At 46.1% G+C, this 178,663-nt stretch carries 171 protein-coding genes, 4 tRNA genes, 1 pseudogene, 2 riboswitches and 1 other annotated feature (1 of these 179 only partly in view); of the genes and pseudogenes, 49 read left to right on the forward strand and 127 right to left on the reverse strand.

Going from position 1 to position 178,663, the window contains the following annotated elements:
- Positions 1 to 241 carry the 3' portion of a PTS sugar transporter subunit IIB gene (locus tag KSP24_RS13235; RefSeq protein ID WP_216975349.1) on the forward strand. The gene continues 86 nt to the left of window position 1, outside the view, so only the last 241 of its 327 coding nucleotides appear in the window; its start codon lies beyond the left edge, outside the window; the stop codon is at positions 239 to 241.
- 69 nt (positions 242 to 310) lie between these two features.
- On the opposite strand, the gene KSP24_RS13240 is transcribed toward KSP24_RS13235, so the two are convergent.
- Entirely contained in the window at positions 311 to 1,240 is a 930-nt protein-coding gene (locus KSP24_RS13240) for an NAD-dependent epimerase/dehydratase family protein (RefSeq protein WP_216975351.1), read from the reverse strand.
- A gap of 362 nt (positions 1,241 to 1,602) precedes the next feature.
- Between KSP24_RS13240 and KSP24_RS13245 the strand changes: the two genes are divergently transcribed.
- From KSP24_RS13245 to KSP24_RS13260, 4 genes are all read left to right on the forward strand, one after another.
- Positions 1,603 to 2,805 (forward strand): glycosyltransferase family 4 protein, encoded by a 1,203-nt coding sequence (locus tag KSP24_RS13245; protein ID WP_216975353.1) that lies wholly within the window; start codon positions 1,603 to 1,605, stop codon positions 2,803 to 2,805.
- A gap of 211 nt (positions 2,806 to 3,016) precedes the next feature.
- Positions 3,017 to 3,733: a glycosyltransferase gene (locus tag KSP24_RS13250; RefSeq protein ID WP_090738371.1), complete on the forward strand. Its 717-nt coding sequence runs from the start codon at positions 3,017 to 3,019 to the stop codon at positions 3,731 to 3,733.
- A 12-nt stretch (positions 3,734 to 3,745) separates the two neighbouring features.
- A complete protein-coding gene (locus KSP24_RS13255) occupies positions 3,746 to 5,140 on the forward strand; it encodes a glycosyltransferase family 2 protein (protein WP_129549915.1) in 1,395 nt (464 codons plus the stop codon).
- A 211-nt stretch (positions 5,141 to 5,351) separates the two neighbouring features.
- Positions 5,352 to 5,744, forward strand: coding sequence for a hypothetical protein (locus tag KSP24_RS13260; protein WP_216975355.1), 393 nt, complete (start codon positions 5,352 to 5,354; stop codon positions 5,742 to 5,744).
- A 151-nt stretch (positions 5,745 to 5,895) separates the two neighbouring features.
- Here the strand turns inward: KSP24_RS13260 and KSP24_RS13265 are convergent, their stop codons facing one another.
- The 17 genes from KSP24_RS13265 to KSP24_RS13345 form a co-directional block, all read right to left on the reverse strand.
- Complete coding sequence (locus KSP24_RS13265; RefSeq protein ID WP_216975357.1) at positions 5,896 to 6,615, reverse strand: glycosyltransferase; 720 nt, start codon at positions 6,613 to 6,615, stop codon at positions 5,896 to 5,898.
- Positions 6,612 to 7,640: an NAD-dependent epimerase/dehydratase family protein gene (locus KSP24_RS13270; protein ID WP_216975360.1), complete on the reverse strand. Its 1,029-nt coding sequence runs from the start codon at positions 7,638 to 7,640 to the stop codon at positions 6,612 to 6,614. The genes KSP24_RS13265 and KSP24_RS13270 overlap by 4 nt, the downstream gene beginning before the upstream one ends.
- Entirely contained in the window at positions 7,601 to 8,455 is an 855-nt protein-coding gene (locus KSP24_RS13275) for a dTDP-4-dehydrorhamnose reductase family protein (protein ID WP_216975361.1), read from the reverse strand. The genes KSP24_RS13270 and KSP24_RS13275 overlap by 40 nt, the downstream gene beginning before the upstream one ends.
- Positions 8,452 to 9,438, reverse strand: a complete 987-nt coding sequence (locus tag KSP24_RS13280) for a polysaccharide biosynthesis protein (protein WP_025675920.1) — start codon at positions 9,436 to 9,438, stop codon at positions 8,452 to 8,454. Before KSP24_RS13280 ends, KSP24_RS13275 begins: the two co-directional genes overlap by 4 nt.
- Positions 9,431 to 10,522 (reverse strand): non-hydrolyzing UDP-N-acetylglucosamine 2-epimerase, encoded by a 1,092-nt coding sequence (gene wecB / locus KSP24_RS13285; RefSeq protein ID WP_216975363.1) that lies wholly within the window; start codon positions 10,520 to 10,522, stop codon positions 9,431 to 9,433. Before wecB ends, KSP24_RS13280 begins: the two co-directional genes overlap by 8 nt.
- A gap of 145 nt (positions 10,523 to 10,667) precedes the next feature.
- Positions 10,668 to 12,293: a glycosyltransferase gene (locus tag KSP24_RS13290; RefSeq protein WP_137079173.1), complete on the reverse strand. Its 1,626-nt coding sequence runs from the start codon at positions 12,291 to 12,293 to the stop codon at positions 10,668 to 10,670.
- A gap of 59 nt (positions 12,294 to 12,352) precedes the next feature.
- Positions 12,353 to 13,486, reverse strand: a complete 1,134-nt coding sequence (locus KSP24_RS13295) for a CgeB family protein (protein ID WP_090738366.1) — start codon at positions 13,484 to 13,486, stop codon at positions 12,353 to 12,355.
- A 33-nt stretch (positions 13,487 to 13,519) separates the two neighbouring features.
- Positions 13,520 to 14,611, reverse strand: coding sequence for a CgeB family protein (locus tag KSP24_RS13300; protein ID WP_013372830.1), 1,092 nt, complete (start codon positions 14,609 to 14,611; stop codon positions 13,520 to 13,522).
- Between the two features lie 181 nt (positions 14,612 to 14,792).
- Positions 14,793 to 15,152 carry a FliH/SctL family protein gene (locus tag KSP24_RS13305; RefSeq protein ID WP_155617182.1) on the reverse strand — a complete coding sequence of 120 codons (360 nt, stop codon included), beginning with the start codon at positions 15,150 to 15,152 and terminating at the stop codon, positions 14,793 to 14,795.
- Positions 15,100 to 15,450: a hypothetical protein gene (locus KSP24_RS13310; protein ID WP_129549923.1), complete on the reverse strand. Its 351-nt coding sequence runs from the start codon at positions 15,448 to 15,450 to the stop codon at positions 15,100 to 15,102. The genes KSP24_RS13305 and KSP24_RS13310 overlap by 53 nt, the downstream gene beginning before the upstream one ends.
- Positions 15,450 to 15,782 (reverse strand): alpha-helical endospore appendage domain-containing protein, encoded by a 333-nt coding sequence (locus KSP24_RS13315; RefSeq protein WP_013372833.1) that lies wholly within the window; start codon positions 15,780 to 15,782, stop codon positions 15,450 to 15,452. The genes KSP24_RS13310 and KSP24_RS13315 overlap by 1 nt, the downstream gene beginning before the upstream one ends.
- Positions 15,783 to 15,811: 29 nt before the next feature.
- The gene (locus KSP24_RS13320) at positions 15,812 to 16,099 is read right to left on the reverse strand and encodes a hypothetical protein (RefSeq protein WP_013372834.1); all 288 of its coding nucleotides are present in this window, start codon (positions 16,097 to 16,099) and stop codon (positions 15,812 to 15,814) included.
- Between the two features lie 117 nt (positions 16,100 to 16,216).
- Complete coding sequence (locus tag KSP24_RS13325) at positions 16,217 to 17,680, reverse strand: glycosyltransferase family 2 protein (protein WP_216975365.1); 1,464 nt, start codon at positions 17,678 to 17,680, stop codon at positions 16,217 to 16,219.
- A gap of 72 nt (positions 17,681 to 17,752) precedes the next feature.
- Positions 17,753 to 18,484: a sugar phosphate nucleotidyltransferase gene (locus KSP24_RS13330; protein WP_058830443.1), complete on the reverse strand. Its 732-nt coding sequence runs from the start codon at positions 18,482 to 18,484 to the stop codon at positions 17,753 to 17,755.
- Positions 18,481 to 19,281, reverse strand: coding sequence for a glycosyltransferase family 2 protein (locus KSP24_RS13335; protein WP_216975367.1), 801 nt, complete (start codon positions 19,279 to 19,281; stop codon positions 18,481 to 18,483). Before KSP24_RS13335 ends, KSP24_RS13330 begins: the two co-directional genes overlap by 4 nt.
- A complete protein-coding gene (locus KSP24_RS13340) occupies positions 19,278 to 20,213 on the reverse strand; it encodes a glycosyltransferase family 2 protein (protein ID WP_216975369.1) in 936 nt (311 codons plus the stop codon). Before KSP24_RS13340 ends, KSP24_RS13335 begins: the two co-directional genes overlap by 4 nt.
- The gene (locus tag KSP24_RS13345) at positions 20,210 to 21,148 is read right to left on the reverse strand and encodes a glycosyltransferase family 2 protein (RefSeq protein WP_216975370.1); all 939 of its coding nucleotides are present in this window, start codon (positions 21,146 to 21,148) and stop codon (positions 20,210 to 20,212) included. Before KSP24_RS13345 ends, KSP24_RS13340 begins: the two co-directional genes overlap by 4 nt.
- A 556-nt stretch (positions 21,149 to 21,704) precedes the next feature.
- Between KSP24_RS13345 and KSP24_RS13350 the strand changes: the two genes are divergently transcribed.
- Positions 21,705 to 23,483, forward strand: a complete 1,779-nt coding sequence (locus tag KSP24_RS13350; protein WP_025675931.1) for a M4 family metallopeptidase — start codon at positions 21,705 to 21,707, stop codon at positions 23,481 to 23,483.
- A 166-nt stretch (positions 23,484 to 23,649) separates the two neighbouring features.
- On the opposite strand, the gene KSP24_RS13355 is transcribed toward KSP24_RS13350, so the two are convergent.
- The 4 genes from KSP24_RS13355 to KSP24_RS13370 all read right to left on the reverse strand — a co-directional run bounded on the left by KSP24_RS13355 (position 23,650) and on the right by KSP24_RS13370 (position 28,433).
- A complete protein-coding gene (locus tag KSP24_RS13355) occupies positions 23,650 to 25,440 on the reverse strand; it encodes a helix-turn-helix transcriptional regulator (protein WP_064963434.1) in 1,791 nt (596 codons plus the stop codon).
- Positions 25,441 to 25,444: 4 nt separating this feature from the next.
- Positions 25,445 to 26,035, reverse strand: a complete 591-nt coding sequence (locus KSP24_RS13360) for a sensor domain-containing protein (RefSeq protein WP_216975372.1) — start codon at positions 26,033 to 26,035, stop codon at positions 25,445 to 25,447.
- A 337-nt stretch (positions 26,036 to 26,372) separates the two neighbouring features.
- Positions 26,373 to 27,155, reverse strand: coding sequence for a WIAG-tail domain (locus KSP24_RS13365; RefSeq protein ID WP_058711994.1), 783 nt, complete (start codon positions 27,153 to 27,155; stop codon positions 26,373 to 26,375).
- 114 nt (positions 27,156 to 27,269) lie between these two features.
- Positions 27,270 to 28,433, reverse strand: coding sequence for a glycosyltransferase family 4 protein (locus KSP24_RS13370; protein WP_216975374.1), 1,164 nt, complete (start codon positions 28,431 to 28,433; stop codon positions 27,270 to 27,272).
- Between the two features lie 206 nt (positions 28,434 to 28,639).
- On the opposite strand from KSP24_RS13370, the gene KSP24_RS13375 reads away from it, so the two are divergent.
- Together KSP24_RS13375 and asd are read left to right on the forward strand one after the other, a co-directional pair.
- Positions 28,640 to 29,767: a YheC/YheD family endospore coat-associated protein gene (locus KSP24_RS13375; protein ID WP_216975375.1), complete on the forward strand. Its 1,128-nt coding sequence runs from the start codon at positions 28,640 to 28,642 to the stop codon at positions 29,765 to 29,767.
- An 88-nt stretch (positions 29,768 to 29,855) separates the two neighbouring features.
- On the forward strand, positions 29,856 to 30,653 hold the full coding sequence (gene asd / locus KSP24_RS13380; protein ID WP_216975378.1) for an archaetidylserine decarboxylase: 798 nt from the start codon (positions 29,856 to 29,858) through the stop codon (positions 30,651 to 30,653).
- Positions 30,654 to 30,794: 141 nt separating this feature from the next.
- On the opposite strand, the gene KSP24_RS13385 is transcribed toward asd, so the two are convergent.
- Complete coding sequence (locus KSP24_RS13385) at positions 30,795 to 31,580, reverse strand: helix-turn-helix domain-containing protein (RefSeq protein ID WP_016820055.1); 786 nt, start codon at positions 31,578 to 31,580, stop codon at positions 30,795 to 30,797.
- A 180-nt stretch (positions 31,581 to 31,760) separates the two neighbouring features.
- Here KSP24_RS13385 and KSP24_RS13390 point away from each other — a divergent pair, with 180 nt between their 5' ends.
- On the forward strand, positions 31,761 to 33,059 hold the full coding sequence (locus tag KSP24_RS13390) for an aminotransferase class I/II-fold pyridoxal phosphate-dependent enzyme (RefSeq protein WP_025674060.1): 1,299 nt from the start codon (positions 31,761 to 31,763) through the stop codon (positions 33,057 to 33,059).
- A 104-nt stretch (positions 33,060 to 33,163) separates the two neighbouring features.
- Here the strand turns inward: KSP24_RS13390 and KSP24_RS13395 are convergent, their stop codons facing one another.
- A complete protein-coding gene (locus KSP24_RS13395; RefSeq protein ID WP_216975380.1) occupies positions 33,164 to 34,441 on the reverse strand; it encodes a sensor histidine kinase in 1,278 nt (425 codons plus the stop codon).
- 206 nt (positions 34,442 to 34,647) lie between these two features.
- Here KSP24_RS13395 and KSP24_RS13400 point away from each other — a divergent pair, with 206 nt between their 5' ends.
- Positions 34,648 to 34,764 (forward strand): hypothetical protein, encoded by a 117-nt coding sequence (locus KSP24_RS13400; RefSeq protein WP_013372853.1) that lies wholly within the window; start codon positions 34,648 to 34,650, stop codon positions 34,762 to 34,764.
- A gap of 122 nt (positions 34,765 to 34,886) precedes the next feature.
- On the opposite strand, the gene KSP24_RS13405 is transcribed toward KSP24_RS13400, so the two are convergent.
- The 5 genes from KSP24_RS13405 to KSP24_RS13425 form a co-directional block, all read right to left on the reverse strand.
- Entirely contained in the window at positions 34,887 to 36,110 is a 1,224-nt protein-coding gene (locus KSP24_RS13405) for an ABC transporter permease (RefSeq protein WP_216975382.1), read from the reverse strand.
- A gap of 2 nt (positions 36,111 to 36,112) precedes the next feature.
- A complete protein-coding gene (locus tag KSP24_RS13410) occupies positions 36,113 to 36,859 on the reverse strand; it encodes an ABC transporter ATP-binding protein (RefSeq protein ID WP_013372855.1) in 747 nt (248 codons plus the stop codon).
- An 18-nt stretch (positions 36,860 to 36,877) separates the two neighbouring features.
- The gene (locus KSP24_RS13415; protein WP_216975384.1) at positions 36,878 to 38,269 is read right to left on the reverse strand and encodes a DEAD/DEAH box helicase; all 1,392 of its coding nucleotides are present in this window, start codon (positions 38,267 to 38,269) and stop codon (positions 36,878 to 36,880) included.
- A 121-nt stretch (positions 38,270 to 38,390) separates the two neighbouring features.
- On the reverse strand, positions 38,391 to 39,170 hold the full coding sequence (locus KSP24_RS13420) for an SDR family NAD(P)-dependent oxidoreductase (RefSeq protein WP_216975386.1): 780 nt from the start codon (positions 39,168 to 39,170) through the stop codon (positions 38,391 to 38,393).
- A gap of 39 nt (positions 39,171 to 39,209) precedes the next feature.
- Positions 39,210 to 39,668: a chemotaxis protein CheX gene (locus tag KSP24_RS13425; RefSeq protein ID WP_025365744.1), complete on the reverse strand. Its 459-nt coding sequence runs from the start codon at positions 39,666 to 39,668 to the stop codon at positions 39,210 to 39,212.
- A 424-nt stretch (positions 39,669 to 40,092) separates the two neighbouring features.
- Between KSP24_RS13425 and KSP24_RS13430 the strand changes: the two genes are divergently transcribed.
- The 3 genes from KSP24_RS13430 to KSP24_RS13440 all read left to right on the forward strand — a co-directional run bounded on the left by KSP24_RS13430 (position 40,093) and on the right by KSP24_RS13440 (position 42,797).
- On the forward strand, positions 40,093 to 40,995 hold the full coding sequence (locus KSP24_RS13430; RefSeq protein ID WP_013372859.1) for a LysR family transcriptional regulator: 903 nt from the start codon (positions 40,093 to 40,095) through the stop codon (positions 40,993 to 40,995).
- Positions 40,996 to 41,055: 60 nt separating this feature from the next.
- Positions 41,056 to 41,865 (forward strand): histidinol-phosphatase, encoded by an 810-nt coding sequence (locus tag KSP24_RS13435; RefSeq protein WP_216975388.1) that lies wholly within the window; start codon positions 41,056 to 41,058, stop codon positions 41,863 to 41,865.
- 191 nt (positions 41,866 to 42,056) lie between these two features.
- Positions 42,057 to 42,797 (forward strand): GTP pyrophosphokinase, encoded by a 741-nt coding sequence (locus KSP24_RS13440; protein WP_216975390.1) that lies wholly within the window; start codon positions 42,057 to 42,059, stop codon positions 42,795 to 42,797.
- A gap of 6 nt (positions 42,798 to 42,803) precedes the next feature.
- On the opposite strand, the gene KSP24_RS13445 is transcribed toward KSP24_RS13440, so the two are convergent.
- The 9 genes from KSP24_RS13445 to KSP24_RS13485 form a co-directional block, all read right to left on the reverse strand.
- Positions 42,804 to 43,559 carry an alpha/beta fold hydrolase gene (locus KSP24_RS13445; protein ID WP_216975391.1) on the reverse strand — a complete coding sequence of 252 codons (756 nt, stop codon included), beginning with the start codon at positions 43,557 to 43,559 and terminating at the stop codon, positions 42,804 to 42,806.
- A 519-nt stretch (positions 43,560 to 44,078) separates the two neighbouring features.
- Positions 44,079 to 44,354 carry an MFS transporter gene (locus tag KSP24_RS13450; protein WP_216975394.1) on the reverse strand — a complete coding sequence of 92 codons (276 nt, stop codon included), beginning with the start codon at positions 44,352 to 44,354 and terminating at the stop codon, positions 44,079 to 44,081.
- 294 nt (positions 44,355 to 44,648) lie between these two features.
- On the reverse strand, positions 44,649 to 45,257 hold the full coding sequence (locus tag KSP24_RS13455; protein WP_058711987.1) for a GNAT family N-acetyltransferase: 609 nt from the start codon (positions 45,255 to 45,257) through the stop codon (positions 44,649 to 44,651).
- Between the two features lie 52 nt (positions 45,258 to 45,309).
- Positions 45,310 to 46,050 (reverse strand): metallophosphoesterase family protein, encoded by a 741-nt coding sequence (locus tag KSP24_RS13460; protein ID WP_058711986.1) that lies wholly within the window; start codon positions 46,048 to 46,050, stop codon positions 45,310 to 45,312.
- 105 nt (positions 46,051 to 46,155) lie between these two features.
- Positions 46,156 to 47,100: a metallophosphoesterase gene (locus KSP24_RS13465; protein ID WP_216975396.1), complete on the reverse strand. Its 945-nt coding sequence runs from the start codon at positions 47,098 to 47,100 to the stop codon at positions 46,156 to 46,158.
- A 66-nt stretch (positions 47,101 to 47,166) separates the two neighbouring features.
- Entirely contained in the window at positions 47,167 to 47,976 is an 810-nt protein-coding gene (locus KSP24_RS13470; RefSeq protein ID WP_013372868.1) for an AAC(3) family N-acetyltransferase, read from the reverse strand.
- Between the two features lie 169 nt (positions 47,977 to 48,145).
- Entirely contained in the window at positions 48,146 to 48,913 is a 768-nt protein-coding gene (gene sdhB / locus KSP24_RS13475; RefSeq protein WP_013372870.1) for a succinate dehydrogenase iron-sulfur subunit, read from the reverse strand.
- Positions 48,914 to 48,932: 19 nt separating this feature from the next.
- The gene (gene sdhA, locus KSP24_RS13480) at positions 48,933 to 50,678 is read right to left on the reverse strand and encodes a succinate dehydrogenase flavoprotein subunit (protein WP_013372871.1); all 1,746 of its coding nucleotides are present in this window, start codon (positions 50,676 to 50,678) and stop codon (positions 48,933 to 48,935) included.
- A gap of 93 nt (positions 50,679 to 50,771) precedes the next feature.
- The gene (locus tag KSP24_RS13485; protein ID WP_025674087.1) at positions 50,772 to 51,446 is read right to left on the reverse strand and encodes a succinate dehydrogenase cytochrome b558 subunit; all 675 of its coding nucleotides are present in this window, start codon (positions 51,444 to 51,446) and stop codon (positions 50,772 to 50,774) included.
- A 226-nt stretch (positions 51,447 to 51,672) separates the two neighbouring features.
- Here KSP24_RS13485 and KSP24_RS13490 point away from each other — a divergent pair, with 226 nt between their 5' ends.
- Positions 51,673 to 52,578: a LysR family transcriptional regulator gene (locus tag KSP24_RS13490; protein WP_058711984.1), complete on the forward strand. Its 906-nt coding sequence runs from the start codon at positions 51,673 to 51,675 to the stop codon at positions 52,576 to 52,578.
- 5 nt (positions 52,579 to 52,583) lie between these two features.
- On the opposite strand, the gene KSP24_RS13495 is transcribed toward KSP24_RS13490, so the two are convergent.
- Positions 52,584 to 53,261 carry a potassium channel family protein gene (locus KSP24_RS13495; protein ID WP_013372875.1) on the reverse strand — a complete coding sequence of 226 codons (678 nt, stop codon included), beginning with the start codon at positions 53,259 to 53,261 and terminating at the stop codon, positions 52,584 to 52,586.
- Positions 53,262 to 53,279: 18 nt separating this feature from the next.
- Positions 53,280 to 54,620 (reverse strand): TrkH family potassium uptake protein, encoded by a 1,341-nt coding sequence (locus KSP24_RS13500; RefSeq protein WP_013372876.1) that lies wholly within the window; start codon positions 54,618 to 54,620, stop codon positions 53,280 to 53,282.
- Positions 54,621 to 55,028: 408 nt separating this feature from the next.
- Positions 55,029 to 55,181, reverse strand: a riboswitch (cyclic di-AMP (ydaO/yuaA leader).
- Positions 55,182 to 55,442: 261 nt separating this feature from the next.
- Here KSP24_RS13500 and KSP24_RS13510 point away from each other — a divergent pair.
- Positions 55,443 to 57,173, forward strand: a complete 1,731-nt coding sequence (locus KSP24_RS13510; protein ID WP_013372878.1) for a CPBP family intramembrane glutamic endopeptidase — start codon at positions 55,443 to 55,445, stop codon at positions 57,171 to 57,173.
- On the opposite strand, the gene uvrC is transcribed toward KSP24_RS13510, so the two are convergent.
- The 4 genes from uvrC to KSP24_RS13530 form a co-directional block, all read right to left on the reverse strand.
- A complete protein-coding gene (gene uvrC / locus KSP24_RS13515) occupies positions 57,142 to 59,226 on the reverse strand; it encodes an excinuclease ABC subunit UvrC (protein ID WP_058711981.1) in 2,085 nt (694 codons plus the stop codon). The two genes, KSP24_RS13510 and uvrC, sit on opposite strands and share 32 nt — an antisense overlap.
- Positions 59,227 to 59,384: 158 nt before the next feature.
- Positions 59,385 to 59,702 carry a thioredoxin gene (gene trxA, locus KSP24_RS13520; protein WP_010347861.1) on the reverse strand — a complete coding sequence of 106 codons (318 nt, stop codon included), beginning with the start codon at positions 59,700 to 59,702 and terminating at the stop codon, positions 59,385 to 59,387.
- Between the two features lie 125 nt (positions 59,703 to 59,827).
- On the reverse strand, positions 59,828 to 60,775 hold the full coding sequence (gene dnaI, locus KSP24_RS13525) for a primosomal protein DnaI (protein WP_013372880.1): 948 nt from the start codon (positions 60,773 to 60,775) through the stop codon (positions 59,828 to 59,830).
- Positions 60,776 to 60,873: 98 nt separating this feature from the next.
- The gene (locus KSP24_RS13530; RefSeq protein WP_216975398.1) at positions 60,874 to 62,391 is read right to left on the reverse strand and encodes a replication initiation and membrane attachment family protein; all 1,518 of its coding nucleotides are present in this window, start codon (positions 62,389 to 62,391) and stop codon (positions 60,874 to 60,876) included.
- A gap of 344 nt (positions 62,392 to 62,735) precedes the next feature.
- On the opposite strand from KSP24_RS13530, the gene hemQ reads away from it, so the two are divergent.
- Positions 62,736 to 63,515 carry a hydrogen peroxide-dependent heme synthase gene (gene hemQ / locus KSP24_RS13535; protein WP_013372883.1) on the forward strand — a complete coding sequence of 260 codons (780 nt, stop codon included), beginning with the start codon at positions 62,736 to 62,738 and terminating at the stop codon, positions 63,513 to 63,515.
- Between the two features lie 118 nt (positions 63,516 to 63,633).
- On the opposite strand, the gene KSP24_RS13540 is transcribed toward hemQ, so the two are convergent.
- Positions 63,634 to 64,824, reverse strand: coding sequence for an NAD(P)/FAD-dependent oxidoreductase (locus tag KSP24_RS13540; protein WP_058711979.1), 1,191 nt, complete (start codon positions 64,822 to 64,824; stop codon positions 63,634 to 63,636).
- Between the two features lie 236 nt (positions 64,825 to 65,060).
- Here KSP24_RS13540 and KSP24_RS13545 point away from each other — a divergent pair, with 236 nt between their 5' ends.
- Positions 65,061 to 66,065, forward strand: coding sequence for an NAD(P)/FAD-dependent oxidoreductase (locus KSP24_RS13545; RefSeq protein WP_013372889.1), 1,005 nt, complete (start codon positions 65,061 to 65,063; stop codon positions 66,063 to 66,065).
- Between the two features lie 159 nt (positions 66,066 to 66,224).
- On the opposite strand, the gene sda is transcribed toward KSP24_RS13545, so the two are convergent.
- Both sda and KSP24_RS13555 read right to left on the reverse strand, forming a co-directional pair.
- A complete protein-coding gene (sda, locus tag KSP24_RS13550; RefSeq protein ID WP_007431918.1) occupies positions 66,225 to 66,368 on the reverse strand; it encodes a sporulation histidine kinase inhibitor Sda in 144 nt (47 codons plus the stop codon).
- Positions 66,369 to 66,650: 282 nt separating this feature from the next.
- A complete protein-coding gene (locus KSP24_RS13555; protein ID WP_013372891.1) occupies positions 66,651 to 67,307 on the reverse strand; it encodes a YheC/YheD family protein in 657 nt (218 codons plus the stop codon).
- Positions 67,308 to 67,527: 220 nt separating this feature from the next.
- Here KSP24_RS13555 and KSP24_RS13560 point away from each other — a divergent pair, with 220 nt between their 5' ends.
- Positions 67,528 to 69,063 carry a Ppx/GppA phosphatase family protein gene (locus KSP24_RS13560; RefSeq protein WP_013372892.1) on the forward strand — a complete coding sequence of 512 codons (1,536 nt, stop codon included), beginning with the start codon at positions 67,528 to 67,530 and terminating at the stop codon, positions 69,061 to 69,063.
- On the opposite strand, the gene ppk1 is transcribed toward KSP24_RS13560, so the two are convergent.
- Positions 69,023 to 71,131: a polyphosphate kinase 1 gene (gene ppk1, locus KSP24_RS13565; protein ID WP_216975400.1), complete on the reverse strand. Its 2,109-nt coding sequence runs from the start codon at positions 71,129 to 71,131 to the stop codon at positions 69,023 to 69,025. The two genes, KSP24_RS13560 and ppk1, sit on opposite strands and share 41 nt — an antisense overlap.
- A gap of 307 nt (positions 71,132 to 71,438) precedes the next feature.
- On the opposite strand from ppk1, the gene KSP24_RS13570 reads away from it, so the two are divergent.
- The 3 genes from KSP24_RS13570 to KSP24_RS13580 all read left to right on the forward strand — a co-directional run bounded on the left by KSP24_RS13570 (position 71,439) and on the right by KSP24_RS13580 (position 73,404).
- Positions 71,439 to 71,684, forward strand: coding sequence for a hypothetical protein (locus KSP24_RS13570; protein WP_016820022.1), 246 nt, complete (start codon positions 71,439 to 71,441; stop codon positions 71,682 to 71,684).
- 202 nt (positions 71,685 to 71,886) lie between these two features.
- Entirely contained in the window at positions 71,887 to 72,546 is a 660-nt protein-coding gene (locus KSP24_RS13575) for a futalosine hydrolase (RefSeq protein WP_216975470.1), read from the forward strand.
- The gene (locus KSP24_RS13580; RefSeq protein WP_216975402.1) at positions 72,547 to 73,404 is read left to right on the forward strand and encodes a 1,4-dihydroxy-6-naphtoate synthase; all 858 of its coding nucleotides are present in this window, start codon (positions 72,547 to 72,549) and stop codon (positions 73,402 to 73,404) included.
- Between the two features lie 161 nt (positions 73,405 to 73,565).
- Here KSP24_RS13580 and KSP24_RS13585 read toward each other — a convergent pair whose 3' ends face one another.
- From KSP24_RS13585 to KSP24_RS13605, 5 genes are all read right to left on the reverse strand, one after another.
- The gene (locus KSP24_RS13585; protein WP_013372898.1) at positions 73,566 to 73,886 is read right to left on the reverse strand and encodes a hypothetical protein; all 321 of its coding nucleotides are present in this window, start codon (positions 73,884 to 73,886) and stop codon (positions 73,566 to 73,568) included.
- Between the two features lie 313 nt (positions 73,887 to 74,199).
- The gene (locus KSP24_RS13590; RefSeq protein WP_216975404.1) at positions 74,200 to 74,490 is read right to left on the reverse strand and encodes a hypothetical protein; all 291 of its coding nucleotides are present in this window, start codon (positions 74,488 to 74,490) and stop codon (positions 74,200 to 74,202) included.
- Between the two features lie 18 nt (positions 74,491 to 74,508).
- Entirely contained in the window at positions 74,509 to 74,835 is a 327-nt protein-coding gene (locus KSP24_RS13595) for a hypothetical protein (protein ID WP_013372900.1), read from the reverse strand.
- Between the two features lie 81 nt (positions 74,836 to 74,916).
- Positions 74,917 to 75,417 carry a hypothetical protein gene (locus tag KSP24_RS13600; protein ID WP_254207792.1) on the reverse strand — a complete coding sequence of 167 codons (501 nt, stop codon included), beginning with the start codon at positions 75,415 to 75,417 and terminating at the stop codon, positions 74,917 to 74,919.
- Between the two features lie 197 nt (positions 75,418 to 75,614).
- A complete protein-coding gene (locus KSP24_RS13605; protein ID WP_216975406.1) occupies positions 75,615 to 76,544 on the reverse strand; it encodes a DMT family transporter in 930 nt (309 codons plus the stop codon).
- 146 nt (positions 76,545 to 76,690) lie between these two features.
- Between KSP24_RS13605 and KSP24_RS13610 the strand changes: the two genes are divergently transcribed.
- Together KSP24_RS13610 and KSP24_RS13615 are read left to right on the forward strand one after the other, a co-directional pair.
- Positions 76,691 to 77,569: a LysR family transcriptional regulator gene (locus KSP24_RS13610; protein WP_216975408.1), complete on the forward strand. Its 879-nt coding sequence runs from the start codon at positions 76,691 to 76,693 to the stop codon at positions 77,567 to 77,569.
- Positions 77,570 to 77,651: 82 nt separating this feature from the next.
- On the forward strand, positions 77,652 to 78,017 hold the full coding sequence (locus KSP24_RS13615) for a nuclear transport factor 2 family protein (RefSeq protein WP_013372904.1): 366 nt from the start codon (positions 77,652 to 77,654) through the stop codon (positions 78,015 to 78,017).
- 154 nt (positions 78,018 to 78,171) lie between these two features.
- On the opposite strand, the gene KSP24_RS13620 is transcribed toward KSP24_RS13615, so the two are convergent.
- Both KSP24_RS13620 and KSP24_RS13625 read right to left on the reverse strand, forming a co-directional pair.
- Positions 78,172 to 78,939, reverse strand: a complete 768-nt coding sequence (locus KSP24_RS13620; protein ID WP_025674131.1) for an S-layer homology domain-containing protein — start codon at positions 78,937 to 78,939, stop codon at positions 78,172 to 78,174.
- A 194-nt stretch (positions 78,940 to 79,133) separates the two neighbouring features.
- Positions 79,134 to 79,493 carry a HesB/IscA family protein gene (locus tag KSP24_RS13625; RefSeq protein WP_013372906.1) on the reverse strand — a complete coding sequence of 120 codons (360 nt, stop codon included), beginning with the start codon at positions 79,491 to 79,493 and terminating at the stop codon, positions 79,134 to 79,136.
- A gap of 372 nt (positions 79,494 to 79,865) precedes the next feature.
- Between KSP24_RS13625 and mqnE the strand changes: the two genes are divergently transcribed.
- A complete protein-coding gene (mqnE, locus tag KSP24_RS13630; RefSeq protein ID WP_013372907.1) occupies positions 79,866 to 80,972 on the forward strand; it encodes an aminofutalosine synthase MqnE in 1,107 nt (368 codons plus the stop codon).
- 205 nt (positions 80,973 to 81,177) lie between these two features.
- Positions 81,178 to 82,245 carry an NAD(P)/FAD-dependent oxidoreductase gene (locus KSP24_RS13635; RefSeq protein ID WP_013372908.1) on the forward strand — a complete coding sequence of 356 codons (1,068 nt, stop codon included), beginning with the start codon at positions 81,178 to 81,180 and terminating at the stop codon, positions 82,243 to 82,245.
- Positions 82,246 to 82,364: 119 nt separating this feature from the next.
- On the opposite strand, the gene KSP24_RS13640 is transcribed toward KSP24_RS13635, so the two are convergent.
- Positions 82,365 to 82,622 (reverse strand): YuzB family protein, encoded by a 258-nt coding sequence (locus KSP24_RS13640; protein ID WP_013372909.1) that lies wholly within the window; start codon positions 82,620 to 82,622, stop codon positions 82,365 to 82,367.
- An 88-nt stretch (positions 82,623 to 82,710) separates the two neighbouring features.
- On the opposite strand from KSP24_RS13640, the gene KSP24_RS13645 reads away from it, so the two are divergent.
- Complete coding sequence (locus tag KSP24_RS13645; RefSeq protein WP_013372910.1) at positions 82,711 to 82,956, forward strand: NifU family protein; 246 nt, start codon at positions 82,711 to 82,713, stop codon at positions 82,954 to 82,956.
- A gap of 90 nt (positions 82,957 to 83,046) precedes the next feature.
- On the opposite strand, the gene KSP24_RS13650 is transcribed toward KSP24_RS13645, so the two are convergent.
- The 8 genes from KSP24_RS13650 to KSP24_RS13685 form a co-directional block, all read right to left on the reverse strand.
- Positions 83,047 to 83,811 (reverse strand): SDR family oxidoreductase, encoded by a 765-nt coding sequence (locus KSP24_RS13650; protein ID WP_013372911.1) that lies wholly within the window; start codon positions 83,809 to 83,811, stop codon positions 83,047 to 83,049.
- A gap of 143 nt (positions 83,812 to 83,954) precedes the next feature.
- On the reverse strand, positions 83,955 to 84,797 hold the full coding sequence (locus KSP24_RS13655) for a MetQ/NlpA family ABC transporter substrate-binding protein (protein WP_137079197.1): 843 nt from the start codon (positions 84,795 to 84,797) through the stop codon (positions 83,955 to 83,957).
- 74 nt (positions 84,798 to 84,871) lie between these two features.
- Entirely contained in the window at positions 84,872 to 85,540 is a 669-nt protein-coding gene (locus KSP24_RS13660; protein ID WP_058830398.1) for a methionine ABC transporter permease, read from the reverse strand.
- Positions 85,527 to 86,558: a methionine ABC transporter ATP-binding protein gene (locus KSP24_RS13665; protein WP_216975410.1), complete on the reverse strand. Its 1,032-nt coding sequence runs from the start codon at positions 86,556 to 86,558 to the stop codon at positions 85,527 to 85,529. Before KSP24_RS13665 ends, KSP24_RS13660 begins: the two co-directional genes overlap by 14 nt.
- Before the next feature lie 136 nt (positions 86,559 to 86,694).
- Positions 86,695 to 86,833: riboswitch (SAM riboswitch) on the reverse strand.
- Positions 86,834 to 86,962: 129 nt separating this feature from the next.
- Positions 86,963 to 87,682, reverse strand: a complete 720-nt coding sequence (locus tag KSP24_RS13670) for a Cthe_2314 family HEPN domain-containing protein (protein ID WP_216975412.1) — start codon at positions 87,680 to 87,682, stop codon at positions 86,963 to 86,965.
- 56 nt (positions 87,683 to 87,738) lie between these two features.
- A complete protein-coding gene (locus KSP24_RS13675; protein WP_216975414.1) occupies positions 87,739 to 89,505 on the reverse strand; it encodes a UbiD family decarboxylase in 1,767 nt (588 codons plus the stop codon).
- 130 nt (positions 89,506 to 89,635) lie between these two features.
- A complete protein-coding gene (locus tag KSP24_RS13680) occupies positions 89,636 to 90,568 on the reverse strand; it encodes a COX15/CtaA family protein (protein WP_013372916.1) in 933 nt (310 codons plus the stop codon).
- A gap of 215 nt (positions 90,569 to 90,783) precedes the next feature.
- The gene (locus KSP24_RS13685; protein WP_016820001.1) at positions 90,784 to 91,128 is read right to left on the reverse strand and encodes a thioredoxin family protein; all 345 of its coding nucleotides are present in this window, start codon (positions 91,126 to 91,128) and stop codon (positions 90,784 to 90,786) included.
- A 235-nt stretch (positions 91,129 to 91,363) separates the two neighbouring features.
- Here KSP24_RS13685 and KSP24_RS13690 point away from each other — a divergent pair, with 235 nt between their 5' ends.
- Positions 91,364 to 92,653, forward strand: coding sequence for a DUF2515 family protein (locus KSP24_RS13690; RefSeq protein ID WP_216975416.1), 1,290 nt, complete (start codon positions 91,364 to 91,366; stop codon positions 92,651 to 92,653).
- An 18-nt stretch (positions 92,654 to 92,671) separates the two neighbouring features.
- Here the strand turns inward: KSP24_RS13690 and KSP24_RS13695 are convergent, their stop codons facing one another.
- The 7 genes from KSP24_RS13695 to KSP24_RS13725 form a co-directional block, all read right to left on the reverse strand.
- Positions 92,672 to 94,306 carry a putative polysaccharide biosynthesis protein gene (locus tag KSP24_RS13695; RefSeq protein ID WP_216975418.1) on the reverse strand — a complete coding sequence of 545 codons (1,635 nt, stop codon included), beginning with the start codon at positions 94,304 to 94,306 and terminating at the stop codon, positions 92,672 to 92,674.
- A 132-nt stretch (positions 94,307 to 94,438) separates the two neighbouring features.
- Positions 94,439 to 94,918 (reverse strand): DUF456 domain-containing protein, encoded by a 480-nt coding sequence (locus tag KSP24_RS13700; protein ID WP_058830393.1) that lies wholly within the window; start codon positions 94,916 to 94,918, stop codon positions 94,439 to 94,441.
- Positions 94,919 to 94,967: 49 nt separating this feature from the next.
- Positions 94,968 to 95,717, reverse strand: a complete 750-nt coding sequence (locus KSP24_RS13705; protein WP_137079200.1) for a Cof-type HAD-IIB family hydrolase — start codon at positions 95,715 to 95,717, stop codon at positions 94,968 to 94,970.
- A gap of 81 nt (positions 95,718 to 95,798) precedes the next feature.
- Positions 95,799 to 97,877: a peptidoglycan D,D-transpeptidase FtsI family protein gene (locus KSP24_RS13710; RefSeq protein ID WP_216975420.1), complete on the reverse strand. Its 2,079-nt coding sequence runs from the start codon at positions 97,875 to 97,877 to the stop codon at positions 95,799 to 95,801.
- 184 nt (positions 97,878 to 98,061) lie between these two features.
- Positions 98,062 to 100,143, reverse strand: coding sequence for a peptidoglycan D,D-transpeptidase FtsI family protein (locus tag KSP24_RS13715; protein ID WP_216975422.1), 2,082 nt, complete (start codon positions 100,141 to 100,143; stop codon positions 98,062 to 98,064).
- 20 nt (positions 100,144 to 100,163) lie between these two features.
- Positions 100,164 to 101,315, reverse strand: coding sequence for a transglutaminase domain-containing protein (locus KSP24_RS13720; RefSeq protein ID WP_040102935.1), 1,152 nt, complete (start codon positions 101,313 to 101,315; stop codon positions 100,164 to 100,166).
- 16 nt (positions 101,316 to 101,331) lie between these two features.
- On the reverse strand, positions 101,332 to 101,814 hold the full coding sequence (locus tag KSP24_RS13725; protein ID WP_013372925.1) for a hypothetical protein: 483 nt from the start codon (positions 101,812 to 101,814) through the stop codon (positions 101,332 to 101,334).
- A gap of 222 nt (positions 101,815 to 102,036) precedes the next feature.
- Between KSP24_RS13725 and KSP24_RS13730 the strand changes: the two genes are divergently transcribed.
- Both KSP24_RS13730 and KSP24_RS13735 read left to right on the forward strand, forming a co-directional pair.
- Positions 102,037 to 103,206, forward strand: coding sequence for an MFS transporter (locus KSP24_RS13730; protein ID WP_064963471.1), 1,170 nt, complete (start codon positions 102,037 to 102,039; stop codon positions 103,204 to 103,206).
- 415 nt (positions 103,207 to 103,621) lie between these two features.
- Entirely contained in the window at positions 103,622 to 103,963 is a 342-nt protein-coding gene (locus tag KSP24_RS13735) for a toprim domain-containing protein (RefSeq protein ID WP_040102932.1), read from the forward strand.
- A gap of 90 nt (positions 103,964 to 104,053) precedes the next feature.
- On the opposite strand, the gene cyoE is transcribed toward KSP24_RS13735, so the two are convergent.
- Positions 104,054 to 104,998, reverse strand: a complete 945-nt coding sequence (gene cyoE / locus KSP24_RS13740) for a heme o synthase (protein ID WP_013372928.1) — start codon at positions 104,996 to 104,998, stop codon at positions 104,054 to 104,056.
- A 203-nt stretch (positions 104,999 to 105,201) separates the two neighbouring features.
- On the opposite strand from cyoE, the gene KSP24_RS13745 reads away from it, so the two are divergent.
- Positions 105,202 to 106,185, forward strand: a complete 984-nt coding sequence (locus KSP24_RS13745; RefSeq protein ID WP_025674151.1) for a metal-dependent hydrolase — start codon at positions 105,202 to 105,204, stop codon at positions 106,183 to 106,185.
- 250 nt (positions 106,186 to 106,435) lie between these two features.
- On the opposite strand, the gene KSP24_RS13750 is transcribed toward KSP24_RS13745, so the two are convergent.
- Positions 106,436 to 106,657 (reverse strand): alpha/beta-type small acid-soluble spore protein, encoded by a 222-nt coding sequence (locus KSP24_RS13750; protein ID WP_013311857.1) that lies wholly within the window; start codon positions 106,655 to 106,657, stop codon positions 106,436 to 106,438.
- A 120-nt stretch (positions 106,658 to 106,777) separates the two neighbouring features.
- On the opposite strand from KSP24_RS13750, the gene KSP24_RS13755 reads away from it, so the two are divergent.
- Positions 106,778 to 106,945 carry a hypothetical protein gene (locus KSP24_RS13755; protein WP_016324694.1) on the forward strand — a complete coding sequence of 56 codons (168 nt, stop codon included), beginning with the start codon at positions 106,778 to 106,780 and terminating at the stop codon, positions 106,943 to 106,945.
- Positions 106,946 to 106,988: 43 nt separating this feature from the next.
- Here the strand turns inward: KSP24_RS13755 and trpS are convergent, their stop codons facing one another.
- Complete coding sequence (gene trpS / locus KSP24_RS13760) at positions 106,989 to 107,978, reverse strand: tryptophan--tRNA ligase (protein ID WP_216975424.1); 990 nt, start codon at positions 107,976 to 107,978, stop codon at positions 106,989 to 106,991.
- Between the two features lie 55 nt (positions 107,979 to 108,033).
- Positions 108,034 to 108,291 (reverse strand) — a binding site (T-box leader).
- A gap of 141 nt (positions 108,292 to 108,432) precedes the next feature.
- On the opposite strand from trpS, the gene KSP24_RS13765 reads away from it, so the two are divergent.
- The gene (locus tag KSP24_RS13765; protein WP_216975425.1) at positions 108,433 to 109,398 is read left to right on the forward strand and encodes an aldose 1-epimerase; all 966 of its coding nucleotides are present in this window, start codon (positions 108,433 to 108,435) and stop codon (positions 109,396 to 109,398) included.
- 90 nt (positions 109,399 to 109,488) lie between these two features.
- Complete coding sequence (locus KSP24_RS13770; protein WP_013372934.1) at positions 109,489 to 109,725, forward strand: alpha/beta-type small acid-soluble spore protein; 237 nt, start codon at positions 109,489 to 109,491, stop codon at positions 109,723 to 109,725.
- Between the two features lie 124 nt (positions 109,726 to 109,849).
- Here KSP24_RS13770 and KSP24_RS13775 read toward each other — a convergent pair whose 3' ends face one another.
- Complete coding sequence (locus KSP24_RS13775; protein ID WP_013372935.1) at positions 109,850 to 110,251, reverse strand: hypothetical protein; 402 nt, start codon at positions 110,249 to 110,251, stop codon at positions 109,850 to 109,852.
- A gap of 257 nt (positions 110,252 to 110,508) precedes the next feature.
- Positions 110,509 to 112,296: a M3 family oligoendopeptidase gene (locus tag KSP24_RS13780; RefSeq protein WP_013372936.1), complete on the reverse strand. Its 1,788-nt coding sequence runs from the start codon at positions 112,294 to 112,296 to the stop codon at positions 110,509 to 110,511.
- A 98-nt stretch (positions 112,297 to 112,394) separates the two neighbouring features.
- Here KSP24_RS13780 and KSP24_RS13785 point away from each other — a divergent pair, with 98 nt between their 5' ends.
- Complete coding sequence (locus KSP24_RS13785; RefSeq protein ID WP_013372937.1) at positions 112,395 to 112,565, forward strand: YycC family protein; 171 nt, start codon at positions 112,395 to 112,397, stop codon at positions 112,563 to 112,565.
- Positions 112,562 to 112,798 (forward strand): hypothetical protein, encoded by a 237-nt coding sequence (locus KSP24_RS13790; RefSeq protein WP_013372938.1) that lies wholly within the window; start codon positions 112,562 to 112,564, stop codon positions 112,796 to 112,798. Before KSP24_RS13785 ends, KSP24_RS13790 begins: the two co-directional genes overlap by 4 nt.
- A 92-nt stretch (positions 112,799 to 112,890) precedes the next feature.
- Here the strand turns inward: KSP24_RS13790 and KSP24_RS13795 are convergent, their stop codons facing one another.
- Both KSP24_RS13795 and KSP24_RS13800 read right to left on the reverse strand, forming a co-directional pair.
- Positions 112,891 to 113,601, reverse strand: coding sequence for a DUF2225 domain-containing protein (locus KSP24_RS13795; RefSeq protein WP_017427265.1), 711 nt, complete (start codon positions 113,599 to 113,601; stop codon positions 112,891 to 112,893).
- A gap of 42 nt (positions 113,602 to 113,643) precedes the next feature.
- Complete coding sequence (locus KSP24_RS13800) at positions 113,644 to 114,021, reverse strand: globin domain-containing protein (protein WP_058830383.1); 378 nt, start codon at positions 114,019 to 114,021, stop codon at positions 113,644 to 113,646.
- Between the two features lie 411 nt (positions 114,022 to 114,432).
- Here KSP24_RS13800 and ylbJ point away from each other — a divergent pair, with 411 nt between their 5' ends.
- Complete coding sequence (gene ylbJ, locus KSP24_RS13805; protein ID WP_064963476.1) at positions 114,433 to 115,731, forward strand: sporulation integral membrane protein YlbJ; 1,299 nt, start codon at positions 114,433 to 114,435, stop codon at positions 115,729 to 115,731.
- A 66-nt stretch (positions 115,732 to 115,797) separates the two neighbouring features.
- Entirely contained in the window at positions 115,798 to 116,601 is an 804-nt protein-coding gene (locus tag KSP24_RS13810; RefSeq protein ID WP_013372943.1) for an NAD kinase, read from the forward strand.
- 134 nt (positions 116,602 to 116,735) lie between these two features.
- On the opposite strand, the gene KSP24_RS13815 is transcribed toward KSP24_RS13810, so the two are convergent.
- Together KSP24_RS13815 and lipA are read right to left on the reverse strand one after the other, a co-directional pair.
- The gene (locus KSP24_RS13815) at positions 116,736 to 117,599 is read right to left on the reverse strand and encodes a YutD family protein (protein ID WP_013372944.1); all 864 of its coding nucleotides are present in this window, start codon (positions 117,597 to 117,599) and stop codon (positions 116,736 to 116,738) included.
- 24 nt (positions 117,600 to 117,623) lie between these two features.
- Positions 117,624 to 118,526 carry a lipoyl synthase gene (gene lipA / locus KSP24_RS13820; RefSeq protein ID WP_016324696.1) on the reverse strand — a complete coding sequence of 301 codons (903 nt, stop codon included), beginning with the start codon at positions 118,524 to 118,526 and terminating at the stop codon, positions 117,624 to 117,626.
- Positions 118,527 to 118,769: 243 nt separating this feature from the next.
- Between lipA and KSP24_RS13825 the strand changes: the two genes are divergently transcribed.
- Positions 118,770 to 119,876 (forward strand): M23 family metallopeptidase, encoded by a 1,107-nt coding sequence (locus KSP24_RS13825; protein WP_013372946.1) that lies wholly within the window; start codon positions 118,770 to 118,772, stop codon positions 119,874 to 119,876.
- A 46-nt stretch (positions 119,877 to 119,922) separates the two neighbouring features.
- Here KSP24_RS13825 and yunB read toward each other — a convergent pair whose 3' ends face one another.
- The 17 genes from yunB to KSP24_RS13905 form a co-directional block, all read right to left on the reverse strand.
- Positions 119,923 to 120,672 (reverse strand): sporulation protein YunB, encoded by a 750-nt coding sequence (gene yunB, locus KSP24_RS13830; RefSeq protein WP_025674172.1) that lies wholly within the window; start codon positions 120,670 to 120,672, stop codon positions 119,923 to 119,925.
- A gap of 196 nt (positions 120,673 to 120,868) precedes the next feature.
- Positions 120,869 to 121,801 carry an aldo/keto reductase gene (locus tag KSP24_RS13835; RefSeq protein WP_216975427.1) on the reverse strand — a complete coding sequence of 311 codons (933 nt, stop codon included), beginning with the start codon at positions 121,799 to 121,801 and terminating at the stop codon, positions 120,869 to 120,871.
- A gap of 83 nt (positions 121,802 to 121,884) precedes the next feature.
- Positions 121,885 to 122,721 carry a carbohydrate ABC transporter permease gene (locus tag KSP24_RS13840; RefSeq protein ID WP_058830380.1) on the reverse strand — a complete coding sequence of 279 codons (837 nt, stop codon included), beginning with the start codon at positions 122,719 to 122,721 and terminating at the stop codon, positions 121,885 to 121,887.
- 2 nt (positions 122,722 to 122,723) lie between these two features.
- A complete protein-coding gene (locus tag KSP24_RS13845) occupies positions 122,724 to 123,626 on the reverse strand; it encodes a carbohydrate ABC transporter permease (protein WP_025674174.1) in 903 nt (300 codons plus the stop codon).
- A gap of 32 nt (positions 123,627 to 123,658) precedes the next feature.
- Positions 123,659 to 125,020, reverse strand: a complete 1,362-nt coding sequence (locus KSP24_RS13850; protein WP_216975429.1) for an ABC transporter substrate-binding protein — start codon at positions 125,018 to 125,020, stop codon at positions 123,659 to 123,661.
- 99 nt (positions 125,021 to 125,119) lie between these two features.
- A complete protein-coding gene (locus KSP24_RS25270) occupies positions 125,120 to 125,887 on the reverse strand; it encodes a sensor histidine kinase (RefSeq protein WP_254207793.1) in 768 nt (255 codons plus the stop codon).
- A 92-nt stretch (positions 125,888 to 125,979) separates the two neighbouring features.
- Positions 125,980 to 126,975 (reverse strand): PDC sensor domain-containing protein, encoded by a 996-nt coding sequence (locus KSP24_RS25275; protein ID WP_254207794.1) that lies wholly within the window; start codon positions 126,973 to 126,975, stop codon positions 125,980 to 125,982.
- A 23-nt stretch (positions 126,976 to 126,998) separates the two neighbouring features.
- Positions 126,999 to 128,594 carry a response regulator transcription factor gene (locus KSP24_RS13860; protein ID WP_216975431.1) on the reverse strand — a complete coding sequence of 532 codons (1,596 nt, stop codon included), beginning with the start codon at positions 128,592 to 128,594 and terminating at the stop codon, positions 126,999 to 127,001.
- 70 nt (positions 128,595 to 128,664) lie between these two features.
- Positions 128,665 to 129,354: a DNA alkylation repair protein gene (locus tag KSP24_RS13865; RefSeq protein WP_216975433.1), complete on the reverse strand. Its 690-nt coding sequence runs from the start codon at positions 129,352 to 129,354 to the stop codon at positions 128,665 to 128,667.
- A 19-nt stretch (positions 129,355 to 129,373) separates the two neighbouring features.
- A complete protein-coding gene (locus tag KSP24_RS13870; protein WP_064963482.1) occupies positions 129,374 to 129,991 on the reverse strand; it encodes a DNA-3-methyladenine glycosylase family protein in 618 nt (205 codons plus the stop codon).
- A gap of 62 nt (positions 129,992 to 130,053) precedes the next feature.
- Positions 130,054 to 130,869: an SPL family radical SAM protein gene (locus KSP24_RS13875; RefSeq protein WP_164965064.1), complete on the reverse strand. Its 816-nt coding sequence runs from the start codon at positions 130,867 to 130,869 to the stop codon at positions 130,054 to 130,056.
- 11 nt (positions 130,870 to 130,880) lie between these two features.
- Positions 130,881 to 131,417, reverse strand: coding sequence for a methylated-DNA--[protein]-cysteine S-methyltransferase (locus KSP24_RS13880; RefSeq protein WP_164965063.1), 537 nt, complete (start codon positions 131,415 to 131,417; stop codon positions 130,881 to 130,883).
- Complete coding sequence (locus KSP24_RS13885; protein WP_025674186.1) at positions 131,398 to 132,003, reverse strand: bifunctional transcriptional activator/DNA repair enzyme AdaA; 606 nt, start codon at positions 132,001 to 132,003, stop codon at positions 131,398 to 131,400. The genes KSP24_RS13880 and KSP24_RS13885 overlap by 20 nt, the downstream gene beginning before the upstream one ends.
- A 152-nt stretch (positions 132,004 to 132,155) precedes the next feature.
- Positions 132,156 to 133,646 (reverse strand): alanine/glycine:cation symporter family protein, encoded by a 1,491-nt coding sequence (locus KSP24_RS13890; protein WP_216975435.1) that lies wholly within the window; start codon positions 133,644 to 133,646, stop codon positions 132,156 to 132,158.
- A 221-nt stretch (positions 133,647 to 133,867) separates the two neighbouring features.
- Positions 133,868 to 135,757, reverse strand: coding sequence for a beta-glucoside-specific PTS transporter subunit IIABC (locus KSP24_RS13895; protein WP_216975437.1), 1,890 nt, complete (start codon positions 135,755 to 135,757; stop codon positions 133,868 to 133,870).
- 250 nt (positions 135,758 to 136,007) lie between these two features.
- Positions 136,008 to 136,838 (reverse strand): BglG family transcription antiterminator LicT, encoded by an 831-nt coding sequence (gene licT, locus KSP24_RS13900; RefSeq protein WP_013372961.1) that lies wholly within the window; start codon positions 136,836 to 136,838, stop codon positions 136,008 to 136,010.
- 274 nt (positions 136,839 to 137,112) lie between these two features.
- The gene (locus KSP24_RS13905) at positions 137,113 to 138,552 is read right to left on the reverse strand and encodes a 6-phospho-beta-glucosidase (RefSeq protein ID WP_025674191.1); all 1,440 of its coding nucleotides are present in this window, start codon (positions 138,550 to 138,552) and stop codon (positions 137,113 to 137,115) included.
- A 426-nt stretch (positions 138,553 to 138,978) separates the two neighbouring features.
- On the opposite strand from KSP24_RS13905, the gene KSP24_RS13910 reads away from it, so the two are divergent.
- The 9 genes from KSP24_RS13910 (at position 138,979) to KSP24_RS13950 (ending at position 149,536) form a co-directional block, all read left to right on the forward strand.
- Positions 138,979 to 140,439, forward strand: a complete 1,461-nt coding sequence (locus KSP24_RS13910; protein ID WP_040102917.1) for an L-fucose/L-arabinose isomerase family protein — start codon at positions 138,979 to 138,981, stop codon at positions 140,437 to 140,439.
- A 23-nt stretch (positions 140,440 to 140,462) separates the two neighbouring features.
- Positions 140,463 to 141,308: a transketolase gene (locus KSP24_RS13915; protein ID WP_013372964.1), complete on the forward strand. Its 846-nt coding sequence runs from the start codon at positions 140,463 to 140,465 to the stop codon at positions 141,306 to 141,308.
- A 3-nt stretch (positions 141,309 to 141,311) separates the two neighbouring features.
- Positions 141,312 to 142,247 carry a transketolase family protein gene (locus KSP24_RS13920; protein ID WP_013372965.1) on the forward strand — a complete coding sequence of 312 codons (936 nt, stop codon included), beginning with the start codon at positions 141,312 to 141,314 and terminating at the stop codon, positions 142,245 to 142,247.
- Between the two features lie 15 nt (positions 142,248 to 142,262).
- Positions 142,263 to 143,804 carry a glycerol kinase GlpK gene (glpK, locus tag KSP24_RS13925; protein WP_129549957.1) on the forward strand — a complete coding sequence of 514 codons (1,542 nt, stop codon included), beginning with the start codon at positions 142,263 to 142,265 and terminating at the stop codon, positions 143,802 to 143,804.
- A 131-nt stretch (positions 143,805 to 143,935) separates the two neighbouring features.
- Positions 143,936 to 145,882, forward strand: a complete 1,947-nt coding sequence (locus KSP24_RS13930; protein ID WP_216975439.1) for a BglG family transcription antiterminator — start codon at positions 143,936 to 143,938, stop codon at positions 145,880 to 145,882.
- 188 nt (positions 145,883 to 146,070) lie between these two features.
- On the forward strand, positions 146,071 to 146,427 hold the full coding sequence (locus tag KSP24_RS13935) for a PTS sugar transporter subunit IIA (protein ID WP_064963492.1): 357 nt from the start codon (positions 146,071 to 146,073) through the stop codon (positions 146,425 to 146,427).
- The gene (locus KSP24_RS13940) at positions 146,424 to 146,723 is read left to right on the forward strand and encodes a PTS sugar transporter subunit IIB (RefSeq protein WP_025674198.1); all 300 of its coding nucleotides are present in this window, start codon (positions 146,424 to 146,426) and stop codon (positions 146,721 to 146,723) included. The genes KSP24_RS13935 and KSP24_RS13940 overlap by 4 nt, the downstream gene beginning before the upstream one ends.
- Positions 146,724 to 146,878: 155 nt before the next feature.
- A complete protein-coding gene (locus KSP24_RS13945) occupies positions 146,879 to 148,180 on the forward strand; it encodes a PTS sugar transporter subunit IIC (RefSeq protein ID WP_025674200.1) in 1,302 nt (433 codons plus the stop codon).
- Between the two features lie 75 nt (positions 148,181 to 148,255).
- On the forward strand, positions 148,256 to 149,536 hold the full coding sequence (locus KSP24_RS13950; RefSeq protein ID WP_216975441.1) for a glycoside hydrolase family 140 protein: 1,281 nt from the start codon (positions 148,256 to 148,258) through the stop codon (positions 149,534 to 149,536).
- Between the two features lie 134 nt (positions 149,537 to 149,670).
- Here the strand turns inward: KSP24_RS13950 and KSP24_RS13955 are convergent, their stop codons facing one another.
- From KSP24_RS13955 to KSP24_RS14025, 14 genes and pseudogenes are all read right to left on the reverse strand, one after another.
- Complete coding sequence (locus KSP24_RS13955) at positions 149,671 to 150,147, reverse strand: RNA polymerase sigma factor (protein ID WP_064963494.1); 477 nt, start codon at positions 150,145 to 150,147, stop codon at positions 149,671 to 149,673.
- Positions 150,148 to 150,186: 39 nt separating this feature from the next.
- Positions 150,187 to 151,128 carry a polysaccharide deacetylase family protein gene (locus KSP24_RS13960; protein WP_216975443.1) on the reverse strand — a complete coding sequence of 314 codons (942 nt, stop codon included), beginning with the start codon at positions 151,126 to 151,128 and terminating at the stop codon, positions 150,187 to 150,189.
- A gap of 65 nt (positions 151,129 to 151,193) precedes the next feature.
- Positions 151,194 to 152,408 carry an ABC transporter permease gene (locus KSP24_RS13965; RefSeq protein ID WP_058830362.1) on the reverse strand — a complete coding sequence of 405 codons (1,215 nt, stop codon included), beginning with the start codon at positions 152,406 to 152,408 and terminating at the stop codon, positions 151,194 to 151,196.
- Positions 152,405 to 153,142: an ABC transporter ATP-binding protein gene (locus KSP24_RS13970; protein WP_216975444.1), complete on the reverse strand. Its 738-nt coding sequence runs from the start codon at positions 153,140 to 153,142 to the stop codon at positions 152,405 to 152,407. The genes KSP24_RS13965 and KSP24_RS13970 overlap by 4 nt, the downstream gene beginning before the upstream one ends.
- A complete protein-coding gene (locus tag KSP24_RS13975) occupies positions 153,139 to 154,599 on the reverse strand; it encodes an efflux RND transporter periplasmic adaptor subunit (RefSeq protein ID WP_216975446.1) in 1,461 nt (486 codons plus the stop codon). Before KSP24_RS13975 ends, KSP24_RS13970 begins: the two co-directional genes overlap by 4 nt.
- A gap of 35 nt (positions 154,600 to 154,634) precedes the next feature.
- Positions 154,635 to 155,744 (reverse strand): TolC family protein, encoded by a 1,110-nt coding sequence (locus KSP24_RS13980; protein ID WP_090738281.1) that lies wholly within the window; start codon positions 155,742 to 155,744, stop codon positions 154,635 to 154,637.
- Positions 155,745 to 155,926: 182 nt separating this feature from the next.
- Positions 155,927 to 157,939 (reverse strand): ABC transporter permease, encoded by a 2,013-nt coding sequence (locus KSP24_RS13985; protein WP_216975447.1) that lies wholly within the window; start codon positions 157,937 to 157,939, stop codon positions 155,927 to 155,929.
- Entirely contained in the window at positions 157,905 to 158,684 is a 780-nt protein-coding gene (locus KSP24_RS13990) for an ABC transporter ATP-binding protein (RefSeq protein ID WP_064963500.1), read from the reverse strand. Before KSP24_RS13990 ends, KSP24_RS13985 begins: the two co-directional genes overlap by 35 nt.
- 101 nt (positions 158,685 to 158,785) lie before the next feature.
- Positions 158,786 to 159,772 (reverse strand): sensor histidine kinase, encoded by a 987-nt coding sequence (locus tag KSP24_RS13995; RefSeq protein WP_025674213.1) that lies wholly within the window; start codon positions 159,770 to 159,772, stop codon positions 158,786 to 158,788.
- Entirely contained in the window at positions 159,769 to 160,470 is a 702-nt protein-coding gene (locus tag KSP24_RS14000; protein WP_216975449.1) for a response regulator transcription factor, read from the reverse strand. Before KSP24_RS14000 ends, KSP24_RS13995 begins: the two co-directional genes overlap by 4 nt.
- A 1,092-nt stretch (positions 160,471 to 161,562) precedes the next feature.
- Positions 161,563 to 162,630, reverse strand: coding sequence for a hypothetical protein (locus tag KSP24_RS14010; protein ID WP_216975454.1), 1,068 nt, complete (start codon positions 162,628 to 162,630; stop codon positions 161,563 to 161,565).
- Entirely contained in the window at positions 162,620 to 163,195 is a 576-nt protein-coding gene (locus KSP24_RS14015; RefSeq protein ID WP_216975456.1) for a sigma-70 family RNA polymerase sigma factor, read from the reverse strand. Before KSP24_RS14015 ends, KSP24_RS14010 begins: the two co-directional genes overlap by 11 nt.
- An 821-nt stretch (positions 163,196 to 164,016) precedes the next feature.
- A complete protein-coding gene (locus KSP24_RS14020) occupies positions 164,017 to 164,805 on the reverse strand; it encodes a TrmH family RNA methyltransferase (protein WP_216975457.1) in 789 nt (262 codons plus the stop codon).
- Positions 164,806 to 164,882: 77 nt separating this feature from the next.
- Positions 164,883 to 165,551: pseudogene (locus KSP24_RS14025) on the reverse strand (potassium channel family protein); the annotation flags it as partial.
- 157 nt (positions 165,552 to 165,708) lie between these two features.
- Here KSP24_RS14025 and KSP24_RS14030 point away from each other — a divergent pair.
- On the forward strand, positions 165,709 to 165,942 hold the full coding sequence (locus tag KSP24_RS14030) for a small acid-soluble spore protein SspI (protein ID WP_064963504.1): 234 nt from the start codon (positions 165,709 to 165,711) through the stop codon (positions 165,940 to 165,942).
- Between the two features lie 152 nt (positions 165,943 to 166,094).
- Here KSP24_RS14030 and KSP24_RS14035 read toward each other — a convergent pair whose 3' ends face one another.
- From KSP24_RS14035 to KSP24_RS14045, 3 genes are all read right to left on the reverse strand, one after another.
- On the reverse strand, positions 166,095 to 167,675 hold the full coding sequence (locus KSP24_RS14035) for a peptide chain release factor 3 (RefSeq protein WP_013372991.1): 1,581 nt from the start codon (positions 167,673 to 167,675) through the stop codon (positions 166,095 to 166,097).
- Between the two features lie 298 nt (positions 167,676 to 167,973).
- Complete coding sequence (gene zwf / locus KSP24_RS14040; RefSeq protein WP_013372992.1) at positions 167,974 to 169,530, reverse strand: glucose-6-phosphate dehydrogenase; 1,557 nt, start codon at positions 169,528 to 169,530, stop codon at positions 167,974 to 167,976.
- Between the two features lie 187 nt (positions 169,531 to 169,717).
- The gene (locus KSP24_RS14045; protein ID WP_216975459.1) at positions 169,718 to 170,482 is read right to left on the reverse strand and encodes a YwmB family TATA-box binding protein; all 765 of its coding nucleotides are present in this window, start codon (positions 170,480 to 170,482) and stop codon (positions 169,718 to 169,720) included.
- A 245-nt stretch (positions 170,483 to 170,727) separates the two neighbouring features.
- Between KSP24_RS14045 and KSP24_RS14050 the strand changes: the two genes are divergently transcribed.
- A complete protein-coding gene (locus KSP24_RS14050) occupies positions 170,728 to 171,183 on the forward strand; it encodes a hypothetical protein (protein WP_025675777.1) in 456 nt (151 codons plus the stop codon).
- Between the two features lie 76 nt (positions 171,184 to 171,259).
- On the opposite strand, the gene KSP24_RS14055 is transcribed toward KSP24_RS14050, so the two are convergent.
- The 13 genes from KSP24_RS14055 to KSP24_RS14115 form a co-directional block, all read right to left on the reverse strand.
- Entirely contained in the window at positions 171,260 to 171,910 is a 651-nt protein-coding gene (locus KSP24_RS14055) for a response regulator (RefSeq protein WP_013372995.1), read from the reverse strand.
- The gene (locus KSP24_RS14060; RefSeq protein ID WP_013372996.1) at positions 171,888 to 172,967 is read right to left on the reverse strand and encodes a sensor histidine kinase; all 1,080 of its coding nucleotides are present in this window, start codon (positions 172,965 to 172,967) and stop codon (positions 171,888 to 171,890) included. Before KSP24_RS14060 ends, KSP24_RS14055 begins: the two co-directional genes overlap by 23 nt.
- Positions 172,968 to 172,983: 16 nt before the next feature.
- Complete coding sequence (gene liaF, locus KSP24_RS14065) at positions 172,984 to 173,631, reverse strand: cell wall-active antibiotics response protein LiaF (RefSeq protein ID WP_013372997.1); 648 nt, start codon at positions 173,629 to 173,631, stop codon at positions 172,984 to 172,986.
- A 147-nt stretch (positions 173,632 to 173,778) separates the two neighbouring features.
- Positions 173,779 to 174,483, reverse strand: coding sequence for a PspA/IM30 family protein (locus tag KSP24_RS14070; protein ID WP_013372998.1), 705 nt, complete (start codon positions 174,481 to 174,483; stop codon positions 173,779 to 173,781).
- Entirely contained in the window at positions 174,483 to 174,968 is a 486-nt protein-coding gene (locus KSP24_RS14075) for a PspC domain-containing protein (protein WP_013372999.1), read from the reverse strand. The genes KSP24_RS14070 and KSP24_RS14075 overlap by 1 nt, the downstream gene beginning before the upstream one ends.
- 7 nt (positions 174,969 to 174,975) lie before the next feature.
- The gene (locus tag KSP24_RS14080) at positions 174,976 to 175,644 is read right to left on the reverse strand and encodes a PspA/IM30 family protein (RefSeq protein WP_040102898.1); all 669 of its coding nucleotides are present in this window, start codon (positions 175,642 to 175,644) and stop codon (positions 174,976 to 174,978) included.
- 88 nt (positions 175,645 to 175,732) lie between these two features.
- Positions 175,733 to 176,044 (reverse strand): LiaF transmembrane domain-containing protein, encoded by a 312-nt coding sequence (locus tag KSP24_RS14085; protein WP_016324716.1) that lies wholly within the window; start codon positions 176,042 to 176,044, stop codon positions 175,733 to 175,735.
- 127 nt (positions 176,045 to 176,171) lie between these two features.
- Entirely contained in the window at positions 176,172 to 177,398 is a 1,227-nt protein-coding gene (locus KSP24_RS14090; RefSeq protein ID WP_216975462.1) for an MFS transporter, read from the reverse strand.
- Between the two features lie 145 nt (positions 177,399 to 177,543).
- Complete coding sequence (locus KSP24_RS14095) at positions 177,544 to 178,101, reverse strand: TetR/AcrR family transcriptional regulator (protein WP_216975464.1); 558 nt, start codon at positions 178,099 to 178,101, stop codon at positions 177,544 to 177,546.
- Between the two features lie 232 nt (positions 178,102 to 178,333).
- Positions 178,334 to 178,412, reverse strand: a tRNA-Leu gene (locus tag KSP24_RS14100).
- 11 nt (positions 178,413 to 178,423) lie between these two features.
- Positions 178,424 to 178,498 (reverse strand) — tRNA-Cys (locus KSP24_RS14105).
- 11 nt (positions 178,499 to 178,509) lie between these two features.
- A tRNA-Gly gene (locus KSP24_RS14110) sits at positions 178,510 to 178,581 on the reverse strand.
- 6 nt (positions 178,582 to 178,587) lie between these two features.
- Positions 178,588 to 178,662: transfer RNA gene (locus KSP24_RS14115), tRNA-Gln, on the reverse strand.
- Position 178,663: the final 1 nt, after the last annotated feature.

A 178,663-nucleotide genomic window follows, 5' to 3' on the forward strand; every position in this document is an offset into this window, starting at 1 on the left:
CATAGAATTGAACATCGAAGCGATCCCCGAAAGCACTATTAAGGAAGAGCTGGAAGGCATGACAGAGCCTGTGATTGCTATTTTACTCGGACCTCAGGTGCGAATGCGTAAAAAGCCAGTAACTGAAATTGCAGCTCCCTATGGCATCCCTGTAGATGTTATTGACACGTTGGCTTACGGTAGAGGAAACGGTGCGGCTGTCCTCGATCAAGCCTTCAAGCTGGCTAGCGAGAACCTATAATTTTTGTTCAAACTGAAAAGAGGCTGAGAGTTCCCTCAGTCTCTTTTTTGATCCTCACGCTCGTTAGCCCTAGATGCCTTCTTTGTCTGTGCCCATACTGCTCACATACGTTTCCTTTAGACCGGCAGAGATGCCAAATAGCGGTTCCCAATGAAGCCAATGTCTGGCGACTGCGTTGCTAAGACAGCTATGGTGAATGTCTCCCGCCCGCGCCGGTGAATACACAGGCCGCACAGACGAACCGTGCAGCTTTAGTAAATCATAGGCCAGCCGATTGATGGACGTCGTTCGTCCCGTACTTACATGCACTGTGCGTTGATCCGCTGCATGTATAGCCGCCATATTGGCTCGGACTACATCCTTGACGTACACAAAGTCACGAGTTTGCGTCCCGTCGCCGTGAATGAGCAAGGGGCTGCCTTTTTTCAGCCGGTCCATAAAAATAGCGACTACACCGCCCTCTCCCTTCGCGGCCTGGCCGGGGCCATACACATTTCCGTAACGCAAAATCGTGTAGTTCAAGCCGTACAAGCGATAAAAAAGCCGAATATACGATTCTGCGGTCAGCTTGGACAGTCCGTAGCCTGAAATGGGCTCCACAGGATCGTCTTCCTGAATACATTGCTTTTGCAGCTCTCCGTATACGCCGGATGTGGAGGCAAATATGATTTTCGACACACCCGCTTCACGACAAGCCTGCAACAAATGGATCGTCCCCAGCACATTCACATCCGCATCCTCGTCGGGGTGATGGATGGATTGCTGCACATCAGCCTGTGCAGCCAAATGAAACACAATGTCCGGGCTTTCCCGAATTAGCAGCGTCCTGGCTTCAGAGCTGCGAATATCTGCAATATGCATGACCGCGCGCGGATCTACATTTGCAGCATTCCCGGTCGTCAGATTATCCAGCACATGTACTCTGATGCCCGAGTCAGCAAGCGCACGTACCAGCTGGGAACCAATAAACCCTGCTCCCCCGGTGACCAAAGCCTTCACTAGTGCCCCTCCTTTCAAACCTGAACGGGTCGGCGCTTGGGCCTTACCAGCAACTACGGAGACAGATGCATCCCTCACGTTGTTATGACAGCATGACAGGCCCATATGTGCTCCCCTCTTCGCATTATTTTATGCGTTGCTCCATAGCTTGGCGCAGGCGCAAGCACACACAGGCACCAAAAACGATCATTTCACACACATGAGTGCTCACATAAAAATTCAAACTGTTATATATGACTACCTTGCAATGAATAATACATGGGTGAATGGTCGTGTCGACAGATAGACATTGCTCATATAGTAAATTACCTATCCAAAGGAGGTGACAATCATACCCGAGAAGTGCATAGGGTATGTAGCCCGTGAGCGTAAAGTCTAAGGTTATGTTATTCTCACATATTTGCCATCCGGCTCGAATGTCGGGTGCCGAGAAATGGCTACTTTTTTTAGCTAAAACCCTTAGCGAGCAGTATGAGGTTGTGCTGGTTGTTCCCTGTTGCGGCATGCTGTCAATAGAAGCAGAAACTAAGGGGATACGTATAGCCATTCAAGATTCTCCACTGCTATGGTCTTTGTATGAATCATCGCCAGCTATGCATCAGGAATTTGCAAAACAAGAATCTTCTAATTACTACCAATCCCTATTAACACTTCTGCACGTTCACAGACCGGATTGGGTGATGGTTAACACATCGGTTAATGCATTGCCTGCGGCTGCGGCAAAAAAAGCAGGAATTCCCGTTGTTTGGATAATAGACGAAATCTTGTATCCAGGTGTACATCAGATTGATGCAGTACGGATGGTAAATCATTATGCAGATTGGATTATCGGTATATCGGAAGCAGTACTTGCACCTTTTAAGGGTTCAATAGTTAATAATAAAAATAGGCTTATATATCCTTCCTGGAATGATGCTGAATTGCACCCTGAAAGGTGGGAGGAAAATCGTCGTTGTCTGAGGGGAGCCCATAATATCGGCGACCACGAAACGCTAATAGGACTCATAAGCGGAATGATCTCCGTCCATAAAGGAATTGATCAATTTATCTATATGGCCGATATGCTAATGTCACACTTTCCTCAAGTGAAATTTCTTATTGCCGGAAGTCCAGAAATAACAGAATACTTCAATAAATGCAAAGCATTGGCGTATTCAACATTAGATCCATCTCGCATTATATTTCATTCGTTCGAAAGCCACATTGAACAATTATACCCTGCGCTTGATATCGTAGTCGTACCTAGCATGATTGATGAAGGCTTTGGAATGACTGCTCTTGAAGGGATGATATTCGGCAAACCAGTAGTTGCTTATGACTCAGCAGGACTTGGTGAGCTACTCAAAAATACGGGTAATGAGAAGTTTTTAGTGCCTAAAGGTGATGTGGGCGGACTTTGGCAAATAGTTGTTGACCTCCTTCAAAATAAAGAGCGCATGTTGGAAATAGGAACTAAAAATCGCAAGGCATCCATAGATTCTTTCGGCATAGATATATTCCAAAACCGGTTTAATAACTTGCTTCAGGAAATTGACGCTGCCGTTTATGGTTTGAACCAGCAATAAAAAGTTCAATCACCAATTAGATCATAACGTATATCTGTGCACTCTAATTTAAAAAAGGGGCAGTTACATTAATTAGATGTAAATTGCCTCTTTTTCCTTTAAATAAACTCCCCAAAATGAAGTACCACGGGCAATCGTCCACAATTATGAATTCGTTTTAACATACCGTATGATGGGGAGAAAGCACATGAAGATTGCGGGGTGAGGAAACGTGGAATCGTTGCCGAAAGTGAGTGTCATCATTCCCTTTTTCAACTGTCCGTACGTAGATCAGGCTGTAGCCAGCGTCTTAAATCAAACTTATCCGAATATCGAAATTATTGTTGTAGATGATGGGTCAACTATGCACCAGGAACGTTTGATCCCTTATATGGATCGCATTTATTATCTAGGAAAGATGAACGGCGGCACGGCAACTGCGCTCAATTATGGTATACAAATGTCCACCGGAAAGTATACTGTTTGGCTTAGTTCAGACGATATGTTTTATTCGACCAAAATTGAACGTCAAGTGAATTTTATGGAGCAACATCAAGCTGAGGTCAGTTTCACCGATTATCATGTCATTAACAAAGCAAACGAGGTAATATGTCACAATGCAACTGCCAAATTTACGACAGTACGTTCCTTTATTGAGGCATTTTCTTCCTACTGCCCGTTAAATGGCTGTACGGTGATGATGAAAAAGGATTATGTTCGTAACATTGGATACTTCAATGAGAAGCTGTTATACACTCATGATTATGATTTTTGGATTCGTGTAGTATTGAACCATACAGAATTTCACTATTTAGATGAGCCTCTCACTGCCTACCGTCGTCATGAACAAATGGGTACGGTCCAGCATTACCAAGCTATTGTACAGGAATTAGAAACCATCAGACAGACATATCAGAACCAATTACAAGTGGTTCTGAATACTCTTTAAGGAGAGAATTTTATGCTGGTCAGTATCGTTATCCTTACGTTAAACAACTGGAAACTAACAGAACGGTGTCTGGATAGCATCGTGCGCTACACTACCATTCCTTACGAATTGATCTGTATTGACAATGGATCGACAGACGGTACTCAACATCAACTACGTCGTCGGGAGAATGTACGTTTAATTGAGAATGAAACTAACCGTGGATTTGCAGCAGCTTGTAATCAAGGTATTAAAGCATCTATAGGGGATACTATTCTCCTGCTCAATAATGACACGATGGTATCTCACCATTGGCTGGAAAATTTAATTCATGCACTTTTTAGCTCAGCGGATATTGGCATTGTCGGTCCTGTGTCCAATATGGTGATGCCAATGCAACGCCTTCCCATGTCCTATTCAACCACAGAGACATATCATGAATTCAGCAAAAATTTTAATGTCACTAATCCCTCACTTTGGCGGGATGCAACGGCTTTAAGCGGATTTTGTATGTTATTCCGTCGTCAATTGATAAGTCAGATCGGGTATTTAGACGAAGCATTCCCGGGAGGTGGCTATGAAGATATTGATTTCGGGTATCGGACACTAAAAAAGGGATTAAGGCTCCTCATCGCAGGAGACAGTCATGTCCATCATGAGGGTAACGCAAGTTTTACACATAATTCAATCGATATAGTTGAATGGGGACAGAGAAATCGCCGAATATTTCTAAGAAAATGGAATTTTAACCCTGAACGCCTCATTTATACATTAGATGAATACTTTTTCCCCGGACAGTTTGCTGCGGGGCATCCGCACCATCGACCTAAGGATTCTTCCTTACCTAATGGAATACTCATTCGAGATTCCAAAGGAAATATTTATCAAATCGAGAAAGGACTGAAGCGGCCTGTCGAGTCGCTTGATACTTTTCATGCTCTTCATTTTCGTCTTGATCGGGTAATCCAGCTGTCGGATAGCACGGTGACCAGCATCCCCGACGGCAAGCCGTTACTGCATAATGGCCAACTTCGAGAGCATTTCCCAGCGGTTTACATCGCCAGAGATCCCATGAACGGTATGCACCTGATCAGCCATGGTCTGCGCTATCCCTTCCGCGATTTCGAATCGTTCCGTTTGCTGGGCTATGAGGTCAACGAATCGATTCCTCTTTCATTCGCGCAACTGGAGACTTTCCCTATTGGTCCACCTATTGATACCAATGTTTTCGAAGAGCATGAGCTGATCGATTACCGGTTGTATATGGGCCCGGATCACGGACTATATTATGCAGAGGGCGGATGGTTGCGACCCATTCCCAGTAAAAGAGAGCTCCATGTGTTCAGATGGCATACACAGCCTCCTATTCCCCTTCCGACGGATGTATTTAACCGAAGCCCACAAGGTCCAATGATCGTGGCTTTATGATGATTAAACTACAGGCTGGTTCTTTATAGAACCAGCCTGTAGTTTAATCATCTTTTCGCGACATACAGCGGTAATAAAAGTCGATGGGCAATGTTAATTGCGGGTACTGGACAAGCCGGAATTCCTTAATTTGTACTAAACACCTCTATATATTAACACACTCTATTACTACTCTTTCTTCATATATTGGTATTACAAGGAGGTGAAAAATATGGCCGTTTTTTCGTTAGGAGCCGTTGAAAACCTTAATCCAGATGGTAGTTTCCATTCGAGTTCTGTTACACTACGTATCACTAATACAACAGCTCTTCCACTCACTCCCATCGTTGTTACTGCTTATAGCGCACCTGGTAGTGCACCAACAGGCACAGTGGCAGTACCGTATTTTACAACCACATTTGCCTTGGGTGCACCAAGGGCAGTAGTCACACTTACGATTCCTACTGTAGTGCCAGCATATCAGATCAACGTTTCATCTCCAGCCTTAGCCCCCGCAATTATCAGTGATATTTCGATTGCGGCGCAAGGAAGAGACGCTGCTGGCAATTTCGTACCAGAGCATGCCTTCCCGTTCGGCGATTGGGCAGTTATTGCTACTGTATAACGGATTGAATCATGATAAAGTTATTGTTTTCTAACTAACATGGTCTCTCTCCCTATCATCATTAGTAATTTGTAATTGGCCTGTGAATCTGCGTGCTCTACACAGGCACTGCAGATCACAGGCTGAAAATTTTTCAATATTTTGATTTGTACTACATAGCTGCAAATCTGTTCAGCAGCTCAGTTAAGCTGGTTCTGTAGCGTGCCTGGGTAATTAAGTATTCCTGTTCAATGACGTGTCGATGCTTTTTCGTTCCCATCTCATCATGCCAGCGGTAGTTTACCAGCAGTTCGTTTAAAAAAGGAAACTCGTATCCTGCCAGTATAACTCTGTACCACATATCCAAATCATGGGTATACGTCAACAGCTCATTGAACAACCCTATCTGCGTAAACAGTTCTTTTTTGAACATAACCGTGCATCCGTTTACCGGGTTACCTTTCAGAAAAAAACGGTAAAATTCCTGTATCGACGGAAGTACCGGTCCCGCCTGGTATCTTGTGATTTGGCTGTATTCATTGATTAAGTTGAAGTTGGTGTGAGAAATATGTGCACCTTGCTCCAGCATAAAGGAAACCTGATTGTTAATTTTATCCTTGTGGAAGGTATCATCCGAGCTGAGCCACGCAATGTATTCACCGTTGGCATGTCGGATGCCGTGATTAAGTGCACTGGCCGTCCCACCGTTTAATTTACCTAAATAATAGATATATTTACGGTAAGGATGAAGCATTTCAGTATGTGTGGTTGAACCATCATCGACGACAATGATTTCAAGCGGGCCGTAGGTTTGCTCCAGTGCGCTTTGCACTGCCTGATCGACGTACCTGCAGTTATAAAACGGAATTACGATCGTTACACTCGGTCTCATCTCGTTTCTTCCTTTCTGGCTCGACTGTAGCCAATCATATCCTTCAGTGATTGCCCTAACGGAATGGTTGGCATCCAGCCCAGTTCCTCTAGTTCCTTTGCCTGATATACATCCGTGGTCGCCTCTTCTGCCACATCTCCCCATTGTATGGCAACAGGGATGTCTGCCAACGCAATCATGCGTTCTGCGATGTCCCCCAACTGCATCATCTTGCCTGAGCAAACAGGGTATACACGCCCCGGAACACCTCGCTCCAGTAGCACGCTATACGCTCGGACAGCATCGCGCACGTCCAGAAAGTCTCGCTGCGCATGCCGTGAAGAAACCTGAAACGGAGTCGGTGCAGAAACGGAAGTGAGGGCAGGGGGCTCTACATTCTGTACGTCTCGCACGCTCTGCTCGGTCCGTGCGATATAGCCTGCCAACAGTGCACAGAAACCGGTGGAGGGACCCGGGCCGATCAGATTGCAAGGCTCCGCCAGCATGACGGATTGATCGAACAGCGCACCCCACGAAAGCGCGACTGCCTCTTGAAGGCTTTTGCTGAGGCTGTACGGGTGCGGAGGATAATACGGTGCCTGCAAAGCCGTCTTTAGGCGAGAACCTGCCACTACAATTCGGACTTTGGGGAAAGAGCGCAGTACATCCAGCAGATACAATGTGGACAGTACATTGGATTCCATGTACAGCAGTGGACTTTGCCATGATTCAGGCACCGAATTTTTACCGCCCAGATGAAGCACATAATCCGGTGCAATTTGGCGGATTACTTCGCCAAGACGTTTCTTATCAAGCAAATCACATACATAAGGCGTGATACAGACGTGAGTGCAGACATCCGGACTAGGATACTCATCATCTCCAGCCAGTGAGGTCAGCTTTGATGCGGAAGCGGCAGTGCGAGTCAGCGCCGCCACCTCCCAGCCGAGCTTTGCAAAATAGAGGCAGGCGTGCATCCCGGTATAGCCTGCCGCTCCGGTAATGACTATGACAGGCCGACGTTGTTCCGCTGTGCTTCTGTCCATTCCAGCAGCTCCTTCAGCATGATGCTGTAGTGAGGAACATCGTAGAGCAGATCGGCCCGGGTAGAACGAAGCGTCCGATCTTGCACCGGCTCATCTTTCGGCACGATCCGAATATCCTCCCTCTTCCAGATGTCTTTGAACAGCAGTAGCAAATCATGTTTACTGATCGGTTCGGGGTGAACCAGATGAATGAGTCCGTCTAGCGGCTCATTCATAAGCACCTGTATCGCTTTAGCCAATTCCAGTGTCGTGACTCCGTTCCAAAAGACACGGCGATATCCGTCAACATCTCCGCTCTGCTGCAAAAACCAGTGCAGCAGACCAATGCCTTCCCTCCGAATTTCCGGACCGACAATAGAGGTACGAATAGTCAGATGCCCTGCCGCCTTTACTTCTCCGAGTATTTTCGTCACAGCATAGGCGCTTGTCCCGTCAGGTTGATCCGTCTCCTTGTACAAACCAGGAGCACGCTTTCCCTCGAATACACAATCCGTGCTGATATGAATGAGTCGGGCACCGATGCTGTCCGCCGTCCACCGGAGAAGATGCGGCAACAGTCCATTGATTTGGTATGCTGTAATCTGATCCTCCCCGGCATACTGATTCAGCACACCCACCGCGTTGATGATGACGTCTGGCCGCACACTACGAACCAACTGCTCTACCATAAAGCTGTCTCTTACATCCAGCAGCAGACCGCCTTTATTTTCGGGATCACGGGTGGTATAGAAGACGTTATGCCCGCCCTGATTTTGAAAATAATCGACCAGGACATGGCCCGCCATGCCGTTACCACCCAAAATAAGCAGCTTCATTTAATGAACCCCCCGCTCCGGAGGATAGTTCGAATTTCCTCTTTTGACATCAGATTGAACTCCGAGCTAAAGCTGCTAAATGATACCGGAGGACAATGACTATAACGGTCTCTTAATTGGGGGATGTTCAGCGTTGGGAGAATGACCAAATATTGCTCGTCATACACAACCGTTGTCAGACTTTCAAAGTTACTCATCAAAATCTCATGAATTTTTTCGCCGGGACGGACACCTTGCTCTACAATTTCTACGTTTTCCACGCCCGAATCTTCAATGAGCACCTCAGCCAAATCCAAAATACGACAGGTTGGCATGGTCATGATAAAAATTTCCCCGCCGACACTTTCCACCGAGGCTTTGAACAGGAGACTGATCGCATCACGCAGGGTCAGGAAAAAACGGGTCATTTTCATATCCGTAATAGAAACCTTCCCCTTTTGGCGAATCTGGTTTTGAAACAGATGCACTACGCTTCCGTTTGTGCCCAATACATTACCGCCTCGTACCGTCACGAACCGTGTATCACTATTCAGCAGATTGGCGTAGACAATCAGTTTTTCTCCAATCGCCTTGGTCATACCGTAAAAATTGGACGGATTCGCGGCTTTGTCAGTCGATATATATATAACTTTCTTTACCTGATTGGCGACAGCGGCCTCAATCACGTTTTGGGTGCCTACGACATTGGTTTTGAGTGCTTCATAGGGCTGATCCTCACAGACAGGTACGTGCTTGAGAGCCGCCAAATGAAACACATAGTCCACACCCTGACAAGCGGTAACCAGCGCGTCCTTATCCCGGATATCTCCAATACAGAAGCTGAGCCGTTCATCCTCAAACTGCCTGTTCATGGCAACCTGACTCGATTCTCCACGTGAATAGATAATGACCTCTTTGGGGTTACGCGGCAGTAACTGGGTAACCAGCTCATGCCCCCAAGAGCCGGTACCGCCGGTAACCAAGATACGTTGGTTTTCAAACATGCCGTTTCCCTCCAAGCAAAAATTTGACTACCTTATCCGATACATCTTCCGCCAGATAGCCTGCGGGACACTGCCACTTATGGTTCATCCCGGTCATTATAGCTACCGCATTTGCTATAACCTCGCCATCAAGACCGGACACGATATTGCTGCCGCAATCTACCGTTTCCGGCCGTTCGGTCGTACGACGCATCGTGACGGTCGGCACCCCCATGACACAGCATTCTTCCTGTACGGTGCCGCTGTCCGTCAAAGCGCAGCGGGCATGCCGCTCCAGCAGAACGAAGTCAAAAAAGCCGAACGGCTCGTGAAATTCTACCAGCGGATCAAGCTGGATCGGCGGGTGGCTTGCGATCCGAGCGGCGGTGCGGGGATGGATACTGCAAATGACCCGCTGCCCGAACTGCCGGGCTACCCGGTTAAGACCATCCAATATAGCCAGCAAATGCGGTGGATGGTCGACATTTTCAGCTCTGTGGGCAGTGACCAGGAAATATTTCCCCGGCGACAATCCTAACTTTTTCAAAATTTCGCTTCCAGTTATCTCTTTCTCATAGTGCTGCATTACTTCATAGATCGGATTTCCAGTCAGTATAATTCGTTGGCTTGGAAAGCCTTCACGCAGTAGGTGCTGCTTGCTTTGCTCTGTATACGGCATATTAATAGCAGAAATCGCGTCGATGACGCGCCGGTTCTTCTCCTCCGGCACATCCAGATCATAACAGCGGTTCCCAGCCTCCATATGCACAACTGGGTAACCCATACGTTCCGCTAGCAGGGCACATAAGGCGCTGTTCGTATCACCGAGCAATAGTACATGATCTGGGCGTTCCTTGTTTAAAATGTCCTCCATCTGCGAGTACATGGCAGACAGTTGTTTGCCCAGCGTTCCCGCTTTCTCCTGAAGCACATAATCCGGGGCGCGCAAACCCAGCTCGCGGAAGAATTGTCCGCTTAGGCTTTCCGTATAATTTTGGCCCGTATGCACAAGCACATGTTCATCTGCATAGTGGTCCAGCTTCGGAATAATCAGGCTGAGCCGTATAATCTCCGGTCTTGTGCCGAGCACGGTCAATATTTTCATGGTTTTGGAACCCACCTTTGCTGTCGTTGTTTCATTGAATTGTGGAGTTCAATGAATAATAGCCATCCAGCAGACTGGCTGCGCTCCGACTTATCGTTCATCTCAAGCGGTCCGGCGTATTTCACCCGGACCGTTGTTTGGAATGCTATCTGGCCTTGAGTGTGACTCGCTTCTGCTTGTGCGCTTTCGATCGCCTTGACTGGAGCTTGAATTTCCGCTTGAGCTTCTGTCTGGACTTGGATTTTCGATATAATGGGGACCCGTGAATTTTCTTGAGACGGCTTCTGCCAGCGCTTCTCTTGTACCTGCGACTCCGCAGTTTGGTATGCTTGCGGCCCTTTGGGCATCTTGCCCGAATACTACGTTTGCGGCGAGGCAACTCAGATGTTGGCTCAGGCAAAGGGGGGACTGGTTGTGGCAAACCCTGAATGGCTGCATATTCGATTGGCGGCAGACCCAGCACCGGCAGTTGATTAACGACCGATTCGGGAAATTCTCGAACGGTGTTGAGATAAGCCTCCGGTATTGCAGTGACCTGACGCAGGCCTTCGCCTTCCCTCGTCCATACAGGACCACCCGGCTGCTGAATCAACGGGAACCAATGCGGATGATGACATACCCATTGACTGACCATGACGTGCAGACTGCTTCGGTAGGAATCAGGTCCGTAGACACGCGTAGCCGCACTGTTGTTACGCACACCAATTCGTTCCGCTTCCTCGGAATGATCGAGCAGATAGCCTACTTTTTGCGCCAGCATATCGCTGTTGCCTGGCTCTACCAAAAAATCTGCATTTCCGGTCGCCTCCATTAATTCCACAAGTCCGCCCTGCGCAAAGGCTACTACGGGCTTGCCGTACACCAGACCCTCCAGAGCCGTCATACCAAAGCCTTCCTCCACCATACTAGGGATCACCACAATATCCATTGCGCTATAGGCTGTTGAAACAGATTCCTCGAATGAACTAAATTGGAAGCGGCGGCTATAACGAGACTGGCGAATCAAAGAGACACATTTTACGTAATACTCGGAATCCACTGAGCTACCGATGATCCAGAAACGGCACCGTGAATTGGTTTCACACAGCTTTAGAGCCATATGGACAAAAGGCAATAGCCCTTTGGCTTCGTAGATAAAGGAAGAAATATAACCAATGCAGATATGAAAATCTCGCAGTCCCAGCTTTTCACGTTTCCTTCTCCGCTCCAGCACATACTCTTTGGGAGACGGCATATTCATATCCCGGCAAGGAGGCAACATCGTATGCGGACGTGTCAATCCCCCGCCATGCAAAGGGCGCATAACAGCCTGCGAAATGCCAATGACCCACTGGCTATAACGCTCGATAATCGAAACAGAAATCGGCGTATGCGCATTCTGGTTAATGACCTCGGTTATTTTCCAGATAACCGGGATATTAAGCTCTTGGGCAACCATTGCGGGCATGACGTTCACACAGGTATTGACCAGCACCACATCAGGTCGAGCATGCCGAAGCATCTGTTGCAGTGGTGCATACGCCACATGGTTCCGCAAATTCTCCGCATCCTGCGCCAATCCCTCATAGGGGGTATACATGCCATGCAGCATGAACAAATTCTGAGTCTGAACAGCTATCCCGCGCTTGCGGGCCATTGAGGTCAGCCGCCCTTCACCAGGCGTTACGAGAATGCAATCGAAATACGTACGCATGTCTAGACAAAAATGCAGTAGCAGCTTTTCCGCCCCTGTAATACTGCGGACGTTGCTGACATGGCTGAATAGCATCATTTTCGGCTTGATTGGAGTTCACCTCCTTTAAAATAGCAACCATCGTCATGTGAATTATCTTATGGGAAGATGACCGATAGCATTTGGTCAATCCGGTGACCATACGTGTGCTCCCGCAGGGTTCGTTCCAGAGCACGCAGAGCAATCTCACGGCGCTCCTTTTCGTGCGTCAAATAAAACTCAACCTTCTCCAGCAGTTCCTGCTGAGAACTGTAAGTTTCAATCTCTTCCCCTGGCTTGTAAAAACGAGCCAGATCGTCTCTTGTATCCGTCAGTTGCAACGTCCCGCTGGCGGAAATTTCAAACGTGCGAGGATTTGGCGAAATCCCCGGAATTTTCAGTGAGTTGTTGTTCACCGAATCATCCTGATGGGAACGATGAAGATTAATTACGATTTTGCTGCCGTTATACGTATCATTGGTCTCGCCCGGAGACATCCAGCGGCCCAGCTCAATTTTGTCACCATACGACTGATAATCCGGAAGACGATCCCACCAGATTCCATTGATTTTAATGTTGCGGGCCATGAGCTGCGGCATAATCGGATTGAAGAAATAGATGCGATTCCAGTAGGCTGAGCCTGTAAATCCAATCTCACGTCGCACTGAAGCAGGCGAGCTGAGTGGAAAATAGTGAGTCAAAAATGCCCCGAATGGCAAGTAGTGCACCGACGTGCAGCCCAATTGACGATACAGTTCTATACAGTTCATTTCTAAGGTGAACACATAATCATAATTCGTCACCATTTTGGTCGTCGTATCGGTGTAATAGGGATCGTCCGTCAGCCAGATGGCAGTGGGAATGCCCAACTGGCGTACTGCAGCAACCTGCTCTAACGGTAGATCCATCCCATCCAGTGCCAGCATCAGATTCGGACGAAGCTGAGCAGCAATATCTCCTACCGGCTGGCGCGGGTCTGTTACGGTAACCTGAGCCGTCATGCTCTGCAATGTGGTAATGACCGCCTCATCCAGCGGAGAATACGGAAGGCCTTTGCCCGAGACGACATACAGTACATGGATCTGTCGAAAAGGGAACGTTGCTTTTGTTCGCGAGACAATCGCGTTAGCGCGTCCGCGCAGGTATCCCTCGTCGTATCCGTCATGGATCCCCGCAGCTCTCCCCTTCTCCCAGGAGGCCGCCGCCGTCTGGTGAACAGCTGGGTCATACGGTCCTGTCGTAGATATCGTCATCACTTTCACTCCTCACTGTTTATGGTGTTTACTTTAGGCCATCGCCTTGTCCAGCAATTCTTCCATACGATTCGAGTACCTATGCTTTTGCATGGTGGTGTGCAGTGCGCGCCAAGCTATGCGTTCGCGTTCCCAGTCATGCTTGAGATAATAGTCCAGCTTCACTTTCAGTTCCTCTGCTCCCGAGAAGGTCTCAATGTCATAGCCTGGTTGGTAATAACGGCTCAGATCCTTCCGCACATCCGTCATTTGAAGCGTCCCGCAAGCAGAAATTTCGTATGTCCGAGGATTGATGGACTCCGCTGACAACTGATGTGTATTCCGATTATCCAGTCCGGGGTCTGTCGGGCGGTGCATATTGATGACAATTTTGGAACCGTTATAATATCGAGCGGTCTCTTCCGGCTCCATAAAACCCGGACGGATAAAGCGTTCCAGCACATCCCGCCGGGTCAGCCGATCCCAGTGCCCACCTACGATCAGCACTCTTTTATCCGCCAAGAAGGGAGCAAGGTAGTCAAACAGCTTCACACGGTTCCAGAAGGCATTTCCAATGAAGCAAATATCATGCTGATGTTCACGTTCTACCCGCCGGGGATAAAAGATACGGGCTGACACAGCAAGCGGCATATAGTGGACCCTCGTTACTCCCTGATCACGATAAAACGGCAGACAAGAATTTTCATGCGTAAAAACGACATCGTAGGATTGACAGATCAACGCCGTATCCTCCGTAAAGTAGGGATCATCTACAAACCATATGGCCGTCCGAATGCCCATGGCTCGTATTTGTTGTACCTGCTCCAGATGATCGTCCGGAAACACATGCAGCCCATTCATGACCAGTACGAGATCTGGACGGTGAGCCTTAGCGTCAGCCAGCATCGTGGCAGGAGTACCGATGGCGCACGAGCTGCATATTTGGCTTAATGCCTCTTGCACACCTGTGTCTATAGCTACGAAACCTTGCGGAATATACAACACTTTCAACTGGCGAACAGCAGGTTGTATTGCCACGACCTGTGACAGAGCAGCCGTGCAACCGCCCATTCTGCGTCCTTCCCGATAGCCGCATCGGTATGCTTCGCGTTCATTTCCGCTTCGTTGATCATTCACATCCTTCACCCTGTCCTGTTGTAGGATAAACTTCTGTCACTCCTAAACTATATGCACAGGGGTCAAACGCATCATGGACGACTGCCACTGCCCGGACAAAATTGGCGTTTGCCCGTCCAACTGCCCAAACGCAAATAACCCCGAAGCTGCTAGGCTTCGGGGGTTAACCGTAATAGATGATTTTCATAGTTTACTGTGCCTTGTAAGCGACCTGGTGGCCATCTTCATAACCTTTGGCAAAGCCTGAATTGAAACCCTCATTGTAAGCAGCATCATATCCCTGCTGGAATGCCTGCGGGTCATGCTCTAATGCAACAGGAACGGGTTGTGGGTTCTCCGCAGAAGGAGCTGCGGCCGGGTTAGCTTGAGGTTTTTTCCGCCGCCGCAGAAGAGAACGTCTTCTACGTACTGAATTAAGCCCCCTTTTACGGCGTCTAAGAGCAAGCAGACGTCTTCTTCTCCGTTTTAATCTACGAATGCTAGAACGCCGGGCATCTTTACGTCTTTTGCGGGCTTTGTCTCGAGCTGTGCGTTCCCACCTTGTACTCATTTTCACTCCTCCTTTGCTTTCTCGTCTTGGTTTCATTTTTTTGAACAGGCACATGGAGCCATGGCTTCGTTGGTTTCCCATATACCTGTCTTCTCAAAGGAATACCCGCCAACATTTTCGTGATTTCTCCCTGGTAGTTGCTGAGTATACGGATGGTCTCTTCCAGACGGGGAGCCGACATATCCGCATGGGGCGTCAAGTCCGCAAGACTGGTCAGCATCCGGGCAACGGCGTGCTGGCTGGCAGCAATAGACTCCATCATATCCAGCTTAATCTCACGTTCACGCCTCATGCTCATTAGTTCATATCCCCCGAGCCCATGCCTCCCATCATCCCTTCCATTCCGCCACCCTGCTGCTCATCCTGGTCCAGCAATGCTTTGAGATTACTGCATAGTCCAGTCTGAAGCCGGGTTAATCCCTCCAGCATTTCCACCATCTGCTCGTGAATTTCCAAAGGCCGTCCCAACTGCTCTTCATCGGTGTCAAATGCGTGAGGCGCCAGATGGTTCAGCGTCCAATTACGCATTTTTTCTGCTTCGACCGCCTTGGCCTCCAGAATCATAGACACATTCCGCTGCATCTTAGAGGCTGCGTCCAGCATGTGAATCATTGCTTTTTCCCTACTCATGTGTTCACTCCCTACCCTCGATTGTTACACTACTCCTCTTCCGGGTATGCCGTCTCCTTCACGACACGAACGAGCATTTCAGCCATTGCTTCCTGAAGGTCGGCAATACCGTTCAAATAGGCAACAATGCTTTTGTTTACTTGTCCCGAGCTATCAATAATGCCCGGAATTCCATCAAAACGCGGCTCCTCATCCGGCAGTTCATGTATGATCTGTGCCATGCGCACGACCACCTGCCGTTCCGCATCCAGCAGCCTCGACATCTGCTGCTGCGAGTGCGAAATATGGATCAGCAAATCATCTAACTCGTTATGCATAAGCCCCTCCTTTATGTGTTCCGCCGTGCGGAACGCACGAAATACCTACGGGCTTTCCGCTACTACAGCGTATGCCGCAGCGAGTAGTCGGTTCCGCCTAAAAAAGCCTATTCGACATCACAAATGCCCTCGTAGCACTGGTGGAGCAATAATAGGTTGCTTCTCCGTCAATGCCGACAATTCTTCGGAGGACAAAAACTGAATTGGATAGTCCTCAGCCCGCCAGCTCATCACAGCGTAGAGGGTCAGAAACGGTCTTTTCCAACCGTTGCCGATTTGGTACAGTTGCCCACCTTCAGCATACAGTAACTCGATCCATCGCTTGCGTTGAGCCGGGATATGAAGTGTGGGCAACATGGACATGTTTCCCAGCTCAGGAGCCGCCAGCACAGGCAAGGGTTCCTCATGCGCCACAGCTACAGGGGGGGCATCAGCGGCGCCGGACACCATCGCCTCCGGCTCATCTGCCAAGGGAAGCGCCAATAAATCAAGCTGAGACACTCTAACGGGATGCACGTATTTACCTCCCGCAGCACTGGCTTCATGCAGCAGCCGCCTACTTCCCGGCTCTATCCGAAATACTGCGCCGGACGGTCCCTGAACAAGCGCTCCGACGGGATAAAAGCTTGCTGCTGATAAGTGTGCTTCCTTACTTGATAATCCTTGGCCGTCTGGCTCTGCTGTTCCAAATTCCGGGTGGTGGAACAGCTTATCCGCGTCCCCCCACTTTTGGACAAAAAAGGATCGGTTCCGGCTTCCTTCCTCCGTTGAACCGATTCTTTCGGTCGTTTGAGGAAAACCATAAACCGTATCCCGATCACTTTCTACAAAATGGATAAACGCATCTCCGGCAATTGTCATACGTATCCCCAACAAGCGTACGCGCAGCAACCAATCTGCATGGGCTTCCTCAATACTGTGGCACCCTTCATCCCAGTATCCCGTCTTTACCAAAGTTTCTCTACGTAGTAGTAGACAAAATGCGGCCAGGCTTTCAGTCTCTCGCCATGCATCCGGGTTGGGAATATTATGGGCCATGGCAAATGGACGCACTTCATTTTTATTCATATCAGGAACCTCAACCTGCTGTTCTCCGAATGGACCATTCGTTACAGGACCGACAACTCCCATACGCGAATCGCTGTATAAACAGCTCATCAACCGGTCCAGCCAGCCAGGAGTCACCATCGAGTTTGGGTCCAGTACGACAATAGTTGTACCTTTTGCCATCATCAGTCCCTGATTCAAACTGCCGATCATCTGAACATCCTTTGTTAACAGCGCATAGCGTACAGCGATGCTTTTACGGAGCAAATAGGTAGGTGTCCCGTCCGTCGAGCCGCAGTCTACCACAATAATTTCGTGAGGATGGCTCGTATTCTCCTCAATATGGTGAATGCAAGCACGGAGCTGTTGAAGCTGATTACAGGACGGAATGATAATACTTACGCCTTCAAAAATCTTGCCGAACGAAGCCTGCCCCAACTTCCTGCCTTGTTCCTGGCCCCTGTTATATCCTGACCAATAGCCCTTCTTTCCGAGCCGTTTGCTGTGTTTCCTTTGCGTACTCAGGCGTTTCATGCCGTTCACTCCTCCGGGTGGCATTATGCCTATACTATATGCCTGGCCCGGCTGAATGGTGTTTCAGTGAAATCAAGGTAGAAGTCCCTTCATTTTCACTCCAGCTTCCTGAAGGGAATCGAAGGTTCCTGCGTCGCTCCAGTAGCGCCGTAAAATATCGTATTCCAGCTTGCCTTCAGCAGCATAACAGTTGTTAACATCGGTGATCTCAAGCTCACCACGTGCCGAAGGCGCTATTTCCCGGATCTTATCAAATACGGCAGTATCGTACATATAGATACCCGTAACGCAATATTTGGACTGGGGATGCTGCGGCTTTTCTTCAATCCGCGTAATACTCTCCGGGCGCTCGGGATCAAACACGGGCACCCCGTAACGACGGGCATCTGCCACCTTTTTCAGCAAGACCCTGGCGCTCCCCGGTGGCTGTTGTTTGAAGCGTTCGATGACAGGTCCCAAGTCTTCCTTGAACAAATTATCACCTAGCAAAACAGTAAACTTCTCTTCTAACTGCATGTAGCTTCTTGCCAATTCGAGAGCTTGCGCAATGCCGCCCGCTTTTTCTTGAATCCGGTATGTCAATTGGACACCATAATCACTGCCGCTGCCTAAAAAATCAGTGTACAGTCCGGCCGATTGTTTACCAATAATAATGAGCATATCGGTAATCCCCGCTTGCCGTAGCCTTTCGATACCATATACGATCATGGGATACTTGCCGACTGGAAGCAGATGCTTGTTGAGTAATGTAGTCAACGGATGAAGACGCGACCCGGTTCCTCCTGCGAGAATAATCCCTTTCATATCTTCCTTCCTCCTTCGACAGCATGTTCAGTGCATGGGATCGCAGCGTTCCCAGTTTCAATGAACATTCTGGGATCTATGCTCCATTTTTCTATAAATAATCGATAGTTCCGCTCGATCAGCTCTTCGAGCCAAGAAGTTTCCGAGCGCGAGAAACTCGCATTTCCCTGGTGATAGACAAAACAGTCGTTGCACATGAGCAGCTTATAGCCATGTACGCGTGCACGCAGACAATAATCGTCATCCTCATAATGTCCGGGGCTGAATCGTTCATCCAGCCATCCAATCCGTTCCAGCAGCTCACGCCGGAACAACAGACAAAACCCGACTAGCCGCTTGACCTCTTGCCATCTGGAGGGATTGCTTATATTATTCTGCTCCGCATATCTCAGACAGCTGGCGAAATCTCCTTCTATTCCATGAATCTGCTGAATACCGCTGATGTAATTCGTCACCGGTCCCACCAGTCCCACTGTGCTTTCACTGTGCAAAGCAGCCAACATATTCGATAGCCATCCCCGTGTAACCGTCACATCATTGTTTAAAATGACGAATTGATCGCCCGAAGCCAGACGGAGCCCCATATTACAAGCTGCCGGAAAGCCCCTGTTTTCAGGAAGACGTATGCTGATTAGCCGCTCGGATGCACAAAAATCATCCGTCCCGTCATTCGAAGCGTTGTCCACAACAATAATTTCATACGGTGCATCTATCGTATGTGTTCGAATCGCCTCGATACACGGCTTTAATAAATGAAGGCCATTATAAGTCGGAATAATGATGCTCGTCAGACTCATCGTGCATTCCTCCCTTTGGCAACGTCTACCCGTGTTGGAACAGGCCCGAGCAGAGAATACCCGGCTACCTGAAACACTGCCGTCAGCGCCTCTGCATGATCGCCGATGATTAACTGCTCCATAGCGTTCCCTTTCCCGACATTGAAGGTCCGCTTGCGGTTTGTTTTAATCACATCGACAGCATGTACTGCTGCCACGATCATGCCATGCAGAATCGCCATCGCGTGGGCCTTCGGCGGTACCGCAAGCACGGCTGGCCCAAGTTGATTCAGCACACGCCGTGATAATGCATGCGGCACAGCGGTCAATGAGCTTGCTCCAAGATCCGACCTGCGCAATACTCGGTTCAGAAACCCTTTGCACCGTGTTACGCTGTCCTGTTGGGTATAAGGAGGCAAATGTCTGCCCAGATCATTAAGCGCCACATCCGTTCCCTGATCGACCTCTTGAAGAAAAGGCAGCAAATCAGACGCTGGAATCGGCAAATCTCCGTCCACGAACAACACAATATCAGCCTGCGTCAGACGTGCGCCTATCGCACGGCCAACATCATGCCCCAGGCGATCCGGTACGTCAACGAGAGTCGCACCAGGATGACGTTTGGCTACGGCGGAGCGCGTACCATCCGTACAGCCGTTCAATACAACAATGATATCCGCAAGCGGAAGTTTCTCCAGCTCGCCCAGTACCCGGTCAATCGTAGCCTCCTCATTACAGACGCTGACCACGGCTGCTGCAGTCCCCTGCAATACTATATCACTGGGGGCTTCACGTTCCTCGGTCAGATTGACTTCGGGTATTTCTTGCGCCCGAGGGGTGGGTTTTCTCACCCGGCGGCTATGCATCGAAGCCGTCGTTTCTCGTTTTCGCTGTACACGTCTTAGCCCCCAGCCCGGGTCTTCACGCTTTCTTCTGCGATACGCTCTAGTCACGTTTTCACCTCATCTCTGATCCGTTTGCGCTCCAAATCCGTATATCCCGCACGTGCTCCCAGACGTGATGTAAGCCAGGCAATGGCATCCAGGTGATCCTGGACAATTACACCTGCCAGCGGGTCCTTGCCGTTCTGTTTTTTACGTGTTGCGTTCATTCTACCGACAGCTATTCCATGTACAGTCACCACTCGCAACCCGGAGACGATGGACATCACTTGAAATAGCGGAGGTTTTTCCAAGGACTTTAGACCTATTTCCTTTAAAGCCTTTTGACTTATGGCATGTGGAATACCAGTCATAGAGGCTCCCCCTAAATCAGCACGATTCGACAAGATATTCAATACATGCTTTGCCTCAACTACAGGATGTATGGGCGTGCGATTCACAGGTCCATGGTAATCATTCAGCACCACATCCGCTCCTGCACATACGGCCTGTATAAATGGCCGAAGTCTGACGCAGGGAATGACGATATCACCATCCAGAAAAAGCAGGATCTGTCCGGATGCCGCCTCCGCTCCAATACGACGGCCAACATCATGTCCGAGCGGTTCCGGGAAGGAAAGTACACGAGCCCCCGCCGCCGCAGCTACCTTCGCCGTTCTATCGTGTGATCCATTCTCAACAACGATAACCTCTGTTTGTGGATGGACATGGCGCGCTTCGCGAATCACAGCTCCGATTGTTCTTTGCTCATTCATGGCCGGAATAATGACAGATACGAGAACCTTTCCCACTGATGGCGGTTCAGATGGCCGCGCTCCGCCGATCTGTGTCCCTCTCTCCGTATCGAGAACCTCGCTCTTATCAGGGGTTATCGGCTTCTTATCCATGTTCGGCATTCGGAATGGCAGCCACATCTTAGAATGATAGTAAGCCCTGGAATGCCTCCTCCGATTGGTCTTGAATCCAGCTCTTCCACGCTTTTTCATGCTCCCGTCTCACCCCCCTTGCTGCTGTATAGATGAACAGCATGATTAGGACAGTTCAACATAACCTATGCGGTCCAAACGCCGTGTGTAACGGCAAGCGTGGAGTCTTTTCGACACAGCAATTTTCGACTTTATTTTACAAAACTTATTATTCCTATTAAATAAATGAGTTTTTAGGGTCTAAAGAATCATTTTGGATAAATTTGTTACATAGATCTTCTCGTCCGTCATTCTCTGTGCTAATATCAGAGCCAGATGATGGGAGTTCGAAAAATCAACTTTTGTTTTTTTTGCATAAGGCAACTTTTTTCCATTATCCGCTTTTATTCCACTATCTTTGTATACGACAGGAAGGGAGGAGTTTGTTACCTTTTTAGGCTACTTGCTTCAAATGCAGTACCCTCTTTTCACGCACGCTTCATGAATAACACTTCGGTATTTCTCTTCATGTTCCATTCTTCTACCCCAGACGACAACACGACCTACATAAATGGCGTAATGCCTTATTTAAAACAGGATAATTCATCCTGACATTAATCGAGGAGAGTGAATTTTAATGAAAAAAGTATGGGTTTCGCTTCTTGGAGGAGCTATGTTATTAGGGTCTGTCGCGTCTGGTGCATCTGCGGAGAGTTCCGTTTCGGGGCCAGCTCAGCTTACACCGACCTTCCACGCCGAGCAATGGAAAGCACCTACCTCGGTATCGGGGGATGACATTGTATGGAGCTATTTAAATCGACAAAAGAAATCGTTGCTGGGTGTGGATAGCTCCAGTGTACGTGAACAATTCCGAATCGTTGATCGCACAAGCGACAAATCCGGTGTAAGCCATTATCGACTGAAGCAGTATGTAAACGGGATTCCCGTGTATGGAGCTGAACAAACTATTCATGTGGGCAAATCTGGTGAGGTCACCTCTTACTTAGGAGCGGTGGTTAATGAGGATCAGCAGGCAGAAGCTACGCAAGGTACAACTCCAAAAATCAGCGCTTCTGAAGCGGTCTACACCGCATATAAAGAAGCAGCTGCACGGATTGAAGCCCTCCCTACCTCCGACGATACTATTTCTAAAGACGCTGAGGAGCCAAGCAGTGTAAGTAAAGATACTTACGCCGAAGCAGCTAACAACGACAAAACGCTTTCTGTTGATAAGGACGAGCTGAGTCTTGATCAGGCATCTGTCCTGAAAGATAGCAAAATTGAAGCGGTGGAACCAGAAAAAAGTTCCATTGCCAAAATCGCTAATCTGCAGCCTGAAGTAGATCCTAAAGCAGAACTCTACTACTACCCTAAAGGGGATGACCTGCTGCTGGTTTATGTAACAGAAGTTAATGTTTTAGAACCTGCCCCACTGCGTACCCGCTACATTATTGATGCCAATGACGGCAGCATCGTATTCCAGTATGACATCATTAATGAAGCGACAGGCACAGGTAAAGGTGTGCTTGGTGATTCCAAATCGTTCACTACTACCGCTTCCGGCAGTAGCTACCAGTTAAAAGATACAACACGCGGTAACGGAATCGTGACTTACACGGCCTCCAACCGTCAAAGCATCCCAGGTACCATTTTGACAGATGCTGATAATGTATGGAATGATCCAGCTGGTGTGGACGCCCATGCGTATGCTGCTAAAACCTATGATTACTATAAAGCCAAATTTGGGCGCAACAGCATTGACGGGCGCGGTCTGCAACTTCGTTCGACGGTCCATTACGGTAGCCGCTACAACAATGCCTTCTGGAACGGCTCCCAAATGACTTATGGAGATGGAGACGGTAGCACATTTATCGCCTTCAGCGGGGACCCCGATGTAGTAGGACATGAACTTACGCATGGTGTCACAGAGTATACTTCGAATTTGGAATATTACGGAGAGTCCGGCGCATTGAATGAAGCTTTCTCAGACGTTATCGGTAATGACATTCAGCGCAAAAACTGGCTTGTAGGCGATGATATTTACACGCCAAACATTGCAGGCGATGCCCTTCGCTCAATGTCCAATCCAACCCTGTACGATCAACCAGATCACTATTCCAACCTGTACAGAGGCAGCTCCGATAACGGCGGTGTTCACACCAACAGCGGTATTATCAATAAAGCTTACTACTTGTTAGCACAAGGTGGTAATTTCCATGGCGTAACTGTAAATGGAATTGGCCGTGATGCAGCGGTGCAAATTTACTACAGTGCCTTTACGAACTACCTGACTTCTTCTTCCGACTTCTCCAACGCACGTGCTGCTGTGATCCAAGCCGCAAAAGATCTGTACGGGGCGAACTCAGCAGAAGCAACTGCAGCTGCCAAATCTTTTGACGCTGTAGGCGTAAACTAAATCATATCCATCCTCTTCACGATTCTCGTCCATTGAACCTTTGCCGTTGTGCAACTGTTACTTGGCCCTGCCCATACCATGGACGAAAAATAGGGGTGCAGTGTACAAGTCTGCACCCCTTCCCCCCCTTATTTAGGGCGCCCCCTCAAGGGGGCGCCCTTTTCTCTTACAAAAGTAATCCGGCATCTCTTGCTTTTTGCACGGCTTCTTCTCGATTGTTGACTCCCAGCTTGTCATAGAGAGTGGAGGCGTAATTTCTTACTGTGCCGTTGGATAGGTAAAGTTTCTCAGAAATTGTTTTATAACGGTTTCCTTGAGATAAAAGATTCAAAACCTCTAGTTCACGTTTCGTTAAGCCATACTCTTCTCCATCTGACCTCGGTCCGACTGACTCTTCTTCATCATTTCCGTCCCACATTCTATGGAACAAATCTTGGTTAATTACCGTGCCTCCCCGATAGACGAGGCGAATCGTTTCAGCCAGTTCACGCGACTCTATGGATTTCAGCAAATACCCGTCAGCACCGCTTTGCATGATTTCCTTCGCCCTCTCTGTATCCTGAAACGTTGACAGGATGAGGACACGAATGTCAGGCCATGTTTCCTTGATTATTTGGGTCGCACGAATCCCATCCTGATTGGGCATCTCCAAATCCATTAATATCAAATCTGGATTCAGGCTTCTGCACAATTCCACTGCTTGTTCTCCATCTTCAGCCACCCCCACTACCTGCAAGTCCTCTTGTCCGTCCAAGATGGTATGGAGACTGTCTCGGATAAACGAATGATCATCGACGATACACAAGCGGATTCGTTCATCGGACAATTGTATCAGTCTGGGTAACACACATGAGATGAACGTCCCTTCGCCCTTTTCGGAGTATACAGTGACTCTCCCTTGTAACTGTGTCGCACGTTCTTTCATTGCAGTTAATCCGAAGCCATCCTTCCACTCCTCCACTCCGCGACCATTATCCTGCACATCCAATCTTGTTTGTTGTGGCTCAAAATGCAGTGACACAATGATTTCGGTGGATTGTCCGTGGCGCACAGCATTAGTCAGCGATTCCTGCAAGCACCGATAGAGCGTCATTTTCGCTTGTTTGGAGACTATGTACTCTTCCCCTATTATTCGAGTGCGTACATTCACTTTTGCATGTTTCTGGAACTCCTCTGCTAATTGTTGCAAAGTAACAGTCAAGGGAAGCGATTCTTGTGGTGAATCTATTTGATGCAAATAGGCTCTCACTTCCTCCATACTGTTACGGGCTAATTGCAATAATGAGTCGATTTTCTGCTCTCCATCTTTTGTTGCTAATTCCGTACGCAATATTTCCAACCCCATAATGATAGAGGTATAGGAATGCCCCATCGTATCATGCAAATCTTTGGAAAGTCTGTCGCGCTCCTCTAACAAAGTAATCTGCTCAATCTGAGATAGGTACTGTTCCAGCACAAGCTTCTGATTGCGTATAATTTCATTTTGGCGGTAATTAGAAACTAGTAAGTGGAAGGAAAATCCTATCGCAAAAGCCAGACCGATTTGTGGGATAATCGCCCATAGATCTGTTCCTGGGGAAAATATTGCAATGAGCAATGGAAACAAAACAACTGTGATAGAACCCGACCAACGGAATGATTTATGAGCACTATTTGCCGCGATCATGAAAGTTGGCATTAAAAATGCAAGATATGCCGCCGGAAATAATAAGGTTAAGTAGAAGCACACTCCGCCAAACAAAACCATCTCAGTAAGCAGATAGTAGCGATAACTGAACATTAAACAAATCCAAGGTATTGAAAATGCGGCAATTTCCCAAAGAACGATGATCCAAAGGGGCACAGTTAAATGGTCTTGGTGTTGGATAGTAGTTATCATCAATGAAAACCAGATGACAAAACGTATACAAAGCAATAACCAATCATACCAGAGCCATTGTTTCCAGGTTGTAAACAAATTATCACCTCTTAATAGCTTTAAACATGGAATGCGTGTACATTCCGACTATTTGAACTAAGCTGTTTCCAATGCGAGTATTGATCCAGACGAGAATACACCCAGCGAGCATGACACATATAGCCTTTTCCCATGAATCTACAGCGAATCCCCATAAGTATATATCAAGATGTTGAAAAAGTATCGGTGTAACGATAAATACGATCGGAGCTATGTACAGTATAACGGCACATATAAGGCTGATCACCCCAATAAAAAATTTCTGCATAAGCCAAAAAACCGCCCTCCAATTACTACTATTAAGAATGGCTTCTCTCGCTTTCATCCATTTATCCCTTCCACTGTTTGTCCTTGTCAGGATTGGCTCTATCGATATATCCGTATAAACCTTCGTCTGAATGCGTTCATATTGGACAAACGTGTGAGTTGTTCGCAACACACACGCCAACAAGGGAATGCCCACGAAGATAACCGTCATCCCCAACGCAAATGTAATGCTGACCAAATAGAAGCAAAAATAAAACAGTCCCGATCCGAAGGTAAACAACAAAAAGTAGAAATCTTGCAACCTTTTGCGAGCTGATTCTTTCGTCATTTGATTCTCTCCTATTCTTTATTTTATTTGCTAATACGTTATGAATTGCCCTTCGAATCTAACTTGTTATCTGTCACATACGGTAGTGTCAAAGTGTCATATTTGTAGGTCATGACTATAAAACAAGCTGTACTAAGCTTTTTTTTATGTCATGCATTAGCTCCTTTACCTTCGCTCGATTTAGCTTTTGGCTATTATGCTCTGCCGATTAAAAAGAAGTAAAAAAACGCCATTCTTTCCTTATAATCATAGGAAAGAATGGCGTTTTTTCATTCCTGTTTCAGTGTCTGAGGTTGTTCTAACATTACCATAAACAAAAGCTGTGTATATTTATTATCTATGATGTCCCCATCGCAATCCAGAGAATCCACCCCTCACATATCTGACCCGGTTGTCTGCGTTCCACTGTAAGCACTGCCGAATGCCTCTGTCGTTGTGTGACGGACACTATCACTCCCGGTACGCTCGCATTGGCGGTGATTGCATATTGCGTGTCTATAAAAGGCTTATCAAACACAACGTTCACTTTGCTTGTAACTTCTTGTGCAGAAAGATAAAAAGAAGTGCTGCCAAATTGAGGTAAAGTCACTTCACTGTCAGTAGTCCCGTCATCGGTCACTGAGCCAACATGAATGGCATTCCGACCTAATTCTTTTTCAGTCTGAGAAACTAGATGGGTATCTTGCTCTGGCAAGCGCATTCGCTGCTTTGAACGCTGTCTTCCTTCCGCAATATGAATACTGGTTATAGAGCAATCCAATAACGAGTCTTGCTCGGTCTGACCTTCCGTCTTCATAGACGCCATGTCGTGATCCGTTCCGTATTCGGTATCTGAGTCAGGCACAGACAGCAGCAGCACAGATGCTCGATTCATCTGCATCGCTTCCTCCAGCGTTTTGGGAAGCTTATGCTTTTTCCATGCTGCTTCCTCTATAGCTTGCACCGGGGTATCCTTCTCTACGGGAACAGGTACCCTTGCCGTTCCACGCTGAGTGGGTCTGGGACTGCCAGCAGGCGAAGCCGTTTTTTCCTTGTTTACACGGGGAGAGGGGACTGTATTGGAAAGGTTACGCCGTGCTATTTTTTTATCCTTAGGGCTATGGTTCGTGCGATGGTTCATGATGACCGCTCCTTTGACACAGGAGTGAACCAGCGGTCGCTCCGCTTCATTCACCCAGGTGGGAATCATGGCCTAATGCCTATGAGATAGCCTATGCACGTAACCGCGACCACGTCACTCAGTTGCGCAGTCTGTTATAAATTGAGCCCAGCGTTGGGCGGAGTGCTGCCATAAAAATCGCCTCCGTACCTCGTCCAGCCCGGCTTCTCCCATTTGTCGCCGTAAGTCGTGCTGCTGGAGCAACCTGGTGATGGCGTCGGCCATTTCCTGCTCGCCGCGTGACGGATAAACAAGCCAGCCTGTCTTGCCGTGTTGTATAACCTCCGGAATACCACCGATTCGTGATGCTACCACAGGTACTCCTGCCGCCATGGCTTCCAGATTGACCAGCCCGAAGGCTTCAGCTTCAATAGAAGGAACAACGGCTACATCGGCTAACTGATATAACGAGGCCAATGCCGGATGCGGCACATAGCCGAGGAAGTGCACATGCCTCGCCAACCTTAGTTTACGGATCTGCCGATGCAATGCTGCGGTGTACGGCGTGAGGCGGTCGTGACCGTAATAGGCACTCCCTGCTATGAGCAGCAGCACGTCTGGACAGGTATGGACGATACGCTGCAGGGCCTTTAGCAGCCGATGAACTCCCTTTCCTGGCATCAGTCTGCCTGCATATAACACGATTCGGCGGCCTGACCAGCCGAAATCGTCCAATCGTGCCGACCTGATCGCTTCTGCTGCAGGAGTCCACCGTGGCAGGAAATCGCCAGGATGAATACCCAGCTTGTTGATGACGATGCGTTCTCTGACCGCATCGGGACTGTCAGAGGCCACGATTGCCCCCAAATACGCACTGTTCACAATAATACGATCCATCGACAACAGCAGCCTACCCATGTCCTTCCGTTTGAGGTGAGGCTCCCGGATGAACGTGGTGGAATGCAAAGTCAGCACAATTTTGCTATCGGGCAAAGCCTCGCGAATGGCATACGCAACTGCGGGGCGGTTGTGTACATCTATTACCGCAGGCAACCATCTCTTCAAATCAGCGATTACCTCGGGAATATAACCTGCCCCCCGCGTATAGCGCCTACAAGGAATTCCGTCAACATCGCCGTGATCCGGTGTTTCTGCTCCTCTTATGCCATAGATCTGTGCCTGAAGCTTATGGCTAGCCAGCGGTACCATACGAGCAATTACCCGCTCCACAGAACTGCTGCGGGGCGAAGGTATAACAAAAGATCCCGGTGTAATGACTGCTACCTTCAGCCTCTGCATCACCTCACCTACTTTCCTTACCTTATTCCCTCACCCTTCAACACTCATCTTGTATCATATCGTTTCTTGCTCTGAAAGGTGCTTGGCTTATTACTTTGGGCATATCGCAAGGCTAGCGTCCATGCCTGGCCGATCTTTGATACATATGATGGACTAGAATCACAATATGGTCAGTTGGATTGACGATAAGGAGGGCGGACATACTCATGTTGCATGTCGGCGTCATGCTCAACCCGGCAACTTACCGGGGCATTCCCGTCATGAGGACGCGTTATGAATCTATCGCCAATTACGAGGAAGCCGGGTTAAGCTACGAGCTAATCCCTTGCTTTCTTCGTCTGGAAGATATTCATATATCGACCGGAACATGCCGGGCTTTTGTTAAAAACGGTAACGAGTATCGGCAGATGACTCTTCCGTTGCCGCCAGTCATCCACAATCGGACTCTCTATCGGCAAAATGAAAATGCCCGCGATATCAACAGGCTGGTACACAAGGGATTCTATATTTTTAATGAACAAAACCGTTTCGGCAAAGACCATATACATGCAATTCTACAGGAAGATCCTCTGCTACATCCCCACCTTCCCAAAACATTGCAAGGCAACCTGTCTTCCATCCGTACCTTGATGGAACAAACCGGGGATGTTGTAATTAAACCCAGTAGCAGTAGCATAGGTAGAGGAATTATGCGGTTGAGGCATTCCAGCGGAAGCTGGACATTGCAATGTGCTCATCCAACGATATCTGAACGTTGGTCCACCCTACGGTTGAAGGTCGGAGAGCTCCCTTTATTTCTGCATAAGCGACTGATGCATGTGCCTCATATCGTACAGCAAACCATTCCGCTTGCTTTGTGCGACAATCGTCCATTCGATATCCGTGTGACCGTTCAGCGTGGATATGGCGGAATCTGGGGGGTAACAGGCATGTTTGCCAAAATTGCTCCATCCCACACTTTCGTCTCGAATGTAGCCCAAGGCGGTACAGCTTGTTCCCTACCAGAGGTGTTATCACGAACAGGGACAGTTCAAAACTCAAACATAGCCCGGCTGATGAATGAGCTAGAGAGACTCTCCTTGCAAATCGTCCACCGATTGGCACAACACTTGCCCCGTCTGGCCGATGTCGGACTGGATCTGGGAATTACCCATGAAGGCAAGATTGTTTTTATCGAATGCAATGGTCGTGATCAGCGCTATGGCTTTAGCCAGGCAGGCATGAGTAATGTCTGGAAAGAAACGTACGCTCAGCCAATGGCTTACGCACGTTGGCTTCTCGAACGAATGTCTTCGTCAGGCACTGAACGTTCACCAGGCCGTCCCCTGTATTGATTTACGTCACATTCTGTGTCAATATAGTTCAGAGCGGCCGGACAGGTTCCGGCCAAGACGGCTCGGAAATGAACAAGGGGGATCTGTAATGGCAAAACAGTGGCTGCGGCTTATGACGGAGCTATCATCGCGCAAGTGGGTGTGCCGGATTGTGGGCTCCTTCGCGCAAAGCGGTGCAAGCCGACTTTTTATCCCCACCTTTATACGTACGTACCAGATCCAGACGCATGAGGCGGAACAGGATTGGAAAGAATATCGCTCCCTGAACGCCTATTTTACACGCAAATTAAAAGCGGGCATGCGCCCGATTGATACGAACGCCGAGGTGATGACCAGTCCGGTGGATGCACGAATTACTTTTACCGGCCCAATTACGTCTGGCACTCTTTTGAATGTCAAGGGGCAAGACTATACGCTGGAAGAGCTTCTTAATCGCTCTCCGCGTCTTGAGAAGTACACACACGGCTATGCTTTTGTGCTCTATCTCAGCCCGTCAAATTATCATCGCATTCATGCACCGGTATCCGGTACACTGGTGGAAAAGGAGCATCTGCGCGGCAAAGTATACCCAGTGAATGACTTCGGCTTGCAGCATATGAGGGGAGTTCTTAGTCGCAATGAACGACAGATTACGTACATGGCCCACGAATATGGTGAGGTGGCGGTCGTCAAGGTTGGCGCAATGAATGTGAGCAGCATCAAATATACGGATGAAAAAGCGGTCTCATGGACAAAAGGTGACGATCTCGCCTATTTCGAATTTGGCTCAACCGTCGTTTTGCTGACTGAAAACGGCACATTTGAGCCAGACCCCGCATTGAAGCTGGGGGATGTGGTGAAAATGGGACAACGTCTTGGTAGCTTTCGACACGATCCTAAGGCATAAATGAAGGATTGTAACAAAAAAATAGCTGCACATTTAAGCATTCGGATCGAATGATTCAAATGGCTCATATGAAAAAGGACCCAGCGTAACTGCTTCGGTCCTTTTTGATTTATCCTTTATATTCGTCATGCGTTAATAGCCTTATCGAATCTCAGACGGACTTTTTCCTGTATACTGCTTGAATTGGCGGCTGAAGAAAAAGATGTCGCGGTATCCCAAAGCCTCCGCCACCTCAGTCACATTCATTCCGGCATGTAGCAGTAGGTGCTGTGCGCGCTCAATCCGCATGCTGATAATATGAGATTGCACAGAAACACCTAGCAACTCCTTGAATTTTATCGAAAAATAACGCGGTGACAGCCCTGCACGTGCTGCCAAATCCTCGACTCGATGAGGAAGTCCCGGATGCTGCCGTACGTAGTTAGCCGTTTCTCGAATGACCTCGGTGAGCTGGTTACTGGCCTGTTGCTCCTGCGGTTCCTTCCGGTCTGCACGCAGCAGATGAATCATCAGTTGCTTTAGGATCAGCCTGCCCTCCTCATCAGCCCCATAGGCACGCTCCAGACGCAGACGGACATATCTGGCAAGCATATGCTCCACCTCGAACGTTTCCTCCAGCATACGGTAGCTGGCTGGTATTTGCTTGGGTTGTTCGGTGAGATCAAAATGAATATAAGTAAGTATGAGCGGCTTTTGCGGATTATGTGTGGCACGGGTATCGTCTCCCGGTTTGAACAGAAAGCAGCTGCCCTTGCTCACCGGATAGGCTTCCCCATTTAATACAACCGTCCCTTCTCCGCTCCATACATAAAATAAATCATAGTTTGGCATCGGCTTCTCGCGTACCTGCCATTTCCAGCCCGGCTCGCACACAATTTTGGCAAAGGCCGGCAGCAGGATAAACGATGACGCAGATGTATCCAGCAAAATCTGCACCTCCTTTTGTTCATCTCTGGTTGTCCTGTTATCCCGTTATTTTATAATATAAGCGCAGCGCCACGATTAAGCAAAAAATACGCTCTTATGCCCCCTAATGCTTGTGCGTGACGCTTACCGTGTGTAATGCTATAATATGTAATCAAAATGACTTGGAAGGATGAAACGGGAATGAATCCACTGGCAGCGCAGTTAAATCAAAACATTCAGACAGGCAACGAGCATGTATATCAAATGCTTTCTCTTTTAGGTAAAGAGATTTATTTTCCAAAAGAAGGGATCTTGAGTCAATCTGCCGAGGCAGGGAAACTTGCTAAAAAATATAATGCTACGATCGGGATTGCTACTGAAGGCAATGGCCCTATGCATTTGGAGGTAATTCAGGAGAAGCTGTCCGCTTATAGTCCCAAGGATTTATATCCTTACGCTCCCCCTGCGGGCAAACCTGAACTTCGTAGCGTATGGCGTGACAAAATGCTGAAAGAAAATCCTTCGCTGGCTGGAAAAGGCTACGGCCTTCCTGTAGTTACGAACGCGCTGACCCACGGTTTGAGCATCGTTGCCGACCTGTTTACGGATGAAGGAGATGCTGTCATTTATCCAGATAAAAACTGGGAGAACTATGAACTGACTTTCGGTATTCGCCGTCATGGACGTTTGGTGAATTTTCCGTTGTTCACAGAGGATCACCGTTTTAATAGTGAGGGTTTACGCGAGGCGCTACTAGCGCAGAAAGAATACGGCAAAGCGATCGTTGTACTGAACTTCCCGAACAACCCGACAGGCTATACACCGGGCATTGAAGAGGGTAAAGCTATTGTCGCTGCCATTCAGGAAGCGGCGGAAGCAGGCATCAATGTCGTAGTTGTGACAGATGACGCTTATTTTGGCCTGTTCTTCGAGGACTCCCTGCATGAATCATTATTCGGTCAGCTAGCCGGACTTCATCCGAGAATTTTACCAGTCAAAATTGACGGAGCTACCAAAGAAGAATTCGTTTGGGGCTTCCGTGTCGGATTCATTACCTTTGCTTCGGAGCATCAGGATGTACTGAGTGCGCTGGAACAAAAAACACTAGGGATTATCCGGGCAACGATTTCGAGCGGGCCTCACCCATCTCAAACCTTCGTACTGGATGCCCTCAAATCACCCGATTTTGAGCAACAGAAGAATGAAAAGTTCCAAATTATGAAGGGGCGGGCTAATAAAGTCAAAGCGTTGCTCGATAGCGGAAAATACGGGGATGTATGGAGCTACTATCCTTTCAATTCAGGCTATTTTATGTGTCTCAAGCTGAACGGCTTGTCTGCTGAACGACTGCGCACTCATTTGCTGGAGCAATATGGGGTAGGCACGATTGCATTGGGTGAATACGATCTCCGTATTGCGTTCTCATGTATCGAAGAAGAGTATCTGGAAGACCTATATGACATTGTTTATCGTGGCGCACAAGATTTGTTAAACGCCTAATCTGTCTGTATCAGGTTAAATATATAGCATAACTAGCGGTATGCCAGATATTAGGGCATACCGCTTTTGATTGGCTGACTATTGTCCATCACACGTCCGCACAATTATCCTTCCGCAGCGAGCAGAGATTCCTGTGCCAGTGGCAGGAGGATGACGACCTCCGTTCCGACTCCGGGCTCACTTTCATAGCGTATACTCCCGTTCATGGCTTCAATAATTCGAAAGGAAACGACCGTTCCCAGTTCTGTTCCTACCTCTTTGGTTGAAAAAAACAATGTACCCACTCGTTCGAGATGCTCCTGGCTCATGCCTTTTCCAGTATCCCTAATACTTAGACATGCCTGCTCTTCCTGAACCGTCAGCTTTATGTATACCCTGCCTCCATCTTCCGCAGCTTCAATCGCATTTTTCGTCACATGTATTAACGCCTGTAGCAGCTGGTTACGATCTGTATGTATGTAAATTTCATTCCTTAGCTCTGTATACAGCCTTACGCCTTGCTTGTTCGCCATTGGCTTCAGAAGCAAAACGATCTGTTGAACCATGCCAGACAGATCCATCCGTTCTGTGTTTCCAATCTGCGGTCTGGATAAGTTCAGATAATCGCTAATAATTCTTTCAGCCCGATCCACTTCTGCCAGTGCCAAAGCAACATATCTGCGATTTTTCCCTTCTAATCCTGACTGGACCATTTGCAGGAACCCTTTTACGACGGTTAAAGGATTCCGTACTTCATGGGCCATAGAGGCTGCCAGTTCACCCAACGTATTCAGACGCTCGGCATATTTAATTTTTCTTCTCATTTCTTCTCGCTCCAAACTAAACTCCATCCAGAAAGAAGAAGCTCCAATACTTAGGAATTGAATCACACCGAACCAGAGTATTGAACGGATCAGCTCAATCTCATCCTCATCCAGTCTGCCATTGATCCAAGAATGTATTAAAAGAAAAATCAGCATGACCCCAGTAATCCATATACTCATTACCATATTCATGCCCATTCGAAGCAACATGCTTTTGAGCTGCATAAATTTGTTTCTTACCAAGAGAGGTCCCAAATAACACAACATCATGCTCGGAAGCCCCACCACCATAGACTCAGGGCCTACATACATGCGAGCCATTACCATTAGCGTCACATTCATTAGACCTGCCGTAGGACCAAAATATAAAACAGAAAGGATCAAAGGAACATAGCGAAGATCCCAATATAATCCGTACCAAATGTACGAAAACATAAGGCAAAGCACAGAAGAAACACCCAGCACCCCTCCCATAAGCAGCGGGGTATGCTTCCTATGCCGATGATCCGACAAAGCGCTATATACGAGTAACGGTACAAACACAAGAAATATGTTCACGAGCAGCTTATCTACCAGCATCTCGTCTTTCCCACTTTCCAAGTGATAATGATTACATACTTCTTCTATTCTCGATAATACGTACCTTTTCCTCTCTCATCTCCTGCATCTGATGAAAAATATAGGGCGATTCGGCAACACACCAGAACATTGGCCCACGCAATCCAAAAACCCAATTCATAAGATACGATGTATCCTTTATCACAATGACCGAGAGGAGAATGAGCATGGGAGCAGAAGAAACAAGAGGCGGTTACGGTGGTTATGGCGCATTCACAAGCACAGGAACAATTTTGGTGCTGTTCATTTTGTTAGTTATCATCAGCAAAACGATCTTCGTTTAAAGCAGACGGATATCTGCACCCACGACTACCATAGCAGCGAACGTACAAAAAAGGCTAATCCGCAGGCAGCTCAGCTTTTGCTGCTTGCGAATTAGCCTTTACTTTATGCACACAGATATGGGTCACACTTCTTCCTCATCCTGTCCGTCCAAACGCCATTTTTTGGCTTGAGTACCACGGAGCAGGAACACAACAAGGACTCCCCCAACCAATATAAGCACTGTAGACAGTAGATCCTCCGTTCCTTTTGCCAGAAAAGGAAGCCACAGCACCACCGCAGCCGGCAACGTCAACCGAACAACAAAGTCAAGAAAAGACGCACGGCGACTATGCGCAGGAATCGGATATAACTGAAGCCACAACGAATCCCTGTGATACTGTCTTAAAGAAGTGATCTGAACACCTATGAGGAATATAAAAAATAAATATACGGCAATACCAATCCAGCTAGCATGGGTGATATATATAATTAACAGACCCAGAATACCTAACCGAATGACAATGCCTGCTGGCTCTGTACGCAAGAACGTCTTAAACAGCAGGTAACGATACGCTCCCCTTCTGTTCCAAGGTATGTTACCACCCAGCCAGGACAGCCAGCGGCGCGGCGTCACTCTCTGCGTAAGGGCAGGCACATCGACAAACCAGCCCAACGTACGCATCACGCGGGCAGCCTGCATGCCCTCTGTGCGGATCAGTTTTTCCCAAGCCACTAGCAGTTTGACCGGTAAACGCAGAACAAGCACGTACACCACGCCAACCAACACGATAAATGGCACGCTGTGTAGCGGAGGCTGCCATAGCCATGCGGCTACCATCAGCACAGCCAGAACCCACCGCAGGAGACGATAGCCTACGCTCCCGCCAACCGATACCATGCGAAGCTCCTGCCAGCCGCCGTAGCTAAATAGCAGCTTCAGCAGCACGAACAGCAGCAGAGTCAGTAGCAGCGGCTTAGGCGCAGCATCACTGCGGATATACAGCGGCCACAAAATAATGGACAGCAGCAGCAAACCGAATATTTTATATACCACACCTCGAATCCGGCTGGCCTTGAAATACTGGGGCATCGCGTGCTCCTGGGGACGAAGGAAGACAATATCTGCCTCATTCAAATACGTTCGAAAGCTCGCATGCGCGATTGGAATAGCTACAATAAGCATGATCCAGCGGATGGGCAAATCCGGCGGAATATGCATCAGCAAGGACGTGTACCATGCGGCAAAGGCAATCAGCGCAAAGCCGAAGACCACTGCAAGGCCGCTCTGAATGACATAGCCCAGATAAGGCAGCACCTGTCCCCAGAACGCTAGACGTCTTTCTTTATGCAAACGTTGCAAATCCATGCTCATTCCCTGCCTTGTACCAGCTCATAAAATGCATCTTCCAGCGGCATGCCCGGCTTACCCGCCTGTGCTGTCACTTCGTCCAACGTACCCTGAGCGATGATGGCACCCTGATGAAGCACAATGAAACGATCGCAATAATTTTCAATCGTGGACAAAATATGAGAACTGAGCAAAATAGACGAACCCGAACGCTTCATCTCCAACATAAAGTCAAGCAGGGAACGAATGCCGAGCGGGTCCAAACCCAAAAAAGGCTCATCTATGACATACAACGGCGGCCCCGCTAAAAATGCGCACATAATCATCACTTTCTGGCGCATCCCTTTGGAGAGATGCATCGACATACTTCCGCTTTTATCCCGCATACGGAACAAGTCCAGCATTTGATCGCTGCGCGTCCGGAAATCTGCTTCGCTGACTCCGTATGCTCTAGCCGTAAACTCCATATGCTCCATCACTGTCATTTCAGGATACAGCTCTGGAGCTTCGGGTACAAAAGCAATAGCTCCCTGATACGCTTCGGGATTCTCATCCTGCTTATGCCCCTGTACGCGAATTTCTCCGGCCTGCGGTGTCATCAGTCCCAAAATATGCTTCATGGTCGTGCTTTTCCCGGCCCCGTTCAGACCGATCAGTCCCACCATTTCTCCCGGCTTCACATCGAGCGAAATCTGATGTAGTACCGGGCGTTTGGCGCTGTATCCACCGGTCAGTCCGTTAATTTGCAACACAGGCTGTTGTTCCATGGCTCCCCCTCTTCTCCCTTACTCGTTCGGTTTTGATCCTTTTTCCTTCAGCCATCTTGGCGCACCCTTGTTTTTACGATCACGCTCGCGCTGTGCCTTTCCTGCTTTGGATAAGGCTGCTCCTTTGCTCTTGCCTGGAGCTGAACCGTTCACGGAATTCCTGCCTGGACGCCCTGCTTCAGTCCGAACAGGTGTCTTGCGGTTTTCCGTCACTGTTCCATTGGAAATGGATCTAGTCTCAGATGGCCTTACAGGGGCACGCTTGGCATCCGCCGGGCGCGGCACTACAACTCGACCTCCGTACAACGCACGCTCTGCAATATCGATTCCCAGCTCACGAGAAAACTTACGCATGATGAACGTTTCGCGCTCGGTCACCACCGACACCACCAGTCCTTTGCGTCCCATACGTCCTGTCCGCCCTGCGCGGTGAACATAAGCTTGACTATCCGTAGCCGGGTCAAAATGAATGACCATTTCAAGCCCCTCAATATCCAGACCACGGGCTGCCACATCCGAAGCGACCAGCACTTTGAGCTTGTCCTCGCGGAACCGAGCCAACACGTTGCTGCGCGTGACTTTATCTGCATCTCCATACAAGGATGCCGTAGTTAGGCCCATGTGCTTGAGCTTGGCTTCAATTTCCCCGATGGCATTGGTCGTATTTACGAACACCAGCGCTTTTCTCGGATTAAAATGCCGTACCAGACGGCGCAGCATATCCACCTTATCCCGTTCTTCGGATACAAAGTAGTAATGTTCCAGTCCACTGGCCGTCTTCTGGTCAGGATCAATCCCGATTTCTACGTAATCAGGCATCTCCCGTTGTGCCAATGACTGAATTTCATTATTCAGCGTTGCGGACAGGAATACCAATTGACGATCACGCTGGGCAGAGCTTAGTATATTGGTCACATCGCCTGCTCCGCCGAGTTGGAACATCTGATCCACCTCATCAATGACAATAGTTGTAATATTGTGCATCTTCAGCTTTTTCGAAGCGACGAGTTCCCGTACACGTCCTGGTGTGCCTACCACAAGCTGTGGATGATCCTTCAGCTTCTCGATTTGGCGCTTGATTGCCGCCCCACCAATCAAACCTAGTACACGGATTCCACGATGCTCTCCGTAGCGCTGACCCTCACGTACAATTTGCATGGCCAATTCCTGGCTTGGAGCCAGTATCAGCTTTTGTGTAGCCTTTTTCTGTGGGTCAATGGCTTGTAGCAGCGGTAGCAAATAAGCCAGTGTTTTGCCTGTACCGGTTTGTGAGCGCGCCAATACATGCTTTCCCTTCATTATTTCCGGTATAGCCTCTGCCTGAACTGGCGAAGGCTGTGTAATTTCATGCTCGGTCAGTTTGTCTAACAGATCTTGTTCAACGCCGAGCGCTTCAAAATTCAATGTCATGAAAAGGTCCAACCCCTATACGTAAATTCGTTACTCTCCATTATATGCGAAAATAGCCCTGTTACCAAATCACCAAAATAAAAGATGTCCCTCACCACACCTAATGGCTACGGGACATCTATTATTTCTTATTCATCACACCATGCCCCAGCCTGTCGATCAGTCTGGGAGCTAATTGATACAGCTTGAGAAAAGGAGATACCCACTGCGGCAGATTAACCTCCTCCTTGCGGAGCTCCATCGCCCTTACGATATGCTGTGCTACCTTATCAGGTTTTAGCATAAACCAGCCAACATTCCGCACATAACCCCCTGAAGGATCTGCCAGCTCAAAAAACGGTGTATCAATCGGCCCGGGGTTAATCGTCGTTACGGTCACTCCACTTCCGCGCAGTTCTTGCCGGAGCGCATTGCTGAAACCGAGCAACGCATGCTTTGTGGCCGTATAAGAAGACGATTTGGCTGTCCCGATTTTACCGGCCATCGATGCTACATTCACAATCTGCCCATCGTTCCGCTCTGTCATTTGCGGCAGAAATGCCTTGATGCAGCGAACAACCCCCATATAGTTCACGTCCATCATTTGTTCAAACTCTGTCAGGTCGGTTTCATTAAAATACTCAAACTTTCCGTAACCTGCATTGTTGAGCAATATATCAACCCGTCCGTATTCTTCCAATACCCGTGCAGCAACAGCCTCTACCTGCTCCTGGCAGGTAACGTCCAATGGGATCAGCTCATGCCTGCCGCTGATTCCCGCAGATACTTCCTTCAATCGCTCCTGCGAGCGTGCTGTTAAAATAGGAATCGCGCCCTTTGCGCTTAACAACTGAGCGCAAAGGGCGCCAATCCCACTGGATGCACCTGTAATCACAATTACCTTATCCTGCAATGTACTCATGGTCATCCCTCCACATTAAAGAAACTTACTCCTTTAATATTAAGAGATCATCACCTGAATATCCAGCTCACCGATTCCTTCCACCGAAAGCGGAATACAAAGGGCGCGCTGGGGCACAAAAGTGGTCAAGTTTTCTGATTTCATGACCTGCGGAGGGGTGATATCCACGACAATTCCCTGACTGGACAAAATTGTACTGGCATTGCCACTAATCATATTGCCCAATTCCGAAATTGCGCTTTTGCCCATCTCATCAATTTCAGTCAACACAAATCCGCCCATCATCGCCGATACCATACGTAGCGCCACCTGCTCATTCAGGCCGAACACAATATTTCCGCTGAGCTGTCCGGTCATCCCGATCATAATCCAGATATGGTCGTCCACTAACTCGACATTTTTCACACCGAGATTTCCGGGTAAAGGAGATACTTGGATCAATTGTTCAATGACCCGTCTCGCCGACTCCAAAAAAGGATTTATCACTTCTGCCTTCACGATCATTGCGCCCCTTTACGATGGGCTTTTAGACACACAACAAAAGTCCCATATAAATTTGAATTTTTATTTAAATAATGCTGGATAACGACTCAACCTGCAATAAAATACTCTCTCTATCACTTATCGACAGCAGTCCCGCAATTTTTTATAGCTAAAGCACAAAAAATGTGAATAATGTCCTATATCTTTACTACAAGCCGAATCTAGACTGGTTATTTTTAAAGTATATCAGGACTTTAGTCTTTATCCCCCAATATACCACACTTTACGGTGTACTGCTTCGATTCATTGCCCTTCCTGCTCGAATAACCTATAATCTAATGAAATAAAGCATAACGATGGTTTTACATATAAACAAGTAGATTGGCTAAACTCAGTTTATACAGCTGCGACAAGCTAAAGAAAAGAGAGGAGGAACTTCATGAACATCAGTCAACTTGAAACACTTATCATGATTTCCAAAACGATGAGCTTCCGTAAAGCCGGAGAACTTCTCAATTTGACGCAGCCGGCGGTGTCCGCCCAAATCAAAAGTCTAGAGGATGAGTTCAAAACCATTCTGATTGACCGCAACCAGCCCGTCACCCTGACCGACCGGGGAGTTGTTTTTTTGGAACACGCCGAGCGCATATTGGAGGTTGTTGAGGAATTAAGACAGAGATTGTATGACTTGAACGAAACACCGCAGGGTCACATTGCGCTGGGTACCACAACATCCATCGCCATTCAAATTTTACCGCGTGTGCTCTCCTACTTTCAGGATCAGTTCCCTCTCATCAAAACCTCCATTCAATCCATGGCCTCCTCGATGATCTATCAACAGGTGGAGAACGGACTTATTGATGTTGGTATCGGGTATCTGATCGAACGTAATCCCAATCTAAGCACTTCAGTCCTGTATTATGATTCTTTTGAACTTGTCGTGTCTCCTACACATCCGCTGGCCTCGCAACCACACGCTACTATTGAAGCCCTTCGGGAAATTCCGCTCATTCTGCTCTCTCCCGATACGGTAGGACGGAAATTCGTGGACGATGTTTTTAAAAAGCACCAAATTGTGCCCCATGTCGTGATTGAGTTGTCCAGCAGTGAGGAAGTCAAACGGATGGTCGAAATCAATCTCGGAGCTGCCATAATCTCCAGACTGTCAGTCACTTCTGAACTGCGTACAGGCACATTAAAAATGATCCATATTCCCGAGCTGGAAGTTAGTCATCCGGTAGGGGTGATTTATAAGTCCGGCCGTTATCTAAACTCAGCAATGCAGCAATTTTTGAGCGATCTGAAGGGGATGCCGGAGACGAATTTCACCAATTCCGAATAACGTAATTCGCTATGAACAACATACACAATATAAACCTTGGTTACGAAAGGAAGACAGTCCATGAAATTTGATCTGCACACCCATCATTTCCGCTGCGGTCATGCAGACGGCAACATTCGGGATTACATCGAAGCAGGTATTCAATCAGGCTTACAAGCTATTGGTATTTCCGACCATTCCCCCTTCCTATGTAGCGAAAAGGATCAGGCTTTTCCTAAAATTTATATGGCCAAGTCACAGCTTGCTGAATATGTAAAAGAAGTACAGGAGCTTAAGAAGGAATACGAGGGCCGTATTGACGTGCTCCTTGGATTGGAAACGGATTATTTCCCTGATTTTGTTGAATTGTATCGTTCCACTTTGGCTCCTTATCCATTTGATTACCTTATCGGGTCGATTCATAATGTCGAAGGGGACAGCATTTTTAACCGCAATCGTTGGAAAAAATTAAGTGACGCTCGTAAAGTCGAGGTCAAACAAGCCTACTATGCGCTCATTCAGCAATCTGCGCGAAGCGGCATGTTTCAGATTTTAGGTCATATTGACGCAATGAAAGGGAATTTCCCTGCCTTTTCAGACATTCCTGCCGATGAAGCCATTGACGAAACCTTGCGAGTGATTGCGGAATCCAATGTGGCGATTGAGATTAACACTTCAGGTAAAACCAAGCTGAGTGGCGGATGGTACCCGTCTGCTTCTATTTTAGAAAGAGCGCACCATTTTGGTGTGGAGGTCACTTTTGGTTCAGATGCCCATAAGCCTTCGCGGGTAGGCGACGATTGGGAAGACGTAAAAGCGATGCTGAAGGATATCGGCTTCCGGGAATGGGTTTATTTTAAAGAAAAACGTAAAATTCCTGTGGCGCTTTAAAATGTATTAAGGGTGGGAATCGCTGTTGCAATGGGATTCTTGGGAAATCCTTATATAGGGTAACAATCCCATTGCAAAGGCGAACACTAACGCTTCTCCAGATTCAAATCCTCGCTCTGCTACCCATCGCCTTAAACCGTACAACTCCATTATTTTAAATAAACAACATCTTTGTGTGAGGAGAATTACATATGCAATTGGAAGATCCTATGGACAAGCTCAAAAAGCTAAAGCATGATATCACGCGATTTATGCTCATCTATAAGTTTGCACTCGACGAAATGGAAACCAAGATTGAAATATTAAAGCAGGAATTTCAAGCATTGCACGATTACAGCCCAATTGAGCATACCAAATCACGCCTTAAATCTCCTGAGAGTATCATGAACAAAATGCTTCGTAAAAATAGCGAATTATCGCTGGATGCTATCAAAGATTCTATCAAGGATATCGCGGGCTTACGTATTACTTGTTCTTTTATTTCTGACATTTATGATGTCAGTAACATGCTTCAGAGACAGAGTGACCTCAAGGTGCTGGAAATCAAGGATTACATCAAGAATCCCAAGCCGAACGGTTATCAGAGTCTGCATTTGCTGGTTCAAGTTCCTGTATTCATGTCGGACTGTGAGGAACTAGTCTGCGTAGAGGTGCAGATTCGAACCATTGCGATGGATTTTTGGGCAAGCCTGGAGCATAAAATCTTTTATAAATATAACCAGTCTGTTCCCGAGAGTCTGACACGTGAATTAAAGAACGCAGCGGATTCCGCTAATGCGCTGGATCTGCAAATGGAACGTCTGCATCGTGAAATCAAGGAGATTAAAGATGCCAGAGGTGAAGAAAACTCTATGGAAGAGCTTCGAAAGATTATGATTAATAATCAGCAAATTACGGTGCCAGCCAATTTTTTGAAGCTTCTAGGGGAATAATTTTAATCAACCAATAGCATGTTTATTCAAAAATTGAAGAATAGAATCATTGATTAAAATGGGCTGTTCTCTAAGCATGTGCGGTCGATGACTACAACCCGGAGCAACTAGATAACGTGAATCTTGGACCCATGAGCATAATTCCTGAAGCTGCTCTTCTGTGGCAAAGTCGTCATGTTCACCAGCGATAAATAATGCAGGGCACTTAATGCGGCTTAACTCATTACGTGTCAATTGCGGATATTGGCGCCAATCCTGAGCGCTCTGACGCATAAATTCCTGCCAATTACCTTGATGCGCTTCCTCATGGCGTTCCATCATTTGATGGATCATTTCATAACATTCGTTTTGGATGAGCCACTCCGGCTCAAACTCATCTGCCCCCTCAGGACATGCGACTCCACTACAGCCAATGGTGGTAAGGGTTGCGAACATTTGAGGGTGCTTCACCGCACAGTATAAAGCCACATTGCCTCCGCAGCTGTACCCAATAAGATGGGCCTTGGAGATATGTAGGGCCTTCATAAAATTAATCACATCTTCTGCAAGTTGAGGGGTACTCCATTTCAGGCTGTCACATTTCGTTCTGCCATGTCCCCGGTGATCGGGAAAATAACATGTATACTTTTGCTGAAAATCAAGTAATTGAGATGAAAAAGCTAGGATTCCTCTTGAATAATGACTGTGCAAAAATATGACGGGATCTCCTGTACCCATTTTTTCATAATAAATCTCTAAATCCTGAATTTTTACGTATGGCATGTGATCCTCCTCATTTTCATTGCGTCCTGTATCTTTTACATTCCTTCGTCCGTCTATCTTAATATAAATGAAAACCATTCCAGCTGGAGTGATGTAAGTATGTACATATCTCATTTATTCGTTCCGATGAAGCCGTAGATTTTCTGTTTTGGCTTGGGTCTGGTCTTGTAACAGGCCCTGTAAATGCTTGCTCCGACGGTACAGTAAGGATTGGAGATATCATTTCATTCATTGAACAGGTAACAGGGAAACAAGCTGTGATGCAAGAAAAACAGTAGATAAGCACATGTTTCCATTCGGTATTACACAATCGTGGTACATGGATACGTCCAAAGCCCAGTCAGAGGGATACTCCTTTCTCTCCCTAAATGAATGGCTTCCAGAGCTGGTAACCAGCCTGAAACGTACCTATGAATTATAAAAAAAAGAGGACCCGAAGCTTCGGGTCCCAGCAATTTATATGATTCAAAGGGGGTCATGTCTATGTTGTACCCAGTCTATATTAAAGTAGTTTTGCAGTTATATTTCATTTTTGTAACAAAATGAAATACAAATGAGCGCAGCCAAGGCAAGAAGGCCGCTCACCGCCACAGAAATAGAGAATGCCCTGATATAATCGGACAGATTAGCATCTGAAAGCGTGTGATTGAGCGAGGATAAGAACAAGATACCGATCAAAGCGACACCCAACGAATTAGCCAAGTACATAAAGGTCGTAAACAAGCCTGAACCCGTTCCTGCCTCCTCAGCCGATACAGCACCAAGGGCGACATGGGCCAGTGGCGTTGTGGTCATCCCGAGACCTAGACCCTATACACCTAGTAGCATGATATTTTGAATATGACATAAATGGATTGTATCTAGATGTAACGATCCCTTCCCTTACCCAAATGAGGCGGAATCGTGAGTTAGCCCTTCTTTCCTGATTGGTTCTAACTATAGGATAACAAAAAAAAGAGGACCCGAATGATCGGGTCCCAGCAACATATATTATTCAAAAGGGGGTCATGTCTGTATTGTACCCGTCCTGTGTTAGAGTTGTTTTGCAGTTATATTTCATCTTTGTAACAAAATATTCCAATGTTATTTCTACGCATAATCCCCTTGGGTCAGCGAAAATACCAATACACTCGGCACCTCTCCTGAGGGATCATAGGCACCAATGGTGCGCAGCAGGCGCATCTTATTTTTCATAAGCACACGCATAGAAGCCTGGTTATTCTCTTGGCAACGGCTTTCGATCCGCTTGAGCTTCAAAGACTCGAAACCAAATTTCAGCATTTCTCCTACGACTTCTGTAGCCAGTCCCTGTCCCCAAAAAGGCCGATCCAGAATATAGCCCAGTTGTGCCTCACCCGTTCTTTCATTCCATTGCTGAAAAGAAACAATACCGAGCAACGATGAGGAGGACCGTTCGTTGAATTCATCATGCAGATTGCTCTCTCCTGTAATTCTCCGATGACATTCCACCGCAAAATGCAGGGAATCCAGTGAGTCAGCTGATATTTTAATTTGCGCAACCAGGCGTCTCATTCTTGCATAGACTGGCTTGCGAATTCGATTCACATATTGGATTACCAATGGATCGGATAAGATCCGCTCCAGCGCAGGATAATCCTCCGCTTTTAGCTGGCGCAATCGGACTCGGCGAGTGTAAAGCTCCGGCAATCCGAGACGAAGCATTTCTCTGGTCAGCACAATGTTCCCTCCTGCGGATGGATTCTGCTTTTAGCCATGCATATTTCCATACTTAAACCAGGTCCTGAATTCCCCGGTAAATTCCGGTACGCAGCTCTCGAATATAATATGCCAAAGAAGGCACATCTGCCTCCTCTGCTTGTTTTACTGCCAATTCTATATCATAGGGTACGCGTACAAAATGAATGGAAAAAGGCGTGAGCTGCTCCTCTCCCCATCGCCCCTCTAAAATGCAGTAGGAAGCCTGGGTAATATCCAACGGATTCCCGACACTCCCAACGTTAAAAAGTGTTTTTCCCTGAAAATGCTGGATAAAGGCATTATGCACATCCCCATATCCCACAACCTCTGGAGCAAAAGGTACTTTTCCACTTTCTTCAGCTAGCGGATCGAACATGGCAAGCCTTTTGGCTGGCTCATCCCATGGCTGTACGCGGTGATACACACTTTGCGGCGAGGCATGCACCAAGCGGATACGACGTCCGCTCATTCTGAAATCATAATGAAACGGCAACTGCGCCAAATACTGCACTCGCTCTGCACCCAAACGTTCGGCTTGCCAGCTAAAATTGAGATCATCCGTTATGCTAACCAGCTCATCCCAATTGCCCCGAACGACGACTTCACAATGTTGACGGATAGCATCCAGAACCTCGCACGGGCTAGGCCCTTTGCCGATCAGATCCCCCAAACAAAACACACGGCTAATGCCTCGGGAAGCAATATCCTCCAGCACCGCCTCACAAGCAGGCCAATTGCCATGAATATCTGAAATGACAGCAATACGATCCATCTGAATCTCACTCCTTTGTCCGAAACGGCTACATCTCTACACTACATTCAAGCCAACATTATGTAGTTCCAACATATATGATGAAGATGAAAAAAAGATCATGACCTATTTGCCAGATTTTAACGTAATAACACTAAGCTCCGGTCTGCACATTACCCGTATTGGCAAATGTGTCATACCAATGCCTCGGCTGACATACAGTGGCATTCTATCCGGTCCCACATGAAATAATCCCTGAATGTACTTGCGTCCACCTGGGGGTGGCATCGGTGCTCCAATGACAGGCAAACGTACCTGTCCCCCATGTGTATGTCCTGACAATTGAAGATCAAAGGACATTTGTGCCGCCACATCTGCATAGTCCGGCTCATGCATCAGTAGCAGCTTGCACATCCCATCAGGCAGTCCGTGGATTGCACGCTGCGGATTGGGCTTGCCCATGATGTTATCCTCCAAGCCGACAATGGCCACACGTTGTCCCGCGCGCTCTACAACCGCATGCTCATTTCTCAGCAGTGTAAACCCGGTTTTTGGATATAGTTCCTGAACGCCGGCGGGTAAGCCTCTATAATCATGATTGCCCAGAATAGCAAACTTACCAAGGGTAGCGTGCATGGAAGCCATAACTGGAACAGCGGCCTTCATAGATACTGAAAAATCATCTACAATATCGCCTGTAAAACAGAGCAAATCCGGCTCCAGACCAGCTATTCGGTCCGCAAGCTCGCTCAGATCCTGCTCATCCATGTGAAACCCCAAGTGCACATCGCTGAAATGCACCACCCTAATTCCGTCAAATGCAGACGGAAGACGAGGGAGAGACAAGTTGAAGCGTGTAATCTCCAAATGATTAGGCTCCCATAAGGAGGCATATCCTCCAGCCAATAGTGCAGTTCCTGCTGTGGCTAAAGCCGCTTTTTTCAAAAAACGGCGGCGGGAAGGATTGGCTGGCTCATTTGATAAGGAACGCCGCGAAGAACCGGGAGGGATAGCGGCCTCCTGATGTGGGCCATCCTGACTCTCGCGGCGGATTTGCGGCGTCTTTTCCATATGCGTTCCCCCTTGCGATCTATTCCTCTATCTCATTTTCTCAGAATCCCCTACTGTTCAGAAGCTTTAGCGATGAGTGGACAACCACTGCTCTGCATAGTCAACCAAATCCCGTTGCCTTGCGAAAAAACATGAAGCCTCTCCAATGTTCACCCGCATAAAGGATGTGGGACATTCCCGTTCAAAATCAAGTCCCAGCTGCTCAAAATCATCCGAGGTAATATTATAATCCTGAAAAGACACCCACGTTTTGGTCCCATCCACCATCATAGGGGCTTGATGCGTGACAACTTCACGTCCATTGTAGGCTGTTCGATATTCTGCCAAATGTAAGGAGGTGTTGCTGTCATGTCCGCAGCCCAGCAGCAGTACATAGGCATCTGCCTCATACAGCTTCGCCAAGGGCGAATGCTCACCCAGCCCAAAATCAAGCTCATGCGCTTCCAGCAAGCCTATAGCAGCAGGTCCACATGCCGCCAGAGAAACGTGCGGATGTCCGCTGCGCACTGTTCCCGGCAGGCCACGGAACGTTTCTACAATGACGCCCATCCCTCCGGTCAACGTCCAGGCCGGATCATAAGCAGGCATTTCCTCACGTACCAGTTCCCACCATGACTCATCCAGAGGCGGGTTCATCCAGGTGGACGGATCTGTCAAGTCGTGTGACTGTGTTGGCATCACCAGCGTCCCTTCCCGGCCAATCGCTTCGGTTAATGCGGCAAGAATGGTGGAGGCCCCGCCTGGAACAAAGCGCCCAAAGCTGCGCATCGACGAGTGAACAAGCAATGTCATGCCGCTCTGAACTCCCAGCTCCTTTAATCCTTTCATTACATCCGACCTCGTGACAGGTCGATTCGTTATCGGTTGCACAGTCACCTGTCCAGCCTCCTTTTCTCCAAAACGATACACAATATTATAATTATACCATAAGTGCTGTCCCTCGCTCCTTCCTCCATGTTACCCTCCATCATTCCTGAGCGCAAAAAAACAGGCTTTCTCCGGTTGGGAAGAAGCCTGTTTGAGTACAACCTATGGGCTGGCTCTGCTACACAGTCAGCCAGCGCTTAAACATATGCTTAGTCGTTTGCTTGTTCATTTCGGCAATAGAAGTTGTCAACGGAATGCCTTTCGGGCAAGAGCGTACGCAGTTTTGCGAATTCCCACAGCCCTCTAGCCCGTCGTCCGTCATCAATGCATCCAGGCGCTCTTCCTGATTCATTTCCCCTGTCGGATGGCTGTTAAACAGGCGAACCTGAGATATCGCCGCAGGACCGATGAACGTCGTCTTCTCATTGACGTTCGGGCATGCTTCCAGACAGACACCACAGGTCATGCACTTGGACAGCTCATACGCCCACTGACGCTTTTTCTCTGCCATTCTAGGACCCGGTCCCAGATCGTAGGTACCGTCAATCGGAATCCACGCTTTGACCTTCTTGAGCGCGTTAAACATCCGGCTGCGGTCAATGACCAAATCCCGTACTACCGGGAATGTACTCATGGGCGCAATCGTAATCGGCTGCTCCAGCTTATCGACGAGCGCTGCGCACGCCTGACGTGGCTTGCCGTTAATCACCATAGAACAAGCTCCACATACTTCCTCCAGGCAGTTTGACTCCCAGCACACCGGAGCCGTCTCTTTACCTTGGCTGTCTACCGGGTTACGCTGAATTTCCATCAGCGCGCTGATCACGTTCATTCCCGGTCTGTAGGCCAATTCAAATTCTTCCGTATAGGAACTAGCATTAGGCTCATCCTGACGAGTAACCACGAACTTCACTGTTTTATTCGACTTCACTGCTTGCTCCGACATCTAAATACACTCCCTTCTGTTATTTGCTCTTGGAATAATCTCGAACACGCGGCTTGATCAGTGAAACGTCGACCTCTTCATACGAAATTTGTGGTCCTTCCGGTGTCCAATCTGCAATCGTCGTTTTCAGATAATCTTCATCGTTGCGATCCGGGAAGTCCGGCTTGTAATGGGCCCCGCGGCTTTCGTTGCGCAGTAGCGCCCCTTTGGTCATCGCTTCAGCCAGTTCCATCATATTCCACAACTGCCGTGTAAACGCCGCACCCGCATTATTCCAGCGCGAAGCGTCATTAATGTTAATGTTCGAGTAACGCTCCTTCAGCTCCTTGATCTTGTGAATCGTAGCTTCCAGCTTATCATTATAACGAACCACGGTCATATTGTTTGTCATCCACTCACCCAGCTCTTTATGAAGAACATAGGCATTTTCTTTTCCGTCCATATGCAAAATGCGCTCATATTTCTCCGTCTGCTGATTGACTGCCGCATCAAATACCGAAGAAGCTACATCCTGTGCAGACTTTTTCAAGCCCTTGATATATTCTACAGCCTTTGGTCCAGCCACCATCCCACCATAAATGGCCGACAGCAACGAGTTTGCACCCAAGCGGTTCGCTCCGTGATACTGGAATTCACACTCACCAGCTGCGAACAGACCCGGTATATTTGTCATTTGGTTATAATCGACCCACATGCCGCCCATTGAATAATGAACAGCCGGGAATATTTTCATTGGGATTTTACGCGGATCGTCGCCGACAAATTTTTCATAAATCTCAATAATGCCGCCCAGTTTTACATCCAGCTCTTTCGGGTCCTTGTGAGACAGATCCAGATAGACCATGTTCTCGCCGTTAATACCCAGTCCATCATCAACGCATACGCTGAATATTTCACGTGTCGCAATGTCGCGAGGGACCAGATTTCCATAAGCCGGATATTTTTCTTCAAGGAAATACCATGGCTTTCCGTCTTTATACGTCCAAATGCGACCGCCCTCTCCCCGTGCCGACTCGGACATGAGACGCAGCTTGTCGTCACCAGGTATAGCCGTTGGATGAATCTGTATAAACTCACCGTTCGCATAGCGAACGCCTTGCTGATACACTGCACCGGCAGCCGTGCCGGTATTAATGACGGAATTTGTGGTTTTACCGAAAATAATCCCGGGACCACCAGATGCCAGAATAACGGCATCCGCTGCAAAAGTCTTCACTTCCATCGTACGCAAATCTTGCCCGCAAATCCCTCGACAGATGCCTTCATCATCCAGTACAGCCTGTAAAAACTCCCAGTTCTCGTACTTGGTCACCAAACCCGCAGATTCCCAGCGTCGTACCTGCTCATCGAGAGCATACAGGAGCTGCTGTCCTGTCGTCGCACCAGCAAAGGCTGTGCGATGATGCTGGGTACCGCCAAAACGGCGGAAATCCAGCAGTCCTTCTGGTGTCCGATTGAACATAACACCCATACGGTCCATGAGATGGATGATTCCCGGAGCCGCTTCGCACATCGCTTTTACCGGCGGCTGGTTTGCCAGAAAGTCACCGCCATAGACTGAATCGTCAAAGTGAATCCAGGGCGAGTCTCCCTCACCTTTGGTATTTACCGCACCGTTAATGCCGCCTTGCGCACAAACGGAGTGGGATCTTTTGACCGGAACCAAAGAAAATAAATGAACGTGGACTCCCGCCTCTGCCGCCTTGATCGTAGCCATTAGACCTGCCAGACCGCCGCCCACGACAATAATATTGGATGCTGCCATTTCTGCTCACTCCTTCTTTTCAGGATTTGTACTAAATCCCCTTTTACCATTCAGAATAGAATCTCAACACAATGTATAATTTAAATAACTCGTTTACAGTAGCTGTTTAAAAGCGCTGCAATGCACCAAGGCTGTTGCCGTTTCCTGGAATTCCGCGCTGCGGAATGCAAGCAGGGAAGCAACGAAGCCGATCGACACCACCACGAACAGGGTCATACAGATATAGGAAGATACTTTTTGGGCACGTGGTCCCACAGTAATCCCCCAACTGACCATAAATGCCCACAGTCCATTAGCAAAGTGAAATGATGCCGAAACGACACTGATTAAATACAAAATAAAATAGACTGGGTTCGTCACTATGCCATGCATTACGCCGCCTAGCTCCTCATGAGTGACATTACCCAGGGCCACCTGAAAGCGTGTGTCGTATACGTGCCAGATAATAAATACAAACGTAATGACGCCGGAAATACGCTGGAACAAAAAGCGCCAGTTACGCGAATAGCCAAACCTTTTAACATTCGGATCAGCCTGATAAGCGATATACAAGCCATAGATTCCGTGGAACAGTAATGGCAAGTAGATGAATAACGTTTCTAACACAATAACCAGCGGCAAACCATTCAGGAAGGCCACGCTGCGATTAAAGCCTTCCTTACCGCCCTCCACCGCTGTGAAGTTCGTCACCAAATGCTCAACAAAAAATAGAGCCAACGGAATGACGCCAAGAAGCGAATGCAGCTTTCTGGAATAAAATCCTCTCATCTAGGTCATGCTCCCTTCTCCCAATAATAGCGTTTTCAATAGTAATATAACATATAAAATGACAGTTCCCGACAGGGAATGTTCAACAAGGTGTCCCTTATAAGGAAAAACAAAAGTGTGAACATCTTGTGTCGCTTTCATGTTACTCCTTTTCGGCTTATAATGGAATTGCAATATACGTATTAATTATTATGTCTTTTTTGCATATAGAGAGGAAGTGGAAGATTTGTTTGAGGATTTGAACGCTTTTGCCGTCGTTGTCGAGCAGTCCAGCTTGAATAAAGCCTCCAAACTGCTGAATTTGTCCCAACCCGCCCTGTCTCGCAAAATTGCCAAGCTGGAGGAAGAGCTGGGTGTCCATCTCTTTGATCGTCGGGGCAAACGGCTCGAAATTACATCGACTGGCCGATTTGTATATACTTTCGCGCTGGAGCAACGGCAACGTCAGCTTCGCTTCTTACAAAAGCTGTCACAGCACAAAAATGAAGCCCAGAGCATGCTTACTCTGGGCGCAAGTCTTACGACACTCCAAACGACGTTGCCTACCCTCGTCGAGGCTTTCATGAGCAAGCATCCTCAGACTGAGCTAAAGCTGCTCACCGGCAAAACGCATGAAATCGTCGCCTTTGTACGCGACAAAAAAGCAGACGCCGGCGTGGTCGGGTCTGCCATTCATGAAGCTGGATTACGCTGCATTCCGTTATTTGACGATCATTTGGAGCTAGTCGTCCCCATCGGACATGAATTAACTGTCAAGACAGGAACGGCTTCAATGAAGGACCTGCAAGGATTGCCGATGATCATTTTCTCCAAAGGAACCTGGTACCGCAGCCTGACGGATGACTTGTTCCAGCGCAGCGGCATTATGCCGGATATCCGCATGGAAATCGACTCCTTCGAGGCGATTGTACGCCTGCTTCCAACCTGCAAGGCATCCGCTTTGCTGCCCAAATCCTACTTGCGCAGCGAACTGCTGCGAGATAATGGACTTACTGCATTGTACTTGCCTGATTTGAAGGAGACACGCCGAACGACCTCCCTCATATACTCAGAAACGGCCGATCTCGGCCCGACAGCACGACGCTGGATTAGCGAGACACGTGCATCGTTTGCAGGCTACCGTATGGTGTAGAGAATTTAACCCTCTTCATTGACATTAACGACCTCATCCTCAAAGCGGCCGATATTGTCATTGGAGCCGATAATGACCATAATATCGTCTGCTTTCAGCCGATCCATAGCTGTCGGCGCGATCAAGATACCATTCGCCGTATGAAGTGCCACGATGCTGCAACCAAAGCGGGTACGAGCATTTAATTCTGCTAACGTTTTGCCATTCAGACATGCAGGCACATTGAGTTCCACAATGCTGTATTCCTTGGACAGCTCCAAATAATCGAGCAGATTAGGCGTGACCAGCTGATGCGCTACCCGAATACCCATATCTCGTTCCGGATAAATGACTCGGTCCACCCCAAGCTTCTCTAACGCACGCCCATGCAGTACAGATATAGCTTTGGCTACGACTTTTCTCACACCCAGCTCCTTCAGCAAAATGGCGGTCAGGATGCTTACCTGAATATCATCACCAATTGCAACAATGCCGCAATCGAAATTACGGATGCCCAGTGACCGCAACGCATCCTCATCTGTAGCGTCCGCCACGACAGTATGTGTCAGGATCTCACTCATACTGTCTACAACATCCTCATTCCGATCAATGCCCAGCACCTCGCACCCCATATCCACCAATTGCAAAGCCAGGCTTGAGCCAAACCGTCCCAGGCCAATGACTACAAACTGCTGCGTTTTCATATCTACTCGAAAACTCCCTTACCCTATAATTATTTTACCTTCTGGATGACGATACAATTCCTTACCCTTTTTCGGTCCCAGTGCATAAGCTAGCGTGAGTGGACCCAGCCTGCCTGCAAACATCGTCAGAGTAATCACCAGCTTGCCTACAACTGACAAATCAGGTGTAAGCCCCATAGACAGCCCTACTGTACCAAATGCAGACACTGTCTCGAACAAGATCATTAGAAAATGATGATCTTCGGTTGCGGACAGAATCATCGTCACCCCAATCACGAACAGCAGCCCCAGCAAGGTAATGGTCAAAGCCTTATAAATTCGTGCCTGCGCAAGTCGGTACCGAAACAGCACAATATCTTCCCGTCCCCGCAGCATCGAAAACACCGCTCCAATGAGCAGGGCAAATGTAGTGGTCTTAATCCCGCCCCCAGTGGAGCCAGGCGAAGCTCCAATAAACATAAGTATGATGATAAAAAACTGCGTAGCCTGCCGCAAGCCTGCAATGTCCAGCGTGTTGGCACCTGCGGTACGTGGAGTAACGGACTGGAATAAAGAACCCAGCAGTTTACCACCCCAATCAAGCGAACCAAGCGTCTTTGGATTCGTAAACTCAAATACAAAAATGACGAGCGTCCCGACGACAATCAGAGCAGCTGTCATGCTGAGTACCACCTTGGTATGTAAGGATAGTCTCTTACGCTTACGATAATCTGCCAGGTCTGACATCACTACAAAACCAATACCACCCGAAATAATGAGAAACATGGCTGTAAAATTAACAATCGGATCATATACATAACCTGTCAGGCTGCGAAATTCACCGAATAAATCAAAACCAGCATTATTAAACATGGAAATGGCATGCCAAATTCCAAAATAAATCGCCCTGCCGACAGGCATATCAAATGACCAGCGAATCGAAAAAATAGCTGCACATACGCCCTCAATCATCAGCGAGTACCATAGCACCTTGCGGATCAATCCAACAATTCCTTCGACAGAGGTCTGATTCATCGCTTCTTGCAAAATAAGGCGCTCCCGCAAGGAAATGCGACGTTTGAACACCAGCGCGATCAAGGTAGCCATGGTCATAAAGCCAAGACCACCGATCTGGATCAGCGCAACGATAACGATTTGACCAAAGGTTGTAAAAAAGAGCCCTGTATCCTTAACGACAAGTCCGGTTACACAGGTCGCGGATGCGGCAGTAAACAAAGCGTCTATAAACGCAAGTGGTTTTCCTGTTGTATTAGAGATGGGCAGCATTAACAATAAACTACCTATTAGAATGATAATGGCAAAGCCTGCAACGAATATCTGCGGTGGAGAAAGCCGAAGCCAGCGTGCATTGGGATTCATCTATTCATCACTTCTCTCCTAATCCTTAAAACTATAAAAACAGTGACTTAATACGGTGTAAGCCCGCTACGCGTTCCATTTATCTTCCGATCGTCGTTGCCCCTGATTTTTTTGATTTTCCAAACCTTAAGTAGCTATAATTAGCATTCCCTGAATACAGGAAGAATGCATGTCAAACACTACTCGGCTCCCTGTGCTATTGGCGAGCAGCAGCGAAGGGGGCAGAATTGTTCTGAAGAAGCGAAGCGTTTGCCTTTATCTCCGGATTTTAACCATTAAAGGGTTTATACAATCAAAAAAATCCGGGGATAACTGCAATTGGAAGAATAATCTGAACCCGCAGCGGTCTAACCAATCCAAACACTTTTATACACACAAAAAAAGACACCGGAAAACCGAGTGCCTGACTTGGTTCCTGCCCACAGCCTACGAGGTTAGCTGACGGATTCGGACAGCACAGTATGCCCTATTTACACTTCCGGTCCATCAGGATCGGCTGTAAAATTCACCCCAGTAACATGGTTCCCCCGTTTTCTCATAGAAATTCGGCTTAAATGTATATCATTACCCATATATTTCATAGGCATTGCCTCAAGATTATAATCCTTCTCTATCCAGATCACAAAACCGATTTCGCCGAAAAAACGTGAAATTGGCTTTAATTCGCGAATAGACATCGATTAATCACAGCTTATCTAATTTTATTAAAACTTTAAAGTGCTTTCACTCTATTTTCATGAATATCGCTGGTCTGTTGGCGGGAACCTGTGCAGTATGATATCTTTAATGGATGTTCTTATTTACAGATTAAGGAGGAAACTCATGAATCCTATCGGGAAACCGGTCGTGCTCACGGCCAACTTCAAAAAATTAGGCTTGCTGGGCGGGGTTGGCCTGATTTGCTTTTTTATCTTTCAATTGCTTATTCCCTCAATTAGCAATCCAAGTCCGGAATCATTGATGAATGCAAAGGTCATCAGCAAACAAGAAGCGGTCATACACGCCCTGGACTTTGCCCGTTCCGAGCTGGGCTATACGGAATCACAGCCAGAGAAGCCCGTCGTAACCTATCAGGCTGAAACAGATTTGTACGGTTATTTATCCAGAGAAAAATTGGTTCAAGAGTACGATCGTACATGGAAAAAAAATTATCCTTATGAAACCTTTCGGGTTGATTTGCCTGACTCCTCAGCGAAGGGCAAGCTGCAAATCCATGTGGATTTATCCACTGGGAAGGTCGTTAGCTTTAAACGGATCACCTCCAGCACCAATTACACACAGGCTGATGTTTCTACAGATGAACAAGCACGAAGCAGACTTGTACGTGTAGCTGAGGGTGACATGACGCTCGAAGCCAAGGAACAGGCTGCAGCAATATGGATCAAACGCTTTGGCTTTAAGCCATCTGAATTGAAGCTCGCGACCACTGAGGGGGAAGGTGGATTAAAATATACCGTGGACGAAAAGAAAATCGGCGCCTCGGTACTTACGCTGGCTTTTACTTTTGAAGACGGGGATGTTCGCTCGTTTACCCAAAGCTTTTCGGCCCCTTCGTCCTATACCGACTATGTTAAAAAGCAAACATACTGGGCGAATTGGATGACTTATGCGGGTTATGCCCTATTTAGCTTTGTCCTGGGCGTACTTGCCATTGTGTATGCGTCACTCACTCGACGACATACTTCATTTGTTCGTGGTATTATTCTGTCCATTGTATACTTTATTGCTAGTATAGCTGGGACAATGAACATGCTACCTTTATTGCAAGCTGAAGCAGGCAGTAAGGGCATGCTTTTATTTCTTATGGTATTCCAGGTTGGTGTTACCTTCTTCATGGCTGTAGCTATCTATTTCTCCTTGGTAGGCGGTGACGGGCTTATGCGTCAGGTTGGACTAAATGCATGGCCACGTGCTAAAGAGCCAGGCTACGGACTGTATGTGCTTCGCAGTATGTATGTCGGTTACTTGTGGGCCTTCATTTTACTGGGCGTACAATCCATTTTGTTCTTTGTATTGGAGCGCACATTTAATACGTTCTCCACTACAGACGCCACGCAGTCCCCTTACAATATGGCTTATCCATGGCTATTGCCGATTATGGCTTGGATGGCAGGTATTGGAGAAGAAACTGTTTACCGTCTATTTGGTATTCCGATGGTAAAAAAAATAGTCAAGAATACGTTTGTTGCTTGTCTGATCACTACGCTTATTTGGGCACTGGGACATACGCTTTATCCGATCTATCCGGTGATTTCCAGACCTATTGAGCTGACTTTTCTTGGTTTGCTGTTTAGTTTCGTGTTCTTGCGTTACGGCTTTATCGCTGCTATGTTCAGCCACGTTATTTTTGACAGCATATTAATGGGACTTAGTGTGATAAGTCTGGGAGACACCGTGAATGTGAGCGCCGGCCTATTCTGGATCTTACTTCCGGCTATTGTAGGCTACATCATTTACTGGTTTAGTCCCAAAAAGCCTAATCGAATCATGTTTGAACCCATGAAAAAAGAGGAGCCGTATTCTACGACTCCTCCTCCCGAAGGGCAGCTATAATTTGACGAGCAAGCTTATCCCCAATAGAGAGAGGCCGGAAGTCTTCGACGCTGGCCTCTCTTATTTTTTTGAGCGATCCAAAATGCTTGAGCAGCAACTTACGCCGTTTCTCGCCGATGCCTGGAATGGAGTCCAACTGGGAAGTTACCATAGATTTGCCGCGCTGCTCGCGGTGGAACGTAATGGCAAAACGGTGAACCTCGTCCTGGATCCGTTGCAGCAGATAAAATTCCTCGCTATTGCGTGCAAGTGTCACGGCCTCAAATGTTTCTCCCATCAGTAGTTGGGAAGTTCTGTGTTTGGCATCTTTCACCAAACCACACACAGGTATAAACAAACCCAACTCATTTTCCAATACATCGGTTGCCGCTTTAATTTGTCCACGCCCACCATCGACAATGATCAAGTCGGGACGTTCAAGATTTTCCTTCAGCACACGTTCATATCGACGCCGAATAACCTCACGCATCGTCTCATAATCATCTGGTCCCTGCACGGAACGGATCTTGTATTTTCGATACTCCTTCTTGGCAGGCTTGCCATCAATAAAGACGATCATGGCCGAGACTGGATCAGAACCCTGAATGTTGGAATTATCGAACGCCTCTACCCGATGCAGACTATCCAGCCCAATGGCACGTCCCAGATTGCTTGCAGCTTTGGATGTCCGTTCCTCATCCCGCTCGATCAGCTTAAACTTCTCATCCAGAGCAACACGTGCATTTTCCGTCGCCATACCCGTCATTTGCTTTTTCAGCCCACGCTGTGGCACAAGTACTTTTATATCCAACCATTCAGCCAGAGCGAGAGCTGCCGTAGATGGGTCCTCCAGTCCACCGGATAGTTGAGTTTCTGTTTCTGTTTCCCCGGTTTCTTGGTCACCAACTTGAGCTTGATTCGTTCCTTCTGCATAAGCTGCTCGTGCTTCGGCTACCCGCAGTGGGTCAGCAGAACGGTCTGACTCCGTTTGTACTGCTTCCTCATCTGTAATCCCGGTAGTCTCAGCTGTAGTTGCACTGTAAAGCTCAGTTTCTGTTGCAATCGGTTGATCAACATCAGCCGATTTTGCTTTCATCAGCTTAGGAGAATCCGGCAACAATATCTCCTGCGGTACTGCCGGGTTGTCACTGTAATATTGCGTCACATAGGACATAAAATCACTGTAAGCTTCACCGTAGAAAGGGAAAGTCGACATATGGCGCTCGATCATTTTACCCTTACGGACATATAGAATCTGTACACACATCCAGCCCTTATCTACCGAAAAGCCGAATACATCCCGGTCCTTCGCATCAGATGTGGTGATTTTCTGCTTTTCCATCATCGCGTCGATGCTAATAATCTGATCCCGCAGCTCCTTGGCACGCTCAAAGTACAATTCCTCTGCGGCCTCCTGCATTTTACGTTGGAGATCCTTTTTAATTTCCTCATGTCCTCCACTCAAAAAGGAACCAATCTCCTGACTGATCTGGTCATATGTTTCCTTCTCAACCTCTTTCACACAAGGTCCCAAGCACTGATGCATGTGATAATACAGACACACTTCTTTTGGCATCACACCGCACTTGCGCAGCGGATACATACGATCCAGCAGCTTTTTCGTCTGATGTGCCGCGTAGGAATTAGGGTACGGTCCAAAATATTTCGCTTTATCTTTCAGAACGCGACGGGTTACCTCCAGCTTGGGGTGTGCCTCGTTCGTAATTTTCAAGTACGGAAAGGTTTTATCATCCTTCAACAGCACGTTATAACGCGGCTGGTGCTTTTTAATAAGGTTGCACTCCAGAATGAGCGCCTCCATATTACTGCCTGTAACGATATATTCAAAATCACGAATATCGGCAACCAGTCGTTGCGTCTTGCCGTTATGGCTACCTGTAAAATAGGAACGGACCCGGTTTTTCAACACTTTGGCCTTGCCGACATAAATGATGGTGCCTTCACTGTTCTTCATCAGATAACAGCCTGATGCATCCGGCAGTAATGCTAATTTGTGCCGTATATTCTCCAGCGCCTTCTCCTGGTTCTGCAAGTCCTCCGCATAGGATTTCATTCGCCCGGTTCCTCCTTCCATTCTTAATGACTGCTCAACTAATACTTATATTATATAGGAATAATGCACAAAAACGCCCCCGGTATATATAACCGGAGGCATTGACTGTTCATGGCGCTCCACCAAGCCCCCGCAGGAGCATGGGTCACATTCCATGATTATTGGTGTTTAGTAAGCATGCTTTTCAATGCTTCTTTAGAGTTCAAGCCTACCACTTTATCAACAGGCTGTCCGTCTTTGAAGACGATCAGGGTAGGAATACTCATCACGCCGAAACGGGAAGCAGACTCTGGATTTTCATCCACGTTCACCTTCGCGATTTTGACACTATCGCCAACTTCTGTGGACAGATCCTCCAGAATTGGAGCGATCATTTTGCAAGGACCGCACCATGGCGCCCAAAAATCAACCAAAACGGTTCCTGTGCCTTCGACTTCTGCGTTGAAGGATTGATCGGACACGTTAACAATTGCCATTGTATGTTCCTCCTTTATAGAAAAGTCAACATTATTATAACCTGTAATGTCTGTTTCGACACCTTTTAATTATATCACAATAGTCTTTTAATTGTAAGATATCAAAAGAGCAGGCAGATAACCGCTTATCCTCGCTGATTTTTCCCCTTGACGGTAATGACATCTACAAAAGGACGAATCCGGTCCATCAAGCGTTGTCCCTTGTACATTTCCTCTCCGTCTTTGCTTGTAAAGCTAAGATGCTTCTCTAGCCCTTGCAGCGAGTAATTGGAAGTATAAAAGGTCGGTTTGCGGTTCATTCGGTAATTCAAAATGGAGCCCATTACATGGTCCCGTACCCATGGACTCAAATTTTCAGCACCAATATCGTCAAATACAAGTAGATCACAATTTTTAAGCATTTCAGTCGTTTCCTTGAGCTTCTGTCCATCCTGAATCATGGATTTTAAGTCCTCCACAAAATCAGGCATGTACACAATCACACCGTTGAAACCCGACAGAGCCAACTCGTGCAACAGATAGCCCATCAAAAAGGTTTTTCCCGTACCAAACGTACCTTCCAGGTACAGCCCTTTTTTTAATAAACCCTGACTTTTGGTTTCCTCAATATAGCGGAATACCTGATTTACTGCAGGCACGCGTTGCAAATCCTTGCGCGCAATTTCAACGGCATTATAGCCTTCCAACAGCGCGCGCTCATCTACATAAAAGCTTTTAATTCGCTCGCGCACCCGTTGTTCATGCTGAGAAGCAACCAGCTTGGCGCACGGGGTCCGAATGTCCACCATTTCCGCTGTTCCATTTGGGTACTCCACGCCCAGCTTGCAAAAGTGACCCTGAAAATCGTTAGGACACCGTTCCAGTCCCGGACAGTTGTCGCAATTTCGACGATCCCGGGTATACTGAAAGAGCATACTCATATTAAGTCGCAATTGCGTTTCGTCCACATCAGGATGGGCAGCACAAAATTCCTTCACCAGCGGATCATTTAGAACCTGATCGGCTACGCTGCGAGTGCGTTGGCGAAACGAGGGGTTCTGCATCTGCTGTAGCAAATCACCGAGTGATTCCAAGGACACTCCTCCTTTCTAAAATGTGCAGAGTTATCGAGCGGGAGAGACGCTTCGCTACCGACCGCCATAAAGTCGACACATTATTGAATTGGCTTCCACTATACCTTTTTTTGCTTGCCGGATTGCAATCGTTCGGCCAGGCGGAGCAGTTCATCCAGTTCTTCCTCGGATACGGATTCCTCGGAAGGTTGATCTTGTACGATCGGAATAGACGGCTTGGCAGGCGCATTGTTTTTGGCATACGTGCGGGATCTGCCTCCCGAAGAAGAAGCAGTAGACTGTTTTCCTTTTACCTTGGCTTGATCCCTTATATATTGAACGGCCTTTTCGTAAGTGTTTACCTGCTTTAGCAGCATGTTGGAGGCAACGGCCTCGACAAAGTTGCGGTTAATCCGTTGATCGCTCCCCGATACGAGCAGTGACATTAAATAATGGATCAGCACATTGATGACTTCACCAGGCAGCTTATAGCTGATATCTATCTTCTCGAATATATCCAGCAGGTTACCGGGAACCGTGCCGGGGAAAAAAGTTTGCAGCAAACGGCGATAAGGCTCGTTGCGCAGCATCATATTATATTGGTGAATGTCACACTTGGCTGTGAATTGTGGTGGTACCTCTACATAAAACTCCATTTCCACAGCCTGCTCTGCAGGCGGCTCTTCAGGTGTGGAAGTTTCCCTCTGGCGCAAGGCAACCACCTTGGCGGCCTGCACCTGCTGTTCCTCCTGACGCTTCCGTTCCTGCCTGGAGTGCTGGCTAGCCCGAAGCTGAAGCTCGTCGAGCAATAAGTCACCTGCTTCGGTAAAAATGCCGTCCTCATCCAGCAAGCGGCTAATATCCTGTACAGAGAGATCAAATTTACGTACCACGTAATTGACCATACCTAATTGCTCGTGTTCAAATCGAAGACGCTCTACGTGCTTGCGATTGGCGGATTCACGCGGAAAACGAAGAATAATATCGGCATAGTTCAATGCTTCCTCCGATTCGGACGCTAATGCTCCAGTCTGACGGCTCGTGGACACCTCGGACAGCGCCTGTTCCAGCTCATAATCGATAACATGGGTGTTCAGCTCAAACAGCTCATAAAACGGAACCGAAATATTCTCTTTATTATGGGAAGATTGCGACCATTCGCTAGATTCCCTGCTCCACAACGATTCTCTCAGAGAAAGCACTGCAAACTTACCGATTTTGTCTCTCAACAAAAGGGTGAGGTGCTGCGTTCTGAAAAATTCAGCAGGTGCGAGCGGTGGCTGCATCTCATATTCATACATATAATCGTCCGTTTCAGGCGCATACAGCCTGGACGTCTGCAACAGACCGACAGCCTCCAGCTTGGAGGTCTGTTCAATCAAATACTTGCGTCCCTTCTCACTTGGCTCCAGTCCCAGTGTCAGAAAAAGTCGACGTTGCTGTTCCAACGGCGAATAACCGATCTGTCCGACTGGCACATGCTGGAACAACAGTCGATATAGACTGACCGCAAATGCGCCTACCATCGGCTGATAGACACTTCCCAGCATCAATTCATCCAGTGCGCTCAAGCCAAATTCCCGATAAACGCAGTAGCGGTGGTTCTCAGTATAGTGCAGCAGGTTTTTCATCCGCATTCCGACATTCTTCCTTTCCTGACATAACGTTCTCCAAGATGTTTTACTATTCTATCATACTTGCCCTCGGGTGGGACCAACAAAATAAGGGCAATTGTCCTCCTTTTTGGCAGCCGTATTCGTCCGAGTTCTTCTTTTTTCGAGAATACTAACTATTTTATGACTTTTGTGACCTGCATCATGGAAAAATAATATTCTTCACACTTCTTTCATTGGTGAAAAGCTCCAAATTGAGCTACAATATAATGGTTAAACATCACGTATTGGATACTGGAACGATATACGGAAGTACACATATTTCGGCTAAGCCGATTACATTTACAGATCGTAAAGGAGTGTAGATCGTGAATCAACATCAACCTCAACAAACCCCAGCAACACCCAACGAAGTAACCTCCACACTGGAAGGCTGGTATGCGCTTCACGATTTCCGGTCCATCAACTGGACGGCATGGAAAACCGCAGACGATGAAGAGCGCGCGGGAGCACTGGACGAGCTTCAAGAGTTTATGAAGGAATGGAGCGTTACCGAGGAAGCAGGCCTGGGCAGCTCGGCTGTCTATACTATAGTCGGACAAAAGGCTGATTTTGTTATGCTGCACCTGCGTGAAACGCTGGAAGACCTCAATAAATTGGAAAATGAGTTCAACAAAACAACCTTCGCCAAATATACGACCAAAACTTATTCTTATGTAAGTGTGGTCGAACTGAGTAATTATTTGAGCAAGGAAGAAGATCCAATGCAAAATCCACAAATTGTCGCACGCCTGAAACCTGTATTAAACAAGGCTCGTTATATTTGTTTCTATCCAATGAACAAGAAACGTGATCTGGATGACAACTGGTACATGCTTTCGATGGACGAACGTCGCACCTTGATGCGCAGCCACGGTTTAATTGGACGCAGCTATGCTGGCAAAGTAAAGCAAATCATCTCAGGTTCCATCGGCTTCGATGATTGGGAATGGGGCGTAACCCTGTTCTCCGACGACGCACTTCAATTCAAGAAGCTAATTTATGAAATGCGTTTTGATGAAGTAAGTGCCCGTTACGGTGAATTTGGTTCCTTCTATGTCGGCAGCGTGTTGAACGAAGAAACATTTGAAGACATGCTGAAGCTGTAGGACTCTAATATATAGAAAAGAAAAGCAATAGAAAAAAGGTTTCCAGGCTCTGGTAGGAGTCGTGGAAACCTTTTTCTGTTCTTATTGTTTTAGGTGCATCTTGACTACTTGGATGAGATTAGAAAAATCGCCCTTTTTTCAATACCAGTGGAATGCCGCCAATGATGAACAGATAGCGTAGATCTACGATCTTTTTCAACTGTGCGGCCACCCAGCCTTTGATTTTGCGTTTACCTACTACGGCGACGGCTTCGCCCTTTCCAAGAGATGCAACTGTACCCTTATTGGAGAATACGAACTTGTGCAGCTCCTTTTTGCGGAGCGTAGCGGCCAGATTCTTGGCACAAAGCACTCCTTGCTGCATTGCAATTTGGGCAGTCGGTGGATAAGGGCGTCCTTCCGGATTAAACATCAGAGAACTGTCCCCGATAATGAAAATATCATCGTGACCCGGTGCACGCAGAAAATCGTCGACTTTCACCCTTCCACGCATCACTTCGAATCCGGCTTTCTCGATCAAACCGTTCCCACGGATCCCACCCGTCCAGACGACCGTGCAGGCTTCAATTTTCTCACCCTCACCAACGATTACACCATCCTGCAGGCATTCCTTAATCGGAACTCCAATACGGAAGTTAACCCCTTTACGTTTGAGGACATCCATCGCATACTCCACCAGTTCAGGATCAAACCCTGGTAATGCTGTAGGAGCTGCCTCAACGTTAATGATTTGAATTCGATTAAAATCGATATCGTAAGCTTTAGCCAGCTGTGGCAGACGATCCGCCAACTCCGCTACAAACTCAATGCCACTAAAACCAGCGCCCCCTACGACGAAATTTAGGCGACCTGGTTTACCATCATTTTTATATAGGGCCAACTGATATTCAATATGCTCTCGAATCAGGCGCACAGAGTTAATACTGCGAATCGTCAGCGCGAATTGATCCATCCCTGGAATACCGAATGTTTCCGGCTCCCCACCTAGTCCGATAACCAAATAATCGTAGGATAGCGAGCCATCCTCCAGCACGATTTTTTTCTCCGTTGGTATGATTTCCTTAACTGTTCCTTTGACTAAATCCACCTTGAACTCATCGATGAGCTGCGCAATCGGAATCCTCGAATGCTCAATCGTATCCGTTCCTGCCGCAGGCATGTGAAGATGAGTCGTAATATAGTGGTAATCATGACGGTTGATTAGCGTGACAGTTGCCTCATTGTGCTTGAGCTCCTTTTGCAATTGCTGAGCCGTCAATATTCCGCCATATCCAGCGCCCACAATGACAATTTTGGGAATACTGCTCATGCTTCTACCCCTTCCGATATACATAATCATTCAATATTCACAGCTTTTCTCTCAACACGGTTAATTTATACTCACAGGAAAGTCTTCATCAAATATTAATCGCTTTAACTTTGCAAGAGGAACCCGGCAGTTTATAATGATAAGCAGTGAATCATACGTTCGGCGGCTATCTGAACCTCTATGCGGCTGATTCAATATCTACAATTCATACTATCCCTTTCGGAGGTGTTTTTAGAGTGACAGCTCAATCCACAGGTGCGGAGATCCGCGATCTGATCATAATCGGAGGCGGTCCAGCCGGTATTTTCGCCGCTTTTTACGGAGGAATGCGTCAGGCATCCGTCACCTTAATTGAAAGTATGCCCCAACTGGGCGGCCAGCTTGCAGCCCTTTATCCTGAAAAATATATTTATGACGTTGCTGGCTTTCCTAAAGTGACTGCACAGGAACTGGTCAACAATTTGGTTCAACAAATGAACCATTTTAATCCAGAGGTGCAGCTAGAAGAGAAAGTTGTATCGTTAGAGAAGAAAGAAGAACGCCACTTCATCGTCAAAACAGACAAAGGTGGCGAGTATCATGGTAAAGCGGTTATCATTACCGCTGGCGTGGGTGCTTTCGAGCCGCGCAGACTGGAGCTTCCAGGTGCCGATCGTTTTGAAAAAACGAACCTGCATTACTTTGTCAGCGACCTGAGCAAATTTGCAGGCCGTAAGGTGCTAATCAGTGGCGGCGGTGACTCTGCTGTAGACTGGGCCCTTATGCTGGAACCGATTGCAGAACAGGTTACATTGATTCACCGCCGTGACAAATTCCGCGCGCATGAACACAGTGTCGAAAACCTCCTCGCTTCCAAAGTAAACGTTATTACACCAACGGAAATTGCAGAATTGCATGGGGAAGATACGATTACGAAGGTCACTCTTGCTCATGTAAAAACCAAAGAAACTCAGGAAATCGAAGTGGACGATGTCATTGTTAACTTTGGATTTGTATCCACACTTGGCCCGATTGCTGAATGGGGAATTGAAATCGAAAGTAACTCCATCGTGGTCGATTCTCGTCAGGAGACGAATATTCCTGGCATTTTCGCTGCAGGAGACATCACCACCTATCCAGGCAAGCTCAAGCTGATCGCGGTTGGCTTTGGTGAAGCCCCTACGGCAGTCAACAACGCCAAGGTCTATGTAGATCCTGACGCCAAGTTGTCTCCCGGTCACAGCAGTAACATGAAAATGTAGTTAATTTAGACTATGACAAAAAAGGGTATTTTACTCCAGGTTTGAATCTCTGGAGTGAAATACCCTTTTTTACGGTGTGCCTATTCGTTGCAGTGATTGTCCGTAAAGTCATCCGAACCCTGAATGACTTTACAGTCGCAGTACGAGAGCTTGTCCGGTCTAATGAAGGACTACGGCTGTATTCATCTCTAGATTTCTTTTGTGAATTTCAGCCAGCAACAGTGCAATGAAGTCACATTCAAGTTTAAGCTCGATTGCCATCTGATAGGAATCCAAAAGCATTTCATCCGTCAGCATAGCCATCCTCGACACAACCTTTCCTTTTATTTCAAAATCTATTCTATCAAAATACCAAAAACGGAACAAGCGTTCTGTTATCCACAGTCAATTGTGGAAATCCTGTGTATAAATTGTTGGTAAGTGTCGTTAACCCTTATATGTGACAGGGGATAATGTGGACAATATTTATACACAGAATTTTGGCGATTAAACGCAAAAAAAATTTTTTTTATGTTTATACAAATATATTATATTTAGCATCTTGTTAATAGATTATAATGGTAACTTTTTGAAAAAAACATGAATTTATTGAGGTCTTGTGTTTACCTCTAAAATCCATATCCGTCCATTCCAATCAAGCCCGTAATCAAATCCCAGTTGTCCGATCCCGGGAAATCTCCTTTCGAGTATAGGAATACAGTGCTGTGTAAGTTCAACGATCTCCCGCCGCTTTCGTATAGCTAGCCGTCGCGGATATATCATCCGAAGTGCCTCGGTTCCCTTCAACAAAGTTCCTCCTTTGCACAAATTCGTTATGACCAGTCCGGGGCGAGCATGACGCGCCACCACTGCACGAAACTCCCATTTTCCCCCTTCCTTTACGACTTTGACTCGATAGTCAACAGGTCTACCTTGGATACTTGCTAGTTGAATACCTTGCTGAATGAGATACGGACGTTGGATTCGGAGCTTATCGATTCCGACTACAAGCGCACTAAAATGGCTGAACCGATGTGTTTGTTCCATACGCGTACAGGTATAGCCCCTCCCCTCCTTTGCCACGCGCATGACTCCGCCCCCTCCGCCTCCTTTTACGGGTTTTATAAATACAAAAGCATGCCGCCGCAGCATCATGCGCAATTGTTCTTCACTATATAGACAGGTTTCCGGTATATAAACGGCGGTATGTGGATGATGGAGGAGGGCCTTCGTCTTTAGCCATTTGCTTGCAAGTTGTCTCATCTAATTCTCTCCTTTCGCCGTCAGGTATACTTATACATACTCAATAGGGGTGTGCTATTCTTGGATGTTTGTCAGGATCATGTGTCTATTTCGACAAGATCATGGTGAACGGTAGCATGCACCGGACAACACTGGTACAATGACAATAATCTGAATACCATTTAGAACGGAGCAGTTGAATTTGCTGGCAAATGGTTTCTTTCAACAAGGAGGTCAACTCATGAATAGCAAAATTGGCATCATGGACATTGGCTCAAACTCTATACGTCTCGTGATCTATGAAATGACAGAGACAGGAGCTTATCGAATTGTGCAGGAATGCAAAGAAGCTGCCCGGCTGAGCGAAAAGGTTGGGGCCAACGGTCGTATGGAACGAGAAGCAATACGCAGCATCGCTCCATTGTTACGCCAATTTATGGAAGTGTGCCGTATGCACGGGGTTGTCCGAATGCGTGCAGCAGCAACAGCGGCCATCCGCAATGCGGCGAATTCGGACGAAATCGTTCAATGGATTGCGGAAGAGACAGATCTAACATTGGAAATACTGAGCGGGGAGCAAGAGGGCTATGCCGGTTTTCTGGGCGTAGTGAATACAATGAATGTGAGTGACGGAATTATTATTGACATCGGGGGCGGCAGTACCGAAATTACGCTGTTCCGTGATCGGACACGACTGCATACAGTTTCATTTCCCTTTGGCGCAGTCAATATGAATTGGCGCTTTGGACGTGAGGTCAAGAATGGCGAATGGTCTCCTGGACAGATTGAGGAAATGGAGAGCTTTGTCCGTTCTTCACTGCAAAACCATGATTGGATCTTCTCCAATCCGGGTCTGCCGTTTATCGGGTTGGGTGGAACTCTCCGTACTTTGGCTAAAATCAATCAGAAACGTCGGGATTACTCGCTTCCTGTGACACACCATTACGAAATGACAATAGAAGATGTCGATTATTTCTATAGTAGTCTGCCTCATCTGCCCTATGAAAAACGCAAAAAAACAGCCGGCCTGTCCAAAGACAGAGCCGACATTATCGTACCGGGGCTCATTATATTGAAAACGATCTTTGAAGCTGCTCAAGGCTCCGCGTATTTGGTCAGTGGAGCGGGTCTGCGAGACGGCCTGTTTCATGAGCTAGTCAACGCTGAGCAACCTGTGGTGGCTAACCCGCTCATCGCGTCCATTCGCAATATCCTGTCGTTTGCTGTCCCGGTTAGCGAAGCGCATGTCAAGCGGGTTAACGAGTACGCCGTCCGGCTCTATGACACTTTAGCTGAGGGAACCTCAATCGCTATGGACAAACGCTTGTTACTAACTGCAGCAACTCTTTACAAAACAGGCGCAGCCTTGAATTACTATCATTTCCGCCAGCATTCCGTGTTCTGGATCTTGCACGCAGGCATTGGCGGTTTATCTCACCGGGAAACGGTGCTAGCCGCGCTGATCGCTGATTACCACCCCAAAAATCGGACCCCCCGCTTGCTGCGTACACATGCAGATATTTTGGAGCCTTCCGACGAAGAACGTGTACATCGGCTCGGCTCTCTGCTCCAGCTAGCAATCGGCATGGATCGTAGCGAATCCGGCATCATCACCAGCATCCATCCCACGACAGGAGACGATGCGCTGCATATTCGTCTGGAAAGCAGGAGTGAACCGATCCTGGAACAACGAGATCTGGTGGCTGTCGCAAAAGATTTCCAAAAGGCCTGGAATCTTACGTTGTCGTGGTCCATTCTTCCTTCTTCCAGTTTTTAACCTTCATCGCTTCGAATTGGCTCCTAATGGGAGCCTCTTCGTTGTTTCTTGCTACAAATTGATAGCTACCATTAGGTAAAAGCTGGCGCGCCTTTACATTATCTTTCAAGGATAAACGTAAAATATCCACCAGCATTTCTTTGATTCGGTCGTCATAAATCGGGCACATCAGCTCAATCCGGCGAGTCAGATTGCGAGTCATCCAATCGGCGCTGGACAAGAATAGCTCCGAATGACCTGCATTTTCAAAGTAGAACAGTCTGGAATGCTCCAAGAAACGGTCGACAATGCTGATAACCCGAATGTTCTCGCTAAAGCCCTCCACGCCAGGGCGTAAACAGCAGACCCCTCGAATGATTAAATCAATCTTTACACCTGCTTGAGAAGCCGCATATAGTTCATCAATCATTTCCTGATTGGATAAAGAATTAATTTTGGCAATAATACGGGCTGGCTTGCCTGCAAGTGCGTGCTCCGCTTCCCTGCGGATCAGCTCAAACAGCTTATTTTTCATTCCCGTCGGGGCTACGGTGAAAGCTTGCGGAGTCTTGAGCGCCGAGAAACCCGTGATTTCATTAAACAGCTCAGAAGCATCCTCACCCAGCACCGGATCCGCAGTGAATAACCCGATATCCGTATATACACGAGCTGTGCTTTCATTGTAGTTGCCAGTTCCCACATGCACGTATCGTTTGAGCACATTACGTTCATGGCGTACTATTAGAATAATTTTGGCGTGCGTCTTCAAGCCGACCAACCCGTAGACTACATGACAGCCAGCTTTTTCAAGCGTACGCGCCCAAGCAATATTACGTTCTTCGTCAAAACGTGCCTTCAGCTCGACCACTACCGTCACCTGCTTACCCGATTCGGCTGCACGTGCCAGAGCCGGAATGAGCTTCGATTCTCCATTGACACGATACAGGGTCATCTTAATGGCCATTACATCCGGGTCCTCCGACGCCTCAATGATAAAATCAGTTACCGCATCGAATGATTCATACGGATGGTACACGAGCACGTCACGTTTGCGAAGTACGTTAAAGATATCCTCTTGCGGAGGCAGTTCTTCCGGATACAATGGTTTGATTGCCGGAAACTTCAGATGCGAATACCCCTCCAAATGATCGGCAAAAGACGATAAAAACGTCAGATCTAACGGCCCGTCGATCTCAAATACATGATCGAACAGCTTGAATTCGCGTTGAAGCTCCATCAGAGCAAAGGGGTTAATTCCTTTCTCGACTTCCAGTCTGACCGGTGCTCCCCGCCGTCTTCGACGAAGCTCTTTTTCAATCTCTTCGAGCAAATCTTCGATCTCTTCTTCATTAATGGACAAATCAGAGTTACGCGTAACCCGAAAGGGATGAACCGCCTCGGGTATATATCCGGAAAACAGCGTTTGTATATGATGCTTAATCAGTTCCTCAATTAAAATAAATGATTTCTTCTTGCTATTGGAACGTAACGGTACCGAAACAACACGCGGAATATTGGAAGGCACCTGCACAATGGCAAAAAGCGGCTTATCCTCCTCCGTATCTCCCGGACGTCTCAAGACAACTGCCAAATATACGTATTTATTGTGAACTAGTGGAAAAGGACGGCTCTGATCGACCGCCATCGGTGTGAGCACCGGAAATATAATTTCATGAAAATATGCATCCAGCGACTTGCGCTGTGTCGTATTTAAGTCATTATATTCAAGTAGCAAAAGACCTTTTTTCGTCAATAGGCGAGAAATATCACGATAGGTTCGATATTGCTCGGATACCATCGAGACGGTACGCTTGATCAGCCGCTTGTACAAACCGGAGGGGGTATATCCCGTAAAATCCTTTTGCATAAAACCAGCCTTGATCTTCTCGCGCGTCTCTGCAACACGAACAGCCATAAACTCATCCAAATTGCTGGACACAATTGCTAAGAATTTGGCTCTCTCCAGCAACGGTGTATCTGCATCTTGAGCCTCCTGGAGCACACGGCGATTAAATTCAATCCAGCTTAAATCTCGGTTAAAGTAACGTTCTGACCCGGCTTTATCCTTCTTCTGACTCTCTATCAACATATGGCCTCCATCAATTTCATGCAGTATAGTTACCCTTTATTGTACTATTAGATGAAACGCACTAGCATCACAGAAGTGTAAACGCAATGTAAAATGTGTGTAAACACACAATGGATGTCGAAAAGGTCAAACGGATGCTTTACAAAAATAGCATTAAGCGGTACAGTGTTTACGTCTGTTTCATAGAGTAGAAGGACGAACCGTACCTTTTTCAGTTGTTTAAGTTCATTATGATGTCTAATAACCACTTAGTAGCCACGTTCAATTGCTGATTTTCAAATGGCATGATATAGGGAGGATTTACGTTATGGAACCCAAGAAAACGCCACGTGTACTGCAAAAAAACATCGAATTTTTTACCGCGGCGCTGTCTCAACACCTCGTTTCGGTCTGGCAAGAAGACCCTGCAGGCGTATACTGTGAGATAGGCTGTGGCTATATCGAATTGTTCAGCAGCGAGATGATTCGGGTGCGCAATCAGGATGGGACCCCAAGCCATTATGACCGCAATATCACAATGTTTCAGCTAATCACGAAGGATCAGCCGATATAATTATTATATGCTATGTCTGCGCTGTTCTTCCAGATTAGAATGGTTATATGTTTAAACTACCAATTTTCATATCTGTTGAATCTTGCAGGTTTCTCCGAAAAAGCGCCATAGAGCGCTTTTTTTGTCGACTTTTTTTGAACATCGTTTGGAAAAGCAGTATGATAAGAAAGCATATTACCTAAATTTAAAGGGGAATCAACCCATGGAGCATTCAACATCAGATGGGCGCATCCTGGTCATGACCGCGGTTGAAGGCGAACGGGAGGCTGTGCTGCGCGGCCTGAAAGGCGACACACGCTTTGTGGTCGAACTGGCTGGTGTAGGCGCTCCGTCCGCAGCGGCTTCAACCGCGCTGGCACTAGCTACAGGCGATTACCGTCTAGTCATTAGCGCCGGAATTGGGGGCGGCTTCGTGAAGGTCGCTGCACTGGAGAGCGTCGTCGTCGCTGACGCGATTATTGCCGCCGACCTGGGGGCAGAGACGGCAGAGGGTTTCAGCAGCGTGGACGAGCTGGGTTTTGGCTCCAGCCGCATTGCCGTGAACGCTGCCACCACGCAGCGATTCGTTCAGGCGCTGCGTGACGCTGGCCAGACGGCCGTCGCCGGACCGATCCTGACCGTCTCGACGGCCACCGGCACGGCGGCAACAGCGGAACGCCTAGCCAAACGCGTTCCCGGAGCTGCTGTCGAAGCGATGGAAGGTTACGGCGTTGCCGTGGCGGCCAACAGGTTCGAGCTGCCGATGATGGAGATTCGCACGATTTCCAATGCTGTTGGTCCGCGTGACCGTGCAGCCTGGCGAATCAAAGAGGCTTTGCAAGCGTTGGAAGCCGCATTTTCTACATTAACGGAGGTTATATAGATGCAAATTGCTTTTTCACCTTGTCCTAACGACACTTTTGTCTTCCATGCCTTGGCTCATGGATTAATTCCGGGCGCACCCGCGCTGGACATTACATTCGCCGATATCGACATCACCAACAATCTGGCGATCACACCAGACGGACTTGATATCATGAAAATTTCGTACGCTGCACTTCCTTGGGTGCTGGATGAGTACGCCCTGCTGCCTTGTGGCGGCGCACTGGGCCGGGGTTGTGGGCCGCTCGTGCTGATCAAGGAAGGTTCCACCGTCGAAGGTCCGGAAGCCCTGTCCGGCAAGCGTGTAGCTGTTCCAAGTGAACGCTCCACTGCTTATCTGCTGTTCCGCCTATGGGCGGCCAAGCATGCGCCTGGGGGTGTCGGCGAGATTGTCGTGATGCCGTTCGACCAAATTATGCCTGCTGTCCGTGACGGACATATAGATGCGGGATTGGTGATTCATGAAGCACGCTTCACATATCCGTCCTATGGACTTAGCAAGCAAGTTGATCTGGGGAACTGGTGGGAAGAAGATACAGGACTGCCAATTCCGCTCGGAGCTATTATTGCCCGTCGTACGCTGGATCTGGAGGCGATCACCAACTGGATACGCGCCTCTGTCGAATATGCTTGGAAACATCCCGAAGCTTCGCGTGAATATGTATTGTCTCATGCGCAAGAGCTATCACCCGATGTCGCCCAATCGCATATCGACCTGTACGTGAACGATTTTACCGCCAATTTGGGCGATAGCGGTTATGCCGCCATCGAAGCCTTGCTCGGTCGCGCTGCACAGGAAGGGCTGGTGCCTTCGTTTGATTTAGCCAAACTGCGCCCTACGTCCACAACAACACGTTAAAAGGCGCAGACATGCCATGCATGTTATCTCCTGAATAAAGCAGCTTAAACATATAAAACCTCCCGAACGAGCACATTGCCTAGCCATGCGCCCCATTCGGGAGGTTTTATGATTTCAATTCATGATGCAAATCTTCATGAGATCTCGCTTGATCTCTATTCTTAGCTCTGTTCTTGCTCCACGACCTCGGTCTTAAACACGTTATCCAGTTTGGTACCCAATCGTTTGACCAGCGGCACCTTGATATCCCGACTCAGCTCCTTGAAAAAAGCGTCCATGTCACAATTAATCTTATCCAACACGACCTTTACGGTGCCCTCTTCCAAAATCTGCTCATTCAGATCCTCAGGTACCGTAACCGAGATATCATACTTCTTGCATAACGTTTTAATGTAGCGGCTAAAGATTTCGATAAGCTCCTCATTGTTGAACTTCTCAACTGCAACTTGCCCTTTGTTCGTAAATTTCAAATTCACTCTCACGTTAGCATTTCCCCTTTTCCTTTTGACCATTTATTTTGGATAAACGTTGAACCCTTCAGAGGCTCTTCAAAGAAAGGGCCTTACCGGTCGTTTTAGACTCTTGTCCTTTGATATACTAAGTATAACACATTAAGTCCGTTTTCATTTCCCAACTTGTCGTTTTATGATAAAAAATGATACATTTTGCGCATTTTCAGCATAATTTCTTTCTTTTCATGCCAATCATTAGGAATAGTTTATACACAAATACACAAGAAAACGCCTATCTGGCAAAAGAAAGACGTCTCCATGTAGATGCTTAAGCAGTATGCATTTATAGAGGTTTCGTACATTCCCAACCGTGTGAACGATACTCACGCACAGCATCTCGTATATCCTCAATATCATCTGTATGCAGCAAAATGGAAGGTAGAATTACCCAGTACTCATTCTCCGCTAGATCAATAAATACGTCCTCGACATCATAATATTGCATATCGCCAAATGCCGTATCCCTGATTTTCTGTCCAACCAAAGGTGTAAAAGGGGAATCAAATGTTTTAATCACCTTCGTATATTCCTTCACACCCGTTGCCGAGATTTGCTGTGAAACAATGACGCTCAATGGTGTTACCTCCCTGACCTAATAATGCTCATTATAACCTTCTCTCAGACCTTCTACAAAACCTTGCGCGAAAAAAATCATAAAAATCAACAGGCCAATGCCAATGGCGACGGAGCTGATGACGATAATCAGGATGCCCTGCGTGTTTCTTTGTTCCATCTTTCTAGTCAAAATTCCGAAAACAAGGCCGATAAGCCCAAGTAAGCCTCCAATGACAAAAAAACTAAATACGAACCCCAAACCTGAAAAAATCCAGCCAAATAGAGCGAGCACCCAGCCTTGCGGCTGCGGCTCACTCTGTTTCATCTGCCAGCGTTCCCTCGCTGTAGGTGTGTATCTGTCCATTTCTTAGCTCCCCCGCTCAATTTACATTCCATAAGACAAAAATCTGTAATGCCCAGCATCGGATTAACGTTAGGTTCCTTCCTATTGCTGACCAGTGAGCTTAAAAATGCCGCCTTCCCGCTTACCAAGCGGATAATTTTGAACCGTCATTTCCACCTTCGTATTCTTATCCCATACCGGAAGCTTGTCAGATGTATTGTACTCTTTCATAGCTATGTTGATGACTTCCTCTGCCTTCTTCGTCAATGCAGCAGAAGACATATTATATTTGCCATAACCTTGATAAGCACCGCCAAAACCGAGATTAGGTTGGTTGTTCACATTCAGTAGCACACCCTTCAACTTGCCATCCTCTGCCACATTAAAAGTCACTTTTTCCAATACAAAATCATCAGTAACGACAGATGTCTGCTCTAACAGATGCGTTATGGATGACAGGTTGGCTGCTAATTTAACTTTTCCCAGTAGCGCCTCTGTATCATTTTGTTGCTTGGTTAAGACTTGTGTTGTCTGTTTTAGCGATGCATTCGCTATAGTTAAAGAATTGACCTTTGTATTCAGATTATAGTTCCATACCGCCAAGGCTATACAGCCTAGTACAGCTACTCCTGAAATGACCGTTGCTACAACTGCCAGCTACGAATAGACTGTGGTTGCGGCTCCACAGTCTGAGTATGACCACTTAACTCTCCCATACCAAACTTCCTCTCTATTTATATAGTCATATTTTACTATTCTCCCCTCTGATATTCTAGTATATTTTTCCTAATCCTATATTTCTAAGCATTTGTACAGGAATTCGTTTCATCAGCCTTCGAGCTTTGGTTCGCTCGCTTTCCGGGAGAAGCTGTATTTACCAAATACACACTACCTGCAATCAGCACCAACCCCACTACAAATGTCAAAGTGAGGGACTCTCTGAGCATGACCATACTAAAGAGTGTGGATAGCACCGGAATCATAAACGTATATGAGCCGACGGTTCCTGCATCCCCATTGTCGATTAGCTTAAAATAAATCATCCAGCCCATCGCAATCACGAATACTGAAATAAACAATAGAATCGCGATAAAGGAGGCTGTCCAGTGGATATCGCTCCATTTCTCGGTCGTAAACCCAATCCCGTTGAGTATGATCCCTCCCAAAATGAGTTGCATCGTCACCGCCCAAATGGAGTCCAGTTGTTTACTTTTTTTCTTCATATAAATCGTTCCGAGCGCCCAGCACAGTCCCGAGGCTAGCCCCAACACAATGCCCAGCACAGACAAATGACCTGCCATTCCGCCTGAGCTAATCACGATCACTCCGCCAAAACCGAGTACCAGTCCAATGACCTTCAGAGGAAACATACGCTCTCCCAACCACAACCAGGAGAATAATCCCAACAAGATCGGTTGAAGGAATACCAAAGTGGAAAATAATCCAGCAGGCAAATAACGCAGTCCTACCGTCTGCAAGCCATAGTAGCCTGCAATATTAAATATAGCCAGCACAAGATAAGTCCACACATTTTGTCTAAGACGTAAACCTTCGCGGTTACGTATAGCAAACAACAGCAGAATTACACCACCCAGCAGCGTGCGGATTCCCGAAAAAAATATCGGCGGCGTATCTGGCAAGGCCAGCTTGGTCAACGGCCAGTTGATCCCCCATACCATCACTAATATCAAGACAAGCCACAACGTAGCTTTAGGCGTTAATTTTTTCATAGATGTCTCTCTCCTTAAAATTTCATTGCGCATTGCTTACGACTAAAATCTGAATAGCCGTTTGCAAAGTTTTGCTTTACTAGCTTATACTGTGGTCACTAATAAATAAAATGAATGTTTTCAATAAGGGAGATAACTTTTCACTTATGACTATAACTCAGATTATGATCTTTGTTCGCGTAGCTGAAACACTAAACTTTACTCAAACTGCCCATGAGCTGCATATGACGCAACCTGCGGTCAGCCATGCCATCGCCAGTATCGAGAACGAGCTCGATGTCCAGCTATTGCTGCGCGATCGAAAAAGAGGCGTGCTCCTTACAGATATTGGACACAAGGTGCTGCTGCAATTTCGCATGATGCTGCAAAGCATGGAAAAAGTACAGCAGCAGGTGGCCGCTGAAAAAGGCTTGGACGTAGGTACAATCACGATTGGTGCCTTTCCTTCTGCCTCAGCCTATTTTCTGCCCCCCATTATTCATCATATTCGTCAGCACTATCCGAACCTTGTTTTCGATTTACATGAAGGCTCTACCAATGAGGTCAAGGAGTGGGTGCATACCAGAGAAATTGAAGCGGGAATCATCTTGTTGCCAGACCCTGAGGTAGATGTAATTCCTTTATGTCAGGATGACATGATTATTCTCTTGCCTGATGGTCATCCTTTTCAATCGCACGACAAGATCGCCATCCGAGACTTGAATCAACAGGAGATGATCTTTTGTAAAGGTGGACATGAGGTCGCCATTATGGAAGGGTTTGAACGCGAACAAAGTCAGTTGCAAGCACAATTTATTACTCACAATATCAGCACGCTGGTCAGCATGGTCCGACAAGGACTAGGTATGGGCATTGTCTCTTCTCTCGCCTTATCTACGTTCCCCCATGATCTGACCGTTAAGGAAATCACGCCTCTGATCACGCGTCAAATTGGTATCGCTGTGCCTTCTCTACACAATGCTTCACTTGCTGTACAGTTATTTGTGCGAACCGCGCAGGAGCTGTTTACGAATTTGAAGCAATAGAGCATTGGTCACGGGATTTCGGTAGGTGTATAATATTTCCTAAATATGACCTGAAACATTATTATAAGAGGTGTCTATTCATATGCAGAATAATCAAATCATCGAATACGAGGAAAAACTGCGTAAGGCGATGCTGGCCAGTGATGTGCAGATCTTGAACGAGCTAATTCATGACGATCTTATATTTGTGAATCACTTTGGACAAGTAATAAACAAAGAAGCAGATCTGGAAGCCCACCGTTCGGGTGTTTTACATTTTACGGATATTCAAGTTCTTAATCAATCAGTAATTCCGCTGGATGATACTGTCGTTACGGTGACCCGCGTTTCTTTACGAGGAACGGTAGGCAATGATCCCATTGAAGATGAAATGTGCTATACACGCGTTTGGCACAATATAGATGGTGCGTTGAAGATCATCTCAGGGCATTGTAGCACGGTAAAATAAGATTAGTCGCGAATCCGCCATGGATGCTAAATCTGACTAAGACAGGTGAGCAGCTACGGCAAGAATCTTCGTAATTAAATCAATGGCACGGTGTAAGCACAAGAGCACTAACCATTTTAGGGATAGCGCTCTTCATTTTTACAGTCTTGTTAAGTCACTTGGTTGTAGCATCATACAAACGCTGTAAAAGGGTAACAGCTTCAGCACGTGTGACCTGTGCCTTTGGGCGAAGGTATCCATTGTCAGCGGTAAGGACGCCCATCTTGGTAAGGGTGTAGAATGCTTCTGCCTTTTGATCCTGGAAATCTCCATCATAGGAGTACTCTTCTCCCGTTGTGTCGATGTACAGTACCGGATAGTAGGCTGAGAATTTGTCATTGTAATTTGCCTGACGAACTTTCATATCGTTGTACTGTGCAGCTGAGGAAATTACTTCGGCAATCTCAGGATGAAGAGTCTGATTGGTATAATCTGTTCGAACAGAAGCAATCATCATCATATCCCAACGGGTCAGCGGTTTGTCAGGATTGACATAGAATTGATAGTTTGGATATTTGCCCCCTACACTTTCAGCAAACGGCCATACATAATCCCCGTTGAATATAGCTGCAAAATCTTGATTCGCCCAGTGCTTGCGTGCATCTACAAACTCTGAAGATTTACCCGCTGAATAATTGACTTCTGGAAAAAGTTTATGAAACATATGTACAAATTCTGCTTTTGTTATGGTTTTGCCTGGCTTGAAGGTCCCATCCGTATAGCCGCTGACAACACCTTTGTCGACCATCGAATGAATGGATTCGGCAGCCCATTCATATTTTGTACCATTCACATCGGGAAACGTAACTGCCGCCATTGCGGATTGACTGAACAACAGTGCCACCGCAACCACAGGGGTAATCAGCCATTTCTTTTTCAACATCTTTTTCCACTTCCTTTAGGTAAATTTACGTAGAAAATAGTTCTCCAGACTCAATGTTATATCGGTATTTCCTATGCAAAAGATGAACCTAAACACAAAAACGACCTTCGCAACGAGTAAAATTCGTTACAAAGGCCGTTATCCGTAACCTAAACGTGTATCTTTAGGAATAATTCAGACCACCATTCGAAAAATTAACAAGGCTCTTCGTTTGGTTTTCCTGCATCTGTAGCTGTACGGAAGCTTGAACCGCAGCCACATGTAGCTACAGCATTTGGATTATGAATCGTGAAACCGCCGGACATACCAGACTCTTCAAAGTCGATTTCCAGACCGTCCAGATAGCGGATACTATCCTTTTCCACGACTACTTTCATATCTTGTACATTCATATATATATCTTGATCCGTCTCGTTGTCGTCAAAGCCCATGGCGTACGAAAATCCGGTACAACCACCTGGCGTAACACCCAGACGTAAAAACATATTCGGCGTTTCCTGCTGCTCCAGCATTTCTTTCAGGCGTTCAGCAGCGGAATCGGTGATGTTAATCATAGCTCCATCCTCCTCTTTTACTTCATGCTCCCCTTCAGTATACTCTCTTATTTGCAGGTGCTCAAGTCATGGAATGTCCTTCCGTTACAGGCTTAAACACCTCTTTTTCTACTCGTTTGTATTGAACACCAGTGGTGTGAGGTTTATAATAGGTAAAGAGTGTGTTAAAGAAACTGTCGGAAATTTGTCATTTCAAAGGCGAAATTAAGAGACATTCGTCATTGTAGCCTGGCATTGTAACATTTTTCACATATCGTATATCCGCGCTGCCGGATTCTTACCGACGGAACGGGACATCCTGTGCGCATCAAGCGCTTGTGCCGCTAATTTGGCGGGCAGCCTCGCACAGAGCAACTTGAAGGAGGAATAGGCATGTCCACATTAGTTACACCTTTTACAGACCGCAGAATGGCGGAAATTGTAGAAAAGGTACAAAACGGGATTCGTTTGAACCTCGAAGATGGTATATATTTGTATGAAACTGACGATATTCTCACATTGGGCCAGTTGGCTAACGAAGCTAATTTACGCAAGAACGGAAAAAAGGTTTATTTTATTGAAAACATGAGCCTGTACTTCACCAATGTATGCGAAGCGCGCTGCGCGTTCTGCAATTTCCGCAAGGATCAGGGGGAGGAAGGCTCTTATACGTTGTCCGGACAGGAAATGATTGATTATGTAGAGCAACATATCCATCCAGGCGTAAGAGAATTCCATATCGTCGGCGGTCATAATAATCATGTACCTTTCCAATACTATGTAGATTCACTGAAAGCGCTGAACGAAAAGTATCCCAACGTTACACTGAAAGCATACACTGCGGCGGAAATTGACTTTTTCACACGCATAAGCGGCTTGAGTATTAAAGAAGTTCTTCAAGAGCTGCAAAAGGCAGGACTTCAATCTCTGACTGGTGGGGGCGCGGAAATCTTATCTGATGAATATCGGAAGAAGATGCGTGTTACCAAAGCCAATGTGGACCGTTATCTTGAAGTACATCGTACGGCCCATAATCTCGGTATGAAAACTCATACGACCATGCTGTACGGTTCAGTCGAAACTTATCAGGATCGTATTGAGCATATGCTGCAAATTCGTGAATTGCAGGACGAAACGAACGGATTTATGGTATTTATCCCACTGTCCATGCAGCCGAAAAGCAAAAACGCCAACATCATGCGTCGCAACTCTGCTTACGAGGATCTCAAAACCATTGCGATCAGCCGCTTGATGCTGGACAATATCGACCATGTTAAAGCTTACTTCATTAATATTGGTCCACAATTGACGCAGGTCGCTCTTACCTTTGGCGCATCAGATGTCCATGGCACGATTGTGCGCGAGCAGATCAGCCATGCTGCAGGTGCGTTAACCCCTTCCGGATTGACACGTAAAGAGCTAATCTGGCTGGTCAAAGGTGCTGGACGCATACCTGTAGAACGTGACACCTTCTATAACGAAATCGAAGTTTTCGAATAAGTGTAACATCGGATTCAGATTTCCCGCGTGCATTTTATCCCCATTACTCACACCATGCAGCCTCAAGTTGCCCCGGAACACACTGGTCTGTCTGCCAAAGGCAGGCCCGCTTTTCCGGGTTTTACAACAACAAAAACTTGTGGCTAGATCGACAAGACACCAGACCATTGCCGGGGACACGGTAACGAAAGGACGGCGGATTTTGATGAAAAATTTCGTTATTCTGGGGGGCGGCTATGGCGGCCTTACCATTGCCAAAGAATTGCTGGATAAACACATTCCCGACAATATTCAAGTTATTTTAGTGGATCGGATGCCCTTTCAGGGCTTGAAAACAGAATACTATGCCCTTGCGGCAGGTACCGTATCTGATTTTGATTTGCGGGTACATTTTCCCGATGAACAACGCCTTATTCGCAAATATGGAGAAGTCACATCGATGGATCTTGAGAATAAAATGGTCCATTTTCAAGACGGTGAGCCTTTGCCCTATGACCAGCTTGTCATTGCACTAGGTTGTACCGACCGCTTTCATAATACACCGGGGGCAGAAGAATACAGCTGTACAATCCAGTCCTTTAATCATACTCGCCAAACGTATCTGCGCTTGAATGAAATCAAGCCTTATGGACATGTCCATATTGTAGGTGGCGGCCTAAGTGGTGTCGAGATTGCTGCGGAGTTACGTGAAAGCCGCGCGGATTTGAATATTACGATTATGGATCGGGGCGAGCGGGTGCTATCAGCATTTCCGCAACGTTTGTCTGCGTATGTACATGCCTGGTTCAAGGAGCATCATGTGAATGCGCTAAATCATGTTGCGGTTTCCCGTATTGAGCCAGGAGCTATTTACAACCGTGACGAGCAAATTATGACCGATGCGGTTGTATGGACAGCTGGGATTCAGCCCGTTAAAATTGTACAGGATTTAGCAGTTCCTAAAGACCCTCAGGGTCGCATCGTGCTAAATGAATATTATCAAATACCGGATCATCCTGAAGTGTACGTCGTCGGAGACTGTGCGAGCCTTCCTTACTCTCCAAGCGCTCAGGCGGCAGAGGTGCAAGGAGAGCAGATTGCCCACATTGTACGCGACCTGTGGAAAGGCCAAACGCCTCACCCGCATCCTCTAAAGCTACGCGGTACATTAGGTGCGCTGGGCAAGAAGGCCGGATTCGGTTATGGCTTTATGGGCAGTACCTCATTGCGTGGACGAGTGCCACGTCTGCTGAAAAGCGGTGTGCTCTGGAAGTCCAAACGCCATTTTGGCTAATTGGATACTCAACAAACAAAGAAGACCTGCTTCCACAGCTGGTCTTCTTTGTTTGTTGCATCTATGAATAATATATATTTTCTTCAAGAGAAGGCTGGCCCTGCGGATGACTTCTATTTTCAATCCAAATCCAGGTTGTCCCATGCTTCGGCTTCTTTAATTTTGTTTAGAATCACTTCGTACAGAAGCTCTGCTGAATCTGCGGATACAATTTCACCGTTAACCATCGCATAAGGCTCAGCGTTACACTGACCGCAATTGCTTAGGCAGCCGTATTCAATCACATCATAATCTGGATTTTGTTCCAGTTTAGCCATAATCTCATCGGTACCAAAATGCATGTTACTGGTGCAAAATTCAATAATAGGTCTTAACATTTTTTTCACCTGCTTTGGATGACGGGCATTTTAATTTGGCCCGCTTTGTAATATAATAAACAAGGTATAGGAAAGGAGTTGAATTCTAATGAGCGAAGCACAAAGCGTTCAGATGTATGATGAAGTAGCAGACGTACTGGATAAGCTCCGTCCGTTCCTGCAACGCGATGGCGGTGACGTTGAGCTGGTTGACGTTGAAGACGGCATCGTTAAGCTGAAGCTGGTAGGTGCTTGCGGCAGTTGCCCAAGTTCTACAATTACGCTGAAAGCAGGGATTGAACGCGCTCTTCTCGAAGAAGTTGAAGGCGTCCAAGAAGTGGTACAAGTATTCTAATGCTAGATGCATAATGATCAGAGAGTCTTGAGTTCGGTAACGAAGCTCAAGACTCTTTTTTGTATTACAGCGTCTAAAGCTCTCTCAAGCTTATATGGTTGGCCGAATGGGGTCCAATCCTCCGGACACATCCATAATATTGCCTGTTATAAAATCTGAATGCTCCTCACACAAATAGGCGATCACTCGCGCAATGTCCTCTCCGCTTCCTGGACGCCCACGCGGTGTCTCTTTATCCTGCATGCCGATGACATCGGCAATCGACTTTTCCTTGTTCGCTCCTCGGATATCCCCTGGACAGATCATATTGACCGTGATGCCATAGGGAGCTTCCTCTACAGCTAGTGACTTCGTAAAAGACACCAGCCCCACCTTGGCAGCTGCGTAGACAGCCCGATGCGGCCAAGCCCTTGCTTCTCCAGCATGACCAAAGCCAAAATGAATAATACGTCCCCATTGCTGGCTACGCATGTGCGGCAATACCAAATGATCCAGCAACATGGTACCGACCAAATTTCCCTGTATCATGGCATGAATCTCAGCTACACTGTAGTCCGCAAAAAGACGGCGTTCCCGGATGAAGGGTCCGGCATTGTTCACCATAATATCAACCCCGCCCAGACGATCCTGCACTTCACCGATCAGCCTGGTGATATCTTCCTGAACAGAGATATCTGCTTGTAAAGATAGACAGCGTACTCCCTTAGATTCAATTACCTGCTTAAGCGCTTCGGCTTCTACCTGGCTATGGACATAATTTAGTGCAATGTCACAACCTTCATCAGCCAAACGCAGAGCGGTCATTTTACCTAAACCTTTGGCACTGCCCGTTATGAGTGCGACTTTGTCTCTCAACAGTTTTCCTCCTCTTCACAGAGAACGGTCACCCTCAAGTATAAAATATTTAAGCAATCCCTACAACTCCAGCTAAGAAGAAACCCCAGTCCTCTTGTTCAAGAGAATCTGGGGTTTACGTTCAGCGGTTTCTTATTTTCTGCTTAAAATGCAGGGATAATTGCGCCTTGATATTTGTCTTCAATGAATTTTTTAGTTTCTGGAGATTGCAAAGCTTTAAACAATTTTTGGATCGCTTCGGAATCTTTATTGTCAGGACGTGCTACCAGTACATTAGCATATGGAGAATCTTTGTCTTCCAGTGCCAATGCATCCTTGGTCGGGTTCAGCTTGGCTTCCAAAGCGTAGTTCGTGTTGATTAACGCAATATCTACTTCAGGCAACTGACGTGGCAGCATAGCTGCTTCCAAAGTTTTGAATTCCAGATTTTTCTTATTTTCAGTAATATCTTTTACGGTAGCTTCAATGTTACTTGCATCCTTCAGCTTGATCAGACCTTGTTTCTCCAACAGCAGCAATGCACGGCCTCCATTGGTTGCATCGTTCGGAATCGCTACTGTTGCACCGTCTGGAAGTTCATCAAGCTTTTTATATTTTTGGGAGTAGATACCGAATGGCTCCAGATGAACGGCGCCAATAGATACTAGATCCATTTTACGCTCTTTATTCATCACATTCAGGTAAGGTACATGTTGATAAAAGTTAGCATCCAGTTGCTTGTCGAACAATTGCACGTTCGGCTGTACATAGTCGTTAAACTGAACGACTTGAAGGCGAACTCCTTCTTTTTCCAACTGAGGCTTGATCGCTTCCAAAATTTCCGCATGTGGCACAGGAGAAGCTCCAACTTTCAGTTCGACTTCACGTGGTGACCCGCCTGTATTTTCGGCCGCATTGTTTGTATCCGATGTAGTGCTTTTTGTACCGCAAGCAGCCAGTACCGCAATTAATGTCAAGCTCAATACAGCCAATACCCATTTCTTCATGTTGTTACCCCTCCAATAATTTGTAATATTCAGGATCAGACGTCCTGATCAATAAGGATATCTATATGTTTTCCCTATTTCCGAGTATAATGCCGCACAAGGCGATCTCCTGCCATTTGCAGCAATTGTACCAATACGACCATCAGTACGACTGCAACGATCATTACAGCCGTTTCGTAACGATAATAGCCGTAGTTGATTGCCAGCGTACCCAGCCCACCGCCCCCGATCATACCGGACATTGCCGTGTACGATACGAGTGTAACGACGGTAATGGTTAATGCGGCAAGCAGGCCCGGAAGTGCCTCACGCAACAGCACACGCCGGATAATTTGTCCTGTCGAGGCTCCCATCGCTTGTGCAGCCTCAATGACACCTTTGTCCACTTCACGCAGAGATGTTTCGACAAGACGTGCAAAGAAAGGGGCAGCCCCGATAACCAATGGCGGAATGGTTCCCAGCACTCCGGTCGAGGTACCTACCAACGATCGTGTAAAAGGAATAAGTGCAACGATCAAAATGATAAATGGTACGGAACGCAAAATATTAACGATGAAGGATAATACAATGTACATCACCTTCATCAGAGTCAACGAGGAGCGGCTCGCCAGAAACAACAATATACCGAGCGGCAAACCAATAACGAGGGTGAATAATGCAGATGCCCCGAGCATCTGAAGGGTTTCCAGAGTAGAATTCCCCAGCTCTTCCCAACTCACTTGCGAAAAATCAAGTTCGCTCATTGTCAATCACCTCCACATCAAGTCCTTGTCCAGATACTTCGCGCAGCGTATGCTCTATATCTGAATGGTTTCCTTCAAAACGAACGATCAGCTGTCCATACGGTACATTTTTAATCGTAGAGATGGTTCCCTGCAAGATTGCAAAATCAACACCTGTACTTCGAGCTGTACGCGACAGAATCGCATCATAAGTTTTACTGCCTAAGAAGGAGATACGTACCACCTGTGCCGATTCCCCGCTACCTGCAGCTGCAATCGCTGCTTGTAACTCCTCGGGATGTTCTGCCTCCCGCTGGATAAAGTCCTTAGTTACCTGATGCTGTGGCTTCAAAAATACTTCCGCCACCGGACCTTGCTCCACGATATTGCCCTGATGAATGACGCCAACTCGGTCACAAATGCTTTGAATGACATGCATCTCATGAGTAATCAATACGATGGTCAAATTAAAACGTTGATTAATATCCAACAGCAATTTCAGGATAGACCCTGTCGTCTGCGGATCAAGTGCAGACGTCGCTTCGTCACACAGCAACACATGCGGATCACTAGCCAGTGCCCGTGCAATTCCTACCCGCTGCTTCTGTCCACCCGAGAGCTGTGACGGATATTTTCCACTGTGTTCTTTCAGCCCCACTAGTTCCAGCAGCTCGCGAACTTTCTTGTCCATCTCCTGCTTAGGGGTATTTACTAGACGTAATGGAAATGCAATGTTGTCATACACTGTCGCTGAAGACAACAAATTAAAATGTTGAAAAATCATTCCGATTTTTCGACGTTGCTTCTGTAACTGGGATTGACTCACAGTGGCAAGATTAACCCCATCTACCCATACTTCGCCTGAAGTAGGGCGCTCCAATAAATTAATACAGCGGATCAACGTACTTTTGCCCGCCCCGGAATGACCAATCACCCCGAATATTTCTCCACGCTTTATAGAAAGATTCAACCCGGACAACGCATTAACGCGTCGGTTGCCTTTACCATAATGCTTGGTTAATTGCTTAAGCTCTATCAACGTGCTGCGACCCCCTTCACTTCTTCCTTACCCTTTTAACCAGTTGTCATCTCTCAGGATTGTATAAAATCGCTATTTATTTATACAAAAAAGAGCCCCTTTCACAGAATGAAAAGGGCCCCACCTTGCGAACCTTTTCTCATCTGCCAAAATCGCTATAACTCTAGCGGTTTTGTAGGAATTAGCACCATATGTTCCCTCCCGGTGCATTACACCGGGAAAGAACGGGTTGCCGGGCTTCATCGGGCCAGTCCCTCCACCTCTCTGGATAAGAAAAATATGTTAAACTCCAGCTTTAGCTGTCCGTTTAGTTTATATAAAAAAATAATTCAAGCATTTTTCTGAAACTAGGTTTCAGTATAGATAGTTTACATTGCTTTGTCAAAGGATATTTTCTGTCATATTTATGGGCGCACTGCCCGGTTCTCCCATTGTTTCGCAGTATAAGAAAATGCGTTTAATAGCGACCGGCATACCATTTCCAAGCCCTGCTGCAAATCTTCTAGATGGTGATCGAGGTCCTCCAGTTGGATTTTGCCATACAAAGCACGGTGACGTTGCCAGAGATCATCCTGCATTTCCGTGTTCATATAGTGTATCTCCGTATTTCGCCGCTTACGCAGGCGATTGATGGCATCGTTATATGTGTCCTTGATATCAATTAAATTATCGGTCAATATAGGATGCATTTTGAGATACTTCAGCTGTCGCAACACAGTAAAATAAGAATAGTGCGCCTTATACTGCCCTGTTTTCAAATCATACAGGTCATTCATCCAGTTACCCAACTTATCCAAAATAGAGAATACCCGCACAAATCCATCCTTATAAAAGAATACGTACAAGGCATAATCGGATTTTTCATCCTTGCTCATATCTTCAGCGTATCCGGCTTTTACTTTCATACGAAAAAAGGCGGCAGCATGATAGCTCTGCTCCAGTTCATCCAATGACGAGATTAGACCACGCGTCAAAATATCCGCCTTCCGAAAGTCATGAGTCGGATCACCACTGGCCTGGATTTGTCGTTCCAGCAAATGTAACATGTCTGACATGCTATTCATGGCATCCAGCAGGAAACCATTATTTACACGCGGGGGCTCGCCCAACAGCTTGCGTATCATGCTTCACGCCTCCTTCATATCTGTAAAATCCGGCTGTTAAGATGCTTTAATAGGCGTCAAGCGAAATAACTCGTCCATCGTTGATCTACAAGCTTAACAATATCTTCACGCGGCAGTACCTCATCAGGGTAGCCCGGCTTCATACGTGCATCCACCACAATCGGCAGCTTATAGTTCAGGTGATGCAAACGCACTTCGCTGTCGGCGTACATATCTGTAGCCGGGTTAAAGCGTGTGAATACCGTCCACAGGAACGAAGCTTGGGAGCGAACAACTTCTTTGGCATCGTCCACGATAAAGACAAGTGGCCACTCTTGCTCACCCGCAGCTAATCGCTCCAATACACGCGCAGCGAGTTCAGGATCCTGCTCAAAGGACGAGCCGGATACAACGAGGCATCCTCCGCAATAGGGTTCGATGTCACGAATTCCCGGCAGATCGCCCCCTTCATAAACGCGAGGCAATTCACGCACAGGCTCGCCTACTCCCATCAGAATCGCCTTACTGCCATGATTCAGCTTACGGCCCGTGTAATCGAGTGTATCGTGAGACGTATGGTTGAAAATAAACAAATCTCTGGCTGGATTAAATCGTTCCAAAATGGTTTCGAGCAGCAGGTTAAAGTCGGATAAATCGATTACCCGATCCGTCAGCATCAGGAATTTGGTCAACGACAATTGGCCTTGACCCAGAATGGTAAAGCCGGATACCAGCGCTTCACGGGAGTAGCTTTCACGTACGACTGCCGCTGCCAGCGCATGTACACCTGTTTCCGCATATGCCCATAACGACTTGACGGAAGGCATTACAAGCGGATAGGCGGGCGACAACAGACGTTGCAAAAACTCGCCGAGATAGTAGTCTTCCTGCCGCGGCTTACCTACAATGGTTGCCGGATAAATGGCATCTTTACGGTGATGCATATGTTTGACATGAAACACAGGGAAATCATGTTGTAATGAGTAATAGCCAAAATGATCGCCAAACGGTCCTTCCGGGCGGCGTTCATGAGGCGGCACATAGCCGCTGATCGCAAATTCGGCTTCTGCCGGAATCCGGTGACCTCCGAGCGGGTCTTCTGTCATGGGCAGCTTGCCCCCCATAATAAGGGAAGCCAGCAATAGCTCAGGCAAATTTTCCGGGGCAGGAGCAATCGCAGACGCAATCAGAGCAGGCGGGCCACCGATGATGATCGTCGTAGGCAACGGCTCATTACGCAGCTCTGCTTCATGATAATGGAAGCCGCCGCCTTTATGGATCTGCCAGTGGATCCCAGTCGTCTGATCATCATAAATCTGGATGCGATACATCCCCAAATTATGATCCTTGGACTGACCTGGCTTTTCGGTATACACGAGCGGAAGCGTAATGAACGGTCCTCCATCCTCGTGCCAGCTGGTCACTCTAGGCAGTGGAGCCAGCGGAGCATCAGTACGGCGAACGCCCAATACAGGAGCTTCGTTATGAGATACTGTTTTTAGACCTACTTTTAGCATGTCCTTAATCAGCCCACGTTCATTCCACAACGCTTTGGGGGTAGGTGGAAGCAACGTTTTGGTCGCACCTACAATTGCATCCATCAGTTGCTCTGGACGAGGGCCAAAAGCCATGTCCACACGGCGATTCGTACCGAACAAATTACTGGCTACAGGAAACGGGGTTCCTTTGACATTTGTGAACAGCAGCGCCGGGCCTTCTTCCTCAATGACTCTTCGGTGGATCTCGGCCAGCTCCAAATAAGGATCGACAGGTGCTTCTATAATTTTAAGATCATTTTCTTTACGCAGCGCTTCAATAAATTGGCGCAAATTCTGGTAGATCAACTGGATGATTCCTCCTAAGCAAATCAAGCCCTCGAGAAACTCGTGGGCCTGGTTTGTTTCTTATGATGTTATTATACGTGTTGCAACGCCTCTTGGGCAAAAATACGCTTCATTATAATCTACAAAATGCTTAGGTACGCTGTGCTTGGGTCGGAACAAGCTTGCGGTCCGGTGACAATTGCCATACACGATAGCTCAGATAAGCCAAAATGGAGAACAACGATGCAATCACCAGCATATGTCCCAGCACGATAAACATGTAAATTTCAGGTCTGTTGACGTACAGCAAGATAATGCCAATCACCACTTGAAGAATAATCAATACGACCGATACGACACCCAGGGTACGAATATCCCGGTGATTCGGGTGATAACGGTATGAGTAGTGACCCACAGCCAAAATAATGACAAACAGCAGACCGGCTGAAATCTGATGAAGCAGCAGTGGAGATATGAAACCCCCGATATTTACAACCTTCTGGATGACCGAATGACTAAGCAACGCTCCTGAATAGACAGCAATATAGGTATAAATCGTTGATAGCCATATAAAGTTACGATAGCCCCGACTGACACGCCCAGGAATCAGACGCGGAGTGTAGCGTGAATCCGCATGCTCCTGCCAGGCCCCCAGCGTCATCATGGTCGCACTGGCAAAAGCAATAAGTGCAAAGCCAAAATGCAGCCCCATGACTGCAGCCGATTGGGAGAAGATGACAGCCAATGCCCCCATCGCACCTTGTATGATAACAAACAATAGCGTGAGTAAGGAGAATAGCTGTAAATCCTTCCGATGCTTCATAAACAGCAAAAAGCCGACAAACGAGGCGATAGAAAGAATTCCGGCCATGGCACTGACGGAGCGATGAGAGAACTCAATAAGGGATGCGATGGTATGCGCCGGAACCAGCTTACCATTACAAAGTGGGAATTCTCTTCCACAGCCGAGACCCGAATCCGTTCGCGTCACGACACCTCCACCGAAGGTGGCCAAAAACATGACAATACATGTTACGAGTGCCAGCCATTTTAATATTCTGATTTTGTTATTCAATGAATTCACCCGTATCCTTCCAAATATAATATTTATTCACTTTATATGTTGTGAAATGATCACTTAAAGTAATTATAACTGATATATCGTTCCTTGACATACGAGCTTTGTTGACAAAATGTGAACGTGTCCGTAAGAAAGCCGCCTCCTTCGGAAGGAAGCGGCTTTCTGAATATCCTGATGATTAAGGTTCCCTGCGGAGCCCTCATACATACTATTATCCGTTATTTTGCCAAGTTAGCATGGACTTCTACAGCCCGGTCCAAAAACTGCTCGATTTCCTCGCGGGATTTACGCAATCTGTTCACCAGACGTACTAGTTCTCGCCCTTCACTGTAAGCGATAAAGCTAGGAATCCCTAGAACATTTTGCTCTTGGCTGACACTTTCGGCCTGTTCTACATCAATCTCAATTAATGTAAGCTTGTCTGCATATTGTTGCTCTACATCAGGCATGAATGGATCAATAAAATGACAATCCCCGCACCAGTCCGCCTTGAACACAGCTACCGTTACACCTGAAGTGGATATTGCCTTATTAAAGTCTTCATGAGAGACGATTTTTTGCATACATAATTCCTCCTTAAACTTCTTTTGTGCAGGAGATCCTGTACTTTCTATTGTAACGCCAAGTGAAGCTTTTGCACACTCCCCTATTATGCTCACATGCCGATTGGATGCCCTCTCATTGAGACATACTATAGGTATACTTAAGAATCCACATAGGCGACGACATCCCAATAGCATACCCAACATACTTGGTGGAATACGGGGATGCCTGCATTTGAAAGGAGGTTATTTAAACATGTCTCTCACCGAATGGCTCCATGTCGCATCTCGACAGCTTCAGGGAGGGCTAAAGTTACTGGGTTCCGTTCCGCGTGTTGCGGAGGAGGCATGGGAGGGCAAACGTGCGGCCTGGACCGAATCCCGTAAATTACGCTATCCCTTGCGTGATCTGCCGTGGGATTATCATTCGGCACAGGCCGCCATGAATGAAGCTGAAGCATTAATGCTGGTGAACAGACCCGCTACGCGTCCCTCTTCTCTAAATATGCCCTTATGCGAAACAGACTGTGAGCTGCTGGAGCGGATCAAGAACGATACAGCACAGGAGAATCGCAGCAACATCACGCGCACTGCCGCTTATCTTGAATGCTATCGTGGCTACCCGGAATTACACTGGGCATTACTGGCCCATCTGGTTTCTCGTAATGGCGGCTATAATATGACTGATCTGAAGGGGGAGCTCATTGGCAACCTGTTCGGCGAACAGGAAAAGGAGTGGCTATATCGGCTACTTGAGCGCTGTAACGCTCTTATCTTTCAAGACGCTTATCCACAGTTGCAGCTTTACATGCACAGCCGTCATTTGGGACGAAGTTGCTTCCATTTGTTGCCTCATTTTCACGTTTCGCCATTCATGAAGCCCTTTTGGGAACGTTTCTGGGCTTGGCGGGATAGTTCTCTTTTGACGGTAGCGCTCATTATTAATGAACAAAACTATATTGAAGGACGGGTCATGAAAAATCCGTACTTTCAAAAATTTGTGACACACAAGCCAGGTTTTTATTTGCATGACTGGCTTCAGCTCAATCAAGTTATATTTCCGCTTGGGCTAAACGGTGGACTTGCCGGACTTGTCATGGAGCGTTTCGGCCATCTGGATGAGCGGATCGGTTTTGGTAAAAGTCTTTACGCTATGTTATTTGGCCATCAGCAGGTACTGGATCAGGTATCCGCATTTGCTGCCAGCGTGCCGCATACCGGGTCTCGCAGCGACTATTGGCCCGGACTATTCACACCAAATGTACAAAAAGCGCTGCGCTCTCCAGAAGAGAGTGCAACGCTTTTAGCACATGAATGGCTCCCGCCAAGTCAACGTCTATACAGCCCGGAGCTAAACGCCGTCTGGTCAGATACAGCCTATGATCCGATTCCCCGTTATGACTGGTTTCAGGAGGGTTCTACACTTGGGCATATCAGTGAACCAAGACGGCCTCTGTTATTTGCCATGCGCCATGAGCATCGCCATGGCATTCAAAAAACAGCAATGGCCCATGATGCTCATAACAGCTTAAAGTCCTTTCACTGAACAGATGAGAGGGCTTTTTTAGCCTCGTTGTCCAGTGGACTCACGCTGTAGGCGCATTAACGGACGCAATACCTTCTGCAACACGCGCGGATAGTTACCCAGCTCGTCCCTGCGCAATACGCGCAATACAACCAGCAATACCAAGTAGCATACCAGTACAACCGCTCCGGCAATGCAGCACGCAATCAAGAAGGCTACACGCGCAGGCATCAGATGTACCAGCAAAATGCAGGCTTCATTTACTCCGTACCCGATAGCTCCCGAGACAACGACTGCGGTTAGGAAGCCTGCCCAGCGACGACCCATGATTGAGAAGGAAACAATACCTTTCAGCACACGCAAATTCAGCAACGTAATGACGAGAAAACATAATCCGGTTGCGGCAATAATTCCGTAAATCCCTAGCCAACCAGCCAGCAGCCAGCTCGCTGCCAACTTCACGACGATCCCAACCATCACATTGACCATTGAAATACGCGGCTTGCCCATACCAATCAATATCGAATTAGAGGTCATCATCGTAATCTGAAAGATCGTTCCGAGTGTCAGAACAGCGATAATCCCGCTGCCTCCAAGCGAGCTGAACAGCAGACCATTAATAGAATAGGCAGTCACACATAAAGCCAGCACAATCGGCATTCCAGTCAGAATAGAGATGCGCAAGGCCAGCGTCATCTGATTTTGTAAATGCTGTTCATCCTTACGGGCAAAAGCCGCTGAAATGATCGGAATGAGCGATTGACTGAGTGCAATGGCCAAAATCGGAGGGATGCCTGCCACACTCTGTGCCCTAGAGCCTAGATAACCCAACTGAGTAGTCGCCTGATCCAATCCCACTTGTCCAGACAGCAGTCTAACTACAATCGACGTATCAATAAAATTAACCGCCGGAACCGTCAGAGACGACAACACGATAGGAATAGAGAGCTTGAAAATATCTTTGTAAATGCGCATCATCGGTAGCGGGGAGCTTTCCTCTTGGAATTGCTCTTGACGATCCTGACGATCCTGACGACGCAATTTCACCGTGTAATACAGCATGACCCCCAGAGCGCCAAGACTTCCCATGACACCCCCAAAGGAGGCTCCCGCAGCTACCTCACGATCTCCATAGCCAAGCTTCAAAATAATAAAAGCGAGTAGAATTGCGGTGGCTACCCGTGCGACCTGCTCCACAATCTGTGAAATACCACCTGCGGTCATATTACCGCGTCCTTGGAAGTATCCGCGCATCATCGCAATGGCAGGAAACAACAGCAAAGCGGGTGCCAAAGCCTGAATAGCCAAAGCAGACTGCGGAACCCCTGCTACATGCTCGGCAAAATAAGGCGCTCCGAAATACAGCAGCGCCGTAATGATAACACCGGCCACGGCCGCGAATATCAAAGCTGCACGATACACACGTCGCGCTTCCGCAGGCCGATCCAGTGCGTAGCGTTCCGAAACCATTTTGCTCAGTGTGCTGGGAATGCCGGCCGTAGCGACCGTGAGCAGCATCAAATAAGCGTTGTTCGCAATGGTAAACGAGGCGTTCCCGACGGAGCCGAGCAAATGCTCCAATGGAACGCGCTGTACCAGACCAAGCACTCTGGCCACCAAAGCGGCAGCGGCTAAAATAAGCGTACCTTTAAGGAATGTTTCTTTATTGGACAAAATGCGTTCCCTTCTTTCTTGCTGTTCACATGCATGCAAAAGCCCCGCAACAAACAGTCATGGCCTGAGCCATCACCGGTGCGGAGCCGCATGTCGATTCTGTCTCTGCAAATCATAATAACGAATCTCTGGTTAAAACACCCAAATCAAGAATACAATAATCATGGCAAGCTGCAAAATTACTTTCATCACGGTGCTAGTAAACAGGCCCAAGACAGAGCCAAAGCCCACTTTTATAGCTCGATCCAGCGGGGCTTTACCAATCAGTTCACCCAGCACAGCACCGATAAATGGTCCCAAAATCAGACCGAATGCCGGAATAACGAAAGGGCCAATAATGATTCCTACTGTACTAAGGATCGCTGATAAACGCGAGCCGCCAAATCGCTTGACTCCCCACGCATTCACAGCATAATCCGCAATAAAAAGGGCAACGACGATTAGTGTTTGTATAATCCAAAACAATGCATTGTATGGAGCAAACGAGAAAAACCAGCCGTATACAAAAAATGCAAAATAAATGGCGAGCGCCCCCGGCAATACGGGATACACCGCTCCCGCCATGCCCACAATGAACAGTACAATGACAACAATCCAGCCTAAAACGTCCATGGGCCTCCTCCTTCACGTCTATTCATCTTGCTTGTGCACCATCATTTTATTACACAAGTACATAATCTCGAATCACTTCTACAATGCCGTCCTCATTATTCGAAGCCACAACCACATTAGCGGCTTCTTTTACCGTATCCTGAGCATTCCCCATCGCTACACCCAGTCCAGCCGCTTGAATCACAGCCAGGTCATTCAGACTGTCACCTACGGCAACCACCTGCTCCATGGTAATGCCGAGCAGGTCGCACACTTCAGCGATGCCACTGGCTTTGGATATACCAGCCGGGTTAATTTCCAGATTCGTCATCGAAGAATTGGAAATTTCAAGTCCTCCCATCTCCTGAAGCTTGAGCAAAATTTGATGGCGAATTTCGTCATTTTCCGTATTAAAACCGAATTTGAGCCATTCCTGTGTGTCCAATGTGGCCGGCCAACGATCTCTGTTGTATAACTCCTCGGTTGAGTAAGCCCAGAACCAGGAGCCTGTTTCTACGGCAATCTGGTGCATCTTGCGAATAAGCTCCTTATCAAGTAAATAGCGGCGCCACAATTCGTGAGGTGATTTCCATACTTCACTGCCGTTTACAGTTACCATTGGCGTCTCCAGGCCGAGTTGCTGACCGTAAGGTAAAGCATGCATCGCTGCACGTCCGGTGGACAAGCATACATGAATCCCTTCCTGAATCGCCTTATTAATCCAGTTAATCGTTTCCAAGCTTATTTCATGATTATCATTCAGTAAAGTTCCATCCATGTCGAGCGCAAGCAGTTTGTATTTATATTGGTTTTCTCCCATGGTCTCTCTTCCTCCTGTTGTCCCTTATGTCCAACGACATTTTACCATGAAAAAGAGAAGCCCACAAAAGTATTCAAGTCCTTATTTCGCTACCAGAGGCTTTTTAGGATTACCATCAAGCCCGTATACTTCGTCATACGCATCAAATATTTTACGCGCAACCGGTCCCGCGCTCGTCGCACCAAAGCCCCCTTCCGGGATGATAACCGCTACAGCCAGCTTCGGATTTTGGCGCGGGGCAAAAGCGATGAACACACCGTTATCTTTAACCGTACGTCCGACCACCTGCTGAGAAGTCCCCGTTTTGCGGGCATAATCATAGGGAAATCCGTTAAAGGCTTTAACATCGGTAGCCATGCCGCGAATCACAGTATTCCAATACGTATCTGAAAAAGCGACCTCATTCAGCACCTTCGGCTTAAACTCACGTACGAGATTCCCCTGGTCATCCACAATTTTACTGACTAGATGAGGCTGCATTCGCTTGCCCTTGGTTGCCAGCACAGTCGTATACTGGGCCAGCTGCATCGCTGTATATTTCCCTTGCTGACCAAAGGATGCCTGTACCAAACGTGTCAGCGCACTTTCATGCTTGCTCGTATACTCAAGTCTGCCTGCCCACTCGCCCGGCAGATCTACTTCAGTCGGAACGCCTAATCCAAATTCCTTCATATACTTGTCCCATATATCAATTCCCTGATGCATCCCTGCATTACTTCCGTATTTGGCATACAGTGGCTTGCCGATCATATCCACCATAAACGTATTCGACGAGACCTCAATTGCCCTGCTAGGTGTCAAAGAACCATACACATGTCCGCTAGAGTTCCCAACCCGGCTGGAGCGATTTTTGCCGTAATACGCACTTCCCGTATCCTGATAAGTCTGTCCGGGAGAAAACAGGTTTTCCTTCAACCCGATCAGCACGGTTAGCGGCTTAATGGTTGAACCCAGCAGAACCGAGGATTCCGGGTGCGGGCCCACTTTTCCACTAGGTACGGATTTAATTGTTCCATTTCCCATTTTGTGCTGAATTTCGTCATATACCGAAGGTGAGGTACTTCCACTTTTCCATACATTAGAGTCATAATCCGGCATACTGGCCATTGCCACGATATTTCCGGTCTCTACCTCCATCGCTACAGCGAAGCCAGTGGTTGCGTCTTGATGAAGCTTCCCCGATACGGCATGAGTATGAAGCCAGCGAAGCTGATCCATAATGGCCTGTTCGGTTTTCTGCTGAATTTCCTTGTTGATGGTGGAATATAAATGATGTCCTTTTTCAGGAGGAGTAATGGATTCAATGCCCTCCGGCATGCTGCGAGGATTGACCTCTACCGTTTTATATCCGTTTTTTCCTCTCAGCTCGTCCTGGTACTGAAGCTCCAAGCCATCATATCCGACCGTTTCACTTTCCGAATAAACCTGTGCCGGTTTTAAAACCTCCGAATTCGCTTCATAGAGCTCTTTATATTTGGGCCGGTTCGTTCGAGCTCCTTTGAACTTGTACATATATCCAATCGTTTGTACCGCCACCCGATCCGGGTCATAATGGCGTACACTTTCTTCTACAACCTCTACACCAGGGAACTCTGTCCGATGTTCCAGAAAATAAGCGATTTCCTCCCGACTCAGGTCGGATTTGACCAAACGTGGGGTAAATCCCCTATATTGATTATAGTCCGGGTCCAGTCTCTTTTTTATTTCCTCTGCATTAAGCTGCTCTCCTTCGGGACGACCCAGTTCGTTTAATTTGGCAGAAAGCTTGGCAGCAAAAGCATTGAGCTCAGGGAGCAGCTTTTCCCCCGGCTTGCGATCTTTCTCCGTACGTTTGCTATAATCCTTAGATAAAGTTACATACAAGGACTGTACTGGAGTCGAATACGCCAGCTTAACCGTACCTGTGGAGTCATAAATCGTGCCGCGACTCGGGGTTAGGGGAACATTTTTTGTATTTATGGATTGCTGCTGGCCCTTCAGCTCCTCTGATTGTATAAACTGCAATACAGCTAGTCTGGTAATGATCAGGGCAAACAGTACAAAAGCACTAAAAAACAGTAGGTTGGTTCGTAAAACCGTCCGTTTTTTTCGCGACTCTTCATTCTCTTCAACATTTTTCTTTTTAAATGAAAACTTTTTATCCAAACTTCCTCTGTCCATATTAGCTGGTCATTACTCCTTTCAGTTAGGTTTTTATATTCCTGATCCTACCATATCCAAAGCAATAAACGATGAATTCCCAGATGACAATTTTGTAAGAAAACGTAGAAAAAATACAAAAAAAGCTTCCCTTAGCCCAATGGCTAAGGGAAGCTTACCTAAAATAGTATCTGTATAAAAATAATTATGGCTGTTTGGCTGCCTTGGAATCGGCTGTCGCTGCATCCTTTTTCTTAGGAACACCGTCCAGACCGTACACTTCGTCGTAGGCATCAAAGATTTTACGTGCTACAGGTCCGGCACTCCAGGCCCCGAAGCCCCCTTCAGGAATAACAACTGCTACTGCAAGTTTGGGATTCTGACGCGGCGCAAAGGCAATAAATACCCCGTTATCTTTTAGTTCTCTGCCTACAACCTGCTGTGATGTCCCCGTTTTGCGAGCAAAGTCATAAGGGAAACCTTTAAATGCGCTGACATCTGTTGCCATCCCGCGTATGACTTCATTCCAGTAGGCATCCGGAAATTTCACTTCATTTAGCACCTTCGGTTTAATTGTTTGAACTACATTACCGTTGGTATCTTTAATTTGACTGACCAAATGCGGCTCCATCCGTTTGCCCTTTGTTGCAATCATCGTTGTATACTGGGCAAGCTGCATTGGAGTATACTTGCCTTGCTGGCCAAAGGAAGCATATGCCAGTTTGGAGAGGGCTGACTCGTCTTTTTTCGTATATTCTAAAAGTCCCTTGAACTCACCTGGTAAGTCTACTCCAGTAGAAACACCTAATCCAAACTCCTTCATATAACGATCCCATACGTTAACGCCTTGGTCTTCTGCTGCATTATTGATGTATTTGTTATATAAGCGTTTGCCAACCATATCGACCATAAAGGCATTGGAGGAATGACGAATAGCGGTAGCCGGGTCCATTGAACCGTACACATGACCAGAGGAGTTCCGCACCCGTGAAGAGTTGTTCCGTCCGAAATAAGCTGCTCCTGTGTCTTGATAGTACGTATTTGTTGTAAATAGTCCTTCTTCCAATCCAATAAGAACAGACAGCGGTTTAATAGTTGATCCGAGAAGCACGGTAGAATCTGGGTGCTGTCCAGATTGGCCTGAGCCAACGTTCTTAATTGTAGCGTTTTGATACACATGTTTTATTTCTTCATATTTGTCTTTTGAAATCGTACCTGTCTGCCAATAATTCGCATCATAATCTGGCATACTAGCCATAGCTACCACATTTCCTGTATCTACTTCCATGGCTACAGCGAAGCCTGTTTTCGCATAAGGATGAGTCTTGCCAGATACAGCGTGTGAATGGAGCCATCTCAATTGGTCCGTAATGGCTTCTTCTGTTTTGACCTGAATCTCTTTATTAATAGTAGAATAAATATTATTCCCTTTTTGCGGAGGAGTAACAGAATCTACACCCTCCGGCATATTGCGCGGATCAATCGGAACCGTTTTATAGCCATTTTTCCCTCGTAACTGTTCCTGATATTGATATTCCAGTCCATCAAAGCCCACAGATTCGTTATCCATATAGATGAGGCCCGGATCATTTTCAGCTGACATGGATTTTTGGATATTCTTATATTTATCCAACGTTTCACGCGCACTTTTATAACTTTTAATATAACCGACCGCTTGAACAGCTACCGTATCAGGATCGTAATGACGTACCGTCTCTTCAACGACATCTACGCCTGGAAACTCACTTTTATGCTGCATAAAATAGGCAACTTCATCTTTATTAAGATTCGTTTTAATCAGACGCGGCGTAAAACCGCTAAATCGCTGATAGTTCCGATCCATAGCGTCCATAATTTGTTCTGCCGTCATTTTTGGCTCATCTTTATTACCATATTGGGCAAATCGATTTGCCAGCTTTTGTGTCATGTTTTCCAGCTCAGGCAACAGCTTTTTATCAGGCTTACGCAACTGCTCCATGCTGTCACTATAGTTCTTGGAGAGCGTGATATACAGCGATTGTACAGGTGTCGAATACGCCAGTCTGTTCTGTCCGGTTGAATCATAAATCGTTCCGCGAATCGGCGTAAGTGGTACATTTTTGGTAACATTACTGGCCTCCTGCTGTTTGAGCTGAGGTCCATCTACAAATTGAAGTATCGCCAATCTTACAATAATGACTGTAAATATAATGAACGAGCTGAAAAAGAACAGATTGATCCGGAAGCTAAATCTTTTTCGGTCGGATGTCTCATTGTCTTTTCCTTGCTCGTTGTCCATCTTTCTCATGTGCCCTTTTCCACTCCTTCTTAAATCACTTTATCCTTGATATGTGTTTGGGCAAAACCTGGCGGGTTAAACCAGTCTCCACTTTGTGCCCAGGTCGGGTCCAGCGGTACCCACTGATCCTGTCCGCTCAAATATACCTCATTCCAGGCATGGGACCCGTATCCTCCCTGTCCGTTGTATCCAAGGCCTGTTACAACCTTGACCTGTAGTCCCTGCGAACGAGCCATCATTGAGTAAAGGCGGGCATAATCAATGCACACTCCTTTACGTGTATCAAACGTATCTCTGGGAGTCTGTTCATGCCAGTCACCACGTTGCTCATAGGCTTCCACCTTACTGTAATCATAGCTAATGCGGGTGCCTACCCATTCATACAACGCTCTGGCTTTTTGCTCGTCACCGCTAGCCCCTTCTGTAATCTTGGCCGCTGCCTGAACGATATCGCTTGGAATGTCCCGGTCGATTATTTCATATTTGCGCTGCATGATACCATTCAATTCCTTGGTAACAGCCTGCGTAAATACGGGCAGCTTATCCTTAATCAGAGTCCCGGACAACGGCTCAATGACCGATTGCGCACCTTGCTTATAAATCGGCGAAGCTTGTACGTAGCTGCTAAACCCGCTGTCTGGATACAGACTTACGCCTATGAACAGCAGGGCTATGATCATCATGGCACGAGCTCCACCAATAAGAGTACCTATGCCGGCCCCTGCCACTCTGCTGAAAAAGCCCGATTTCTTTTGATGCTCATGGAGGGAGGAATCTGATTTGCCACCTACCATCAACACATAAATGGCACGCAGTATAAACTGGGCAATAGCATAACTGAGCATGAACAATACGGCAAACCGCAGCAGCGGAAAGCCCTCTATCCCCGCCACAAGCGTATAATAAAATTGCTCAATCCCACTTAGTTTTCGCTGCGGCAAATGCTCCATGTAAGCTGCCAGCCATTGTTGCACCTTCGGTGAAAGCCACATGGCTAACCCGAGCGAGCACAAAATGCCCGCCACAGTGAGTATGCCATCCACAATGAGACTAAACAGCGCACCTACAGATCTGGAGGCCCCTCGCCTCCACCCCTGTATCAACGACAATGCTACGATGGCGATCAGAAACACCGTCACGCCATTCCAATGAAGAATAGACTCCAGCCAGGATGGGTTCATTGTGTTCCTCCTGTCTCTACGGCGACTGTGGCTGCTGTACAGCAGCCAAGTCTTTCGCGCTTTCGATATATTTCTTGACTGTGTCACTCATACTCCATTCGCCCAGCGACATTCCCTGAAACCATACCTTGACCTTGTCCCCCTCAAACGGACCCTTTACTTCCAGGTTGGAACTGGTCACTGTAAATGTACCATCTCCGTTGGAGGTGTATTTGGCGTTTTGCCCCTCTTTTATCATCATGTTCAAAGCCTCGCTCTGAACCTTGTTAATTGCATCATCCTTTGCCTGAGTCACGACCTTGCCAACCTGTTCAAAGGAAATACCACTGTAGACTAGCAAGCCTGCAATCACAACAATGACGATCAGCCATTTTACGAGAGTTCTTACAATCTTCAATATGACTAACAATAGGACAAGCCCAATCACTATATACAGCCAGTTATCCTGAACGATCTGCCAATTATGTTCCAAAAACTCTGACCAGACGTTCTTATCCATTCGCTACACTCCCGTTTCCAACTACATGATTCAAATTGCAAAATTGTCTCTGTAATTATACATGATTACGCAATGTCCTGTCAGCTTAGGTCTTATACATACCTTGTCATTCAATTCTTGTCCATACAAAGTGGTCTATGTTCGTCCATTCTGGCGTACAACTTAGGAAGGGCCATTACGAAGTAACATGGAAGTTTACATTAAGGAAAGGGGGTCATTCACATGAAAACAGCCCTCTGGCTGTATCTCTTCTTGTTCATTGCCTTTTTTGATCTGCATGCACAATATCCTATTTTGACACCATTCGCAATCTCTCTGGGGGCAGCCCCTACCTTTATCGGTTGGATGATGGGGATTTACTCTCTAACTCACCTGCCTGGTAACTTGATGGCAGGTCCCAAAGTCGACAAACACGGCAGTCGCCGATATATTATGTTCAGCCTGACAGCTGCAGGCCTGATCCTGATCATTCAATCGTACATCCATACACCGTGGGAATTACTTTTTCTGCGTGCGATTAGTGGCTATGTGTTGGCCTTTTTATCTCCAGCCTGTCTGGCCATGCTGGCGCAACTGTCTGATCATCCGGTTACCCAGGGCAAATATATGTCGGGACATGGTGTCGTCCACACGTTGGCCTCTGTTCTATCTCCAGCCGCAGGCGCATTTATCGTTGCCAGCTTTGGCTTTAGCGAGACATTTAGTTCCCTTGGTATCATTCTCGTAATCACGGGGCTTATGGCTTATTTCACCTTACCCAAAAAAGCACCCGCTCCGCAGGCCCAATTATCTGATGGTCATACGACACCCGCTCCACTCTCGCCAGCACAGACGCGGTTACCATTCAATTGGCGTTACCTGCTTCTACCTTTTGTTTTGGCGTGCGCACAAGGCATTTTATTTTACGAGATCCCATTACGAAATAATGGTTCTGCGTCCATGATGTCCACCGGATTGCTCTTTTCCATCATTAGTTTGGGAGCACTCTGTACGCTCAGTTTGCTTTTTCTGAACAAATATTCACCGATGGTAAGGCTACTTTGCGGCATTATTCTGATGTCTTTAAGCTTCTACGCACTCGCCACTACGCCCGAAGCGATAATAGGCATTATCCTGTTTATTTTGGGAACAGCCAAAGGCATCATTTTTCCAGCGCTGGCCTCTCTCTTCATACGGATTGGAGGTGCTCGATTGGGCAAAACCTTTGCCCTGCAATCCATTGCAACGTCTATCGGCTCCTTTGCCGGGCCTGTACTGGCGGGTCAGCTTCCGGATCACATATCTCCTTTTTTTATCGCATTTCTGATTCTGATGACTGGCCTGCTATTCGTTCCCATTCAGCGATTATCTCCTACACCACCACTGTCTGCCCCGGGTCCTTACCATTCCTAGTTACAACTAAGGGGACATGCTGAGATTCTACCTTTAAAGCCCAAAATAAGTTCTAGAGGGCATACGCACAGTACCTAATCCCCTACTCAACATAGACTAATTTGACTGAACAATTTATTTACAAAGGGAGGTGCAGCCCGTGAGCCACTGTCATCCTGTAAGCCCTTGCCCTGTTTTCGGCACTTCGACTGGTATCATTCTTGTTCTTTATGTTCTGCTCGTCATCATTCTTCGTACTTGCTGGATCTGATGTCTGATATGCCCTAATATGCTGGCTATGTACCCATGCCTGCCACTTCTGGCAGGCTGTTTTGTTGTTTTTTGCATGAGAACCCCTTTTAGAGCTAAACTATACACATATTCTTTCATTTCCCGGGGAATTTCGAGCACAGGCATCAAGCAAGGGGTGAGCAAAATGGCGATAACCGTGATCGTCGAAGGAAAAAATGACCGCAGTAAACTCCGCCGATTACTCGATCCGGAGGTCAACATTTTATGCACCTTCGGCACACTAAACTCTATAAAATTGGAATCCCTCCGCCAGCGGACTAAGCATGACGAAATATATTTATTTATGGACAACGACAGCTCAGGAAAAAAAATAAGAGGGGTGCTTGCAGACGCTTTTCCAGATGCACTTCATATGTATACACGCAAAGGCTATGCTGGTGTAGAAGGTACTCCGGATGAATATGTGATTGCCCAGTTGGAAAAAGCAGGGCTTGAGGAATACATTATATACCCTCCTGTTCTTTAGTCCTGTAAATAAAAAAGCTGTCCTCAGGTCAATTTCATGCCTGTTGGACAGCTATATAGTGCACCATTACCAATGCCTCTAAGATTGGTATTAGAACTTATGAACCGTATCAACAATCATCAGCAAGAAGCTGAGTGTCAAATGGTTAATGGAAAAGAAAAATACTTTTTTTGCCCAAGAATCCGTTTCTTCTTCCTTAATCGTAAAGCCCTTGAAGGCATAAAACGCCCAAAGCACGGACAATAACACGGACACGATCATAAAAATCATACCGGCGTATCCATAAGCATACATAAGGATGGGTACCGGAATCAGCAGCACAATATAAGGAATCATCTGAATCTTAGTCCGATGGATACCTTTCACGACTGGCAACAATGGAAATCCTGCTGCGCGATATTCCTCGACTCTGCGAATGGCAAGTGCCCAGAAGTGAGGCGGTTGCCATAAGAACAGTAGTGCGAATAAGAGCCAAGCGCCCATATCAATACGGCCCGATGCGGCCACATAACCAATTACCGGAGGCATAGCCCCAGAAATACCGCCGATGGATGTACTCCATGTAGACGAACGTTTCAACCAGAGCGTATAGATGCCAACGTAGACAATCATACCTAATATGCCCAGTAGCCCTGCCTTCACACCAGAGAAGGAGAATAAAACAGCCAACCCGACGATGCCCAAAATAATAGCGTATGACAGCACCGTTGTGGGGGTCAGACGCCCAGTCGGCAGTGAGCGGTTACGTGTCCGCTCCATCTTCAAATCCAACTCACGGTCAAAGTAGTTGTTAAAGACACAAGAAGATGCCATAACCAACATTGTACCTAGAAGTGTAAGAATTAACTTTATATAGTCAACGTCCCATTGCGATGCTAACCAAAAACCACCGAAGGCTGCAACCAGATTAGTACGAAGGATGCCTGGCTTGGTAACTGTAATAAAATCTTTCCAAGTGCCCGCCTTGCCGGGTGGTTTAGATTTTACAGAATAGGTAGCCGCATCCGAAGAAGTCTTATAACTAATATTATCCATTGTGAGTAACTCCCCCTTAGAGATGTATGAATTCGGGAGTAAGTTGAACTCCGATATAAATTTTATCATATACCTACCCCAAAAAGTTTGACAGAAAACGCACAAAACGTTCACAATTCAGATGGCAAATCACCCCTGTTGATCGTTTACAGTAAATTTGGGTAGTAATAAGTACAGGAAACAATACAAAAGGAGCGACAGATATGGATACAGCCACACACTTTGTCATGGGAGTCGGGTTGGCCGGGCTGGCCTATACTGATCCTGTCGTCGCCGGAGATCCCAAGCTAGCAGCAGTCATACTGCTCGCTACAGTCGTAGGGTCACAAGCTCCGGATTTCGATACCTTGCTTCGGTTGAAAAATAATGCAGCCTATATTCGCAATCACCGTGGACTGTCGCATTCTATCCCCTTCTGGTTGATATGGATCTTGTCCATAACGGGACTGATTTGCCTGATCTTCAGGGATGTGCCCCCGGGTCATGTAGCATTATGGGTAACGATCGCCGTCTGCCTGCATGTATTCACAGATTTATTCAATACGTACGGAACTCAGGCATTTCGGCCGTTTACGAATAAGTGGATATCTTGGAATATCATCCATATTTTTGACCCCTTTATTTTCGGCACTCATGTTGCTGCGATAATGCTATGGGTCACCGGATTGGTTCCGCCCGCTCCCTTATTTATTACGCTGTACGTCATTATTGGCCTGTATTACATTTGGCGAACCTGGAGTCATTTTATTACCAGAAAAGCGGTACGTGATATGGACAACAAACGTCAGGAAGGCGACACCTATTATATCATTCCCACGGTATCATGGAACCGGTGGCATGTGGTAAAAGCTCATCAGAATGGAAGCTATGACATTGGTGGATTAAATGGTAAGCATTTATTTTGGACGAAACACGCAACTCCATCCACACACCCAGCCGTAGAAGCCTCCACATCCTATCGCGATGTGCAAGCATTTCGCTATTTTTCTTCCTTTGCCGTCGCCGAGGTGGAAGAACTGGAGTGGGGTTATATTGTGCGATGGGGAGACGTCAGGTATCGACACCGGAGGCAATATCCATTCGTGGCGGTGGTCGCGATGGATAAGCAATTCGGACTGATCAACAGTTATATCGGATGGCTCAGTGACGAAAAAATGCAAAAACGTCTTTCCCTGCATACGAATTAAAAATATTTACAAGCTAACAATAAGCCGCAGTGACTTACAGACAGCAAGTCTCCCTTAAACGGGGGCTTGCTGTTTTTTTGACCATTCCCGTAAAAAAGCATCTCATGTAAGCGCCCTCTTGACGAAGCAGACTGACGTGATTCACAATGGTCATAAGCATGCGCAAAAAAATCCGGAGCATGATCGCTCCGGATTTCCTTCATCACAGCTGCTCATAATACAGCTTCCAAGATGGGAGTGTTTATGTGTATTACTGCAAGCGGCTGCTGCCCGACAAGGATTGTTCTGCTTGTTGGACCAGCTTTTTCGTGATGTATCCCCCAAGAGAACCTGTTTCGCGGGAAACGACATTACCGAAGTAACCGTCCTGAGGGATGGTGATGCCCAGTTCTTGAGCTGCCTCATATTTTAATTGTTGTAAAGCGGCGTTGGCCTGCGGTACTTGCAGGTTGTTTGAACGACGTCTGCTCATATTTGAATCTCCTTTCAGTTCTTTGTGAGTGAGGTTCATTGCAAGCTTGCAAGATTATTATGGCTCACTTACATCTACTTATTCCTGAAATTCAACATTCGAAGGCTGGAGGTTTTTACCATGAGCAAAGGTCTATCCCTATGGTTCGCCGTTTCATCCATTGTCCTGCTGACAGCAGCCGCTATATCCATCAGCTATTCTGCATGGCTTGCTATATTACTGGGGCTTTTATCTGTCGGCAATATCGGCTGGGGCTTCGTAATCAAGGCCCGACAACGTCGCTCTTAAGTCAATTTGTAGAAGACCCCATCTGTCTTGTCTTCAATAGGCTCTAGCGTACACGTGGCAAAAAGCCCATACGCTCTTTGACCGCAGACAGCGTGACTTCAGCAGCTTCTTGAGCACGCTCTGCGGATCGGGCCAAAATATGTCCAATTTCACCGGATTCCCGGATATCGCGATAGCGCTGCTGAATTGGTTCAAGCATAGCTACAACCGTCTCTGCCAGTTCTTTTTTAAATGTCCCGTACATTTGGCCTTCATAACGATCCTGCACTTCTTGGAGCGACAAACCGGAACACTGGCTGTAAATGCTCATTAGATTACTAATTTCCGGTTTATTGGCCGGATCATATTTAACTTCACTGCCCGAATCGGTAGTGGCGCGGCTGATTTTTTTGCGTATAACTTTCGGATCGTCCAGCAGCGCAATAAAACTGCCTGCATTCGGATTACTCTTGCTCATTTTTTTGGATGCATCATCCAGGGACATAATTCTCGCCCCTACTTCAGGAATATACGGCTCGGGAACAGTAAAATAATCTCCATAACGGTGATTAAAGCGGCCCGCCAAATCCCGTGTCAGCTCCAGATGCTGTTTCTGGTCATCACCTACTGGGACAAGATCCGCATTGTAGAGCAAAATGTCGGCTGCCATTAACGACGGATATACGAACAGCCCTGCTCCTACGGAATCCTTGCCAGCAGACTTGTCCTTAAACTGAGTCATACGTTCCAGCTCGCCCATATTCGTCAGTGTCGTCATCAACCATCCCAGCTCAGCGTGCTGAGGAACATGGGATTGTAAAAAGACGTTGGATTGCTCTGGGTTAATACCCGCTGCGATAAATAATGCCGCCACCGCCTCCGACTGCTCGCGTAATTGAGCTGGTTCCTGCGGTACGGTAATCGCATGAAGATCTGGAACCATAAAGTAACATTGGTGATCCTCTTGCAATTTAACAAAGTTTTTCATTGCGCCGATGTAATTACCCAAAGTAAGTTGTCCACTAGGCTGAATACCTGAAAGTACGGTTTTCATATTCTTCCTCCTCCGTTTATTTCAATATTTTAGAACGCAAAAAGGCCCCGCATCCTCAAGGGACGCGAGACCGTGGTACCACCCTTATTCATTGCCGTCAGCCTATTAGTTGTCGGAGCTATCCCCCGTGGCCGCTGCAATCTTAAAGCTCCGTTAACGGGGAGCAATCGGCCGTCATACTGAGGAAAGCAAAATCCTGTTCTGTGCGGCACTCCAAGGTCCATTCAGCAGTGCAGGCTCACCGGTTCTCATCCACCACCGGCTTTCTGAAGAGCTTATGCAAAAGCTTACTTGTCCTCATCATCGTGTTATCCATGTCATTTCTTTCTAAGCTACATTAATGATAATTCCGCTTACTGTTATTGTCAAATGGCGATTGTGCCATATGACCAAAAATCTGTTATCATAATGACACGAAGCTTCAACCGATTATAGTGGACAAAGGAGCATGAATATGAAACAAGTGACCAAAGAACACTGGAACGGTTACGACACGTATGTTTTACATAGTGGTGAATTGGAAGTTACAATGATCCCTCGTCTCGGGAATAATATTATTTCCGTGCGTGATCTGAAGCTGAACCGGGATATCGTACGTCGACCTGGCGAGGAAGAATTGGCATTTTATTTACAAAAGCCATATCATTTTGGCTTACCTATTTTGATTCCTCCTGGCCGAATTCGCAAAGGACAATTTGAGTTTGACGGCGTCCCATATCAGTTTGACCGTAATACAGCCAACGACAATCATATACACGGTCTGCATCGCAATCAATCCTGGCGTTGCAGCGATATTGAAGAGGATGAAGATGGTTGCAGCGTAACAACCGAGCTTCTGACAGAAAGTGATCCGCACTGGATGGAACAATACCCCATTCCTTTGCGGCTGGAAATGACGTATCGTTTGCAGGGCACCCTATTAAGTCAAACGCTGCGCGTCACAAATCTAGGTGAAAAAACAGCCCCATTCGGCTTGGGATACCACACTTGGTTTATGGTGGATGGAGAACCTGAGCGCTGGCGCCTGAAGCTACCGGTGAATGGAGTATACGAACAGGATAGTGAGCAGCTGCCTACAGGTGTCATTACTTCTTTAGATCATTTGGAACAGCTCTCCTCAGGTCTATCTCTGAAAGGAACAAATTTGGATACTGTGCTGCGAGCAACGGAAGGCCCTGCTGAAGCTGTTTTGACTCGTGATGATGGCTATCAAATCCGCTACACAGCAGATGAGCAATACTTTAAATATTGGGTGCTATATACCAAAGGGGAATGCGATCAGTATCTTTGCATTGAGCCTTATACCTGGCTATCTGATGCTCCCAATTTTCCAGACCCAGTCGGAGATGGTGGGTTGATCCGTCTGGAGCCTCAACAATCCATCGACCTCAAAACTCAGATTCATATCATATATCCGTAATTTCCCTATAGTCACTTTTCTTCCTTCGGCGCATATTTTCATAACTCTGTCGCATACTAACCTCATCACAGCCGAAGGAGGTGACTACACATGTATGAAGCCAATCAAGGCAGAGGACGTCGTAGTAATACTCTAGTCGTTCCTCAAGCCAACAACGCATTGCAACAATTGAAATATGAAGCTGCGCAAGAACTGGGCATCACCATTCCGGCAGACGGTTACTATGGTGATATGCCGTCCCGTGAAGCTGGGTCTCTGGGAGGCTATATCACTAAACGCTTAGTACAGCTGGCCGAACAGCAATTATCCGGTCGTTCAGGTCAATAAGCGTCATTATTCCACATGAGCATCCCGTTATCGTAATTTACCAAAATACGTTATAACGGGTATATAACAAAGGCGGTCTTCATAAGAAGACCGCTCTTTACTTTGCTCTTTTTAATGTCGATGATTATTCAGATTTAGCCGCGCGATATGTAGGCTTGTTATAGCGGATCATGAGATTCGCCATGTTGTAGTTGGATTCTAAGGTTGCATCTACCAAGATTGTTCCTTGTCTGATGGCAAAATCGAAAGCAATCTCACCATGAGTCCAGCTACGCTTGTGATTTAGCGTTTCCAGAGCCATACGCCGAAAATGATCCCGATGCTGTACAGATAAGCCTGGTTCTACTGCTGCAAATGTGCCACCTTTGCCTGCAATTGGATTATGCCGAATCCCAAATTTACCAACTACATTATTCCGTATTTGTACAAATACGATGCCTGACGATAAACCCGCCAGTTCATTATCCAATTCTTTAAAAACGATATCCATCTGCCTCGCCAACGACAATTGACCTACTTCATCCATCAAAAAACCCTCCTATATACCTTGTATTAAAATATTTAATAGGTCTTACGACTCAATTATATGCGAAGGTTTTTAAGCTTACAATCAAATTCAACATAATTGGGTATTTATAACTATTTTCTAAGTATATCCATCATTTTAAATTTCGCTAACAGGTAGTGTCAATTACACTTCGACATTTTGCGACTTTATTCATCATCCTCTGCAAAAATCACAAAAAAGGCCCCCCTTACGGGAGACCTTCTAAAATAACTCGGTTATTTTGTCATTTGCAAAAATTGCTCAATATCCTGAACAGTAACTTGTGCGGCGTTACGCCAGAAGTCAGCCTGTGTTAAATCGGTACCCAAGTGCTTGGAGGCCAGTTCTTCTACTGTCATGCGACCTGTATCACGCAGCAAAGCATCATATTGGTCGGCAAAGCCATCCGAATTTTCCTTCGCAAAAGCGTAAATCCCTGCACTGAACATATACCCGAATGTGTATGGGAAGTTGTAGAAAGGAGTTTCCGTAATATAGAAGTGCAACTTGGAAGCCCAAAAATGAGGATGAGCCTCATCCAGAACATCACAAAACGCTTCACGCTGCGCTTCTTCCATCAACTCACTTAATTGCTGTGCTCCTACAACACCTTTTTTCCGCAGTTCGTAAAAACGGGTTTCAAATAGGAAACGGGCATGAATATTCATGAAGAAGGCTACACCACGCTGAATTTTATCCTCCAGCAAAGCTACCTTCTCCTGACCCTCAGCAGCTTCCAGCAAAGCATCTGATACAATCAGTTCTGCCAGCGTCGATGCCGTTTCAGCCACGTTCATAGCATAATTTTGATTCAATGGATGCAATTCATTCATCACATGCTGATGATAACCGTGTCCGAGCTCGTGGGCCAGTGTCGAAACGTTGGATGGTGATCCGGCATAGGTCATAAAAATACGGGTTTCTTTGCTTAGACGCAAAGATGTACAAAACCCGCCTGGACGTTTGCCTGGACGATCCTCTGCTTCGATCCAGCTTTTCTCAAAAGCCATCTGGGCAAAGTCAGCCATTCTCGAACTAAATTTACCAAATTGCTCAACAATCGTTGCGGCTGCATCGTCGTAAGGGATTTTAGTGGTTGATGTTCCCAGCGGAGCTTCAATGTCATGCCAGGACAGTTTTTCTAAGCCTAGAAGCTTGGCTTTCCGCTCCAGGTATTTAACTACAATAGGCTTGGTTTCATTAATCACTTGCCACATCGTGTCCAACGTTTGGGCTGACATACGGCTGATTTTCAGCGGTTCCTTGAGCACGTCTGTCCAGCCTCGGTTTTCATATAGCTTGAGGCGGAAACCTGCCAGATGATTCAGTGTATCGGCGCAATAGTCCTCAACCTGAGTCCATGCCTCTTCCCAACGTGCAAATACGTCTTTACGTACGCTGCGATCTGCTTCATCCAGCTTATTAGCTGCCTGACCCACAGACAAGTTTACAATCTCACCATTTTCAGGCACAGGGATCGTCATATTTTTGACAATGGTATCATAAAAGTCACCCCAGCCATGGTAACCATCCACTGCCAAATCCAATGCAAGGCTCTCCAGCTCAGGAGCCATTTTTTCACGCGCTTCGTTCCGGTATTCAGTCAGGACAAAAGAAATCGGCTTGATCGCTTCGCGCTCCATCCACTTCTGCCAAATGTCTTCACTGGTTTGTGCCAGCAAGTTCTGAAAAGCGACTAAAGCACTTTTCCCTTGGGCATATAATGAATTGACACGCGCCCCCAGTTGAACAGCCAGCTTGTCATGCTGATTTTGAGCAGTTAAACAAGATACAAAAGAACCTGCCTGCGATGCTCCATTAAACAGCTCCTGTATGCTATTCAGAACACTATCCAGACGCTCGGTATCCAACACCGTTTGTGGCACTTTGGCTACTTTAAGCTGGGATTGCAGCTGTTGGACCTTGCTCTCCAGTTCTTCCAAAAATGCATGAAATGAGGCAGAGGAAGAGCCTCCGCTAAAAATAGATTCCAGATCCCAAGTTTGCTTTAACGGTGTTTTCATAATAGTTCCACCTTTCTTTTTTGGCGAATTCATGTGGTTTCATATACAATAAAGCTACATCGTGATGATACAATCACTACAATTAGGAGGAAAACAGGATGAGACCCTTACAAATTTCGCCGGAAACGGCTGTGAAATTATCCGAAAAACTCGGCATTCCGCTGGAACACCTTATGCATACACCCCAGCACATTTTGATGCAAAAGCTGGCCGAACTGGCTAAAGAAGACACCGCTGGCTCGAACGGCGGAGAATCGGACAAATCATGATTCCTTTTGATAAAACCTGGCCTTATGACATTGTCATGGGAGATGTTTATGTACAGTCTTGTCCGTTTTGCAATCATGATAACGTCTTGCTACCCCTGAAGCCCAAAGAGCTTAAGCTCATTCATGAAGGCATGAAAAAGCTGCTTGTGTTTCCATGCTGCCATAACAAGGTTACTTTGGTGGATTGTGACGACGATTATTTGCTGTCAGATACCACGTTGCGCCATCATTAACTTATGAGGCAGTTGCAAGATAAGATAACTCGTTTTACAAACAAGGTGTGAACCATGAGCCTAGATCGCTCATAGTGCACACCTTTATTTCTTCAAGAGGAGCTTGCGTTCTGCATTTCCTCAGGTAGCTGGAAGTTTTTTGCCAGCATTTGTTCACGCAGGACAGACCACTGTTCACGAGAAGCTCTAATCATCGCTGCATCCATAATTTTCTTGTCATTAATGACACGCGAAAACCAGCGCACTGCTTCGTTAAAGTTACCCGTACGTCGATGCAGTTCACCAATCAGATAAAGCAGTTTGGCATTATTCGCACCGACGCCCTCCAGCTCATAGACTCGAACATAGGAATCCAAACTAAATTTGAGAAAGCGAAGCTCCTGCTCCTCATTCCCCTGGTATCTGTACATCCATGCAATATGCTGCAATAGACTGGCTACTACGCGTTCCTTTTCTCCGATGACCTGTGCACAGAGTAAACCCAATTTGTACGTTTCTAATGCCTCTTCCCAGCTACGATGCCCGCCATATTCGCGAGGCTGCCAGCGATTACCGATTTTATCCTTAAATAGCTTGGTTTGCTGATCACTTAACTGAACGGTAGAGTGCTCTGTGGAAGTAAATCCACAATGAGGACAGACCCGTACGACATAAAAATCCGGATTTTCGTTCTTATAATAAGCGCAAAAATCTGAATCGGTACGAATAGCCTTCTTTAGGCTTGGTCTGACACGGGATGTCTGAAATTCTTGTTCGCACTGTGGGCAGACGATTTTGATCTGATATAACGGTTCAAGTTCCAATGTTTTTACAACCCTCTCCAAAATTCGGCAATCCCCGAAAGCTTACGGGGTATTTACAAAATGATGCGCAGGACCGGACAAACGACTAAGTATGATGGAACGAAGCGGCTCCTCAATTCCCGTATCCCTTAACGCATCTGCCATACAAGACAACCATGCCTCTGCTCGCTCCTCCGTCACGGGGAACTTCATATGTCTGGCACGTAACATCGGATGACCATATGCATCAGAAAAGAGGGACGGCCCTCCAAAAAACTGGCTTAGGAACATAAACTGCTTTTCCTTTACCGGCTCCATGTCTTTAGGAAACAGGGGACTTAACAACGGATCTTTATAAACTCTCGGGTAGAAGGCCTCAATAATAGCACGAATACCTTCTGCACCCCCAAGGTTGTCATAAATGCTCAGGCTAGGATTCACTTTTCCTCCAACTTTCTGTGCTATGGTAATAAATATACACTCGTATTATAACAAAAAACAAAAAATGACGCTAAAAATAAGCGTCATTTTATCAATTTAACATATGAAGAGGTTTGCTTCGCTGCACATCGCTTCGTCATTCCATGAATTCCACTAATAACTCCGCCAATCCTCTTCACCGGGATGGACGAGAGAGGCACGAATTACATACACAAAAGCACATACAAGCAGACCGGCAACGATACTCATCCTGATCACTCCATCCTTAAGGTTATGGAATCGTTGTTTTTTTATTTTAACATACTCTTTACAAAAAAACAGTATTCCATGTAATCGTTTTCTTTACTTTTTTGTACTCTTTGTCCATCCCCGACATAGGTATAATAGTACAACTCCAAAGGAGGGGCCTCTATGTCGCTGTATCGCCGTTTCTCGCTTCCTTTGCTCATCCTTATGCTGTTATTCCTATTCATACTGATGGCCGCGTATCCGCAATCTTCTCTGAATGCCGGGCTTCGCGGTCTTGCCATCTGGTGGGATGTGCTATTCCCGTCCTTATTCCCATTTTTCGTTATTTCCGAGCTTCTTCTCGGCTTTGGAATTGTTCATTTCATAGGTGCGCTACTGGACCCACTGATGCAACCTCTATTCCGTGTACCTGGCTGCGGGGGGTTTGTCGCTGCGGTCAGCTGTGCATCCGGCTACCCTATAGGGGCCAAATTAACCGCAAAGCTGTGGGAGCAAAAATGGATCACACGCATTGAAGGTGAACGTTTGGTCGCGTTTACGACTTCCTCTGATCCGATATTTCTGATCGGTGCAGTTTCGGTTGGCTTCTTCCATCAACCCGAAATTGCACTCGTACTGGGAGCGGCCCATTACGGTGGTGTTCTCATCATCGGATTACTCATGCGTTTTCATGGTTCCCGTTCAGAAAAAAACGATATTCGCAGCGAACGTTCTCAGCCTCCTCAAAAAACCTGGTCGAAGTCTGCTAACACAATAACAACAGGTCGCAATAAGCAGCCTGGACCACTGCGCCAAGCGTTATATGCTATGCATACAGCACGTTTGGAAGACGGACGTCCATTGGGTGAGTTGCTTCGTCAGGCGATTGCTTCCTCCCTACGCCTTATTATTGTCGTAGGAGGGCTGGTTGTATTCTTCTGCGTCATTTTAGAAGCTTTGACGAACTCTGGCTTAATGAGCGGGCTACATCTGCTTACGGCTAGCCTATTGTCTGCCTGTGGTCTTCCTCCTGCATTAACAGAGTCCATCGTAGGTGGTATTTTTGAAGTCACTTTAGGTGCGCAAGCTGCAGGTGGAGCCGCAGCAGCGGCATTACCGTTCAAGGTAGCTGCAGCAGCTTTTGTTCTGTCCTGGGGCGGGCTATCGGTCCATGCACAGGTTGCAAGTATTTTAAATATGACGAATCTCCGCTATATGCCATTTTTGCTGGCCCGGGCTGCGCATGGGATCATCTCCGCACTGCTAGCTCTCGTGTTATGGCGCCCGTTAATGGGACAGGGAAGCTCTCCGGTCTTTTCTCCGGTACATGATATCGCATGGTCCCCTGGCTTCTCGTCCGCTATGCTACTGCAAAGTCTGCTGCTTCTTGCTTGTATACTGACTGGAATGCTGGCTCTCTCCTGGTTAAGCGTGGGTACAAATCGCTTATTCGTACGATTGAGAGGAATACACCGGCAATGAACGATTGTGTTCTTGCTCATAATTGATTATGATCGGTATATACCCATGACAAAGGAGCTTTTCATCTTGAGATATTATGTTCTGGATCGCGGGGATCAGCACTCCATGGACTTGAGTCAGCAATTTCACCGTCTTGCCCAAGAAAAGAATTTCAAGCTGGATGCCGAATCGCCGGAAATCGTCGTGTCTATAGGAGGCGATGGTACGATGCTTCATGCGTTTCATACCTTCATTGACCGCATTCCGGATATAGCCTTTGTTGGTGTACATACCGGTCATCTGGGCTTTTACGCGGATTGGCGTGCGGACGAGCTGGAGGAGCTAATCCACCTGATGAGCCAAAGCGGATCTGAGGGACCGCTTAACCCGAGAATCGTTAAGTATCCACTGATTGAGTTGGAAATTCACAAGAAATCAGGCAATGCTTCTTTTATTGCCCTGAATGAGTTTACGTTAAAAGGGGTAGATGGCACGGTCGTTGCCCAAGTAGATATTAACGATATCACCTTTGAAATGTTCCGGGGTGACGGTATATGTGTTTCTACACCTTCAGGAACGACCGCCTATAATAAGGCACTTGGCGGAGCTATGGTTCACCCTACCATCGAAGCATTGCAATTAACTGAGATCGCTTCCATTAATAACCGTGTGTACCGGACACTGGGATCACCACTGCTACTGCCAAAACATCATCATTGTGATATTTTTTCACGGAAAGATCAGCGTCTTCTACTGACAGTAGATCACCTGAACTTTCCTGTGGATGACTTAATCTCTGTTCGATGTCAGGTTGCAAGTCAGAAGATCAGCTTCGCTCGTTACCGTCCTTTCCCATTTTGGGATCGGGTACGCAACGCTTTTCTCAATTAGAACTTGTAAAAGAGCCGACTCCGGCTCTTTTTTTAATTGATCAGGAGGGCATATCCCCACTTTAAATAGGCAAAAAGTTGGTCATAACATTGGTAGCTTTGGAGAAACTTACAAACAAAACGGCTCCTGAAAATTCAGGAACCGTTTTGTTGTGGAGATGTGAATGTTTTATTTTTTTGACGCTGGCCCTCGGGTTCACGCGAGACACGAACTTGCCGTCCCTCCCGATTTTCCTTGGGCTGGCGATCATAGCGTGGCCCACGCGATTCTTTTTTATCGAAATTTCCTTGCGGATTGCGCTGCCTACGTGGTTCACGGGCTTGCTGCCCTTCCCCCGAACTTCGCCCATCCTTTGCTTCACGCGGTTCTCTTGGCTGGCGCGAATCACGTGCTTCACGCTGCCGATTTCCTTCACGTCCTTCTCTGGATGGCCGACTTTCGCGAGCTTCACGTGGCTGTCGTTCACGCACTTCCTGAGCATCCTTCGGTTCCCTACGTTGCAACTCGCGTGGTTCACGGGCTTCTGAAGGCTGTTCCACTCGTGACTCCTCTGTAGCTGCGGAATCCTGCTGTGGTTGCGGCCATTCCGTTTGTCCAGCTGAAGGCTGCGATACCTCTTGGCGCTCTTCGGAATCTAACGTTCCCGCTTGTTCCCTTTGAGCATCTACCAACTGCTGGATGTCGGGAGGAACGAAGTCATCACTGGTGCCGTTCTTATTTTCAACTTCACGGCTTTTTTGCAGCACAAAATAGGCACAGCCAAAATTGCAGTATTCATTAATATAATCGTCCAATACCACAATGGATGTATCCTTATTGGCTTTGGGGTGCCCCTCTCGATAAAACCCCTTCAGGCGAAGCTGATTGTAACCCCAATCGCCAATAATGTAATCATAGCGATCCAACACTTCACTATAGCGATCACGAAAGGCTTCGGGATTCCACCCGTTCTTGTGATCCTGCAACACTTCATAGTTTTTACCACCGATTTGAAACAAGCTATTCTGACCGCCTTTCCCGGATCAAACCTGCGAAAGGGCGCTTTCTTCCTTATGCTGAGCGGCCGACTTCACCTGCTCATGCGCTTGGTAGGAGCTGCGGACCATCGGACCGGATTCGACGTGGCTGAATCCTCGCTGTAATCCCTCTTCCTTTAACTTCGCAAAATCTTCCGGTGGATAATATTTTTGCACATATAAATGTTTCTCGGACGGCTGCAAGTATTGACCAATTGTCATAATGTCACAATCGACTTTGCGCAGATCATCCATGGTTTGTATGATCTCGTCCCACTCTTCTCCGACACCTAACATGATGCTTGATTTCGTTGGGATCGCCGGATTTAATTGTTTTGCACGTTGAAGCAGCTCCAGAGAGCGATGGTATTTCGCTTTAGCCCGAACCTTGTCGGACATGCGTTCCACCGTTTCAATATTATGATTGAGAATATCGGGCTTGGCATCCATGACGATTCGCAGCGACTCAATGTCGCCCATAAAGTCGGGAATCAGTACTTCTACACTGCAAAAAGGCAATCGGCGGCGAATCGCACGAACCGTTTCTGCAAATATTGTAGCGCCCCCATCTTTTAAATCATCACGTGCCACACTGGTTACGACACAGTGCTTTAGATTCATGTTCTCAGCCGCTTCTGCGACGCGTTCAGGCTCCTGCAAGTCCAGTTCCGTAGGCATTCCCGTATTTACTGCGCAAAAACGACACGCACGCGTACAAATATCACCCAAAATCATAAATGTAGCTGTCCTGTTGGCCCAGCATTCATATATATTAGGGCACCGTGCCTCCTCACATACGGTATGTAATGTCTTGGAACGCATCATGCTCTTGATTTCCTGATAGTTATCGCCTGTCGTAAGTTTAATACGAATCCAGTCGGGCTTAGCTTCCTTCACTTTTTTAGACAATGGCATAGACCTTCTTTCTGATGTGCTTAAGCTGTCATTGCCATACATTATAGCATGAAAGCCATGGAAAAACCTCCATTCATTGTTCCCTTTTTGATATGACATTGATGCCGGAAAAAGTAAACTCTTGAGATGGATAAAAGCGGCGGATATGGCTCAATCTAATCAAAAGCGCCCTATTTACGCGAATACGGGCCAAGAATTTACTGGGCGGTTAAGCCCTTTTATAGGAGGTCGGTTCACGTGCCTTACCCTACGCGGGCAGTCCGCGCTGTTCGTCTGTTATCGCTGCTGTTGTGCGCTACTACACTGACAACGGCTTGTCCGCTTCCTGCTCATGCCTCTGCAGAGCACACAAAGTCCTCGTCAGCCGGAAATAACCTGACAGCAAATATCGATGCTTCACACGCTTCGTCTTCATTGTATACGTCCAGACTTGCTTTATATCACTCCATCGAAGCCCTGACAGGAGTCCCTTGGTACAGACTGGCTGCCATCGACCAGTACGAACGCACACTTACGGTGGCCCATCCCAAGGATCGCAAGCATGCGGAACGGATCATAGGTATTTTTGTGACAGGACCAGTATGGTCCGGTCTGTTGAACCCTGATTCCGAGGATCAAAATCCACGTTCCATTGAACTATTTTCCGGGCTGGGACAAGACGGCTCAGGCGATGGAATCGCTGACCGCAATAATGACAAGGATTTGCTGTTCAGCATCGCTTCTTATCTCGGAAAGTATGGAAATAGCGAGGATGAATTTGGTATTGCCGTGTGGGAATATTACCATAACAGCCGCTCGGTTCAAAGAGTTCAGCAGTTTGCCAAGCTGTATCAGACGTATGGCAAGCTTGATCTGGTCAGTCAAGCTTTTCCGCTGCCTCTAGGCAGCATTTATAGCTACCGCAGCACTTGGGGAAGCCGTCGCAGCTGGGGCGGCTACCGTATACACGAAGGGACTGACCTGTTTGCAGGCTACGGAGTTCCGGTTCGCAGCACCTGCTACGGTGTAGTTGAAATGAAAGGTTGGAATCCCTTCGGAGGCTGGCGAATCGGTATTCGTGATCTCAACAACCGCTATCACTACTATGCACACCTTTCCGGCTTTGATAAAACCGTTCATAACGGAGACATCGTCAAGCCTGGTCAGACGGTTGGCTGGGTCGGAAGCTCGGGCTATGGAAAACCGGGTACCCAAGGCAAGTTTCCACCACATCTGCACTATGGTATATACCGGGACAATGGCTGGACAGACTGGTCCTTTGACCCATATCCGTTATTGAGACAGTGGGAGCAGAGCGAACGTAAAGCGCTCAAATCAGGAAAAACCAAAGGGACCTCCTCATAGGTCCCTTTGGTTTTTCCTGAGTATCTCACACCAATCCCCTCTTTGTTTATGGCGTTGGAGACTGCCTGAGGGAATTGGGTTCTTCCTGTATCTCTGGAACACTTTCTATGCTGGAATCTACAGCGCCGCTACTCTCTATAGAATGGGAAGGCAGTGCCAACTGCGGAGCGGTTGCACCATTTTTGCCGACAGGTTTACCCTGATTGTCATAGTAGTACATCGGGACGTTGCCCACCACCAACAGATAAGAAACCGGGATTTCCGTCTCCACAATCTGAGGTTGCATCTCAAACGGTATAACCACAGACACTTCCGTCGTAATTCGAATGTACACTTCCACCAAGATCATGTTTATGCCCGCATCCTGCTGACGTGTATTTAAATCCACCTTGATTGCTCCATGCGGCTCCACCTTTAGAGGGACCTTGGGTCCATAAGCTGCCAGCAGCGGACTCCCCAATGCCTGACCAATCGGAACGCTCTCGTCAAAATGACTCATACTGTCCATCGTTGCCTTGACTGCTTTAAGTGTGTCTGACGTAATTCTCATATGCTCCGCATAATTTAGAACAAATCCAGAGGTTCTCCCTTGTGTATCCGTTCTCCATTCGATCAAATTATCAGCAGTCTTCCCCTGCTCTACCTGCGCAGTAATTGCTGAATTAATTGCCTCCGTCGCCATTTGTTTGACCCGCACTTTAGCCAGATGCATCATGGGCGGCTTCAAATGCTGTTCCACATAAGCGGCCACCTGTACGATTCCTACCAGCAGCGCCAATGCCACAACGAGCCACATTCTGCGCCTGCCTCGTCGCCGTCTGCTCGGTCTGCTGTGCCATTGCGGTTTTCTATTCATTCTGATCCCCCCGCAGCGATGAGCTTACTTTAGAAGGATATGCCGCAAATAAACGAAAAAGAAGCCGCCCGTCCGGCAGCTCCTCCTGGTGTTAAACATATATGATTTCAAATCCGATTCAGTTCAACTCAACTTATTATTTGAAAATGTGGTCAATCTTTTCGATATCCGCCTGACTCAGTTGGACATTCAGCGTTTTCAGATTCGCCAGAACCTGCTCCGGTCCCTTCGCGCCTGGAATGAGGGCATCAATCGAATCGCGGGTCAAATACCATGCAAGCACCACATGAGCAACCTCTGCATTCAACGCATTGGCAATCTCACGTACCTGCTCCACTTTGTCCAAATTACGGGTAAATGCATCTCCCTGAAACAATGGATCTTTCGCTCTGATGTCCGTGAAGGTCATGTCTTTCGTATACTTACCACCTAGCAGTCCAGAAGCTAGTGGGAAATACGGCACAAACGAAATGCCATTTTCCTTAGTATAAGGCAGCAAATCCTTCTCAGCTTCCCGTTGCAACAGATTATAATGGGATTGAAGCACATCTACATAGCCGTCACTATTCGCATCTTTAAGTTGTTCAATGGTAAAGTTAGATACACCGATAGCCTTAATTTTACCTTCGTCTTTGAGCTTCTTCAGTTCTCCGACTGCTTCTGCCTTCGGTGTAGCTTCATCTGGGAAATGGATATAGAACAGATCAATATAATCTGTTTGCAATCTTTTCAGACTGGATTCGACGGATTCACGTAAAAAAGCAGGCGAGTTGTCAAAAACAACCTCTCCGTTCACAAACTTATGTGCTCCCTTGGTCGCTATGACAGCTTCCTCACGTTTGCCGCGCTCTTTAAGTACCTCACCGATCAACCGCTCTGAGTGCTCAGGCCCATAAATAAAAGCTGTATCCAGGAAGTTGATGCCGTTATCCAAAGCTGTGCGAACGACTTCTTTGCCCGTTTCATTGTTCAAACCGGAAAAAAGATTATGTCCTCCTACCTTATTCGCACCCAAACCGATTGGTTTTACATATAAATCTGTTTTGCCAATACGCACTTGCTCTGCCAATTCACGTCATCTCCTTTTCGAAAGTTACTTCCATTTTATTATTAAATTCCAAAAAAAGCAAAGTGCGTACCTGGCTGCTGCTCTTATCCCTTAATCCCCGTTAAGGCAATGCCTTCCATAAAATACTTCTGTCCTATGGCAAAAAGAATGATAGCTGGCAACACGACAATTAAAGAAGCGGCCATCAAAACACCCCATTGCGCCGAATATATTCCCTGAAACTGCTGTAGCCCAATCGCCAACGTAAATTTGCTTTCATCATTAAGATAAACGAGCGGTCCCATAAAATCATTCCATGTGTTCAAAAATGTAAACAATCCGATGACCAAAATCGCTGACCGGGACAAAGGTAAAATAATGCGAGTAAAGATCGTAAAATGGTTGCCTCCATCCACAAATACAGCTTCATCCAGCTCTCGCGGAAGAGTCATGTAAAATTGTCTAAGCAAAAAGATATTAAAAACACCTCCACCAAAAAACGAAGGTAATACCAATGGAACGTAGGAATTAACCATGCCTAATGCCTGCCAACCAATAAAAGACGGAATTAGCGTGACCGCAAACGGCAGCATCATACTGCTTAATAACACGGCAAAAACCTTATCTCTTCCTTTCCATCTCATTCGCGCAAAGCTATAGGCAGAAATGGTACTCGACAGAAGTACACCCGCTAAAGTACCTGCTACGACGATAAATGTGTTCACAAAATAGCGCCCAAACGATAACTCTTCAAACGGCTGTAAAAAATTTTCGAATACAAAAGGCTCGGGAATCCATTTCGGCGGGATCAGAAAAATCTGACTTAAATCCATCATGGAGCTTCTCACCAGCCAGTAAAAAGGAAACATGCAAAAAAGTGACCCCACAATGAGCACTGTGTAGAGAAAAACTCTGCTCCAACGCAAGCCATGTTTTTTCATCCTCATGCCCCCCCGCCTTCGTAATACACCCATTTTCGGGCCGTCTTGAACAGAAAGGCAGTGAATGTTAAAACTACAATAAAGAGCACCCAAGCAATCGCACAGGCATAACCCATATTCGAAAAAGTAAATGCCTCGCGGAACAAATAAAATGTATAAAATAAGCTGGAATTGTTAGGTCCACCCTGAGTCATGACGTAAGGCTGGACAAACACCTGAAATCCACCGATGAAGCCCATAATCGTATTAAAGAAAATCGTAGGCGATGTCAATGGAATTGTGATATAGATAAGCTTATGAAGAGCGCTCCCACCGTCAATTTCAATGGCTTCATAATAATGCCTAGGTATATCCTGCAAGCCAGCCAGAAAAATAATCATCGTCCCCCCAACGGTCCACAAACTCATTAAAACCAGTGTAGGAACTACCGACCCTTCACTATAAATCCATTGACTTTCGGGCAAATGCAGCGCACGCAACACCACATTCAGCAAGCCAAGGTCCGGATCAAACAGCCACATCCAGATCATAGACGATGCTATGAGTGGGACAATCGTGGGTAGATAAAAAACGGTTCTAAAAAAAGCCAAACCTTTTACCTTTTGATTGAGCAATATGGCCAGAAAGAAAGCCACTATAATTTGCAGGGGCACACTCAAAAACACATAATAAAAAGTAACCCCAAGGGATTTGTAAAAAAATTGATCCGTACCGTCAAATAAGTGTACATAATTATCCAGACCAATAAAACGGGCCTGTGAAGCAACCTTGTAATCGGTAAGACTGAACCAGAGACTAGCGATCATCGGTCCCAGAACAAAAATGACAAAGCCCAGAATAGCAGGGGCGGCAAAAAGCCACCCCAACCCATTTTCCTTCTTACGAATAGAAGATAACGATTGCATTCTATCCCTCTCTTTCTGTCAAGACCCTCACCTTATTTTTTCGGATATGTTCCCTTAAATTCAGCGTTCGCCTTGGCTGAAACCTCCTTAAATGCTTGCTCCACCGTTTTCTTGCCCAGCCACACCTGATCTAGCGCCGGGTTAATAATCGCATTGATTTTTTCCGAGTTTTTCAGATAGTAGTCGTAAGAATTAACACCGTTATGCAACGTTTGGTTCATGACTGCATCACGATACCCATCCGCATGGCCTGGCTTGACATCTGCCCATTTGCTAATCAAGTCTGGTTCGGTGTACCACTTTTTCATGACAGGCATCCACAATCCGCTGGAATGCATGTCAAGTCCGCTTTCAGCATCCAGCAAGAATTTATAAAACATCCACGCTTCTTTCGGATGTTTGGTTTTGGCAGAAATCACTTCCGGTTCACCAAACAGGATTGTTTTACTGCTTTTCAGTTTGGGTAACACGCCTACACCAAAATTCACCTTCGATTCTCCAAGATCCAATTGGACCCACTGCCCATCCAGATCCATCGCTACACGTTTGCTTTGCAATGCTACGGCCGGAGAAGGAATATTTTTGGACTGCGTCGGCGACGGTGCCACATGATACACGTTGATCAGATCCGCCATCTTTTGCACGGCTTCAATCACATCAGGGTTTTCAAGGTTAAGCGAGTCCCCTTTGTCGGAAATCACACTTGCGTTATTGGAAGGAACCAGCAGGTGCCACATCCATGTGTCAAACCGAACTCCATACTGTTTGATGTTACTTGCATCAAAATTGGGGCTGAGCGCATTATTTCCCGCTTTATCAATGGTGAGCTTTTGTGCTGTCTCTAAGAATTGTTCCCATGTCCAAGCCTCTTCAGCTTTGACTGGCGGCAAGGCAACACCAGCCTCATCAAACAAATCCTTGTTGTAATAAAGCGCAAAGGCTTCCTCCGTCACCTTGACCCCTGCCACTTTATCCTTATCCCAATAGATAACTGAATTAGGAATGAGGCTTTCCTTCGTTAGCTCCTTATCCTCCTTCAAAAATTCATTTAAATTATATAGTTTGCCTTGTTCAGCCCATTGCAGAGCCTGTGCTTTATAAATAGGAAATACATCTGGTGCCTGGTTGGCGGCAAACATCGTCGTTAATTTAGTTACGTAATCCCCGGGGATGTGCATATAGTTGATTTTGATCCACGGATATTTCTCTGTGAATTTTTTGGCAATCTCCTGTTGAACCTTCTTTTCATTGGTGCTCCCCCAGCTGGCATAGGTCAGTGTCACTTGCTCGTGCCCCTGCAAATCTACTGGCTTGTTGCTCTCATTTGAACTACAGGCTGACATAAGTCCAACGATCAAGCACATGCAGACGATCCATAACTTTCGTTTTAACATGAGTAGCGCCCCCAAACCGTATATTTTTTTATCTTTTCGTTTGTTGCTTCGTCACTAAATTCATTCTAGCAAACGCTTACATTTTGAAAAGTCGTACTCTCATTGGATTGGTGTCATTTGATTAGATCTATGCGTTTCTCCGATTCGGATCAGGACAATTGTTCCCTTGCCTTCTGGCGAGTGGAGTGCAACCCCATATTCCATCCCATATAACAGCCGTACTCTTCTGTCTACATTTTTAATGCCTGTTGACCGGATTTCTCCAGCTTGAATTCGGCGTATATGATCTTCTTGAATTCCTAATCCATTATCCTCGACTTTAAAACACACCAATTGCGTTTCGATCCAGGCTGTGATCTTAATCTGACCGCCTGATTCCATTTCCGCGAAACCGTGAATAATTGAATTCTCCACAAAAGGCTGCAAGAAGAGTTTGGGAACCTCCATCTGGAGCAAAATGGGATCAATATCATATTCCACCGTGAACTTGTTCTCAAAGCGATTTTGCATAATGTAAATGTATTTTTCCAGCCAATTCAGATCGGTTTCCAGGCTCCATGTATCATTTTTGTTTCGAGTCGTAATTTGCAGCATTTCCGCCAGACTAATGATCAATTGGCCCAGTTCCTGTTGTTTATGCTCTAGTGCGATCCAATACATTGTCGTTAAGGTGTTATACAAAAAATGGGGATTAAGCTGTAAATTAAGTGCCATTAACTCCGACTCTTTGGCTCGCAGACGTGATTTGTAATTTTCTTCGATCAAATCTTTAATTTTCTCATTCATTTGATTAAATCGGATCACCAGGTCCCCCAATTCATCATAGCCACGTTCAGGAATTCGAATATCAAAATCTCCCTTCTCCATTACCTTCATCGCCTGTTTCATATCTGTAATGGGCTTACTGATGTATACAGACAGCAAATAAGCAAGGATAACAGCAATGAGCATCATAATGCCTAAAAAAACAAGGTGTAGGTACGAATCGTTGACAGATGTCCCAGTACATCTTCCATGGGAATGGCTATATACGATACCCAGCCCGTCGTCTTCATCGCTTCGTAAACCAGTAATATGCTTTGACCCTTAACGTTTACCATTTTCGTCCCTTGTTCCGAAGTAATGGCCTTCTTCAGCCAATCTGCCACCGGCTCCCCCGCTTGTTGCTGTCGATCTGAACTCATGACTATCCCATTGTTATCGTGAATCATACCGTAGGATAGATGTGCAAATCCGCTGCGGGCTGCATAATCTTCAAAACCAACCTTTAGCAAATCAGGTCGGAAATTCAATATAAGTATAGGCTTTTCCTTGCCTTCAGGAAGCGTATGAAAGGTTCCAGCATCATCTAATGCAGTCAAATGAAGCTGCTTAACCACAGCAAATAAAGAACTAAAATCATAGGAACCTTGTTTTAAATCCTGCTGATGAAAGGTGTCGGCATACGAATAGGCAGGAATCCACTTGGTAGCCCCCTCTGCTTGCACCGCTGTTGTCGCCAAGGGAGAAGAATAAAACGGCTGAACGGGAATATACATCCGCTCTGTACTTCCGTATGCATACTTTTGCGTCATAATTTGAGAAGCGTATACTTCCTCCATATTGCCAAAGTATCTGTACAAAATTTTTGTAATACTGCGATCAGTTCGTAAAAGCGATGAAGAATCGGTAGTATCCACGTCCGTAATAGTCTGTAGAAGATCATGATCAATTGGAATCATATCTACGGTTTTTTGAATAGCTGTCAGCTTGTTATCCAGCAGCTGGTTATTACTTCGAAGTACACTTGTAACGCTATCTGTTACGTTTGCAGTAATATTCCGCGCACTGGTTTCGAAGTAGACAAAGCCCAGGATCAAAACGATAAAACCAGACAACAAAAAATAGGACAGCATCAACTTCGTACGAAAGCTACTGTCCAAAAATTTTTGATATATATATTTGACTTGGCGCATTGTACCTTCCTTTCACCTAACGATTAATTGAATTTTCTGCGAAATTCTTCAGGTGTGTGCTTTACGTTTTTTTTGAACACTTTAAAGAAGTATTTGATATCTTTATAACCAACCTGTCTACTAATTTCTGCGACCTTGGCGTCTGTATGCAGCAGTAAGTGCTGAGCCTTTTGCATTCTGAGCTTCACCATATATTCCGTGAACGAGAGCCCAAAATAGTTTTTGAACAGAATGCTAAAATAGGACGCATTATAGTGAAAGCGCCGGGCCACAATCTCCAGACTTAGGTCTTCATGTAGATGTGTATCCAGAAATTCCCCGCATTTTTTCATGATAGGTTCACCTTTGGAGCTGCCGTCAAGCTCAAGAATCAGCTCTTTTAACCATGCTGCAATACGATCCTCAAGATTCTGAATACATGTGGCCTCTTCGACAGCTCGGTTCAACTGTTCCGAGTAACGTGAGTAGACTTCTTCACTCCACCCTATATTTAACCGTGGTAAACTAACTAGGAGAAGGTGTATTAATTTAGCTTTAAGCGCATCAGGTGGAGGGTACCCTTGCGTCATTCGTCCAATGAAATGTTGTACCCATTCCAATAGCTGATCGGGCTTTCCATTGGAGATAGCGCTTTCAACGAATTTTAGAAAGGCTATTTGTTCATGAGTGCTCAATTCCTGTACCGGCTGGTCATCATCTGAAGCGACAAGGTTCAAACATCTGATGTGAGGTGTATAAAAACGCATGGAGATCAGGCGAACAGCCCTTTCGTGAGATGGGCTTATTTGCATTTCATCAAAATCAAAAGGCTGACCCCAAGCAAACCAAATGGAGATAGCTTGCTGCTGCTCCACCTTTTTCAGACCAGCTTGAAGTGCACCTTTGGCCTCCTTGCCTTCAGTCCTGTCTCTCCAATTCACCACGGCGATCATATGGTCTTTATGGACTTCAAGTGGGAACACGACAGAAGACGCCCAAGGCCGCAATATTTCAACAACCGTGTTTCGCAGCTTATAATCCCACATATAAATATCCTCTGGACGGGATGCAGATGCCCCCAATGCGAGAACTTCACCTACCCCCTGCCACCCAAAGTGACTTTTTAATAGGCTTTTCTCGTTCGACTGCAACTTGTCTGTCACGCATCTGCTAAACAAATGCTCCACAAATGCAGGCATGCTCTGCTCGATCTGATTTAACGCTGTTCGATTTTCACCGAGTACTTCCTGCTCCTCTAGAATGATCTTCTCCATGTGTTGAATCACTTCAATAAGCTGCTGTGATTGCACCGGTTTTACCAAATAATCATTCGCTCCGTATCGTACCGCCTGCTGTGCATAGCTAAATTCCTGGTAGACTGTCACTAAAATAACTTTGGTCTCATGCTGACCCGATGTCCTCAATTGTTGAAGATATTCAATCCCGTTCATAATCGGCATCTGAATATCTGTAAAAACGATCTGGATCGGTTGGGATAATGAAATGTTTAAAGCATCTTTCCCGTTCTTGGCTTCCCAAACCTCGTATTCTGGACGTAAATCCCGGACCATGGCAGCCAACCCACGGCGCTGCCTAGTTTCATCATCTACAACCAGCACTCCCAGCGGGATCGAATTCACTGACTCCCCTCCTGTCGATCTTATACACGTATGTTTTTTTCAGTATAACACTTACAGGCGGGGACCCATCCTATTTTCTTTTTCGTTTCATACTACGAATGGTCGTTTTCGTTGCCTGATCCACCCGGTATGATTCTGTGATTTTTTGCAGAGCCTTGTTGAAAGTAAAATCGTCTAATGCATTATGACTTAAATACGCCATCGTTACCTCAGGCAGCTTGATATAACAGATTGATATTGCCCATGCTACCGCCATTTGTACATAATAATCTTCTCGATGGGTCCGATCTAGCAAAGTAAGCACCCGGTTAATATACTGTTCTTCAATATAAAAATTCAGCAGCATAACCACCCCAAACCGAATTTCATATTCTTTCTTAGAGAACAGATAGGGCTGAATAAAATCCCATACTCTTTCTTTATATTGTTTCGTGATTTTCAATCCGGCACAGAAACTATCGCATACGGACCAATTATCAATTTTAGGAACAAACTTGGCGGTATAACTCAAAACTTCCTCAATATCTGTTTTTACAGAACCAATCACCATTCCTTGCAGCATCACTTCTTCAAAATGCTCACTTTCGGCGGTCTCCAGATAGAGTCGCCAATCTCCTTTGGCAATATCTTGAGCCAGCTTACGCAGCACCGGTAGACGCACACCCAGCACATTATTAATCGTTGGAAGCAATGCAGCCGTAAATTTCTGAAAATCCGTATCTACATGTGACAATATCTGCTCTCTGATGGTCTTCTCCATATTTTCCACTCCCTGTTTGTTAACGAAATGAAATGCTCCACAAATAAATGGAGGCCACTGAACCATAAGGTGAATACACTCGGCGATACTCCTCAAATTGTTGCTTGGTCAGTGTATCTAAATGGTACAACTTCATCATTCCCCGCCGAATAGCCATATCGCCCCAACTGACGACGTCCGGTCGTTCCATGCAATTAATCAGCATCATTTCAGCTGTCCAAGGGCCTATCCCTTGCAGCGAGGATAATTTCTGGATCACCTGTGTATCAGAAAGCCCATATAATTCCTGTAAATCCAACAATCCCCGCTCGATCGTTTGGGCTATATTCAGGATACATGCTGCTTTTTTCATGGTTATGCCACAGCTTTGAATTTCCTGAGCCGTCTGAACGGCTATATTTTGCGGAGTGATCGCGCCTAATTTCTCCTGCATCCTTGTCCATATGGTCTGAACCGCCTTGGCCGAAATAAGCTGCCCCACAATCGCATGAACAAGCGCCGCAAACAGGTCGGGAATGATTACGCGTTCTACCTTGCCCATTTGCGTTATAGCGGCACCAAGTACGGTATCTACCGTTTTCAGGTAGTTGATTTCCTTTTCTCCATAGTCAAAGTTTTTGGTCATGACCGTTTCCATTTGTTCTCCCGCTCCCCTTGTATGGTACACTCTTCATTTTAATTGCATAGGCTGCTTTCATATCAGGGCTCAAATCCTTCTTTGCTCACATAGAGCTGTTCTTCGGGAAAAACATGAAGAAAACGCTCATAAACCGCCTTATAGGCGGCAGGGTGATACCATTCTTCCAGCCCCAATGACTCGTACAGCGCACCAATGTTCAAGCTGCGCGTCCGCCTTCCCCCGCTGCCGTCTCCCATAAAATAATCATCTATACAGACACGGTTGACCAGAGGCAAAAGCTTGTCTGCAAAATGCTCACTGCTTGGCAGCATCGGAGCAATAGTAGCTTGCGTAGGCACACCTGCCTCTTTTAAAAGTTGCAGCGTTTGGAGACGAGCCTGGATGGGAGGAGCTTCCGGAGTGAAATGTTTGCGTATATCCTCACGGTCTGTTTCTACCGTGATACTCACACGTACACATTCCTTCAATTCGAGCAATAAATCAACATCTCGTCGTACAAGCGGACTACGCGTCTGTACAAACAGAAAATCCGGCGGATCTTCCACCATCACTTCCAGCAGAGATCGAGTCACCTCTTCCTTGTACTCGGCCGGCTGATAAGGATCTGTGCTTGACGACATAAAAATCGTGACTTTACCTTTGGATTTGGCCCTGCGAAGTTCCTTGCGAAGAATATCTGCCGCTTCTTTTTTAATATCAACCCATGTTCCCCAGGCTTCCTTCCGAAACGTAGAGACTGGCAATTGGCGTACATAACAATACGAGCAACCAAAGGTACAGCCGGTATATGGGTTCAACGAGTGTGTATACCCTGACAAGAAGCCGGTTCCTTTATTCAAAAGAGTCTTGGGAGATTTGTAATACTCATTTTTCATACCTAACCTCACTACCATATTGATTTGTGTGTGCGATTTTTTTCAAGCTGCAAAAGCTTCACCTTCATGTCCAGCCCCCCACGATACCCTGTCAAGGCTCCATTCTTACCAATGACCCGGTGACAAGGGATGGTGACCAAAATCGGATTAGCACCGATGGCAGTACCTACCGCACGAACAGAGTTCGGCTTTTGAATAGCGTTGGCAATGTCTGAATAGGATTGTGTCTCCCCATACGGAATATTACACAGCGCGTTCCATACAGCCATTTGAAATGCAGTTCCATGAAAGTCAAAAGGGAATGTAAAATGTGTGCGCTCCCCTTGGAAATATTCAATCAACTCCTTGGCATAGAGCTGTAAAACGATATCCTCTTCAACTAAAGGACTGCCGGGAAATCGACTTCCTGCCCATGCCATCAATTCCTCTACAGGCTGATTAAGCGAACCGACATAACATAATCCTTCCGATGTAGCTGCAATATATAAATTCCAATCCTCGTGCGTCAATAATGACCAATAGATCGTTTTATTCATTTGATGTACCATGCTGTGTACCTCCTTTTTGAGTTGCTTTGGATTCGAGTTGGCGATACTGCAACGGGGTGTAACCTGTATTCTTTTTAAACAACGTAATAAAGTAAGGGATATTGGACAGACCTACGTTCTCCCCCACTTCCGCAACAGATTGATGTGAGCAAATAAGCAGCTTCTTCGCTTGTTTCAACCTAGTACGCTGTATATATTCCATCGGAGTGACATGCATGATTCGCTTGAAGGTACGATGTAAATGATACGGGCTTCCATGACTTATCTCTGCCAGGACGTGCAATGTTAAGTCCTTCATATAGTTCGAATCTACGTATTCTGCAACTCCTGCGATCCAGTCGTGATCAGGCAATCGTTGTCCTGTCGGTTTACATCTTTTACACGGACGAAAATGCTCAGCCAAAGCCTGCTCTGCTGATGTAAATAAACGGATGTTCTCTCTTTTAGGAGGTCGGGATTTGCAGGAGGGGCGACAAAATATTTTCGTTGTCTTCACAGCATACAAAAATACCCCGTCATAAGACTTGTCATTTTCTACAATAGCTCTCCACTTCTCGTCTGTTATGGATAAATCGGATGCTCTCATTTCAATCCCCCTCTTGTGCAATGTTCCCTGCCTCATATCTAAATTATAAACTAAACAGTGAACATATGTACCCCTTTTGGAATGTAAAGGCAAGATAATGAAAAAAGATGACCCCACGAGGAGCCACCTTTAAAGGTAGTAATCTATCTTATTTAGGCTTGAAGCTTACCCGGTTCAACCGTGATCGTCAACTCATCTGAAGGATGCTGGTATGCCTGTGACCAATAATCTGCATTTGAAATTCCCGCCTGCTTCGGGTCAAATACCGGGTCTAGCCCTTGACGCCGTTGCCGCTCGTAATCCTTAAGCACGAGAAGCGCAGGCTTGGCCAAGAGGATCATAGCAATCAGATTCACCCACATCATAATACCGACCCCCATATCCCCTAGTGTCCACGCCAACGCAGATTCCTTGACGACCGTTCCATAAAAGGTCGAACCCAGAATAACCAACTTTAACAGGAACATAGGCCATCTGGCTTTACGGTCGGCAACCAGGTAGGCCATATTGGTTTCAGCGATGTAATAATAGGCGATAATGGTGGTAAATGCGAAAAAGAACAAGGTTATGGACAAGAGGCTTGATCCGAAACCCGGGAATACCGATTCAATAGCAGCCTGTGTATATTGTGTTCCTTCTTCAACACCCGGGAGATGCTGCACAATATAACCCCCACCCGGTCCCTTCACGTTGTACATCCCTGTAAACAAGACCATGAAAGCCGTGGACGTACAGACTAAAAAAGTATCTACATACACGGAAAATGCTTGAACCAGCCCCTGTTTTGCTGGATGGGACACTTCTGCGGCTGCTGCCGGATGCGCACCAGAACCTTGTCCCGCTTCATTCGAATAAATGCCTCGTTTTACCCCCCAGGCAATGGCTGTCCCTGCTATACCACCGAACACTGAATCGATACCGAAGGCACTGCGAAAAATAAGGGTAAATACATCGGGAAGCGCAGTAATGTTCGTCACCATAATATAGAAAGAGACAAGGATGTAGCCAAGTGCCATGAAGGGTATGACTACCTGTGCCACATTGGCAATTCTTTTTACACCACCAAATATGATAAGCGCCAGCAACACGACAACTACTATCCCGGAAACCTTCATATTCATACCAAACGAATTATGAAAAGCTACCGCAATCGAATTCGATTGAGTTCCCGGCAACAGTAAACACATAGCGACCAACGCTACAACTGCGAAAATAACCGCAAACCATTTTAAGCCTGTCCCTTTTTCAATATAAAAGGCCGGGCCGCCTCGATACTGACCCTCACGCTTTACCTTATAGATCTGAGCCAGTGTAGATTCAACAAACGCAGTGGCCGATCCGATAAAAGCCATGACCCACATCCAAAATATTGCCCCGGGTCCCCCCATACCGACTGCCAATGCAATCCCAGCAATATTCCCCGTCCCTACACGTCCCGATAGCGCCATCGTAAAGGCTTGAAAAGAAGAAACGCCTGCCTCTGAACTTTTTCCTTTAAAGACGAGGCGAATCATCTCTTTGAAATGCCTGATTTGTAAAAATCGAGTCATGATCGAAAATAATAACCCCACGCCCAAACAGACATATACCACAGGATTGCTCCAAATGACGCCATTTACTGCCTCTGCCCACTTCTCTAACATTCCTTGCATTTCCCCCCTGATCCATCAATTCATATTTAGTTTACGTTTTCAGAAAATTTGCATAATTACAAGAAATTATAGATTAGTTTTTACAAGCGTACAAGTTAATTTAATTGACATATTGTCAATTACAAATCGACTTATCTGCTAACTGAAAGGACGACAAAAAAGCTCTGAGGACCCAAAAAAGTGGATCGTCAGAGCTTGGTCTTTAAAATATTTTAGGCGATGCCTTCTTGCTCATTTGGAGCGCCAGACAGTTTCAACAGGGGGGCTTGCTCCGCTATCTGTCCTTGAGAGATAGGGAGAATTTCCGTATATTCAGAAGAATTTGTGATGATAACTGGCGTAATCGTAGGATAACCCTCTGCCTTGATTTGCTCAACATCAAATTCGAGCAGCAGATCTCCCGCTTTAACTTGATCACCTTCTTTAATATAGGAAGTAAAATGTTTACCGTCCAGCTTAACCGTATCTACTCCGACGTGAATTAGAACTTCTGCGCCCTGATGCGAAACCACTGCCAACGCATGCTTTTTCTTGAACGCCACCGTAATGGTTCCATCGAACGGGGCTACGACTCTGCCTGTTGTCGGCTGGATGGCGATACCTTTACCCATAGCTTCTGAAGCAAACGCAGGATCGGGAACTTCCGTTAGAGCGACCACAGTTCCTTCAATCGGGCTTAATACCTCCTCATTAGAAACGACAACTGTAGAAGTCGACTCTTTAGTCGAATTGTCAGTGGTTTCTTCCTCTTCAACTGGATCTTCGAAGCCTAAAATATAAGTCAAGATAGCTGAAACCAAAAATGAAACAGTAATCCCTAAAATCAATCCCGGGAAACCTTGTCCGCCAGGACCGTAAAAGATCGGCAAGGTCAGCAATCCAGGTGCGCCAGAGGCAAATGCCTGCGTCCCAGCTTGGCCGATAATGGCACCACCGACAGCACCGCCGATAATACCTGCAATAAACGGACGTTTCAGCGGTAGCGTAACCCCATAGACCGCTGGCTCTGTGATACCGAACAACGCTGTAAGCGTAGCGGAACCCGCTAGCGTTTTCAGCTTTTTATTTTTCGTTTTCAGCATGACCCCAAACGCTGCACCGGTTTGAGCAAAGATAGAAGCTGCAGCAGAAGGCTTAATACCGTCTCTGCCGTTAACAGCAATGTTATTAATAAATACAGGTACAAGACCCCAGTGAACCCCGAAAATAACGAGCAACTGCCAGCAAGCACCAAGAATTGCTCCAGCCAGCAGCGGACTAAAGCTGAACGCAGCAACGAGCGCGGTAGCGATTGCGTTGCCCACATACACCCCGACTGGACCAAAAACCATCAGGGTCAGAGGAAGCATAATTACAAGTAGAATTAAAGGTGTAATAAAGTTTTTGACACTCTCATGGATCAGTCGATTGCACCATTTTTCCAGCTTACTCATGACGATCACGGCTAAAATAATCGGAATAACGGTAGATGAATAACTCATCATCACAATAGGAATACCGAAAAAGTCTGTAGGTGTACCTTCTGTTTTCAGCGTGACAATCGTCGGATAAAGCAGCCCTCCGGCGATGGTCAGAGCAACGAAGATATTACCTCCGAATTTCCGTGCCGTTGTAACCGCTAACAAGAGCGGCAGGAAATAAAACAAGCTGTCGGCCGCAGCATACAAAATCATATAGGTAGTGTCTTTCGGAACCAGCCAGCCAAGGTTGCTCGCAATCAGCAGCAGACCTTTCAAAATACCGGACCCCGCCATAACTCCGAGCAACGGTGCAAAAATGCTGGAAATTACGTCGATTACAGCGCCAAACCCTTTCTTGCCTTTAGCTGAATTCTCTTCTTTTCCAGTTTCATTCAAAATGTTGGATACTTGGCCGATGGCATTATATACTTCTGGTACTTTGTTACCGACCACAACCTGGAACTGGCCACCGCTCTGCTTGACCGTAATAATTCCATCGGTTTTTTCCAGCTTTGCCTTGTCTGCTTTTGCCTCATCTTTTAGCACAAAACGCAGGCGTGTGGCGCAGTGTACGAGCGATACTACATTTTTTTCGCCGCCTACCAGGTGCACAATTTCTTTAGCCAGTTTTTCATAACTCATGATGGACACCTCCATGTTCTAAGGGGCTTTTTACCATATTTAGGCACACAAAAAACCTAAGCCTTGAAAAATGGTGGGCACTGGAGTCCCGCAATTTTTCATGACTTAGGTTTTGCCTGCATAACCAGTAACAATCCCAGTTAAAACTTATTAAATTCCTGTTACTCACATAATATAATTAAACTACCATATTTGTCAACAAAAACATTTAACCTTTTATTTTGATCCTTTTTCGAATAAAAGGTTTAACTTATCTATTCACCACTCGTTCAATATGCACAGTCAAATACAGCTTTTCTTCGTTCGTCAATTCGTGACCGTATTCTTTTTTTACAAAGGTTCCGATTTTCTCCGTACAAGCGGCTGCTTCCTTGTGCTTTTCCTTAATCATGTCATATAAATGATCATAGTTATTTTCATAGTGATTTCCCTTAAATACACGCTGGGCGAAAAATTTCAGATGCGTAATAAAGCGGAAATAACTCAAAGAATCCTCGTCAAAATCCACCTTAAAATGGTACTTGGCGATATTGATAATTTGCTGGATGAACTTCGTAATACTCATGGTCGTAATGACTTCCTCGTTCATTTCAGCATTCACGATGTGAAGGGCAATATAAGCCGCTTCATCCACAGGCAGTTCAATACCGAGCTTTTGTTTGATTTGTTCCAGCGTTCTCAGACCAATAGCGAATTCTTCTTTGTACAGCTGCTTGATTTCCCACAATAACGCGTTTTTGATTTCCAGTCCTTCCCGGTACCTTTCAATAGCAAAATTGATATGGTCGGTCAGAGAAACATAAATATTTTCGTTTAGCTTTCTGTTCAGATTATGCTTGGCGTCATTAATGACTTCCTCCACAATCACGATCAAATCCATCGGTACCTCGCGCAGCAGCATTTTGAAGTTATCGGATGTCTGCTTGTTTTTCAGCGCAAATACCTTCTGAATCCTGGTTTCGTCTACTTTGTCTCCTGGCTTTTTCTTAAAAGCAATCCCTCGACCCATGACCACGAGTTCTGTACCGTCTGTCTGGTAGACACTAATTACATTGTTGTTGATGACCTTTGCTATATTCATCTCGATCCCCCGTTCCCTATGCCAGCAAGAGCCACTCATGCTCCATCCACTTTATTGCAAACAAAAAAAACCGAAGCACGCCAAATAAACAAGACTGTAAAATCCGCTTATTCGTGGCTTAGGTTTTGCCTGCTATGCAGTAACAATCCTAAAATGATGGAATTGCGTCAAGTATAGCCCGAAAAGGAACGATTGTCAACGCTTTCAATCAAGTAACGAGGATCGGAAATCCCCGTTGATTCAGGACGTCCGATCCTATTTCCTTGTGGTACGATTATTCGCCGAGATTTTCACCGTCGGAATGAATTACGTTTTTGTACCAGTGGAAACTTTTCTTTTTAATACGCTTCAACGAACCGTTGCCTTCGTTATCACGGTCTACATAAATATAACCATAGCGTTTTTTCATCTCTCCGGAGGATGCGCTGACAATGTCAATCGGTCCCCAGCTAGTGTAACCGATAATTTCGACCCCGTCTTGAAGAGCCTCGCCCATTTCGGCAATATGCCGCTTGAGATAGTCGATTCGGTAATCGTCATTCACTTCTCCTTCAGGCGAAACCACATCATTGGCCCCAAAACCGTTTTCCACTACGAATAAAGGCTTTTGGTAGCGGTCATGCAGTTGGTTGGCTGTGATGCGGAATCCTTTTGGATCGATCGTCCAGCCCCATTCTGACTTGTCCAAATATGGGTTGGCCACGGAGCCGAATACATTCCCGCTGGTCATGTTTTTGACAACTTCCGGGTCTGTGCTGGTTGTCCGGCTCGAGTAATAGCTAAATCCGATGTAGTCGACGGTATGATCTTTCAAAATGGCTGCGTCGCCGGATTCCATCTCGATGTTTAGTCCATGATCCTTGAAGAAGCGTTTCGCATAACCAGGATATTCGCCGCGTGACTGTACATCAATGAAGAAGTAGGACTCGCGGTCTTTTTCCATCCCCTGATACACATCTTCGGGATTACATGTATACGGATAGAAGCTGCCAGCAGCAAGCATACAGCCAATCTTTGCATCTGGAATGATCTCGTGACATGCTTTCACCGCCAGCGCACTTGCCACAAGCTGATGATGTGCAGCCTGGTACTGAATTTGTTTAACGTTTTCACCTTCTTGAAATACAAGCCCTGCACCGAGAAACGGCAAATGAAGCAGCATGTTAATCTCATTAAACGTCATCCAGTATTTGACTTTATCCTTGTAACGAGTGAATACAGTTTTGGCATAGGTTTCAAACAAACCTACCAGTTTCCGGCTGCGCCAGCTTCCATATTTTTCGATCAGAGCTACTGGTACGTCAAAATGAGCAAGGGTCACAACCGGCTGAATACCGTGTTTATGCAATTCGTCAAATAAATCATCGTAAAATTGCAGCCCCGCTTCATTGGGAACAGCATCTTCTCCAGTTGGAAAAATACGAGCCCAGGCAATGGAAACACGCAGTGCCTTGAATCCCATTTCCGCAAATAGTGCAATATCCTCGCGATAGTGATGATAGAAGTCAATGGCTTCGTGGGAAGGATAGAATTCGCTTTCAAGTGGAGTCAACGAAGGAACATTCCCTTTCATTATGCTTCTTCTCTTCTCTCCGGTAGGCAGCAGATCCACCAGACTCAACCCTTTACCGTCTTCTAAATAAGCCCCCTCAGCCTGGTTGGCAGCAAGAGCACCACCCCATAAAAAGTCTTTAGGAAAAACATAACTGGACATAAACGTTCTCCTTCCAAATGTGTAATAAAAGGGATACAGAAAGGGTGATGAGTAATAAAAAAACCCAAACCAGCCTGATTACACTTGCAGTGTAAACAAGCCAGTTCAGGTTATGCCCTATCGGTAACATCCCATGAAAAGGTTATTCATATTTGATTGAAACTCTAACAAAGATTTAGGAGCCTGTCAAATTTAATAGATATGATACATACGTTATTCACTCTAAATTAAATGCATTTGTTTAGTTTATTTTCGAAAAATAACTAAACTAAACAACTTAATTTTTATAAACAGACTAATTGACAGCGGTTTATAGAGATGATACGATGACTTCGAAAATAAAACTTTATATAATTCGTACACCATAGTTTAGTTTTGTTTAGTGTGATTTCAATTTGTTTACTTCTAGTACAAGGAGAGTTATTCATGAAAAAGCTGAAACTGGGGTATGCGCCTACTCGACGATTCACCTTCAGTGCTGAGGATGCATTCCGCTACAAAGTTGCCATTCGCAAACAAATCGAGAGCTTCGGAATGAGCATGGACATCGTGGATTTGGAAGGACTTAATGAAGAAGGTTTACTGTATGACGATCATATTAACGCAGACTTGATTATCAAACGTTTCAAGGAAGAGGAAGTAGACGCCGTTTTCTTCCCCCACTGCAATTTTGGTACCGAGGATACAGTTGCCCGTGTGGGCAAGGCGCTTGGCAAGCCGGTGCTATTGTGGGGTCCACGTGATGAGGCTCCTCTAGCCGACGGGATGAGATTGCGGGATACCCAGTGTGGATTGTTCGCCAGCGGAAAAGTACTTCGCCGCTTTAATGTCCCTTTTACCTATATCACAAACAGTCGTGTAGCTGATCCGGTATTTGAACGAGGCTTTAACAACTTTATCTCGGCTGCCAATGTAGTACGACAGTTCAAGAGTTTACGGATTCTTCAGATAGGCCCTCGTCCTGCTTCCTTTTGGACCATGATCTGCAATGAAGGGGAACTGCTAGAGCGATTCGGTATTGAAATTCATCCAATCACACTAGTAGATATTCAGCTCCGTTCAAAAAAAATTGCCTCCGGGATCAGTGCTGAGCTTTCAGAAGCGATTGATTATATCAAAGAGAAGCTGGACTACAGTGAAGTCACCGAAGATGATATCAGACGCATCGCTGCACTTAAAGTAGCCATGAAATCCTACGCTATCGAAACGGGAAGTACAGCTATCGCCATCCAATGCTGGTCCTCCCTCCAGGAAGCCATGGGAATTATGCCTTGTCTGGCAAATGCTATTTTGACAGATGAACAAATTCCGGTCACCTGCGAAACCGATATTCACGGAGCTATTACTTCGGTTATGGTGCAAGCGGCTGCGATGAACGAACTGCCAACCTTTTTTGCTGATATTACAGTACGTCACCCTGAGAATGACAATGGAGAACTTTTATTTCACTGCGGGAACTTTCCAGTCTCCATGTCTATTGAGAACAAACCCAAACTGCGCAAGCACTTCCTGTTCGATGATCACGCACCAGGCACACATGAAGGACAAATCAAAGGCGGCGGCATGACCATCGCTCGTTTTGATGGTGATCATGGAGATTATTCCATTTTCCTCGGCAAAGCTAAAGGAATTGAGGGACCTTATACCCGCGGCTCGTATGTCTGGGTAGAAGTCAACGACTGGCCGTTATGGGAAGAAAAGCTCGTCAAAGGTCCTTACGTCCATCACTCTGTTGGCATTCACGCTAACGTCATCCCGGCTCTGTACGAGGCCTGCAATTACCTTCCAGGCGTTAAGGCAGATCCGGTAGATCCTACCGAACAGGAAATCCAACGCTGGTTGCGTGGTTCCGATCTCGCTGTCACCAAGTCGGGTATTCTGGTTTAACTATATTTTTTCAGGAGGACACTATGGAAATCCTAGACTTGAAAATCAAAGCCGCACAAATCCGTAAGGACCTGCTCACCATTATTCATCGTGCCAAAACAGGACATACAGGAGGCTCACTGAGCAATACGGATATACTCACCGCCCTATACTACGAAATCATGAATATTGATATCGCTAATCCTAAATGGGAAGAACGCGACCGCTTTATTGCCAGCAAAGGACATTCCGTCGAATCTTTATGGTGTATTCTGGCAGACCTTGGTTTCTTCCCTAAAGAAGAACTGGAAACCTATAGCCAATTCGGTACCCGTCTGATTGGGCATCCGAACAATAAGGTTCCCGGTGTTGAGATGAATACAGGCGCATTGGGCCATGGCCTCCCCATCTCAGTCGGCATGGCACTGGCTGCCAAGCGTGACGGGCGATCCTACCGTGTATTCTGTCTAATGGGTGACGGAGAGCAAGCTGAAGGCTCCAATTGGGAAGCCGCTATGGCAGGTGCCCATTACAAACTGGATAATCTTGTCGGCATCATTGACCGCAACGGCCTGCAAATCAGCGGTACAACCGAGGAGGTTATGGGACTTGAGCCGCTGGAGGAGAAGTGGGCCGCCTTCGGCTGGAATGTTATCTCCATTGATGGCAACAGCATGGAGGAACTAATCCATACATTCCGCAATGTCCCCGAAATTGAAGGCAAACCAACGTTGGTGCTGGCAAACACGATCAAGGGAAAAGGAGTATCCTTTGCCGAGGGTGTTCCAGGCTGGCACCATCGTATTCCAAGTGATGATGAACTTGAACGCGCACTGGCGGAACTAACGCAAGAAATAGACGAATTATCCGGGGAAGGACAGGTGAGATAAACAATGAACAAAATCCCTAATCGTCAGGTCATCTGTGAAACGTTGCTTAGTCTTGCCAAAGAGGATCGGGATATTATGGTGTTGGCTAGTGATTCTCGCGGCTCTGCTGCTATGGCCCCCTTTGCCGATGCCTATCCGGAACAATTTGTGGAAGTAGGCATTGCCGAGCAAAATATCGTCGGTATGTCTGCCGGACTCGCACACAGCGGTAAAAAGCCGTTCGTCACCTCTCCTGCCTGCTTCCTGAGCATGCGTAGTATTGAGCAAATCAAGGTAGATGTAGCTTATTCCGGAACCAATGTAAAACTGATTGGGATAAGCGGTGGTGTTAGCTACGGCGCACTGGGGATGTCCCATCACTCTGTCCAAGATATTGCTGTGGCCAGAGCGATTCCTGGTTTGATGGTCTTACTCCCCGCCGATCGTCATGAAACCAAGAAAATGACCGAAGCGCTGGTTCAGCATGAAGGAGGCGCATATGTACGGATCGGACGTAATGCTGTTGAGGATATCTATCCGTCCGATGATTATCCATTTGAGATTGGAAAAGCTGTCACCTTGCGAGAAGGATCAGACATTACTCTGATTGGCGCTGGTGAGACCGTCCGTATCATTCTGGATGCGGCTGAGTTGCTCCAGCAGATGGGTGTGAAAGCTCGTGTTCTCAATATGCACACCATCAAGCCACTTGATGAGGAAGCGATCATCGCCGCAGCCCGGGAAACGAGAGGTATTGTCACCGTGGAGGAGCATAGTGTATTCGGAGGCTTGGGTGCTGCCGTAGCAGAAGTGGTGGTTCAACATCAACCGGTTCCTATGAAAGTGCTGGGCATACCGGATGAACCGGCGATTGCCGGCAAAACAGCTGAAGTCTTTGAACATTATGGACTTACCTCTGACAATATCAGCAAGATTGTGCTCGAATTGATGAACAAGTAAGGAGCTGTAGCTGTAATGAATATCGAGACCTATATTCTGGCGATCGATCAAAGCACTTCTGGAACCAAAACTCTGCTGGTCAATCAGCAGGGCGATGTGATTACCCGTTATTTTTTGGAGCACAAACCATATTACCCACAGCCGGGCTGGGTTGAACATGACCCGCTTGAGATATATCACAATGTGCTTATTGCTGCGAAAGGCGTACTGGAGAAAGCCGGACTTTCTCCCTCCTCGCTGGCCGCAGTAACGATTACGAATCAGCGAGAAACGGCTCTGATCTGGGACCGTTCTACTGGCTTGCCTATCTATAATGCCATTGTATGGCAGTGCCAGCGAACGGCAGAGGTCTGCACACGCTTGAAGAATACTGGCTATGAAGATGTTATACGCTCCAAGACAGGTCTAATGCTCGATCCTTATTTCTCTGCCGCCAAGTTCAATTGGATTTTGGAACATGTACCTCATGCCTCCCAATTGCTTGCTGAAGGTAAACTACTTGCGGGGACCATTGACAGCTGGCTGCTATGGAAACTTACAGGCGGTCAAATACATGCAACCGATTACAGCAACGCCAGCCGTACTTCCCTTTTTAACATTCACACGCTGGCTTGGGATATGGATTTGTGCAGTATATTTGGTGTGCCTTCCTCCATACTCCCTGAGGTAAAAGCATCCGATGCCTTGTATGGCTATACACAGGAAGCGGAATTATGGGCCGAACAAGTAGCTATATCAGGCATAATCGGAGATTCACAGGGTGCACTGTACGGACACCGTTGCTTCGAGACTGGCGACGCCAAAGCGACATATGGGACTGGAACATCTGTACTTATGAATATTGGTTCGCAACCCGTGCAGGGCGGTGACGGCCTGGTCACAACGATTGCCTGGGGGGCTTCAGGAAAGATTACTTATGCATTGGAAGCCGTTATACGTACGACCGGAGACAGTATAAAATGGACAAGGGATAATTTAGGATTATTCTCGTCATTTGAGGAAATGCAATCCATGATCACCGAATTGCAGGACAATGAGGGCGTATATCTGATCCCTGCTTTTGTTGGTTTAGGTGCTCCCTACTGGAATCCCTCTGCACGTGCTGCAATTGTGGGTATGACCCGTGGAAACGGCAAAGCACATATTGTGCGCGCAGCGCTGGAGAGTATCGGGTATCAAGTGAGAGATGCGGTAGAATTTATACGTGAACAATCCGGTGTACCCCTTACTAGTTTACGTACAGATGGCGGGGCCTCATCTAACAGCTGGCTCATGCAGTTTCAGGCAGATATTTTGGGTACCCATGTTACCCGCTCTACCTGTGCCGAGCTGTCTGCAATGGGCTCTGTGTATCTGGGCGGTCTTGGAGTCGGATACTGGTCAGATTCTAAAAGCATCGTCACGGGAAACACCTCTGATCAGAATCTATATGAGCACTATACTCCTAGTATGGATGAAGTCAGGCGCCAGCGGCTTTATACAGGTTGGCAAAATGCTGTGCAGATGGTAATACGTTCAGACCAACCGCTTACACCATCTTCTTCCGCTAACTGTTGATTGAATCTTCCTCATTTACTTTTGAGCTTACTACAAGCTTCCGGTTATTTTACAGGTGTTACACTTGGATAATCGGAGGTTTTTTATGTACACTGCTTGTATTCCATTTTACAGAAAGGGGGAAACCTTGAATGAATGCACGCATGGTTTCAATTCTTCAGCACTTGCTGGCTGCCGATGCTCCTGTCAAAAGTGATTATCTCGCCAAATTGATTCAGGTTACTTCACGTACCATCCGCAGCGATATCCGGGAACTGGATGAATTTCTATCCAAGCACGGGGCAGCAATTGAACCTGTTCGTTCAAGGGGATATGAACTAAAAATTACGGATAATCGTAGCTTTCGTGTGCTGCTACAACAGTTGTTCCTGTCCGGCGAGCCCGATGATCCAGGTTCTCCCGGCTACCGGCAATTGTATTTAATCAAGCGTCTCCTGCTCGCTGATCATTATGTGAAGCTGGAAGACCTCGCAGATGAGCTATATATAAGCAAGTCTACGGTGCAGAATGATTTCAAAGAGGTCAAACAAACCCTACAAGGCTACGGAATCACCATTGACAAACGGCCAAATTACGGTGTCAAACTGAAGGGTGATGAAGTTCAGCTTCGGTTTTGCTTGTCCGAGTTTATTGTAAGTCGTTCCGAAGAACAAGGCGGAACACTTCATGCAGCGCTGCGCATCGTCACCCCGCACGAAATGACGCTGATTTGCGGAATCGTTCTGGAACAGACTCAGAAATATGAAGTAACGCTCTCCGATATCGCGTTCAGCAATTTATCTATTCATATTGCAATCGCCTGCAAGCGTATTCGTGACGGAAACCAGGTAGCTATGCTCTCGACGGAAATAGGAGATCTGCGGGGCACCGACGAATTTCGGGCTGCCGAGCATATTGTCGGGCTGATCGAAAAGGAATTGCAGTTGTCTTTTCCCGAAGATGAAATCGCCTACATTGCCATGCATCTTGCCGGAAACAAGTGGTTTGTCGGAATTGAAGGACAACAAATAGAGGACATGGGACCCGAGAAGCTGCTGGACTGGAACATCTATGAATTGGGCAAGGAAATGCTCGCCGAGATCGACAGGGATTTGAATCTGAACATCAGCCGTGATACGGAACTGCTCATAGGCATCTGCCTTCATCTGAAGCCGGCGCTGAACCGGGTAAAGTATGGGATGAACATCCGAAACCCCATGCTGGAGCATGTCAAGAGCAACTACTCTCTGGCTTTTCAAGCGGGAGTCATTGGTGCCAAGCTGGTCGAGAGCAAGCTGAATATTGCGATCCCGGAAGCGGAGATGGGCTATCTCGCCATTCACATCGGAGCAGCCATCGAACGACAGCGTATGAACACCCGGCCAAAACGCTGTCTGGTCGTCTGCACTTCAGGAGTTGGAAGCGCCCGGCTGCTCAAGTACAAACTGCAAAGCACTTTTGGCAGCTCGCTTGAAGTGGCGGGTACAACGGAATATTACAAGCTTCAGCAGGTCCCCCTCCATGACATTGACTTTGTGGTGAGCACCATTCCCATTCAGCTGCCATTATCGGTTCCGGTCGTGGTCGTGCAGACACTTCTTGGCGGCAGCGATATGGATAAAATTGGGAGTTTGCTGGCTGGTGAAGCCGAGTTTGATTTTCACTACATTCGGGAGGAACTCGTATTTCTGAGACAAAATTTTACCACCAAGGAAGAGGTCATCTCTTTTCTGGGCCAAAAAATATATGCTGAAGGGCTGATCCGCTCTGCAGAAGGTTTTATAGGACTCGTTCTGGAACGAGAACAGGCTGCACCCACGGCTTACGGAAATTTGGTAGCCCTTCCTCACCCTATCATTCCGCAAAGCAATCAAACCGTATGGGCGGTCTGTACCCTTCAACAACCTATCGAGTGGGGCGACAAACCAGTGCAGTTCATCTGTCTCCTCAGCATTGAAAGAAACGGTAAAGAGCCACCGTCTAAAATGTATAACCATCTCATGGAACTGGTCGACAATTCGGATATCGTCCAGCAGATGTTAAAATGCGAAACGTACGAGGAATTCTCCAGGATTATCGTTAAATATAAGCTGTATTGAACCAAGCTTCGCAGTGCATCTGGCTGATATTCACAGAGCGGGTGCTGCTTCGGAGCTTTTTAAAATGAAAGCGTAGTAGCAATGAATGAATTTCCGTTACTGGCGGAAAAGACTTGGGTTTAGATCTCGGCAGCAAACCTATACACTGAATCTGTAAGTTAAAGAGAAAAAAGCATGAGGTGAACGAGATGGAGGAGTATCAAGAAATCATTATGGGAATTATCACCAACTCAGGTGTTGCCAAGAGTAAAGCGATGGACGCGATCGCTCTTGCTCAAAAAGGTAATACACAGTTGGCGGCAAAGCGGCTTGAAGAAAGCAAAGCCGAGTTGGTTAAAGCGCATAAATCACAAACGAGGCTGATTCAACAGGAAGCTGGCGGAACCGTCCACGAAGTCACACTGCTTATGGTACATGCTCAAGATCATCTTATGTCAGCCATCACAACTAAAGATCTGGCTGGACATATGATTGAGCTTTACAACAGATTGAATCGCTATGAAGAAATCACAAATCACACTTCCAACGGAGGGAACAACGGATGAAACAAATTACACTGGTATGTGCTGCAGGAATGTCTACAAGTATGTTGGTACAGAAAATGCAAAAGGCCGCACAAGCGCAAAACCTTGAGGTTGAAATCAGGGCTACTTCCGAAAGTTCGTTTAAAGAATATGCCGACAAGACGGATGTACTGCTGATCGGACCACAAGTCGGTTACCTGGAGGATGATTTCAAGGCAAAATATGAACCTAAAGGCATTAAGGTAAGTGTTATCAATATAGTAGACTACGGTATGATGAACGGCGAAAAAGTGCTAGGAGACGCGCTTAAGCTGTAAAGCCCAGAGTCAGATGCTCACTCATCAGCCGAACAAGGAGGTTGGTCAAATCGGGCAACGATATATGATAATCCTGCATGTTGTTTCATTAAATGAAAGCGTTATCTAAGTTATTATATAGGCGAATGAAAGTCTATAGTAGGAGTTGAATAAATATGGCTAGCCAACAAAAATTCTCTTATAAGCTTCAAAAAGTGGCGGGTACAATTCAGCAAAACCGTTACATGAGCGCAATTTCCAACGGGCTGATGTCCACCCTTCCTTTTCTGATTATCGGAGCATTTGCAACTCTCTTCTCTGCACTTGCTTGGGAGCCTTACCAGAATCTTATTGCGCCCGTGAAGGCCATAATCGGGTTGGCATCGACGATGACCACCGGCATCATCGCTCTGTATGCGGTATTTTTTATAGCCTACAGACTGGCGCAAGCTTTTGACAAGGACCCCCTTGTTCCGGCGGCAACCGCCCTTCTCTCTTTTCTTATTGTTACACCGATCCAGACCTTTGATAAAGTCCGTGCTTTGCCACTTCAATGGCTCGGCGCGCAGGGATTGTTCGTTGCCATGATCGTCGGTTTGATTGCCGCACGGTTGTATATTTGGATTGTCGACCGCAATTGGACGATTAAAATGCCTGACGGGGTCCCGCCTACCGTTGTCAAAACCTTCTCAGGCTTGATCCCGGCCGTCTTGGTAGCCCTTGTGTTTGTTATCGTTGCTGGTTTGTTTATGCAGACTTCATTTGGTACAGTCCACGATTTTATCTATACTTATCTCCAAATACCACTGGAAGGATTGGGCGGATCACTCGGCGCTTTGATTATCGCGCTGATCATTATGCAGGCTCTGTGGATGTTCGGAATTCACGGTGCAATTGTTATACTCGCGATCGTGAAGCCCATCTGGATGAGCCTGGATCTAGCCAATCTTGACGCTTTCCAGGCAGGCGCTCCACTTCCAAACATTATCGGGCTGGCCTTCTGGTCCATCTTCTGCAACTATGCACCGATGCTCGGATTTGCCCTGCTATTGGTTTTCCTGGCCAAGAGCAAACAGCTTCGCACGATCGGCAAACTCGGTCTTCCGGGTACCTTTTTCTCAATTCACGAGCCGTTGATCTTCGGAATTCCAATGGTATTGAACCCGTTGCTAGCCATTCCGTTTATCGTTGCCCCCATCATTTGTGCGGTGCTCGGCTATATTGCCACCAACATCGGCTTGTTGCCCGCACCAATCGGGATTTACCCGCCTTTCGGCACCCCTATCTTTGCTCTGGGCTTCATCGAGGGCAGTTGGAAACTAGCCGCCGCACAACTGGTACTCATCCCGATCAGTATGCTGATCTACTATCCGTTCTTTAGAGCGCTGGACAAGCAGGCTCTGAAGAAGGAACACGAAGCGCAAGAGCAATTGGAAAAGCAAGCAAGTGAAACCACAGCAAGTCCCGCTATCCTATAATAGAAAAAAGGCAGAAGCGGCGAACGGATACACGGTCACCGTTTCTGTCATGACAATCGTTAGGAGAGGAAGCTTTTGATTCAACTGAGTATAGCTGAGAACAAACGATATTTCATGAATGAGGGTAACCCCTTTTTTTATTTGGCCGATACGGTTTGGAGCGCATTTACCAACATCACGCTGGAGGAATGGGCCTATTATCTGGATTACCGGAAAAGTCAGGGCTTCAATGTCCTGCAAATCAATATGCTGCGCCAATGGGATGCAAGTGGCAGCGATTTTAACTATGAGCCTTTCGCATATGCCGAGGATGGCAGCTACAATTTCTATACGTTGAACGAAGAATATTTTACCAGAGCCGAGACGATGATCGAAATGGCTGTAAACAGAGGTTTTGTTCCTGCACTGGTCCTATTATGGTGTAATTATATCCCGGATACCTGGGCTGCCAAGCTTCGTGAGGAGAAAAAAATGCCGCTTGGGGCAGTGGAACCTTATGTGCGTTATGTTGCCGATCGGTTCTCCAAATTCTACCCCATATATATTATAAGTGGTGACACCGATTTCCCCTCCGAGCGTGCCAACCAATATTACCGGCTTGCTCTCCATACCATCAAACAGCACAGCCCGCAGTGCCTGACCACTCTGCATATTCAAGGAAGATTAGCTTCACTGCCAGAGGAATTTATTAATGACCCCCATTTGAATTTTTACATGTACCAGTCAGGACATAATTCACAATTTCAACCAACAGCGTATACACTCGCACTGGACTTCTGTAATAAGCCTTTCACTCGACCGGTGCTCAACTCAGAGCCCTGTTATGAACAGATGGGCTACAGTCGAAAAGTCTATGGCCGCTTCAGCCGCGCCGATGTTCGTAAGGCAGCTTGGCAAAGTCTTCTGTCCGGGGCGTCGGCTGGCATATCCTATGGAGCCCACGGTATTTGGAGCTGGCATCGGAAAAGCAAAAAGTTCGGTGTAACTGGGGAGGGATTCGACAGTCCATATGATTGGCAGTCTGCACTTAAGTTTGAAGGGGCATGGGATTATGGATTGGCCAAATGGCTCTTCGGGATATATGGAATTACGGATATGCAGCCTTGGAACATAGTGCTTAAAAATACGGAAGAAATCCGTGCGTCTGTAAGCGCCGATTACACCAAGGTCGCCATCTACGTTCCAATCAACACTGTGCTGAAGCTAAACATGGATTTAAGTGAATATGATTTCACGGTCATTGACCTGGAGAATCGTCGTTTTGGCACAGCTTCAATCTCTGTACAAGAGCAAATCACGATCATTGGTATGCATGATTTTGAAGCTGATGTCTTGCTGATCGGCAAAAGAAAATAACCGCGATTACTTACCGTCTTTTTCACCATTTCACCTACTATGTACAACATACAAACAGCCCCGCAATCAAGAATTTTCTCATCGGGACTGTTTGTCTTACTTCTTGTTTTAAAAAGCAAAGCACTCCATAGTGTTCAAGAAATATATCTCAATTTAATACGTTGGGAAGCTCTGTGAAGCGAAGACTTCACTGCATTTTCACTCTTGTTTAAGATTCTAGCCGTTTCCTTTATGGAGTATCCTTGAACTAATCGCAATTCAAGTACCGTTCTTTGCTCTGTATTACTAGCCAGCAAAAGAATTCGATTGACCTCTTCCTGAATTTCAAAATCGAAGGTATCCCAGTGGTAGTAGAGCATTTCCTTACGCAAAGTATATTCATCCATTTTTTTTCGTTTTCTCATTAAATCTATAGCTAAATTTTTGGCAATTCTCAAAAGATAGAATCGAATACGATCTTCGGGCAAATCAGGAGAAGCTCTTATGAAACGAATAAAGCATTCCTGCAACAAATCTTCGGCATCCTGTTTGTTATGCAGCATCCTCAATAGATAACCAAAGAGATCTGATTTGCAAGATACATATAGATCCTCCAGATCTTTAATATCCATATTATTGCTTATCCCTTCTGTTTTGATTGAATCGGTACGTTACTTGATAGTTTTAAATTCATATCCCTGCTTTTTTAAATATCTTATGATTTCAGGCAAGGCTTTGGCTGTTTCTTCCTTCCCGTAAGTGTCATGCATGAGTACCACTGCTTTTTCTCTATTCCCCATATTCCTCATGAATTCGCTAATTAATTGCTCAGCATTCTTAGGTGCACCTTCTGCATCTTTAGGCAACACATTCCAGTCAATCTGATGATAATCCTTATCATGTAGAGCTTTGTCCAGTACTCCCATACCATCGGGGTCGTTTTTCTGCCATGTCATATGACCGCCTGGAAATCGAATCACTCTTGTCGAAAAATTCTGCCCCAGTACTTGTTTTAAAATTTGATTTGTTTTTTCAATGTCGCTCATAAAAATGCTCGAATTCACAGTCTGATTCGGATATAAATAACTGTAGTCATGGGAGTAGGTATGATTTCCGATCGCATGTCCTTCCCTAATCAATCTTTTTGTTATTTTCTTAGTCACTTCATTTTCCTCTACTGCTTTTCCTACTACAAAAAACGTTGCTTTCACATTTTCTTTTTTAAGAATATCTAATATTTTAGGCGTTACGGTAACCGAAGGACCATCATCAAAAGATAAATAGACTACTTTTTTACCGTCGATCCCCTCAGGTCGCTGCCCTTGCATTTGCTGGTTTAAGTACTTTTCAACAAATGTTGCATCTTCAGCACCCGGAACATTTTGTAGAGAAGATTCGTTCCCTTTGGATTTGTTATTTAGTTTGTCGGTTGATACTGATTTTATTTTTTCTGCATATTCAATCGTTTTTACTGGCTGTGGTTTACTACTAAAGTGGTCAAAGAGTTTTATAACAATCAGAACAATACAAATGATAATAATAAACAGTAGCCTTCTTCTATTTCTCTTTATCCGATGAGATCTGGTTCTATTTTGCGCATAGCTTTTTTCCATAGTATTTGTTCCTCCAAAATCTAGAAGCAGTTCACGTTTTATGTTGCGACCATCTGCCCATTTAATTATTCGTATCTCAATGCATCTATTGGCTTTAATCTTGCTGCTTTATAAGCTGGGTATACCCCAAATAGAATGCCTGTGCCTGCAGAGCTAAGAAACGAGTATAGGATCGGCGAGATTGTAAATTCAATGGTCATGTGTGTCGTTGCTTCGATAATTTTGGAGGCGCCTATGCCTATAATAACCCCGAGCATTCCCCCCAGCAGACCAAAAATGACAGCTTCGGACAGGAATTGAACCATAATATCTCTCGGCTTGGCACCGATGGCTTTTCGAATCCCAATTTCTTTCGTGCGCTCTATAACCGATACCATCATAATATTCATAATTCCGATTCCCCCTACCACGAGCGAGATCGCAGCTACACCTCCCAGCAAGCTGGTCATGATATTATCTACACCGGATGCTGCACCTGCTGCTTCGGACAGACTCATTACTTGAAATTGATCCGGTTCCGAAGGTTTCAGCTGATGTGTCACACGCAAGCTTTCCAATATGTCTGATTGAGCCTGACCCATCAAGCCTGGTGACTTGGCGGATACCTCCAGACCAGTTATGTTTTTCTCCCCCAGACGGTTCATCATGGTTGTAGCAGGGATGTAGATTTGATCATTGGTACTGTAGCTTAAATTCGTAACAGGCTGGGTATTTAATACTCCGATCACTTTGAAAGGGATCTGCTTGATTTGAATCGTTCGTCCCAACACATTTTGGGTATCCCCACCAAAAAGACGCACAGCCGCTTGGCTTTCCAAAATGGCAACATTCCTACGTTTATCCATCTCATCGTTGGTAAATGTTCTGCCCTCGGCAAAGGAAAACTTTTTGGCCTTATAAAACGAAGCAGATGTCCCTACAATGGTTGCATTATAGTTATATCGACCCCACGCAGCTTTTGAACTGTTTGAAATGCGGGGCATCATTGCTGCAATCGAACTCTTTTGTTCCAATGCCTCGACATCTGTCCAAGTAAAAGAGGGCAAGGTGTCCTGATTTATTTCTTCCTCGGTCATTGGCATGACGGGAGCAACCAGAAGCACGTTATTCCCTAACTTATTGATTTCCTCCTTAATACTGGCCTTTGAGCCATTCCCGATAGCCATAATGGCAATCACCGCTGCCACCCCGATAATAATACCGAGTATCGTTAAAAATGAGCGCATCTTATTGGTAGTTAAGCTATTCATCGATACACGGATCGTTTCCATCACATTCATAGGCTTACCATCCTTGATGAAATTCGTCTATTCGCAATAGGCTCATCTCGCTCAATGTTACCATCCCGAAAGCTAATCAATCGTTTGGCATATTCAGCTATTTCCAGTTCATGAGTAACCAGCACAATGGTTTTTCCCTGTTCATTCAAACCTTGGAACAGTTCCATAATCTCGATGCTTGTCTTCGTGTCCAGTGCGCCCGTAGGCTCATCCGCCAGCAGAATGACTGGATTATTCACCAATGCCCGGGCGATGGAAACCCGCTGCTGCTGGCCACCAGAAAGCTCATTAGGCTTGTTATACATCCGTTCTGCAAGACCAACGCTACGTAGTGCCTCCACAGCTCTTTCCCGACGTTCCTTAGCAGGTACCCCTGCGTACATCATAGGCAGTTCCACATTAGCTAAAGCTGTAGTTCGTGGAAGCAAATAAAATTTTTGAAATACAAAACCTAGCTTCTGATTTCTAATCTCTGAAAGTTCGTTTTCACGAGCATCCAATATGGAATATCCATCCAAATAGTATTTACCCGTATCCGGATGATCCAGGCAACCAATGACATTCATCATGGTAGACTTGCCTGAACCAGAGGGCCCCATGATAGCAACAAACTCCCCTTCGTTAATAGATAAGTTCACACTGCGTAGAGCTTGAATCTCCTGACCGCCTACTTCATACCTTTTTTTCAGCTCTTTAATTTCAATAACGGTGTTATTGAATTGAGTTTCACTCATTGTGTCTGCCCCCCTCCACTGCCATTCGGGTCAGCACTGCTGTTCTGAGGAGGAATCACAATGGTTTCACCTTCCTTGACACCGGACTTGATTTCGGCCTGATCCGCTGTATAGACACCCAGTTTCACGGGTCTAAACTCATAATCGGCCGGATTCGCTGTGTTCTTCGCCACATATACTCCATCCACACCGCCTTCAGACCTCAAGGCAAACAATGGCACAGACAGCGCATTTTTGTGTTCAGCTAACAGTAGAGATACATCCATATTCATCCCCGGTTGCAGCCTTATGTTTTGGCTATCCAAAGACAATTCAATTTTGTATGTAGTCACATTGGCTTCCGTCACCGGCTCTGGAGAAACAAAGCGTACTTCGCCTTTAAATTGTTTGTCCGGGAATGAATTCGAGTGCATTGTCGCCTGAAGTCCGGTCTTTAATTTAGCAATATCACTTTCGTTCACCTTGGCAAGAACCTTCATAACCCCTGTGTTGGAGTTATTCATGACAATAAAAGGTGCAGTAGGACTCGTACCCACATCGCCGTTGACCTTCAAAATGATCCCGTCCCACGGTGCCGTAACCTGTAATTTACTTAGAACACTTTTCTTCTGCTCTAATGCCGTTTCAGCCTGCAATAAAGAAGCTTGTGCAGATTGGATGTTGGAAGCTTCAGGTGGGGACTGTGCAGCCTTTAATTGTATTAATGCTGTTTTATAGCCCATTTCCGCCTCTTCGATCGCCTCAGTTTGCTTGGTCTGTGCCTTCTTGTACTGCAGCTCCGCATTGCTCATATCCAGTTTTGCCTTATCCAGATTTTGCTTGGCTGTCGCCAGGTCACTTTCTGCTGCCGCATCATTCTGAACCAGATAAGCCTGGTCATCATAATCCTTCTGGGCTTTATCCAAAGTCACCTTGGCTGCCTCCTTTTGCGCAGCAGCTTCCTCTAATTCCATCGCGTTCTTGGCTGTTTTAATCGCCATCTGTGCCTTTAAGACATTTGCTTTCTGTAGCTCGATATCATTTGTTTTGGGTCCGCGCTTGGCTTCGTCCAGTTTGGCCCTTGCAATTGCGACATTAGATTCGGCATCCTTAATTTGCAGCCTGGCATCTGAATCATCTAGTCGTGCTAGCACCTGACCTGCCTTGACGCTATCTCCTGCTTTGACATTGACAGCGACGAGCTTGGCACCCTCGACATTTGTAAAATTAATATTTACTTCCTTGGAAGCCTGAACGGTTCCAGTAACGCTAAGCGACTCGGTTATGTTAGCTTTCTGTACCTGTACGACCTGATTCGCCGGAGCCTCCACAGGCTTTTCCTGGCCCCTTTTCATGTAGAGCGTACTGCCAATTCCCGCTATAATGAGCAAGATCAGAATACCTATGCTCCTTTTCACTCTTCTTTTTTTTCTTAATACTTGTAATGAATCTTTATCTTTCTTTTCTGTTTCCGACAATGTTATATCCCCTTAAATTGTATTTTTGCTAAATCCTATACACTCCACGGCTTGTTTAAAGCATGTTGCAGCAGCGTCATTTGAACAATGAGTTCATCCATATTCCGTTCGATTTGCTTTACTTTCAACTGATTCGTGGCGACCTCCGTACCTGTTGCAAATCCACGTGCCTTTCTTTTGCGAGAAATGTCCAACACTTTATTAAGGTTCTGTAGATTACTTCGCATTTGCTCGTATTGTTCTTCATTTTGCTGTAAGTTAAAGTACATACTCTTCAGTGTTTCTGCCAGTTGATCCTTGGTATTTTCCAGTCCGCCTTGTGCTGAATCTACATCTATCTGTTTAATTTCATAGTCATCCGTCCCCGAGTTCCACGTGTAATATTTAATTTCCATTTTTGCTAGCTTGACTGCCTCCTCCTGTCTCCATACCGAAGGACTCGCTGAGATGGCACGCGACACCAGTGTATCCAGATTCGTGTTATCCATTTTCCGGTAAACGGGTCTGTCCACCAGTTCATATAAATTTCCTTGTGACTGTCCCATTTGTGTATTAAGCGAATCTAGCGCTTTTTGCAGCGCAGCTTTTGCAATGTCTACATTTTTTTGAGCCTCTATACGAGTCTGAATAATCGTACTTCGATCACCTGGAGAAATTTTTCCACGGTTAGCCTTCGCTTCAGCAGCTTTTTCCTCCAATTGCGCGAGCAAAAGTGCATCCTCACTACTCTTGACTTTGTTATCAGCCAGAAGTACGTCATAATAGTTTTTCATGGCAGCGTAGTCTGTCTGATCTTGGGCAAGTTCGATTTGCTTTTTGGATTCCAAATAAGAAACTGTCGATGAAGCATACCCCTTCCATGCTGAACTACTAGCCGCATCTTCTTCACCGTTGCCTTGACCTGCCGGAATGAAATCCAGATTCTTGCCTGCATTTTTCAGCATAATCCGGTTGCGATCTATCGTTTGCTGGGCTTCCTTCAAGCTAAAACTATTGGATCGTGCCCACTGCTGGGCTTGACTCAATGTTAATTTCACACTTGCTTTGGTAACCTGCTGCTGCGCCTTCTCTGCTTGAACAAAGGACTCTGATAAAGAACTGGCCGACAAGGCGAGCAGCAATAAGATGAACATACGTTTTTTCATAGATATCCCCACTTTAAAAATATGGTATCGATTTAAATATAGTTTATAATTACGTTGTTATACGAATTATGTGTTTTCTTCTGTATCCCACTTGAGACCTTACCTTCTATTCGGTGCACATTCCAGAAAGGAGGAACACCGTCCTGCCCTTCTGCAACTTTTTACACACAACGTACCGTTCCTTATAGTATCTTTAAATCTAATTGACGAAGATACAGAGAACGTACAATAAGAAAGGAAAGAAATTGGATGGCCCAAAAACACAGCATAATCTGAATCAGCGTAAGATGAACGGGTAATCCATATATTCCAGACGGTTCTGACATTACTAGACAAAGCACTATTCCTATAGATGATACGACTAATGGCAGAAGAAACAGGAATGCAATTTGTCTGGAAGCCGATTGTCTCATTTCCCTTGAGTTTAGTCCAATTTTCGATAAAGCTCGGTATATTTCTTCATCTCGCTGAAGATCTACATATAGTCTGAAATACAGCAGGCTTACCGTGCTCGCCAACATAATAATGGCGATAAATCCACCAATAAATTCACTAATAACCAGATCCATTTCCGATGTCAAATAGTCTACGGCCCTAGAGTTAAGCACTCCTTTATTCACCTTGTTGGCCAACACAGAATACAACCATACCTCTTGTTGAGTTTCAGAAGTCTCTAAGGAAAGCTGGCCATTCTTCCATTTGGGCACAAAATAATAAGTAGATTTATATGCCAACGGATCATTGAAATACCGATGTTCAATTAAATAGTCGTAAGTTCGATCAGAAACAACAAGTAAGCTGCCTAGTTCAGAGACGATATTTCCATCAAACTTCAGGTTATGATCTATTATCTTAGTATCCATAATCTGAAGATTCATCATATGAGATTTCCCTTGCTTGTAAGTTAACTTTTTTTCAAAAAAGGTTTTCTTTTCTTCGAAAGACATCCCGTTTGGATCGAAAAGGAAAAAACCTTGATTCTCCCGAAGCGTAGGTACCTGTTTCAGCTTCTTAAACTTGGAGGCAAGTGCTTCATAGTTGGATTGTTTCATCACTGGCGCGACCTGTTCCCGAAAGGGGAAGACTAACACTTCACCTTTCCCATAATCTACCCCAGCCGTATACAGATTTTGGTCAATCTCTTTTTCAAGCTCGTTAGAACTTACAACATCAGAAGTAAATGCGAATGAATAAGACTGCTCCCTAAGAAATCTTTTTTGCTGCTGCATGGAGTCAAAGGTTGACGCTGCTCCTACACAGGAAATGATAGAAATGAGGGTAATCAATGAAAAAAGCCCGGCATTATTTCGCATTTTATATGTGATCTCAGATAACCATAACAAACACGATCCGCTCCAAGACCATTTCCTGTTAGCTCTAAGCAATTGAATGAATAGTACACATGATTGATTATAAAATAAGTAAATACCCAGAGATCCCATTATAATTGTATATTTAAAGGTGTCTCCGACCGAATAGTGCAATATATAAAAAGAAAGGGTCCCTAAACGATACGGTGCCAGATAAATGTATGGTGAAAAATCAAGCTTCATTAAACATACAGCTGCTCCTATGAATACTATGGCAAGAATGGACAGACTCCAAAAAGCTTTAGGTTCTTTGTTGAGCTGAGGAGCCTTGCTAAAAAGCTGCTGTAGTTTAAAACGTCGGATAAAGAAAACAGACACAAGTGAGATCAATATAAACAAAAACATAAAGCCGATTCCTGTAAAAGCCAGTGCCTTCCAGGGAAAATAAAATCTTAAATACATTCCTATGACATTGGAACCCATAAGCAGGAAAAACTTCGCTGAAACAAATCCTCCGATCATCCCGGTCACCAATGATAAAAAGCCTATAATTAGATTTTCAAAAGCTACCAAAAAACAAATTTGCCTATGACTTGCTCCTAAAATGGTGAGTATACCAAATTCTTTCTTACGTGCAGCAACAAAAATATTATTTGTGTATAATACGAAAAAAAAGGAAAATACAAAAATCAATAGATCCGCAACCTGTAATCCCTTTTTTACATTAGCTGCTGTGATTACATTCGAGACATCCGGGTGAAAAATAAATACCGCATATACGAAAAAAATCGTAATCATCAAGGAGCTGCTTAAATAATAAGGAACGTAAGCACGCGCATTGCGTTTGAGATTATTCCATGCTAACAGACGAAAGCTCATGTGCATGTCTACTTCCCCCCAAAAAGGAGAGCATATCTATGATTTCCTGAAAAAATATTTGCTGACTATGACTACGACGGATTTCATTATATAACTCACCATCTTTAATAAAAATAACCCGGTCGCAATAGCTGGCTTCCAAAGCGCCGTGTGTTACCAGCACAATTGTAGAATAGTCTACACGGTGGACAAGGCTCAGCATTTCCATTACAACACGCGAAGACTTGGAATCGAGATTTCCGGTTGGTTCATCTGCAAGCAGGAGCGAAGGAGAGTGAATCATAGCTCTGCCTATGGCTGCACGTTGTTTTTGTCCCCCTGACACCTCATAAGGCCGTTTGTCCAAAACATCTGTAATATCCAGTTTTTTCGCTACTTCTTCCAGTTTGTGCTCCATTTCCTTTAACCCTTTTTTATTCAGCATCAGAGGAAACAGTATGTTCTCTCCCAAAGTGAGGGTTTCCAACAAATTATAATCTTGAAATACAAGCCCCAGTTCTTTGCGGCGAAATAAAGCCAGCTTATCCTTCTTGAGCAGATGTGGATTTTCCCCTTTAATGCTAACCTCGCCAGAAGTCGGCATATCAATGGTCGAAATCATATTTAATAATGTTGTCTTCCCACTACCAGACGGACCCATAATGCCAACAAACTCACCTGGTTGAATCATTAAATGGATATTGTTGAGAGCTCGGTGTGGAACCTTACCATAGTATATTTTGGTGACTTGATCCATTCGTACAATCTCCATCGTTCATTCCTTTCTTTTTCCTATGTCATGATCATAATCCATCCGGAACAGATCGTCGATCGATTAACATTACAAAAACCTTAAATGTGTTGTAAGGTTTCTTATGGGTGTATTGGAAACAGAATCTCAACAGTCGTTCCTTCACCTACCGTCGATGTGAGTTGAATGTCATGATTCAACCTTTTGCAGATTTCTGCCACCAAATAGAGCCCCATCCCCGTAGATTCACTATACTTCCGTCCATTTTCACCTGTGTAATAAGCCTCAAATACCCGCTCTATATCTTTTTTAGGGATGCCAATCCCTTCATCCTGTACTTTCAACACAATCACATGATCTCTTACGTCAGATATCAATTTCAGGCTGTGGGCATAACCTGAAGAATACTTTATCGCATTAGTCACCAATTGATTAATGATAAATCTTAACCATTTGGCATCGGTAATCACATTCAACTGCTCGTCCACTTCATTGGAAGGATAAATTTCGTTGCGAATCAATAACCTTTTGTTATCGTAAATCACTTCACTAACCAGCTTTCGTAATACAACAGGCTCTACATGAAAGTCTGGTTCAAAGGATTCCAATCGTGACATATACAAAATCATTTCCAGTCCTTTTCCCATTCGATCAATCTCATCGTGAATCTGATCCGACTCGGGATCTATTTTTCCTTTGAGAATTAAATGAATCACAGCTAGGGGCGTTTTCATCTGGTGAACCCACTGGTTAATGAATGTGATGTGATCACGCTGCTGATGCTCCAATTGATGAATCCGAGACTGGTACAACTGGTAGAACTGCAAAAGCAAATGCTGTAAAGAAGAGGCTAACGGATTAAGTACCTTCATCTGAATAAGCTCATCTAAATCTCTAATGTTAGCAGTGGATAATATTCGATATAAACCAGAATACATGACGTACCGAAATAGCAAATAGACCAGCAAAAGGATAAACCCAAAAAAGACCGAATACAAGGCGGTCGACAAGTTACGATAACCATCCATCCAGTAAATACTCAACACAAGAAAAAGTTGGATAATATTAAAAATGATCATGGAAAAATGATCACGCCAAAACAGCTTCACTGTTCTTCCTCCTCAGTCAAGTGCAGCCGGTATCCAGCTCCTCTAACCGTTTCTATAATATCCTCCAACCCCAGTTCGCTAAGCTTTTTACGGACACGGGTAACATAAACGTTCAGCGTATTTTCTCCTACATATTGGTAATCATCCCATAACGCTTCTAAGAGATGAACTCTCCCTACAACCTGCTTGGGATATGTCATCAGTAGCTCCAGCAGTGCAGCTTCTTTATGGCTCATTTCTACCTGCTTGTCATGAAACACTAGCTCCAAAGTATCAGGGTATAAACTCAAGCCTGACACTGTTATGGATCGCGATTTTTGGGCAACTGCATATAAACCATAGGCACGTCGCAGGTTGCTTTCTACCTTGGCTAATAGTACTTCCGGATGAAACGGTTTGGTAATGTAATCATCTGCTCCGTTTTGCAAAGCAATGACCTGATCCATTTTATCATCACGCGCGGACACAAACAGGATGGGACAAGTAGATTGAGTACGAATTTGCCTACACCAATAAAATCCATCAAACCGAGGTAAATTCACATCCAGTATGACCAAATCAGGCTTTACCTTCTGGAAAACACCTAAGACTTGATCAAAATTTGAAACGACAACTCCTTGATAACCATATTTCTCAAGATAGGATTGGAGTAAGGAGCTAATTTGAGGGTCATCCTCTACGATTAATATTGTATGCATCGTGTTTTCTACCTTCTTAGTGCTTGAATTTTAAATCACATGATTTTCTCTATATAATGCCTTTATTTGATCGTCCAAGCAATAACAACAACCGAATTCCTTTTATTTGTAGCTTAGGAGAGTCTCATGGTGTAAATTGAATCCCGAATGATATGCATGGTGCCAAACACCAGAGTGATTAACATGATAATTATAATGGCGATAACTATTACTGTAATCATGATCTCTTTATAGTTTTTTAACGTTTCATTACAACATAATTTCGACTTAAATACCTCTTTAATTTTATGCTTTGAATATTTCATACTTTGCTCACTTCTCTCCTCGGCTCGCTATTTTCCATACTAATTAGCTTCTATCTAAGGAACAACAGCCAAAGCTTACAAAAACATTACTTTGTTGTAAGGTATAAAGAATTCAGATCATCAGGAGCGTGTGTCTTTATAAAAAAATGAGTCGGGTTCTATGACCCGACTCATTTTCCGTATTTCTACTAATCCCACATAGGAATGTCCCGCGCTTATGCCTTTTAATTTTGACTTGATGCACTTCTCTCTTGAAGTAATCTACACTTCAAACTTATTTAGATAAAGAAACTGCACCTCTGTTTGTCGTTTCCCCTTGTTGTTCCGCTAGTGATATACCTAGCTTCAACTTAGAAAGAATGCTCTCAAAATCACGGATCGTACTGTCAATGGAAATTGTAAAACTTCACATATTTATGCAGTCCAGTTCGCGAGTTGTTTGTTTAGTGTCCTTATTATCTCTTATTAAGAATTCTATATTTTTGCGGAGATATTCCCTCCCAGTTCACAAACCACCCTGTAAACGACGATGAATTCTCTAATCGCAATTCTTCACTAATATCAGACATGGACCACTCTGTTGACTTGAATACATGTTTCGCCTCTTTCAATCGAAGTTCAGATATGCATACTGTTGGGACTGACCCCATAACGTGAGACAAATCATAGTGATCTGACAAATGAAAAGAAAGCTTCAGACCGGATGAATCAGTCTGAAGCTTTCTTTGTTTCGTTTATCGCGTTTTACTTAACTGTATCAAACACCATACACTCTGTATTGCTCTCCCTACCAAGGCGTTTCCGTTTTGTGTTCAATCATTTTCAATACTTTGGGTTCAACAATCCGTTTCAATAGTTCCAGCGTATGATCGTCAACAGTAGCTCCACCATGCGGATCGGTTTGGATTTGTTTTTTTGCCTGCGTATTTGCGATTATGTCCACGACTTGTTGTTTGGAAATCTTTTTAGATGCAGCGATCTCGACGACCGATGCCCCCTTTGACAATTCTTGTTTCAAGTCTTCTGGACTCATGCGAAGTAAAGAAAAGAGCTTTTCATCATTTAAAAAGGCATCCGCAGTATAGTCAGGCTTGCCGTTAGTCATGAAAAAGCCTTCCACGGATGGAGCAGGGCCGCCTCCAACCAGAGAAACGCTGATCGTATTCCCTTGAACAAGTACGTTATAAAACGGCGTTTTTGATCCCTTTTCGGTGTAGTTCAATATAAGCGTTTTTTGGTCCGGATTCTGCATCGTCTCCATGTTACATTCGTACTTACTGGAGCTACCGTACAGTTTGTTAATGAGATCATCTACTTTCGATTTGATTTCTTGATCGGTTAAGGAGATGACCGGTTTCTCCTGAGGCTCCCAATTTTCTTGGTTCACCTGTTCGATTTCACCCGTGGCGTTCAAATCAAGTCGGATCTTTTTGCCGTGAGCTCCCTTTTCCTGCAGCACGATGCTTGTTTGAATGGCTTTCCCCTGACTTGCATTCGCGGGGTCTCCTCCAAGCCGGCTGGCATCGATGATTTCAAACGACTTGGTTTCCGGATAAGAGCGATACAACTTTTCAAGTGCTGCTTGGCCAACCGCATCCATCTTGACTTGTTTGGCTGTCATCGGTGTTCTCGTAATCATTTCAATCAGGGGAGGGGCCGCGAATGCCGCGGTTGGAATCATAATTACTGCAGCAACGATGCTGCCAATCAATCGTTTTTTCATCGTTTTTTTGCTCCTTTGCTGTTGTAAGTATTGAGAATAAGATTGTTCGATTCGTTTGGAAACAGCCGGGGGACATTCCATGGTCTCTGCCTCTTGGTGCAGGTACTCGCTGATTTGTCTTTCAATAGGCATTGTTTTTATCCATCCTTTCCAACGGGAGATTTCCCAATTGTTTTCGAAGCGACTGCAGACCGGCATGATATCTGGACTTGACTGTACCCAGCGGAATATCGAGTAATGTCGCAATCTCCTCCAGCGTATAATCGTGATAAAAGCGGAGGATGATCACCGTTCGCTGTCTATCGGTCAGCTTGTGCATGGCCCTCGATATCTCGGGGTCTGTCCCATCCGTCCTCAACGTGGGCTGATCCCAGTGATGCTCTTCCTGAGAAAAGACACGGATGCGTTCGAAAATTCGGAATCTCCTCCAGCTTTTCACCCGGAATCTTTGCACTTGTCGGATGACCAAGCCGTGCAACCAGAAGTGGAAAGGACGATTCGGATCGTAGTTGGGAAGCGAGGTCCACATTTGCATGTAGATCTCATTCATAATATCTTCGCGATCCTGCGGATGATCCACCAGAAAAGAGACGGTCCGGTAAACATCCTTGTAAGTGGCATCATACAACGTATGAAACGCCTGCTGATCTCCTTCGATCATTTTTGTGAGCACGTGGTACATAGATTCACTTTGCATTCAGAGGGCCCTCCTGAGTAAGCAGCTTACACCCTATATTGTCGCTCGATGGAAAAAAAGTTCGGTTTTTTATGATTTCGGTTGGGAGTCTATGGATTGCGGGAAGGTGAGTAGTAGCATGAAAGCGTGGAAGACATCTTGTTTTTTCCGTCAGATTGAACGGTGAGCTCAAAGAATTGGGCCTGCTGTCGGACGATTATAACAAGGTCTGGAGATGTAAAAATGGCCTTCATGCAGCAGGTTATATTTCTACAAAAATCAGAGACAATAATTTGTTAGGTCAAATTGAATATGGCAACCAATACCCCCAATTTGCAAGAGACGAAGCCAACAAAACGCAATACTGGCTGCTATGCAGCTTAAGTTTCCAACTATGATTACAATTGTGAAGCCCCCTGTTGCTTAACGACGTAGCTGATCCCAAAACGTGAGACACATCAAAACATCTTCAAGAGAATCAAGCCATGTCGTAAGATATGGAGATAACCTTGTAGGTGTTTTTACGTCTGAGATTAATCTGGACTCAAGCTCAGCAACTTGTACGCTGAAAAAACCTATGCTTCTATTAATGCTCCTTGTGATACCCCAATGATCTGTGAGAATTCAGTTTGATTATGTTGTTCCTCATTAGTCCTCCTTCTGTCTAAAAATTAAAAAACAGCCCCAAAAATAATTTTATTTATCGGGACTGTCAAGTTAGCTAAGCTATTAAGTTATTGTTATGAAGAGGTTTATCTTACAACATCATATATAAAATACCCTGGCCATTTTCACTATAAAAACATGAAAACTCGAATCAGTGAATAATAAACACTCAGGTATTAGCTTCGCTGTCTCATCGCCTCGAATAATAACACCGTAGAGGCCATGGCTGCATTCAGTGATTCCGCTTGTCCCTGCATTGGAATGAATACTGATTCATCCACCATACTTGCGGTAGCAGCAGAAATACCCTGGCCCTCGTTGCCAATCACGAGCCAAGTGGATACACGCAAATCTATGGTATAGCATGATAAGCTTGCATCGAGCGAGGTGCTGAGCAAGCGGGCACCTTTGCTTTTGGCCTGCGGCAAAAGCTCTTCCAGACTGCCTTCGATCACTGGCAGATGAAACAATGATCCCATCGTGGAGCGGATCGTTTTGGGATTATATAGGTCGGCGCAACCATGACCCAATATAACGCCTGCGGCTCCAGCAGCGTCCGCACTGCGAATGATAGTGCCTACATTGCCGGGGTCCTGTACACCGTCCAGCACCATCACCAGCGCGTCTGGTTGCTCCAGCAATGCTGGGAATGCGCTACGCTCCTCCTTACGCACGATGGCAAAGACAGACTGCGGCGTCTTGGTATCGGTGCATTTGGCAATGACCGCCGCCGACACGGGAATCCATTCCACCGGCTGATCGGCTGAATCCAGACCATTCAGCTCAGCAGGAATCCCCTTGTCCAAATCATAGGCGACGCTTTCAACAGCTGCGTTCGAACGCAGCGCTTCCTGCACTAGATGAATACCCTCGACAATATATTTATGCTGCCGTGTGCGATGCTTTTTTTCGAGGAGTTGCGACCATTCTTTTACACGTGCATTATTCGGTGAAATGATTTCCATTGGTTTAACCTTCCGTTTCTAGGTCTGTTTCTTTAAAAATAAATGATGCATCACTTGTACTTGAACATCAAACCTCTCTAAGCTGCAAAAGCCAGCTCCAGCTTGGTTAGATCGTCCTTGTGACCCACAATGACCAGCACATCACCCGCTTCCAGACGATCCTCGGCATAAGGTGAAATGTTCATCTCCTGGTTTCTGCGGATCGCCATTACATTGCAGCCGAAGCGTGCCCGTATGTCTAGCTCCTTCAAATTTTTGCCGATCATGGAATCAGCGGCTCGCATCTCCAAAATACTGTAGTCCTTGGACAGCTCAATATAATCCAAAATATTAGGAGACGTTAAATGGTGGGCTACCCGCAGTCCCATATCCCGTTCAGGATAAACCACTTTATCCGCACCTATTTTTTGCAGCACTTTTCCGTGCAGTTCATTTTGTGCTTTGACCACAAGAGCAGGCACACCCATGTCCTTGAGAATCAATGTCGTTAGAATGCTGGCTTGTATATCTTCACCAATTGCGACTACAATTACGTCAAAATTACGGATACCCAGTGCTCGCAGTGCTTCCTCATCGGTCGAATCGGCAGACACCGCATGCGTCACAATATTCGACATTTCCTGTGTACGCTGCTCGTCCGAATCGATAGCCAGCACATCAAACCCCATCTCACTCAGCGCGCTGGCAACACTGGAACCAAAGCGCCCCATGCCAATGACCGCATACTGTTTTTTTGCCATTCCTTCTTTACCTCCCGCTCACCATACTGTCCGTCATAGTATAGCATATCATGCTACAAACATAAATTTTGACATCCTTATTCCAAATGCTTCTCCATGTATACTGGGCCACAGCCCAAGCCATAATACATTCGATCACTATTACAACATACGGGAGGTACCCATGCCCATTACAATGGATTTACGACAAGCGATTGTTCACAAAGTTCACGGCAAATCAGAGGCTGATCTTACGGATATGATTATTGGGTCAGTGGATGGACCGGAAGCCGCTTTGCCTGGATTAGGTGTCATTCTTGAGATCGCATGGAAGCATATGAGTCCAAACCAGCAGCAGGATTTCGTCCATTTGGCACACGAACAAATCGATAAAATCAAACCCGTGCCCTTAGCCTAACCCTAGCGATTCAACTTCTTGTTATGCTTTAATTGTGCTCATTATTATTACCCGTATTCGAAAATGAGAATAGTCCACTCGCATTCATGTCGAGTGGACTATTCGTGGTATATATCAAATGACTGAAATCAGACTGTACTGCATATAAAATTTTATGGAGCCATTTCCAAAAACTTAGCGGTCGGATTTTTTTCTATAGCCGTACGCATGGCATACTCATTTTCGAACAAGGCTACATAATTGCCTTTCTTATCTTTTACCAGCGTAGAGTTGATACGGAACTTGCTCGGATCAATCTGCTCATCCACAATCCAACGTGCAAATTGGAACGGCATACGTTGAAGCTGTACATCTACCCCATATTCACCCTTCATGCGGTATTCAAATACTTCAAATTGCAGTTGGCCGACTACACCTAGTAGCGTATCATCAAAGCTTACCGTACGGAACACCTGAATCATACCTTCTTCGGTTAACTGGTCGATACCTTTCAGATACTGCTTGTGCTTCAAAGCATTTTTTACAGTAACCTTGGCAAAAATCTCAGGTGAGAAGGTCGGCAGTTCATCAAATACAACCTCGCTGCCTTGACTGAGTGAATCGCCAATGCGGAAAATACCCGGATCAAACAAACCAATAATATCTCCAGGAAATGCCTCTTCGACAATATCACGGTCCTGTGCCAAGAACTGCTGTGGTTGGGACAGCTTAATTTCCTTGCCCATCCGAACATGCTTAACACTCATCCCACGTTGAAACTTACCGGACACGATACGCAAAAATGCGATACGGTCACGGTGAGCCGGGTTCATATTGGCCTGAATTTTAAATACATAACCAGTAAATTTCTCGTTCGTTGGCTGAATTTCCCCAACTGTACTGTGGCGCGGTTCCGGCTTAGGAGCAAGCTGAAGGAAGTTTTCCAAAAATGTTTGCACACCAAAATTATTAATCGCACTTCCAAAGAATATAGGCGTTAATTCTCCACGCTGTACTTTTTCCATATCAAAAGGGTCACCTGCGACATCAAGCAACTCTAAATCTTGGCATAATTGGTCGTGCAAATATTCGCCCGCCATCTCGCGAATAATCGGATCATTGTAACCCTCCACTTTTTGTACTTTGATCGTGGAATGGTCATCTCCTTGAAACAACTCAACCTGATTTTTGACACGGTCATAAACACCGCACAGATCACGTCCTGTACCAATCGGCCAGTTCATAGGCACTGAACGGATACCAAGCACCTGCTCAAGCTCCTCCATCAAATCAAAAGGACTGCGTCCTTCACGGTCCAGCTTGTTAATGAAGGTGAAAATCGGTATTCCGCGCTTCGCACAAACTTGAAACAGCTTGATCGTTTGCGCTTCCACACCTTTCGCTACGTCAATCAGCATGACTGCACTATCTGCGGCTGTTAATGTGCGGTACGTGTCTTCACTGAAATCCTGGTGACCCGGGGTATCCAGAATATTAACGCGATGCCCATTATAATCGAATTGCATCACTGAGGATGTTACCGAAATCCCCCGCTGTTTTTCAATCTCCATCCAGTCACTCGTCGCATGCTTGCTGGCTTTACGAGCTTTGACTGTACCTGCAAGACGAATAGCGCCCCCGAACAGCAGCAACTTTTCCGTCAGTGTCGTTTTACCCGCATCCGGGTGAGAAATAATCGCAAACGTACGCCGTTTGTCGACTTCCTGTTGAAGTATATCTGTTGTTTTACTCATTTCACATATCCCTTCATGATCAAATCCATTGCAATTCTGCTCAAGCTATTCATAAAAAGGCCATGATGCACGCCTATGTTCATAAGTTCATCGGCTCATTGCCGTTAGCTCCAGTATTCGGCATACTCCGTCACCATATTCATGATAAATACGATCTATTTACATTTTTTAGCCTGCCTTTAACGTATAATCAGTTGCAAACTGAAAACCTGAGACTAAGCTATTATAGCATACTCCGAACGCAAAGCATCCCCTTACATCCTAAACAGGACATAGGGGGATGCATGACAAATCGGGATTACTGAGTGCCGCCTACTCGCCAGATGACATTATCTTCATCCTGGCCGCTAACCGGCCACCACTTATAGCCATCCTGCTCTAACAGCTTGTGAGCACCATCAGGTCCCCATGAGCCTGCAGCATAGGTTTCCAGTGTATCCGGGGTCTGCTGCCATGCTTTGGCGATTCGATCAACGAATCCCCACGCTGTAGCAACCTCATCCCACCGCGTGAAGTACGTCGAATCACCCTCGATCGCATCCATCAGCAACCGTTCATACGCCTCCGGTGAGTTGATCCCCACCATACAGCTTTGGCAAAAATCCATAGCCAGCGGCTCAATATCTGATTCCGAACCGGGTTTCTTGGCATTAATTTTAATGTAAATGCCCTCCATTGGATTGACCCGAATGACGAGCAAGTTTGGTTCCAGCTTATGCTTTTGACCGAGATATACATTGGTTGGCATGCTCTTAAATTCCACAACGATCTCCGTAGTTTTTACAGGGAGACGTTTGCCTGTACGAATGTAGAACGGTACACCAGCCCAACGGAAATTATCTACAAACACACGTGAAGCAAAATAAGTCTCTGTATTCGATTGTGGATCAACCTTGTCTTCTTGACGATACCCTGGCAACTGCTGACCTCGGTAACTGCCTTCAGTATATTGACCACGTACCACGTTGGTCTTCACATCCTCAGACGATTCAAAAGGTCGTAGTGAACGCAACACTTTCACCTTTTCATCACGGATATCCTCTGGCAACAGACGACTAGGCGGTTCCATCGCGATCATCGTAAGCATTTGCAGCATATGGTTCTGTCCCATATCGCGCAAAGCGCCAGAATGATCATAATAACCTCCGCGTTCCTCCACCCCTACCGTTTCACTCAGCGTAATTTGCACATTGGCAATATGCTTGTTATTCCATAGTGGTTCAAAAAAGGCGTTAGCGAAGCGAATTACCTCGATATTTTGAACCATTTCCTTACCGAGATAGTGATCAATTCGATAAATTTCTTCTTCGGCAAATACTTCACGTATTTCAATGTTCAATTCTTGTGCAGACTCGAGGTTGTAACCGAAAGGCTTCTCTATAACTAGACGATTCCAGCCCTTGCCGTCCAACATGCCTCCCTCTTTCAAGCTCTTCGACACACTTCCGAATAATTCAGGCGCCAAGGCCAAATAAAACAACCGATTTCCCGGTATGTTAAACTTACCTTCTATAGCCTCCGTTTGCTGTCTCAGCTCATGAAACCCATCAACATTGTTGATATCCAGCGATTTATATTCAAAATGCTCGGCAAATGCCTGCCATTCTTGATCATTTTCTGCTTTGTAGCGACTAAACTCCTGTATGGAAGCGTACAGGTCATTACGGAATTCTGCTTCTGTGCGGGGACGTCTTGCTACACCAATAACAGCAAAATCTTCAGCAAGCTTGCCTTCGCGGTACAAGCTGTAGATAGCAGGAAATAACTTGCGGCGAGCCAAATCGCCCGTAGCACCAAAAATAAACAGAACTGCACCTTGTGTCACAAGAGATTCTTTAACAGGTATGTCAGCCATGAAGTACCTCATTCTTCCCATGTCAAGATTCCGCAATCCACAATCCTCGAAATCCGCATGTAGTATTGTGTATATTTATACAAGATCATACTTGATTTTCGAAAAACATGGAACTAAAGATTTGATGACATTTTAACATATTCTACATGGATAAGCTATCCGATGAATCATAAATTTACCTTATAAGTCAGTATTCAATTGTGATAATCGGAAAACCGAGTGTTATACGTTTATTCTGCTGCGCTCTATTTTCATGTACCGCCATCTGCATCTGGACTTGATGCTCACCGCTTTGCACCATTAATGGCAGTTCTGGAGCTTCATAAGATACAGCTACTGTGGTTGCATCTGTGTATCTCTCTTTAGCCTGCATGGAGATAGCCCCTGCTAAGCTTGCTTCTGTCCGTTTCATCAGTTGATCCACGCTTTCCTTTGCTTGCAGCGAACGCTGAACGGAGGTGTTCCACTGCGCTTGAACCCCTATAGAATGTAATTGCTCGGCACAAAGCTTATGAAGCTGAATCAACTGCTCACGTCCTGTGTCGCTGCTTTCCAGTTGAACGACTACATACCATTGTCCAGCTTGACGTTCCATCACATTTAAACGAATTTTTAAATCCTCACGATCACGAACAGAACGATATAGTGTGTGCCCATTTTCTACGAGTTTGCTTGCTGTGGGTATATTCAGTTGCTCAGCTATCTGTGCCACTATATCTGCCGGATCTCCATGATTAGGAATCCAATCGCCTTGCCATTTTACAACCAGCTTATCCAGTGTACCCGGGGTTTGATCCGAGAGAATTAACAACGAGCGTAAAGCCGCTTCTGCCTCACGGGAATCATTTCCGTTGGTCTGAAGAGTTCCGTAACGCCAGCCAGCCAGTACCAACACCGTTCCTAATACCAAAATTGCAATAACTCCCTTTTTAATCGTTTCTACTTTTAACATGGCCGTTCTTCCCCCTCCATAACCATTCATTCTCCGCATACACACAATGGAATGCTTTTTTCGGCTCGATTGAAATCTATGAATCTATCAATAGCATGCCCGTTGCCAGAGGTTTTATACGCAGAGGGAGTCAGCACAACCTTTCAGAAATATTCATTCGCCTACTGGGTGTTCGACCATACACCGTAGGCACGATAAGAATAGACTATAATCACAACGCATCTTACACCAAAAGAGGTGAAATCATGTTTCCCATTTATCCAGTAAATGAAGCCAATGTGGCACCTCATGGCGGACGGATGGTCTGTGCCGTTATGCGTGATGGTACACGACACATTGGCATCTTAAGTGGGTGTAGCAAAGGTAAGCTGATGTTGAACGGATATCCATCCTCCTTTCCTGGTAGTCTCTATGCCGGAAGCTACAGTAACAAAGGAAAACAAAAAGCTAAAAAAAACTCCTCTAAAAAGCAAAAAAAGAACTCTAAAAACAAAGCTCGCTCTTCTGCCAAGCTAAATTCCTTTAATAGACCGCCGGACGAACTTCTAAATCCATACTTTCCTTATAACGTAGGGGCATTTGATTCAAATGGAAATAGGGGTTATGGAAACGGCAGAGCAGGCTATCGCGGCAGATATGGATACGGGGCAGGACTTGCACTAGATCTGGCTTTAATCGCCTTTCTATTCCTCCTTATCTAAACGCCGTGTTACAGAACACAAAAAAACCGGAGGACCATTCATCGTCTCCGGTTCTTTGTATTCGTCGTTTTACAATTTACTCTGCTAAGCCGTTCTTATAAGCATAGATTGCCGCCTGTGTGCGGTCTTCCACTCCTAATTTGGCGAGAAGGTTCGTGACATGGAATTTTACCGTCTTAATCCCGATAATCAGTTCATCTGCGATATCCTGGTTAGACTTCCCTTGTGCCAATAAGCGAAGAACCTCCATCTCACGATCTGTTAGCTCCGTATGTGCGGGCGCTTCAGCCTGTGGCTGGCGAAACCGATTCATCATCTTAGAGGCCACCTGCGACTCTAGTACGGACTGTCCACGTGCAGCTGCACGGATCGCATCCGCGATCTCGGAAGCACGAGACGTTTTAAGCAAATAGCTGAATGCCCCTGCCTCAATGACCGGATACATTTTCTCATCATCCAAATAACTCGTCAGTACAATCACCTTTGTCTCTGGAAGCAGGCGTGTCACTTGGCGTGTCGTTTCGATACCATCCATGCCATCCATGACCAAATCCATTAAAATCACATTTGGCTTGTACTCTGATGCTAAGCGTATGCCTTCTTCTCCGCTTCCGGCCTCGCCGACCACTTCAATCCCTTCTTCTGTCCCCAGCACCGCCGCAAGCCCGATCCGCACCATTTCATGGTCGTCTACCAGCAGTACGCTAATCGGTAATTCCGTTTCCATGATCATCGTTCCTTCCGCTTTCATCATAAATAACTGGCACAGACACCTCGATCCGTGTCCCTTTTCCCGGAGCCGTTATATACTGAATAGCTCCCCCAATTTCACTGACCCGCTCCTGCATGGTGGATAATCCATATGATGTCTGCTTTTTCTCATCCATTTCAAAACCAATACCATTATCCCGAATCGTCAACCTAATGGAATCCGGGCGTTGCACAATACGAATTTCCATACGAGTTGCTTTGGCGTGACGCAATGTATTAGACATCGCTTCCTGAACAATGCGAAACAAGTGATTCTCAATGCCCTTAACCAACTGTACTCCGCTTTCCATCTCAAAATCAATCTCCATCGGTACCTTTGCCTGTAATTCCTGTACCAAATCACGCAAACCCTGCTCAAGCCGTTTTCCTTCCAGATAGACAGGCCGTAGATGAAGTAGTAACGCCCGCATTTCGGATTGTGCCACGGAGGACATTTCTTCAATTAATGCAACTTGACGCTGCGCTTTATCAAAATCCTTGTCCAGCGTCCTACCCACAGCCGTCGCTGTCATTGAAATAGCAAACAATTGCTGCGATACTGCGTCATGTAACTCTCTGGCCAGCCGCTGCCGTTCCTCCACAATCGCAGTCATCCGTGCCTGTTCTGCTAACTGAGCATTATCCGTAGATAATCGTTGTAAAGACGTTACTTGTTCCTGCCATTTACGCCCGATTCGTTCCAACTGCTCTCCTAGTCTGCCAAGCTCATCATGCCCTAGAGGTGGCAACTCACGTGCAGGGGTTCCCTTTTCCCACATCAGCAATGTCTCTCTCAACATTTCCAGTCTGCTTTTAAAGCGATAACTTTCATAAAATCCGTACATTGCCCCTGTACCAATCAACACCAGTATAACGGCTCCTGCTACTTTCAGTATCATTCCCCAGGTTGGGAACGACTTCACATATCCATATGTATACAGCATATAAAAGACAACTACGCCCACAACAACACACAGGAGGATACCTTCACCCATACTGCGGGTTACCATGTTGGACGTTTTTTTGTGATTCATCCCGGTTCCTCCTGGTTCAATAAAATCGAATACGGACATCGCCCGCCAAGTACGAAACGACAAACTTCACTTTATATTCACTCTGTTCAAAATGAGGAGACTTCCACACCAGTCGATTGAGCATCCCCGCCTCATGATCCCGGTCGAACTGAATCTGACCGAACAATACGAACATCTCCACCTCTACACCGTAATTATCCGGCAGCGTGATGTCAATGTCACCGAAGATCCCCTGTAAAAATATGACGGGCTCACGTTCCTCTGGAAGAGCGAGCGTCAAATCGGCATCCACATCACCAACCACATGCCATATGCTTGTGCTGCGCAAGCTCCATGGCACTTCATCCCATTTATGATTGGATATGAAATTGTGTTTGAATATGGAGCTTTGACCTTTATGCAGCTTCCTGGAACGTGAATAGAACACAGCCAGCGAAGCCAATGTGATCACTACAAACAAGAACAAATGATCCAGCACCAGCAGACCGGCACCGATGGCAAGCATCGTATAGCCCTTTTTGATTTTGGAATTGCGGATCTTATATATTCCGGCCAACATTAGGATCAGTGCAAACACGGAGAGGAACCCAATCCACTGACCGAATAAAATGATAATCCCGATGCCAATCCCTGCCAGTGCCAAGGCTGATTTTCTTTTCTCCATGCTGCACCCCCTTTTTTGTTTATATCGGAAGGAAAAGCCATAGTGGCGAAATATATCGCCATATGGCTTCCGAACCGTACAGATTGAGCACTGTTATTGGTCAGTGTCCATCTATACAGCATATCATAATGTTTGGGTTCCGAGTAGTTAGTCCTTCTTCATATCTACAGGTTTAGCACCTGCCTGAATTTTGGACTTCAATTGTTGAAGCTGCTCATCCACTTTAAATTGTTTTTCAGCTTCTGCGGGATTAACATATGCCTCTCCCGGTGCTTGACGATAAGGGGCACGCAGTACGTCAGCTTCTGCCTCCATTTGCATGATTTTTTCCTCCATGCGGTGGAAGCCCAGCGAAGCAGACCCGCTTTCAATCGTGTGCAAACTATTGATTTGCGACATTTGCTTTTTGGCTTTTGCCATTTGAGCACGAGATACCAGCTCATTACGCTTATTGCGCATTTTGTAGAATTCATCCTTCATTCCATGAAGCTGCTGTACCAGTTCTTTGGCTTGGAGCTCGGCTTGAGTGTGCAAGTCACGGTATTCATCCTGCTTTTGCACAAAATAAACCTTCTCGCCCAGTAGCTTGCGTGCTACTTCTTCCTGGCCATTTCGCAATGCAGATTCAGCCTGCTTTTCGCGCTCATTGGATACACGCACAGCCTCCTCCAAACGCTGTTTCATACGACGCTCATTTGCCATTTGCTTGGCGACCGTTACCTCAGCCTCGTGAATTTCTGCCTCCATATCGCGCAAGTACTGATTTAACATGATAATCGGATCTTCAACTTTATCCAACATTTCATTCACCGATGCTCTTGTCATATCCTTCATTCTTTTAAAAATTCCCATTATTTACGTTCTCCCTTCTCGAATTGCTCTACTTTTTTACGTAACTCTTCCAGTTCCTTTTTCATTGCTTTTTTCTCGATATCTTCCATCATGGAATCCAGATCACTGTTGTGCCCTGTATTAAATTTGGATGAATAGCGGGCATCCTGACCAAACGGGTTCGAGTTGCCGTATGCTCCGCCTTGATTGTAACCAGTTCCTTGTCCATACTGCGTTCTAGTACTACTACCGCCATAATAGCGTGGATCTTGATGGGTATAGGGACCACTATCTGGACCAAATCCTCCGTCGTAAGGAGATCTTGGTTCCTTGGAAATAACCAACGCTGCAATCACATAAATCATAAATGTGGTGCCTGCTGTAATAAAGAAACTGATCACAACCAAAATACGTATCCAAGTTGAGTCCATTCCTGTTGCGTCAGAAAGACCGCCACATACTCCAGTTAATACTCTATCCCGGTTTGATCGGTAAATTCGGGTCATAATTTACTTACTCCTTCCCGCTGTTGTTCAGCTTGCTTTTCAGTCTCGCCCACTCTTGTTCGAGCAGCGATCCACCGGTGTGAGCATCCCTTGTATACTCCTCACCCCGGCGCAATTCACGCAGACTCATCGTTTCTGCTTCCATATCAGCTACCCGGTCTTCCAAGCGGTTGAACATTCGGGGAACATTTCGTCCGCCGTATGTACCTGCCCGTTCGTTCATTTGCTGCTGGAGTCTTAACGTTTGTACACGTGCAGCGTAATACTGACGCTTACTGTGTACCGTCTGGTATTCTGTTTTTAATGTATCCAGCTGTTGCTCCAATTCACGTAATGATTCACGGCTCTGTTCCCACAGTTCTCTATACTGCTCTTCTTTTTCTGCATACAGCATTTTTTCCTGAAGGGCTAGCTTTGCGACGTGTTCTTCATCTGCTTTCAAAGCCAGAAGCGCCTGTTCCTCACGTTTGGCCTGCATGGACAATGCATGATCCAACTGCTGCTTCATTTGTCTTGTATGCACTGCATACTGCTGTTGAAGCTTTTCCGCTTCGGCGATTTCCTGCCGGGTATTATATAGGAACTGGTCAATGAGTTGTACCGGATCTTGGCTTTGTTCCAAATGCTCATTGAAGGTTGCTACCGTAATATCACGCATTCTTCGAAAAACACTCATTGGCGTCTACTCCTTTCACAATTTCGTATTTTCATCATTTCTTGCTCTTTGCTTTCGTACATTATTCTTCATCCTCAAACTGTCACATTCAGTAGCGACTTCTACGGTCACTCAGCATAGATACACCAAATATGATTAACCCGATTGCCAGCAGTGGTCCAATTAGCCAGGATAGCTTGCCCAGCAAAATCAGTACCCCGAGCACAAGCACGATCCAGCCGAAGAGTGCATTTCCTCTTTTCACACCGTAGTACCCCAGCATAACCATGGCTATCGGAATTAAGTAACCAATCAGATGTCCTACAAAGTGACCGAAAAACGGAGTAAACTTACCGAGCAGCATAATCGAACCCAACACGATCAGTACAATGGCTAACCCATTCCCTTTGTTAACTCTCATCATCTCTCACCGCCTTTCACTGTGTCTTGCTTATGTCCTTATTGTACGCTGACCTAGCGTTTGGCAAAACGGACCCCAGACGGTTTTTGAACCTAGACCTAAGTCGGGGATGGATATAGACCTGCGGCTATCCTCCTCTATGCTGCTCTGCTGCAAGGGATGTTGAGTGCCGCTTTCCTGCATGCTTAGAGCGTAGTGAGAGGACGAGACAAGCAAATAAAGCTACCGCTGCAACCATATATGGCATATTAATATGAACATCAAACAGCAGTCCCGCAATTAACGGTCCAATGACATTCCCCAAGCTGGTATAGGACGAGTTCATACCCGCTACAAACCCTTGCTCATCCCCAGCCTGCCGCGATAGAGAAGTGCTTACTGCCGGGCGAAGGATATCCATAGCCAGAAAAATGATAAAAGTCGTCAGCATAATCATCACGTACTGCTCAGCAAATAAAGTTAGGAAAATAAACAGTCCTCCAATAGCCAAGCAAAGGTGAATTACTTTTTTCTCACCAAAACGGTTAATGATCCAACCAAATATAGTTGCTTGCACAACTGCTCCTAAAATAGAGCCTGTCGTTATAATGATGGCAATATCCATTGGTGTAAAACCATATTTATGGTCAACAAACAGTCCAAATACCGTTTCAAAATTTGCCAATCCAAAAGCAACGACAAATACAATGAGCAAGCCCATGAAATACGGAGATTGATAGGACTTCGCAAATTGCTGTAAAAGGTTTTCTTTTTCCCGCGGAAGCTCTCTATTGTACTGTTGCTTTTCCTTGCTCAAAGACTCCGGCAACACGAGCAGAGACAAAATAGCCGCTATCCCTGCAGCACCTGCCGCCGCAAAGAAGGGAATACGTATTCCATAGGAAGCAAGCAAACCGCCAATCCCTGGTCCGATTATGAAGCCTGTGTTAATCGCTGCATTAATCATCCCCATACCCTTGCCTCTTTCTTCAAACGAGGTCACATCAGCGACGTAGGCCATAATAGAAGGAGTAAGCAACGCTGCCCCTACCCCGCCCATGATTCGTGCAACAAACAAAGTAGGGACGGAACTCGCCAGTCCAAAAACAAGCTCTGACAGCATAAAAATGAACATTCCAGAAACAATCAACTTTTTACGTCCATAACGGTCAGATAATTTTCCTGACAGCGGTGATAATAAAAGCTGTGTCAACGCAAAAGCTGCAACCATCAGTCCCATTGAAGAACCGTTCATCCCTAGCTCACTTATAAATTTAGGTAAAACAGGAACAACTAATCCAATCCCCATGAATGCTAAAAAAATGTTAAGCATCAATAACAGCATTGCTCCCCGATTTCTTGTCAGTATAGACACATATTTCCATCCTTCCTTTTCAGAACCCCTTTTATTTATCAATAGTTAATTTCAGTATCCCAACTTCAAAAACAAAAAAACTCTAATTGTTTTATTAGTTTTCACATAAAAAAATAGCCTCTTTTAATATGCACATATTATTAGGCTATTTTTGGTTTTCGACTAACCCAAATAACAATATATCTACAATGGAATAAGTTGCTTCCTCTACCGTCACACTGTTATCCAGAAAGAAACGCTGATCAAGCGTTAAATTTACTGAATCAATAATAAGCTTCATGATCAGAGCCTCATTTTTGTTCACAATAATTCCTTCTCGGATACCTTCCTGAATTAATGATCTAATCGGAGACCAATCATTTAAATCAGCATGTACTCTTTTCCATTGCTCAGGATAATATTTTTTCATCTGGTCTAATATTCTTAAATCATAAAACTTATAATACAGCGGCATAACCCTAATCGACTGTTTAATCTTTTCTAACAAAGATAATTCATTGTTTTGGATAATTTGTTCTGTCTTTTGAATCATATCATCATTTGTACGCTCAATCAGTGTCTCTAAAATAAGCGTCTTAGATGAAAAATTCTCGTACAATGTACGCTTACTGATGGCAAGTCTTTTCGCAAGATCATCCATAGTAAATTTCAAGCCATTCTCATGAACTTCCTCTACAAAAGCTTCCAAAATTCTTTCCTGCATATGCATTCCTCATTTCTCTTACACTTAATAAACTATAAATGTTTTTTCAGTACCACCATCCTACTACAACCTCAAAGTCCCAGTCAAATATAAACCTAATTAAAAAGGATCTCTGCAAAGTTCTTATCTTCCACTCATCTGGATCCAAGTTAATCTTGTTGCCAAAGTTAAGAATACGAATAATAAAAAGGATGATAAAATGCATTAAAGCATTTTATCATCCTTCTATATATACCGGCGAGAGGACTCGAACCTCCACGGTTTCCCACTCGATTTTGAGTCGAGCGCGTCTGCCATTCCGCCACGCCGGCATATTAAGTTATGGAGGCGCCACCCAGATTTGAACTGGGGAATAAAGCTTTTGCAGAGCTTTGCCTTACCACTTGGCTATGGCGCCAGAGTATAAAAAGCGGACGACGGGAATCGAACCCGCGACCCTCGCCTTGGCAAGGCGATGCTCTACCGCTGAGCCACGTCCGCATAAGATGGCTGGGGATATAGGATTTGAACCTATGCATGACGGAGTCAAAGTCCGTTGCCTTACCGCTTGGCTAATCCCCAA

Source organism: Paenibacillus sp. AK121 (assembly GCF_019042715.1).
GTDB lineage: Bacteria > Bacillota > Bacilli > Paenibacillales > Paenibacillaceae > Paenibacillus > Paenibacillus polymyxa_C.

Bases quoted from the DNA above. Each gene is read 5' to 3' on its own strand.
- KSP24_RS13255 (WP_129549915.1), top strand. From the start codon at position 3,746: ATGCTGGTCAGTATCGTTATCCTTACGTTAAACAACTGGAAACTAACA.
- KSP24_RS13260 (WP_216975355.1), top strand. From the start codon at position 5,352: ATGGCCGTTTTTTCGTTAGGAGCCGTTGAAAACCTTAATCCAGATGGT.
- KSP24_RS13265 (WP_216975357.1), bottom strand. From the start codon at position 6,615: ATGAGACCGAGTGTAACGATCGTAATTCCGTTTTATAACTGCAGGTAC.
- KSP24_RS13270 (WP_216975360.1), bottom strand. From the start codon at position 7,640: ATGGACAGAAGCACAGCGGAACAACGTCGGCCTGTCATAGTCATTACC.
- KSP24_RS13275 (WP_216975361.1), bottom strand. From the start codon at position 8,455: ATGAAGCTGCTTATTTTGGGTGGTAACGGCATGGCGGGCCATGTCCTG.
- KSP24_RS13280 (WP_025675920.1), bottom strand. From the start codon at position 9,438: ATGTTTGAAAACCAACGTATCTTGGTTACCGGCGGTACCGGCTCTTGG.
- wecB (WP_216975363.1), bottom strand. From the start codon at position 10,522: ATGAAAATATTGACCGTGCTCGGCACAAGACCGGAGATTATACGGCTC.
- KSP24_RS13290 (WP_137079173.1), bottom strand. From the start codon at position 12,293: ATGATGCTATTCAGCCATGTCAGCAACGTCCGCAGTATTACAGGGGCG.
- KSP24_RS13295 (WP_090738366.1), bottom strand. From the start codon at position 13,486: ATGACGATATCTACGACAGGACCGTATGACCCAGCTGTTCACCAGACG.
- KSP24_RS13305 (WP_155617182.1), bottom strand. From the start codon at position 15,152: ATGAGTACAAGGTGGGAACGCACAGCTCGAGACAAAGCCCGCAAAAGA.
- KSP24_RS13310 (WP_129549923.1), bottom strand. From the start codon at position 15,450: ATGAGCATGAGGCGTGAACGTGAGATTAAGCTGGATATGATGGAGTCT.
- KSP24_RS13315 (WP_013372833.1), bottom strand. From the start codon at position 15,782: ATGAGTAGGGAAAAAGCAATGATTCACATGCTGGACGCAGCCTCTAAG.
- KSP24_RS13320 (WP_013372834.1), bottom strand. From the start codon at position 16,099: ATGCATAACGAGTTAGATGATTTGCTGATCCATATTTCGCACTCGCAG.
- KSP24_RS13325 (WP_216975365.1), bottom strand. From the start codon at position 17,680: ATGAAACGCCTGAGTACGCAAAGGAAACACAGCAAACGGCTCGGAAAG.
- KSP24_RS13330 (WP_058830443.1), bottom strand. From the start codon at position 18,484: ATGAAAGGGATTATTCTCGCAGGAGGAACCGGGTCGCGTCTTCATCCG.
- KSP24_RS13335 (WP_216975367.1), bottom strand. From the start codon at position 19,281: ATGAGTCTGACGAGCATCATTATTCCGACTTATAATGGCCTTCATTTA.
- KSP24_RS13345 (WP_216975370.1), bottom strand. From the start codon at position 21,148: ATGAAAAAGCGTGGAAGAGCTGGATTCAAGACCAATCGGAGGAGGCAT.
- KSP24_RS13350 (WP_025675931.1), top strand. From the start codon at position 21,705: ATGAAAAAAGTATGGGTTTCGCTTCTTGGAGGAGCTATGTTATTAGGG.
- KSP24_RS13360 (WP_216975372.1), bottom strand. From the start codon at position 26,035: ATGACGAAAGAATCAGCTCGCAAAAGGTTGCAAGATTTCTACTTTTTG.
- KSP24_RS13365 (WP_058711994.1), bottom strand. From the start codon at position 27,155: ATGAACCATCGCACGAACCATAGCCCTAAGGATAAAAAAATAGCACGG.
- KSP24_RS13370 (WP_216975374.1), bottom strand. From the start codon at position 28,433: ATGCAGAGGCTGAAGGTAGCAGTCATTACACCGGGATCTTTTGTTATA.
- KSP24_RS13375 (WP_216975375.1), top strand. From the start codon at position 28,640: ATGTTGCATGTCGGCGTCATGCTCAACCCGGCAACTTACCGGGGCATT.
- asd (WP_216975378.1), top strand. From the start codon at position 29,856: ATGGCAAAACAGTGGCTGCGGCTTATGACGGAGCTATCATCGCGCAAG.
- KSP24_RS13390 (WP_025674060.1), top strand. From the start codon at position 31,761: ATGAATCCACTGGCAGCGCAGTTAAATCAAAACATTCAGACAGGCAAC.
- KSP24_RS13395 (WP_216975380.1), bottom strand. From the start codon at position 34,441: ATGCTGGTAGATAAGCTGCTCGTGAACATATTTCTTGTGTTTGTACCG.
- KSP24_RS13400 (WP_013372853.1), top strand. From the start codon at position 34,648: ATGGGAGCAGAAGAAACAAGAGGCGGTTACGGTGGTTATGGCGCATTC.
- KSP24_RS13405 (WP_216975382.1), bottom strand. From the start codon at position 36,110: ATGGATTTGCAACGTTTGCATAAAGAAAGACGTCTAGCGTTCTGGGGA.
- KSP24_RS13410 (WP_013372855.1), bottom strand. From the start codon at position 36,859: ATGGAACAACAGCCTGTGTTGCAAATTAACGGACTGACCGGTGGATAC.
- KSP24_RS13415 (WP_216975384.1), bottom strand. From the start codon at position 38,269: ATGACATTGAATTTTGAAGCGCTCGGCGTTGAACAAGATCTGTTAGAC.
- KSP24_RS13420 (WP_216975386.1), bottom strand. From the start codon at position 39,170: ATGAGTACATTGCAGGATAAGGTAATTGTGATTACAGGTGCATCCAGT.
- KSP24_RS13430 (WP_013372859.1), top strand. From the start codon at position 40,093: ATGAACATCAGTCAACTTGAAACACTTATCATGATTTCCAAAACGATG.
- KSP24_RS13435 (WP_216975388.1), top strand. From the start codon at position 41,056: ATGAAATTTGATCTGCACACCCATCATTTCCGCTGCGGTCATGCAGAC.
- KSP24_RS13440 (WP_216975390.1), top strand. From the start codon at position 42,057: ATGCAATTGGAAGATCCTATGGACAAGCTCAAAAAGCTAAAGCATGAT.
- KSP24_RS13445 (WP_216975391.1), bottom strand. From the start codon at position 43,559: ATGCCATACGTAAAAATTCAGGATTTAGAGATTTATTATGAAAAAATG.
- KSP24_RS13450 (WP_216975394.1), bottom strand. From the start codon at position 44,354: ATGACCACAACGCCACTGGCCCATGTCGCCCTTGGTGCTGTATCGGCT.
- KSP24_RS13460 (WP_058711986.1), bottom strand. From the start codon at position 46,050: ATGGATCGTATTGCTGTCATTTCAGATATTCATGGCAATTGGCCTGCT.
- KSP24_RS13465 (WP_216975396.1), bottom strand. From the start codon at position 47,100: ATGGAAAAGACGCCGCAAATCCGCCGCGAGAGTCAGGATGGCCCACAT.
- sdhB (WP_013372870.1), bottom strand. From the start codon at position 48,913: ATGTCGGAGCAAGCAGTGAAGTCGAATAAAACAGTGAAGTTCGTGGTT.
- sdhA (WP_013372871.1), bottom strand. From the start codon at position 50,678: ATGGCAGCATCCAATATTATTGTCGTGGGCGGCGGTCTGGCAGGTCTA.
- KSP24_RS13485 (WP_025674087.1), bottom strand. From the start codon at position 51,446: ATGAGAGGATTTTATTCCAGAAAGCTGCATTCGCTTCTTGGCGTCATT.
- KSP24_RS13495 (WP_013372875.1), bottom strand. From the start codon at position 53,261: ATGAAAACGCAGCAGTTTGTAGTCATTGGCCTGGGACGGTTTGGCTCA.
- KSP24_RS13500 (WP_013372876.1), bottom strand. From the start codon at position 54,620: ATGAATCCCAATGCACGCTGGCTTCGGCTTTCTCCACCGCAGATATTC.
- KSP24_RS13510 (WP_013372878.1), top strand. From the start codon at position 55,443: ATGAATCCTATCGGGAAACCGGTCGTGCTCACGGCCAACTTCAAAAAA.
- uvrC (WP_058711981.1), bottom strand. From the start codon at position 59,226: ATGAAATCCTATGCGGAGGACTTGCAGAACCAGGAGAAGGCGCTGGAG.
- trxA (WP_010347861.1), bottom strand. From the start codon at position 59,702: ATGGCAATTGTTAACGTGTCCGATCAATCCTTCAACGCAGAAGTCGAA.
- KSP24_RS13530 (WP_216975398.1), bottom strand. From the start codon at position 62,391: ATGCGGATGAAAAACCTGCTGCACTATACTGAGAACCACCGCTACTGC.
- KSP24_RS13540 (WP_058711979.1), bottom strand. From the start codon at position 64,824: ATGAGCAGTATTCCCAAAATTGTCATTGTGGGCGCTGGATATGGCGGA.
- sda (WP_007431918.1), bottom strand. From the start codon at position 66,368: ATGGCTATGCTGACGGATGAAATGCTTTTGGATTCCTATCAGATGGCA.
- KSP24_RS13555 (WP_013372891.1), bottom strand. From the start codon at position 67,307: ATGAGACAACTTGCAAGCAAATGGCTAAAGACGAAGGCCCTCCTCCAT.
- KSP24_RS13560 (WP_013372892.1), top strand. From the start codon at position 67,528: ATGAATAGCAAAATTGGCATCATGGACATTGGCTCAAACTCTATACGT.
- ppk1 (WP_216975400.1), bottom strand. From the start codon at position 71,131: ATGTTGATAGAGAGTCAGAAGAAGGATAAAGCCGGGTCAGAACGTTAC.
- KSP24_RS13570 (WP_016820022.1), top strand. From the start codon at position 71,439: ATGGAACCCAAGAAAACGCCACGTGTACTGCAAAAAAACATCGAATTT.
- KSP24_RS13575 (WP_216975470.1), top strand. From the start codon at position 71,887: ATGGAGCATTCAACATCAGATGGGCGCATCCTGGTCATGACCGCGGTT.
- KSP24_RS13580 (WP_216975402.1), top strand. From the start codon at position 72,547: ATGCAAATTGCTTTTTCACCTTGTCCTAACGACACTTTTGTCTTCCAT.
- KSP24_RS13595 (WP_013372900.1), bottom strand. From the start codon at position 74,835: ATGGACAGATACACACCTACAGCGAGGGAACGCTGGCAGATGAAACAG.
- KSP24_RS13605 (WP_216975406.1), bottom strand. From the start codon at position 76,544: ATGAAAAAATTAACGCCTAAAGCTACGTTGTGGCTTGTCTTGATATTA.
- KSP24_RS13610 (WP_216975408.1), top strand. From the start codon at position 76,691: ATGACTATAACTCAGATTATGATCTTTGTTCGCGTAGCTGAAACACTA.
- KSP24_RS13615 (WP_013372904.1), top strand. From the start codon at position 77,652: ATGCAGAATAATCAAATCATCGAATACGAGGAAAAACTGCGTAAGGCG.
- KSP24_RS13620 (WP_025674131.1), bottom strand. From the start codon at position 78,939: ATGTTGAAAAAGAAATGGCTGATTACCCCTGTGGTTGCGGTGGCACTG.
- KSP24_RS13625 (WP_013372906.1), bottom strand. From the start codon at position 79,493: ATGATTAACATCACCGATTCCGCTGCTGAACGCCTGAAAGAAATGCTG.
- mqnE (WP_013372907.1), top strand. From the start codon at position 79,866: ATGTCCACATTAGTTACACCTTTTACAGACCGCAGAATGGCGGAAATT.
- KSP24_RS13635 (WP_013372908.1), top strand. From the start codon at position 81,178: ATGAAAAATTTCGTTATTCTGGGGGGCGGCTATGGCGGCCTTACCATT.
- KSP24_RS13640 (WP_013372909.1), bottom strand. From the start codon at position 82,622: ATGTTAAGACCTATTATTGAATTTTGCACCAGTAACATGCATTTTGGT.
- KSP24_RS13645 (WP_013372910.1), top strand. From the start codon at position 82,711: ATGAGCGAAGCACAAAGCGTTCAGATGTATGATGAAGTAGCAGACGTA.
- KSP24_RS13655 (WP_137079197.1), bottom strand. From the start codon at position 84,797: ATGAAGAAATGGGTATTGGCTGTATTGAGCTTGACATTAATTGCGGTA.
- KSP24_RS13660 (WP_058830398.1), bottom strand. From the start codon at position 85,540: ATGAGCGAACTTGATTTTTCGCAAGTGAGTTGGGAAGAGCTGGGGAAT.
- KSP24_RS13670 (WP_216975412.1), bottom strand. From the start codon at position 87,682: ATGATACGCAAGCTGTTGGGCGAGCCCCCGCGTGTAAATAATGGTTTC.
- KSP24_RS13685 (WP_016820001.1), bottom strand. From the start codon at position 91,128: ATGCAAAAAATCGTCTCTCATGAAGACTTTAATAAGGCAATATCCACT.
- KSP24_RS13690 (WP_216975416.1), top strand. From the start codon at position 91,364: ATGTCTCTCACCGAATGGCTCCATGTCGCATCTCGACAGCTTCAGGGA.
- KSP24_RS13700 (WP_058830393.1), bottom strand. From the start codon at position 94,918: ATGGACGTTTTAGGCTGGATTGTTGTCATTGTACTGTTCATTGTGGGC.
- KSP24_RS13705 (WP_137079200.1), bottom strand. From the start codon at position 95,717: ATGGGAGAAAACCAATATAAATACAAACTGCTTGCGCTCGACATGGAT.
- KSP24_RS13710 (WP_216975420.1), bottom strand. From the start codon at position 97,877: ATGGACAGAGGAAGTTTGGATAAAAAGTTTTCATTTAAAAAGAAAAAT.
- KSP24_RS13715 (WP_216975422.1), bottom strand. From the start codon at position 100,143: ATGAGAAAGATGGACAACGAGCAAGGAAAAGACAATGAGACATCCGAC.
- KSP24_RS13720 (WP_040102935.1), bottom strand. From the start codon at position 101,315: ATGAACCCATCCTGGCTGGAGTCTATTCTTCATTGGAATGGCGTGACG.
- KSP24_RS13725 (WP_013372925.1), bottom strand. From the start codon at position 101,814: ATGGATAAGAACGTCTGGTCAGAGTTTTTGGAACATAATTGGCAGATC.
- KSP24_RS13730 (WP_064963471.1), top strand. From the start codon at position 102,037: ATGAAAACAGCCCTCTGGCTGTATCTCTTCTTGTTCATTGCCTTTTTT.
- KSP24_RS13735 (WP_040102932.1), top strand. From the start codon at position 103,622: ATGGCGATAACCGTGATCGTCGAAGGAAAAAATGACCGCAGTAAACTC.
- cyoE (WP_013372928.1), bottom strand. From the start codon at position 104,998: ATGGATAATATTAGTTATAAGACTTCTTCGGATGCGGCTACCTATTCT.
- KSP24_RS13745 (WP_025674151.1), top strand. From the start codon at position 105,202: ATGGATACAGCCACACACTTTGTCATGGGAGTCGGGTTGGCCGGGCTG.
- KSP24_RS13750 (WP_013311857.1), bottom strand. From the start codon at position 106,657: ATGAGCAGACGTCGTTCAAACAACCTGCAAGTACCGCAGGCCAACGCC.
- KSP24_RS13755 (WP_016324694.1), top strand. From the start codon at position 106,778: ATGAGCAAAGGTCTATCCCTATGGTTCGCCGTTTCATCCATTGTCCTG.
- trpS (WP_216975424.1), bottom strand. From the start codon at position 107,978: ATGAAAACCGTACTTTCAGGTATTCAGCCTAGTGGACAACTTACTTTG.
- KSP24_RS13765 (WP_216975425.1), top strand. From the start codon at position 108,433: ATGAAACAAGTGACCAAAGAACACTGGAACGGTTACGACACGTATGTT.
- KSP24_RS13770 (WP_013372934.1), top strand. From the start codon at position 109,489: ATGTATGAAGCCAATCAAGGCAGAGGACGTCGTAGTAATACTCTAGTC.
- KSP24_RS13775 (WP_013372935.1), bottom strand. From the start codon at position 110,251: ATGGATGAAGTAGGTCAATTGTCGTTGGCGAGGCAGATGGATATCGTT.
- KSP24_RS13780 (WP_013372936.1), bottom strand. From the start codon at position 112,296: ATGAAAACACCGTTAAAGCAAACTTGGGATCTGGAATCTATTTTTAGC.
- KSP24_RS13785 (WP_013372937.1), top strand. From the start codon at position 112,395: ATGAGACCCTTACAAATTTCGCCGGAAACGGCTGTGAAATTATCCGAA.
- KSP24_RS13790 (WP_013372938.1), top strand. From the start codon at position 112,562: ATGATTCCTTTTGATAAAACCTGGCCTTATGACATTGTCATGGGAGAT.
- ylbJ (WP_064963476.1), top strand. From the start codon at position 114,433: ATGTCGCTGTATCGCCGTTTCTCGCTTCCTTTGCTCATCCTTATGCTG.
- yunB (WP_025674172.1), bottom strand. From the start codon at position 120,672: ATGTGGCTCGTTGTGGCATTGGCGCTGCTGGTAGGAATCGTACAGGTG.
- KSP24_RS13840 (WP_058830380.1), bottom strand. From the start codon at position 122,721: ATGAAAAAACATGGCTTGCGTTGGAGCAGAGTTTTTCTCTACACAGTG.
- KSP24_RS13845 (WP_025674174.1), bottom strand. From the start codon at position 123,626: ATGCAATCGTTATCTTCTATTCGTAAGAAGGAAAATGGGTTGGGGTGG.
- KSP24_RS13850 (WP_216975429.1), bottom strand. From the start codon at position 125,020: ATGTTAAAACGAAAGTTATGGATCGTCTGCATGTGCTTGATCGTTGGA.
- KSP24_RS25270 (WP_254207793.1), bottom strand. From the start codon at position 125,887: ATGGAGAAGGGAGATTTTGATATTCGAATTCCTGAACGTGGCTATGAT.
- KSP24_RS25275 (WP_254207794.1), bottom strand. From the start codon at position 126,975: ATGCGCCAAGTCAAATATATATATCAAAAATTTTTGGACAGTAGCTTT.
- KSP24_RS13865 (WP_216975433.1), bottom strand. From the start codon at position 129,354: ATGGAGAAGACCATCAGAGAGCAGATATTGTCACATGTAGATACGGAT.
- KSP24_RS13870 (WP_064963482.1), bottom strand. From the start codon at position 129,991: ATGGAAACGGTCATGACCAAAAACTTTGACTATGGAGAAAAGGAAATC.
- KSP24_RS13875 (WP_164965064.1), bottom strand. From the start codon at position 130,869: ATGAAAAATGAGTATTACAAATCTCCCAAGACTCTTTTGAATAAAGGA.
- KSP24_RS13880 (WP_164965063.1), bottom strand. From the start codon at position 131,417: ATGGTACATCAAATGAATAAAACGATCTATTGGTCATTATTGACGCAC.
- KSP24_RS13885 (WP_025674186.1), bottom strand. From the start codon at position 132,003: ATGAGAGCATCCGATTTATCCATAACAGACGAGAAGTGGAGAGCTATT.
- KSP24_RS13890 (WP_216975435.1), bottom strand. From the start codon at position 133,646: ATGTTAGAGAAGTGGGCAGAGGCAGTAAATGGCGTCATTTGGAGCAAT.
- KSP24_RS13895 (WP_216975437.1), bottom strand. From the start codon at position 135,757: ATGAGTTATGAAAAACTGGCTAAAGAAATTGTGCACCTGGTAGGCGGC.
- licT (WP_013372961.1), bottom strand. From the start codon at position 136,838: ATGAATATAGCAAAGGTCATCAACAACAATGTAATTAGTGTCTACCAG.
- KSP24_RS13905 (WP_025674191.1), bottom strand. From the start codon at position 138,552: ATGTCCAGTTATGTTTTTCCTAAAGACTTTTTATGGGGTGGTGCTCTT.
- KSP24_RS13910 (WP_040102917.1), top strand. From the start codon at position 138,979: ATGAAAAAGCTGAAACTGGGGTATGCGCCTACTCGACGATTCACCTTC.
- KSP24_RS13915 (WP_013372964.1), top strand. From the start codon at position 140,463: ATGGAAATCCTAGACTTGAAAATCAAAGCCGCACAAATCCGTAAGGAC.
- KSP24_RS13920 (WP_013372965.1), top strand. From the start codon at position 141,312: ATGAACAAAATCCCTAATCGTCAGGTCATCTGTGAAACGTTGCTTAGT.
- glpK (WP_129549957.1), top strand. From the start codon at position 142,263: ATGAATATCGAGACCTATATTCTGGCGATCGATCAAAGCACTTCTGGA.
- KSP24_RS13930 (WP_216975439.1), top strand. From the start codon at position 143,936: ATGAATGCACGCATGGTTTCAATTCTTCAGCACTTGCTGGCTGCCGAT.
- KSP24_RS13935 (WP_064963492.1), top strand. From the start codon at position 146,071: ATGGAGGAGTATCAAGAAATCATTATGGGAATTATCACCAACTCAGGT.
- KSP24_RS13940 (WP_025674198.1), top strand. From the start codon at position 146,424: ATGAAACAAATTACACTGGTATGTGCTGCAGGAATGTCTACAAGTATG.
- KSP24_RS13945 (WP_025674200.1), top strand. From the start codon at position 146,879: ATGGCTAGCCAACAAAAATTCTCTTATAAGCTTCAAAAAGTGGCGGGT.
- KSP24_RS13955 (WP_064963494.1), bottom strand. From the start codon at position 150,147: ATGGATATTAAAGATCTGGAGGATCTATATGTATCTTGCAAATCAGAT.
- KSP24_RS13960 (WP_216975443.1), bottom strand. From the start codon at position 151,128: ATGGAAAAAAGCTATGCGCAAAATAGAACCAGATCTCATCGGATAAAG.
- KSP24_RS13965 (WP_058830362.1), bottom strand. From the start codon at position 152,408: ATGAATGTGATGGAAACGATCCGTGTATCGATGAATAGCTTAACTACC.
- KSP24_RS13970 (WP_216975444.1), bottom strand. From the start codon at position 153,142: ATGAGTGAAACTCAATTCAATAACACCGTTATTGAAATTAAAGAGCTG.
- KSP24_RS13980 (WP_090738281.1), bottom strand. From the start codon at position 155,744: ATGAAAAAACGTATGTTCATCTTATTGCTGCTCGCCTTGTCGGCCAGT.
- KSP24_RS13985 (WP_216975447.1), bottom strand. From the start codon at position 157,939: ATGCACATGAGCTTTCGTCTGTTAGCATGGAATAATCTCAAACGCAAT.
- KSP24_RS13990 (WP_064963500.1), bottom strand. From the start codon at position 158,684: ATGGAGATTGTACGAATGGATCAAGTCACCAAAATATACTATGGTAAG.
- KSP24_RS14000 (WP_216975449.1), bottom strand. From the start codon at position 160,470: ATGCATACAATATTAATCGTAGAGGATGACCCTCAAATTAGCTCCTTA.
- KSP24_RS14010 (WP_216975454.1), bottom strand. From the start codon at position 162,630: ATGCCTATTGAAAGACAAATCAGCGAGTACCTGCACCAAGAGGCAGAG.
- KSP24_RS14015 (WP_216975456.1), bottom strand. From the start codon at position 163,195: ATGCAAAGTGAATCTATGTACCACGTGCTCACAAAAATGATCGAAGGA.
- KSP24_RS14020 (WP_216975457.1), bottom strand. From the start codon at position 164,805: ATGGAAATCATTTCACCGAATAATGCACGTGTAAAAGAATGGTCGCAA.
- KSP24_RS14030 (WP_064963504.1), top strand. From the start codon at position 165,709: ATGCCCATTACAATGGATTTACGACAAGCGATTGTTCACAAAGTTCAC.
- KSP24_RS14035 (WP_013372991.1), bottom strand. From the start codon at position 167,675: ATGAGTAAAACAACAGATATACTTCAACAGGAAGTCGACAAACGGCGT.
- zwf (WP_013372992.1), bottom strand. From the start codon at position 169,530: ATGGCTGACATACCTGTTAAAGAATCTCTTGTGACACAAGGTGCAGTT.
- KSP24_RS14045 (WP_216975459.1), bottom strand. From the start codon at position 170,482: ATGTTAAAAGTAGAAACGATTAAAAAGGGAGTTATTGCAATTTTGGTA.
- KSP24_RS14050 (WP_025675777.1), top strand. From the start codon at position 170,728: ATGTTTCCCATTTATCCAGTAAATGAAGCCAATGTGGCACCTCATGGC.
- KSP24_RS14055 (WP_013372995.1), bottom strand. From the start codon at position 171,910: ATGGAAACGGAATTACCGATTAGCGTACTGCTGGTAGACGACCATGAA.
- KSP24_RS14060 (WP_013372996.1), bottom strand. From the start codon at position 172,967: ATGAATCACAAAAAAACGTCCAACATGGTAACCCGCAGTATGGGTGAA.
- liaF (WP_013372997.1), bottom strand. From the start codon at position 173,631: ATGGAGAAAAGAAAATCAGCCTTGGCACTGGCAGGGATTGGCATCGGG.
- KSP24_RS14070 (WP_013372998.1), bottom strand. From the start codon at position 174,483: ATGGGAATTTTTAAAAGAATGAAGGATATGACAAGAGCATCGGTGAAT.
- KSP24_RS14075 (WP_013372999.1), bottom strand. From the start codon at position 174,968: ATGACCCGAATTTACCGATCAAACCGGGATAGAGTATTAACTGGAGTA.
- KSP24_RS14080 (WP_040102898.1), bottom strand. From the start codon at position 175,644: ATGAGTGTTTTTCGAAGAATGCGTGATATTACGGTAGCAACCTTCAAT.
- KSP24_RS14085 (WP_016324716.1), bottom strand. From the start codon at position 176,044: ATGAGAGTTAACAAAGGGAATGGGTTAGCCATTGTACTGATCGTGTTG.
- KSP24_RS14095 (WP_216975464.1), bottom strand. From the start codon at position 178,101: ATGCAGGAAAGAATTTTGGAAGCTTTTGTAGAGGAAGTTCATGAGAAT.